The sequence below is a fragment of the Kitasatospora sp. NPDC023118 genome, from assembly GCF_055560875.1.
Genome location: NZ_JBVHHW010000014.1, coordinates 1 through 220,505 on the forward strand (window position 1 = coordinate 1; position 220,505 = coordinate 220,505).

General features: G+C 72.6%; 182 protein-coding genes, 15 pseudogenes and 5 riboswitches. Of the genes and pseudogenes, 105 read left to right on the forward strand and 92 right to left on the reverse strand.

Annotated elements, in window-relative coordinates; translation table 11 throughout:
• Positions 1-439 precede the first annotated feature (439 nt).
• Positions 440-2,080 carry a CocE/NonD family hydrolase gene (locus tag ACZ3UD_RS19455; RefSeq protein WP_465588741.1) on the forward strand — a complete coding sequence of 547 codons (1,641 nt, stop codon included), beginning with the start codon at positions 440-442 and terminating at the stop codon, positions 2,078-2,080.
• 323 nt (positions 2,081-2,403) lie between these two features.
• Here ACZ3UD_RS19455 and ACZ3UD_RS19460 read toward each other — a convergent pair whose 3' ends face one another.
• Complete coding sequence (locus tag ACZ3UD_RS19460; RefSeq protein ID WP_465588744.1) at positions 2,404-2,889, reverse strand: FBP domain-containing protein; 486 nt, start codon at positions 2,887-2,889, stop codon at positions 2,404-2,406.
• A 71-nt stretch (positions 2,890-2,960) separates the two neighbouring features.
• On the opposite strand from ACZ3UD_RS19460, the gene ACZ3UD_RS19465 reads away from it, so the two are divergent.
• Entirely contained in the window at positions 2,961-3,530 is a 570-nt protein-coding gene (locus tag ACZ3UD_RS19465; protein WP_380615077.1) for a TetR/AcrR family transcriptional regulator, read from the forward strand.
• Positions 3,531-3,753: 223 nt separating this feature from the next.
• On the opposite strand, the gene ACZ3UD_RS19470 is transcribed toward ACZ3UD_RS19465, so the two are convergent.
• Positions 3,754-4,509 carry an AfsR/SARP family transcriptional regulator gene (locus ACZ3UD_RS19470; protein WP_465588748.1) on the reverse strand — a complete coding sequence of 252 codons (756 nt, stop codon included), beginning with the start codon at positions 4,507-4,509 and terminating at the stop codon, positions 3,754-3,756.
• Positions 4,510-4,833: 324 nt separating this feature from the next.
• Here ACZ3UD_RS19470 and ACZ3UD_RS19475 point away from each other — a divergent pair, with 324 nt between their 5' ends.
• The 5 genes from ACZ3UD_RS19475 (at position 4,834) to ACZ3UD_RS19495 (ending at position 10,169) form a co-directional block, all read left to right on the forward strand.
• Positions 4,834-5,100, forward strand: a complete 267-nt coding sequence (locus tag ACZ3UD_RS19475) for a StsA-related sactipeptide RiPP (RefSeq protein WP_380615075.1) — start codon at positions 4,834-4,836, stop codon at positions 5,098-5,100.
• A gap of 76 nt (positions 5,101-5,176) precedes the next feature.
• Positions 5,177-6,667 carry a StsB family radical SAM/SPASM domain sactipeptide maturase gene (gene stsB, locus ACZ3UD_RS19480; RefSeq protein WP_465588752.1) on the forward strand — a complete coding sequence of 497 codons (1,491 nt, stop codon included), beginning with the start codon at positions 5,177-5,179 and terminating at the stop codon, positions 6,665-6,667.
• The gene (locus tag ACZ3UD_RS19485) at positions 6,648-6,944 is read left to right on the forward strand and encodes a PqqD family protein (RefSeq protein ID WP_387623865.1); all 297 of its coding nucleotides are present in this window, start codon (positions 6,648-6,650) and stop codon (positions 6,942-6,944) included. The genes stsB and ACZ3UD_RS19485 overlap by 20 nt, the downstream gene beginning before the upstream one ends.
• The gene (locus ACZ3UD_RS19490) at positions 6,941-8,332 is read left to right on the forward strand and encodes an NAD(P)/FAD-dependent oxidoreductase (RefSeq protein ID WP_465588756.1); all 1,392 of its coding nucleotides are present in this window, start codon (positions 6,941-6,943) and stop codon (positions 8,330-8,332) included. Before ACZ3UD_RS19485 ends, ACZ3UD_RS19490 begins: the two co-directional genes overlap by 4 nt.
• Positions 8,322-10,169 carry a S9 family peptidase gene (locus tag ACZ3UD_RS19495; RefSeq protein WP_465588759.1) on the forward strand — a complete coding sequence of 616 codons (1,848 nt, stop codon included), beginning with the start codon at positions 8,322-8,324 and terminating at the stop codon, positions 10,167-10,169. The genes ACZ3UD_RS19490 and ACZ3UD_RS19495 overlap by 11 nt, the downstream gene beginning before the upstream one ends.
• A gap of 97 nt (positions 10,170-10,266) precedes the next feature.
• On the opposite strand, the gene ACZ3UD_RS19500 is transcribed toward ACZ3UD_RS19495, so the two are convergent.
• From ACZ3UD_RS19500 to ACZ3UD_RS19540, 9 genes are all read right to left on the reverse strand, one after another.
• Complete coding sequence (locus tag ACZ3UD_RS19500; RefSeq protein WP_465588762.1) at positions 10,267-11,292, reverse strand: methyltransferase; 1,026 nt, start codon at positions 11,290-11,292, stop codon at positions 10,267-10,269.
• Between the two features lie 4 nt (positions 11,293-11,296).
• Positions 11,297-12,535, reverse strand: coding sequence for a cytochrome P450 family protein (locus ACZ3UD_RS19505; protein ID WP_465588765.1), 1,239 nt, complete (start codon positions 12,533-12,535; stop codon positions 11,297-11,299).
• Positions 12,532-13,839 (reverse strand): helix-turn-helix domain-containing protein, encoded by a 1,308-nt coding sequence (locus tag ACZ3UD_RS19510; RefSeq protein WP_465588768.1) that lies wholly within the window; start codon positions 13,837-13,839, stop codon positions 12,532-12,534. Before ACZ3UD_RS19510 ends, ACZ3UD_RS19505 begins: the two co-directional genes overlap by 4 nt.
• 82 nt (positions 13,840-13,921) lie before the next feature.
• The gene (locus ACZ3UD_RS19515) at positions 13,922-14,566 is read right to left on the reverse strand and encodes a GAF domain-containing protein (RefSeq protein ID WP_465588771.1); all 645 of its coding nucleotides are present in this window, start codon (positions 14,564-14,566) and stop codon (positions 13,922-13,924) included.
• Positions 14,563-15,432: a S8 family serine peptidase gene (locus ACZ3UD_RS19520; protein ID WP_465588774.1), complete on the reverse strand. Its 870-nt coding sequence runs from the start codon at positions 15,430-15,432 to the stop codon at positions 14,563-14,565. The genes ACZ3UD_RS19515 and ACZ3UD_RS19520 overlap by 4 nt, the downstream gene beginning before the upstream one ends.
• Positions 15,423-18,446 (reverse strand): AAA family ATPase, encoded by a 3,024-nt coding sequence (locus ACZ3UD_RS19525; protein WP_465588776.1) that lies wholly within the window; start codon positions 18,444-18,446, stop codon positions 15,423-15,425. The genes ACZ3UD_RS19520 and ACZ3UD_RS19525 overlap by 10 nt, the downstream gene beginning before the upstream one ends.
• A gap of 54 nt (positions 18,447-18,500) precedes the next feature.
• Positions 18,501-18,692 carry an aroma-sacti cluster domain-containing protein gene (locus ACZ3UD_RS19530; protein WP_465588779.1) on the reverse strand — a complete coding sequence of 64 codons (192 nt, stop codon included), beginning with the start codon at positions 18,690-18,692 and terminating at the stop codon, positions 18,501-18,503.
• A 14-nt stretch (positions 18,693-18,706) separates the two neighbouring features.
• Positions 18,707-18,964 carry a LuxR C-terminal-related transcriptional regulator gene (locus ACZ3UD_RS19535; protein WP_465588782.1) on the reverse strand — a complete coding sequence of 86 codons (258 nt, stop codon included), beginning with the start codon at positions 18,962-18,964 and terminating at the stop codon, positions 18,707-18,709.
• A 13-nt stretch (positions 18,965-18,977) separates the two neighbouring features.
• On the reverse strand, positions 18,978-19,961 hold the full coding sequence (locus ACZ3UD_RS19540) for an MvdC/MvdD family ATP grasp protein (protein WP_465588785.1): 984 nt from the start codon (positions 19,959-19,961) through the stop codon (positions 18,978-18,980).
• Between the two features lie 200 nt (positions 19,962-20,161).
• On the opposite strand from ACZ3UD_RS19540, the gene ACZ3UD_RS19545 reads away from it, so the two are divergent.
• The 4 genes from ACZ3UD_RS19545 to ACZ3UD_RS19560 are packed head-to-tail and all read left to right on the forward strand — an operon-like array spanning position 20,162 to position 24,478.
• Positions 20,162-21,103, forward strand: coding sequence for an ABC transporter ATP-binding protein (locus ACZ3UD_RS19545; protein WP_465588788.1), 942 nt, complete (start codon positions 20,162-20,164; stop codon positions 21,101-21,103).
• A gap of 4 nt (positions 21,104-21,107) precedes the next feature.
• Positions 21,108-21,917 carry an ABC transporter permease gene (locus ACZ3UD_RS19550; protein WP_465588791.1) on the forward strand — a complete coding sequence of 270 codons (810 nt, stop codon included), beginning with the start codon at positions 21,108-21,110 and terminating at the stop codon, positions 21,915-21,917.
• 21 nt (positions 21,918-21,938) lie between these two features.
• Positions 21,939-23,153 carry a YcaO-like family protein gene (locus ACZ3UD_RS19555; RefSeq protein WP_465588794.1) on the forward strand — a complete coding sequence of 405 codons (1,215 nt, stop codon included), beginning with the start codon at positions 21,939-21,941 and terminating at the stop codon, positions 23,151-23,153.
• The gene (locus ACZ3UD_RS19560) at positions 23,153-24,478 is read left to right on the forward strand and encodes a TfuA-like protein (protein ID WP_465588797.1); all 1,326 of its coding nucleotides are present in this window, start codon (positions 23,153-23,155) and stop codon (positions 24,476-24,478) included. Before ACZ3UD_RS19555 ends, ACZ3UD_RS19560 begins: the two co-directional genes overlap by 1 nt.
• A gap of 618 nt (positions 24,479-25,096) precedes the next feature.
• Here ACZ3UD_RS19560 and ACZ3UD_RS19565 read toward each other — a convergent pair.
• Positions 25,097-25,288: a hypothetical protein gene (locus ACZ3UD_RS19565; protein WP_465588800.1), complete on the reverse strand. Its 192-nt coding sequence runs from the start codon at positions 25,286-25,288 to the stop codon at positions 25,097-25,099.
• Between the two features lie 189 nt (positions 25,289-25,477).
• Between ACZ3UD_RS19565 and ACZ3UD_RS19570 the strand changes: the two genes are divergently transcribed.
• From ACZ3UD_RS19570 to ACZ3UD_RS19610, 9 genes are all read left to right on the forward strand, one after another.
• Positions 25,478-25,777, forward strand: a complete 300-nt coding sequence (locus ACZ3UD_RS19570; protein WP_465588803.1) for a DUF4193 domain-containing protein — start codon at positions 25,478-25,480, stop codon at positions 25,775-25,777.
• Positions 25,778-26,299: 522 nt separating this feature from the next.
• The gene (locus ACZ3UD_RS19575) at positions 26,300-26,497 is read left to right on the forward strand and encodes a hypothetical protein (protein ID WP_465588806.1); all 198 of its coding nucleotides are present in this window, start codon (positions 26,300-26,302) and stop codon (positions 26,495-26,497) included.
• 154 nt (positions 26,498-26,651) lie between these two features.
• Complete coding sequence (locus ACZ3UD_RS19580) at positions 26,652-27,716, forward strand: NAD(+)/NADH kinase (RefSeq protein ID WP_465588809.1); 1,065 nt, start codon at positions 26,652-26,654, stop codon at positions 27,714-27,716.
• Between the two features lie 446 nt (positions 27,717-28,162).
• A complete protein-coding gene (locus tag ACZ3UD_RS19585; protein ID WP_465589205.1) occupies positions 28,163-29,458 on the forward strand; it encodes a molybdopterin-dependent oxidoreductase in 1,296 nt (431 codons plus the stop codon).
• A 2-nt stretch (positions 29,459-29,460) separates the two neighbouring features.
• A complete protein-coding gene (locus ACZ3UD_RS19590) occupies positions 29,461-29,943 on the forward strand; it encodes a hypothetical protein (RefSeq protein WP_465589208.1) in 483 nt (160 codons plus the stop codon).
• 200 nt (positions 29,944-30,143) lie between these two features.
• Complete coding sequence (locus ACZ3UD_RS19595; RefSeq protein WP_465588811.1) at positions 30,144-30,998, forward strand: S-methyl-5'-thioadenosine phosphorylase; 855 nt, start codon at positions 30,144-30,146, stop codon at positions 30,996-30,998.
• A gap of 103 nt (positions 30,999-31,101) precedes the next feature.
• Positions 31,102-32,469 carry a hypothetical protein gene (locus ACZ3UD_RS19600; protein ID WP_465588814.1) on the forward strand — a complete coding sequence of 456 codons (1,368 nt, stop codon included), beginning with the start codon at positions 31,102-31,104 and terminating at the stop codon, positions 32,467-32,469.
• Between the two features lie 54 nt (positions 32,470-32,523).
• The gene (locus ACZ3UD_RS19605) at positions 32,524-33,237 is read left to right on the forward strand and encodes a molybdopterin-dependent oxidoreductase (RefSeq protein WP_465588817.1); all 714 of its coding nucleotides are present in this window, start codon (positions 32,524-32,526) and stop codon (positions 33,235-33,237) included.
• The gene (locus ACZ3UD_RS19610) at positions 33,221-33,832 is read left to right on the forward strand and encodes a cytochrome b/b6 domain-containing protein (protein WP_465588820.1); all 612 of its coding nucleotides are present in this window, start codon (positions 33,221-33,223) and stop codon (positions 33,830-33,832) included. The genes ACZ3UD_RS19605 and ACZ3UD_RS19610 overlap by 17 nt, the downstream gene beginning before the upstream one ends.
• Before the next feature lie 84 nt (positions 33,833-33,916).
• Here ACZ3UD_RS19610 and ACZ3UD_RS19615 read toward each other — a convergent pair whose 3' ends face one another.
• From ACZ3UD_RS19615 to ACZ3UD_RS19625, 3 genes and pseudogenes are all read right to left on the reverse strand, one after another.
• Positions 33,917-34,573 carry a class I SAM-dependent methyltransferase gene (locus ACZ3UD_RS19615; protein WP_465588823.1) on the reverse strand — a complete coding sequence of 219 codons (657 nt, stop codon included), beginning with the start codon at positions 34,571-34,573 and terminating at the stop codon, positions 33,917-33,919.
• Positions 34,570-35,202 (reverse strand): TIGR04282 family arsenosugar biosynthesis glycosyltransferase, encoded by a 633-nt coding sequence (locus ACZ3UD_RS19620; protein WP_465589211.1) that lies wholly within the window; start codon positions 35,200-35,202, stop codon positions 34,570-34,572. Before ACZ3UD_RS19620 ends, ACZ3UD_RS19615 begins: the two co-directional genes overlap by 4 nt.
• Positions 35,200-35,907 (reverse strand): annotated as a pseudogene (locus tag ACZ3UD_RS19625) (glycosyltransferase family 2 protein); the annotation flags it as partial. The gene ACZ3UD_RS19620 and the pseudogene ACZ3UD_RS19625, both read right to left, overlap by 3 nt.
• Positions 35,908-36,059: 152 nt before the next feature.
• Between ACZ3UD_RS19625 and ACZ3UD_RS19630 the strand changes: the two are divergent.
• Positions 36,060-36,839, forward strand: coding sequence for a response regulator transcription factor (locus ACZ3UD_RS19630; RefSeq protein ID WP_465588827.1), 780 nt, complete (start codon positions 36,060-36,062; stop codon positions 36,837-36,839).
• On the forward strand, positions 36,836-37,993 hold the full coding sequence (locus ACZ3UD_RS19635; protein WP_465588830.1) for a sensor histidine kinase: 1,158 nt from the start codon (positions 36,836-36,838) through the stop codon (positions 37,991-37,993). The genes ACZ3UD_RS19630 and ACZ3UD_RS19635 overlap by 4 nt, the downstream gene beginning before the upstream one ends.
• A 2-nt stretch (positions 37,994-37,995) precedes the next feature.
• On the opposite strand, the gene ACZ3UD_RS19640 is transcribed toward ACZ3UD_RS19635, so the two are convergent.
• Positions 37,996-39,051, reverse strand: coding sequence for an NAD-dependent epimerase/dehydratase family protein (locus ACZ3UD_RS19640; RefSeq protein ID WP_465588833.1), 1,056 nt, complete (start codon positions 39,049-39,051; stop codon positions 37,996-37,998).
• A 274-nt stretch (positions 39,052-39,325) separates the two neighbouring features.
• Between ACZ3UD_RS19640 and ACZ3UD_RS19645 the strand changes: the two are divergent.
• The 3 genes and pseudogenes from ACZ3UD_RS19645 to ACZ3UD_RS19655 form a co-directional block, all read left to right on the forward strand.
• Positions 39,326-39,895 (forward strand): annotated as a pseudogene (locus tag ACZ3UD_RS19645) (carbohydrate binding domain-containing protein); the annotation flags it as partial.
• Between the two features lie 90 nt (positions 39,896-39,985).
• The gene (locus ACZ3UD_RS19650) at positions 39,986-41,047 is read left to right on the forward strand and encodes a chitinase (protein ID WP_465589214.1); all 1,062 of its coding nucleotides are present in this window, start codon (positions 39,986-39,988) and stop codon (positions 41,045-41,047) included.
• Between the two features lie 312 nt (positions 41,048-41,359).
• The gene (locus tag ACZ3UD_RS19655; RefSeq protein WP_465588836.1) at positions 41,360-42,892 is read left to right on the forward strand and encodes an FMN-binding glutamate synthase family protein; all 1,533 of its coding nucleotides are present in this window, start codon (positions 41,360-41,362) and stop codon (positions 42,890-42,892) included.
• Between the two features lie 120 nt (positions 42,893-43,012).
• Here ACZ3UD_RS19655 and ACZ3UD_RS19660 read toward each other — a convergent pair whose 3' ends face one another.
• Positions 43,013-44,305, reverse strand: coding sequence for a citrate synthase (locus tag ACZ3UD_RS19660; protein WP_465588838.1), 1,293 nt, complete (start codon positions 44,303-44,305; stop codon positions 43,013-43,015).
• A gap of 156 nt (positions 44,306-44,461) precedes the next feature.
• Between ACZ3UD_RS19660 and ACZ3UD_RS19665 the strand changes: the two genes are divergently transcribed.
• Together ACZ3UD_RS19665 and ACZ3UD_RS19670 are read left to right on the forward strand one after the other, a co-directional pair.
• Positions 44,462-45,613, forward strand: coding sequence for a citrate/2-methylcitrate synthase (locus tag ACZ3UD_RS19665; RefSeq protein ID WP_465588841.1), 1,152 nt, complete (start codon positions 44,462-44,464; stop codon positions 45,611-45,613).
• 224 nt (positions 45,614-45,837) lie between these two features.
• Positions 45,838-46,947, forward strand: a complete 1,110-nt coding sequence (locus tag ACZ3UD_RS19670) for a hypothetical protein (RefSeq protein ID WP_465588844.1) — start codon at positions 45,838-45,840, stop codon at positions 46,945-46,947.
• Between the two features lie 317 nt (positions 46,948-47,264).
• On the opposite strand, the gene ACZ3UD_RS19675 is transcribed toward ACZ3UD_RS19670, so the two are convergent.
• Positions 47,265-48,278 (reverse strand): helix-turn-helix transcriptional regulator, encoded by a 1,014-nt coding sequence (locus ACZ3UD_RS19675; RefSeq protein ID WP_465588847.1) that lies wholly within the window; start codon positions 48,276-48,278, stop codon positions 47,265-47,267.
• Positions 48,279-48,575: 297 nt separating this feature from the next.
• Between ACZ3UD_RS19675 and ACZ3UD_RS19680 the strand changes: the two genes are divergently transcribed.
• The 15 genes from ACZ3UD_RS19680 to ACZ3UD_RS19750 all read left to right on the forward strand — a co-directional run bounded on the left by ACZ3UD_RS19680 (position 48,576) and on the right by ACZ3UD_RS19750 (position 67,957).
• Complete coding sequence (locus ACZ3UD_RS19680; RefSeq protein WP_465588850.1) at positions 48,576-48,809, forward strand: hypothetical protein; 234 nt, start codon at positions 48,576-48,578, stop codon at positions 48,807-48,809.
• Positions 48,810-49,198: 389 nt separating this feature from the next.
• The gene (locus ACZ3UD_RS19685; RefSeq protein ID WP_465588853.1) at positions 49,199-50,857 is read left to right on the forward strand and encodes a Rossmann-fold NAD(P)-binding domain-containing protein; all 1,659 of its coding nucleotides are present in this window, start codon (positions 49,199-49,201) and stop codon (positions 50,855-50,857) included.
• On the forward strand, positions 50,854-52,014 hold the full coding sequence (locus ACZ3UD_RS19690; RefSeq protein ID WP_465588856.1) for a Gfo/Idh/MocA family oxidoreductase: 1,161 nt from the start codon (positions 50,854-50,856) through the stop codon (positions 52,012-52,014). Before ACZ3UD_RS19685 ends, ACZ3UD_RS19690 begins: the two co-directional genes overlap by 4 nt.
• Positions 52,011-53,276 carry a B12-binding domain-containing radical SAM protein gene (locus tag ACZ3UD_RS19695; protein ID WP_465588859.1) on the forward strand — a complete coding sequence of 422 codons (1,266 nt, stop codon included), beginning with the start codon at positions 52,011-52,013 and terminating at the stop codon, positions 53,274-53,276. The genes ACZ3UD_RS19690 and ACZ3UD_RS19695 overlap by 4 nt, the downstream gene beginning before the upstream one ends.
• Positions 53,277-53,379: 103 nt before the next feature.
• The gene (locus ACZ3UD_RS19700) at positions 53,380-54,987 is read left to right on the forward strand and encodes a B12-binding domain-containing radical SAM protein (RefSeq protein ID WP_465588862.1); all 1,608 of its coding nucleotides are present in this window, start codon (positions 53,380-53,382) and stop codon (positions 54,985-54,987) included.
• Positions 54,988-55,030: 43 nt separating this feature from the next.
• Positions 55,031-55,858 carry a phosphotransferase gene (locus tag ACZ3UD_RS19705; protein ID WP_465588865.1) on the forward strand — a complete coding sequence of 276 codons (828 nt, stop codon included), beginning with the start codon at positions 55,031-55,033 and terminating at the stop codon, positions 55,856-55,858.
• A 36-nt stretch (positions 55,859-55,894) separates the two neighbouring features.
• On the forward strand, positions 55,895-56,968 hold the full coding sequence (locus ACZ3UD_RS19710; RefSeq protein WP_465588868.1) for a Gfo/Idh/MocA family protein: 1,074 nt from the start codon (positions 55,895-55,897) through the stop codon (positions 56,966-56,968).
• Between the two features lie 11 nt (positions 56,969-56,979).
• On the forward strand, positions 56,980-58,200 hold the full coding sequence (locus tag ACZ3UD_RS19715) for a cytochrome P450 (protein ID WP_465588871.1): 1,221 nt from the start codon (positions 56,980-56,982) through the stop codon (positions 58,198-58,200).
• Positions 58,201-58,339: 139 nt separating this feature from the next.
• Positions 58,340-59,236: a class I SAM-dependent methyltransferase gene (locus ACZ3UD_RS19720; protein WP_465588872.1), complete on the forward strand. Its 897-nt coding sequence runs from the start codon at positions 58,340-58,342 to the stop codon at positions 59,234-59,236.
• A 653-nt stretch (positions 59,237-59,889) separates the two neighbouring features.
• On the forward strand, positions 59,890-62,169 hold the full coding sequence (locus ACZ3UD_RS19725) for a peptidase domain-containing ABC transporter (RefSeq protein WP_465588874.1): 2,280 nt from the start codon (positions 59,890-59,892) through the stop codon (positions 62,167-62,169).
• Positions 62,157-63,497 carry a condensation domain-containing protein gene (locus tag ACZ3UD_RS19730; RefSeq protein ID WP_465588876.1) on the forward strand — a complete coding sequence of 447 codons (1,341 nt, stop codon included), beginning with the start codon at positions 62,157-62,159 and terminating at the stop codon, positions 63,495-63,497. The genes ACZ3UD_RS19725 and ACZ3UD_RS19730 overlap by 13 nt, the downstream gene beginning before the upstream one ends.
• An 89-nt stretch (positions 63,498-63,586) precedes the next feature.
• Positions 63,587-63,883, forward strand: a complete 297-nt coding sequence (locus ACZ3UD_RS19735; protein ID WP_465588877.1) for an acyl carrier protein — start codon at positions 63,587-63,589, stop codon at positions 63,881-63,883.
• Between the two features lie 13 nt (positions 63,884-63,896).
• Positions 63,897-65,312 carry a class I adenylate-forming enzyme family protein gene (locus ACZ3UD_RS19740; protein ID WP_465588879.1) on the forward strand — a complete coding sequence of 472 codons (1,416 nt, stop codon included), beginning with the start codon at positions 63,897-63,899 and terminating at the stop codon, positions 65,310-65,312.
• A complete protein-coding gene (locus ACZ3UD_RS19745) occupies positions 65,309-66,985 on the forward strand; it encodes a fatty acyl-AMP ligase (RefSeq protein ID WP_465588881.1) in 1,677 nt (558 codons plus the stop codon). Before ACZ3UD_RS19740 ends, ACZ3UD_RS19745 begins: the two co-directional genes overlap by 4 nt.
• A 45-nt stretch (positions 66,986-67,030) precedes the next feature.
• Complete coding sequence (locus tag ACZ3UD_RS19750; RefSeq protein WP_465588883.1) at positions 67,031-67,957, forward strand: JmjC domain-containing protein; 927 nt, start codon at positions 67,031-67,033, stop codon at positions 67,955-67,957.
• Between the two features lie 141 nt (positions 67,958-68,098).
• Here ACZ3UD_RS19750 and ACZ3UD_RS19755 read toward each other — a convergent pair whose 3' ends face one another.
• On the reverse strand, positions 68,099-71,281 hold the full coding sequence (locus ACZ3UD_RS19755) for an amidohydrolase family protein (RefSeq protein WP_465588885.1): 3,183 nt from the start codon (positions 71,279-71,281) through the stop codon (positions 68,099-68,101).
• A gap of 682 nt (positions 71,282-71,963) precedes the next feature.
• Between ACZ3UD_RS19755 and ACZ3UD_RS19760 the strand changes: the two genes are divergently transcribed.
• From ACZ3UD_RS19760 to ACZ3UD_RS19770, 3 genes are all read left to right on the forward strand, one after another.
• Complete coding sequence (locus ACZ3UD_RS19760; protein ID WP_465588888.1) at positions 71,964-72,638, forward strand: cutinase family protein; 675 nt, start codon at positions 71,964-71,966, stop codon at positions 72,636-72,638.
• A 206-nt stretch (positions 72,639-72,844) separates the two neighbouring features.
• Positions 72,845-75,322 (forward strand): penicillin acylase family protein, encoded by a 2,478-nt coding sequence (locus ACZ3UD_RS19765; protein WP_465588890.1) that lies wholly within the window; start codon positions 72,845-72,847, stop codon positions 75,320-75,322.
• Between the two features lie 40 nt (positions 75,323-75,362).
• On the forward strand, positions 75,363-76,448 hold the full coding sequence (locus ACZ3UD_RS19770) for an alpha/beta hydrolase (RefSeq protein WP_465588893.1): 1,086 nt from the start codon (positions 75,363-75,365) through the stop codon (positions 76,446-76,448).
• Between the two features lie 65 nt (positions 76,449-76,513).
• Here ACZ3UD_RS19770 and ACZ3UD_RS19775 read toward each other — a convergent pair whose 3' ends face one another.
• The 7 genes from ACZ3UD_RS19775 to cynR all read right to left on the reverse strand — a co-directional run bounded on the left by ACZ3UD_RS19775 (position 76,514) and on the right by cynR (position 85,275).
• A complete protein-coding gene (locus ACZ3UD_RS19775) occupies positions 76,514-77,584 on the reverse strand; it encodes an AfsR/SARP family transcriptional regulator (RefSeq protein ID WP_465588896.1) in 1,071 nt (356 codons plus the stop codon).
• Between the two features lie 175 nt (positions 77,585-77,759).
• Positions 77,760-79,130, reverse strand: coding sequence for a serine/threonine-protein kinase (locus ACZ3UD_RS19780; protein ID WP_465588899.1), 1,371 nt, complete (start codon positions 79,128-79,130; stop codon positions 77,760-77,762).
• Positions 79,131-79,139: 9 nt separating this feature from the next.
• Entirely contained in the window at positions 79,140-79,904 is a 765-nt protein-coding gene (locus ACZ3UD_RS19785) for a serine/threonine protein kinase (protein WP_465588902.1), read from the reverse strand.
• Between the two features lie 198 nt (positions 79,905-80,102).
• The gene (locus ACZ3UD_RS19790; RefSeq protein WP_465589216.1) at positions 80,103-81,488 is read right to left on the reverse strand and encodes a DUF8189 domain-containing protein; all 1,386 of its coding nucleotides are present in this window, start codon (positions 81,486-81,488) and stop codon (positions 80,103-80,105) included.
• Positions 81,489-81,583: 95 nt separating this feature from the next.
• On the reverse strand, positions 81,584-83,113 hold the full coding sequence (locus tag ACZ3UD_RS19795) for a DUF8189 domain-containing protein (RefSeq protein WP_465588905.1): 1,530 nt from the start codon (positions 83,111-83,113) through the stop codon (positions 81,584-81,586).
• An 11-nt stretch (positions 83,114-83,124) separates the two neighbouring features.
• Positions 83,125-84,114: an alpha/beta hydrolase gene (locus ACZ3UD_RS19800; RefSeq protein WP_465588908.1), complete on the reverse strand. Its 990-nt coding sequence runs from the start codon at positions 84,112-84,114 to the stop codon at positions 83,125-83,127.
• A 252-nt stretch (positions 84,115-84,366) separates the two neighbouring features.
• Entirely contained in the window at positions 84,367-85,275 is a 909-nt protein-coding gene (cynR, locus tag ACZ3UD_RS19805) for a transcriptional regulator CynR (protein WP_465588911.1), read from the reverse strand.
• Positions 85,276-85,402: 127 nt separating this feature from the next.
• Here cynR and ACZ3UD_RS19810 point away from each other — a divergent pair, with 127 nt between their 5' ends.
• The 5 genes and pseudogenes from ACZ3UD_RS19810 to ACZ3UD_RS19830 all read left to right on the forward strand — a co-directional run bounded on the left by ACZ3UD_RS19810 (position 85,403) and on the right by ACZ3UD_RS19830 (position 89,531).
• Positions 85,403-86,026, forward strand: coding sequence for a carbonic anhydrase (locus tag ACZ3UD_RS19810; protein ID WP_465588914.1), 624 nt, complete (start codon positions 85,403-85,405; stop codon positions 86,024-86,026).
• Between the two features lie 105 nt (positions 86,027-86,131).
• Positions 86,132-86,602 (forward strand): cyanase, encoded by a 471-nt coding sequence (gene cynS / locus ACZ3UD_RS19815; RefSeq protein ID WP_465588916.1) that lies wholly within the window; start codon positions 86,132-86,134, stop codon positions 86,600-86,602.
• Between the two features lie 96 nt (positions 86,603-86,698).
• Positions 86,699-87,191: pseudogene (locus ACZ3UD_RS19820) on the forward strand (nucleoside deaminase).
• 8 nt (positions 87,192-87,199) lie between these two features.
• Positions 87,200-87,607: an NUDIX hydrolase gene (locus tag ACZ3UD_RS19825; RefSeq protein ID WP_465588919.1), complete on the forward strand. Its 408-nt coding sequence runs from the start codon at positions 87,200-87,202 to the stop codon at positions 87,605-87,607.
• 697 nt (positions 87,608-88,304) lie between these two features.
• On the forward strand, positions 88,305-89,531 hold the full coding sequence (locus tag ACZ3UD_RS19830; protein WP_465588921.1) for an MFS transporter: 1,227 nt from the start codon (positions 88,305-88,307) through the stop codon (positions 89,529-89,531).
• Between the two features lie 85 nt (positions 89,532-89,616).
• Here the strand turns inward: ACZ3UD_RS19830 and ACZ3UD_RS19835 are convergent, their stop codons facing one another.
• Positions 89,617-90,252: a phosphoribosyltransferase gene (locus ACZ3UD_RS19835; protein WP_465588924.1), complete on the reverse strand. Its 636-nt coding sequence runs from the start codon at positions 90,250-90,252 to the stop codon at positions 89,617-89,619.
• A gap of 215 nt (positions 90,253-90,467) precedes the next feature.
• Positions 90,468-91,724, reverse strand: coding sequence for an AI-2E family transporter (locus tag ACZ3UD_RS19840; protein ID WP_465588927.1), 1,257 nt, complete (start codon positions 91,722-91,724; stop codon positions 90,468-90,470).
• Positions 91,725-91,849: 125 nt separating this feature from the next.
• Here ACZ3UD_RS19840 and ACZ3UD_RS19845 point away from each other — a divergent pair, with 125 nt between their 5' ends.
• The 3 genes from ACZ3UD_RS19845 (at position 91,850) to ACZ3UD_RS19855 (ending at position 93,205) form a co-directional block, all read left to right on the forward strand.
• Complete coding sequence (locus ACZ3UD_RS19845) at positions 91,850-91,972, forward strand: hypothetical protein (RefSeq protein ID WP_465588929.1); 123 nt, start codon at positions 91,850-91,852, stop codon at positions 91,970-91,972.
• Between the two features lie 457 nt (positions 91,973-92,429).
• The gene (locus tag ACZ3UD_RS19850; RefSeq protein WP_465588932.1) at positions 92,430-92,693 is read left to right on the forward strand and encodes an STAS domain-containing protein; all 264 of its coding nucleotides are present in this window, start codon (positions 92,430-92,432) and stop codon (positions 92,691-92,693) included.
• Positions 92,694-92,704: 11 nt separating this feature from the next.
• Positions 92,705-93,205, forward strand: a complete 501-nt coding sequence (locus tag ACZ3UD_RS19855) for an ATP-binding protein (RefSeq protein ID WP_465588935.1) — start codon at positions 92,705-92,707, stop codon at positions 93,203-93,205.
• A 110-nt stretch (positions 93,206-93,315) separates the two neighbouring features.
• Here ACZ3UD_RS19855 and ACZ3UD_RS19860 read toward each other — a convergent pair whose 3' ends face one another.
• The gene (locus tag ACZ3UD_RS19860) at positions 93,316-93,639 is read right to left on the reverse strand and encodes a plasmid stabilization protein (RefSeq protein WP_465588938.1); all 324 of its coding nucleotides are present in this window, start codon (positions 93,637-93,639) and stop codon (positions 93,316-93,318) included.
• 272 nt (positions 93,640-93,911) lie between these two features.
• On the opposite strand from ACZ3UD_RS19860, the gene ACZ3UD_RS19865 reads away from it, so the two are divergent.
• Entirely contained in the window at positions 93,912-94,829 is a 918-nt protein-coding gene (locus tag ACZ3UD_RS19865) for a SigB/SigF/SigG family RNA polymerase sigma factor (protein WP_465588941.1), read from the forward strand.
• A gap of 204 nt (positions 94,830-95,033) precedes the next feature.
• Here the strand turns inward: ACZ3UD_RS19865 and ACZ3UD_RS19870 are convergent, their stop codons facing one another.
• Together ACZ3UD_RS19870 and ACZ3UD_RS19875 are read right to left on the reverse strand one after the other, a co-directional pair.
• Positions 95,034-95,672 (reverse strand): endonuclease, encoded by a 639-nt coding sequence (locus ACZ3UD_RS19870; RefSeq protein WP_465588944.1) that lies wholly within the window; start codon positions 95,670-95,672, stop codon positions 95,034-95,036.
• 212 nt (positions 95,673-95,884) lie between these two features.
• Positions 95,885-96,139: a hypothetical protein gene (locus tag ACZ3UD_RS19875; RefSeq protein ID WP_465588947.1), complete on the reverse strand. Its 255-nt coding sequence runs from the start codon at positions 96,137-96,139 to the stop codon at positions 95,885-95,887.
• Between the two features lie 380 nt (positions 96,140-96,519).
• Here ACZ3UD_RS19875 and ACZ3UD_RS19880 point away from each other — a divergent pair, with 380 nt between their 5' ends.
• Together ACZ3UD_RS19880 and ACZ3UD_RS19885 are read left to right on the forward strand one after the other, a co-directional pair.
• Positions 96,520-96,957 carry a hypothetical protein gene (locus ACZ3UD_RS19880; protein ID WP_465588950.1) on the forward strand — a complete coding sequence of 146 codons (438 nt, stop codon included), beginning with the start codon at positions 96,520-96,522 and terminating at the stop codon, positions 96,955-96,957.
• A gap of 265 nt (positions 96,958-97,222) precedes the next feature.
• Positions 97,223-97,513, forward strand: a complete 291-nt coding sequence (locus tag ACZ3UD_RS19885) for a helix-turn-helix transcriptional regulator (protein WP_465588953.1) — start codon at positions 97,223-97,225, stop codon at positions 97,511-97,513.
• A gap of 75 nt (positions 97,514-97,588) precedes the next feature.
• On the opposite strand, the gene ACZ3UD_RS19890 is transcribed toward ACZ3UD_RS19885, so the two are convergent.
• The 3 genes from ACZ3UD_RS19890 to ACZ3UD_RS19900 all read right to left on the reverse strand — a co-directional run bounded on the left by ACZ3UD_RS19890 (position 97,589) and on the right by ACZ3UD_RS19900 (position 99,569).
• Positions 97,589-97,753: a hydrophobic protein gene (locus ACZ3UD_RS19890; protein WP_465588956.1), complete on the reverse strand. Its 165-nt coding sequence runs from the start codon at positions 97,751-97,753 to the stop codon at positions 97,589-97,591.
• Positions 97,754-98,128: 375 nt separating this feature from the next.
• A complete protein-coding gene (locus tag ACZ3UD_RS19895) occupies positions 98,129-99,121 on the reverse strand; it encodes an NAD-dependent epimerase/dehydratase family protein (RefSeq protein WP_465588959.1) in 993 nt (330 codons plus the stop codon).
• Positions 99,122-99,203: 82 nt separating this feature from the next.
• Positions 99,204-99,569, reverse strand: coding sequence for a DUF488 domain-containing protein (locus ACZ3UD_RS19900; protein ID WP_465588962.1), 366 nt, complete (start codon positions 99,567-99,569; stop codon positions 99,204-99,206).
• 250 nt (positions 99,570-99,819) lie between these two features.
• Between ACZ3UD_RS19900 and ctaD the strand changes: the two genes are divergently transcribed.
• Together ctaD and ctaF are read left to right on the forward strand one after the other, a co-directional pair.
• Positions 99,820-101,523, forward strand: a complete 1,704-nt coding sequence (ctaD, locus tag ACZ3UD_RS19905) for an aa3-type cytochrome oxidase subunit I (protein ID WP_465588965.1) — start codon at positions 99,820-99,822, stop codon at positions 101,521-101,523.
• Complete coding sequence (gene ctaF, locus ACZ3UD_RS19910) at positions 101,520-101,921, forward strand: aa3-type cytochrome oxidase subunit IV (RefSeq protein WP_465588968.1); 402 nt, start codon at positions 101,520-101,522, stop codon at positions 101,919-101,921. Before ctaD ends, ctaF begins: the two co-directional genes overlap by 4 nt.
• Here ctaF and qcrB read toward each other — a convergent pair.
• The gene (gene qcrB, locus ACZ3UD_RS19915; RefSeq protein WP_465588971.1) at positions 101,881-103,638 is read right to left on the reverse strand and encodes a cytochrome bc1 complex cytochrome b subunit; all 1,758 of its coding nucleotides are present in this window, start codon (positions 103,636-103,638) and stop codon (positions 101,881-101,883) included. The two genes, ctaF and qcrB, sit on opposite strands and share 41 nt — an antisense overlap.
• A gap of 293 nt (positions 103,639-103,931) precedes the next feature.
• Entirely contained in the window at positions 103,932-104,369 is a 438-nt protein-coding gene (locus ACZ3UD_RS19920) for a universal stress protein (protein WP_465588974.1), read from the reverse strand.
• A 453-nt stretch (positions 104,370-104,822) separates the two neighbouring features.
• On the opposite strand from ACZ3UD_RS19920, the gene ACZ3UD_RS19925 reads away from it, so the two are divergent.
• The gene (locus ACZ3UD_RS19925; RefSeq protein ID WP_465588977.1) at positions 104,823-105,089 is read left to right on the forward strand and encodes a hypothetical protein; all 267 of its coding nucleotides are present in this window, start codon (positions 104,823-104,825) and stop codon (positions 105,087-105,089) included.
• Positions 105,090-105,190: 101 nt separating this feature from the next.
• Here the strand turns inward: ACZ3UD_RS19925 and ACZ3UD_RS19930 are convergent.
• Positions 105,191-105,520: pseudogene (locus ACZ3UD_RS19930) on the reverse strand (hypothetical protein); the annotation flags it as partial.
• Positions 105,521-106,127: 607 nt separating this feature from the next.
• Between ACZ3UD_RS19930 and ACZ3UD_RS19935 the strand changes: the two are divergent.
• The 4 genes from ACZ3UD_RS19935 (at position 106,128) to ACZ3UD_RS19950 (ending at position 110,721) form a co-directional block, all read left to right on the forward strand.
• A complete protein-coding gene (locus ACZ3UD_RS19935; protein WP_465589219.1) occupies positions 106,128-108,059 on the forward strand; it encodes a putative Ig domain-containing protein in 1,932 nt (643 codons plus the stop codon).
• Positions 108,060-108,384: 325 nt separating this feature from the next.
• Positions 108,385-109,254 (forward strand): hypothetical protein, encoded by an 870-nt coding sequence (locus ACZ3UD_RS19940; RefSeq protein WP_465588980.1) that lies wholly within the window; start codon positions 108,385-108,387, stop codon positions 109,252-109,254.
• Positions 109,255-109,331: 77 nt separating this feature from the next.
• Positions 109,332-109,535: a hypothetical protein gene (locus tag ACZ3UD_RS19945; protein ID WP_465588983.1), complete on the forward strand. Its 204-nt coding sequence runs from the start codon at positions 109,332-109,334 to the stop codon at positions 109,533-109,535.
• 349 nt (positions 109,536-109,884) lie between these two features.
• Complete coding sequence (locus tag ACZ3UD_RS19950; RefSeq protein WP_465588986.1) at positions 109,885-110,721, forward strand: DUF4389 domain-containing protein; 837 nt, start codon at positions 109,885-109,887, stop codon at positions 110,719-110,721.
• An 83-nt stretch (positions 110,722-110,804) separates the two neighbouring features.
• Here the strand turns inward: ACZ3UD_RS19950 and ACZ3UD_RS19955 are convergent, their stop codons facing one another.
• Positions 110,805-111,251 carry an anthrone oxygenase family protein gene (locus ACZ3UD_RS19955; RefSeq protein WP_465588989.1) on the reverse strand — a complete coding sequence of 149 codons (447 nt, stop codon included), beginning with the start codon at positions 111,249-111,251 and terminating at the stop codon, positions 110,805-110,807.
• A gap of 91 nt (positions 111,252-111,342) precedes the next feature.
• Here ACZ3UD_RS19955 and ACZ3UD_RS19960 point away from each other — a divergent pair, with 91 nt between their 5' ends.
• The 5 genes from ACZ3UD_RS19960 (at position 111,343) to ACZ3UD_RS19980 (ending at position 115,204) form a co-directional block, all read left to right on the forward strand.
• Positions 111,343-111,921, forward strand: a complete 579-nt coding sequence (locus tag ACZ3UD_RS19960) for a TetR/AcrR family transcriptional regulator (RefSeq protein WP_465588992.1) — start codon at positions 111,343-111,345, stop codon at positions 111,919-111,921.
• Positions 111,922-112,434: 513 nt separating this feature from the next.
• The gene (locus tag ACZ3UD_RS19965) at positions 112,435-113,058 is read left to right on the forward strand and encodes a dihydrofolate reductase family protein (RefSeq protein WP_465588995.1); all 624 of its coding nucleotides are present in this window, start codon (positions 112,435-112,437) and stop codon (positions 113,056-113,058) included.
• 295 nt (positions 113,059-113,353) lie between these two features.
• Positions 113,354-113,782 (forward strand): SRPBCC family protein, encoded by a 429-nt coding sequence (locus ACZ3UD_RS19970; RefSeq protein WP_465588998.1) that lies wholly within the window; start codon positions 113,354-113,356, stop codon positions 113,780-113,782.
• Between the two features lie 135 nt (positions 113,783-113,917).
• Positions 113,918-114,358 (forward strand): VOC family protein, encoded by a 441-nt coding sequence (locus tag ACZ3UD_RS19975; protein ID WP_465589001.1) that lies wholly within the window; start codon positions 113,918-113,920, stop codon positions 114,356-114,358.
• Positions 114,359-114,505: 147 nt separating this feature from the next.
• The gene (locus ACZ3UD_RS19980) at positions 114,506-115,204 is read left to right on the forward strand and encodes a hypothetical protein (RefSeq protein ID WP_465589004.1); all 699 of its coding nucleotides are present in this window, start codon (positions 114,506-114,508) and stop codon (positions 115,202-115,204) included.
• 475 nt (positions 115,205-115,679) lie between these two features.
• On the opposite strand, the gene ACZ3UD_RS19985 is transcribed toward ACZ3UD_RS19980, so the two are convergent.
• The 5 genes from ACZ3UD_RS19985 to ACZ3UD_RS20005 all read right to left on the reverse strand — a co-directional run bounded on the left by ACZ3UD_RS19985 (position 115,680) and on the right by ACZ3UD_RS20005 (position 119,594).
• Positions 115,680-116,297, reverse strand: a complete 618-nt coding sequence (locus tag ACZ3UD_RS19985; RefSeq protein ID WP_465589222.1) for an alpha/beta fold hydrolase — start codon at positions 116,295-116,297, stop codon at positions 115,680-115,682.
• Entirely contained in the window at positions 116,270-116,506 is a 237-nt protein-coding gene (locus tag ACZ3UD_RS19990) for an alpha/beta fold hydrolase (RefSeq protein ID WP_465589252.1), read from the reverse strand. The genes ACZ3UD_RS19985 and ACZ3UD_RS19990 overlap by 28 nt, the downstream gene beginning before the upstream one ends.
• Positions 116,507-116,737: 231 nt before the next feature.
• Positions 116,738-117,535 (reverse strand): class I SAM-dependent methyltransferase, encoded by a 798-nt coding sequence (locus ACZ3UD_RS19995; RefSeq protein ID WP_465589007.1) that lies wholly within the window; start codon positions 117,533-117,535, stop codon positions 116,738-116,740.
• A gap of 186 nt (positions 117,536-117,721) precedes the next feature.
• A complete protein-coding gene (locus ACZ3UD_RS20000) occupies positions 117,722-118,624 on the reverse strand; it encodes an NADP-dependent oxidoreductase (RefSeq protein WP_465589010.1) in 903 nt (300 codons plus the stop codon).
• Between the two features lie 139 nt (positions 118,625-118,763).
• Positions 118,764-119,594: an SDR family NAD(P)-dependent oxidoreductase gene (locus ACZ3UD_RS20005; RefSeq protein ID WP_465589012.1), complete on the reverse strand. Its 831-nt coding sequence runs from the start codon at positions 119,592-119,594 to the stop codon at positions 118,764-118,766.
• A gap of 168 nt (positions 119,595-119,762) precedes the next feature.
• Here ACZ3UD_RS20005 and ACZ3UD_RS20010 point away from each other — a divergent pair, with 168 nt between their 5' ends.
• The 4 genes and pseudogenes from ACZ3UD_RS20010 to ACZ3UD_RS20025 all read left to right on the forward strand — a co-directional run.
• Complete coding sequence (locus ACZ3UD_RS20010) at positions 119,763-120,188, forward strand: hypothetical protein (RefSeq protein ID WP_465589015.1); 426 nt, start codon at positions 119,763-119,765, stop codon at positions 120,186-120,188.
• 233 nt (positions 120,189-120,421) lie between these two features.
• Positions 120,422-120,547 (forward strand): annotated as a pseudogene (locus ACZ3UD_RS20015) (IS3 family transposase); the annotation flags it as partial.
• A 12-nt stretch (positions 120,548-120,559) separates the two neighbouring features.
• The gene (locus ACZ3UD_RS20020; protein ID WP_465589225.1) at positions 120,560-120,949 is read left to right on the forward strand and encodes a DDE-type integrase/transposase/recombinase; all 390 of its coding nucleotides are present in this window, start codon (positions 120,560-120,562) and stop codon (positions 120,947-120,949) included.
• Positions 120,916-121,197 (forward strand): annotated as a pseudogene (locus tag ACZ3UD_RS20025) (IS30 family transposase); the annotation flags it as partial. The gene ACZ3UD_RS20020 and the pseudogene ACZ3UD_RS20025, both read left to right, overlap by 34 nt.
• On the opposite strand, the gene ACZ3UD_RS20030 reads toward ACZ3UD_RS20025, so the two are convergent.
• From ACZ3UD_RS20030 to ACZ3UD_RS20065, 8 genes are all read right to left on the reverse strand, one after another.
• The gene (locus ACZ3UD_RS20030) at positions 121,141-121,713 is read right to left on the reverse strand and encodes an adenosylcobinamide amidohydrolase (protein ID WP_465589018.1); all 573 of its coding nucleotides are present in this window, start codon (positions 121,711-121,713) and stop codon (positions 121,141-121,143) included. The pseudogene ACZ3UD_RS20025 and the gene ACZ3UD_RS20030 sit on opposite strands and share 57 nt — an antisense overlap.
• 106 nt (positions 121,714-121,819) lie before the next feature.
• Positions 121,820-124,135 (reverse strand): 5-methyltetrahydropteroyltriglutamate--homocysteine S-methyltransferase, encoded by a 2,316-nt coding sequence (gene metE / locus ACZ3UD_RS20035; protein WP_465589021.1) that lies wholly within the window; start codon positions 124,133-124,135, stop codon positions 121,820-121,822.
• Positions 124,136-124,288: 153 nt separating this feature from the next.
• Positions 124,289-124,514: riboswitch (cobalamin riboswitch) on the reverse strand.
• A 66-nt stretch (positions 124,515-124,580) separates the two neighbouring features.
• On the reverse strand, positions 124,581-124,898 hold the full coding sequence (locus ACZ3UD_RS20040; RefSeq protein WP_465589023.1) for a hypothetical protein: 318 nt from the start codon (positions 124,896-124,898) through the stop codon (positions 124,581-124,583).
• Between the two features lie 19 nt (positions 124,899-124,917).
• Positions 124,918-125,766 carry an ECF transporter S component gene (locus ACZ3UD_RS20045; RefSeq protein WP_465589026.1) on the reverse strand — a complete coding sequence of 283 codons (849 nt, stop codon included), beginning with the start codon at positions 125,764-125,766 and terminating at the stop codon, positions 124,918-124,920.
• Positions 125,763-127,406 carry an ABC transporter ATP-binding protein gene (locus tag ACZ3UD_RS20050; protein WP_465589029.1) on the reverse strand — a complete coding sequence of 548 codons (1,644 nt, stop codon included), beginning with the start codon at positions 127,404-127,406 and terminating at the stop codon, positions 125,763-125,765. The genes ACZ3UD_RS20045 and ACZ3UD_RS20050 overlap by 4 nt, the downstream gene beginning before the upstream one ends.
• Entirely contained in the window at positions 127,403-128,626 is a 1,224-nt protein-coding gene (locus tag ACZ3UD_RS20055; protein ID WP_465589228.1) for a CbiQ family ECF transporter T component, read from the reverse strand. Before ACZ3UD_RS20055 ends, ACZ3UD_RS20050 begins: the two co-directional genes overlap by 4 nt.
• A 10-nt stretch (positions 128,627-128,636) precedes the next feature.
• Complete coding sequence (locus tag ACZ3UD_RS20060) at positions 128,637-129,803, reverse strand: hypothetical protein (protein ID WP_465589031.1); 1,167 nt, start codon at positions 129,801-129,803, stop codon at positions 128,637-128,639.
• Complete coding sequence (locus ACZ3UD_RS20065) at positions 129,800-132,658, reverse strand: prenyltransferase/squalene oxidase repeat-containing protein (protein WP_465589034.1); 2,859 nt, start codon at positions 132,656-132,658, stop codon at positions 129,800-129,802. Before ACZ3UD_RS20065 ends, ACZ3UD_RS20060 begins: the two co-directional genes overlap by 4 nt.
• Positions 132,659-132,846: 188 nt before the next feature.
• Positions 132,847-132,964: riboswitch (cobalamin riboswitch) on the reverse strand.
• A gap of 75 nt (positions 132,965-133,039) precedes the next feature.
• A riboswitch (cobalamin riboswitch) is annotated at positions 133,040-133,116 on the forward strand.
• Positions 133,117-133,247: 131 nt separating this feature from the next.
• On the opposite strand from ACZ3UD_RS20065, the gene ACZ3UD_RS20070 reads away from it, so the two are divergent.
• Complete coding sequence (locus tag ACZ3UD_RS20070) at positions 133,248-134,675, forward strand: prenyltransferase/squalene oxidase repeat-containing protein (RefSeq protein WP_465589037.1); 1,428 nt, start codon at positions 133,248-133,250, stop codon at positions 134,673-134,675.
• Positions 134,676-135,182: 507 nt separating this feature from the next.
• Here ACZ3UD_RS20070 and ACZ3UD_RS20075 read toward each other — a convergent pair.
• Positions 135,183-135,662: a flagellar hook-length control protein FliK gene (locus ACZ3UD_RS20075; RefSeq protein ID WP_465589039.1), complete on the reverse strand. Its 480-nt coding sequence runs from the start codon at positions 135,660-135,662 to the stop codon at positions 135,183-135,185.
• 35 nt (positions 135,663-135,697) lie between these two features.
• The gene (locus ACZ3UD_RS20080) at positions 135,698-136,765 is read right to left on the reverse strand and encodes a peptidase (RefSeq protein ID WP_465589042.1); all 1,068 of its coding nucleotides are present in this window, start codon (positions 136,763-136,765) and stop codon (positions 135,698-135,700) included.
• Between the two features lie 99 nt (positions 136,766-136,864).
• Positions 136,865-136,985: riboswitch (cobalamin riboswitch) on the reverse strand.
• Between the two features lie 134 nt (positions 136,986-137,119).
• On the opposite strand from ACZ3UD_RS20080, the gene cobF reads away from it, so the two are divergent.
• Positions 137,120-137,878, forward strand: a complete 759-nt coding sequence (cobF, locus tag ACZ3UD_RS20085; protein ID WP_465589045.1) for a precorrin-6A synthase (deacetylating) — start codon at positions 137,120-137,122, stop codon at positions 137,876-137,878.
• A gap of 47 nt (positions 137,879-137,925) precedes the next feature.
• On the opposite strand, the gene ACZ3UD_RS20090 is transcribed toward cobF, so the two are convergent.
• The 9 genes and pseudogenes from ACZ3UD_RS20090 to ACZ3UD_RS20130 all read right to left on the reverse strand — a co-directional run bounded on the left by ACZ3UD_RS20090 (position 137,926) and on the right by ACZ3UD_RS20130 (position 149,627).
• Positions 137,926-138,702, reverse strand: a complete 777-nt coding sequence (locus ACZ3UD_RS20090) for an enoyl-CoA hydratase (protein WP_465589048.1) — start codon at positions 138,700-138,702, stop codon at positions 137,926-137,928.
• Positions 138,699-139,586, reverse strand: a complete 888-nt coding sequence (mmsB, locus tag ACZ3UD_RS20095; RefSeq protein ID WP_465589051.1) for a 3-hydroxyisobutyrate dehydrogenase — start codon at positions 139,584-139,586, stop codon at positions 138,699-138,701. Before mmsB (ACZ3UD_RS20095) ends, ACZ3UD_RS20090 begins: the two co-directional genes overlap by 4 nt.
• Entirely contained in the window at positions 139,583-140,656 is a 1,074-nt protein-coding gene (locus ACZ3UD_RS20100) for an enoyl-CoA hydratase/isomerase family protein (protein WP_465589054.1), read from the reverse strand. Before ACZ3UD_RS20100 ends, mmsB (ACZ3UD_RS20095) begins: the two co-directional genes overlap by 4 nt.
• Positions 140,656-141,810 carry an acyl-CoA dehydrogenase family protein gene (locus ACZ3UD_RS20105; RefSeq protein ID WP_465589057.1) on the reverse strand — a complete coding sequence of 385 codons (1,155 nt, stop codon included), beginning with the start codon at positions 141,808-141,810 and terminating at the stop codon, positions 140,656-140,658. The genes ACZ3UD_RS20100 and ACZ3UD_RS20105 overlap by 1 nt, the downstream gene beginning before the upstream one ends.
• Positions 141,807-143,306 (reverse strand): CoA-acylating methylmalonate-semialdehyde dehydrogenase, encoded by a 1,500-nt coding sequence (locus ACZ3UD_RS20110; protein WP_465589060.1) that lies wholly within the window; start codon positions 143,304-143,306, stop codon positions 141,807-141,809. The genes ACZ3UD_RS20105 and ACZ3UD_RS20110 overlap by 4 nt, the downstream gene beginning before the upstream one ends.
• A 211-nt stretch (positions 143,307-143,517) precedes the next feature.
• A riboswitch (cobalamin riboswitch) is annotated at positions 143,518-143,710 on the reverse strand.
• Positions 143,711-143,989: 279 nt separating this feature from the next.
• Positions 143,990-145,414: a non-reducing end alpha-L-arabinofuranosidase family hydrolase gene (locus tag ACZ3UD_RS20115; protein WP_465589063.1), complete on the reverse strand. Its 1,425-nt coding sequence runs from the start codon at positions 145,412-145,414 to the stop codon at positions 143,990-143,992.
• Between the two features lie 107 nt (positions 145,415-145,521).
• Positions 145,522-146,991: pseudogene (locus ACZ3UD_RS20120) on the reverse strand (glycoside hydrolase family 10 protein); the annotation flags it as partial.
• A gap of 265 nt (positions 146,992-147,256) precedes the next feature.
• Positions 147,257-148,198, reverse strand: a complete 942-nt coding sequence (locus ACZ3UD_RS20125; RefSeq protein WP_465589231.1) for a glycoside hydrolase family 11 protein — start codon at positions 148,196-148,198, stop codon at positions 147,257-147,259.
• A gap of 403 nt (positions 148,199-148,601) precedes the next feature.
• Positions 148,602-149,627: a LacI family DNA-binding transcriptional regulator gene (locus tag ACZ3UD_RS20130; RefSeq protein ID WP_465589066.1), complete on the reverse strand. Its 1,026-nt coding sequence runs from the start codon at positions 149,625-149,627 to the stop codon at positions 148,602-148,604.
• Positions 149,628-149,784: 157 nt separating this feature from the next.
• On the opposite strand from ACZ3UD_RS20130, the gene ACZ3UD_RS20135 reads away from it, so the two are divergent.
• The 6 genes and pseudogenes from ACZ3UD_RS20135 to ACZ3UD_RS20160 form a co-directional block, all read left to right on the forward strand.
• Complete coding sequence (locus ACZ3UD_RS20135; RefSeq protein ID WP_465589069.1) at positions 149,785-151,080, forward strand: ABC transporter substrate-binding protein; 1,296 nt, start codon at positions 149,785-149,787, stop codon at positions 151,078-151,080.
• Positions 151,081-151,091: 11 nt separating this feature from the next.
• Positions 151,092-152,030: a carbohydrate ABC transporter permease gene (locus ACZ3UD_RS20140; RefSeq protein WP_465589072.1), complete on the forward strand. Its 939-nt coding sequence runs from the start codon at positions 151,092-151,094 to the stop codon at positions 152,028-152,030.
• Positions 152,030-152,848 carry a carbohydrate ABC transporter permease gene (locus ACZ3UD_RS20145; protein WP_465589075.1) on the forward strand — a complete coding sequence of 273 codons (819 nt, stop codon included), beginning with the start codon at positions 152,030-152,032 and terminating at the stop codon, positions 152,846-152,848. Before ACZ3UD_RS20140 ends, ACZ3UD_RS20145 begins: the two co-directional genes overlap by 1 nt.
• 8 nt (positions 152,849-152,856) lie before the next feature.
• On the forward strand, positions 152,857-155,217 hold the full coding sequence (locus ACZ3UD_RS20150) for a beta-xylosidase/alpha-l-arabinosidase (protein ID WP_465589234.1): 2,361 nt from the start codon (positions 152,857-152,859) through the stop codon (positions 155,215-155,217).
• Between the two features lie 70 nt (positions 155,218-155,287).
• Entirely contained in the window at positions 155,288-156,664 is a 1,377-nt protein-coding gene (locus tag ACZ3UD_RS20155; RefSeq protein WP_465589078.1) for an extracellular catalytic domain type 1 short-chain-length polyhydroxyalkanoate depolymerase, read from the forward strand.
• A gap of 115 nt (positions 156,665-156,779) precedes the next feature.
• Positions 156,780-156,866 (forward strand): annotated as a pseudogene (locus tag ACZ3UD_RS20160) (glycoside hydrolase family 48 protein); the annotation flags it as partial.
• A gap of 125 nt (positions 156,867-156,991) precedes the next feature.
• Here ACZ3UD_RS20160 and ACZ3UD_RS20165 read toward each other — a convergent pair.
• The 4 genes from ACZ3UD_RS20165 to ACZ3UD_RS20180 form a co-directional block, all read right to left on the reverse strand.
• On the reverse strand, positions 156,992-157,906 hold the full coding sequence (locus tag ACZ3UD_RS20165; RefSeq protein WP_465589081.1) for a carbohydrate ABC transporter permease: 915 nt from the start codon (positions 157,904-157,906) through the stop codon (positions 156,992-156,994).
• Between the two features lie 17 nt (positions 157,907-157,923).
• On the reverse strand, positions 157,924-158,880 hold the full coding sequence (locus tag ACZ3UD_RS20170) for a carbohydrate ABC transporter permease (protein ID WP_465589084.1): 957 nt from the start codon (positions 158,878-158,880) through the stop codon (positions 157,924-157,926).
• Complete coding sequence (locus ACZ3UD_RS20175; protein ID WP_465589087.1) at positions 158,877-160,178, reverse strand: ABC transporter substrate-binding protein; 1,302 nt, start codon at positions 160,176-160,178, stop codon at positions 158,877-158,879. Before ACZ3UD_RS20175 ends, ACZ3UD_RS20170 begins: the two co-directional genes overlap by 4 nt.
• 268 nt (positions 160,179-160,446) lie before the next feature.
• Positions 160,447-161,472, reverse strand: a complete 1,026-nt coding sequence (locus tag ACZ3UD_RS20180) for a LacI family DNA-binding transcriptional regulator (protein WP_465589091.1) — start codon at positions 161,470-161,472, stop codon at positions 160,447-160,449.
• Positions 161,473-161,780: 308 nt separating this feature from the next.
• Between ACZ3UD_RS20180 and ACZ3UD_RS20185 the strand changes: the two genes are divergently transcribed.
• On the forward strand, positions 161,781-162,755 hold the full coding sequence (locus ACZ3UD_RS20185) for a glycoside hydrolase family 6 protein (RefSeq protein ID WP_465589094.1): 975 nt from the start codon (positions 161,781-161,783) through the stop codon (positions 162,753-162,755).
• A gap of 46 nt (positions 162,756-162,801) precedes the next feature.
• Here ACZ3UD_RS20185 and ACZ3UD_RS20190 read toward each other — a convergent pair whose 3' ends face one another.
• Entirely contained in the window at positions 162,802-163,566 is a 765-nt protein-coding gene (locus ACZ3UD_RS20190; protein ID WP_465589237.1) for a beta-propeller fold lactonase family protein, read from the reverse strand.
• Complete coding sequence (locus tag ACZ3UD_RS20195) at positions 163,512-164,963, reverse strand: GH1 family beta-glucosidase (RefSeq protein WP_465589097.1); 1,452 nt, start codon at positions 164,961-164,963, stop codon at positions 163,512-163,514. The genes ACZ3UD_RS20190 and ACZ3UD_RS20195 overlap by 55 nt, the downstream gene beginning before the upstream one ends.
• A 242-nt stretch (positions 164,964-165,205) precedes the next feature.
• Between ACZ3UD_RS20195 and ACZ3UD_RS20200 the strand changes: the two genes are divergently transcribed.
• Positions 165,206-166,252 carry a LacI family DNA-binding transcriptional regulator gene (locus ACZ3UD_RS20200; RefSeq protein WP_465589100.1) on the forward strand — a complete coding sequence of 349 codons (1,047 nt, stop codon included), beginning with the start codon at positions 165,206-165,208 and terminating at the stop codon, positions 166,250-166,252.
• A gap of 99 nt (positions 166,253-166,351) precedes the next feature.
• Here ACZ3UD_RS20200 and ACZ3UD_RS20205 read toward each other — a convergent pair whose 3' ends face one another.
• The 4 genes from ACZ3UD_RS20205 to ACZ3UD_RS20220 all read right to left on the reverse strand — a co-directional run bounded on the left by ACZ3UD_RS20205 (position 166,352) and on the right by ACZ3UD_RS20220 (position 171,940).
• Positions 166,352-168,127 carry a glycoside hydrolase family 6 protein gene (locus ACZ3UD_RS20205; protein WP_465589103.1) on the reverse strand — a complete coding sequence of 592 codons (1,776 nt, stop codon included), beginning with the start codon at positions 168,125-168,127 and terminating at the stop codon, positions 166,352-166,354.
• 14 nt (positions 168,128-168,141) lie between these two features.
• Positions 168,142-169,650, reverse strand: a complete 1,509-nt coding sequence (locus tag ACZ3UD_RS20210) for a cellulose binding domain-containing protein (RefSeq protein ID WP_465589106.1) — start codon at positions 169,648-169,650, stop codon at positions 168,142-168,144.
• Between the two features lie 232 nt (positions 169,651-169,882).
• Positions 169,883-171,568 (reverse strand): phosphoenolpyruvate--protein phosphotransferase, encoded by a 1,686-nt coding sequence (gene ptsP, locus ACZ3UD_RS20215; protein WP_465589109.1) that lies wholly within the window; start codon positions 171,566-171,568, stop codon positions 169,883-169,885.
• Between the two features lie 99 nt (positions 171,569-171,667).
• Positions 171,668-171,940: an HPr family phosphocarrier protein gene (locus tag ACZ3UD_RS20220; RefSeq protein WP_391551472.1), complete on the reverse strand. Its 273-nt coding sequence runs from the start codon at positions 171,938-171,940 to the stop codon at positions 171,668-171,670.
• A 338-nt stretch (positions 171,941-172,278) separates the two neighbouring features.
• Here ACZ3UD_RS20220 and ACZ3UD_RS20225 point away from each other — a divergent pair, with 338 nt between their 5' ends.
• From ACZ3UD_RS20225 to ACZ3UD_RS20235, 3 genes are all read left to right on the forward strand, one after another.
• Positions 172,279-173,040 carry a DeoR/GlpR family DNA-binding transcription regulator gene (locus tag ACZ3UD_RS20225; protein ID WP_465589239.1) on the forward strand — a complete coding sequence of 254 codons (762 nt, stop codon included), beginning with the start codon at positions 172,279-172,281 and terminating at the stop codon, positions 173,038-173,040.
• Positions 173,037-173,996 carry a 1-phosphofructokinase gene (pfkB, locus tag ACZ3UD_RS20230; RefSeq protein ID WP_465589113.1) on the forward strand — a complete coding sequence of 320 codons (960 nt, stop codon included), beginning with the start codon at positions 173,037-173,039 and terminating at the stop codon, positions 173,994-173,996. The genes ACZ3UD_RS20225 and pfkB overlap by 4 nt, the downstream gene beginning before the upstream one ends.
• A 116-nt stretch (positions 173,997-174,112) precedes the next feature.
• Positions 174,113-176,149, forward strand: coding sequence for a PTS fructose transporter subunit IIABC (locus ACZ3UD_RS20235; protein ID WP_465589116.1), 2,037 nt, complete (start codon positions 174,113-174,115; stop codon positions 176,147-176,149).
• Between the two features lie 192 nt (positions 176,150-176,341).
• Here ACZ3UD_RS20235 and ACZ3UD_RS20240 read toward each other — a convergent pair whose 3' ends face one another.
• From ACZ3UD_RS20240 to ACZ3UD_RS20250, 3 genes are all read right to left on the reverse strand, one after another.
• Positions 176,342-177,136, reverse strand: coding sequence for a hypothetical protein (locus ACZ3UD_RS20240; protein WP_465589119.1), 795 nt, complete (start codon positions 177,134-177,136; stop codon positions 176,342-176,344).
• Positions 177,133-177,663 (reverse strand): SigE family RNA polymerase sigma factor, encoded by a 531-nt coding sequence (locus ACZ3UD_RS20245; protein WP_465589121.1) that lies wholly within the window; start codon positions 177,661-177,663, stop codon positions 177,133-177,135. The genes ACZ3UD_RS20240 and ACZ3UD_RS20245 overlap by 4 nt, the downstream gene beginning before the upstream one ends.
• Before the next feature lie 131 nt (positions 177,664-177,794).
• A complete protein-coding gene (locus tag ACZ3UD_RS20250) occupies positions 177,795-178,433 on the reverse strand; it encodes an expansin EXLX1 family cellulose-binding protein (RefSeq protein WP_465589124.1) in 639 nt (212 codons plus the stop codon).
• Here ACZ3UD_RS20250 and ACZ3UD_RS20255 point away from each other — a divergent pair.
• The 3 genes from ACZ3UD_RS20255 to ACZ3UD_RS20265 all read left to right on the forward strand — a co-directional run bounded on the left by ACZ3UD_RS20255 (position 178,423) and on the right by ACZ3UD_RS20265 (position 181,674).
• A complete protein-coding gene (locus ACZ3UD_RS20255; protein ID WP_465589127.1) occupies positions 178,423-179,106 on the forward strand; it encodes a hypothetical protein in 684 nt (227 codons plus the stop codon). The two genes, ACZ3UD_RS20250 and ACZ3UD_RS20255, sit on opposite strands and share 11 nt — an antisense overlap.
• Before the next feature lie 341 nt (positions 179,107-179,447).
• On the forward strand, positions 179,448-180,050 hold the full coding sequence (locus ACZ3UD_RS20260) for a carbonic anhydrase (protein ID WP_465589130.1): 603 nt from the start codon (positions 179,448-179,450) through the stop codon (positions 180,048-180,050).
• 136 nt (positions 180,051-180,186) lie between these two features.
• Positions 180,187-181,674 carry a SulP family inorganic anion transporter gene (locus tag ACZ3UD_RS20265; protein WP_465589133.1) on the forward strand — a complete coding sequence of 496 codons (1,488 nt, stop codon included), beginning with the start codon at positions 180,187-180,189 and terminating at the stop codon, positions 181,672-181,674.
• Between the two features lie 454 nt (positions 181,675-182,128).
• On the opposite strand, the gene mmsB (ACZ3UD_RS20270) is transcribed toward ACZ3UD_RS20265, so the two are convergent.
• The 3 genes from mmsB (ACZ3UD_RS20270) to chvE all read right to left on the reverse strand — a co-directional run bounded on the left by mmsB (ACZ3UD_RS20270) (position 182,129) and on the right by chvE (position 186,105).
• Positions 182,129-183,364 (reverse strand): multiple monosaccharide ABC transporter permease, encoded by a 1,236-nt coding sequence (gene mmsB, locus ACZ3UD_RS20270; RefSeq protein WP_465589136.1) that lies wholly within the window; start codon positions 183,362-183,364, stop codon positions 182,129-182,131.
• A gap of 3 nt (positions 183,365-183,367) precedes the next feature.
• Positions 183,368-184,915, reverse strand: coding sequence for a multiple monosaccharide ABC transporter ATP-binding protein (gene mmsA / locus ACZ3UD_RS20275; protein ID WP_465589139.1), 1,548 nt, complete (start codon positions 184,913-184,915; stop codon positions 183,368-183,370).
• A 95-nt stretch (positions 184,916-185,010) separates the two neighbouring features.
• The gene (gene chvE / locus ACZ3UD_RS20280; protein ID WP_465589142.1) at positions 185,011-186,105 is read right to left on the reverse strand and encodes a multiple monosaccharide ABC transporter substrate-binding protein; all 1,095 of its coding nucleotides are present in this window, start codon (positions 186,103-186,105) and stop codon (positions 185,011-185,013) included.
• A gap of 1,428 nt (positions 186,106-187,533) precedes the next feature.
• Here chvE and ACZ3UD_RS20285 point away from each other — a divergent pair.
• From ACZ3UD_RS20285 to ACZ3UD_RS20305, 5 genes are all read left to right on the forward strand, one after another.
• The gene (locus ACZ3UD_RS20285; RefSeq protein WP_465589243.1) at positions 187,534-188,523 is read left to right on the forward strand and encodes a LacI family DNA-binding transcriptional regulator; all 990 of its coding nucleotides are present in this window, start codon (positions 187,534-187,536) and stop codon (positions 188,521-188,523) included.
• Between the two features lie 359 nt (positions 188,524-188,882).
• Positions 188,883-190,580, forward strand: coding sequence for a ribulokinase (locus tag ACZ3UD_RS20290; RefSeq protein ID WP_465589145.1), 1,698 nt, complete (start codon positions 188,883-188,885; stop codon positions 190,578-190,580).
• On the forward strand, positions 190,577-191,254 hold the full coding sequence (locus ACZ3UD_RS20295; RefSeq protein ID WP_465589148.1) for an L-ribulose-5-phosphate 4-epimerase: 678 nt from the start codon (positions 190,577-190,579) through the stop codon (positions 191,252-191,254). Before ACZ3UD_RS20290 ends, ACZ3UD_RS20295 begins: the two co-directional genes overlap by 4 nt.
• An 11-nt stretch (positions 191,255-191,265) precedes the next feature.
• Positions 191,266-192,774 carry an L-arabinose isomerase gene (gene araA, locus ACZ3UD_RS20300; protein ID WP_465589151.1) on the forward strand — a complete coding sequence of 503 codons (1,509 nt, stop codon included), beginning with the start codon at positions 191,266-191,268 and terminating at the stop codon, positions 192,772-192,774.
• 81 nt (positions 192,775-192,855) lie between these two features.
• Complete coding sequence (locus ACZ3UD_RS20305; RefSeq protein ID WP_465589154.1) at positions 192,856-193,950, forward strand: aldose epimerase family protein; 1,095 nt, start codon at positions 192,856-192,858, stop codon at positions 193,948-193,950.
• A gap of 62 nt (positions 193,951-194,012) precedes the next feature.
• On the opposite strand, the gene ACZ3UD_RS20310 is transcribed toward ACZ3UD_RS20305, so the two are convergent.
• Positions 194,013-194,405: a hypothetical protein gene (locus ACZ3UD_RS20310; RefSeq protein ID WP_465589156.1), complete on the reverse strand. Its 393-nt coding sequence runs from the start codon at positions 194,403-194,405 to the stop codon at positions 194,013-194,015.
• A 352-nt stretch (positions 194,406-194,757) separates the two neighbouring features.
• Between ACZ3UD_RS20310 and ACZ3UD_RS20315 the strand changes: the two genes are divergently transcribed.
• From ACZ3UD_RS20315 to yjfF, 4 genes are all read left to right on the forward strand, one after another.
• On the forward strand, positions 194,758-195,741 hold the full coding sequence (locus tag ACZ3UD_RS20315) for an ABC transporter substrate-binding protein (RefSeq protein ID WP_465589159.1): 984 nt from the start codon (positions 194,758-194,760) through the stop codon (positions 195,739-195,741).
• A 79-nt stretch (positions 195,742-195,820) separates the two neighbouring features.
• Entirely contained in the window at positions 195,821-197,344 is a 1,524-nt protein-coding gene (locus ACZ3UD_RS20320) for a sugar ABC transporter ATP-binding protein (RefSeq protein ID WP_465589161.1), read from the forward strand.
• The gene (locus ACZ3UD_RS20325) at positions 197,341-198,423 is read left to right on the forward strand and encodes an ABC transporter permease (protein ID WP_465589165.1); all 1,083 of its coding nucleotides are present in this window, start codon (positions 197,341-197,343) and stop codon (positions 198,421-198,423) included. Before ACZ3UD_RS20320 ends, ACZ3UD_RS20325 begins: the two co-directional genes overlap by 4 nt.
• Positions 198,420-199,391 (forward strand): galactofuranose ABC transporter, permease protein YjfF, encoded by a 972-nt coding sequence (gene yjfF, locus ACZ3UD_RS20330; RefSeq protein ID WP_465589168.1) that lies wholly within the window; start codon positions 198,420-198,422, stop codon positions 199,389-199,391. The genes ACZ3UD_RS20325 and yjfF overlap by 4 nt, the downstream gene beginning before the upstream one ends.
• 172 nt (positions 199,392-199,563) lie before the next feature.
• Here the strand turns inward: yjfF and ACZ3UD_RS20335 are convergent, their stop codons facing one another.
• Positions 199,564-199,962, reverse strand: a complete 399-nt coding sequence (locus ACZ3UD_RS20335; protein ID WP_465589246.1) for a helix-turn-helix domain-containing protein — start codon at positions 199,960-199,962, stop codon at positions 199,564-199,566.
• Positions 199,963-199,965: 3 nt separating this feature from the next.
• Here ACZ3UD_RS20335 and ACZ3UD_RS20340 point away from each other — a divergent pair.
• Positions 199,966-200,657 (forward strand): annotated as a pseudogene (locus ACZ3UD_RS20340) (gfo/Idh/MocA family oxidoreductase); the annotation flags it as partial.
• Between the two features lie 131 nt (positions 200,658-200,788).
• On the opposite strand, the pseudogene ACZ3UD_RS20345 reads toward ACZ3UD_RS20340, so the two are convergent.
• Both ACZ3UD_RS20345 and xylA read right to left on the reverse strand, forming a co-directional pair.
• Positions 200,789-201,160: pseudogene (locus tag ACZ3UD_RS20345) on the reverse strand (hypothetical protein).
• Between the two features lie 214 nt (positions 201,161-201,374).
• Complete coding sequence (gene xylA / locus ACZ3UD_RS20350; protein WP_465589171.1) at positions 201,375-202,547, reverse strand: xylose isomerase; 1,173 nt, start codon at positions 202,545-202,547, stop codon at positions 201,375-201,377.
• A 95-nt stretch (positions 202,548-202,642) separates the two neighbouring features.
• Here xylA and xylB point away from each other — a divergent pair, with 95 nt between their 5' ends.
• A complete protein-coding gene (gene xylB, locus ACZ3UD_RS20355; protein ID WP_465589174.1) occupies positions 202,643-204,073 on the forward strand; it encodes a xylulokinase in 1,431 nt (476 codons plus the stop codon).
• Positions 204,074-204,145: 72 nt separating this feature from the next.
• Positions 204,146-205,303 (forward strand): ROK family transcriptional regulator, encoded by a 1,158-nt coding sequence (locus ACZ3UD_RS20360; protein ID WP_465589177.1) that lies wholly within the window; start codon positions 204,146-204,148, stop codon positions 205,301-205,303.
• 244 nt (positions 205,304-205,547) lie between these two features.
• Here the strand turns inward: ACZ3UD_RS20360 and ACZ3UD_RS20365 are convergent.
• Positions 205,548-206,257 (reverse strand): annotated as a pseudogene (locus tag ACZ3UD_RS20365) (FadR/GntR family transcriptional regulator).
• Positions 206,258-206,487: 230 nt separating this feature from the next.
• Positions 206,488-207,138, reverse strand: a pseudogene (locus tag ACZ3UD_RS20370) (aldo/keto reductase); the annotation flags it as partial.
• 366 nt (positions 207,139-207,504) lie between these two features.
• Between ACZ3UD_RS20370 and ACZ3UD_RS20375 the strand changes: the two are divergent.
• Complete coding sequence (locus ACZ3UD_RS20375; protein ID WP_465589180.1) at positions 207,505-208,764, forward strand: hypothetical protein; 1,260 nt, start codon at positions 207,505-207,507, stop codon at positions 208,762-208,764.
• Positions 208,765-208,817: 53 nt separating this feature from the next.
• Here the strand turns inward: ACZ3UD_RS20375 and ACZ3UD_RS20380 are convergent, their stop codons facing one another.
• Positions 208,818-209,726, reverse strand: coding sequence for a LysR family transcriptional regulator (locus ACZ3UD_RS20380; RefSeq protein WP_465589184.1), 909 nt, complete (start codon positions 209,724-209,726; stop codon positions 208,818-208,820).
• A gap of 241 nt (positions 209,727-209,967) precedes the next feature.
• Between ACZ3UD_RS20380 and ACZ3UD_RS20385 the strand changes: the two genes are divergently transcribed.
• The gene (locus ACZ3UD_RS20385) at positions 209,968-211,407 is read left to right on the forward strand and encodes an amino acid permease (RefSeq protein WP_465589187.1); all 1,440 of its coding nucleotides are present in this window, start codon (positions 209,968-209,970) and stop codon (positions 211,405-211,407) included.
• Between the two features lie 99 nt (positions 211,408-211,506).
• Positions 211,507-211,817, forward strand: a pseudogene (locus tag ACZ3UD_RS20390) (asparaginase); the annotation flags it as partial.
• A 45-nt stretch (positions 211,818-211,862) separates the two neighbouring features.
• Here the strand turns inward: ACZ3UD_RS20390 and ACZ3UD_RS20395 are convergent.
• A complete protein-coding gene (locus ACZ3UD_RS20395; RefSeq protein ID WP_465589189.1) occupies positions 211,863-212,354 on the reverse strand; it encodes a universal stress protein in 492 nt (163 codons plus the stop codon).
• A 4-nt stretch (positions 212,355-212,358) separates the two neighbouring features.
• On the reverse strand, positions 212,359-213,615 hold the full coding sequence (locus ACZ3UD_RS20400; RefSeq protein ID WP_465589249.1) for an SLC13 family permease: 1,257 nt from the start codon (positions 213,613-213,615) through the stop codon (positions 212,359-212,361).
• Between the two features lie 53 nt (positions 213,616-213,668).
• Here ACZ3UD_RS20400 and ACZ3UD_RS20405 point away from each other — a divergent pair, with 53 nt between their 5' ends.
• Positions 213,669-213,833 (forward strand): hypothetical protein, encoded by a 165-nt coding sequence (locus ACZ3UD_RS20405; RefSeq protein WP_465589191.1) that lies wholly within the window; start codon positions 213,669-213,671, stop codon positions 213,831-213,833.
• Positions 213,834-214,073: 240 nt separating this feature from the next.
• On the opposite strand, the pseudogene ACZ3UD_RS20410 reads toward ACZ3UD_RS20405, so the two are convergent.
• From ACZ3UD_RS20410 to ACZ3UD_RS20430, 5 genes and pseudogenes are all read right to left on the reverse strand, one after another.
• Positions 214,074-215,206: pseudogene (locus ACZ3UD_RS20410) on the reverse strand (serine hydrolase domain-containing protein).
• A 46-nt stretch (positions 215,207-215,252) separates the two neighbouring features.
• Complete coding sequence (locus tag ACZ3UD_RS20415) at positions 215,253-215,735, reverse strand: hypothetical protein (protein ID WP_465589194.1); 483 nt, start codon at positions 215,733-215,735, stop codon at positions 215,253-215,255.
• A gap of 195 nt (positions 215,736-215,930) precedes the next feature.
• Positions 215,931-217,613: a tetratricopeptide repeat protein gene (locus tag ACZ3UD_RS20420; protein ID WP_465589196.1), complete on the reverse strand. Its 1,683-nt coding sequence runs from the start codon at positions 217,611-217,613 to the stop codon at positions 215,931-215,933.
• Positions 217,614-217,735: 122 nt separating this feature from the next.
• A complete protein-coding gene (locus tag ACZ3UD_RS20425) occupies positions 217,736-219,304 on the reverse strand; it encodes an alpha-L-arabinofuranosidase B (protein WP_465589199.1) in 1,569 nt (522 codons plus the stop codon).
• A 127-nt stretch (positions 219,305-219,431) separates the two neighbouring features.
• Complete coding sequence (locus ACZ3UD_RS20430) at positions 219,432-219,566, reverse strand: hypothetical protein (protein WP_465589202.1); 135 nt, start codon at positions 219,564-219,566, stop codon at positions 219,432-219,434.
• A 422-nt stretch (positions 219,567-219,988) separates the two neighbouring features.
• On the opposite strand from ACZ3UD_RS20430, the pseudogene ACZ3UD_RS20435 reads away from it, so the two are divergent.
• A pseudogene (locus ACZ3UD_RS20435) lies at positions 219,989-220,375 on the forward strand (alpha-galactosidase); the annotation flags it as partial.
• Positions 220,376-220,505: the final 130 nt, after the last annotated feature.

Consider the following 220,505-nt stretch of genomic DNA (forward strand, 5'->3'; position numbering starts at 1 on the left):
TGACCACCCTCCCCCTCACCCTGGGGACCGGACAGGGACCACCAGGATGACCCCGACAGGGCCCGTGCCCGCGCGATCCGCGTGGCACGGGCCCTGTCGCGGTTACTCCGAGATCCCCGGCTCCACCGGGCCACCGGTGTCAGGCCCGACACCATCACCATCCGCGCCGAGCGCGTGACCGCCAACGCCGCCACCGCCACCGACCACAGGGCGTGTGGAGGTGGCCCTGCTCAAGGGCCGGGCCGTCCTGCTCCCCGCGCGAGCGCCGACTCCTGCGGCCTGCTCCGACAAGTGGTCCGGCGCGCCGGCCGTGGTGCTCCAGCCGCTCGGGAGCGCTGGCGTTACTGGCTGGTAATTTGGCTGATCACCACCTCCCATGAGACTCGTCAGATCGCTACGCTCCGGCAGTCGATCGGTTCGAGCGCAGATGGAGCACGTGATGGAACGACCCACCCCCAGCCGTGGACGTCGGACGGCGAGTGCCGTCCTCGCGGCGACGCTCGCCCTTGGCGGGGCTGTCGTCGCACAGCCCGCCGTCGCGGACTCGCCGCCCGCGGCCGCGGTGGGTGTCGGGTCGTTCCGCCTGGCCGACGTCCCGATGAAGGACGGCGTCGTCCTCAAGGCCGACGTGTTCACGCCGGCCCCCGGGACGCCGGGGGCTGATCCGCAGGGGCGCTACCCATTGCTGGTGCAGCCGGCCAGCTGGGGGCAGAACGACCTGGAGTACGTCGCCCAGGGCCGTGCGCTCGCCGCCGACGGGTACGTCGTCGTCACCTACACGGTGCGGGGTTTCTGGGGCTCCGGCGGGGAGGTCGACGTCGCCGGGCCCAAGGACGTCGCGGACATCTCCACGATGATCGACTGGGCGCTCGCGCACACCCCGGCTGACCCGGACCGGGTCGGCATGGTGGGGCTCTCGCTGGGCGGTGGTCTGACCCTGCTCGGCGCCGCCTTCGATCCGCGGATCAAGGCCGTCGCCTCTCTCAGCGGCTGGGCCGACCTCACCGACTCGCTCTACAGCGGGCAGACCCGGCACCTCCAGGCTGCGGCCGTGCTCGCCGGCATCCAGGCCCCGACCGGCCGCAAGAGCCCCGAGTTCGCGCGGGTGCTGGACGACCTCTTCGCCGACCGCGACCTGCCCGAGGTCATCGGCTGGGCGGACACCCGCTCCCCGGCCCGCTACCTGGACCGGATCAACGCGAACGGCACCGCCGTCCTGATGGCCAACGCCTGGGGCGACAGCTTCTTCAACCCCAGCCAGGTCACCGACTTCTACCGGCGGCTGACCGTGCCCAAGCGCCTCGAACTGCGCCCGGGCGACCACGCGAGCCAGGAGTTCACCGGACTGCTCGGACTGGACAACGCCACCTGGAACAGCGCGCGCTCGTGGCTCGACCAGTACGTCAAGGGAGCCCCGGCCCCGGACACCCGAACGCAGCCGGTCCACCTTGAGGTCCGCCCCTCCGGCGCGCACGAGAGCCACGCCGACTGGCAGTCCGTCAGCTCCCGCACCGAACACCTCGCGCTCGGCGCCGACACCCTAGGCGCCGACGCCCTCGGAGAGCCGGCCTCCGCGAACTGGCGGACCACCGTGCTCGGGGACACCCCCTCCGGCGCGAGCGGCGGCGTAGCCCTGCTGTCCGGGCTCGTCGACCAGGCGGTGCACCAGCCGCCGACCGTGGTCGTCCCACTGCTGGCCCGCTCGGCCGCTGTCGTCCGACAGTCTCAGCCCTACCCGCAGGGCCTGTCGCTGCGCGGCGTCGCCCGGGTTCACACTACGGTCACCGCGACGGCCCCGCAGGGCACGGTCGTCGCCTACCTCTACGACGTGGACGCGCTCGGCGTCGGTCGGCTGATCTCACACGCGCCGCAGAGCTGGTCCGGGCGGACGTCGGGGCAGCCGTTCCCGCTGGACGTCTCGCTCTTCGCCACCGCGTACGACCTGCCAGCGGGCCACCGGCTGGCACTGGTGCTCGGCACCCGGGACGCCCTGTACGGCGGGGAGACTCCGCTCGGCACCCGGGTGACCTTCGGCTCGACCACGGCCGACCCGGCCGAGCTGACGCTGCCGGTGCGCTGATCGTCCGACCGCCGTTGGGACCCCCGAGAGTGGGCGGGCCCAGGGAGTTCCCGGGCCCGTGGGGTCCCGGCGGCGAACGGCCGTCCGGGGCCTCGCGGTCACGTCGACCGGCGCCCGGTCGCTCACCTTCCGCGAACAACTCGCCACCCTGCGCCCAACCGCCCGAGCAGCCGGTACGGCCCGACCGCCGACGGATTCCCAGCTGCCAACGGCTCCATGTGCTTCTCTCCGCCGTGCGCGGCCCGGATGCCGGGCACGATCACGGCGAGGACCCCCTGCGGCACCGGTCCACTGGCCAGGCATGGGCGAGACCCCGGGACGGGTCACGCGGTGACCTTGGCGACGAAGGCGGCGAGGTTGGCCACCGTGCGGCGGATCTTCTCCTCGGCGGTCAGCGACTCGTGGAGCCGGGTGCCCACCTCGCGCTTGCCGCGCACGTAGAGCGAGCAGGCGAGGTCGCTGCACATGTACGCGCCGACGGAGTTTCCCTGCTTGCCGGCCTTCCCGGCGAGGGGTGCGACCAGCAGTGAGACGCCCCCGGCATGGGTGGTCACACAGAGTGAACAGATGCTGCGGCGGGCCTGCCAGGCGGCGGCGCCGGAGGAGCGCAGCGCGACCGCCACCGTATGGCCGTCCAGTTCGGCCGCGAGATAGGCGCGGTCGGGGGCCTGCGGGTCGCGCCAGCCGAGGAAGTCCAGGTCGTCCCAGGGCTGTTCGGCCAGGTCGCGGGGGATGTGCAGGCGCTTCGCCTCGCCCTTGGTGCAGTTCACGAAGGCGGAGCGGATCTCTTGCTCGGTCAACGGCTTCATAGGAGGCACAGTAAATAACCTAGGGGTATTAGGCAAATGTATAGTGGCCTCCTGCGATGGAGAGGAAGCGCATGGCACGCGTAGGGCTGAACGCGGAACGACTCACCCGGGCGGGTGCGGAGCTGGCCGACGAGGTCGGCTTCGACAAGGTCACGGTCTCCGCGCTGGCGCGCCACTTCGGCGTCAAGGACGCGAGCCTGTACTCGCACGTCAGGAACTCCCAGGACCTCAAGACCAGGATCGCCCTGCTCGCGCTCGAGGAGCTCGCCGACCGGGTCGCCGCCGCCCTGGCCGGACGGGCCGGCAAGGACGCGCTGGCCGCCTTCGCCAACGCCTACCGCGACTACGCCCGCGAACACCCCGGTCGCTACGCCGCGGCGCAGCTCGAACTCGACTACGAGACCGCGCGCAACAGCGCGGCCGTCCGGCATTCCCAGATGACCCGCGCGATCCTGCGCGGCTACGACCTGGCGGAGCCCGACGAGACCGACGCCGTCCGCCTCCTCGGCAGCACCTTCCACGGCTACGTCGCCCTGGAGCGGGCGGGGAGCTTCCAGCACACCCCGCGCACCACCGAGGACACCTGGTCACGCATCCTGGACGCCCTGGACGCCCTGCTGCGCAACTGGCCGGCGGTCTGAGACTCGGCGCCTGACGCGGCGCCGGACGCGCCCTGGCGGCGGCCTTCCCCTGGGAGGCCTCCCGCACCGGGACGGGCGGGAGGGCTCCCAGGGGAAGGGAGGTCGTCGATCAGTCGGAGCCGGGCGTAACAGCCCCGCCCCGGGCGTCGGCGGCACCAGAACAAGCCGTTGTGGAGAGCGGGTTGGGATGAGGCCGTGCGGTCGACGCGGGGGAGGGGCGCGGTCAGTAGTCGCCGGCCAGGGCGAGTTGGCGTTCGCGGTCCTGCTTCAGCAGCCGGGGGATGGCGCTGCTCGGCGCGACGCCCAGTTCCGAGGACAGCAGCTCCCGGTAGCGGCGGTACCGGCGGTGCGCGTCGGCGACCTCGCCGACGTGCAGGCAGGATTGGACGGCTATCCGCCGCGGCCGCTCGCGCAGCGGGTCGGCCTGGGCGGCGGCGTCGGCGAGTTCGAGCACCGCGGAGTGCTGGCGCCGCTGCAGGAACGTCTCGGCGAGGTTCTCCAGCGCCTGGACGCGTTGCAGTTCCCACTTCCCCTGGAACGGTACGAGCCATTCGTCGTCCCAGCCGTACAGCAGCGGGTGCCGGAGCATGCTCCACGTCTGCGGCAGCCGGTCGCCGCCCACGAGCGCCTCCCCGTCCGCCCGGGACACCGCCGAGACCAGTCCGGCCGCCGTCCGGTAGTCCACCTCGACGCGCTCGGCCAGAGCGACGGTGGTATGCGAGGTCCGTAACAGCTCCCGGACCGTCACCTGGTTCAGCCGCCAGAGGGTCTGGCGCAGCCGTGCGGTGGCCCGGACGGGCGGGACGTCGGGCCACAGCCGCGCGGCGAGGTCGTTGCGTCCCACCGGCCGGTCGTCGAGCACCACGGCCGCGACGAGTCGCTGCTGGATGTCGCTGAGGTCGACGACTCGCCCGTCCATGCGGCAGACGAAGTCCGGCAGGAGTGATACGTGCACGGTGTCGCGGTCGGTGGGTCTCATCGCACCTCTCGGGTTGTCCGACGGGACCGTCAGGTTGACATGTTCATCGATTTCCGCTGCGAACAGCGGATTTGGAGTCATGTCAGCTCAACTCTGACTAGAGATGAGACCGCAGCCCGACCGTGATCGTCAACACCCGCGACGAGGCCCGCCGTCGGGGCGACGCCACCTCCGAACCGTTGACGGGGCTTCACACTACGTGCGTACTATCTGCCCGCAGGCGACACGGCAACCCACGATCGTGGGGTTGTTTCACAAGTCCGCCACGCAGCAGTCTCGGTAGTAGCCCAGCCCAGATAGCCCGAGACAGCGAAAGGTGGAGCAATGACCTTCAACTCCCTGGAGGCCCTTCGTGAAGCCGGGATCCTCGGCGGAACGATGGCGCCCGAGCTCGAAGAGTTCTACGCCAGCCTGACCCCCGAGGAGACCCGGGTCCTCATCTCGACCAAGACCCGCCTCATGGCCGTTCTGCCCGACGTGGTGGCGCACTCCCAGGAGTGGGCCGCGCCGGAGTCCTCCCAGGAGGGCTTCGACGCCGCGATGCTGTGTGCGTGCGGCGCCTGGTCCGGCGCCGGCCAGGCGCAGAAGTAGCCCTGACAGTCCACAGGCGCGGCCCGACGGCCAGGCTCGTCGGGTCGCGCGTGTGCCAGCCCGGATGGGAGGCGGGATGCGAGGGCATCTGGTCCGGAACCTGTCGTTGTTCGACGTGCCGGCGGACCTGACGTACTTCGTGCATGACGAGGAATACCTCGTGGTCAACCCGGAAGTGGGTGCCCGATGTGTCCTCGACCGACGCGAGTTCAGCGTCCTCGAAGCCCTGGCCGGTGAACGGGCCGGCGGGGAACGGGCACTGGAGCCGAGCGACGAGACGGAACGCGTCCTGGCCAGGCTCATCCTGAACTGGATCGTCTACTACAACGGCAACCGGCCCGCGGTCAAGGTCGCCGAGGCCCCGCTGAACGTCGTGTACTACGCCATCACCGACGGCTGCAACCTCCGCTGCCCCTACTGCTACGCGTCGTCCGAGAAGTGCCTCCCGGGCGAGCTCGACACCGCCGAGTCGCTCGACCTGGTCTCGCAGATCGCCGACCTCGGCGCCCGGACCCTCGTCTTCACCGGCGGCGAACCGATGCTCCGCAAGGACCTGTTCCAGGTCGTCGAGCACGCCAACCGCAGTGGCCTGAAGTCGAACATCATCACCAACGCGACGATGATCCGTACGGCGGCGACGGCGCAGCGCTTCGCCGAGCTCTTCGACGCGGTCACGGTCAGCCTCGACGGAGGCACCGCCGAGACCCACGACCGCACCCGCGGCAAGGGCGCGTTCGCCCGGACCCACAAGGCGATCCGGCTGCTCAACGACGCCGGCGTGGCGCCGGCCATCAACCACATCGTCACCTCGGACAACATCGACGAGCTGGAGGACTTCGCGTCCTTCCTCGACGGGATCGAGATCCACAGCATCCGCCTGATGAACCACAACGACCTGGGCCGGGGCGTCGGTGACGCCTACGACTTCGGTTGGCAGGACCACCTGCGGGTGCAGCAGCTCGTCTGGACCTCGCCGGTGGCCGGAAAGCTCCTGCCGGACGGGCCGCGGCCGGTGACGCCGTGCTCGGTCAAGGGCAACTGCGGCATGGGCGGCAACGAGATCTACATCAACTCCCTGGGCGACGTGTACCCGTGCAAGCTCGTCACGGGCAAGGAACAGCACGCGGGCAACGTCCGGCGGCAGCGGCTGTCGGAGGTCTTCGCCAGTCCGGTGCTGTCGGCGATGCGCCGCAGCACGGTGTTCGGCGGGGAGTTCCACGCCGACTGCGAGAAGTGCTACATCAAGGCGAACTGCGGCGGCGGGTGCCGGGCTTCGCACATGGCGGAGTCCGGGGACGTCCGGCGCAACAGCCGGCACCTGTGCCGGATCCTGCGGCACGGCGTCACGACGCAGCTGTGGCAGGAGGCCGGGGTCAGCCGGGCGGAACTCGCCGAGAAGAGCCTCGACATGACGGTTCCCCGGCTGGTCGCCACCGGCGAGGTGCACCCCGTGCACGAGCAGTGGAAGACCTACGTCCCCACGCCGAAGCCCGCGATCACAGTCGGTGAGCTCATTCCCATCATGCCGGTCGACAGGAGGTCGGGCGTTGTCCCTGCACATCAGTGATGCGGTCATCTGGCAGGAGAGCGCGGGCGGGATCTCGCTCTACCACACCGAGTCCGGTGACTTCCGGACCCTGAACGCGACCGCCGCCCAGATCTGGGCCCTGGTGGAGAGCGCCGGCGAACGGGAGGAGGTCGTCGAGCGGCTGTCCCTGCTGTTCGCCGGTCACAACGCCGCGCTGGGGCAGCGCATCCGTACCGAGGTGGACTCGTTCATCAGCTCGATGGTCGAGGCCGGTCTGCTCCAGGAGACCGGAGCCGCGCCGGCCGCGCGGCCGTGACGCGGGCGGTCGTCCTCGGCGGGGGCTTCGCGGGCATCCTGGTGGCCAAGGTGCTCTCCGAGCACGTCGACGAGGTCACCGTGGTCGAGGGCGGCCGCTATCCGGCGGGCCCGGGCGTCCGCTCGGGGCTGCCGCAGGCCTTCCACAGCCATGTGCTGGTGACCGCGGGCGCCCAGGCCCTGGACGCGCTGCTGCCGGGCACCCTGGACGCGCTCCTTGCCGAGGGCGCGCACCGGCGCGGGCTCCCGGGCGACGCGCTGATCCTGACCTCGGGAGGCTGGTTCCGCCGCCACGACACCGGCGCCTTCCTGGTCTCGTGCAGCCGGTGGCTCCTGGACCACGTCATCCGCAGCCGTGCCCTGGCCGACGGCGCGGTGTCGGTGCGCGAGCGCACCCGTGCGCTGCGCCTCGTCGGGGACGCCTCGCGGGTGACCGGAGTCGTGGTCGGCCGGGAGGACGGCTCCGGCGAGACCCTGCGGGCCGACCTCGTGGTGGACACGACGGGCCGGCGCTCGCGGGCGGGCGAGTGGCTGGCCGCGCTCGGCGGGTCCGGCGTCGAGGAGGAGACGGTCGACCCGGGGCTCGCGTACTCCACACGGATCTACCGGGCGCCCGCGGACCTGACCGCCGACCTCCCGGCGATCATGGTGCACCCGCGCCCGGCGGACGGCGGGCCCGGGTACGGCGCGACGCTGTTCCCCATCGAGGGCGGCCGGTGGACCGTCACCCTGACCGGCACCCGCGCCGCGCCGCCGCCCACCGACGAACGCGGATTCGCCGACGGCGCCCGAGCGCTCGGCTCGCCGATCGTGGCGGAGCTGACGGCCGCCGCCGAACCCCTCGGCGGAGTCCGGCCGTTCCGGGCCACCGCGAACCGCAGGAGGTTCTTCGAACGGGGGCCCCGGCCCGACGGCTTCCTGGTCCTCGGCGACGCCCTGGCGGCGATGAACCCGGTCTACTCGCACGGGATGTCGATCGCCCTGCTCAGCGCCGTGCGCCTGGGCCGCGAGCTGGCGCGGCGCGGCGCCGACCCGTCCGTCCTGCCCGAACTCCAGGTCGCCATGGCCGAGGTGGCCGAGCGGGCGTGGCGGATGGCGACCGACCAGGACCGGCCGCGGGCCGACTCCGCCCCCGGGTCCCGGGCGAGGGCCGGGATGTCCCGGGCCGTGCTCGGCAACCCGGCGCTGATGACGGCGCTCTTCCGGGCCCAGACGCTGGTCCCCTCCCCCCGGGGCGTCAACCCGCCCCTCCTGCACGGGCCGTCCGCCGACCCGAACCCTCCGCGCGACACCGACGAGGCGGTCGCGCAGTACCCGGGGCTCTCCCAGTGGTGGCTCTCCGGGCGCCCACGCCAGCCAGCTACCCCGGGAGTGAGCCGTGACGGCTGAATCCGTACCGCTGATCCCGCACTCCGTCCTGTTCGGCAACCCCTCGTACCTGCTGCCGCGGATCTCACCGGACGGGACCAGGCTGCTGTTCCTCGCCCCGGACGACGGTGTGATGAACGTCTGGACGGCCCCGGTGGACCGTCCGGACGAGGCGACCGTACTGACCCGGGACCGCGGGCGCGGCATCCGGACCTACGGCCTCTGCCACGACGACCGCACGCTGTTCCACCTGCGGGACGAGAACGGCGACGAGAGCTGGCGGGTGCACCTCCTCGACCTCGTCACCGGCGAGGAACGCTGCGCCACCCCCTTCGAGGGCGTCCAGGCGCGGGTGCTGGCCCACAACCGGTGGCATCCGACCACGATGCTGATCGGACTGAACAAGGACCGGCGCGACCTGCACGACGTCTACCGGCTGGACCTGGTGACGGCGCGGCTCACCAAGGTCGCGGAGAACCCCGGGTACCTGAGCTGGATCGTGGACACCGACCTGCGGGTGCGCGGCGGCTCGGCGATGAAGCCCGACGGCGGCGCGGCCCTGTACCTGGACCAGCCGGACGGTCCGGACGGTGCCGAGCCCTGGCTCGACGTGCCCTACGAGGACGTCATGGGCACGCGGATCGTCGGCTTCGCGCGGGACGGCGCCACCTGCTACCTGCTGTCCTCCATCGGGGCCAACAGCAGCCGCCTGTTCGCCGTCGACCTCGCGACCGGGCGGCACACCGTGCTCGCCGAGGATCCCGTCTACGACGTCAAGCAGGTCGAGCCGGACCCGCTCGGTCGCACCCCGCAGGCGGTGCTGTTCGCCAAGGACCGCGACGCATGGGTGTACCTCGACGAGGAGTTCGGCAAGGAGCTCGGCCGGATCCGCGGCGAACTCGCGCTCCAGGGGATCGACGGCGAGGTCTACGTCGACCGCAGCGACCGCTCCGACCGGCTGTGGACGGTCTCGGTGGTGACCGGAGCCGGCCCGGTCCTCTACTACCTCCACGACCGCGCGGACGGCCGACTGCGCTACCTCTTCAGCCACCAGCCGGAGCTCGAACGGTACCGGCTCGCCCGGATGGAGCCCTTCGAGTTCACCGCGCGCGACGGGGTCACCGTGCACGGCTACGTGACCTGGCCGCCGGGCGCCGAACGCCGGAACCTGCCGGCCGTGGTGAACGTGCACGGCGGGCCCTGGGCCCGGCACACCTTCGCCTTCGACGAGGAGGCGCAGCTGCTGGCCAACCGCGGCTACGCGTGCGTCCAGGTCAACTACCGGGGCTCGACGGGCTACGGCAAGCGGTTCCGCAACCTCGGCGCCAAGCAGTGGGGCGCCGCGATGCACACCGACCTGCTCGACGCGGTCGACCACCTGGTCGCGGGTGGCGGCATCGACGCCTCCCGGGTCGCGATCATGGGCTGCTCGTACGGCGGGTACGCGGCGCTCGTCGGCGCGGCCTTCACCCCCTCCGTCTTCACCTGCGCGATAGCGCTGTGCGCCCCGTCGAACCTGCTGACGATGCTGGCGGCCGGGGCGCCGTACCGGACCCCGCTGCGGGCGTTCATGACCGCCAACGTCGGGGACCCGGAGACCGAGCGCGACATGCTGTGGGAGCGGTCGCCGCTGTCGCGGGTCGACGACATCGCCGTCCCCGTCCTGGTGGCGCAGGGGGCCAACGACGTCCGGGTGCCCCGGGAGGAGGCGGAGCAGATCGTCGCGGCGCTGGCCGCCAAGGGGCTGCCGCACGAGTACCTGCTGTTCCCCGACGAGGGGCACGGGCTGGCCAGGCCCGGCAACCGCGAGACCTACTACGCGGCGGTGGAACGCTTCCTCGCCGAGCACCTGGCGTGACGGGCCGGCTGGTTCGTCCAGCCGGACAACTCCGCCGCACGGCTCCGCCGCACCGCTCCGCCCGGCCGCTCCCGGCCGGCCGGACCGCCGGCCCCGGTCAGTCCGGGGCCGCGACCAGGATCCGGACCGGCGTGGCCGCCAACCGCCGGGTGACGTCGAGGAGTCGGAAACCGCCGTCGGCGAGCAGCACCCGGAACTCGGCCCGGCTGCGCTCCCGGCCCCCGGTGTAGACCAGCATCGCGATGTCGCTCATGACGACGCCGGCGGCCTCCTGGGCGTCCAGCCGATCGGGCAGGACGGGCTCCACCACCAGCAGGCGTCCGCCCGGGGCGATCGCCTTCCGGCAGTTGCGCAGCAGCGCGACGCAGCGCTCGTCGTCCCAGTCGTGCAGGATTCCCTTCACCAGCAGCACGTCGCCCCGCGGCACCGCCTGGAAGAAGTCGCCCGCTTCGATCGACCAGCGGTCCGGGGCGAGCCCGGCCCCCCGGAAGGTCTCGGCGGCGGCCGCCGACCCCTGGGCGCTGTCGAACAGGACCCCCCGGGCGTCGGGGGCGGCCCCGAGCACGGCCGCCAGCAGGGTGCCGTTCCCGCCGCCGATGTCGACCACGGTGCGGGCGCCCGTGAAGTCGTACGCCCGGGGCACCTCCCGGGCGGTCCACCCGGTGCCCTCACCCATGGCGGCGTTGAAGAGGCCCGACAGTTCGGGGTCGTCGGCCAGGTGGTCGAACAGCGGCCGGCCGTGGGCCTGGTCGAAGGCCGCGCCGCCGGTCCGTACGCCCTCGGTCAGCGCACCCCAGGCCCGCCACGTCACCGGGTCGCCCAGCAGCAGCACGCTGGCGCGGATCGACCGCGGGTGGTCGGCGCACAGCAGGCGGCCCGGCTCGGCCAGGGCGAAGCGGCCCGGTGCGGCCTCGTCGAGCAGTCCCAGCACCGTCAGGGCCCGGACCAGCCTGGTCAGCCCGTCCGGGTCGCAGTCGACCGCCCGGGCCAGCTCGCCGGCCGCCAGCGGCCCGTCCGCGAGCGACTCCGGCACTCCGAGCCGGACGGCCGCGTAGATGATCTGCGAGGTGGCATGGCCGAACGCCATCCGGGAGAGGTTTCCGGACACCTTCGGATCGATCACGTCGTCATTTCCTTCCCAGTGATACCGGTAGGTGGCGCACCCCGTGCAGGAACAGCTCCGGCGTCCATTCCAGCTCGGCCGGGTCGACGGCCAGGGAGAGCCGGGGGAAGCGCTGTACCAGGGCCCCGACGGCGGCTCGGGCCTGCAGCCGGGCCAAGGCCGCGCCGAGGCAGAAGTGGATGCCGTGGCCGAACCCGAGGTGGCGGTTCGGGCTGCGGGTGAGGTCGAAGGCGTCCGGCTCGGCGAAGACGGCCGGGTCCCGGTTGGCCGCGAGCAGTACGGGCACCACGGTGTCGCCGCGCGGGACGACCACCCCGCCGATCTCCACGTCGGTGAGCGCGTACACCGGCCGGGTGTGTCCCACCGGGCCGTTGAAGCGGATCACCTCCTCGATCGCCGAGTCCAGCAGCGCGGGCCGCTCGCGCAGCCGGGCCAACTGGTCGGGGTGGCGCAGCAGTTCCAGTACGGCGTTGCCGATCAGGTTGACCGTCGTCTCGTCACCGGCGAGCAGCAGTTGGAACACGGTGGAGACCAGCTCGGCCCGGCTGATCCCGCCGCCGTCCTGCTCCGCGACGAGCCGGGAGAGCAGGTCCCCGCCCGGGCGGCGCCGCCGTTCGTCGATCCGCTCCTCGACGTACGCGATGAACTCGAATCCCGCACGGCGCACCCGGACCGGGTCCCTGGTCCGGAGCATCTCGTCGCTCCACCGGCGCAGCGCGGACAGGTCGTCGATCGGGAAGCCGACCAGTTCGGCGACGACCACGACCGGCAGCGGCAGGGCCAGTTCCGCGATCACGTCGACCACGTCCCCGGTGTCCCGGGCGGTGTCCCGGGTCGCGTCCTGGGGCGCCGGCACGAGCCCGTCCACGACCTGTTCGACGCGTCGCCGGACCGCCGCCACCGTGCGGGCGCCGAACGCGGGGGCGATCAGGCGGCGCAGCCGGGTGTGGTCCGGGGGGTCGAGGTTGAAGACGTTGCGCCGCACCATCGCCAGCGGGTCGAGGTCCCACCGCCGGTGGACGGCGGCCAATTCGGCGGGGAGTCGGTCGAGTTGACGGCCGAGGTCCGGGTCGAGCAGGGCGCGCTGCACGTCCGCGTAGCGGGTCAGGTACCAGGACGCCCGGCCGCTCACCCGGTCCACCCGGCGGTGGACCGGCGCCAGTTCGCGCATCCGGTGCAGGAGCGGGTACGGGTCGGCGCGGTGTTCCGGGGCGTTCGGATCCAGATCGAGGGTGCCGGTCACAGCGCTCCGCGAGGGTTCCGGGGGGCCCGCAGCAGCGCCCGCAGCAGGTTCGGCAGGTGCAGGCGTGTCCCCGACTCCTCGTGCGAGGCGCGGACGAGCCCACGGCCCAGCAACTGGCCGACGCCGTCGACAAGGTCGTTCCGCGGGCGGTCCAGGGCCACGGCGGCCTCGGGTACGGTCGGTGCCCGGTCGCAGCGCGCCAGCTCCAGCAGGATCGCGAGGTGGGCGGCGTCCAGACGGTCGACCTCGGCCCCGAGCAGGCCGCCGATCGTCCCGGGACCACCGGCGGACCGGGCCGGGACCGGCAGGTCCAGCAGGCTCGGCAAGGGCTCCTCCGCCAGTTGGCGCAGGCCCAGCACCCCGAACCGGCCGGCCGCGGCCTCCAGGGCGACCGGCAGGCCGTCCAGCCGTCGGCAGATCCGGGCCAGCGCGTCCGCGTCGGCGCGGCCGGGCGCGAACCCCGGCCGGACCTCCGAGAGCCGGTCCAGCAGCAGCCGCACCGACGGTACGCCGGTCAGCGTGTCCGGTGACCCCGTCGCGTCCCTCTCCGCCCCCGGCACGGCCAGCGGTGGGAGCACCGTCGCCTGGACGCCGGTGACCTGCCAGGGCGTCCGGGAGGTGCTGACCACCCGGATGCCGGGGCAGTACGCCAGCAGCTCCTCCACCCCGGCCGGGGGCCCGGTGTCGGCGACCCCGTCGAGCACCAGCAGCACCTCGTGGCGGCTGATCAGCCGACAGACCGCGGAGACGTCCGCCGCCCCCGATTCGACCAGCAGGCGCAGCGACTTCGTCAACGGGCCGAACGCCGTACCGCTAGCGCCGTGAGGCCGTGGGCCCGTCCCGATCCACAGCACCGGCCAGCCACGGCGCGAGCCGAGCCGGGCGGCCAGCTCGGCGGCCACCCTCGACTTGCCCACGCCGGGGAGCCCGGAGACGGAGACCATGCGGCGATGGCCCGACTCCAGGGCCTGCGCCATCGCCCGCACCTCGGTGTCGCGCCCCAGCAGGGCGTTGACGGCCCGAGGTGCGGCGAGGCCGGGGTCGGTTCCGTCCGGTTCTCCCCGGCGGCCGCCCGCACCCGAGCTGATGAAGAGCTCGCGCGCCAGGCCGTGCAGCCGCAAGGCGTCCGCGAGCAGGCGGACGGTCTGCATCCGCGCGTGGGCCCGGCCCGATTCGAGGTCCCGGATCGTCCGCGGGCTGATGGTCGACAGGTCGGCGAGCGTCCGCTGGGTGAGTCCGGCTTGGACCCGCTTGTGGCGGAGCAGTTCGGGGAACGGCGCTTCGGTCTCGGTACTGTGCACCATGGGGCAGGACGGTAGGCGAGGCCCGTTCCGTGCGCGTCTCCGGTGCGTCGCCGACCCGTCCGCGCTGCGTCTCCGCGGGCCGTCACCCCGAGTTCGGGGTCAGCTGGGCCCGCCGGTCCAGCAGCTCCAGCGAGATGCCCAGCAGCGCGGCGGCCAGCGGGTCGGAGGAGTCCATGACGGCGTGGTCCGACAGCCGGGCCACCAGCTCGCCCAGCCGCGGCGCGGTGTCCACCGTCCGCTCGCCGCGCCGGAGCAGGGCGAGGCTCAGGGCGGCCTGGGTGGCGAGCAGGCCCAGCAGCTCGATGTCGTCGAGCTCGCGGCTGGGGTCGTTCGCCGGCCGGACATGGCGGTCCAGCACTTCGATCACGCCGATGCACTCCCCGTCCGCGATCAGCGGGGCGGCGAGAATGCTGGTGGGGACGTACCCGGTGGACGCCGCGGCGTCGTGGGCGAACCGGTCGCTGTCGGCCACGTTGTCGGTGATCAGCGGCTGGCCGCTGGCCGCCACCCAGCCGGCGATGCCGGTGCCGGGCTCGAAGCGCTTGCCGACCAGGCCCTGTTCGCCCTCGCCGGCGACCGCCGCGAAGACCAGCTCACCGGTGTCGGGGCTCACCATGAAGACCGAGGACGCGGCGGCGCCGTAGACGTAACGGGCCACCGACACGACGGACTGCAGCAGTTGACGTTCGGTCGCCCCGCTGACGGGAGCGGGTGGCAAGGGTTTCATTCTCCGCCTCCTGGAGCCGATAGGTTTGCGGCGCAGTGGTACAGCACGGTCTTGAGCTGGAACGGCGTGAGCCAGGGGTGCTTGCTCAGCACGAGGGCCGCGATCCCGGCGATGTGCGGCGCCGCGAAGCTGTTGCCCGTGCTGCGGACGGTGCCGCCGCCCGGCCGCGCCACCGGGACGCGCACCCCTCGGGCGCGGAACTCCACCGGCGGCGCGGCGTTGTAGTAGAACCGCATGCTGTCCGGCTCGGCGTGGCTGGCGACCGAGATCACCGAGGCGAAGTTCCACGGGAAGCTCTCGATCGGCAGGTTGTGCGCCGCCGCCACGATCGTCGTGCGGCGGAAGTAGGCTCGGTCGCACAGTTCGCTGAGCCGGCCGCGGAACTCCAGCCTGCTCGTCGACAGGCTCATGCTGATCACGTCGAACCCCTCCTCGATCGCGAAGGCGAGCCCGGCGACCAGCGCGGCGGCGCTGCCGGACCTCCCGTCGCCGAGGACCTTCAGCGAACTGAGCGAGACCCGCGGCGCGATCGCGCGGATGATCCCCGCGCACGCGGTGCCGTGCCCGGCGCCGTCGTTCGGCTCGCACTCGGCCACCCGCGGTGCCCGGCCCTCGGCGGTCACCACCTCCCACGCCCGCTCGACCGACCCGACCAGCGGATGGGTCGCGTCCACGCCGCTGTCCAGCACGCAGACCCGGACGTCCTCACCGCTGGCACCCGCCCAGGCCCACCGGGAGTCGATCCCGTCGAACAGGCTGGTCGGCAGGGGCTCGCCGAGGTCACCGTCGGTCGGCATGCTCCAGGCGGGCATGCCGGAGAAGTGCTGCGGCCGCTCACGCCGCCAGGGCGCGCCGTTCACGTCCATTCCCGCACCGCTTCCAGAGGTTGGGTCGCACCGACGGCGGTGTAGCCGTCGACGGCCGCCAGGGCCATGGCATGGGCCCCGGCCTCGTCGCCGAGCAGCCGGGCCGCGCGGGCCAGGTCGAAGCAGACCTCGCCGCGCAGGCACGGGTCGTCGACGCCGTCGAGCAGGGCCGGGACCTCGGCGAGCAGCGGATCGGCGCGGCCGCGCCCGGCGGCGATCAGCACCGCCGCCGAGAGGCACAGGATCCGCCCCCGGACGTCCATCTCCTCGCGCCGGTCGAGGAGTTCGGCGATCCGCTCGGCGGCCTCGTCCAGGCGGCCACGCCGGGCGCACTCACGGGCGGCCTGCACCCGCATGCCCAGCGACACCGACACGTAGCCGGCCGCTTCCAGGGCCTCGGCCGCGTGGCGGAAGTGCCGTTCGGCCCGGGCGTGGTCACGGCGCAGCGAACAGGCGAGTGCGGCCACCTGGTCGACCAGGACGCCTCCCATGGTCAGCCGGAGCTGTTCGACGACGGATCCGGCCTCGGCCAGCGCCGCGCGGGCGCCGGCGTCGTCCCCGGTCAGCGCCAGGCAACGGGCCCGCGCGGCCAATGCGGGCAGGAGCAGGAACCGGTCGGCGGCGAACCGCTCCACGAGCTCGGCGCAGCCCGCCAGTTTGCTGGGCACCGGGGTCGGCGACCACTGCCGGACCTCGCACAGGGCGACCAGGAGCCGGTCCTCCTCGTACGCGTCACCGGCGGCCCGGGCGTGCTCCAGCGCGGCGCTCGCCGCCTCCTCGGCGGCCCCGAACCGGCCGTGCGCCAGGTGGAGCAGCATCCGCAGCTGCTCGAACCGGCACCAGGCGAACCGGTCGGCCGTGTCGCCGGGGCCGCCGGGGTCGCCTGTGCCGCGTGTGTCGTCCGTGTCGCCTGTGCCGCCGTCGAGTTCGGCCCGCAGCTCCTCGACGCCCACCACGGTGACCGTGCCCAGGCGCGCCGCCAACAGGGAGCGCTGCACCAGGTAGAGCCGTCGCCCGGGGGCGTCGGGACCGTGCCGCAGGCCGTCCGCGACCACCTCCACCGCGCGCCCGGTGTCCCCGGAGAGCATCAGGGCGTCGCTGAGACGGATCGCCGCGACCTGCCGCCACCGGCCGGGCCCCCGCCCCGCCAGCACGAGCGCGCGTTCCAGCAGTTCGATCGCGCTCGGCAGGTCGCGTTGCCGCAGCGCCGCCGTCCCCTCGGCGAGCAGCGCTTCGGCCGCCCGCCGGGCCAGTTGCGGCAGCTCCGAGTCGTCCGGGCGCAGCCCGCCGAGCAGGTGCGCGGCGGCCTCGAAGTGGAAACCGGGGCTGAAGCCGCGCTCGGCCAGGCGCCGGTGCCACGCGATGCGCTGCTGTTTCTCCAGCCGCCCGTACGCCACCTCGTGGACCGGCTGCTGGATGAAGCGGTAGCCGCCCTCGTCCGCGGTGGCGCGGAACAGCTGCTGCCGCGCCAGCGCGTCGGCGGTCGCGGCCGGCCCCGTCTCCTCCAGCGCCGTCTCGTCCAGCGCCGTCTCGTCCAGCAGGGCGAGTTGCTCCAGGGTGAACGTGGGACCGATCACCGCGGCCGCGCCCAGCAGCCGCCGGGCGGGCGGTGGGAGCCGGTCGATCATCGCGCCCACCATGGCGGTGATGGTCGGCGGCACCTCGTCCACCGTCCGGCCGGTGCCCAGCCACTCCACCATCAGCCGGATGAACCGCGGATTGCCCGCGCTGTACAGGGCGACCCGGTCGGCCAGGCCGAGGTCGTGCAGCTGCACCTCACCGGGGCCGCGGCCCGAGGCCAGCGAGGCCGCCAGCCGGGCACCGTCGACCGGGTCCAGCGCGCCGAGGTCGATCACCTCGTCGCCGTCGAGCCGGGGCCCGTCCGGCCCGCCGAACTCCGGCCGGGCCACGCAGAGCGTCAGCAGCGGGAGGTCCCGCAGGGCGCCGGTCAGGTCGGCGATGAGCTGCAGGAACGAGGGCCCCGCCCACTCCAGGTCGTCCCACACCACGACGAGCGGGCGGGTGGCCGCGGCGGCGGCGAGCAGCTCGCGCGCGGCCCAGGACACCTCCTCCACCCCCGGGCCCGGTCCGGCGGTGGCGGGGCGGGCGGGCGAGGTCTCGCGAAGGCCGGCGAGCACCCCGGCGATGCGCTGGTCGGTCCGCAGCAACTCCGCGCAGGCGGGCACCTGTCGCTCCAGCCCGTCCAGGACGTCGACGAGGGCCGAGTACGTGCCCTTCGCCCCGTAGGACGGACAGGTGCCGAACACGGCGACCGGCCCGGCCCCGGCCGCGACGAGCCCCTCGACGGTCTCCCTGACCAGCCGCGTCTTACCGATGCCGGCCGGTCCCAGCACCGACACCACCGCCGGTCTCCGGTCCCCGGCCACCCGGTGGTAGATCCGGCGCAGCCGACGGCGTTCGGTGCGGCGGTCCACCATGCGCGGCTCGTCACCGATCCCGTCGACGGCGGCCTCGCCGGTCACGCACAGCGCGGCGACGGGTTCGGCCTTGCCTTTCAGCGTCAGCGGCGGCACCGGGTCCATCGCGTAGCGCGGGCCCGCCAGTTGGGCCACGGTCTCGTTGACGATGATCTCGCCGGCGACCGCCGAGGACTGCAGGCGCGCGGCGAGGTTGACCACGTCGCCGACGATCCGCAGGCCGGCCCGGGCCGAGCGCGTCACCAAGGCCTCACCGGCGGCGATGCCGCAGTGGATCTCCACCGGTACGGCGTCGGCGGCCGGTGCGCGCAGCCGGCCGACCCCGGTGCGGATCAGCACGGCCGTGCGCAGCGCCCGCAGCGCGTCGTCCTCCCGCGAGGTGTCCGCCCCGAAGACCGCCATGACGGCGTCGCCGATGAACTTCTCCACCGTTCCGCCGTGTTCCTCCACGGTGGTGCAGCAGATCTCGTAGTACTGCTCAAGGAGCTGCTGCAACGGCTCCGGGTCGACGTGCTCGGCGAGCCGGGTCCAGCCGACGAGGTCGAGGAAGAGCACGACCACCAACCTGCGACTCATGCGTGGTCCTCCGCCAGGGCTCGGTCGTGGTGCGGGGTCGGCGATGCGGGTGGATCAGAGCAGCTTCAGATCGTGGGCCCACACCTCGGCGTCCGGCTCGGCCTCCGCCTGGGCGAGCCGGCGTTGGACCGACGCGAGGACGGCCGTCTCCTCCTCGGTCAGACCGGCCAGCACCTCGCGCTGCGCGGCGCTCAACTGGTCGACCGGGAGCCCCGCTTCACGCAGGCTGGTCAGCGGATCGAACATGGCACCCATCCCCTTCAGACATCCCTTTCACGAGGGCCGCACGGCGGCGGCCAGATGCCGATCGGCAGCAGCCGGTGGACGTAGCAGTAGGCCACCAGCTCCGCCCGGTTGCGGCAGTTGAACCGCCCGAGCAGGACGCTGATCTCCTCGCCCACGGTGTGCCTGCTCAGCCGCAGCTCGCGGGCCACGCGCTCGGTCGTGTGCCCCCGCGCCAGCATGGCCACCAGCAGCAGGTCCCGGGCGGAGACCTCGGCACCCCGTATCGCTGTCATCGGTGCGGTCTCCTCACGACGTACTCCGTACGAACAACTCGCGGACCATCACGGCGGCCATGAACGAGACGCCGTGCCAACGCGCCCTGCGTTCGAACCAGAGCCAGTCGCCGTCCGGATTGGCCTCCAGGAACACCGGGTCCCCGGTGTCGGGGACGAGCAGGTCGAACGCCCCGTAGCGCAGGTTCCACGCGGCGCACAGGGCGCGCACCGCGTCGGCGGCGGCCGGCGGGCACGGGACCCGCCGCACCGTGACGCTGCCGGGGTCCGCCATCAGGCTCGACGGGTCCGGCTTGTCGACCTCGAAGGCGCAGATCCCGCCGCCGAGGTGGTACACCCGCAGTTCCCGGGCGCCGCCCAGGTACTCCTGGACGACGACGGGATGACCGACGACCGGATCGTCGGCGACCGGATGACCCCCCGCCACCGCGTCCGGACCGATGACCGACGGCAGCCACCTCGACCAGTTCCGCCGATCCGGCTCGAACAACCGGAAGTCCTGGGTCTTGACGATCACACTCGGCGTGCCCAGCCCGCGCGTGCCCGTCGGGACGTGGTTGGTGACGACCGTGCGGGGAGTCCGCACGCCCAGCCGCCGGGCCTGCGCCAGCTGGCCCGGCCCGACGAGGGTGCTGCCGGGCAGGGCGGCGGTCGCCGTCGACGCCACCTGCTGGAGGAACCCGGACCAGGCCGCCGCCTGCAGCGGCGTCACCGAGCCCGCCGGCTCGGCCCGCGCCACCAGTGCGCAGGCCGCCGCGTGACGGACCCAGACGACCGCCGGCCTGACCCGCTGACCGGCGACGTCCAGCAGGCCGGTGTCCACGTCGAGCGCCATGGGCGTCGAGCGGAGGTCGGCCTGCCGGATCAGTATCGTCGGCGTTTCCAGCGGCCCCGTCAATATCTCGCGCACGATCTCCAATTCACGGCCGCCCGCGCAATTCACCAGCACCACGGCGGCCTTTCCGTCGTGGTTCCCCGCATGTCCTGAACGGCTCACGCCAGGAATGCTAGCCACCCGGGCCGGGTGCGCCGCGGCAGATCGGCGGCAGCTCCAAGGCAGCTTCCACACCGGCCGGTTGCGCGCGCTCCGATCGGCGTAGGGTCCACCGGGAACACCTCGGCCGACCATCCCGAAAGAGATCGATAAGAGATCCGGAAGAGATCGAGCGCGATGTGAGGAATGCGAAGGGAGGGATCGTGGCGAATGCTGTGGTGCACGCCGAAGAACTGACCAAGCGTTACCGGGGGAAAACGACACCGGCCGTCGACGGTATATCGTTCGACATCGCCGAGGGCGAGACCATCGGGCTGCTGGGCCCCAACGGTGCCGGAAAGACGACCCTGATGAAGATGATCTGCGGCGTCACCCCTCCCACCACCGGGAAGATCCGGGTCTTCGGCGCGGACCCGACCCGCGACCCGGTCGCCGCCAAGAGCGGTATCGGCGCGATGCACCAGTCCGCCCCGTACGACGAGATGCTCTCGGCGCTGGACAACCTGCAGATCGCCGCCCGCTTCCGGGGCCTGTCCTGGCGCGCCGCCCGGCCCTGGGCGCTGGAGGTGGCCGAGTTCCTCGGTCTGGAGGACGCACTCTCGCAGCTCGTCTTCCAGCTGTCCGGCGGCCAGCGCCAACGCCTGCAACTCGTACGGGCGTTGCTGACCATCCCGGCGCTCCTGATCCTCGACGAGCCCTCCGCCGGGCTGGACGTGGCCGGCCGGCACCAGATCGAGCGCTTCGTGCGGTGGCTGCGCGAGGAGAACGGCATGACCGTGATCTGGACCAGCCACATCATCGAGGAGCTGGAGCGCAACGCCCGGCGCGTCCTGGTCGTCAACCGGGGCAAGGTCGTCCGTTTCGCCCAACCGAGCGAACTCGTCCGGGAGTTCGGCGCCGCGCACGTGCTGGTGAAGGTGGACGACGCGGTCGGCGCGAAGGTCGTCAAGGAGTGGGCCGACGCCGCCGGGCTCACCGCCGCCGTCGACGACACCGAGGTGCGCATCGAGAACGCGCAGGTCCGGGACGTGCTGCCGCCACTGTCCAGACACTGCCAGGACTCCGCAGTGGCCGTCTCGGGCGTCTCCACCGTCACAGACTCACTGGAGCAGGTGTTCCTGCGCATGACCGGGAGCGAGGGCTGACACCGTGACCGTGCCCGTATTCGAGAACACCGCACCGGTCGCGACGAGGAGGACGGCCGACCTCACCGCGGTGTTCTACCGCGAGTACGCGCTCCTCGCCCGCAACCGGGTGAACCTCGTCCTCGGCCTGACCCCGATGCTCGTCTACCTGCTGCTGGTCAACACCTCGCTCGGCAACGTCGTCGGGGACATCACCTACCGCGGCGACCGGCTCGCGTTCTCCGTCTTCCTCCTGCCCATGGTGCTGGCGATGTCGGTGGTCAGCGCCTCCGGGACGACCGGCATGGCGATGTTCCAGGAAGAGATGAGCGGCGTGTCGACCCAGCTGTGGAGCTGGCCGCTGCGCCGGTCGCGCTTCCTGGCCGGCAAACTGCTCGCCGGGGTCACGCTGGTGCTGGCACAGAGCCTGCTGGCCCTGGTCGTCGCCGCGATCCTCTTCGACTACCCGTTCGGCGTCGCCCAGTGGACCTGGCTGCTGGTGGCGCTGGTGCTGTCCTCGGTGGCCTTCAACGGGCTCTACCTGGCGGCGGCGATCCTGATCAGCGACTACCGCACCTTCATGGTGCTCACCAGCGTGTCCGTCCCGGTCCTGGTGTTCTCCGCCCCGTCGCTGTCCACCACGCAGCAGCTCCCCGAGGTGCTCCGCTGGATCTCCACGGTGAACCCGGTGACGTACGCGGTCAACGGGATGCGCGACGCCGCGATCTTCGGCCTCGGGAAGGCCTGGCCCGCGCTGGTGGTGCTGGCCGCCGTCGCCCTCGTCGCCAACGCCGTCGCCGGCCGGGCGCTGCTGCGCCGTACCCAGAACCTCTGACCCGCAGGGAGTCCCGTCACCGTGCAGAACGACGACGCAGCCGCCGCCATCGCGCGGACCGACGACCCGTCCCCGTACTGGGCGGCCTCGCAGCAGGACCGGACGGTACTCAGGCTGCCGGGGACGAACCGGGCCCGGTCCCCGGAGGCCACTTGGGCGATGGCACGCCGGGCGGCGGAGCAGGTGGGCGTCACCCGGATCGCCGACATCACCCGGCTCGACACCATCGGCATCCCGACCTTCCAGGCCATCCGGCCGCTGTCCCGCACCCTCGCCGTGTCCCAGGGCAAAGGGGTGACGGCCGAGCTGGCGCGGCTGTCGGCGGTGATGGAGTCCGTCGAGACCTGGCACGTCGAGCAGCCCGTGGAATCCGTCCTGACGGCCGCTCCCCGTGACGTCGGCAGGGAACTGGGCAGGGAACTGGGCTACGACGTCAGCGCGCTGGCGCCCTCGGAGCCGAGCGTGCTGCACGACGGCCTGCCCCTGGAGTGGACGGCGGCCAGATCGCTGGTCGACGGCGCGCCCACCCTCGTCCCCGTGGACGTCGTGCGGCTCAGCCTGGTGGAGCACGCGGGCTGGAACCCGCCCGCCTTCTTCGAGTCGACCAACGGCCTGGCCAGCGGCAACACCCTGGTGGAGGCCGCGCTCCACGCGCTCTGCGAGGTGATCGAGCGGGACGCGATGACGGCGGCCGTGAAGGCGGGCGGCGAGCTGGGCGTGCGCGTCGACCCGAGGACGTCCGGGTCGGCGGTGGCCGAGGAACTGTGCTCGCTGATCGAACGCGCCGGCGTCACCCTGGAAGTCCGCCTGGTGCCGTCGCCCACCGGCCTGCCCTGCTTCCTCTCCTGGGTGGCCTGCCACGACTACCCGGCCGCGATGTTCGGCTTCGGCTGCCACGTCAACCCCTCGATCGCGCTGACCCGCGCCGTCACCGAAGCGGCGCAGGCCCGGCTCGCGTACATCTCCGGAGCCAGGGACGACCTCCAGGACGACTTCGACCAGGTGGACGTCGGTCGGCTGAGCCGCGACCGGGGCCCGGCCGCCGACCTCGGCGACCTGATCGACCGGCGCGTGGAACGCGACGGCCTGGTCGACGACCTCCGGTACGTCGTCCAGCGGGCGGCCGAAGCCTTCTCCAACCCGCCCCTCCTGGTCGACCTGACCCGGGAGGAGATCGGGGTCCCCGTCGTCAAGGTCGTGGCGCCCGGAAGCCGCGTCTGTCCGGAGGTGTTGTAGTGAGCGCATCCAGGGTGGTGGTCTACACCGGGCCGACACTGTCCGCGGCCGAGGTCCACGCGGTGCTCCCGGACGCCGAGGTGCGTCCGCCCGCCGGGCGGGGCGACCTCCTCGCGGACCACTGGAACCCGGGCGACGTCGCCGTCATCATCGACGGCTACTTCCGCGAACGCCGGTCCGTCGGCCACAAGGAGATCCTCCAGGTGATCACCGAGGGCGCCCACGTCCTCGGCGCCGCGAGCATGGGCGCGCTGCGGGCCGCCGAACTGGCCCCCTGTGGCATGCGGGGCATCGGCACCGTCTACGAGATGTACGCCTCCGGCGAGATCGACGGGGACGACGAGGTGGGCGTCCTGCACGGGCCCGCCGCGGTCGGGTACCCGGCGCAGACCGTGGCGCTGGTGAACCTCCGCCACGGCTGCCGGGAGGGCGCCGAGACGGATCTCGTTGCCGAGGCGGCCGGGCGGCGGATCGTGGCGGCCGCCAAGGCGCTGCCGTTCACCCACCGGGGCTGGAAGGACCTCGAACGGGCCGTGGGGGAGGAGGACCACGACGCGCTGCGGACGCTGGAGGAGATGATCGGCTCGGGCGTCTGGGACCTCAAACGCCATGACGCGGTGTCGGCACTGCGCGCGATCCGCAGCGGCGGCACCACGGCACCCGGCCCGGCCGCCACGGAGGTGCCCGTCACCGGGATCAGCCGTACCCAGGCCCTCGCCCGCCGGACCCGGCGCGAGCACGCCCCCGGCCGGTGGATGTCCGACCTCGACGTCCTGGACGCGGTCCGGCTGTTCGAGGACGACTACCCGGGGCTGCACGAGGAGGTCCTCAGCGGTCTGCTCGACGGCCTCGCCCGCGCCGAGGGCACGACCACCGAGGCCTACGCGCGGGCCCGGCTGGGACTCGACGACCACTCGCCGCTGCCACCGGCACTCACCCGCTGGTTCACGGCATCGGAAGCGGACGGGCTCACCGCCGCGGACCGGAACCGGCTCCTCATGGTGCGGGTCTGGCCGGTATGGCAGTCGGTTGACTGGCGGCCGACGGCCCTGGCACGGCTGCGCGCGGACGAACGCTGGGACGAATGGTGCGACCTGGTCGCCCGCGCGGACGCGGCCGCCGAGGAGGCCCGCCACCGCCTCGTCGTCCCGCCGCCGGCGATGTGCGCCACGCTCTTCCTCCGCCACTGGCGCCGGCCCGGCACCTCACCGGAGGCCGAAACGGCCCGCCGCGGCTTCTCCGGCCCGGACGAGCTCGGCCACGCGGTCCGGCGGTTCTTCGCGTACGACGTCCGCCGCGCCCGGGAGAAGGCCGCCACGCGCTGAGCGGCCGCTCGTCCGGGCCCATCGGACAACCGGCCCAGCTCCACGAGCGCTCCGGAAGCCGGACTGGTGAACGATCCGCAGTCGTATATCCAGGGCGGACCGCCGTTGCTCCGAAGCGCGGGCCGCGTGGCCGTGCCAACGCCGCTGAGCTGCGCAAACGTCGCAGTCGGGGTCGCGGGCGGCGCCGGGCGCGGCCACTGTCGCCCGTCGTGGACCCCGTTCGGGTGTGAGCGGGCTCACTGTTCGCGGCGGTTTGGGGGCGATCTGTCCAGGCTGGCGGCGGACAACTCGCCAGGCGGGCACCTTTCGGCCGCAGGACGGCGGTGCACCGGCTTCCCCCGATCTGGCCGGCCCGATGAACGAGCGGTGCCCGATCCGGCGGGAACGGCCATGCCAGGGCCCGGCCGGGCATGCTGGTGGCCCGTGACCGAGATCGGTGCCCGGCCCGGCGCCGGGCAGTTCGCGGCCGAGCAGGAGCCGCCAGGCCCACCGGTTTGGTCACCGCCCACCCGGGCAGCAGCGGCGCCGACTCTCCCGGCCGCCGCGCCGCCCACGCCCGCCACGCTCCCAGCAGCAGCCGGCTCGGCGCCGACCGGTCTTCGGCGGATCGCCGACTCCTCACCCGATCGGACGATCCCTCGCCCCGCGCGCCTGAAAGCGGTGTGTGCGCCGATCGAGCCGGGTGCCGCGAGGACCTGCCCCCCGCTCCACTGCCCCCGCCACGACACCGGGCAGCAGCAGCCCGATGTTCATGCCCGCACCCGCCTCGTCGACGCGCAGCCCGCCCACGTCGATGTCCGTGGCACTCACCGATACTCCCCGAGGGCATCGTGCGGTAGCCGCGAACGGGTGTCCGGGACTGGCAATGATCACCGTCGGCCATCCCGTGCTGTATAGATGTCCCGCCGCGGGCGTGATCGGCCACGAACACACTCCCCGCGGGCCGGCGGACGGCACGACCCGCCCGCCGGAAGCGACCCTTGAGGAGAAGACACCACCTTGGCAACCGACTACGACGCCCCACGCGACACCGGCGACGAGAGCGACGACGACAGCATCGAGGCACTGAAGAGCAGGCGCGACGACAAGCAGAGCTCCAACGTCGACGTGGAGCCCGAGGCCGCCGAAGGGCTCGAGCTTCCGGGGGCCGACCTGTCCGGTGAGGAACTCACCGTCCGGGTCGTGCCCCTCCAGGAGGACGAGTTCACGTGCATGACCTGCTTCCTGGTCCACCACCGCGCCCAACTCGCCGGTGAGGACAAGAACGGTCAGCCCATCTGCCGCGACTGCGCGTCCTGACCGTCGCAGGAGGGGCAGACCGAAATCCATCCCTCTCGCCGGAATTCCCGGACAAGGAGTCGCGCTGTGCGCCAGCCCCACCGACCAATGGGTCCGGCTCAAGAAGGTCGACACCGGCAACCCGGGCCGCTCCTGCCTGTGGAAGCAACTCGGCCGCTCCGCCCAGTACACCCTGTACAACCCGAGAAGGAGCTGTGGTCATAGGGAGGACGGGAGGACTGGGGGGCTTACGCACCGCAGTCCTTCTGGGACAGCGGACGGAACGTCGACGCGAAGGACGGCTTCGACAAGCCCGCACCGACTCGGTCCACACCCGCGGCTGGCGCCACGGTCACCGGCGTGAACCGACCTGGAACGCGGTCACCCCCGGCTGATGACCCGTCGGGTCCAGGATCGGTTCGAGCCGGGTGCCACGCCCGGCTCGAACCGGTCCCGAGGCCTGGATGGAGCGGATCCACGGCTGACGAGTGGACTCCTACAGTCTGGTCTCGATCTTCTACCTGCTTCTACCTGGTCGCGCAGATGGTCGGCACGGCGACGATCAAGGAGAAGGATCCGTCCGGCCACACCGCCGCCACCCTGCTGGCCGAGCACCTCGGCGGTGGCGCGGGCACCACGCTGGGGATCGGCCGGCCGTCCGAGGGCGTGGAAGACCGCGACGGGGTCGAGGTGGTCGCGCCGGTGCGTCACCTGGCGGTCGTTTGTCGGTGGGGACCGTGATCGCCCCGTTGATGGCGGGCAGGTGGGTGTCGGTGGGCCCGTCCCGGCGAGCCGATCGCCCGCCGAGGCCCCACCATGGGTCGGGTAGGAGCGCGCGGCCACTGCACCCCGGCGGGCAGAGCCGCGGCAACGTGGCGACAAGACGAGGTCCTCCATGCCCGTGCACCGCGTCGGACTGGTCGTCCACCAGGGCCGCGGCGCCGCCCGCGACGCCGCCCGTGCCGTGCACGCCTGGTGTGAGGCGCACGACGTCGCCTGCACGGAGATCGACGTCTGGTCGCAGGACCGACGGCGCGGCTCCGGCCGCGAGGAGGCCCACGCCGCCGGGGACCCGGACCTGGTCGTCACCCTCGGCGGGGACGGGACCTTCCTGCGCGGCGCCCGGATCGCCGTGAAGACCGGAGCCAGCGTGCTCGGTGTCGACCTGGGAAAGGTCGGCTTCCTCACCGAGGTGCCGGCCTGCGACATCACCGCCGCCCTCGACGCCGTCCACGCCGGCCGCGCCCCGGTCGAGGAGCGGATGACGCTGACCATGCGCGCCTCCAGGCCGCCGGAGGTGCCCGCGGAGATGGAGGCCTTCCTCTGCTACGGACGAGCCCCCGCCCTGCCATCACCGCAGGTGCGGCCGGAGCACACCGCGGGCGACGGCTGGGGTCTGCCCTTGGACGTCAACGCCCTCAACGACGTGGTGGTGGAGAAGCTCGCCCGGGACCACCAGGTCAGCGCGGGCGTCTACATCTCCGGCAGGCTGCTGGCCGCCTACTCGGCCGACGCCCTCGTGGTCGCAACGCCCACCGGCTCGACCGCGTACAGCTTCTCCGCCGGCGGCCCCGTGCTCTCCCCGCACATGGACGCGGTCGTCTTCACCCCGATCGCCGCGCACATGACCTTCAACCGCACCGTCGTCGCCGCTCCCGACGAACCGATCGCGCTGCGCATCCTGCCGCACTCCGGCCGCGCCGCGGTCAGCATCGACGGCCAGCTGAGGGGAATCATCGACCCGGGCGACTGGATCGGCGTCTACCGTGCCCCGCAACGCGTACGGCTCATCCGCCTCCAGCCCACCGACTTCTACGGTCGGCTGCGGGACCGCTTCCGACTCACCGACGCACCCGCCACCGCGACCGACGGGGAGTTCGCCCCGTTCTTCCGCCCCGACACCGCCGTACCCCCGGACCTCGCGGGCCTGCGGCTGCCGCCGCCCACCGCGGCCCGCTGAACGCCTCCCGGCCGCGCGGGCCGAAACTCCCCTCCGCGCCGCCTAGGCCCTGCGGGCGGGTGCGCGGCTTCCAGGTGTCCGTGACCCGAGGCGCGTCCGTCCGGGTGAACTTCCCGTCAGTCGGGTTCGGCTTCGCCTGGACGGGTTGGCCGCTGGTGGTTGGCTGTCCGGCGGGTGCTGGTCGACCGGTTCTGACCGCGGCTGTGCGGAGTGCCGGCGATCGCCGGCTCTTCCGTGCGGCAGGGAACCGGTGAACCGCGCTTCCTCGATGGGGTCCGGGTCGGAGGTGGCGGGTGGTTGGGTCTTGGCGTGGTGGTGGATCGCGTGGGAGAAGCCGGTGGCGGCGAGCCGCCGATCCGCTGCGGCGCCTCACTCGGGCCGGTGGCAGCATCTGGCGCGGCGCGGTCCAGGCCGTTGAACGGTCCCGTGCCGCGGTGCGTGTCCGACTGTCGGCGTTCGCCCGCGGGCCCGGGCAGGCGCCCGCACCGCCAGGACCGTTCCGCCCGGGGTTCTGGCGCAGTCCGATCCGGGGGCCCTGGCTGACTTCGGTGTTCGGGCTGGTGCTGCTCGTCGGGCTCCCGGTCCTCTTCGTGACCGGGGCCCTGTCCTACGCCGCCTACAACCCGGACCTCGGCCCGCTCAACGACCAGACCCCGGACAAGGGCGTGCTGGGCTTCTACCTCTTCGACTGGCCCACCCACCCGTCCTGGCTGTACCGGCTCACCCAGGGCGTGCACGTGACGCTCGGCGTGACCCTGGTGCCGGTGGTGCTGGCCAAGCTGTGGTCGGTGATCCCGAAACTCTTCGAGTGGCCGCCCGTGCGCAGCGCCGCCCACGCGCTGGAGCGGCTGTCGCTGCTGATGCTGGTCGGCGGGGTCGTCTTCGAATTCGTGACCGGGATCCTCAACATCCAGCTCCACTACGTCTTCCCAGGGTCCTTCTACACCCTCCACTTCTACGGCGCGTGGGTGTTCATCGCGGCGTTCGCCGTCCACGTGACCCTCAAGCTGGGAACGATGGTCCGCGCCCTGAAGTCGCGTTCGCTACTGGGGGAGTTGCGGACCGGCCTCGCCGACACCAGACCCGAGCCGCCCGACGCCGACGGCCTGGTGGCGGTCGCCCCCGCCGCCCCGACGATCGCCCGGCGCGGCGCACTCGCGCTGGTGGGCGCAGGGTCCCTGGTCCTGTTCGCGGTCACCGTGGGGCAGAGCATCGGCGGCCGGCTCCGGACCACCGCACTGCTGGCACCCCACAACCGCGCCCCGGGGGACGGTCCGAACGGCTTCCAGGTCAACAAGACGGCTGCCGCCGTCGGCGTCTCGTCGGCGATGGTCGGCCCGGACTGGCGGCTGGAGCTGTACGGCGCCGGGGCGGCGCGGTCGCTCTCCCGCGAGCAACTGCTCTCGATGTCGCAGCAGTCGGCCTGGCTGCCGATCGCCTGCGTGGAGGGCTGGTCCACCGCGGACCAGCACTGGAGCGGACTCCGGCTCGCCGACCTTGCCGCCATGGCCGGCCTGCCCGAGGCGTCGAGCGTGCTGGTGGAGTCGGTCCAACCGCCCGGTCCCTACAGCTCCGTGGTGCTGCGCGGCAACCAGATCCGCGACCTCCGCTCCCTCCTCGCCCTCAGGGTCAACGGAGCCGACCTCTCCCTCGACCACGGCTATCCCGCCCGGATCATCGTTCCCGCCAACCCCGGTGTGAACAACACCAAATGGGTCCGCCGACTCACCTTCAGGACGTGACCATGGCCCGACTCGCCCGCCTCACCCGCTGGTACGGCGCCGGCCCGATGCACCTGCTCGTCCTCCTCGCGTCCTTCGCGCTCACCGGCTACGCCGTCGAGCGACTCGTGGCCGACCGGGCTCTCGCGGTGGCGATCTGGTTCGTCGGCGCGGCCGTCGCCCACGACCTGATCCTGCTGCCGCTGTACTCGCTCGCCGACCTCTCGGCCCGGGCCGTGCTCCGCCACCGCCGGGAACGGGCCGCCGCAGTGGAGTGGATCAACTACCTCCGCGTACCGGCCTTCCTCTCCGGTCTCCTGCTGCTCGTCTGGTTCCCGCTCGTCCTCGATCTGTCCGAGCCCTACCCGGGAGCCACCGGGCTGTCGGAGGAGGTCTACCTCGGCCGATGGCTCGCGATCACCGGGATCCTGTTCGGCGCGGCAGCCGTCGGCCTGGCGCTCACGCTGCGCGCCGCCCATCGAACCGGGCGACGCGAGCCGCGATGAGCGGCAACCGCCGTGTCACCCCACTGAAGGAACGGAAGCACTCCGGCGACCCGGAACACCGCTGACCGGACGCCGGCCGCCGCGGCGGGCTGCCTTCGCTCGCGTGCGGTGTCCGCGAATCGTAAGGCCGTGGTTCACGGAGCCCGCCGCAGCCGGCTCCTACAGTGGCCGGGACGTTCTTCCTCTGAGAGGCGGTAGGGATGACGGTGCATCGGGAAGAGCCGTGGGCCGAGGTGGGTGTGATCGGCGGTTCGGGGCTGTACGCGCTGCTGGACGAGGTGACCGAGGTGCGGGTCGTCACGCCGTACGGTCCCCCCAGCGACGCGCTGTTCGTGGGGGAGGTGGCGGGGCGACGGGTGGCGTTCCTGCCCCGGCACGGGCGTGGCCACGGTCTGCCGCCGCACCGGATCAACTACCGGGCCAACCTGTGGGCGCTGCGCTCGCTGGGGGTCCGGCAGGTGCTCGCGCCGTGCGCGGTGGGCGGGCTGCGGGCGCAGTACGGGCCGGGCACGCTGCTGGTGCCGGACCAGTTCGTGGACCGGACCTCGGGGCGGGTGCAGACCTTCTACGACGGGCTGCCGCTGCCGGACGGCTCGGTGCCCGAGGTGGTGCACGTGTCGATGGCCGACCCGTACTGCCCGGCCGGGCGGCGGGCCGCGCTGGAGGCGGCGCGCGGGGCGGCCTGGGAGCCGGTGGACGGCGGGACGCTGGTGGTGATCGAGGGCCCGCGCTTCTCGACCAGGGCCGAGTCCCGCTGGTTCGCCGCGAACGGCTGGTCGGTGGTCGGCATGACCGGCCATCCCGAGGCCGTCCTCGCCCGTGAACTCGGGCTCTGCTACACCTCGGTGGCACTCGTGACCGACCACGACGCCGGCGTGGAGGCCGGCGAGGGCGTCACCCAGGCCGAGGTGCTCAAGGTCTTCGCGGGGAGCGTCGACCGGCTGCGCACGGTGCTGTTCAAGGCGATCGGGATGCTGCCGGCCGACCGCGCGTGTGTCTGCTCGCACGTCCTGGACAGCCTCACGACCGGCCTTCCCGGCGTTCCCGGCGACTGACCGCCCAGGAGCGGTGACCACACCGCCGCGCGGTGCTTACGGATTCCGAACGGCGGCCCCGCCGGTGCCGGCGGCGGGCAGGTGCCGGTGGCAGGGTGGGCGCGTGCTCACCCGTACTTCCCTGACCTGCGCCCTTGCCGTCGCCGCCCTCGCGGTGGCCCTCGCTCTGACCGTGACCGGCGGCGGGACACTCGCCGACCGGTCGCCGCTCTACGACTGGTACGCACTCGACGCCGCGCTCTTCGTCCTCGCGCTGCTCCTGCTGCGGAAGGTGAGCCGCCGTCACGTGGTGCCGCTGGTGCTGACCGGGAGCGTCCTGGTCGCCGCGGCCGGGCTGCTGGCGCCGCCGCGGACCAGCGACGACGCCTACCGGTACGTGTGGGACGGGCGGGTCCAGGCGGCCGGCCTCTCCCCGTACGCGTACACCCCGGACGACCCGGCGCTGGTCCGGCTGCGCGATGCGGGCCTGTTCCCGGTGGGGGACGGCTGTGCGACCTGGGACGAGCGGCGGACGGCGGCCGGGGACTGCACCCGCATCAACCGGCCGGCCGTGCACACCGTCTACCCGCCGGTCGCGGAGGCCTGGTTCCTCGCCGGGCACCCCTTCGGCGGCGGGGTGCGCGGTGTGCAGGTCGCCGGTGCGCTGCTGGCGGTCGCCACCACCGGTGTGCTGCTGGCGGTCGGGCGGGGGAGCCGGCGGGCGGCGCTGTGGGGGTGGTGTCCGGGCGTGACGGTGTGGGCGGTCAACGACGCGCACGTGGACACCCTCGGCGCGCTCCTCATGGTGGCCGGGTTGGGCTGTGCGGCCCACCGTCGGGCCGGTGCCGGGGGCGCTCTGCTCGGGGCGGCGGCCGCGACCAAGCTGCTGCCGGCGCTCGCCCTGCCCGGTGCGTTGTCCGGGCTGCTGGCCCGGCGCCCGACGAAGGGCGACCTGATGGTGCTCGCGGCGGCCCTCGGGACGTTCGTGCTGGCCTACCTGCCGTACGTCGCCGTCTCCGGAGTCGGCGTCCTGGGCTACCTGCCCGGGTACCTGCGGGAGGAGGGGTACGAGCAGGGGCACCTCGACCGGTTCGGGTTGCTGCGGCTGGTGGTGCCTGACCGGTGGGCCGCGTGGGCGGCCGCCCTGGCGCTGGGCGCCGTGGTGCTGTGGGTTCTGCGGCGCGGTGATCCCCACCGCCCATGGCGGGGCGCGCTCCTGGTGACGGGGACCGCCCTGCTGCTGGTCGCGCCGAGCTACCCCTGGTACGGACTGCTCGTGGTGGCCCTGGTGGCGCTCGACGGGCGGTGGGAGTGGCTGGCGGTCCCGGCGGCCGGACAGGCGCTCTACCTGGTGGGCGGGCCGGAGGCGCAGCGCACCGCCTACGCGGTCGCCCTGGCCTGCGTCCTGGTGGTGCCGGCGCTGCGCAGGCTCGTGAGCGCCGCGCCGGTCCGCACGGCGCGCGGTGCGGCGCCGGAGATGACGAAACCCTGACGGAACACCGCCGTCACTGGCCGAGGCCCGGGCCGACCTGGTCGAATCGGGGCCGTGGACAGAAAAGCGGAACACCCCAAGGGCACGCCCGTGGGCCGGCGGGTCGTGCTCGGGCTGCTCGGGCTGGGCGCCGTGGGCGTCGCGGCCGGCCCGTACCTGCAGCGGGCCGAGTCGTCGTTGGCGGAACGGGACCCGAGCGGCCTGAGCGGACTGCTGCCGGGCAACAACGGCTTCCGGTACTACTCGGTGGTGACCTCCGTCCCCGAGCGGAATGCGGTCGACTACACCCTCACCGTGGACGGACTGGTGGAGCGCCCCGCCACCCACCGGCTGGCCGACCTGCAGGCGATGCCGCAGCGGCGGCTGGTCAAGGACGTCCAGTGCGTCACCGGGTGGCGGGTGCCGGACACCCCGTTCGAGGGGGTGCCGCTGGCCCACCTCCTCGACGCCGCCGGGGTCAAGCCGGGAGCCAAGGCCGTGCGCTTCAGCTGTTTCGACGGCGAGTACACCGAGAGCCTCACCCTGGAGCAGGCCCGGCGGGACGACGTGCTGGTCGCACTGCGCATGCAGGACAACCCGATCGCACACAACCACGGCGGGCCGGTGCGGCTGTACGTGGCGCCGATGTACTTCTACAAGTCCGCGAAGTGGCTCTCGGGCATCACCGTCACCGACGCGGTCCAGCCCGGGTACTGGGAGCGGAACGGATACGACGTCGACGCCTGGGTCGGCCGGTCGAACGGGCGGGACGATGCGCCGACGAGCTGAACTGATCCTCCGCTTCACCCACGCCGAGCGCTGGGTGCACCGTACGACCGCCGCGCTGACGGGCGTCTGCCTGGCCACGGCCGCCTGCCTCTACCTCGCGCCGCTCGCCGAACTGGTCGGCAACCGGCCGCTGGTCGTCACCGTGCACGTGTGGTGCGGCCTGGCGCTGCCGGTACCGCTGCTGCTCGGACTCGCCTCCCGGGCGGTGCGGGCGGACGTCACCCGGCTGAGCCGGTTCACCCCGGCGGACTGGCAGTGGCTGCGGGCCGTCCGCGCCCGAGCGGCGCACCGGCCGGCCGGGAAGTTCAACGCCGGACAGAAGCTCTACGCGCAGTGGACCCTCGGCTCGATGCTGGTGATCGTCGGCACCGGGCTGCTGATGTGGCTCACCCACCTCGCCCCGCCGTCCTGGCGGACCGGCGCGACCTTCGTGCACGACTGGCTGGCCGCCGCCATCGCCGTCGTGGTCGCCGGGCACATCCGGATGGCCTGGCGGGACCGGGAGGCTCGGCTCGGGATGCGGACCGGCCTGGTGGAGCGGCAGTGGGCCGAGCGCGAGCACCCGCAGTGGCAGGCCACGGACGCCGAGCGGTAGGCGAGCGGCATCGTGCCGGAACTCCTGGACGCGGCGCCCGTCATCCGCCGCGTCCGGGGGCGCTCACCCCTTGCGCAGCGCGAGTCACCCCTTGCGCAGCGCGAGGAAGTGGCGGCTGTGCGAGGTCCAGCGCTCCGCCTCGACGAGGCCCGCGGTGTGGGCCCGTCGCAGGGTGGCGGCCGTGCCGAGACGGGCCCAGGGGAACGGCGGACCGAGTCGGCCGTCCGGGCCTTCCACCCGGACGACGGCGCGTTCGTCCACCTCCTCCGGCTCCACCTCCACCAGCAACAGCCCGTTCGGTGCGATGAGTTCGGCGCCCCGGCGGAGCAAGGCGTCTGGGTCGCCACCGATGCCGAGGTTGCCGTCGGCGAGCAGCGCGGCGCCCCAGCGGCCCTCGGCGGGCAGGCGGTCGAACACCGATCGGCAGAGCGCCGGACCGCCGAGGTGCCGGGTCCGCGCCACGGCGGCACCGGTGATGTCGATACCGAGCGCCGGGACGCCGAGGGCCAGCAGGGCGGCGACCAGGCGGCCGGGCCCGCAGCCCAGGTCCACCACCGGCGCGTTCAGCCGCAGGCAGCGCCGCAGCAGGCTGTGGTCGCTCGCGGCGGCGGGCGCGCACCAGCGTTCGACATCGAGGGGGATGCGCGCTCCGTCCTCCTGGCGCAGCCACAGCGGGCCGCGCCCGGCGCGGACGGCCTCGGCGAACGGATCGTCCACCCACGCGGTAGCCGGGGCGGTCATCCGGCCGTCCCCGGTGTGGCGTCGATCGAGCGCAGGCGCGCGGCGAACGTGGTCCGCGGCGCCTCCGCGGCGACCCGGCGCGCGTCGAGGATGGTGTCCACGTCGGTGACCAGGTCGAGGTGATGGACCGTCAGCCCGGCGGCGGCGAGGCGGTCGAGCAGCGCACGGCCGGTGTCGGGCGTGGACATCGGTACGCCCAGCAGTAGCCGCCGGGCGAGTCGCCCGGTGGGACGCGCCAGCCCGAGGGCCCAGAACCCGCCGTCCGCCGCGGGCCCGTACCAGGCGTCCACGCCGGGGCGGCGGGCGGCCGACAGCGGCTCGGCCAGCGCGGCCGCATCCAACTGCGGGGTGTCCATGCCGACCAGCAGAGCGGGTGCCCGCGGGGCCACCCGGGCGGCCCGCGCGAAGGCGGCGGCCAGGCGTTCGTCGAGCCCGCCCGCGCACTGCGGCACGACCTCCCATCCCGATGGCAGCCACCCACCCGGTTCGCCGTCCAGCACCAGCAGCCGCCGCCCGGCGGGCACCCGGCTCAGGGTGGCGAGGGTGTCCTCGAGTGCGGCTCCCGCCAGTGTCGCCGCCTGCTCGGGGGTGCAGGGCGGGGTGAGGCGGGTCTTCACCCGCCCGGGCACCGGAGACTTCGCGATGACCAGCAGGGTGGGCGGCGGCGCGGCCAGCACGGCCCGCATGTCCCGTACGGCCTGCCGGGTGCCGCGCAGCGTCCCGGTCACCTTGGAGCGGCCGGTTCGGGGCAGGTAGTCGACGGTGGTCTCGGCGATCCGCATCCCGGCCGCCGAGGCGGCGAGCACCATCTCCAGCGGATAGCCGGAGCGGCGGTCACCCAGTCCGAGCGCGAGCAGCCGCTCCCGGTGTGCGGCGCGCATCGGCCCCAGGTCGTGCAGCGGCGCGCCGGTGCGGGCGCGCAGGCGGCGGGCCAGCAGGGCGTTGGCGAGCCGGGCGTGCGCCGGCCACGCGCCGGCCCTCGTGGGGTGGCGCCGGCCGAGCACGAGGTCCGCCGCGCCCGCCGCGACCGGCGCGGCGACCCGCGGCAGTTGGGCCGGGTCGAGCGAGCCGTCGCAGTCCATGAAGCAGACCAGCTCGGCGGTCGCGGCGAGGAGTCCGGCATGGCAGGCGGCACCGAAACCGCGCCGGGTCTCCTTGACGACGGTTGCGCCCAGGGAGCGGGCCAGTTCCGCGGAGCCGTCCCGCGAACCGTTGTCCACGACGATCGCCCGCCAACCGGCGGGGATGCGTCCGAGCACCCAGGGCAGGGCCTCGGCCTCGTCGAGGCAGGGCAAAACGACATCAGAGACAAGGGGAGGGGTCACGTCGGCCACGCTAACCGCGGTCGGGCCCGTCGAAGCCGAACCGCGCCCTTACGGAAGTGCGACGTCCGGGTACCGGTGGCCCGTTCGGGGGATCTTACGGAACCCGGACGTCAGACCCGGCGTGGCGCTCGGCGTTCGCCGGGGCTCGTATCCTCGGCGGGGTGAACGAGAGCCCCGCCACCCCAGGACCGCCGTGCCCCGGCCGCATTCTGGTGATCGACGACGACCCGACCGTTGCCGAGGTCGTCGCCGGCTACCTCACCCGGGCGGGCCACCGGGTCGACCGCGCCGCCGACGGCGACGGGGGCCTTGCCCTGGCCCGAGCCCACCGCCCGGACCTGCTGGTCCTGGACCTCATGCTCCCCGGCATCGACGGCCTGGAGATCCTGCGCAGGTTGCGTGCCTCCGAGGACGGCGCCGGGCTGCCGGTCGTCATGCTCACGGCCAAGGGTGACGAGGCCGACCGCATCCTCGGCCTGGAACTGGGCGCGGACGACTACGTCACCAAGCCCTTCAGCCCGCGGGAACTCGTCCTGCGGGTCCAGTCCGTGCTGCGCCGCTCCCGGGCCGCCGCTCCCGCGTCCCCCGCCGGCGGCCCGGTGGTCTCCGGAGACATCGCGCTCGACCCGCAGGCCCGCCGTGTCCACCGCGACGGGCGTGAACTGCTCCTCACCCTGCGGGAGTTCGACCTCCTGGCGTTCCTCCTCCGGCACCCGCGGACGGTGTTCTCCCGACAGGAGCTGATGGAACGCGTGTGGGGCTGGGACTTCGGCGACCTGTCCACCGTCACCGTCCACATCCGCCGACTGCGCGAGAAGATCGAGGACGACCCGGCCGCGCCGGTACTGATCACCACCGTCTGGGGTGTCGGCTACCGCTACGACCCGGCGGCCGGGCAGGAGAGCGGCCCGGCAGCGGACCGGGAGGGCGGCCCGGCGTGAAGGACCTGCTGCTGATCGCCCTGTTCGCCGCGCTCGGCGCCGGCGGGGCAGGTCTGCTCGGCTGGGCGGCCGTCCGGCTGCTGCGCCGGCGCTCGCTCGCGCTGGCGCTGTTCTGCGTCGCCGCCGTCACCGTGCTGGCGGTCACCTCCGGCACCTTCGCCGTCGCCCAGGCGATGTTCCTGTCCCGGCACGACCTCGGGGTGGTGATCACGGTGCTGGCGATGGCCTCGGTGGTGTCGCTGGCGACCGCCGCGCTGCTCGGCCGCCAGGTCGTGGCCGGGGGCAGGGCGCTGACCGCGGCCGCCCGGACCGTGGGCAGCGACACCGGGTTCGCCGCGCCGGAGCCCCCGCTCGGCCTGGAACTGGCCCAGCTCAGCGAGGAACTCGCCGCCACCAGCGCCCGACTGGCCGAGTCGAGGGCCCGGGCGCAGGCCCTGGACACCTCCCGCCGGGAGCTGATCGCCTGGATCTCGCACGACCTGCGCACTCCGCTGGCAGGGCTGCGCGCCATGGCCGAGGCGCTGGAGGACGGCGTCGCGGAGCACCCGCAGCGGTACCTGCAGCGGATGCGGACCGAGGTCGAGCGGCTCACCGGGATGGTGGACGACCTCTTCGAGCTCTCGCGCATCCAGGCGGGGGCGTTGGCCCTGTCGCTGTCCCGGGTGTCCGTCTACGACCTTGTCGACGACGCGCTCGCCGGGGCCCACCCCCTGGCCCGGAAGCGCGGTGTCCGCTTGGAGGGCCGGCAGGTCGCCGCCGAGCCCGTCGAGGTGGACAGTGGCGAGATCACCCGAGTGCTCGGAAACCTCCTGGTCAACGCGATCCGTTCGACCCCCGAGGACGGCGTCGTCGCGGTCTCCGCTCGCCGGGAGGCCGACGAGGTGGTGCTCTCGGTCACCGACGGCTGCGGCGGCATCCCGGAGCAGGACCTGCCCCGGGTGTTCGAAACGGGGTGGCGCGGCAGTGCCGCCCGCACGCCCCGGCCGGCCGATCAGGGGAATCCGCGTCGGCCGAGCGAGGGCGGGGGCAGCGGTGCCGGGCTCGGGCTCGCCATCGTCCGCGGCATCGTCGAGGCGCACGCCGGGCGCGCCCGGGTCCGCAACGTCGCCGGGGGCTGCTGCTTCGAGATCGTCCTCCCCGCCGCGCGAACCTGAGGTCACGCGCGCAGGGGCGCCGCCGCGAACTCCGCCATTCCCTCGGCGAAGGGGACCCGGGCGCGCCAGTCGAGCTCCTCGCGGAGACGGGAGGACTCCGCGGTGATGTGCCGGACGTCGCCGAGCCGGTACTCGCCGGTCACCACCGGGGCCGGACCGCCGTGAGCGGCGGCCAGCGCCCGGGCCATCTCCCCGATCGTGTGCACCTCGCCGCTGCCCACGTTGTAGGCGCGGGCGCCGCCCGGTGGCCGATCGCCGACTGCCGTGAGCGCGGCCAGGTTGGCGGCGGCGACGTCCTCGACGTGGACGAAGTCCCGGCGCTGGCCGCCGTCCTCGAACACCCGGGGCGCCTCGCCCCGGGCCAAGGCGGAGCGGAACAGCGAGGCCACCCCGGCGTACGGTGTGTCGCGCGGCATCCCCGGCCCGTAGACGTTGTGGTAGCGCAGCGTCAGAACGCGGCCTCCGCAGGCACGGGCCCAGGCACCCGCCAGGTGCTCCTGGGCCAGCTTGGTGGCCGCGTACACGTTGCGCGGATCAGTCGGCGCGTCCTCCGTCACCAGCCCGGGGTGCAGTTGTGCGCCGCACCGCGGGCACGGCGGCTCGAACCGGCCGGCGTCCAACTCGTCCGGGCGGCGCGGACCGGGCGAGACGTCTCCGTGCACAGGGCACCGGTACCGGCCCTCGCCGTAGACCACCATCGACCCGGCGAGCACGAGGTTCCGTACCCCGGATCGCGCCATTGCGGCGAGCAGGACCGCGGTGCCCAGGTCGTTGCAGCCCGCGTAGGCGGGCGCGTCGTCGAGATCCAGCCCCAGGCCCACCATCGCGGCCTGGTGGCAGACCGCGTCCACCCCGGCCAGCGCCTGCCCGACCGCCGCCGCGTCCCGCACGTCCCCGTGCCGGAAGTCCACCCCGGCCGGCAGCACCGGCGCCGCCCCCGAAGGGTGCACGGCGATCAGCAGCGCGTCCAGGACACACACCTCGTGGCCGGCCGCCACCAGCGCCCGCACGACTGTCGAACCGATGAACCCGGCACCGCCGGTGACCAGAATCCTCATGCCTGCCGACGCTACCGGCCGCGGACCGCGCAGCCACCGAAGGCGGCCGTCGCGTCATCCATCGGTAAGAAGCCGCAGCCTGCTACCGGCTCGGCCCTCGCGCTCAACCGAGCCGCATTTTTCAATATTGGTCCAGACCTATTGACCGGCCTTGCCGCAGCTCCCTACGATCCGGTCCGGCACAGCCCCACATGTCCCCACCTCACCCAGAGCCGGGCGTCACGCCCCCACGCGTCGGTCATGTCCATGGCGCTCGGCGGGAAGGGAGCACAGCATGGTCCGTCGGAGGTCGCGCACTCCACGTCAGTCGGGTGATTTCCGCCCCTGTCAGGATCCCGGCCGCCGCGAAGGCGACCAGGCCGGGAGCGAGCCACTCGGGGCTCGTAGCCCGTACCGGGCGACCGTGGAACGCGCATCGCAGGTGAACCGGACCAGCCGCGCCGAGTACGGACCGGCCGTCCTGCGGCGCGCTCTCGCCGGGGTGAGCGCCGTCGCCGTCATCGGTGCCGGCATCGCGGTGGCCGGCTCCGTCACGGCCGGGGCTGCCACCGCCAACCTGGTGGCCAACCCCGGCTTCGAGGACGGACTCTCCGGCTGGACCTGCTCCAGCGGCTCCGGCGCGGCCGTCAGCAGTCCGGTGCACTCCGGCGCCTCCGCGCTCCAGGCCACGCCGACCGGCCAGGACAACGCCCAGTGCACCCAGACCGTCAGCGTGCAGCCCAACTCCCAGTACACGCTGAGCGCCTACGTCCAGGGCAGCTACGTCTACCTGGGCGCCACCGGCACCGGCATCACCAGTGCGCCGTCCACCTGGACGCCGAACAGCCCGTCGTACAGCCAGCTCAGCGTCGGCTTCACCACCGGGCCGAACACCACCTCGGTGACCGTCTACCTGCACGGCTGGTACGGGCAGCCCGCCTACGACGCTGACGACGTGTCGCTCACCGGCCCCGGCGGCAGCAGCCCCACGCCGACCGCCACGGCGACGCCCACCACGGCCCCGCCGACCACCTCCCCGCCGACCACCACTCCGCCGGGCGACACCTGCCCCACGAAGCCCAAGCCGTCCGGCAAGGTCCTGCAGGGATACTGGGAGAACTGGGACGGCGCCGCGAACGGCGTCCACCCGGGCATGGGCTGGGTCCCCATCACGGACAGCCGGATCGCCGCGCACGGCTACAACGTCATCAACGCCGCCTTCCCGGTGATCCTTTCGGACGGCACCGTCCTGTGGCAGGACGGCATGGACACCAACGTCAAGGTCTCGACCCCCGCCGAGATGTGCCAGGCCAAGTCGGCCGGTTCGACGATCCTGATGTCGATCGGCGGTGCCACCGCGGGCATCGACCTGAGCTCCAGTACCGTCGCCGACCGGTTCGTGGCGACCGTCGTCCCGATCCTCAAGAAGTACAACTTCGACGGAATCGACATCGACATCGAGACCGGCCTGTCCGGAAGCGGAGACATCAACACGCTCTCCGCCTCCCAGGCCAACCTGGAGCGCATCATCGACGGCGTGCTGGCCCGGATGCCCGCGGGCTTCGGTCTGACGATGGCCCCCGAAACCGCGTACGTCACCGGCGCAAGCGTCACCTACGGGTCGATCTGGGGCGCCTACCTGCCGATCATCAAGAAGTACGCCGACAACGGGCAACTGTGGTGGCTGAACATGCAGTACTACAACGGCAGCATGTACGGCTGCTCCGGCGACTCCTACCAGGCCGGTACCGTGCAGGGCTTCACCGCGCAGACCACCTGCCTGAACAACGGCCTGACCATCCAGGGCACCACCGTCAAGGTGCCCTACGGCAAGCAGGTGCCCGGTCTGCCGGCCCAGCCCGGCGCGGGTGGTGGCTACATGGATCCGAGCCTGGTCGGCCAGTCGTGGAACGCCTTCGGTGGCTCGCTGAAGGGGCTCATGACGTGGTCGGTCAACTGGGACGGCTCGAAGGGCTGGACCTTCGGCGACAACGTCAAGGCCCTCCAAGGCCGTTGACATCCACTGGTCAGGACGGTCGAGGAAGCGTCAGGAGGTCGTGGTGGCTCGGTCGGACTCGCTGCCGTCGCCGTAGCGCCTACCGGCGTACGGCCGCAAGGCCCCCTTCGGGTCCGTCGACCCCGCCAGCGCGCAGCCGCACCCCGGACCGGACCCCTGGCCGAAGGCCCGTTTGCCCGGCCTCCTAACATCATTTCGCATTCTTCGACGGACGCTGATGCCCGATCGGCCGTGCGCCCGCCGTCCAACGCCCAACACGGCACAACGACTCCACCGTACGGCGACGGAGTCGTGCATCGAGGAGGAACGTCCATGCAAGCCCGGAAGATCGGCGCGGCCGCCGCAACTGCGGTGGCGCTTCTGGCAGCCCGCGACCTCATCCAGAAGAGGCACGCGCTGCTCCGGAACTTCCCGGTGCTCGGGCACGCCCGGTACCTGCTGGAGACGATCGGGCCGGAGCTGCGGCAGTACATCGTGACCTCCAACGAGGAGGAGCGCCCCTTCAGCCGCGACCAGCGCACCTGGATCTACGCGTCGGCGAAGGAGGAGAACAACTACTTCGGGTTCGGCACCGAAGTCGACGTCGAGCACGTCCAGGGGCACGCCTACCTGAAGCAGCGCACCTTCGCCGGCGCACTGCCCGACGCGCACGACCCGCAGGCTCCGCTGCCCTCGGCCAAGGTGCTGGGCGGGCCGCGCGGGCGCGCCAAGGCGTTCCGGCCGGCGAGCGTGGTGAACATCTCGGCGATGAGCTTCGGATCGCTCTCCGGCGCGGCCGTCACGGCGCTCAACAAGGGGGCGGCGCTGGCGGGCGCGATGCACAACACGGGCGAGGGCGGCCTCTCGCCCTACCACCGCAACGGCGGTGACCTCGTCCTCCAGCTCGGGACGGCGTACTTCGGCTGCCGCAACGAGGACGGCAGCTTCAACCTCGACAAGCTCAAGGACGTCGTCGCCAGTGCCCCGGTCAAGGCGATAGAGATCAAGCTCTCCCAGGGCGCCAAGCCCGGGTTGGGCGGGATGCTGCCGGGCCCGAAGGTGACCCCGGAGATCGCCGGGATCCGCGGCATCCCGGTCGGCAAGGACTGCGCCTCCCCGTCGCGGCACACCGCGTTCAGCGACGTCGACTCGATGCTCGACTTCGTCGAGTTGCTCGCCACCGAGACCGGTGTGCCGGTCGGGGTCAAGAGCGCGGTGGGGGAGATGGGCTTCTGGCAGGAGCTGGCCACCCTGATGGCGCGTGGTGACCGCGGGGTCGACTTCGTGACCATCGACGGCGGCGAGGGCGGCACCGGGGCGGCGCCGCGGATGTTCGCCGACTCGGTGTCGCTGCCGTTCCGGATGGGCTTCTCCCGGGTCTACGGCACCTTCGCCGAGCTGGGGCTGACCGACGACCTGACCTTCATCGGCTCCGGCAAGCTCGGCCTGCCCGAGAACGCCGCGGTCGCCTTCGCCCTCGGTGCCGACATGATCAACGTGGCTCGTGAGGCGATGCTGTCGATCGGCTGCATCCAGGCGCAGAAGTGCCACACCGACAAGTGCCCCACCGGCATCGCGACCCAGAACGCGTGGCTGGCCCGCGGCCTGGACCCGGCCTCGAAGGCCACCCGGGCCGCCGTCTACCTGCGCACCCTGCGCAAGGAGCTGATGAAGGTCTCGGCGGCCGTCGGCGTCGCCCACCCGGCACTCATCACGGCCAACGACATCGAGATCATGAACGGCGACTACGAGGCCCGCACCCTGGCCGGCGTCTACGGCTACAAGGACGGCTGGGGCGAGCTCGGCCCGCACCTCGCCGACGAGATCACGGCCCTTCTCACCTCCAAGTCGGGTTCCGTCCGGTAGCCGACCGTCTGACACGCCGACCGAGGCGATGGACGCGCCGACCGAGGCGATGACGGAGGACGTTCCGGCCGCCGCGCGGGTCAGCAAGCAGCTGGCACGCGCGGCGGCCGGAACGCCGTGCTACGACAAGCCCGGGACGGGACGTTCCGGATGTTCCGGATGTTCCGGACCTTCCGACGGGCGCGGCCCGGTGTAGCTGCCCCGGGCCCGCATCCGCAGCGGTTCCTCGCGGTACTCCTCCACCGCGTGGGCCAGCCAGCCGGGGGTGCGGGCCACCGCGAAGACCACCTCGCCGGCCTCCGCCGGCAGTCCGGCGGCCAGCGCCATGGCGGCCAGCGCCAGGTCGATGTTGGCCCGCAGCGCCGGCCGCCCGGCCGGGCCCGCCGCCGCCTCCACCTCGGCGACCGCCGCCACCACGGCCGCACCGCCGTCGAGCCGGCCCACCGCGTCGAGCAGCGCCACCGCCCGGGGGTCGCCCTCCGGATAGAGCCGGTGGCCGAGGCCCGGGATCGGCCGGCCGGTGCGCAGGTAGTCGGAGACCACCGGCACGGCGCCGCCGGCCAGCACCTCGCCGAGCAGCCGGTGCGCCAGCGGGCTGGCCGCCCCGTGCAGCGGGCCGTCGGTGGCGCCGAGCCCGGCGGAGACCACCGCGTACGGATGGGCCCGCGCCGAGGCCGCCACCCGGGCCGCCACCGTGGACACCGCCAGCTCGTGGTCCATCAGCAGCACCAGGGCGCGGTCCAGACAGGCCAGCGCCTCGGGCGCCGGCGCGGCGGAGGCGAGTCGGCTCCACAGCCGCGCCGCCAGTGAGGCGTCGGGCCCGGGGTCGGGCGCGGTGCGCGGCAGCGCCTCCACCATCCCGGCGATCAGTGCCGCCCCGGCCGCCAGCACGGTCTGCTCGCGCAGGTCGAAGCGGAGCGGGTCGAGCGCGGCGGCGACGGTGGCCGAGATCCGCAGCCGGTCGGGCAGCCGGATCCCGTCGGGCAGCGCGGCGGCGGCCCGGGCCAGCGCCTCGGCGGTGGCGGGCGGCACCCGCAGCGCCACCGGGGCGTCGGTGCCCAGCCCCCAGAGCCAGCCGATCGCGGCCTCGAAGCCGTGCCGGGCGGCGAGCTCGACGGCGTCCCGGCCGCGGTAGTAGAGCCTGCCGTTCTCGATCAGGGTCAGGTCGGTCCGCACCGTGACCGGTCGGCCGGCCCACGGTTCGCCGGCCGACGGTTCGCCGGTGGGCGGACGCACCGGGGTGCGGCGGCCGCGGGCGGCCAGCTCGGCCACCTCGCGGGCGTCGAAGGTGCTGCCCTTGCCGCCGGGGGCCCGCTCGCTGCTCAGCTGGCCCCGGCTGGCGTAGGCGTACACCGTCTCCACCTTGACGCCGAGCTGCTCGGCGACCTGCTGGGTGGTCAAGCGTTCGGCCATGGTCTGCCCTCGTCCCGTCTTCGTCCTGCTTCTCGTGCCGCGCCTCAATGGTGATCCACAGTATTCCACATTGATTTCAATCAACATTGACAATGTGGATCAATGCTCGGAGAGTACAGAGCATCATCCGGAACATCCAGGAGGAGGGCTACCGCCATGCCGAGCACCACCGAGATCGAGGTCCCGCGCGGCCTCAAGGGCGTCGTGGTCACCGAGACCGAACTCAGCGACGTCCGCGGGCTGGAGGGCTTCTACCGCTACCGCCAGTACTCGGCGATCGACCTCGCCGAGCAGCGCACCCTGGAAGACGTCTGGCACCTGATGCTGCTCGGCGAGCTGCCCGACCCGGCCCGCCGCGCCGCCTTCCTGGCCCGCACCGCACCGCTGCGCCGACTGCCCGACGCGCTGCGCCCGCTGCTGCCCGCGCTGGCGGCGAGCACCGCGCACGGCGGTCCGCTCACCGCCCTGGGTGCCGCGCTCTCGATCGCCGCCGCCGACCGCGGCATCCGGCCGCTCTACGACACCGCGCCCGACCAGCGGGTCGAGGACGCGCTGTTCGCCACCGCGCTGGTGCCCACCATCCTGACCGCGCTGCACCGGCTGCAGCACGGCGAGCAGCCGATCGAACCGCGCGACGACCTGGGCTACGCGGCCAACTACCTCTACATGCTGACCGGCGAGGAGCCCGAGCCGGCCAAGGCCCGCGCGGTCGAGCAGTACCTGATCTCCACGGTGGACCACGGCTTCAACGCCTCCACCTTCACCGCCCGGGTGATCGCCTCCACCGGAGCCGACCTGGTGGCCTGCCTGGTCGGCGGGCTGGGCGCGCTCTCCGGGCCGCTGCACGGCGGCGCGCCGAGCCGGGCGCTGGACACCCTGGACGCGATCGGCACCCCGGAGCGGATCGACGGCTGGATCCGCGAGCACGTGCTGGCCGGCGACCGCATTATGGGCTTCGGCCACGCCGTCTACCGCACCGAGGATCCGCGCTCCCGGATGCTGCGCGGGGTCGCCGAGTCCTTCGGCGGTGAGCTGGTCGAGCTCGCCGTCCAGGTGGAGGCCCGGGTCGAGGCGATCCTGGCCGAACTGAAGCCGGGCCGCGAACTCCACACCAACGTGGAGTTCTACGCCGGCGTGGTGATGCACCTGTGCGGTCTGCCCAGGGAGATGTTCACCCCCACCTTCGCCGCGGCCCGCGCGATCGGCTGGAGCGCCAACATCCTGGAACAGGCCGCCGACTCCAAGATCATCCGCCCGTCCGCCCGCTACACCGGCCCGTCCGCCCCGCAGCCGCTGCCGACGGCCTGAACCCGCGGGGCGGGGCTCAACGGCCGAACGGTGGGACCGGGGTCGGCCGTCGGGGTGATCTGGCGGTGTGTCGGGTCGGCGTGTCGGGTGCGTGGACGGTGCGGCGGGCGGGGCGGTCCCCCGGGGGCCGGTACCGCCGACGTCCGGCCGCGGGGGCCCACCCGTGAACGGCGGGGTGTGCAACGGCACCCGCGATCCCGACGCCGCCCGAGGGGGTACCGCCCGTGACCGACTCCGTGGTCGAGCTGGCCACCGGGCTGAGGCAGGTCCTGACGGGCGTCTTCGGCACCCTCGCCGGCCTCGGCTCCGACGAGCAGCGGCGGGAGGCCCTGAAGGCCGCGCTCGGCGACCTGACCCCCGAGGCACTGCTCGGGCGGCTGACCGCGCTCGGCGCCGACCAGGCCGGCCAGCTCCTGCCGGCGCTGGCCACGGTCCTCGCCCAGGCGATCGCGCAGGCCGCCCCAAACTGGCATCTGGAGGTGCCCGGCGCCCTCCGGGTGGATGCCACCCACGTCCAGCTGCTGTCCTCGGCGCTGCCCGCAGACCTCCAGCTCGGGCTCACCGTGGGCGCGGTCCCGGTCGCCACCGGCGTCGAGGTGCACGACGGGATCACCGTCACCCTGACCGCCCCCGCCGACGTCACCAAGGCCGTCCTGACGGTCCCGGCCAAGGGCGCCGGCTACCTCAAGCACGACGGCGACCGGTACGCGGGGGCGCTGGCCCTGGGCCTGGGCGTTGTGGACGTCAAGGTTCTCGGCGTGCTGCACACCTCGCCGTTCGCCCTGCTGGCGGTGCTGAGCTCTCGGTGCGATCCATTCCGTAGGGGCATTTCGCGCTGGCAGTCCTGCTCCGCGCGGCAGATAATGCTTCGAGGGTTGACCGTTGAGCGAGCGGGGGCACCCGAAGGGAGAAACCCCATGACCTCCCAACCCGGTCAAGACACAACGGGACTCGTTCCCATCCACCTGGAGGCCAACGGGGACGATGGCCTTGGAAATCCTCAGGCGAGCTTCACATTCCGTCTCTTCGATTCCTCAGCCTTTGTCGCGGACTTCGACTTTCTGACGCTTGATGTCGACCATGTTCTGACCTCGAATCCCATTCAGCACCTCGATTCCGTGATCATCACAAGCCCGGTGTCGCTGAGTGGAATTCCTACGCGGGAAACAGATGCGAACCTCAGAACGTTCTCGGCCGCCGAACCGACAATCGGGCTTTCCACGCAGGACGTCAGACTCTTTCTGCGCGGCGTCCTCTTCGGCGAATGGTCCGTCAACTTCGAAACAGCCATTGACTCTTTCAATCTCGACGGAAGGTGGCTGAGGAGACCATGACGGCTCGGCTGGCACGCAGGGTGTGCTCCTGGGCCGGGGTCCGGGACCGGCCCCACGCCGGATGACCTTGCCCTCGAAGACGGGGTGCCTCATGACCGGCCCCGCTGCTGATCCGTCCGCGCCCGGCGTCGCTATCGGGACCATGGAGATGGCAGGCCCGGTCGGCAGTTCACTCGCCGCGGCTCGGCGGGGCGACGTGCGGACGGCGGCCAGGGCGCCGGCCGGTGCTCGTGCGCACCCACCCGGCGGGCCAGGTGTCCTGGCCCGCCGGGTCGGCCCACGCGCCGTCAGGCGGCCCCGGTGTGCCGGGCGGGGCGTCAGTCGGGGGAGGGTTCGTCCTCGGGGGTGTCGAGCAGGCCGGCGCGGGTGGCGATCACGGCGGCCTGGAAGCGGCTCTCGGCGCCGAAGCGTTCGAGGATGTCGGCGACGCGGCGTCGGACGGTGCGCAGGGACATGCCCAGGCGGCGGGCGATCGTCTCGTCCTTGAGGCCGGAGGCGAGCAGTCTCAGCAGGGTGGCGTCGATGTCGCGGGCGGCCTGTTCCAGGCCTTCGGCGCCGGGGGCCGTGGGGTCGCTGAAGACCGTGGCGTGGGTCCAGGTCTGTTCGAAGATGCCGCGCAGGTAGGCGATGAGGTGGGGCTCCCGGACGACGACGGCGCCCCAACTGGTGCTGTCGGTGGGCAGGAACGCCACGGTGTCGTCGAAGACGATGAGACGGCCGAAGAGCTCGTGCGCGGTCCGGTACTCGCCGCCCAGGGCGGTGGCGGCGGCGACGTAGACCTGGGTGGGGCCGTGGAAGCGGACCGAGTGCTGCTGCAGGGTGCGCATCCGGATACCGCGTTCGAGGAGGGCGCGGTCGCGGGCGAGGGCCGGCTCCAGGTTCGCCGGGTTGCGGGAGACGTCGCCGGGCTGGCAGGCGATGACCTCGTGTCGGCAGCGGGCGGCCTCCTCCTCCAGCAGCGCGTGGACCGCCGCCTTGTCGGGCAGCACCGTGACCGCCTCCGGGTCGCCGTCGGGGACGTCGGTCTGGGCCTGGGTAAAACGGGTGAAGCGCTGGATGTCGGCGCGCAGGGCGGCCAGGCGCTGCTGGTGGGCCGTGGTCTCGGCGTCGATGCGGGCCTCGACCTCGGCGGCGAGGTCCGCCAGGGCGGTCTGTGGGGACAGCGCGCGGCTCTGCTGCGGGTCGGCCGGGTCGAAGAGGACCAGGTGTCGTTCGGCCAGCCGGGCCAGTGCCGCGCTGGCCTCGTGCACGCCGATGCCGAGTGCCCGGGCGATCCCGCCGGGATCCAGGCGGCCGTGGGCACGGACGTGGTCGTAGACCTGCCAGTCCACCGCGCCGTTTTGCTCGGAAACTCCCAAGCTGCGGCGAAGCGGAGGGCATTCACTGTCTTGTGTGCTTTGTCCGGATGGCAGCAGTTTCTCCATCCGTGTCGCACCAGATATGTCCATCATCTCCGGTTTGAGCACTTCCTCCCCCTGTCTCCAAATGTCCTGTCACTTTAATGACGGGCATCGTGCCTGGTCGGGACGAGGTGTGCGGGAAACAATCCAGACGACGGCAGCGACAGCACCACCTGGTGGAGGCCTGCCGTTCGTTCCTGTTCCACCTGTGACATGAAGGACCTCGCTTTGAAGCCTCTTCTCCGTACGGCCGCCGGCGCCGTCATGGCCCTGACCGCCCTGGGTGTCCTGGCGGCGCCCGCCGTCGCCACTGAAACGGCACCGCTTGCCGTCGCCGCCGAGTCGGCACCGCCCGCCCCGGCCCAGCCGCAGGGCGCCGTCTACAACCTCCTCAACACCTCCTGGGGCGACTGCTACAAGATCCCGGGCTCCGACGGGTGCGACGGCCGCGTCCGCATGTAGTGACCCCCTCTCGCCGAGGGTCCGGGCCCGGCGGGCCGGCGAGAGCGTGATCGCGCGAGCGGCAGCCGGCGATCCTTACTCCGCCCGTTGACGAGGCGTTGAGCCCCCGGCCGGCCGCTGTCCGCTCGTCGGCGCGGTATCCCCTCCCGAGACCCGCCCGCGCGAACCCGTCCGTTTGCCCGGCCGCCGGCCGACCGGTCGCCCGATGTCACCCCCGGGGCATCGGGCCGCACCGCCCACTCACGATCACATCGCCTCCCCGTGCGGAATCCGAGCGCCAGGGTGCGCGATCTGTCATGCCCATTCAAGGAGACGGCTTTGCCTGTTCTGCCACCGAGTGCTTCGTGGGACCGTCCGCGAACGTCCGCCGCCCGCCGGGGGGTGACGCGGTGACCACCGAGCTCGAAGCCGAAAGCCCCGACGTCGCCGCCGCGTTCACCGGCCTGCGGCTGATCGAGACCGTCACTGGCCCGGTCCCGCCCGCCGACGTGCGCGATGCCGTCTCCGAGGCTCTCGGCCCGCAGTTCCCGGCGGCGGCATGGCACACGGTCGACGGCCCGGACGGCCTGCCCCGCGCGATCGGCATCCGGGTCGCGGGCCGGCGCGTCCACCTGGACCTGGCACCGGCCGCGCCGGCCCGGCACCGCACCCTGGATCCCGTCGTACCGGAGCCCGCGCTCTGGCGGACCGCCGTGCTGACCGACGCGCCCGCGGGCGCTCCGCTGCCCGAACCGGTGCGGGAGATCGTCGCGGCGGTACGGGAGCGCGCCGACCGGCTCACCCACGAGGAGACCGCCGCCCTGTGGGCCTCGATGCCGCTGCTGCGTCACTACGCGGACCGCGGACCGCGGATCGACGACTGGGCGCTGGTCTTCCGCGACCACTACGTGGAGAACAGCGTCGGCTTCCTCCTCGCGGCGGAGCGGGCGGGCATCCCGCGCGAATGGATCTACGCCCTGGCCAAGGGCGACCGCACGGCGGGCCGGCACCGGGTGCACGCCTGGTTCCGCGCCCGCGGCTACCGCAGCGCCCTGCTGGACAACTCCGTCATCGACGGCACCGCCCCCGGCCAGGAGGTCGCCGCCGCGCGTCTGGTCGCCGCCGACGTCGACCGTTTCATCGCCGCCGCCCACCGCGCCGGCCGTCGCGTGCTGGTCATCGACGACGGCGGGCTGCTCGCCCGCGGCACGGGACCGTCCCGGCTGGTGACCGAGCCGGTGGACGCCGTGGTCGAGCTCACGGTCAGCGGGCTCAAGCGGATCGGGGCCGGACCGCTCCCCGCCATCCCGGTCTTCAACGTCGCCCGCTCCCAGCTCAAGAGCCTGCTGTCGTACGAGGAGATCGCCGACTCCTGCCTGCGGCGGCTGCGCGAGCTGGTGCCGGGGCAGAAGTTCATCGGCCGCCGCGTCGTCGCCGTGGGCTTCGGCACCCTGGGCTCCCGGCTCGCGCGCCGACTGCGCTCCCTGGGCTGCCGGGTCACCGTCGTGGACCAGGACACCCTGGCCCTGATCCAGGCCGCCGAGCAGGGCTTCGAGACCGAGCCGACCCTCGCCGCCGCGCTGCGGCGCTGCACGCCCTTCCTGGTGACGGGCAGTACGGGCGAGGCGCTGCTCGGCCCGGAGGAACTGCCGCTGCTGCCCGACGGGGTGCTGCTGGCCGGCTTCGCCACCAAGGACTTCAGTCTCCTGAGCACCGGGGGTGCGGGCGCCCCCGAGTCCACCCTGACCGGGATCGGCGTCCGCTACCGCCTCCCCGGCGGCGGCCGGGCCACGCTCCTGGGCGACGGCCGCTCGCTCAACCTCTTCGACTACGAGGGCATCCCGAACTCCGGCTACGACGCGTACCGGGCCGGCACGCTGATCGCCGTGCGGGAGCTGTGCCGCCGGGCCGACGAGCTCGCACCGGGCGTGCACGTGAGCGAGGTCGACGAGGCCGTCCGGGCGGCCGGCCTGTTCGAGACGTACTACGACACGTACCTCTCGGAGGAGGCCTCCGTCCGCACCTGGACCGCCCCGCACCCGGCGGTGGCGGGGGAGGACCGCCCGTGACCGGCCGGGGACACGCCTGCGTCGTCGGGTACGGCAGCGTGGGGCGGCTGCACGTCGAGGTCCTCACCCGGATGGGGCTGAAGGTCAGCGTGCTGGACCCGGATCCGTCCCGGCTCCCCGCCCCGCCGGTGTCCTGGTGGCGGAGCATCGGACAGGTCCCCGACGTCCGTGACGTCGACGTCTGGGTGGTGTGCACCCCGACGCACACCCACCTGCCGGTGGTGGCCTCGGTGCTGGCCCGGGACGCCGCGGCCCGCGTCGTGGTGGAGAAGCCCGCCTGCCGCGCCGCGGAGCTCGCCGAGTTCACCGACCTGCTCGCCGCGCTGCCGGCGGCCCGGGTCGTGGTGATGGACCAGTACCGGTACGCCGCCGCGCTGTCCGCGATGGCCCGGCTGGTCGCCCGCGAGGCACCGGGCGAACCCGTCCGGGCGCTGCGCGTCGTGTTCGCCAAGGACCGCCGACCCGACGTCGCCCGGGGCCGCTTCGTGGACCGCGACCACGGCGTCTTCGGTTACGAGTGGCTCCACATGCTCGCGGCGCTCGGGCACTTCCTGCCCGCGCCCGGCTACGACGCCTACCTGCGCGGTCCCGTGGCGCCGGGCTCGCTGCGGGTGGCGCACGACCCCGGTCTCCTGCTGGCCGCCGCGCACGAGCGGACCTCGGTGCGCGGCGTGGAGGTGGAGCTGTTCTCCACCGTGGCGGGCGAGGGCGCCGAGGCGGTGCTTCCCCGTCCGGCCTGGACGCGTGACTTCCCCACCGCGATCGGGGAGCGGCAGCGACTGGTCCGGGTGGAGACCGCGTCGGCCCACTTCACCGCTGAGCTGGAACCGCTCGGCGGCCCCGCGCGCGAGCAGGTCCGCCGGGACGTGCACCGGATCACCGTGCGGACCTCGGCCGGGGAGCGCCGGCTGGAGGTCGTCGACCCGCTCCTCAGGAACGCCTGGAGCGGCATGCTCGCGTCCCTGTCGGCCGCCACCTGCCCGCCGCCCGACCTGCGCACGCTGCACCGGATCGCCGCCCTGATCGGCGTGGTGTGGCCGCGTGGCGCCGAGGCGGCCCTGGTCGGTGCCGACCGGGCCGGGCGCCCGTCCCGCGCGGGCCGTCCGCCCGGCCGCACGGCCGAGTCCGTCTTCTCGCCCCGACAGGAGTCCGCATGACCCAGGTCTGTTTCGTCGTCCCCGAGGACGAGTTCGAACGCCACTTCCTCCAGCAGCCGTTGGACGTGCTCAACGCCGCGGCCGTCCTGAAGCAGGACGGGGTGGCGGTGAGCCTGTGGGACCGCAGGCTCCAGCAGCTGCCCCCCGGCGGGGACACCCCCGATCTGGTGGTCGTGGTGACCGCCGTCGCCGACCGGGCCCAGTGCTACCCCCTGGACCTCGGCCCGGTGAAGGACGCGGTGGCCGCGGTGCGCGAGCGGTGGCCCGGGGTGCCCGTGCTCGCCTGCGGGCCGCACGCCACCCACCTGCCGCAGGCCTGCCGGCGCGAACTGGGCGTGGACTTCGTCGCCCGCGGCGAGGCCGACTCGGCCGCCGTCCAGGCGGTGCGCGACGTGCTGCACCGCCGCGCGCTCACCCCCGTGCTGCCCGCGGCCGGCAGCTACCCGGACCTGCCGGTCGACCAATGGCCGCTACCGGCCTACGAGTTGACGGACCCGCTGGCCTACACGGCCGAGGTCGTGGTCGACGGGCGGACCCGCCGGGCGGCGTGCGGGCTGGTGATGGGCGTGCGCGGCTGCAGCTACGGATGCTCCTTCTGCCACCTGCCGTTCGGCGCCCGGATGCGGGACCGGCCGGTCGCGCAGACGCTGGCCGAGACCGCCGCCCTCCAGGCGCGCGGCACCGAGTCGGTCTTCTTCCTGGACTACGTCTTCGGGCTGCACCGGACGTTCTACGACGAGCTGTGCGACGGCCTGACCGGCTCCGGCCTCGAGTGGACCGGGCAGACCCGCGCGGAGGTGGTGCTGCGCACCGACGTCCGGCGCTGGGCGGAGGCCGGCTGCCGGGGCATGTGGCTGGGCGCGGAGTCCCCCGGGGTCGCCGACACCGGCGTCGGCAAGAAGGTGCCGCCGCAGAAGGTGGCCGAAGCCGTCCACCGGCTGGCGGACGCCGGGATCAAGCCCTTCGCCTTCATCCTGCTCGGACTGCCCGACGATCCGGCCTGCGCCAGTGGCGAGTTGGTGGACTGGGCGGCCTCGCTGCCCGTGGACTTCGGGCTCAACCAGCTCGTCCTGCGCCCGGGGACGACGCTGTACGACAAGCTCGCCCCCCGCTACAACGACGGGCGCACGCCCGCCTCGTGGGCCGAGGTCGCCGAGGTCACCCGGCGCTACCGGGAGGCGTACCCGACGGACCTGGACGCCCAGTGGGACCGACTGACCGCCCTGCCCAACTACCTGGGCAACGCCATGGCGGCCGGGTGAGGCCCGCCGGGCCGCGGCCGGCCGCCGCGATGCCCACCGGCGCCGGACGGGTCGTCCCCGTGCCCGCCGTTCCCGTTCTTGATGCCGAGGAGAAGGACAGCCTGTGCGCGCGCTGCTGATGTGCGGTCTGGGACCGAGCTACGTCAACCTCAACTACCTGCGGGGATCGCTGTTCGACGCGAGCGGCACGGGGCGGGACGACCGCACCCGCGCCATGCTCGAACGCGGGGGCCACGCGGACCTGGACTTCACCGACTTCACCTACACCGCCGACGGCGAGCGGCGGACCCTGTGCCGCCCGCGGACCACCTCCGTCCCCCACCTGACCACCTTCGCGCTGGAGGCGATCCTCCAGGAGGCGGACCAGGACTACGCGCGGGTGGACCTGGCCGGGGTGTGGTCGGGCCAGGCGGTCCTGCCGCCCGGCGACTTCGACGTCGTCCTGCTGTCGACCACCTACATGTGGAGCAAGGCGATCTTCGCCAAGGTGATCGACTGGATCGCCGAGCGGCTGCCCTCGGTCCCCGTGGTCTGCGGCGGCCAGTACACCAACCTGAAGTTCCAGCAGGTGATGGCGGAGTTCCCCGGCGTGACCGCGGTGGTGCGTGGCGACGGCGAGCAGGCCCTGCCCGCCGTGCTGAAGGCCGTGGGTGCGAACCGCACCCTGGCGGGGGTCCCCGGCGCCGTGTGGCGCGACGGCGGGCGGATCCGGGTGAACCCGCTGGAGTACCTGGACTTCGAGGCTCTGCCCTCACCGCGGCTCAAGGGCCGGTTCCCGATCGTCCCGTACGAGTCGATGCGCGGCTGCCCCTTCGACTGCAAGTTCTGCTCGTTCCCGGCGGCCTCGCCCAAGTGGCGCTACAAGTCCGCGGAGAAGATCCGGGACGACTGGATGTCCTACGCCGCCGACAACGGCGCGCAGATGATCTCCGCGATGGACTCCACCTTCACCGTCCCGCCCACCCGCCTGCGCCGGCTGATGGAGATCCTGCCGGCGGCGGGGGTGCGCTGGGAGGGCTTCAGCCGCGCCAACACCGTCGATTCCCCGGCGCTGGTGGACGCGCTGCTGGAGGCGCACTGCTACAAGCTCCACATCGGCTTCGAGGCGATGAGCGACGAGGTCCTCAAGCTGATGAGCAAGCGGGTCTCGGCGAAGCAGAACCGGCGGGCCTTCCACGCGCTGCGCGACAGCGAACTGGGCTACGTGGTCTTCTTCATGATCGGCTACCCGGGCGAGACGCCCGAACTCTTCGGCGAGACCCGCGACTTCCTCGTCCAGGAGTACGCCGGCCACTTCATGCTCAACTTCTTCTCGATCTCCGACGAGACCATGCCGCTGTGGCAGGACCGGGAACGCCTGCGCATCGAGGTCGAGGACCCGGACGACACCCACACCTGGTGGTCGCACATCGGGATGAACAGCGACGACGCCCGGGAACTGCAGCTGGCCGCGCTCGACGACATCCGCGAGCGCAACGACGACGCGGTGCTGCTGCTGTGGCAGCACCAGTTCGACCACTGGCTGATGCCCGAGCGCAGCCGCCGGGACAACCTGCGGGTGGAGAAGTGCATGGAACGCCTCGCCCTGGCACCCCGGGTGCACACCGACATCGACACCGGGGCGCGCCAGATCCACCACCAGATGCGCGTGCTGGCCGAGTTGGGCGTGGAGCCCACGGGCGCGCGGGCTCTGGCGGGTGCCTCCGCGTGAGCGGCACGGGTGAGGGCGGGACGGCACGAGGGGAACGGGAGTCGTGAAGGACGGGGAGGAGCACGTCGGCATATCGACGGTGGTACGCGTCGGCGACACGGTGCGCCGCCCGCCGGGCCCGTGGACCCCGGCGGTCCACGGGCTGCTGAACCACTTCGAGCGCGTCGGCTTCGGCGGTGCCCCGCGGGCGTTCGGCTTCGACGCGCAGGGGCGGGAAGTCCTCGAGTATGTCGAGGGCCACGTTCCGCAGGGCCCGGAGGTGGCGGAACTGCCGGACGCCGCGGTGTTCGCGGTGGGATGCCTGATGCGACGGATGCACGAGGCGGCCGAGGGGTTCTCACCGGAGCCCGCCCACTGGGCGCACCCGCCCGCCACCTCGGGCCCGGAGACGGTCGTGTGCCACAACGACATCGCGCCGCGCAACACCGTCTTCGCGGACGGTCGCCCGGTCGCCTTCATCGACTGGGAGGCCGCGGGCCGCGAGAGCCCGGAGTGGGATCTGGCCCAGGCCGCCTGGCAGTTCGCGCCCCTGACCGACGACCGCGGCTGCGCGGCGCTCGGCTGGCCGACCCCGCCGGATCGCGGGCACCGCTTCCGGCTGCTGGTCGACGGGTACGGGCTGGCGCCGGCGCGGCGCGCGGCCCTGGCCGGGCTCGCCGCGGCCCGGATCCGCTTCACGCTGGAGCTGATCCGGCGGCGGGCGGCGGAGGGCGAGCCCGGCTTCGTCCGGCTGGTGGAGTCGGGCGCCGCCGACGGCGTCGAACGCGACGCGCGGTGGACCGAGGCGCACCGGGACGAGCTCACCGCGGCACTGCTCGGTGAGGACCCGTTCGCCGGGGCCCGGGCCGAGCCGGCCGGCCTGCCCGCCTGAGCGCCTCTCATCAGCACGATCGGTAGGAAGGACACGATGCTCAGATTCGGCATCATCGGAGCCGGAGTGATCGGCGGGGTCCACGCCCGGACCCTCGCCCGGCTGTCGGGCCGGGCCGCCCTGGTGGCCGTCGCGGGCCGGAGCCCGGAGCGGGCCCGCGCCCTGGCGGCCGAGCACGGCTGCGCCTGGCACGCGACGGCGCGGGACCTGCTCGCCCGGCCGGACCTGGACGCGGTGTGCGTCTGCGTGCCCAGCGGCCTGCACGCCGAGATCGGGGAGGCCGCCCTGCGGGCGGGCAAGCACGTCCTGGTGGAGAAGCCCCTCGAAGTGAGCCTGGCCGCGGCCGACCGGCTGCTCGGGGCGGCCAGGTCCACCGGGCGCACCCTCGGGGTCGTCCTCCAGCACCGGTTCGACCCCGCTGCCAGGTACCTGTACGACTCCGTCCGCCAGGGGGCCCTCGGCACCCTCACCTCCGCGCACGCCGAGGTCCCGTGGTGGCGCTCGCAGGGCTACTACGACTCCGGGCAGTGGCGCGGAACGGTCCGCCTCGACGGCGGCGGGGCGCTCATGAACCAGGGCATCCACACCCTTGACCTGCTCCAGTGGGTGATGGGCGAGGCGGTCGAGGTGACGGCCCGTACGGCGCTGGTGGCCCACCGGGGCATCGACGTGGAGGACACCGCGGCGGCGGTGATCCGCTTCGCGAACGGCGCGCTCGCCACCGTCCTGGCGACGACGGCCGCCTACCCCGGGCGCACCGCGCGGCTGACGGTCCACGGCGACCGCGGCTCCGCCGTCCTCGACGACGACCGGATGGCCTGGTTCCACACCCGCCCGGACGGCGAGACCGGGGACGCGTACGGCGCGTACGGAGCCGGCGACCAGAGCGCCGGCCTCCCGCTGCGCGATGACGGGGAGCGCGACCCCACGGGCATGCCCGGCACCCCGCACCGCGACCAACTGGCCGACTTCTGCGACGCCGTGGAGAACGGACGCCCCCCGCTGGTGAGCGGGGAGGAGGCGCGCCGCTCACTCGCCCTGACGCTCGCCCTGTACGAATCCTCGCGCACCGGACGGGCCGTACGCCCGGACGGACCGGGCGCGCCGTGAAGGAGACCACGATGACCAGCCCAGAACTCGCCGAGCTGCTCTACGGCGACTACTCCGCGACGGACCCCCGCGAGGCCCTGCGGGCCATGGCGACCGTCCCGGCCATGAAGGACCCGCGCACCGGAGCGCTGTTCGTGACCGGCTACGAGCTGGTCCGGGAACTCCTGACGCACCCGGGGCTGACCAGCGCCACCCTGCGCGACCCGCTGGCCGGCACCGGTCTGTCCGAGGAGCAGATCGCCCTGCACCGGCCGGTGCGGGACTTCGTCACCCTGTGGCCGGTGTTCAGCGACGGCGCCTACCACCAGGACCTCCGCTCCCGCATCCGCCCGGCCCTCGACCGGCGCAACGTCAGCTCGCTGGTCGCCCGGCTGGAGGACGACTGCCGGGAGCTGCTGACCGGCCTGAGGGACAAGGGCGGGGAGTGTGACTGGATCGGCGGGTTCTGCCGTCCGTACCTCCTGGCCGTGCTGGCCCGGCTGTTCGGCACGACCACCGACCGCATGACGGACCTGGCGGAGGCGACGGACGGGCTGATGGCCTATCTGGCCAAGCCCAGGTCCTACACGGACGACGACCTGGCGCGCGCGGCGAACGCCTCGCTGGACCGGCTTCGCGCCGAGGTGCGCGAGCACCTCCTGGACCGGGCCGAGGGCGAACTCGCCGTGGTCCTGCGGGACATCGCCGCCGACCCCGGGCTGGGGCACGACGTCGCGGTGGCCGTGACCGCCCAGATCGTGACCGGAACCCTCGAACCGCTCACCGCCGTCCTGACCGAAGTGGTCATGCGGGGCGGCGAGCGGATGGCGGCCATCGCCGGCCCGGAGGCCGAATCCGCCTCCGCGCAAGGGGAGTTCACCGAGGAGGCGCTCCGGATCAGCTGCCCGTTCCGGTTCGCTCCCCGGTACGCCGTCCAGGACATGGAGATCGCCGGCCACCAGGTCGCCGCCGGGCAGCGGGTCATGCTGATCCTCGCGGCCGCGAACCTCGACGCCACGGTCTTCCCCGAGCCCCTCGCCTGGCGGCCGGGTGCCCACGAGGCCCGCTCGCTGGCCTTCAGCGCCGGCTCCCACTACTGCGTCGGCGCCCCCCTGGCGCGCGGCGCCACCGACGCCCTGACCCGGGTGATCGCGGCGGAACGGCTCCGGGTGAGCCACGACCCCGCCACCTTCGAGCGGGCCGCGCCCCTGGGCGCCGACCGCATCCTCGGGCTTCGCGTCCGCATCCACTAGCCGGCACCGCATCTGTCCGCCGGCACCGCCACCCGCCGGCACCGCATCCGTCGCCGGTACTGCCACCGGTCGGCACCGGCACCGACCGCACGGAACGTCGACCCCGGGCCCCTCGGGCCCGCGGGAAGGAGTCACCCCCATGCCCAGCACCACTCCAGCCCCGCCCGAGGCCTCCCGGGGCGCGCCCGCCGAGGCGACGCACCACGAGGGCGACGGCATCGCGGGGCTCTTCGACCGCGCCGCGGCCACCTATGACCGCGTGGGCATCGACCTCCTCCCCGCCGCGGGCCGGCTCCTGGTGGCGCACGCCCGGATCGCCGAGGGCGAGCACGTCCTGGATGCCGGGTGCGGCACCGGCGCGATCCTCTTCCCCGCCGCTCGTGCCGTCGGCCCCCGGGGCAGCGCGACCGGCATCGACGTCTCGCCGGCGATGATCGAGCGCGTGCGACAGCGGTCCGCCGAGCACCGACTGCACTGGCTGCGCACGTACGTCGCCGACGCCGAGGAGCCGCCCCGCGCGGCCCTGCGCCCGCCGGCCGACGGCTTCGACGCCGTCACCGCGGGCATGCTGCTCTCCTTCCTCCGCCGGCCCGACCGGGCCTTCCGCGGCTTCCGGTCGGTGCTGCGGCCCGGCGGGCGGTTGGCGGTCTCCTGGTGGGGCCCGGAGGCGTCCGGCTGGTACCGGGTGGTCGAGGCGACCCGGCCCTTCGGCCCGGGCACGCCGGAGGAGATCGAGACGGTCGTCGCGGGACAGAGCCCCCCGCAGACCCCGGAACTCGTCCGCAAACTCGCCCTTGAAGCGGGTTTCGCCTCCGTCGAGCTGTACGAGGAACGCCTGGAGGCGACGTTCCGGGACCCGGAGCACTGGTGGGAGTGGACCTGGTCCACCGCCGCGCGGGCCTTCTGGGAGAGCGTCCCGCCCGATCGCCTGCCGGCCGCGCGCGCCGCCGCCGAGAACGCCCTGGCGCCGCTGCGCGCCCCCGACGGCACCCTGCCGTACGTGCTCACGGCGCATTTCGCCGTCTGCCACCGCTGAGCCGGAAAAACACCTCCGCAGACGAATAGCCTTTTGCGTGGTCGGCGCTGCCGGCCGGGAATTCCGAAATTCCCGGCCGGCACCTCCGGCCGATTTCGCATGTCCGAATCCAGGAGAATCCAGGGCGCCGTTCAATTTCCGAGAAATCGCCGCCCGGGCCTTGCCCGTCCGGCTCCGGCGGTTCTATGGTTTTGACATCCGGTCAGCCCGACCGGGAATGTGAAGCACCATCCATTCCGTGCTTCCTCTCGCCACCTGACCTGGTGCTGTTGCGGCCCTCGGCCGGCCACCGGTCCCCGGCGGCCCTTTTCCGAGGACCTCGAGGAAATCGCCGTAACCGCGGCGGAACCCGGTCTGCGGTCGCGAGGAAGCCCTTGCCGAAAGGAAACGTCATGAACAACTTCGACGACGTCGACATCACCGAGCTGTCCGACGAGGAGCTGGACGACATCGTGGGCGGCCAGTTCTCCATCGCCGCGCACTGCGTCATCTGACGACGGTGTCCCCCGGCCGGGCGGTGACCCCGTCCGGCCCACCGCGGCGGACCTGAGTCCACCGCACCCGTGTCCCGCCCCGGGACGCACCAGTGCCGGCGTGTGCCGGGAGTTCCTCTCGGCGCACGCCGGTGACGGCAAGGAAAGGGATCGGGATCGATGACCGGTGAATCGCGCTTCCGGCCCGAGGCGCTCGAACACCACCGCAGGCGCGACGGCCTCGGGCCGGTGCTCGGGCACACCCCCGCCCCGCCTCGGACCAGGGGATTCACCGAGCGGACGGCGGCCGTCCGCGAGCGGCTCGCCGGCCGCGGCGCCAAGCGGCTGCCCGTCTGCTTCCAGACGCAGGTCAGCGACTGCGGCCCGGCCGCCCTGGTGACCGTGCTCCGGCACCACGGCGTCGACGTGTCCCTCGACGCGATCCGCGCCCGGGCCGACTCCGGCCGCAACGGCGCGTCGGCCCGAACCCTGCTGGAGATCGCCCGCGAGTACGGCGTCAAGGGCCGGGGGGTGCGCGCCGACCTGGACGCCCTGCGGCGACTGCGGCCCGGCGCGATCCTGTTCTGGAACTTCAGCCACTTCGTCGTCCTGGAGGGCGCCGGCAAGGAGTACGTGGACGTCGTCGACCCCGCGTACGGACGGCGCCGGCTCAGCCGGGCGGCCGTCGCGGAGTCCTTCACCGGTGTGGCGCTGGAGTTCGACCCGCCGCTGGAGGGCGCGTCCACGGCCACCCGCGGCACCGGGACCGGCAGCCCGTGGAGCCGGCTGCGCCAGTTCCTGCCGGGCCGGCGCGAACTGGGCCTCCTGCTGGCGGTGTCCGCCGCCCTGATGGCCTTCGAGCTCGCACTGCCGCTCACCGCGGGGATCCTGGTCGAGCGGGTGGTGCCGGACGGCTCCACCGCCACGCTGTGGGGCGCCGGGGCGCTGCTCGCCGGGCTCGCCGTCCTCTTCTTCGTCCTCCAGCTGGTCAGGTCGGTCCTGGTGGCCAAGCGCCAGGCCGTGATCGAGAAGCGGCTCACCCTGGGGATCGTCGGTCACCTGGCGGACCTGCCCTACGACTTCTTCACCGTGCGCAACCCCGGTGACCTGGCCATGCGGGCCCGGGCGAGCAACGTCCTCATCCAAGTGCTGAGCGTCACCGCGGTCTCCGCCGCGCTCGACAGCGTGCTGGTCGTCGCGTACCTGGTCGCGATCGCCCTGACCACCCCCCCGATGGCCGCGCTCGTCGCCGCCCTCGTCGCCGTCCAGGGCGGCATCCTCGCGGTCACCTGGCGCCGGCAGACGGAGCTGAGCCAGGAGGTCCTGGAGCGTCAGACCAAGGCGCAGGAGGAACTCGTCGAGATGCTGGAGAGCATCTCCTCGCTGAAGTCCAGCGGCCTGGAGGGCCGGGCGGCGGAACGCTGGTCGCACACCCTGGTCCACGAGGTCAACAAGCGCCTGGGCGCCCGCCGCAACCTCGCCCTCTTCTCCTCCCTCAGCCGCACGGTGCAGTTCGGCGCGCCCCTGACCGTCCTGCTCGCGGGGATCTGGCTGGTGCTGACCGGCCGCGACTCGCTGGGCGAGGCCATGGGCTTCATGACGCTGACGATCGCCCTGTTCATCCCGATGCAGGGGATGTTCGACGCCGGGTCCCAGCTTGCCGCCGTCCGGCCCACCCTCGCCCGGCTCGACGACGTCCTGCGCGCGGCCCCCGAACCGCGCGGCGCCCTCGCCGGAACGGGCGTCGCCGAACCGGGCCGGATCACCGCGGAAGGCGTCTCCTTCCGCTACCCCGGCGCCCCCAGGCCCACCCTCAGCGAGGTCGAACTCGACGTCCGGCCGGGGCAGTTCGTGGCCGTCGTCGGCCGCTCGGGATCCGGCAAGTCCACCCTGGGCATGCTGCTGGCCGGGCTCTACCTCCCCACCGGCGGCACGATCACGGTCGACGGCATGCGCCTCGACGAGCTCGACCGCCCGACCTACCGGCGCCGCATCGGCTACGTCAACCAGAACGCCCACCTCTTCGGCGGCTCGATCCGCGACAACATCCTCCTCGGCAGCGAGGACATCAGTGAGGCCGACCTCAAGAACGCCGTCCAACTCGCCCACATCCACGAGGAGATCAGGGCCATGCCGATGGGCTACGACACCCTCGTCGCCCCCGGCGGGCACGGGATGTCGGGCGGCCAGCGGCAGCGGATCGTCCTCGCCCGGGCGCTGGCCAAGCAGCCCAAGCTCGTCATCCTCGACGAGGCGACCAGCGCCCTGGACCCGGCGCTGGAGGAGGCCATCATGCGCGACCTGCTGGCCGCCGGGATCACCGTCGTCGTCATCGCCCACCGCCTCACCGTGCTGGACGACGCCGACCAGGTCATCGTGATGCGCGACGGCCGGATCGTCGAGGCCGGCCCGCCCGCCGCCCTCAAGGAGACCGGCGAGGAGTACCTGTGCCTGACCTGAGCCCCACCCGGCCGGCTCCCGGCACCCCCGTGCCGCTCACCTACGAGCAGGACTGGTTCCACACCAAGACCCGCACCGACTCCTGGGCGCACAAGAACGTCCGGCTCTCCTTCGAGATCCTCGGCGACCTCGACACCGACGCGCTGCAGGCGGCCGTCCGTGCCTTCGTGACCCGGCACGACGCCCTGCAGATGCAGCTGGCCCCGGAGCCGGGGCCGCACCCCGAGCAGTGGATCCGGCCCATCGGCGCGGCGGAACAGGTCGTCGAGTGCCAGAAGGTCGGCGCCGCCTCGCCCGAACAGTTCGCCCGCTACGCCTCGGCCCTGCTCTCGCGCGACTGCGTCACCCCCTGGCGGTACGGCGAACAGCGGCCCTTCACCATCCGGCTGCTGCGGTACGACACCGGTCGCCACGCGCTGCTCGCGACCTTCCAGAACCTCGTCTTCGACGGACGCGCGCACCACCTGTTCGCCCACGAGGTCTGGCGCGACTACGAGGCCCTGCGGCGCGGCGACGCCGTACCGGACAGCGCTCCGTCGTTCGCGGAGGCCGCCGCCCGGCAGCGGGCCGGAACCGCCCCGGCCCAGCGCGAGCGGGCCCTGGCCGACTGGCGCGAGCGCCTCGGGTTCCTGGCCCGCACCCTGTGGGCCCGCCCGGAGGGCGCCACGCCCGCCGAGGGCGGGAGGCTCCAGGCCGAGCTGGACGCCCGGACCACCGTGGCGTTGCGTCGCGCCTGCGAGGAGCGCCGCCTCAGCCTGCTCCAGTGGACGGTCGGCACCTTCGTCCACGCGCTGGCGCGCCGCACCGGCCGGGCCGAGGTGGGGCTGTGGACCTCCATGGACTCCCGGCCGTCCCGCGACCGGGACGTCGTCGGGATGTTCGCCGCCTCCTGCCCGCTCACCGTCGTCGACGCGGCCGGCGACCCCGACGCGGTGCGCGGCCGGGTCCGCGCCCAGCTGCTCAACGCGCTGAAGCACCAGCGGCTGACCGCCGAGGAGATCACGGCGGTGACGCGGGAGGCCGAGGCGCGGCACGGCGCCCCGGTCGGCCGCGACGTCTACGTGAACCTGCGCCGGTTCGAGGGCGACTACGCGGGCTCCCGGGACACCGGCCCGCTGCGGGTCACCGCCGATGCCCACGAACTGCGCCGGATCGCCGTCACGGACATCCACGCCCTGCACCTGCGGTGCGCCGAATTCCGCGACCGCCTGCTCATCGGCCTGCGCTTCGACGGGCAGCGGGTGGACCGGCCGGTGGCCCGGGCGGTCCTCGACGACGTGCTCGGCGCGGTCACCGCCACGGCGCGGGAGGTCGGGCCGGGGGCTTGAACCCGCCTGCTGAGCACGCCCGTTCCGTCCTCCCACTCCGCTGTCGGGTCCGTTACGGACGCCGCCCCTCACGCACCACAGGAGGTGCCATGCCCCCCGCACCGATCGACGCGGTCCTGGCCGCCGCGAGCGAGGTGTTCGGCCGACGGGCCGAACCGACCGACGACTTCTTCTCGCTCGGTGGTGACTCCGTCACCGCGGTCGAGCTCGCCGTCCGGCTGGAGGAACGCCTGGGCGTCGAGGTCGACACCGAACTGGTCGCCGACCTCCCCGACTTCGCCGCCCTCGCCGAAGCCCTGGCCGGAGCCCTGGCCGAAGCCCCGGCCGCCGCGCCCGCTCCGACGCCCGGTGAGGCGGCTTCTGCCCTGTCGACCCCCGAACACTGAACGCCGAGGAAGCATGCGCCCCTACCTCTGGGACCCGTGGGCCACCGCGAGGACGGCTCCCGACCGCACGGCCGTCGTCGCCGACGAGGAGACGTACACCTTCGCCGAGCTGACCGGCCGCGCGGACGCCCTGGCGGGCGCCCTGCGGGCCCGGGGCCTTCCCGACGGCACGATCCTGTCCACCGACATCCCCACCGGGCCCCGCTTCTTCGCGCTGGTCCTCGCCGCGCTGCGGCACGGGTACGGTCTCTTCCCGATCGCCCCGCAGCTGCTGGCGCTGCCCGTGGGCCCGGCCCTGCTGACGGACGTGAACGCCGCGCTGCACCTCACCGACGGAGCGCCGACGACGGGCGGACCTGCCCTGCCCTGCCCCGTCCTCGGCGACGAGGAACTGCTGGCCGGGGCGGGCCACCCGCCCGTCGTCCCCGCTCCGGTCGCCCCACCCGCCGCCGGGCACCTCGTCCTCGCGACCTCCGGCACCACCGGCCTCCCGCAGGCCGTCGTCCGGACCCGCCCGACCCGGCCCTACAAGGGGGTGGCCGTCGCCGAGCGGTACGGCGCCGGCCTGAGCCGCGGCCCGCACCTGATGGCCAATCCCACCTACCACCTCGGCACCCTGGGGCCCGCCCTGTACGCGCTCCAGGCGGGCAGCGCGGTCGTTGTCCAGCGCACCTGGTCCACCGGCGGGTTCGTCGAGCTGGCGGACCGGTACGCGGCGGACAGCGTCTTCCTCAGCCCGGACCGGCTCACCGCCCTGGCCGCGGCGGGGCAGGCACCGCGCCGGCCCTTCCAGGTGGTCTTCCACGGCGGTGCCGCCTGCCCGCCCGCGGTGAAGCGCACGGCGATCGAGCTGTTCGGACCGGTGCTGCACGAGTACTACGGCACCTCGAAGAGCGTCCTGACCGAGATCACGACGCCGGAGTGGCTGGGCCGGCCCGGTTCGGTCGGCCGTCCGCTGCCCGGCATCCGGATCGACGTCACCCGCGACGGCCGGGTGCTGCCGGCGGGGGAGGTCGGGGAGATCGGCATCCGGTTGCGCGCCGCCGACCGGGACCCGTCCGAGGCGCCGGTGCACGCCACGGGAGACGTCGGCTTCCTCGACGCCGACGGCTACCTGTTCGTCATCGGCCGGGCGGGGACCGAGCAGGAACTCCACGCCGCCCGGCTCGAACACGACATCCGGCTGCTGCCCGGCGTCACCGACGCGGTCGTCCTCGGCGACGGCGCGCGGCCGGTGTGCTTCGTGGAGCACGGCGGCCGCCCCGATCCGGTTCCCGCCGTCGAGGCCGCGGCGCATCGGCTCGGCCTGCCCGCACCCCGGGTCGTCCTGGCGGCCTCCGGCTCGCTGCCCCGCACCCCCAGCGGCAAGATCCGACGCGCCGAACTCAGCGACGTCGGGGCGGTGGCCGCGGCCGAGGGCCGCGGATGACCGTGGACCGGCAGTCCGGGACGGCCCGTGAACGGCTTGAGCACCACGCACACCACCGGCCCGAGACGGTCGCGCTGACCTGCCTCGACGGGGACTCGTCCCGTTCCCTGACGTATCGTCAACTCAACGCTCTCGTAGACGCGGTGGGATCGGGGCTGCTCGCGCTCGGTGCCCGCCCGGCAGACCGGGCCGTCCTGGTGCTGCCGAACGACGAGTCCTTCGTCGCCGTCCTGCTGGCAGCCATGGGGCGCGGGATCGTGCCCGTCCCCGCGGCCACCCCGGCGACCACCCGGACCGAGGCGTTCGGCCGGCGGCTGCGGGGCATCGTCGCCGACTGCCGTCCCGCTCTGGTCGTCACCACCGCGCCCTGGCGTGACGCCGTCGGTACGGCGCTGGGGGGCCTCGAAGTCCCCGGCGGGGTGCACACCTGGCCGGAGCCGGCCGAGGCGCACGCCGACGGTCAGCCGGCCGACGCACCCGCACTCGACGCGCCTGCAACCGCATCCGACGCGCCCGCCTTCCTGCAGTACACCTCGGGATCGACCGGGTCCCCCAAGGGCGTCGTCATCAGCCACCGGGCGCTGCACGCCAGCTGTGCCCAGGCCGCGCGCGTCTACGACGAGCGCCCGGAGGACGTGGCCGTGACCTGGGTGCCGCTCCACCACGACATGGGGCTCGTCACCGGAGTCCTCCGGCCGCTGTTCAGCGGCTACACCTCCGTGTTGATGCCGCCCGAGGCGTTCGCCCGCCGCCCGGGAGCCTGGCTGGAGGCGATCACCGCCTACGGCGGGACGCTGTCCAGCGCGCCCGACTTCGCCTACGCGCTGTGCGCCCGCAAGGTCACCGACCGCGAGCTGGCCGCCCTCGACCTGCGGACCTGGCGGGTCGCCCGCAACGCGGGTGAGGTGGTGCGGGCCGCCACGGCCGAGCGGTTCACCGCGCGGTTCTCCGCCGCCGGATTCTCCCCCCGGAGCCTCTGCCCCTCCTACGGCATGGCGGAGGCCACCCTCACCGTCACCACCTGCACCCCGGGCAGCCCGCCGCTCCGGCTGGCCGTCCGCACCGACGCGCTGCGTGCGGGGGAGGTGGTCCCCGCGGCGCCGGGGGAGCCTGCCACCATCCTGCTCTCCTCGGGAACGCCGTTGCCCGGCACCGACGTCCGGGTGCGCGAGGCCTCCGCCGGGCCGGACGACGCCCCGCGCGTGGGGGACCTCGACATCCGGGGGCCGCAGCTGTTCAGCGGCTACTGGCCGGCGGCGCACCGCCCCGCCGGGTGGCACGCGACCGGGGACCGGGGCTTCACCCACGGCGGCCACCTGTTCGTCGTCGGCCGCGGCGATGACGTACTCGTCCACCACGGCAGGAACTTCTACCCCGCGGACCTCCTCGCGGCCTGCGAGGACGTGCCCGGCCTCCGACCCGGGCGCTGCGCCGCCTTCAGCGTCGCGGACGGCAGGGTGTGCCTGGTGGCGGAGCTCGCGGACGGCCCCGGCACACCCCCCGCCGCTCACGTGGCCGCCCAGGCCCGGCGGCGGCTGGCGAGCGCCTTCGACCTGTACGTCTCCGAGGTCGTCCTGCTGCCCGAGGGCGGGCTGCCCGTGACGACCAGCGGGAAGGTGCGGGTCGGCGAGACGAGGCGGCGCCTCGCGCGGGGGACGCTACCCCGCCTGTGAGGCCCCGGAAGAGGGAACCAACGGACAGCAGAGGAAAGAGGAACCGTGCACGCTCCGACTTTGGCCCAGTGGGTCGGCGACCCCGACGCCTTCACCGCCGAGTACTGGCGCCGCCGGCCGGGTGTCTTCAGGCCGGACGGGGGAGTGCGCAGCCCCTTCACCCTGGGCGACGTCGACGCCGCGCTCGCCACCGGCTTCCTGCACGAGCCCTACGTGGAGATGACCCGCGCCGAGGATCCGCTCGGCCGTGACGACTACCTGACACCGCGCGCGGTCCACGAGTCCACGCACGGGGGATTCGCCGACGAGCGGAAGATCCGGGCCCTGCTCGACGACGGCGCGACCCTGCTGATGCGCCGGGTCGACCAGTGGCACGGCCCGACCAGGGACCTGCTCGCCCGGCTCTCCGCCGAACTCCAGCGGGCGGTGGAGGCGTTCTGCTTCGTGACGCCTCCCGGCACCCAGGGCGTTCCCCTGCACCGCGACGACGCCGACGTCCTGGTCCTCCAGCTGAACGGCAGCAAGTCCTGGTCCGTCCACGAGGGGCCGAAGGACGGCAACTGGCAGCTCGGCCGGGTCGAGGGCGAGCCGCCGGCGGAGGTGCTGCGCACCACCCTCCGGGCCGGCGAGGTCCTCTACATCCCCCGGGCCTTCGCCCACCAGGCCGTCGGCGACGAGGGCCTCTCGGTGCACCTGTCGCTGACCATCCGTGAAGTCCACATGGGCGACCTGTTCCGCAGCCTCCAGAAGCTCTCGGCCACGGCCATGGACATCGAGGCCCGCCCGCTGGACGACGCCGCCGTCCTGGCCGCGGCCACCGCGATGCTGGAGCACGTCCGCGCCGCCGTCGCCGCCCTGACACCCGAGCGCCTGGTGCACCACGCCCGCCGCCGGAAGCTGGCCGCCCTGCCCACCCCGCGCTCGCCGATCTCCCTCGGCGCCCTGGCCGTCGGGCACGACGGCCCGGCGTGACCGAGGGCGGCGGGCCGAAACCCGGGTTCGCGGCCGAGGAGCCGGCCGCGCACCCGGGTCTCAGCCGCCCGCCGGAACCTTGCGTGCCGTAGCGCTGCATCCGCTGCCACTTCCCCCGTCACCGGCTGCGGACACGGCTCATCAAGGCGCGCAGCAGCCGTCGCGCCGCAGGGCCTCGCCGACCGCGAGCCAGTCCTCGTCCCGGCCCGCCGACCGCGCTGCCACCTGGGCCCGCCCGGCGCCGCCCACCAGGTCCGCACGCCGGTACACGACACCGTCCCGCATCACCCACGACGTCCGTACCAGGTCCGTGAAGTCGCGGAACGGGTCCCCGTCGACCACCGTCAGGTCCGCGAGCTTCCCCGGCTCCACCGTCCCGAGGTCGTCCCCCGCCCCGAACAGCCGCGCCGGTGCCACCGTGGCCGTGCGCAGCGCCTGCGCCGGCGACAGGCCCGCGTACTGGTGCAGGGCACGCAGGCCGAGGTGCAGTTGGAGGCCGACGGGTGTGATCGGGCAGTCCGTGCCCAGGGCCAGCGATCCGCCGTCCGCGAGGATCCTCCGATAGACGTCCGTCTCCATCCGCACGGCCCGGCGCTGCGCCTCCGTGGGCGCCGTCGCCGCCTGGCGCTGCACGCCGGCGGCGTCCCACGGCGGCATCAGCGTGGTCACCCGCGGGTCCTGCGCCAGGGTCGGATCGTCACCGAGCAGGTAGGCCGCCGAGAACGGGGTGATGATGATCGCGAAGTCCCCGCCGCGGTAGATCTCGTGGACGTCCTGGTAGGCGCGCCCGGTGGGCGAGACCGCCCGGCCGTACTCCTGCCGTTGGGTGGCCGACAGGTGGGTCGTCAGGTCCTGCCCCACCTGCGCGCCGGGGGTCAGCAGGTGGCTGCCGGCCGGCACCCCGAGGCGCTCGTGCGCCGTTCGCGCCGCCTCGGCCATGATCCAACCAGGGGCCCGGACATAGGTCTTGACGAAGTCGTAGTCCAGCGCCTCCGCGCGTTCCAGGCTGCGCCGCACCCCGTCGGCGGTGCGGTGGGCCCGGCCCATGCTGTAGGCGACCCGGCTGCCGTCGAGCAGCTCGCCGGTGGTCAGGAACCGGGGTCCGTCCATGACTCCGGCGTCGACGGACTCGCGGATGCGCGCCTGCTCGTAGGCGAAGCCGCCCATGGAGGCGGTGCCGGTGATCCCGTAGGCGAGCATCAGGCGGGACTGCCGGCCGCCGTAGGTGTTCTGGTACGGGTGGGTGTGGGAGTCCCACAGGCCCGGCAGGACCGTGCAGCCGGTGGCGTCGACCAGCCGCTCTCCCGCGCGCCGCGCGCCCGGGCGGTGCGGTTCGACGGCGGTGATGCGGTTGCCGGAGACGACGATGTCGACGTCCTCGCGGACGGTCTCGCCCGTGCCGTCCCACAGCCGGGCGGCGTGGATGCGGGTGACGTCGGAGCGCGGCGGCAGGGCGCGGCCCGTGCGCAGCGGGAGGGGGACGGTGCGCCGGTCGGCGCCGTCGCGGTCGGTCAACCGCAGCCGCCCGTTCGAGAGGTGGAGCAGCCGGGCGGAGTCGCCCGACCAGGACGGGTGGTCGGCCGCCTCGTCGGTGATCCGTCGGGCCTCGCCCGCGGGCGTGCCGTCCGGCTCGACCGGCAGCACCCACAGTGCGGACTCCACCACGAGGGCCAGCCACTTGCCGTCGGGCGACCAGACCGGACCGCTGTCGCAGCGGTCGGCGACGGAGGTGTCCGGCAGGGGGAGGAAGGACCTTGAGGAACCGTCCCGGGTGTCGATCACGCGGATGACGTTGTAGCCCTCGCGGAAACGGTGGTTGAGCCGGTTGCGGTCGCACAGGGCGAGGTAGCGGCCGTCGGGGGACCAACTGGGCCTTCCTGGAAGGCCGTTGCCACCCATGGGCACGGCGAGTCGGCTCTCCGTTCCGGTGGCGAGGTCGACGACCAGCAGGTTGCCGAGCACGTCCTGGCAGGCCAGTCGCGTGCCGTCGGGCGAGAGCGCCGGGTTGAACCGGCCGCCCCCGGCGAGGACTGTGTCGGCCCCGTCCTCCAGCATCAGGCAGTGCACGGCGCCAAGGCCGTCGCCGTTCCCGTCCCCGTCGTACACGTACAGGATGCTGCGCCCGTCCCGGCTCCACGACGGCATCTGCACGTAGTGGGCGGGGGCCGCCTGGAAGAGCTTGCGCGGCTGTCCTCCGATCGGCATCAGCCACAGCGCGTTGAGGGCGCAGAAGACGACGGACCGCCCGTCCGGCGAGAGCGCGGGCAGGTGGACACCGCGCACGTCCCGCTCGGCAGTGGAGCCGAAGTCGCGCACCTTGCGCCGGTACTCGGGCCGCGGCACCTCCAGCCGCGCGGTGAACGGGATCTCCTGCGCGGTGCTCAGCGTGGGGGAGCGGTCGGTGATCCGGCCGTCGGCGAAGTAGACGATCCCGCCGTCGGGGGTCCAGGCGGGCGGCAGCGGTGAGACGTCCTCGTCGCCGGAGACCACCTCGCCGTCGACGACCAGCGAGGAACTCGCCGCCTGGTAGGAGGTGGCGGCGGAGGTGTCGCCGATCCACACGTAGGCCAGCCGGCCGTCCCGGGAGGCCACGGGGCAGCTCACCGTACCGCTGGCCACCGTACGTTCGACGTTCACCGGTCCGCCCGAGGCCGGTACGGACGCGATGGTCCGCCCGCCGGATCCGTCCGCCCGGACGAAGAGGACCCGGGCGCCGTCCGGGTGCCACGATGGGTCGTAGTCCTCGACCCCGTCCTGATGGGTCAGGCGCGTCAACCGGCCGGTGGCGACCTCTACCGTCCACACGTCGTACGAACCACCGGACACCGCGTCACCCGCCCGCTCGGAGGAGAACGCGAGGTACTGCCCGTCCGGCGACCAGGACACCCCCCGGTCGTCCCACGGCCCCGACGTCAGCTGCCGCAGGTTCGATCCGTCCGGCGCCATGGCCCACAGATGGAACCCCCCGCCCTGGTACGCGCAGAAGGCGACGGCCGACCCGTCCGGCGACCACACCGGCCGCGTCGGCTCCAGCCCGGGAGCGGTCAACGCGGTCGCCGAGCCACCGTGGCGCGGCAGCCCCCACAGCACGCCCTGGATCTCGACGACCATCCGCTCACCGTCGGGTGACAGGGCGACTCCGGCGTTGGTGCCCGCCGTGAACTCCAGTGCCCTCGACCGCCGGGCGCCCGGCGCGTCCGCCCCCTCGGCACCCGCGGCCGCCGCGACCGGCCCGAACGCCGCACCAGCGCCGACCAGGGCCGCCGCCCCGATGAACCCGCGCCGACTGACCTCCCGCCCGTGCCCGTCCCTGAGAAACGACACACCCGTTCCTTTCCTGCTACCCGTGAACCCGGCCCCGACGCATTCGAACCCGGTCCGGAGGCTGGGTGTACTCGACATGTGCATTATCGTTCGGGCTCGACCGTGAGAACGCCTCTTTCGAGGTTTCGGGGTATCAACCCCACGCCACCAGCGGGGATTTCACCGCACCGGCCACCCGCGGCCCGGTGTACCGACCCGCCGGCTCACCGCCGACCCTGCGTGGACGGGGCGAGCCGCAGTGCCGGAGCCTGCGCTGCGGAGAGCAGCCGAGCTGAGCGGATCGAGGAAGAACGGCCCCGCGCCGCTCGCCGGGACCAGCTCGCTCAGCGGCGCGACGGACCGCGCGGCCGTGGCACCGAGCAAGCGGTGCCGGCGGGCGAATGCCGGGCCCGCGTCACGCCGTTGCAGCATGGCGACGGCCAGCTCTAGTGCATCGCGCCGGTGCCGCCGCGGTCCGACGATACCCAGTGCTCGGCCGCGGCGGCGGTGGGCTGCCGAGCGGCTGCGCCTGACCGGCCACCGGACCCGCCCGCGACGGGGGTGCGGGCGGGTCCCGGCGGTCGGACGGTGGACTTCATCGGGATGTCATCGGCCGCTGCCACTGTCGTCCGGTGACCTCGGCCGAGCGCGGACCGCATCGGAGAGCGGGCGCGTAGGCCGACTGCGTGGGGAGAGGATCGCAATGCGAGCACGAAGGATCGCGGCCGCGTCGGCCGGACTCCTGCTGACGGTCGGGCTGACCGTGGCACAGGGAGCCACGGCACAGGGGGCCACCGCACGAGTGGCCGCTCCGTGCGAGGGCACCTACACGATCGTCGTCGGGGGCACCGGGAGCTCCTGGAACAACGACGGTTTCTACGGCAACATCCAGCAGCACGTCGGGTACCCGACCCAGATCCCCAACGGCGCGAGCACGCGGGCGGGTGTCAACGAGCTGAACCGGCTGGTCCGCGACCAGCGCGCCGCGTGTCCGGGCCAACACGTCAAGATGGCCGGGTACTCCCTGGGCGCCGGGGTGGTGCACGTCTGGGTCACCGAGAACTGGCAGACCTTCGACAACGTCAACGCCATCCTCATCGCCGACCCGAAGCGCCAGGGCCCTCCCGGGGCCAACGGCGGAGCCGTGCCGTTCGGCGGCATCATCGGCGCCCCGCTCGCCGGCGCCGACAAGTTCTTCGGCAACGTGCCCGTCAAGACGATCTGCCACTGGGACTACGTCTGTGACGAGTCCGCCGGCATCTGGACCTACCCGAACAACCACGTCAAGAACTACCCCGAGGACTTCAACATGGACCACCACAACGACGGCGCCAACGAGCAGTGGTACAACGGCGCCTGGTACCCGGCGAGCTGGTAGTCGCGTCGCACTCGTCGGCCGGGTCCGGAGCCGACTCCCTCACCACCTGTCAGTGCCCGGGGCACGTCCGGTCACCGACAGGTGGTGATCTGCTTGTGCGGCTCGGGGCGGTCGCGGGGGTGCCGCCCCGTCATCGGGATGTCATCGGCCCTCCCTAGCGTGGCCGCGTACGGACAAAACCTCGGACTGCTGGAAAGGACGGCCCGATGGCGCGGAGGGGACTCAAAGCGAGGCTGCCGGTGGCGGTGCTGGCCGCGGCGGCGTTGATCGGCACGACGGCGGCCACCGGAGCACCGGCCGGCGGACCGGCGGCCGCCGTGGCGGCACCGGACAAGCCGACGATCCGGTACACCGAATACGGGATCCCGCACATCACCGCCCCCACCCTGGAGGGGCTGGGGGAGGGCTACGGATACGCCGCGGCCAAGGACAACATCTGCACCCTGGCCGACACCTATCTGATGGTCGACGCCCAGCGGTCCCGCTATCTGGGGGCCGACGGCAAGGCGAGCCCCGGCCAGAACCAGAACAGCACCACCAACCTCAACAGCGACCTGTACTTCCAGCGGATCAACGACAACCGGGTGGTGGAGCGGCTGATCGACCAGCCCGCCCCCAACGGGCCGGAGCCGGAGGTCAAGGAGGCCATCCGCGGCTACGTCCAGGGGTACAACAGGTACCTGGCCGAGACCGGCGTCAACAACATCTCCGACCCGGCCTGCCGCGGCGCGGCCTGGGTGCGGCCGATCACCGACCTGGACGTCTACCGGCACGCGCACGCCGAGATCATCATGGGCAGCGCCGATCCGCTGCTGGACGGCGAGGTGAACGCCGCACCCCCGGGGGCCTCGGCCACCGCCGCGCCGCCCGGCGCCCCGCAGTCGGCGGTCTCACCCGAGGAGACCGCGACGAAGATCCGCGAGGCGATGGCCGCCGCCCGGCAACAGGGCAGCATGGGCAGCAACGCCCTGGCGGTCGGCTCCCAGGGGGTGTCCGGGGGCACCGGCATGCTGCTGGCCAACCCGCACTTCCCCTGGCAGGGGAAGAACCGGATGTGGCAGAGTCAGCTGACCATCCCGGGGCGCTTCAACGTCTCCGGGGCCAGCCTGCTCGGCCTGCCCGCCGTGAACATCGGGCACAACGACGACGTCGCCTGGAGCCACACCGTCGCCACGGTGGCCCCGTTCGGGCTGTTCGACGTGCAGGTGGACCCGCTGCACCCGACCAACTACCTGGTGGACGGCGCCTGGCAACCGATGACCTCGCAGCAGGTCGGTGTGGACGTGCTGAACCCGGACGGCTCCGTCGGCAGGGTCACCAGGACGCTGTGGTCCACCCGCTACGGTCCGATCACCACGTCGATGCAGGGCGTCCCGCTGCCCTGGGTGGTGAGCGCGCACGCGGTACGCGACGCGAACATGGACAACCTGCGGGCGTTGAACACCTGGTTCCACCTCGACCAGGCCAAGGACGTCAACGATGTGGTGAACACCCTGGAGAGCACCGAGGGCGTCCCCTTCTTCAACACCGTCGCCTCCGACCGCAAGGGCAACGCGCTGTACGCGGACATCCAGGCCACCCCGAACATCACCGACGCCCACGCGCAGTCGTGCCTCACCATGACGGGCCAACTGCTGTTCAACCAGCAGCTGCGGCTGCCCAACGTGCCGCCGATCTCCATCTTCGACGGCAAGCGCAGCGAGTGCGACTGGCCGAACGACCCGAACGCGGTCGCGCCGGGACTGCTGGACCCGCACAAGCAGCCACGCCTGATCCGCTCCGACTTCGTGGGCAACGCCAACGACAGCGCCTGGCTGGCCAACCCCGAGCAGCCGCTGTCCTTCCCCAGGGTGATGGGCGACACGGCGGCGCCGCGGTCGCTGCGCACCCAGGAGCTGATCTTGACCGCGCAGAACCGGATCAACGGCACCGACGGCCTGCCGGGCCGGGGCTTCACGCCGGAGAACATGCGGCAACTGCTGTTCGCCGACAACAGCAGGGCGGCCGACCTCGCCCTCAACGCCACGGTGAGCGCCTGCCAGGGCGCGCCGTTCGGGCTCGTCCTGGTGGACGGCAACCTGGTCAACATCAGTGAGGCGTGTCCGATCCTGGCCGCCTGGAACCACAAGTACACCCCGGACAGCCGGGGTTCCTGGTTGTTCGAGAACTTCTGGTTCAACCTGACCGGCGGGCAGGCGATCGAGAAGCTGCCGTGGCGGGTCCCCTTCGACCCCAAGGACCCGGTGCACACGCCCAATTCGCTGGACGCCGGGAACGACAACGTCCGCAACTCGCTCGCCCGGGCCGTCCTCGCGCTGCGCAACGCGGGCATCGCGCTGAACGCGTCGCTGTCGGACGTCCAGAAGGTCACCCGCAACGGCGAGCAGATCCCGATCCACGGCTCGATCCACGAGCTGGGCGTGCTGAACGTGGTCACGCCCGGCCTGGTCGACGGCAAGTTCGACATCACCTTCGGCTCCAGCTTCATCCAGGAGACGCGGTTCACCGCCGACGGCCCGCCGCAGTCCGCCTCGGTGCTGGCCTACTCCCAGTCCGCCAACCCGAACTCGCCGCACTACGCCGACCAGACCCGGCTGTTCTCGGCGGGCCAGTGGGTGACGGAACGTTACACCGAGGACCAGATCGCGGCCTCACCGGTCCTGGAGGTCAAAGTCCTTGACTGAGGCCGCGCCGCACACGACAACGCTCACGAGGGGGAACACCGTGACGAGGACATGGAAACGCCGGCGAACGGTGGTGGCACTGCTGGCCGCCATCGTGGGAATCGTGGCAACGGCCACGACGGCCGGTCCGGCCCGGGCCGCCGGCACCGGGGCGCCACCGCGGATGGCGGACGGCTTCGGCCTGACCCAGGTCGACCCGGCCGTGGGCGGTGCCACCAACTTCTACCTCACCGTGACCACACCCGAGGTCACGGGCAAGCACCACATCAAGATCATCCTGCCGAGCGGCTACTACGACGACCCGGCCAGGCGCTACCCGGTGCTGTACTTCCTGCACGGCTCGCCCGACGACCCCGTCCAGCAGAACTATCCGGCACTGACCACCTCGAACTCGATGATCACCGTCATCCCGGACGGCGGCGCCCGGGGCTGGTACGCCAACTGGCTCAACCAGAACACCCAGCTCGGAGCCCAGAACTGGGAGAACTTCCACCTCAAGCAGGTGATCCCGTTCATCGACGCGAACCTGCGGACCATCGCCACCAAGAAGGCCAGGGCCGTCGCCGGTGTCTCCATGGGCGGGTTCGGGGCCCTCCACTATGCCCAGGACCACCCCGAGCTGTTCAGCCAGACCGCGTCCCTGTCGGGGGACATCGACCTGTCGGTCGACTCCATGGACCTGCGGCTGGCCGTCGTCGCCTCCCTCATCGACGGGCAGGGCGTGATCTGCGGCTCGTCGTCCGGTGTCTGCGACCCCGCGAACGACCCCTACAAGCCCGGCGTGGACAGCGACGCCCTGTTCGGCACGCCCTACCCGGTGTTCAACGCGGACTGGCGGTGGAACGAGGCCGACCCGTCACAGCACATGGACAAACTCGCCGGAGTCGGGGTCTCCATCTACGTGGGCAACGGACGCGGCGTGGCCACCGACCTGGAGTTCTGGCTCGAAGGCGCGTCCAAACACGTCAAGGACCACATGGACGCGCTGGGCATGCCCTACTACTACGTGGACTACGGCGACGGCTCCGCCTGGGGCACCCAGTGCAACGGCGGCCACAACGGCGGCTGTTGGGAACAGGACCTCCGGGACCTGATCCCTCGGCTGGAAAGGGCCTTCGCCTCCTGACCGCGCGCAACCGCCAGCGCTCCACCGGGCACCGTCCCGGTGGAGCCCGGCGTTCGTCGGGCCGGTCAGCGGGTGGCTCCGGTGAGGCCGAGGCCGGCCTCATCCCCGCGCAGGATCATCTGGCACGTCCGCCGCAGCATCCGGCTCGGCGGAACCCCCAGGTCGTCGGCCAGCCGACGGCGGGCGCGGTCGAACACGGCCAGTGCGTCGGCCTGTCGGCCGCTGCGGTACAGCGCACGCATCAGCAGCGCGGCCAGCGGCTCGTTCAGGGGGTGTTCCGCGGACAAGGCGATCAGCTCGGCGATCGCCTCGGAGCACTGGCCCAGCCCCAGCTGCCACTCCACCTTCCGCTGTGCGACGGTGATCCTGCGCTCGGCGAGCCGCAGCCGCTCCAGCTCGGCGAGCGGGCCGGGCAGGCCGGCCAGGAGCTCCCCGCGAAACAGGTCCAGCGCCTGGGAACAGAGGCGGACCGCCTCGGCCGGTTCGCCCGCCCGATGGGCCGTCCCGGCGTCGGTGACCAGGCTCTCCATGCGCGCCAGGTCCACTTCGGCCGCGCCGGAGACCAGACGGTAGCCACACCGGTCGTGCTCGATCACCGAGTCCGGGCTGTCCCCGATGCGCAGGGTCTTGCGCAGCCGGTAGATGTGGACGGGCACCACGTTCGTGACCGGCGGCTCCAACCCCCACACCCCGTCGAGCAGTTCCTGCTGGCTGACGGTCCGCCCCGCGCGCAGCGCCAGCGCCGCCAGCACGGCTTGCTGGCGCAGGTGCCCCAGGTCCAGTGGCCGCCCGTCCTGCCATGCCCGCAGCGGTCCGAGCACGGAGATCCGCACCTTCGGTGTGGCTGCTCGGCCGGCGGCGCTCCGCGGCACCGGGCTCACCACCTGCGTGCGGGGGCCGTAGCCGGGGGCGACCAGTCCGCAGTCGAAGGCGTGGACGATGGCGGCGGCCCGGTCGCGCAGCCCGAGCTTCACGAGGATCCGCGCGAGGTGCCCGGCCACGGTGTCCTCGGGGACGGCGAGGGCGGCGGCGATCTCGTCGTCCCTCAGGCCGCAGCCGACCGCGTGGAGCACCTCGCGCTCGTGCTGCCCGAGCACGGCGGCGCTCGGCCGGCTGGTGGTGGCGGTCGTCGGCATCGCTGCTCCCTGAACTCTGGGCTGGCTGGTCTGGCGGAGGCCGTCGACACGGTAGTAAGGGGAGCGCCGGGCGGGGAATCCGGAACGATCCGGAGGAGCGCGCACGACGGTCCGCGCCGGACGGGCGCACGCCCGTGATCACCACCCGGTTGAGCTGCGCAGTTCCCCGTGCTGGTCAGGGGCAGCGGGCGAGGTTGGGGCGGTCCTTGGTGCGGACGGCGGGGAGCCAGGCGGTGGTGGGGCCGGGGAGGCGGACGCGGTACCAGAGGGTGGAGGTGCGGTCCTCTTCGTCGATGATGGGGAGACCGGTGGGGAGTTGGCAGTCGGCGTCGAGGGTGTCGTCGTTCCAGACGCGCGTGGGGACGACGTTCCCGGCGGTGTAGGGGCGCTGGGGGTCGACGGCGAGACCGAGGCTGCACTCGGGGTCGCGGTCGGTGCGGTCCTGGCAGCTGCGTTCGGCGTTGAAGACCTTGATGCGGGCGGAGTGCCCGGGAGGTTCGGGGTGTGGCCAGAGGGCGGCGGCGGTGACGGCGGCCGTGGCGCAGGTAGCGAGGGTGAGCAGGGCGGTGCGCGGTCGTGGGCGGCGGGGGCGGTGGCCGCACTGGTGGGCGCGGATGCGGGCGAGCAGGCTCTCGGCGGTGTGCGGGGCGCGGGCGGCGTGGGTGGGGGCGAGGCAGTCGGCGGCCAGGTCACGCCAGAACGGTGGGACGGCGGGGGCCAGGCGCAGGGCGGCGCGGCCTTCCGCGTACTGCTGGGCGGCGGCGCTTCGGGCGGTGGGGGTGGCGCCCGGGAAGGGCGGGACGCCGGCGGCGAACACCTCGTGGATCAGCACGCCGAGCGCCCAGATGTCGGCGGTGGTGCGGATCTTGACGCCCTGCTCGCCGAGCGGTTCCTTCCAGCGTTCCGGCGGGAGGTAGTCGGGGGTGCCCATGGGGGCGGAGTGGCCGTGGGTGCCGGTGAGTTCGATGGCGAGGCCGAAGTCGGAGAGGCGGACCTCGCCGTCCCGGCCGATGAGGACGTTCTCGGGTTTCAGGTCGGAGTGGACCCAGCCGGAGCGGTGCAGGTGGGCCAGGCCCTCGCAGATGCCGGCGACGATCCGGCCGCCCCGGGCCTCGTCGACGCCGGTGGCGAGCAGGTCGCGAAGAGTGCACCGGGCGCGTTCCATCACCAGGACGATCGCGCCGTCGAGCGCGGGGTGGTCGGGGGCGGCCAGGACGAGGGTGTCGAGCAGGCGGACCAGCCGGGGGTGCGGGGCGGTGCGGGCCAACTCGGCTTCGCGGTGGGCGGCTTCGGCGACCTGGCGGGCCTGGCGGGGGGCGAGTCCGGCGGTCGGCAGTACCTTGAGGGCGACCGTGTCGTCCCCACTGGCTGTGTCGTCCGAACCATCCGAGCCGCCGGAGCCGGCCGTGTCCTCGGCCCGGCTGGCGGCATAGACGGTCGCCCAGCCGCCTTCGCCGATGAGCCCGGTGACGCTCCACTCGCCGACCCGGTGGCCGGGTGGCAGCAGGTCGTCGCCGTCCCCGCCGAAGGCCAGGTCGTGCACCATCGGAGCCCCCTACCGTCCGGGCTCGTCGGCTTCGGGGCGCGGCAGGAGCGCGAGGTGCTCCTCGCGGACGATGCCGAACTTCAGGGCGAGTCCGACGACGGCCTCGCGCTTGCCGTTGCGGCGGTCCGCGCGGCCCGCGCCGTCGGGCAGGTCGATGCGGAGTTTCTCGTCGGCGAGGTAGTCGAGGTGCGAGCTGACGGCGCGGGCGGTGAGCCGGGCGCAGGCGGGGTGGCCGCGCAGCCGGGCGACCACCTGGGGGGTGGTGGGCACGGCGGCGGGGGAGCGGTCACGCAGCCACGGTTCGCAGAGCGCGACCAGGACCAGGAAGTAGGTGGCGGTCTCGTCCAGCGAGTACGCCGTCATGGTGCGGCTCTCCCAGGAGCCGCCGTGGGCGTGTGGGTCCAGGTAGACGTGGTCGGGCGCGAACACCTGGAAGGACAGCGGGGTTTCACGGCGCGAGGGCAGCACCACCCGGGAGAACTCGAACGGGATCGGCGCGCCGATCCGCCGTGGCGGCACCCGCAGGTACTCGCCGGCGCCCTCCGGGTTCTCCACCAGGTAGGTGTGGGTGTTGCTGAGGTTGCTCAACTGCCAGTGGTCGTCGGTCGCGTGGATCTCTCCGGCGAGCCGGGAGACCGTCTCGTCGCCGAGTCGCAGCTCCACCGGAGTGCGGGCGGAGCCGCGGCCGAAGCGCGCCCTCTCTCCCGGACCGAGCCGCAGGGTCACCGCGTCGTCGCCGTTCCCCTCCGGCAGGTGGACGAGAATCCCGCTCACCGTTCCCCCGTCCCGCGCACCGCTGCCCCGTCTCGCATGCCGACCGTTCCCCCTGACGGACGAACGTTACCTCTTTGAGCATGACAATAAACCGTATGTTGACTCCCACGACGCACGCCCTGGTCTTCGTGACGACGGACCCGATCAGCAGGCTGCTGATCGGGTCCATGGCTGTGCTCCAGGGGACTGCCGGTGTGGTCAGCCGACGGCGGGTCCGGCGGTGGTGTTGAGCCAGGCCCAGTCGGACCAGGTGGAGAAGCCGGTCTGCCACTTGTGGTAGACGCCGGCGCTGCTGGTGCCGAACACCTCGATCCGGCCGTCGGCGTTGGCCGTGGCGACGATCTCGGTGCCGGCGCCGCCGAAGGTGTCCCACTGGCCGTACGGCGCGTTGACGCCGGTCTGCCAGATGTGCTGCGCGGTGCTGCCGTTGATGGCGAACACCTCCACCCGGCCGTCCGGCGAACGCTCACTGGTGAGCTGGGAGTCGGCGGGTCCACCGGCGGATTCCCAGTCGGACCAGGTGGTGGGGTTGGTCTGGTACTTGTGGTAGACGCCGGCCGGGCCGGAGGCGAAGACTTCGAGGCGGCCGTCCTGGTTGTGGTCGACGGTGAGGTCGTGGCCGCCGCCGCCGAAGGTTTCCCAGGTGGACCAGGCGCCGTTGACGGCGGTCTGCCACTGGTGCTGGAAGGTGGTGCCGTTGAGGGCGAAGACTTCGAGTCGGCCGTCGGGGGCCTTGCCGAGTCCGATCTCGCTGTTGGCGGGGCCGCCGCCGGCGGGTTCCCAGTCGGACCAGCCGCTGTTGGGTGCGGTCTGGTACTTGTGGAAGATGCCGGCCGGGCCGGAGGCGAAGAGTTCGAGTCGGCCGTCCTGGTTGGCGCCGACGGCGATGTTGTGGCCGCCGCCGCCGAAGGTCTCCCAGGTGGACCAGGTGCCGGAGGGCTGGAGCTGGTAGCGGTGTTGGAGGGTGGTGCCGTTGATGGCGAACATCTCCAGGCGGCCGTCGGAGTCGGGGCCGATGGCGAGTTGCGCGCCGCCCGGGCCACCGAGCGACTCCCAGTCGGACCAGGCGCCGCTCACGGCCGTCTGCCAGGCGTGCGAGACGCCGTTCGCGCCGGCCGCGAACACCTCCAGACGGCCGTCCGCCGAACGCGCGGACACCACCCGGCCGGACTGCGCCGGATAGACCAGCGGGGCGGGGCCGGGGTCGTGGTGGCCGAGCCGGTCCGCGGCGGCCCGCGCCGCGTCCAGGTACCGCAGGTGTGCGCCCTCGTTGTAGGTCGACCAGGGCTGCCAGTTGGTGCCGCCGTTGGAGATGCGGTAGGCCGCGTTGGCGTTGCACTGGGCGTCGTAGGCGCAGGCGTCGGTGACCTCGGAGTGCCAGTAGTCGTTGATCTCCCACAGGCCGCGGTCGGTGGACGGCGGTGTGTTGTGCTGGACGTTGGACGCCAGCGGGTTGCAGCTGGACTCGGCCATGCCGACGGCGATCGCGGTCACCAGGGCATCACCCCGGAAGCCCGCGTTGTAGCCGACCTCGGCGCACAGGTCGATGCCGGTGGCGGCCGGCGCGGGCGCCGCACCGACCATCAGGCCTGCCGCCACGCCCAGCGAGACGAGCGCGGACAGCAGGACGCGGTGGGGCGCCCGGCGGGCGCGTGGTGTGCTGGTCACGTGATGGCTCCTCAGCTGATGGCGGGTCCGGCGGTGGTGTTGAGCCAGGCCCAGTCGGACCAGGTGGAGAAGCCGGTCTGCCACTTGTGGTAGACGCCGGCGCTGCTGGTGCCGAACACTTCGATCCGGCCGTCGGTGTTGGCCGTGGCGACGATCTCGGTGCCGGCGCCGCCGAAGGTGTCCCACTGGCCGTACGGCGCGTTCAGGTTGCTCTGCCAGGTGTGCTGCGCGGTGCTGCCGTTGATGGCGAACACCTCGACGCGGCCGTCCGCGGTCGGCTGGCTGGTGAGCTGGGAGTCGGCGGGTCCGCCGGCGGATTCCCAGTCGGACCAGGTGGTGGGGTTGGTCTGGTACTTGTGGTAGACGCCGGCCGGGCCGGAGGCGAAGACTTCGAGGCGGCCGTCCTGGTTGTGGTCGACGGTGAGGTCGTGGCCGCCGCCGCCGAAGGTTTCCCAGGTGGACCAGGCGCCGTTGACGGTGGTCTGCCACTGGTGCTGGAAGGTGGTGCCGTTGAGGGCGAAGACTTCGAGTCGGCCGTCGGGGGCCTTGCCGAGTCCGATCTCGCTGTTGGCGGGGCCGCCGCCGGCGGGTTCCCAGTCGGACCAGCCGCTGTTGGGTGCGGTCTGGTACTTGTGGAAGATGCCGGCCGGGCCGGAGGCGAAGACTTCGAGGCGGCCGTCCTGGTTGGCGCCGACGGCGATGTTGTGGCCGCCGCCGCCGAAGGTCTCCCAGTTCGACCAGGTGCCGGAGGGCTGGAGCTGGTAGCGGTGTTGGAGGGTGGTGCCGTTGATGGCGAACATCTCCAGGCGGCCGTCGGAGTCGGGGCCGATGGCGAGTTGCGCGCCGCCCGGGCCACCGAGGGACTCCCAGTCGGACCAGGCGCCGCTCACGGCCGTCTGCCAGGCGTGCGAGACGCCGTTCGCGCCGGCCGCGAACACCTCCAGACGGCCGTCCGCCGAACGCGCGGACACCACCCGGCCGGACTGCGCCGGATAGACCAGCGGGGCGGGACGGGGGCCGGCTCCCGGCGTGCAGGGCATGGTGATGCCGCGGTCCGCGAGGTAGGGGATCGGGTCGGTGCGTACGGTCGCGTTCGAGTCCGCCCAGACCCGCAGGTGCAGGTGCGGGCCGCTGGAGGTGCCCTCGCTGCCCATCAGCGCGATCTGTTGACCGGCCGTCACGTGGTCGCCGGTGGCCACGTCCCGCTCGCGCATGTGCCCGTACTCGGTGATGGTCCCGTCCGGGTGCAGGATGCGGATCCACTGGCCGTAGCCCTGCGCCGGGCCGGAGACCAGCACCTGGCCGTCGCCGACCGCGTAGATCGGGGTGCCGTAGTCGTTGGCGATGTCGATGCCGTTGTGCTCCGGGGTGTAGCCCTGGGAGATGTAGCCGGCGGCCGGGCAGGACGCCGTGAACCCGGTGGCCGCGGCGGGGGTGGTGATGGCGGCCGCGGCCGGGGCGGTCGGCACGGTGACCGGCAGCAGCAGGGCGACCGCGGCCAGGGCCAGGCGGGGGGCGCGGCGGGAGAAGGAGGGGAACACCGGAGCGCTCCTCAGGCCTTGCGCAGGCGGTCGATGATGCCGTCGAGGTCGAGCCGCATCATGTCGGGCCGGATGATGTGGCCGCCGTCCACCTCGTGCGAGTCGTGCGGGATGCCGGCCCGGTCGAGCAGGGCGCGGAACTCGCGTTGCCCGGCCAGGACTTGGGGCTCGTTGACGCTGCTGAACCAGTCGACCGGGCTGGGGCTGGTGCCGGCCACCAGGAAGACCCGCTTGTTGCGGTAGCTCTCGATCCGCTCCACCGGGTTGTCGGCGCTCACCCGAGCCTGGTCCCAGAACGGCGCGCCGTAGATCGTGCCGCCCGCCAGGTCCAGCGCGGCGGAGGAGGCGTTGGCCCAGTGCGTCACCAGGCCGCCGTCCCGGCGCAGGCTGGCCGGGCCGGAGTGGGCGCTGACCGAGGCGAAGTGCCCGTAGTACTTGGCGGCGTACTTCAGCGCGCCGAAACCGCCCATCGAGAAGCCGGACACCGCGCGGCCGTCGTACTCGGCGAACGTACGGAAGTTGGCCTCGACCCACGGCAGCAGCTGGTTGATGTGGAACTCCTCCCAGTTGCGCGGGCCCACGTTGGAGCTGACCGGGTTGGAGTACCAGCCGGCGTGGCCGCCGTCCGGCATCACTACGATGATCGGCTTGCCGGTGGTCCAGTCGCGGACGCCCATCCGATCGAAGGTGATGAAGTCCTGGTCGGTGCCGCCGCCGTGGAACAGGTACAGCACCGGGTAGGTGCGGCCGCTCGTCTGGTAGTCGTCCGGCAGCAGCACGTTCACGGCGGGGTTCCAGCCGATCGCGGAGGTCTGGAAGCGGTAGTACCACATCCTCGGGTCGCTCTCGTTGCGGTCCACGATGGTCAGGCCGAAGCCGTTGTCGGCGGCCGCCGCGGGCTTCGCCGACGCCAACGAGCCCGCGGTGCCCAGCGCCAGCGCGGCGCCGAGCCCGCCGGCGGACCTGAGGATGCTCCTGCGGGTGGGGTGGTGCGCGGTCAACGTGACCTCCTGTGGGCGCGTGGCGGCGGCCGTCCGGACCGCCGGGTGTCGAGCGGTTGGGACGGTAGCCACGCACCGCGCGGCGCGGAACCCGGAACCATACGGACTGACAGGAGCGGACCGGCCGCCGAGACTGATCTCTTTCGGGGCGCGGCTGCCCGTGGTGCCTGCGCGGGCTGCCTGCGGCGAGAGCCGACGCGCCGTCAGAATGGCCTCAGGTGGGGGGACGGGCACCGGCGTGGTCGCCGGTGTTCAGGCGGCCGGCGGGTACCCGCGGGTGCGGATGAGGTCGTGGATGAGGTCGGTGAAGGCGCGGGTGGCGGCGCTCCGGTAGGCGTCGGTGCGTCGCAGGAGGGTGACGGTGCGGGTGGGGAGGGCCGGGTCGAGCGGGACGCGGGCGAGCCGGGGGTGGTCGTGGGTGACGGCGTCGGGCAGGACGGTGGCGAGCGGGGTGCGCTGGACGACCTCGGTGAGGGCCTGGACGGAGTTGGCCTCGACGGCGATGCGTGGGCTGACGCGGTGGAGTGCGAAATAGTCGTCGATGTGGCCGCGGGTGGCGAAGTCGCCGCTGAGCAAGGCGAGTTGGCGGTCAGCGAGGTCCCGCACCGATAGCGGGCCGGCCTGGCCGGCGGCGGTGTGGTGGGTGCCGGTGACCAGGGTGAGGGTCTCGGTGAACAGCGCGGTGGCGGTGACGCCGGGCAGGTGGGGGCCCTGGAAGGCGATGCCGAGGTCGAACTCGTCGGTCAGCAGGCCGGCTTCGATGCGGTCCTGGCTGGCCTCCCGCACGGTCAGGGTGATGCCGGGGTGGCGGGTGTGGAGTTCGGCGGTGAGCGGGCCGACGAGGTAGGCCGTGAAGGTGGGGGTGACCGCGAGGCGCAACTGCCCGCGCGAGAGGTCCTGCACGTCGTGGACCGCGCGTTCGGCGGCGGCCAGGTCCCGCAGCGCGCCGCGGACGTGGTGGGCGTAGGCCTGGCCGGCGTCGGTGAGGCGCACGGTGCGTCCGGTGCGGTCCAGCAGCTGCGTGCCCAGGATCCGTTCGAGCTGCTTGATCTGCTGGGACAGCGTGGGCTGGGAGATGTGCAGCTCCTCGGCGGCGCGGGTGAAGTTGCCGTGGTCGGCCACGGCGAGCAGGTAGCGCAGATGGCGCAGTTCCGGACCCATGGAGGTAACTATAGACGGCATCAATGGATGCCATGGCTGCTATGTCTTGGACACTATAGAAGCAGGTCATGCACAGTGGATCTCGCCAGGCCCCACCGGCCCGGCCGCCACGAAAGGGAGTGACCCCATGCGTGACTTCGCCAACGGCATCGAGCGTTTCCAGCGGGACGTCTTCCCGGCCAAGGAGGAGCTCTTCGCCCACCTGGCCGCCCACCACACCCCGCACACACTGTTCATCGGCTGCTCCGACGCCCGCGTCGTCCCCGAGCTGATCACCGGTTGCGAGCCCGGCGAGCTGTTCGTCATCCGCACCGCCGGCAACCTGGTCCCCGCCTACAGCCCCGGTGCCGACGGGGTTGCGGCGAGCATCGAGTACGCCGTCGCCGCACTGGGCGTGACGGGCATCGTCGTCTGCGGGCACTCCGCGTGCGGCGCGATGACCGCCCTCGCCGACGGCCACGACCTGAGCCGTGCCCCGGCGGTCGCCGACTGGCTGCGGCTCGCCGACGCCTCGGTGGCCCGTACCGCCACCAGCGGGGACGTGCCGGCCCTGGTCCGGCAGAACGTGCTCGCCCAACTGGCGAACCTGGCCACCCACCCGTCCGTCGCCCGCGCCCTGGCCGAGCGGAAGGTCACGTTGCGCGGCTGGGTCTTCGACATCGCCACCGGCCGCGTCGAGGACCTGACCGTCGCAGACCACGCCGTCGCAGACCACGCCGCCGCCGGCCACACCGCCGCGTTCGCGGCCTGACCCCGGCTCCCCGGACCGCCGCTGTCGGCGCGGCCCGGGACCCCCTGAACCCGTACGCTTCGCACACGATCAGCGAAGCGTCACCCCACGGAAGGAACCCGTCCCATGGTGCACGCCCAGTTCGACCCCACCGCCCGCCAGGCGCTCGCCGTCGCCGCCGTCGAGGCCAAGACCCGCAAGGACCTCACCTGGCAGCAGATCGCCGACGTCTCCGGTCTGTCGGTCGCCTTCACCACCGCGGCCGTCCTCGGCCAGCACGCCCTGCCGCAGGAGTCCGCGAAGGCGGTCGCCGAGCTGCTGGGCCTGGACGACGACGCGGCGCTGCTGCTGCAGACCATCCCCACCCGCGGCTCGATCCCCGGCGGCATCCCCACCGACCCGACCATCTACCGCTTCTACGAGATGCTGCAGGTCTACGGCACCACCCTCAAGGCCCTGGTCCACGAGCAGTTCGGCGACGGCATCATCTCCGCGATCAACTTCAAGCTCGACGTGAAGAAGGTCGCCGACCCCGAGGGCGGCGAGCGCGCCGTCATCACCCTGGACGGCAAGTACCTGCCGACCAAGCCCTTCTGACCCACCCCACCGGCGGGGCGGGTCGCCAACCGGCCCGCCCCGCCACCGCCCCGCCCTTCGACCCCCTCCCGACCACCCGACCCCGAAGAGGCCACCGTGGACTTCATCCAGCGCACCATCGACCTCGCCCGCCGCCGAGGGCGGACGCCCGTTCGCGACCGTCATCGTCAAGGACGGCCGGATCCTGGCCGAGAGCGCCAACAAGGTCGCCCAGACCAACGACCCCACCGCGCACGCCGAGATCCTCGCCATCCGCGAGGCCTGCACCAAGCTCGGCACCGAGCACCTGACCGGCGCCACCATCTACGTCCTGGCCCACCCCTGCCCGATGTGCCTGGGCTCGCTGTACTACTGCTCGCCGGACGAGGTGGTCTTCCTCACCACCCGCGACGCCTACGAGCCCCACTACGTCGACGACCGCAAGTACTTCGAACTCGCGACCTTCTACGACGAGTTCGCCAAGAACTGGGACGAGCGCCGACTGCCGATGCGCTACCGGCCGAGCGAGGACGCGGTGGAGGTCTACCGCCTCTGGCAGCAGCGCAACGGCGGCGAGCGCCGGCTCGCGGGCGCCCCGACCGCCGACTGAGCCCCCCGATGCCCGACGTGATCGAGAAGGTGGCCTGGATCCGGCTCGAAGGCGGCCGGCTCCTCGCCACCCGCACCCATGGCCGCGACCTGTTCTACCTGCCCGGCGGCAAGCCCGAGCCCGGCGAGACGCACCCCCAGGCCCTCGTCCGCGAGATCCGGGAGGAACTCGGCGTCATCCTGGACCCGGCCACCGTCCGACCGCTGCTGGCCATCGAAGCTCCGGCGCACGACAAGCCCGCCGGCACCCTGGTCCGCACCACCTGCTTCATCGCCGACCACACCGGCACACCCGCCCCGTGCGGGGAGATCGCCGAGATCGCCCACCTCACCCACGGCGACCACCCCCGCGCCAGCGCCACCACCCGGACGGTTCTCGACCGCCTCGCCGCCACCGGCCGGCTGCTGCGCTGGTAGCCCCTCCGGGCCGCCGCCCGGAACCCGGCGCGGGAACGCGGCGTCCTGCGGCTCCGTCTTCAGGAGCCGCAGGACGCGGGTGCCTTCCGGCCGAACCGGCTCAGCGCCGCAGGTGCTGGACGGTGCGCGGGCGTTGGACCAGCGGTCCTGCTGGTAGATGGCGATGCTGTTGGCCGGGTCGCGCGGGTTGGCGGCGGCGTACGGTTCGTCCTCGGCGGACGGGTGGTTGGTGCCGGGGCCGTCCGCGGTGAGGTTGCACGCGGCGTACGGATCGCCGGGCGAGATCAGGGCGAGCGGCGCGCCGCCCGTATTCGCGCCGGCCGGGGTGCCGCCCGCGACGGCGGCGAGGACGAGCGCTGCGGTTGCGGTGGCGAGCGACGCTCTGGCGCGGAACTGCATGAAGACCCCCATGGTCGTCGGCGGGTTGTGCCTGGTGTCCTGGGTGGTACTGCGCTGTTCCTGCCCGAACCGAAGTTGATGTCCGGTCAGCCGGGCGAGTGTATCCAGCCGTGGGGGTGACGCCGATGATCCGGACGAGCCGGAAGCGCGGGGTCTCGCGCGACCTCGCCCTCCGCTACGACCTTCGTGGGACATGGTACTGTCGGCCGATTTCGGCGGCGGCCGACGGTCTACCGTGACCACCATCAGTCCGATACGGATCTCCCGGCGCTCGGACGCTTCCCGGAGGTCCCGCAGCATGACCGAACCCACGCCGCCCACCGGCTGGTTGACCCGCAACGTCAAGGTGCTGTGCGGGGTCTCCTTCCTCCAGGACGCCGCCAGCGAACTGCTCTACCCGATCCTGCCGATCTTCCTCACCACCATCCTCGGCGCCCCGCCCGCCGTGGTCGGTGCGATCGAGGGCCTCGCCGAGGGCGCCGCCTCGCTCACCAAGCTCGCCGCCGGACGCCTCGCCGACCGGTTCCCCCGTAAGCCCCTCATCGCCGCCGGCTACGGCCTCGCCGCGCTCGGCAAACTCCTCATCGCCCTCGCCACCGCCTGGCCCGTCGTCCTGCTCGCCCGGGTCACCGACCGCCTCGGCAAGGGCCTGCGCTCCGCACCGCGCGACGCCCTCCTCGTCGACGGTGTCCCGAAGTCGCAGCGCGGCCGGGTCTTCGGCCTCCACCGCGCCGCCGACACGGCCGGCGCCGTCGTCGGCCCGCTCATCGGGCTGAGCCTCTACGTGGCGCTCGACCACCACCTACGTCCGCTGCTGTGGATCGCCGTGATCCCCGCCGTCCTCAGCGTGCTGCTGACCCACGCGGTCGCCGACCCCGCCCACCCCCGCTCGAAGCCCGAAGCCGCACTCGCGCCCGGCGCCCGCCACGCGGCGCCGTGCCGATCACTGCCGGCCCGCTACTGGCGCGTCACCGGTCTCCTCGCCCTGTTCGCGCTGGCCGACTTCCCCGACTCGCTCCTGCTCCTGCGGGCCCACCAGGTAGGGCTGTCCACCGTCGAGGTGTTCGCCGCGTACGCGCTCTACAACCTCGCCTACGCCGTTGCCTCGTACCCCGCCGGCGCCCTGTCCGACCTCCTGCCTCGGCGGGCCGTCTACGCCGTCGGCCTGGTCTTCTTCGCCATCGGCTATCTCGGTCTGGCCTACGCCCACCAGGCCTGGCAGATCTTCACCGTCCTCGCCCTCTACGGCGGCTTCAACGCCTGCACCGACGGCGTCGGCAAGGCCTGGATCTCCGGCATCGTCCCCGACCAGGCCCAGGGCACCGCCCAGGGCGTCTACCAGTGTCTGACCGGGGCCGGCGTCCTGGCCGCCGGCCTCTGGGCCGGCCTCGCCTGGGGCGACGACGGCCACATGCCCCTGCTCGTCTCCGGCACCGTCGGCGCCGCCCTCGCGCTCGCCCTCCTCGCCTACCGCCCTGGCGGCAGCGATCGTTCACCGGCGCCGACTGGTGAGGCGAGGCCTTGAGGATCCAGGCCCAGGTGAACCCGGGCCAAGCCCCGGCGCAGATCCTGGCGATCGCGGTGTGCCGGGGGTGAGGGGCCGGGCGGTGTCACAGGAGCCCTGCCGCCTCGCGGTCGGTGACCTCGCGGAAGTCCTCGTACCACGGGCCGGCGGCGTGGGCGTAGCGGGGCAGATGGAGGCAGACGAGGGCGTCGACGTCGCGGCGGAGGTCGGCGGCGATGCGTGCGTCGCAGAGCGGTGCCGCGAGGAGTATTCGCTTGGGGTGGCAGCCCGCGACGGCCAGAACGGCGGCGCGGGCCGGTAGGGGGTCGATCAGGCCGTCGGAGACCAGAACCGCCGTGCGCCCGCGCAGGGGGACCTGGTCGTGGCCCCGGCGGTACATCGACTCGCGGCGGTGGACCTCGGCCCGCTCCCGCTGCACGCTCTCGGCCACCTCCGCCGGTGTGACCCCGAGGCTCTTCAGCGCGTCCCGGTCGAACAGCGGAGGGTCGCCGTCCGCGATGGCGCCGACGGGCCGGTCGTGGCCGGGCACCTTGAGGTGGCTCACGACGGTGACGTCGAGCGGGGCGTCGACGGCCCCGGCGATCTCCGCGGCGACCGGTAGTCCACCGGGCGCCAGGCCGAGGATGACGACCCCGCCGTCGGTATGGCCGTCGAGGAGGGGGGCGACGGCCCGGGCGAGTCGGTGCCCGGCGATGCTTCGGTCCGGGAATCTCGCAGTCATCCCTTCCTCCTGGCGGGTTCGGCCCGTTGCGGCCGGATGGTCCTGACATTCATCGGCTACCCAGCTGGCCGGTTCCCATCCGTCCGAGGCGTCACGCGGCCCGCGGAGCGGGCAGCCGCGCGGTGGGAGGTGGCGCGGATGGACGGGCCGGGGGCATGTTCCCGGTGCTGGCGGCCCCGTCGACGACCCTGCTGCCGGTCAGCGCCACCGTGCACTCACCCGCCGTGATCGCGGGTTTCAGCGTCGTGTGGGCGCCGTCGATCGCGTGGGGAGCGGCGCGGCTGGTCGCCCACCGCAGGGGCATCGCGCCCTGGCCCGGGTGGGTCGGCCGGCTCGCCGCCCTCCCGTAGTTCGGTGAGCGCCGCCCAGGCGACCGACACCACCGGGACGGCGACGACCGCGCCCAGCACCCCGGCCAGGACGGCGCCACCGATCACCGACAGCGCGATGGCCACTGGGTGGATGCGCACCGACCAGCCGAGCACCAGCGGGTGCAGCAGGTGGCCCTCGATCTGGCCGATGACGACGATCAGGGCGAGGACGAGCAGCGCGACCACCGGCCCGCGTGCCGCCAGGGCGACCAGGGCGGCGACGGCCAGCGCGATGGGGGAGCCGACCAGCGGGATGAGGGCGGCGACGAACTCCAGCACCATCAGCGGCAGGACCAGCGGCACCCGGAGCAGGGCCAGGGCGATGCCGACCAGTACGGCGTTGACCGCCGCCACGATCAGCACGCCGCGGGTGTACCCGGCGAAGGTGCGCCAGGCGGCGCTTCCGGCCCGGCCCAGGACGGGGCGGACGCGGGCGGGGAGTTGGCGCTGGACCCAGGACCACATCCGGTCGCCGGAGTGCAGGAAGAACACTGAGCAGAACACCGCGAGGGCCAGTCCGGTGACCAGCTCGACGGCCCGGCTCGCCCCGCTGAGCGCGGTGCTCAGCAGCGCCGAGCGGTGGGCCGAGACGAAGGCCTCGATCTTGGCCCGCAGGCCGGTAACGGTGCCGGGTCGCAGGTGGAAGGGGGCGCGGGTGAGCCATTGGTCGATCCGGCCGAGGCCGCCGCGCAGCTCGTTGCCCAGCCGGTTCCACTCGTCGGCGACGTTCGTGCCGACCAGTGCCAGGACCCCGCCGACGACCACGACGGCGAGGACGAAGGCGATCAGGACGGCGAGCGAGCGGGGCAGCGCCCGGGCGAGGAGGTCGACCAGCGGGCGCAGGACGGAGGTGATGACCATGGCCAGGAACAGTGCGATCACCGGGAGTTGGAGCTCGCCGAGGACGGCGACGGCCAGGTACGCGGCCACGCCGAGCAGCCCCAGCCGCCAGGTGTACCCGGCGGCGGTCCGCAGCCCGGACGGGACGCGCTCCCCGGGCACCGCGCGACGGGCGCGGCGGAGCGCCACCCGGGGCGGGCGGCTGCCGAGTGGCCGAGGGTGCTGGGGGCGCCGGTCTGGTCCGGCGCCGTTCAGGTCCACAGGGTGCCTCCCTGACGAGGGCCGGGCTTGATCCGCAGATCGCTTTCGCGAGTCGGGCCGCTCCGCCGGTGGCGGCCCCCGAAGCGCGCCACACCGCGACGGCGCCGACCGTGCCGAGGAGCGCGATGCCGCCGCCGACCGCCACCTCCAGCGGTGTCACCGAGCTGATCAGTACGGTGTTCAGCAACAGCAACACCCCCCACCGGAGCAGGGGCTCGACCGCCGTCCGCATCGCACCACCCTCGTGACAGGCCCTTGCGGCGCCCGCCGCCGAGGCGGGCGCCCCAGGTCTACCGTCCGGTCGACGGGCACGTGCCGCGCGCAACGCCGCCGGACGCGCGATCGCGGTACCGGACCACCCGTTCGCCGGACGGCGGAGCCGAAACCTCCGATGATCGGCCCGGCGGGCTCAGTCGGGGGCTCGTGCGGCTCCGGTTCCTCGGCCCGGGCCGCCGCCTCGTGCTTCGAACGCAGGTTGATCGTCATGGCGGGCGTCTTGCCGGGCGGGCGCCGCCGAAACGTCTCCGCCTCCTGTACGTAGGCGCGTGTAGCCGCGCGGGGATCGGGCAAACGCGGGGCATGGACGAGGAGCATGTGGCGTGTCCGGCCGCACCCGGGACGGCCCTTGGGTGCCCGACCGTCCGCGCCGCGCCGCATGATGGTCGGGACGGCACCTCGCCGTCCCCACCGGTCAGGGAGCGCGCCATGCCACGGCCGGCCGATGAGTCCAGCGGGGCCGCGGGGGAGCAGGACAGCGGCGGTCTGCGCGTCGCGGTGGACCGCGACGGACCGGTGCGAATCGTCACTGTCGCCGGGGAGCTGGAGCACGACTCGGCGGACGGGCCGCGTACCGCGCTCGCCGCCCCCGGGGATGACGGCACCGAGCGGATCGTGGTCGATCTCAAGTCGGCGCTGAACCCGCCCGTCCGGCCGTCCGAGGACCCGGACGAGACCCCGGGATCGGGGTGAAGGGGCCGGCCATGGACCGCGTCGGGCGAGGACCACGGGCGATCGCCGGGGAGACCAGACGGCTCGCGTTCGCCGGTATCGACGGCGCGGTGCAGCGCAGCCGTGAGTTCAGCCGGGAGGCGCTGCGGTCCTGGCAGTGGCTGCCCGCCGTCGACGACGAGCAGCTGGCCGCCGCCGAGGACGTCCTGCTGATGGTCTCGGAGCTGGTCACCAACGCCTGCCTGCACGCCCCCGGGGGGCCGCGCGAGCTGCGGCTGTTCTGGGACGGCGCCCGGCTGCGGGTGGAGGTCACGGACGCCAGCCCGGTGCCGCCGCGGCTGCGCCCGGCCGCCGAGCCGGGGCGGCCGGGCGGGCACGGCCTGCGGGTGGTCGACCGACTCGCCCGCGCCTGGGGCTGCGCGCCCGAGGGCGGTGGGAAGTCGGTCTGGCTGGAGGTGTCGTCCCCGCTCGACCTGGAGGTGTCGTCCCCGCTCGACCACCGCGCTCCCGGCTGCGGCGACCCGCTGGGTTGACGGACCGTCAGCGTTGCCCGGGATGTGGTTCCGGCCGTGGTGCCGGATCGGGGTCCGGGAAGGGCTCGGGCGTGGGGAACGGAACCTCGTCGGTGGCGTGCAGGGCTCGCTCAGCGGCCCAGCGCGTTGGCCAGCTCGCGCTTGTTCATCTTCGAGCGGCCCTTGATGTCGCGGTGCCTGGCCTCGTTGTACAGCTGGTCGTAGGTCGGGCCCTGTGAGCCCTTGTGGGAGCGCTGGCCGCCGCGCCGGCCCGATGACATGTCGTGGGTCGAACTGCGGCTGGCGCTCTTCGACTCCCCGTGCCGGGCGCGTTCCTTGTTGACCGTCCGGGCCGCGATCTCCTTGGCCCGCTTCTCGCTCTCGCCCCGGTCGAGCGCGCTCTCCTTGATGTGCTCGTACTGGCGCTCCCGCTTGGGGCTGGATCCTCGGGGCATGACCGCCCCTCCTCCCGTGGTCACGGTGGTTCCCTGAAACGCGTGTACCCGGACAAATCATAGAAAACCGTCTAAAACATGAATTCGATGTCGTGTGTTCGGGTAGGACATCCATGCGGCAGTCGGGCAGTGACCGGCCGCCCGGCACCCCGATCGGGTGCCACCGAGGCCTCTGAAGAACCCGGCGGAGGCCCTGCGGAAGAATCCCCTCCCACGCGTGAGCGCGAGCCTGTGGGTGCTGCCGGGCGTTCCCCCGATGCCAGGAGAAGCCAGTGTCCATTCCGCTGGAAACAGCTGACCGCGGTGACCAGGACGTCGTCGTCCCCTCGGGCACCCCGCCCGACCTGCCGCCGAGACCCACCGAAGCCGAACTGCGCTCGATGGGCAAGACCGAGGCGCGTGAACTCAGCGACGCGCTGTTCGAGCGCCTGGCCGGGCTCGCCCGGGAGACGCACGCCTACAGCTACGTGCGCGCCACGATCATCGAACTCAACATGCCCCTGGTCCGGTTCATCGCGGCCCGCTTCCGGCACCGCGCGGAGGACATGGAGGACATCCTGCAGGTCGGCACGATCGGACTGATCAAGGCCGTCGACGGCTACGATCCAGGCCGCGGCGTCGAGTTCATCACCTACGCCATCCCCACCATCGCCGGGGAGATCAAGCGCTTCTTCCGCGACACCTCCTGGCCGGTGCGGGTCCCGCGCAGCATGCAGGAGCTGTACCTGACGGTGGCTCGCGGCTCGGACCGGCTGGAGCAGGAGCTCGGCCGCCTCCCGCAGCCCGAGGAGATCGCCGAGGACCTGCACCTGACCGTCGAGCAGGCCACCGAAGGGCTGGTCGCGAGCCGGGTCTACCGCCCCAGCTCCCTGGACGCGCTGCGCGAGCAGACCACCGACGAGACGGGCAGCGCGATGCTCGACCGGCTCGGCAGCTGCGACCCCGGCATCGAACTCGCCGACTTCCGCACCGCCGTCCGCCCGCTCCTCGCCCGACTGCCCGAGCGCGAACAGCGGGTCCTCAGGCTCCGCTTCTGGGAGGGCCGCACCCAGTCCGACATCGCCGACCAGATCGGCGTCTCCCAGATGCACGTCTCCCGGCTGCTGAGCGCCACGCTGACCTGGCTTCGTGAGCAGCTGGAGGACCGCGACGCCCCCGGCTGGGCCGACGAACCGGAGGGAGTCGGCTGACCTTTCCCCTGGTAGGCGTTTCCGGCCCCCCGCAGCGGATCGCCGCGTTGCGGGGGGCCGTCCGTCGGGCTGGGGTGAGTTCCTCGCTGGACAGGTAGTAGCGGAACTCGGTCATGGCGGCGTCGGTTCCTCGGCGGATTCCTCCGCTTTTCGTGGGAGCGGCTTACCGGGCCGGGCCCGGTGCAACCTCGGAAGGCGTGCTGGTCACGCGGCCCGGAGCTCCTCCAGCGCGCCCTTCGACAGGCTGACCCGGACCAGCGCGGCGGCCAGCCGGGCGTGATCCGCCGACGGGACGAGCCGGCCGAGGCCGTCCGGCGTGTGCGGCAGTCCGAGGTCCTTCGCCGTCGCGCACGCCCGGTCGTCGAAGTACGGGCGCAGCCGGGGCCACACCGCCTGGACCTCCCGGCAGAAGATGTCCGCGCCGACCGGTCCGATCCGCGGGACCTCCCGCAGCAGCTCGCGCAGGGCGCCCGGGTCGCCGCCGGCCTCGTCCCGCATCCGGCGCAGGTCGCCGTGCCAGCGGTCGAGCACCAGCCGCGCCCCCTCGCCGAGCGCGGTCGCGGTGCTCTCGTCGTACCGGACGTAGTGGGCCCGGCCCAGCGCGTCCACCCGGTCCTGCCAGCCGGAGTCGGCCATCGCGCGCGGCGTCCGGAACCCGGCGGCAGACAGCTCCCGGGCCGCCCTGGTGGCGGTCCCGGCGCTGATGCGGATCGAGCAGAGCACGGTGAGGACCAGCAGCCGGTACAGCGGTGAGGGCTTGTCGCGCAGCGTGATGCCGGCCTCCTCGGCGTACGTCCGGCCGTGCTCGGAGAGCAACCTGGACGTGATCGTGTCGACCGTCATGGTTCACATCCTGCTACGTCCGGGCGAGCAGTGCCCGGTAGACGCCGCGGTGCCACAAAGCCGGCCACTGGCGCTCGGCGGCGCGCCGCCTCAGGTCGGCCCCGTCCGGGTCCGGCATGGGCGGCGGCCACCGGCCCCACCGGTCGCGGGGTGTGCCGCGCGGGGGAAACGCCAGACGGTGCCACCTCCAGGTGCTCACCGCAGCCGGCTCGTCACCGGCCGGCTGCGGTGAGCGCCTCCCTGACGTTGACCAGGCACGGGTCGCAGTACCGGTCCGGCAGCGCCGGGCCGGTACCGCCGTCCGATGGAACGACCCGCTGCGAGGGTTCGAGGACCCGCCCGCACAGCGACGCCGTCGCGTCGTCCTTGGCCACCACGTGCCACACCAGTCCGGGCGGCGACACTGCCGGGTCCTGCTCGGCCCACATCTCGTACACGATGACCTCCGGGTCTCGGGGCTCGGTCATCCCATGCAACCCCGGGAGACCACCGCGGGCCACCGGGGCGGACCCGGTGGGATGGTTGTGCCGACGCCGATCGGGAACACACGAGGCTCGGCCGGAACGGCCTGGCCGCAGCACCTGAGCAGGCCCGGATGAGCATGGTCAAGGAGTCCGTCGACGTCGTCGTCCCCCTGCACGCCGCCTACAACCGGTGGACCCGGTTCGAGGAGTTCCCGGGCTTCATGGAGGCGTCCAATCCGTGACCCGGCTGGACGACCGCCACAACCACCGGCGGACCGGCATCGGCGGCGTCAGCCGCCTGCCCAGGGTGCTGACGCACCTGCCCGGCCGGTGCGGCTCGCACCGGCCGGATTGGTCCGGCCCGGGCGGGGTAGGCGCGCGGTATGGAGGACTTCGGACCCCCGGCGGACGGCCCGTCCGCCGACGACGCGGAAGCGTTCGACCTGTGCGACCACTGCGGCCGGATCGTCGCCGGTCCCGACGTGCTCAGCGCGCTGGTGCCGGACTCCTCGGCGCTCCACCCCACCGAATCGGACCTGGACGGGAAACGGGTGCTTCTGGCTTGTTCAGTGGACCACCTGGCCCTCCTGGTCGAGCACTACCGCCACCGCCCGTTCGTCCCCGAGGAGCAGTGGGCCGGGAAGGTCTGCCGGGCGCTCGCCGCGTACGACGGACCCGTCCCGCTCAGCGTGGTGGCCCGGCTGAGCGGACTGTCCGAGCGTCAGGCGGAGCAAGGCGTGGAGTGGCACAACGCCCGCGCCCGAGAGTGGCAGGCGCGCTACGGCGACCGGTCGGCCGCCGACCGCGACAACGACGAGTGACGACGAGTGACGACGATGAGTGACGACGTCCAGTCCGGCTCGCGTGCGCACCCGCCCCAGCAGCCCCCAGCAGCGTGCCGTCGCCCTCAGAAGAGGCGATGGCTGCTCCCCCGAAGAGGCGATGGCTGCTCCACTGCCGGGCCGATATCAGGCACACCGTGGGCGTACGGAGTCGGCGATCCACCTGCCTCAATGGGTGATGCCCGATGCGCGTCTCCGCTTTCGTGCTTCCGTGAGCACGAAAACTTGGTCGTAGGCTGAGACCATGACCGACCGGCCGGAGGGTCTGGGATGGACCTTCCTCACCAACCACGCCCGTGTACTGGTGCAGATCGCGCGGGACCCCGGCATCAGAGTGCGCGACATCGCCGCCCGCTGCCTGCTCACCGAACGGGCCGTGCAGCGAATCATCGCCGACCTCGAACAGGCCGGCTACCTCACCCATGAGCGCCAGGGGCGCGTCAACCACTACCACGTGATCGGCGGCAAGCAACTGCGCCACCCGGCCGACGCCGGCCCGACCCTCGCGGAGCTGCTGGCCGTGCTGCTGCGGTGACGGCAGGTGGTAGGCCGGTAGCAGACCGGTTATGGCTGCCTCGCCGAGGCCGGGGGAGCGTGCCACCATCGGTGGTCACCATCGGTACCATCGGCCACCGCCCCGACCGCCCCCGGCGAACACGAAGCCCAGGATCCACAGCACCAGCACGACGAGCGCGACCCACCACAGTGCGTGGACGGCGAAGCCCACCCCGCCCAGGATGATCGCGAGCAACAGGACGAGGACGAGAAGAAGCATCGGAATCGGCCTCCCGTGGAGAGCGGATGGTTCGATTCCGGCGTGTGCCCGCTTCGGCCCGGTTCACACGTGGTCTGCGGCGTCGCCGTGCCCTGCGGCGGCCCGCGCGACCGCCCGGCGGGTGGCCGGGTCCGCCGGGTGGCGTGCGACGAGGTGCAGGTATGGATCCTCGGCGCCGATCGGCTTGGCCGCGGCGACCGTCCCGCTGACGGCGGCGGTGGTGCTCGGACGCCGCGGTTCACCGCCTGCGGCTGACCCTCCGGGCCCCGTGGGGTGCCGCCTGCGGGCACCCCACGAGTCCCTGGTCGCCGGCCACTTTCCCCACGTCACCCATCCGGCCGAGTACGTGCGGAGCGTGACCGCCTTCATCGAGGCTCACACCTGACGGGGCACCGTCCCGAGCCGTTCGTTCCAGGCGGCGAGCAGGTCGGCCTCCTGATCCGGCGTCAGCGTCTGCGGCAGCGGGTCGAACGGCGCGATGTCCCGGGCGGTCTCGGCCACCGGGCGCAGCACGAGCCCGGTGGCGAGGGCGGCAGCGGGGTCGGCGGTGCTGGTGGCCCGCACCAGCGGGTTGGTGGTCCACAGCGGCAGCGCGCCGTCCGGGACGTCGGCCGCCCGCAGGAAGTCGTCGTCCACCCAGGTGAGGGTGGTCCCGGCCGGGGCGACCGCCGAGGCGACGGCGTCCAGCAGCCCGCCCATGGTGAAGGGCGGGGGAGTCGCGGCGTGGTAGGCGCCGGAGGCACCCCGTTCCAGCAGTGCGAGCATCCAGGCAGCGAGGTCGCGGGCGTCGACGACCTGGACGGGTGCGTCGGGCCGGCCCGGGGCCAGGACCTCGCCGCCCCGGGCGAGGCGCTGCACCCAGTAGTCGAAACGACGGGTGTAGTCCTGGGGGCCGATCACGTAGGTCGGGCGCACCAGTAGGACGTCCGGGCCGAAGGCCTCGCGCGCCGCCCGCTCGCACTGGACCTTGAGCGGGCCGTAGCTGGCGGGGGTGACCACCTCGGCCTCCGGGCCGTCGGCGGGCAGCAGCGGGGCGTCCTCGGTGAACGCCGGGGCGCCGGGGGTGTCGTACACGGCCATGGAGGAGACCAGCAGGTAGCGTCCGGCGGCGCCCGGGTCGAGCGCGGCGGCCAGCTGCCGGATCTGGCGGGGGAAGTACGCGCTGACGTCCACGGTGGCGTCCCAGCCGAGGCCGCGCAGGAGGGACAGGTCGTCGTCGCGGTCGGCGATCAGGTGCGTGGCGTCGGGCAGCAGGTGGGCGCCGGACCTGCCCCGGTGGAGCACGGTGACCTCGTGCCCGGCGGCGAGCGCCGTCCGGGCGAAGTGGAGTCCGACGAACCTGGTGCCGCCCATGATCAGTATGCGCATTTGGCCATCGTGTCAGTGCCGGTGTGCCCGGACAACGGGGTCGGCCGAAGCACCGGCACGTCGCTGAGGCGGCAGGCCCCGCTCAGCGCTTCCGCTTCGCCAGCCACTCGGCGAGCACGGCCGCCTGGCTGTGGTCCACGTCCTTGGTGGCGGTCAGGAGGGTGAGCGTGTCGTGGGCGGCGAGATCGCGCAGATGGCCGGCGGCCTCGTGGTGTTCGGCGTCGCGCAACTCCGCGAGGTAGCGGCGGCGGAACTCGGCGAAGCGGTCCGGGTCGTGGCCGTACCAACGGCGCAGCTCGGTCGACGGGGCGACGTCGCGCAGCCACTCGTCGAGGTGCGCGTCCTCCTTCTTCATCCCGCGCGGCCAGACGCGGTCGACGAGGACCCGCTGCCCGTCCTGGGGCGAGGACTCCTCGTAGATCCGCCGGTAGGCGATCTGTGCGGCCACGGCGGGTTCCTCCCGGCTCTGCCCGGTGGTGCGTCGGAGGTGACGGGCGGTCCACACCAGCGTGCGCCCGGACCGGAAGGATCCGCACTCGGACGGCGGACCGGCGACAACCGCGACCGCGATCACGCAGCGTGGCGCCCCGGCGCACCGGTCCGCCGACGCTAGGGTCGCTCCCGGCGCGCGAAGCCGCGTACTCCGTGGCGGACGACGGGCCCGGGGGGTGCGTCATCGGCTCCGCTGCGGAGGTTCCATGAGTGCGTCTGACACCGCGCCGTCGCGCGCAGAGGTCCGCGTCCGGCGTGGCAGCACGCTGCTGCGCTGGTTGTTCACCACCGACCACAAGGTGATCGGGAACCTCTACCTGGCGACCGCCTTCGGGTTCTTCCTGGTCGGCGGCCTGATGGCGCTGCTGATGCGGACTCAGCTGATGGGCCCGGACACCGGGTTCCTGTCGAATCAGCAGTACAACCAGATGTTCACCATGCACGGCACGATCATGCTGCTGCTGTTCGCCACCCCGACCTTCGCCGGGTTCGCCAACGCGATCATGCCGCTGCAGATCGGCGCGCCCGACGTGGCCTTCCCCCGGCTGAACGCCTTCACCTACTGGGCCTTCCTGCTGGGCGGGCTGATCGTGCTGAGCGGCTTCCTCACCGCGTACGGGGCGCCCGCCTTCGGCTGGTTCGCCTACGCGCCGCTGAACGGGGCGGAGCACTCGCCGGGGACGGGCCCGGACCTGTGGGCGCTCGGCCTGGTGGTGGCCGGCCTCGGCACGATCCTGGGCTCGGTCAACTTCATCACCACCATCACCTGCCTGCGGGCGCCGGGCATGACCCTGTTCCGGATGCCGATCTTCACCTGGAACGTGCTGTTCACGTCGATCATGGTGCTGCTGGCCTTCCCCGTGCTCACCGCCGCCCTCCTGCTGCTGGAGGCGGACCGCAAGTTCGGCGCGCACGTCTTCGACCCGGCGAACGGCGGGGCGCTGCTGTGGCAGCACCTGTTCTGGTTCTTCGGCCACCCGGAGGTGTACATCGTCGCGGTGCCGTTCTTCGGCATCGTCAGCGAGATCATCCCGGTCTTCAGCCGCAAGCCGCTGTTCGGCTACTACGGGATGATCGGTGCGACCATCGCCATCACCTCCCTGTCGATGTCGGTGTGGGCCCACCACATGTTCGCCACCGGGCAGGTGCTGCTGCCGTTCTTCTCGATGATGTCCTTCCTCATCGCGGTGCCCACCGGGGTGAAGTTCTTCAACTGGATCGGGACGATGTGGCAGGGCTCGCTGTCCTTCGAGACCCCGATGCTGTGGTCGATCGGGTTCCTGGTGACCTTCCTGTTCGGCGGCCTGAGCGGGGTGCTGCTCGCCGCGCCGCCGATCGACTTCCACGTCACCGACAGCTACTTCGTGGTGGCCCACCTCCACTACGTCCTGTTCGGGACGGTCGTGTTCGCGACCTTCGCGGGCTTCTACTTCTGGTGGCCGAAGCTGACCGGGAAGATGCTGCACGAGCGGCTGGGGAAGGTGCACTTCTGGATCCTGTTCACGGGGTTCCAGACCACCTTCCTGGTGATGCACTGGCTCGGCGCCCAGGGGATGCCGCGCCGCTACGCGACGTACCTGGACGCGGACGGCTTCACCACCCTCAACGTGGTCGCCTCGATCGGCGCGTTCCTGCTCGGGGTCTCCAACCTGCCGTTCTTCTACAACGTCTGGACGACCACCCGGCACGGCACCCGGATCACCCAGGACGACCCGTGGGGCTGGGGCCGGTCACTCGAATGGGCCACCTCCAGTCCGCCGCCGGACCACAACTTCCACGCGCTGCCCCGGATCCGCTCCGAGTCCCCGGCGTTCGACCTGCACCACCCGGAGGTGCCGACGGAAGCGGAGTCGAGCGGCGGAGCGGACCTGCCGTACGGCCGCCGGGACGGACGGGGGAACGGGCGGTGAGGGCCGAGGGGTGGCTGTTCGCCGTCATGACGGCGTTCTTCGCGGTGACCGGAGTCGTCTACGGCTTCTGGGCCCGTGAGCCGGCCGGCAAGGCGATCCTGACGGTGGCGTTCCTGATGTCGGGACTGGTCGCGCTGTTCTGGTTCGTCCAGCACCAGCGGAGCGGCGGCGGCCGGGCCCAGGACCGCAAGGACGCCGAGATCGCGGAGACCGCCGGCCCGCTGGGCTTCTTCCCGGCCCGCAGCGGCTACCCCGTGCTCGCGGCGGCGGGCCTGGCCGTCTTCGCACTCGGCCTGGTGTTCGCCCGGTGGCTGATCGTCTGCGGCGCGGTGGTGCTCGCACTCGCCGTCTTCGGCTTCATCTTCCAGTACCGCGACCACGGCGACGGCGGGGCCTGACCCTCCGCAGCAGCCGGCCCAGCGGGCCGGTTCGAGGGGCGGCGGGCGGTTCCGGGGGCCGGGGGTGGGCCGGCGGGGTGAGGACGGCCTCGACCCGGACCTCCTCCTGCTCCAGGACGGGAAGGGCGACCCGGTCGCCGTAGTACCAGGCACCGAGCGCGGCCCGCACCCGCTCCGTTCGCGGCGCTCCCACCGGGGCGCTCGGCGGTTGGGGCGCGTCGCGCACCACCATCGTGTAGCGCTCGGCCGCCGGCACCGGGCGGCTGCTCCCGTGGAATCCGCCGTAGAGCGACTGGTCGATCCGGCCGGTCGCGTCGCCCTCCAGCAGCCGGGTGCGGTCCCGGGCCTGCAGAGCGAGGCAGAGCCGCCGGGTGAGCACGAAGGCGAGCGGCGGCAGCAGGACCAGCGCCGCCCGCAGCACCCAGGTGAGGGCGTTGACCGACAGGCCGAAGGCGTACGCGATCACGTCGTTGCCGCCGGCGATCAGCAGCACCGTGTAGAAGACGACCCCGGCGACCCCCAGCGCGGTGCGGGTCTGCTTGTCGCGCGGCCGGTCGCACAGGTGGTGCTCCCCGTCGCCCGGGGTCAGCCACCGCTCGACGAACGGGTAGGCGTACAGCGCCCCGAACAGCAGGCCGGGCACCACCAGCGCGGGAAGGAACGCGCTCCACGACACCGTGTGCCCCAGCACCCCGGTCTCCGCGGCCGGCATCAGCCGCAGGGCCCCCTCGATGAACCCGATGTACCAGTCGGGCTGCGCGCCCGCTCCGGCGATGTCGGGCCGGTAGGCGCTGTACCGCCAGATCGGGTTGATCTCCGCGAGCAGGGCGGACAGCGCCAGGACACCGGCGACGGTGAACGCCAGGCCGGTCGTGCGGGCCAGGAACTGCGGGAAGAACGGCAGCCCCACCACGTTCCGGTTGGTCCGGCCCGGCGCCGCCCACTGGGTGTGCTTCAGCACGACCACCAGGGTCAGGTGCGCCCCGATCAGCGCCAGCAGCAGGCCGGGCACGAGGAGGATGTGCACGGTGAACAGCCGCGGGACGATCGCGTGCCCGGGGAACTCGCCGCCGAAGGCGAAGAAGCTGAGGTAAGTGCCGACGATCGGCACGGACAGCAGGACGCCCTCGGCGATCCGCAGGCCGGTCCCCGACAGGGTGTCGTCCGGCAGTGAGTAGCCGGAGAACCCCTCCAGCAGCGCGAGGTTGAACAGCGTCACCCCGATCACCCAGTTCAGCTCGCGGGGGCGGCGGAACGCGCCGGTGAAGAACACCCGCAGCAGGTGCGCGCAGATCGAGGCGACGAACAGCAGCGCGGCCCAGTGGTGGATCTGGCGGACCAGCAGGCCGCCGCGCACCTCGAAGCTGATCCGCAGCGTCGAGGCGTAGGCCTCGGACATCCGCACCCCGCGCAGCGGCAGGTAGGAGCCCTGGTAGTCGATCTCGCCCATGCTCGGGTTGAAGAAGAAGGTGAGGAAGACCCCGGTCAGCAACAGGACGACGAAGCTGTACAGCGCCAGCTCGCTCAGCAGGAACGACCAGTGGTCCGGAAACACCTTGCGCAGCAGCTCCTTGCCCGCCTCCATCAGCGGGAGCCGCCGGTCGACGGCCCGCGCGGCGCGCTCACCGGCCGGTGGCTCCGGCGTGCTCGTCCGCAGCCACGCACTGCGGTCCGGCACGCGGTCCACAGGCCTGTCGTCACCCTGGTTGCCGTCCATATCGGGCAACCTAGTGCGAAACGCCCGCTGTGCACGGGCAGGCCGACACGATCCTCCCTCCGTGTGAGGGGCGGAGCACCCCATCGGAGCAACGCCCGCGGGCGTGCCGCCCGGCCCACCGGGTCTCCCGCGGTCAGCCGCCCTGCCGGGATCGGACGGCGGCCGTCCAGCGCGCGGCGGTGCGGATCAACAGCCATTCCACGGAGGGGACATGGCGCGGCGCCAGGGCGGCCACCGCCGTTACGCGGCGATCCTGCCCGGGCCGGTCGGAGCAGTCCGGTCCGTCCGGCGTGTCACCGCGCGCGGACGATGACCACCGGGCAGCCGGCGTGCTGCGCGCAGCGCGTGCTCACCGAGCCGAGCAGGGCCCGGGTGAACCCGCCGTGGCCGTGGCTGCCCACCACCAGCACGTCGGCGCCCTGCGACGCGTCCAGCAGGACGTCGGAGGGGTCGCCCATCACCATCGACCGTCGAACCCGAACCGGTTGGTCGTCGCCGAGCACGGTGTGGAGCTGGTCGGCGAACCGTCGTTCGGCCAGCTCCCGGTCGAAGGTGGCATCGACCACGGGCGCCGACCAGCCGAAGTGGCTCGGCGGCTCCCACGCGCCCACGGCGTCCACGACCCCGCCGATCTGCGTGGCGTACCGGACCGCCCAGCGCAGCGCGGCGTGCGACGACGGCGAGCCGTCCACACCGACCACGACGCGGGGAGCGGAGTCGTTCGCGTCCATCCGTCTGCACCGTCCTGTCGGTCGTCACCCCTCCCATCACGGTGCGGGCCGCTCGGCGCCACCGCGAGTACGGCCCGGCACCCGGGTGACACCGCCGGGCGGTCCCGACTCCCGCCCGGCTGGCCTGACAGGGCGACAGCGGAGGGGGACCAACGCGGCCACGGCGACGAGACGGCGTGGCCGTGGACCGCATGTGGACCCTGCTGCGGCCCGTGGAGCTGGGCTCCGTCAACGCCACCTGCAGCCCACGTCGTCGAGCTGAACCCGAAGCAGCGCCACCACCGGCCGGTCACCCTGCACTACCGGCACCACCCCGAGCTGAACGCGATCCCGGTGCTCACCGTGGAGATCAGCGCCTGAGCCCCGGCGGCCGATGTGGGGGGATGCCGTGCCTCGGCCCACGGAAGGCCCACCCGGCGTGTGGACCGGGCCGGACCATCCGATCCTCGACTCATGGCATCGATCATCGTTCTGTTCGAGCTGCAGCAGGACGAGGCCCTCGGCCCCGACGGCGTGGAGCCGGTGGTGCTCGCGGTGCACGCCGCGGGCGCCGATCCGGACGCCCCCGAGGACCCGTTGCCGCGCACGCTGTGCGGGCTTGACACCGACGTGATGGAGCACTCCCACTACCGGCCCATGCGTCCCGGCGACCCCTGGTACCCGCTCCCGCTCGCGGACCGGCGGTGCCGCGCCTGCGAGGCGGCGCTCCGGGCGGTATGAGCCGGACACCCTCCGACTCCGGAGAGATCGACGGGCCCGACGCGGGCGAAGGCTTCGACGCGCTCGCGGACGGCAGGTGCGGGCGCTCGGTCCCGGGTGGTTCACTCGTGTGCGCTGATCTCGCCGCCGGCGGTGAGCCCGATGTAGACGCCGTCGGCGCCGGCGCCGGCGTCGTGCTGGTTCGCCTCCAGCGTGCCGTCCACCCCGTTCTCGTTGCCGAGGATCTGCGCGCGGTAGTGGAGCTCGCCGGTCTTGGTGACCTTGGCCGTCCAGCCGCCGGGGAGTTTGAAACTGCCCGGTCCCTGGTGCCCGCCGCCCATCCAGGAGCGGACCGTTCCGTCCATCGAGAGCACGACGAACATGTCGTTGGCGTCGAGTCCGGTGTCGGTTCCGTTCGTCTCCAGCGTGGCGAGGACCTGCCCGCGGTTCATGCCTCCGGCCAGGCGCGTTGACGGCACGTTCTACGGGGTGTCGGCACCGGACGGACGATCGCATGCCCGCCCGCCGAGGTGCGTTCGTCCACGACCGCGTCTCCTGGTCGTCGGTGCCGCGCCGGACCCGGTCGGCGGAGCAAACCCGCCTCGGACCTCGGCCGTTCCGTGTGCGAGGTGAACCGCCGCTCAGTCGGGGAGGCGGCGCGAGCGCGCCAGTGGCGACATTCCGCCTGGTCAAGCCTCGGTCATGGCATGGACACCGCCCTTGTTCGCCGGTGCGCGCTTGGCTACCTTTCTGGCGCTGACGCCGTGAAGGCTCAGCGTCACCCCATTGGCATGCCCAGAACATCCCCGGATCGGCAGGCCCTCCGTCACCCTACGGGCTGACCTTCCACGACTTGCGCCGAACGTCAGGGCAGCCGTCTGCACGTGCGCGATCTCCCCCTCAACCCCGGGCCTGCCCCGACGAGCCGCCCCCAGCGGCGTTGCGCGCATGCCCAGGGCCCGACCCCCACATGGGAGGGCTCCGTTGCACACCTTTCTTTGCTCCACCCGGCGGCACGGCGGACTCCGTGCCACCGCCTCGACGCTCGCGGTCGGTGCCGTGGTGGCCGCCGGCCTCGCCGTCGCGGCGCCGGCCGACGCCGTGACCAGCACGTCCGGCTCCGGCGTCAAGCACGTGTGCGCCAAGCCGACCGAGCGTCACCAGATGGCCTGCGACGCCCTGGTGCGCACCGACGTCGTCCAGCCGCACGCGTTCTCGCTCAGCGCGGTCTCGCCGAACGCGACGCCGTCCGGCTTCGGCCCGAGCGACCTGCAGAGCGCCTACGGCCTGTCGGCCAACGGCGGCGCCGGTCAGACCGTCGCCATCGTCGACGCCCAGGACGACCCCAGCGCCGAGTCCGACCTGGCGACCTACCGCACGCAGTACGGGCTGCCCGCGTGCACCACCGCCAACGGCTGCTTCAAGAAGATCGACCAGAACGGCGGCACCAGCTACCCGACCGCCGACAGCGGCTGGGCGGGCGAGATCTCCCTCGACCTCGACATGGTCTCCGCCGTCGCCCCGAACGCCCACATCCTGCTGGTCGAGGCCAACTCGGCGACCATGGCCGACCTCGGCGCCTCGGTGAACCAGGCCGTCGCCCAGGGCGCCAAGTTCGTCTCCAACAGCTACGGCGGCGCCGAGGACTCGACCGACACCGCCTCGGACAGCCAGTACTTCAACCACCCCGGTGTGGCGATCACCGTCTCCTCGGGCGACTCCGGGTACGGCGCCCAGTACCCGGCCGCCTCCCAGTACGTCACCGCCGTGGGCGGTACCTCGCTCACCCGCGACTCCAGCGCCCGCGGCTGGAGTGAGTCCGTCTGGGGCTCCAGCTCGGGCGGCAACGGCGCCGGCTCCGGCTGCTCCGCCTACGACTCCAAGCCGAGCTGGCAGACTGACAGCGGTTGCGCCAACCGCACCATCGCGGACGTGTCGGCGGTCGCCGACCCGGCGACCGGCGTCGCGGTCTACCAGACCTACGGCGGCAGCGGCTGGGCCGTCTACGGCGGCACCAGCGCGTCCTCCCCGATCATCGCCGCCGTCTACGCCGACGCCGGCACCCCGGGCGCCGGCGACGTCCCGGCCAAGTACCCGTACCAGAACGCCGGTTCGCTGAACGACGTGACCAGCGGCGCCAACGGCACCTGCTCGCCGAGCTACCTGTGCACGGCCGGCTCCGGCTACGACGGCCCGACCGGCCTCGGCACCCCCAACGGCCTGACGGCGTTCAAGAGCGGCGGCGGCAGCACCGGCAACACCGTCACCGTCACCAACCCGGGCAGCCAGAGCGGCACCGTCGGCACCGCCGTCTCGCTGCAGATCGGCGCCACCGACTCCGCCACCGGCCAGACCCTGACCTACAGCGCCAGCGGCCTGCCCGCCGGACTGTCCATCAACTCCGGCACCGGCCTGATCACCGGCACGCCGTCCACGGCCGGGACCTACAACGTGACGGTCACCGCGAAGGACACCACCAAAGCCTCCGGCTCCACCTCCTTCACCTGGACGGTCTCCACCTCGGGCGGCGGCAGCTGCGTCGGCGGTGGCCAGCTGCTCGGAAACCCCGGCTTCGAGACCGGTAGCGCCTCGCCCTGGACCGCGACGGCGGGCGTGATCGACAACTCCGCCAGCGAGCCGGCCCACTCCGGCTCCTGGAAGGCCTGGCTGGACGGCTACGGCAGCGCCCACACCGACACCCTGAGCCAGACCGTCAGGATCCCGGCCGGCTGCAAGGCCAGCTTCTCCTTCTGGCTGCACATCGACACTGCCGAGACCGGCACGACGGCCTACGACAAGCTCACCGTCCAGGCCAACTCCACCACCCTGGCCACGTTCTCCAACGTCAACGCGGCCAACGGCTACACCCTGCGCACCTACGACCTCTCCTCCCTCGCCGGCCAGAGCGTCACCCTCAAGTTCACCGGCACCGAGGACGCCTCCCTCCAGACCAGCTTCGTGATCGACGACACCGCCCTCAACGCCTCCTGACCCTCGTCTCACACCCCCGTGGGGCCGCAGCCGCGCTGCGGCCCCACGGGCACGCCGTGTTCGTCCGCGGTTCCGCTGCCCCCTCGCTATGCCCCCTCGCGGGTCGGACGGGAATCCCTAACGGCGAATGAATGCTACTGACGCGCAATCATTTTTCTCATGAAAATCACTGTGCCGGCTCGCCCGCCGTTGAATAACAATTCGCTCTCGGGGCTTTCCGATTTTCCCCCCGGGTCCTACGCTGCGGCGCGTGTCGATATTCCGAAGGCTCCGTGCTTCCGGTCCGCGAGTGCGGACGGAACTCGATGACGTCCAACTCGGCCGCGTGCGGCGACAATTGAATTCCATCGGGCGGCTGGGGCCGGACGACATCCAGGTCGACCAGGTCGAGCGGCTGCTTCAGGAGGCCGGCACCGACTGGGACCGCCGCGGGCACCGCTTCGCTGTGCTCGCCGAAGCCGCCGCGCCGTCGACGTTCGCCCGCTCCTGGCGTCTGCGCCGCCCGCGCAGCGCGGACCCGCTGGTCTTCGACGCGTGGGTCGAGCTGGTCCGCGGCCGCCAGGCCGGGGGCATGGCGGACGCCCGGGCGTCCGCCGAGTGCTGCTACCGCGCCGCCGACGCCCTTCCCGCCGATCCGGCGCCCTGGGTGGTACTGCTCGGGATCCTGCGCCTGATGCGGGCCGAGTCGCGCGAGCTGTTCGCCGTCTGGGCCGAGGTGACCGCGCGCGATCCCTGGAACCGCGAGGCCTACCTGCAGATGCTGCGCTACCTGTCGCCGGAGGAGTGCGGCTCGCGCAGCAGCCAGCTGGACTTCGTGGACACGCTCCGCGCCTCGGTGCCGCCGGCCGCGCCGGTCGTGGGCGTCGAGCTGACGGCTCTGGTCGACGAGCACGCCCGCACGACGGCGAAGGGCGGCGTCGAGGCGCTGATGGCCCGCCGCCAGTGGACGCAGATCCGGGCCGCCGGCGCACTGGACACCGCACTGGCCACCTGGCCCCGCCAGGGCCGCCTGCGCCACGCGGCGGCCCTGGCCGACCTCAACCTGCTCGCCTACGCTGCGGTCCAGGCCGGCCGCGTGCGCGAGGCCGATGACACCTTCCGCATGATCGGTGACACCGTCACCGCGTGGCCGTGGTCGCTCGACGGCGACCCGCTCCAGCAGTTCGTGTACTGGCAGGCCAAGGCTCTGATCTGAGGCGCACCTGAAGGCCGTCGAACCCACCGTCGTTCGGCGGCCTCGCCCGATCGCGATCCTTCCGGGAGGATTCGGCGATGCACGCACCCCAACGCCGCGCGCTGATCCGCCGCGAATTGCGGGCACGCCCTGGCGAGGTCGCGACGCTCGCTATCGCGTCCCCGCTTCGTGAGGTGCCGTTCGGCGACGACGACTCTCCCCGCGACGCGGTGGGTCCGGGCCACCTGCCGCTCGGCTCCGACCGGACGGGACCGTCGCCGCACTGCGTCGTCGGCCGCTGACGGTGGACGCCGAGTTCGCGGTTCGGGCCTCTGCTCCCGGTCTGGACCGCCCGGGTCGTCCGCGCCGATCTCCTGCGCGGCGCCGGCCAGGCGAGGCCTCCCAGGCCCCCCGGTGGCCTGACGGATCGTCAGGCCGGCATTCGCGGAGCCCGCGCGCCGAGCGGGCGGCGCCTTCCGAGGTCTGCCTCGGGACGCCCGCAGGTCGGGGTGGCCGGGCCGTCCCGCATCTGCCGGCTGACCCGTCCGGCGCAGCGTGGCGCGCGGGGCGGGCGGGGTGCTGCGATCTTCGGAGGGCGCCCGGCCGCGCCCGACCGCCGGGTCCCGTCGTCCCGAGACCGTGGAGGCCCGGATGTGGCAGGCACCCCCCGCCCCCGTCAGTCGTGAGTGGCTCCCGGTGCTGGACATGCCGGCTCCCGGACCACAGAACCGCTGGACGGTGCTGCTGCGCGCCCTGCTGCTGATCCCCCAGTTCGTGGTGGTGTGGGTGCTGTCGGTGGTGGCGTTCTTCGTCGCCGTCATCGGCTGGTTCGGAGCACTGGTGCTCGGCAGGCTGCCCGGCTTCGTGGCGGACTACCTGACCGCGTTCCTCCCGTACGACACCCGCGTCGCCGCGTACCTGATGCTCACCGTGGACCGCTACCCGCCGTTCCGGTTCGCGGCTCCCGAGTACCCGGTGCAGGTCGGGCTGCGCCCGGGCGAGCTGAACCGGCTCGCCGTCCTGTTCCGCATCGTCCTCGTCATCCCGGCCTCGATCGTGCAGGGCTTGGTGAACGCCGGGTGGTGGATGGTGTCGTTCATCAGCTGGCTCGTGGTGCTGGTCCTCGGCCGGATGCCGCAGCCGCTGTACGAGGCGACGACCGCGATCCTGCGCTACCGGATGCGCTACACCGCCTACCTGGTGATGCTCTCCTCCGCCTACCCCAAGCGCCTGTTCGGAGAGGAGCCGGGAAGCGAGCCGGACGGTCCGGTGTCGGCCACCCGCCCGCTCGTCCTGAGCGGCGCCGGGCGCGGCCTGCTCGTCGTCTTCATCCTCCTCGGCCTGGTCTCCTGGGCGACGAGTTCGATCCGCGCGTCGGTGAACTCGGGTGACGACGACGGCGGCACCAACCCGACCCGGCACGTCATCGCACCCCTCGTGCCGGGCCCCGCCGACCGCGCGCCGCAGAGCCCGCTCGGCCGGTCGTAGGTGCTCGGTGCGGTGACCGCGGCGGTCTGCGTCGGCGTGCTGTGCCATGCGAAGGGGAGGGCGATCGTCGTGCTCGTGCGGGCTCAGGCGAGGGCGGCGACCAGCACGGCGAAGGCGGCGATGAGGACGGCGACGCGGGCGTAGTGGAAGCGGTCCCAGCGCTTCGACTGCTGCTTCCAGTCGGCGGGCCGGTTCTCAGCGGTCCACGTCTTGCTCCGGTTGTTGATCGGGACGAGCAGCAGGACCGACATGATCACGCTGACGGCCAGCAGTGCGCCGGCGGTGACGGCGAGGCCGGTGCCGTGGTGGTGCCGTCCTGCGATGGCCCAGACCGCGACGAGGACGAGCGAGGTGATGTACCAGACCGGCATCACGGCGCCGAGCATCCGTCCCCCGTGGGCGCGGGCGCTCAGGCAGCTGTCGTCCGGGAGGCCGTAGAGGATCGGATTGATGACGAAGGCGACGGAGAACTCCACCCCCACCATCACGCCGACGGACACGGTGGTGAAGACCTCGAGTGCGTTGAGCATGATGATCCCTCCTGGGATCTAGCGCTGCTAGATGATGAGCTAACGCTAGTACTGCTGCCGCTTGATTGTCTAGCGATGCTAGGATCGAATCATGTCGGTACAAGAACGCAAGCAACGCGAACGGGCGGAGCGCGAACGCCTCATCGTGGCGACGGCCCGCGAACTCGCCGAGCGGCAGGGCTGGGACGCGGTCACCACCCGCCGCCTCGCCGAGCGCATCGAATACAGCCAGCCCGTCCTCTACAGCCACTTCCGCGGCAAGCGCGAGATCATCGGCGCCGTCGCCCTCCAAGGCGCCACCGAAATGGCCGCGGCGCTGCGGGCCGCGGCCTGCGCTGCGGACGGCCCTCGCGCCCGGGTCGCCGCCCTCGCCCGCACCTACCTCGAATTCGCCGCACGCAACCCAGCGGTCTACGACGCCCTGTTCCAGCTCGACGGCGGCCTGGCGTTCGCACACGAGGACACCCCAGAACCCCTGAAGGACGCCTTCGCCGCCCTGCTGGAGAACCTCAGCGAGGTCGCCGGCGACGGCGTCCACCCGGGATTGTTCACCGAGACGTTCTGGGCGGCCCTGCACGGACTGGCCACCCTGACCCGGGCGCGACGGCTCCCGCCGGAGGACGCCGAACGCAGGGTGGAGCTGCTGGTGGACCGGCTCGCCATCGTCTGACACACCGCCCCGGCGGGCACGCAGCCGGGGCCCCGGATCCCAGACGGGCACCCGCCCCGCAGGCTGCGGTGATCATTGATCACGACCCGATACGCGCCCTGGTCGAGCCCCCGCGATCGCCGATAGACCTCAGGGCGGCTCCGGCCGGCGATGCGTCACTGAAGTCGGTATCGATCCGGCCGGACGCCGTAGCAGGTGGCCACAGGCCGTGAAGAGCCGACCCCGTGATGCGTGTGCACCGCCGGCTGGGTCGAGGTTCGGACGGGAATGTCGGACCGCACGCGGCCACCGGTGCGGCGACGTCCACGTCGCCGCGGTCGGTGCCGAACGCGTGGCGCGACCGGATCGCGGCGCGGACGAACCGGGCGGGCCGGACGGGGTCCGGTGCTCTATCGTGAGCCGCAGTGCCGGTGCGGCGTCCCGGCCGGGTGGCGTCTCCGGGCACGGGCCGCGCGCTCCACGACCGGCCGGCGGGTGCTCCGTGAGGAATCTGCGAGGAATCGGGAGTAAGTGATGGGCCTCATCGACATCGAGCTGTTCACGACCCTCGACCTCGTCGGGCAGGCGCCCGGCGGCCCCGACGAGGACCCGGCCGGGTTCCCGTACGGCGGCTGGCAGGCGCCGCTGATCGACGAGGCCACCGGGGCGCAGATCCTCGCCGCGTACGAGGGCACCGACGCCCTCCTGCTGGGCCGGCGCACGTACGACATCTTCGCCGCCTACTGGCCGCACCAGAAGGAGGGCGAGATCGCCGAGCTCTTCAACCGCGTCCCGAAGTACGTGGCCTCCCGGGGCACGCCCGACCTCCCCTGGGCAAACTCCACCCGGCTCGGCCCGGACCTCGCCGCCGCGGTGCGCGAGGTCCGCGACCGGCACGAGCACGTGAAGGTTGTCGGAAGCCTGGACCTCGTCCAGACCCTCCTGCGGGAGAAGCTCTTCGACCGGCTCGACCTCTGGGTGCACCCGATCACGCTCGGCGTCGGCAAGAAGGTCTTCGACGGCGGCGCGGTGCCCACCAACCTCACCCTCCTCCAGCCCCCGACGGCCGGCCCCCAGGGCACCGTCTACCTGCGCTACGGACTCGCCGACGGCACCCCCCGGACGGGCGACATGAGCGCGCCCGACCGCGGCCTCTGACACACCGGCCGACGGCTGGCGGCTGACGGCTGATCGCGGGCGGATGCCCGCCGCTGACCTGCTGGTATTCTTCTCGTCGCGAGGGAGATGATTCCTCCTCAGGCGTCAGCGGTGCTACCAGAGCACGTCCTACTTTCAGTAGGAAGAGTCCGTGCGACCCGGGCCTGGCGCTCCACTGTCGGACGAGGTCCGGTACTCACTCGGGTGCCGGGCCTCGTTCGCGTTCACCGGTTGCCGCCGCACGGCGCACGGCGCAGATTGGCGGGGACGCCGTCTACGCGGAGAGGTGCGGGCGATGAGCACGGTGGTGGAGTCGATCGACGTGGACGTGCCCGTCCGCGCCGTCTACGACCGGTGGGCGACCTTCGAGGAATTCCCGAAGTTCATGGACGGCGTGGAGGAGGTCCGGCAGCTGGACGACCGCCACGCCCGCTGGAGGACCAGGATCGCCGGACTGTCCCGGGAGTTCGAGACCGAGGTCGTCGAGCGGGTGCCCGACGAGCGGGTCGCCTGGCGCACCACCGGGAAGAGCGTGAAGCACACCGGCACGGTCGACTTCGAGCCGCTCGGCCCGGACCGGACCCGGGTGAGGATGACCATGGACTTCCAGCCCACCGGTCTGGCCGAGAAGGCCGCCGACAAGCTGGGCGTGCTTGGCGTCCAGGTGCGCGGGGACCTGCGCCGCTTCAAGCGGTTCGTCGAGGACGCCGCCGGGTCCGCGTAGCCGCGCGGTCGCGCCCGGCCGGTGCGCCCGGCCGGGCCGTGCCGGGAAGCCTGCGGATGTCGAGGGCGGCCGGTCGGCTCCGTTCCGGGGGTGGATGCGGCTACCGTGGCCGTGCCGCGAAGGAGGTTCTCCGGTATGGCGATCCAGCGTATGGACAACGTCCTCATCGTCGTCGACGACCTTGAGGCCGTCGTCGCGTTCTTCGTCGAGCTCGGCATGGAGCTGGAGGGCAAGGGGCCGCTCGAATGGCGGGGGGCGGAGCGTGTGATCGGGCTCGACGACGTCCGGCAGGACGTCGCGATGCTGCGGGTCCCGAACGGCCCCGGGCGGGTGGAGCTGGCGAGGTTCCACCGGCCGAAGGCCATCGCCCCCGAGCCGAGGGACGCGCCGGCGAACACGCTCGGCCTTCGTCGCGTCATGTTCGCCGTCGACGACATCGAGGACGTCGTCGCCCGGCTGCGGGCCCTGGGTGCCGAACTCGTCGGCGAGATCGTGCGGTACGAGGACGTCTACCGGCTCTGTTACGTCCGCGGCCCCGAGGGCATCGTCGTCGGACTGGCCGAGCAGCTGGGCTGACGGCCGTCGCCCGGGGCTGCCGTGCGGCCGGCCGACTCGGCGTCCGGACGCAGTGTGAGAATCCGACGATCCATGGGACGTCGGCGAACTCCGGTGGCATGCTGTGACCTTGGTCCGACCACCGTACCGACCCCAGGGGAACCACCCATGCCGCTGTTCGGCAATCGCAAGAACCTTCCGAAGCCGCTGTGCGACGAGCACGGCCCGTGCAAGGCGCTGGCCGGGATCTCCGTCTTCGAGGTCCGGGGCCGGCTGCGGCTCCTGTTCGCCCCGACCCGTTCCCTGGGGCCCGACCCCCTGGCCCGGCAGATCGACGACGAGCTGTCGGTCGTCCTGTGCGTGGACGGCGGCAAGCGGGGCGGGAAGACCGAGGCCCTGTCGATAGCCGAGCACGCCGCCGACCAGTGGAGCATCAGCCGGGCCGAGCTCTGGGAGAAGGCCTTCGCCAACCTGGCCACCGAGCGGCTCAACCGACAGTCCTTCAACGCGACGAACGGCGACGTCCTCTACGCCGTCAACGGGACCGGGGTGTGGCCGGGCGCCGCCCAGGCCCTGCGCCTGGAGAACGCCCTGGGCGGGGCTGAGCTGCCGTACGGCGCCCTGGTCACCCTGCCGACGAACAACGCGTTCTGCGCGGCGCCGATCCGCACCGGTTCTTCGCTGAACGCGATCCGCTTCATGATCGACCTGTCGAAGCAGCTCCAGGTCAACGATCCGGCCCCGCTGACCTCGTCGATCTTCTGGTACCGGGACGGCTGGCTGGAGAACCTGAACGTCGGCGACAACGGCATGATGCGGCCGTCCGCCCGCTTCCGGGAGATGGCGAACGCCCTGCCCTCCGCGTGACCCGGGCCGGGCGGTCGGCCCCGCGCGGGGCTCCGCCGTGATCGACGTCCGTGGGCGGCCCGCTGACCTGCTAGTATTCTTCTCGTCGCGAGGGAGATGATTCCTCGTCAGGCGTCAGCGGTGCTACCAGAGCACGTCCTACTTTCAGTAGGAAGAGTCCGTGCGACCCGGGCCTGGCGCTCCACTGTCGGACGAGGTCCGGTACCCACTCGGGTGCCGGGCCTCGTTCGCGTTCTCGGATCGTCCGGGCCACCGAGGCCGCGCTCGCCACCACCTGATGCCGGGTCGCCGGCCGACCACGTTCGGGTCGCTCGCCCCCGCCGGACGCCCCTGACGGCCGGCCCGGCGGGCCGGTGTCAGTGGCCCGCGCTACGCTCCCCGGACCCTGAGGAAACACCGGAGGGCCGCCCCTGGAATTCGCCTACGGGAGGTGGCCCTCCGGCTCCGGCGGCCGGCAGTCGGACCGGAAATGCCCTCAGCCGAGGAAGGCGAGGACGCGCTCGGTCACTTCTTCCGGCGCCTCGGCGAAAGGGAAGTGGCCCACGCCCGGGAGCAGGGCGCCGTCCGAACCGGCCGGCAGCAGCCGGAGCAGGTCCGCCAGGGCTTCCTCGTCCATCACCGGGTCCTCGCTCCCGTGGAGGTAGAGGGTCGGCCGGGCCGGGAACTCGGCGAGCAGCACGCCCATCTCCCACCGGTCGGTGCCGAAGGTCGCGGCCGGGAAGTTCTGGCGGTAGAGCCCGAGGCCCGAGCGCAGGTTCTCGGGTGCGCGCAGGGCGTTCTTGCCGGCCTCGCGGTACTCGGTAGTGTCGGGCCCGGAGTCGGCGGAGCCGCTCCAGTGCTGCCAGAGCCAGTCCAGGCAGGCGAAGTCGTCGACCGGTACGAGCTGGTCGGCCACGCCCATCTGGAAGAAGTAGAAGTGGCTGTTCTTGTGGATCTGCACGGGGTCGGCGGCCTTGCGCTCGTAGAACCGCGGCGGCGGGACGTCGGCGACCACGATCTTCGACCACCGCTCCGGCGCGTGCACCGAGGCTCCCCAGGTGGTGAACCCGCCCCAGTCGTGCCCGGTCAGGACGGCGCTCCCGTCGCCGTCCAGGGCCTCGTGCGGGCGTTGGCGTCGGCGATCGGGTCGGCCATCCGCATGCTGCCGTCCGCCGGGACCGCGCTCGGCGCGAAGCCGCGCATGTACGGGGCGACGGCCCGGTAGCAGGCGGCGGCGAGGGCCGGCATCAGGTGGCGGAACATGTCCGGGGTCTGCGGAAAGCCGTGCAGCAGCAGGGCCAGCGGGCCCTCGCCCTGTTCCACGTAGGCGAAGTCGATGCCGTTCGCGGGTGATGCGCTGGATGTCCACGGGTCCCTTCCCCTGTTTCGGCCCCGACCCGCGCCGGAGGCGGGCAGGCCGGGGCGTCGCCCGCCCCAGGACTCGACTGGAACGAACGCTCTAGTGGGGTAAACGTAGCACGCACTGGAACGAACGCTCTATCTAGTTCGGGGCGATGGGGGCGGGCGCGACTGCGCTCCCGCGTTGACGGCGCGTCAGCGGGTTACGGTCACCACGAGCGCGCTGAGCGGGCCCTCGACCGGGCCGGGGCCGAAGCGGTCGGCGATCGCCGCCGTGACCGTCCGGGTCACCTCGTCCAGGGTGTGCGCGCCCCGGGCCTCGATCTCGGTGCGCAGCGGGGTGCCCTGGCACAGGGCCGTCGCCACGTCCTGCGCCGAGTCGGCGCGGCCGCGCTCGGCGACGGTCTCGATCCGCGGGGTGGTCGTGAAGCCGGCGTCCGCCAGGTCGCGGGCGATCGTGGCGGGGTCGTGGTAGCCGTAGGGGACACGGCTCAGGAAGTCGGGCGGGTCCGCGGGGAAGAGCCCGGCGGCCGTCGCCTCGATCACCGCGATGAAGCCGTTCGCCGCAGCGGGCTCCCACACGTTGAACAGCAGGACGCCGCCGGGGCGCAGCACCCGCCGGGCCTCGCCGAAGGCGCGCGGGCGGTCGGGGAAGAACATGGCCCCGAACTGGCAGACCACGGCGTCGCAGCTGCCGTCCGGGAACGGCAGCGCCATGGCGTCCGCCTCGGTCCAGCGCACGGGGCGGTCAAGCGGCAGGGCCTGCGCGCGGTCGAGCATCGGCCGGCTGAGGTCGGTCGCGGTGATCCGGGTGTCCGGCGGCAGGACGGCGGCCAGCTCGCGGGTGAGCGCGCCGGTGCCGGCGGCGGTCTCGATCACGTCCCGGGGGTGGAGCCCGGCCAGGCGCCGCGCCAGGTCCCGGGCGTAGGGGCGGAAGAGCAGCGGGACGAGGTACCGCTCGTAGACGTCGGGGATCGCGCCTTCGAAGGACATGCCGTCGTGCCTCTCGTCGCATCGCGGCGGGGCCGGGCCACCCGCCGCGGGGCCCGTCCGCCGTGCCCGGTGGTGTGAGTGTGGCACGCCCGCGCGCTCCCGGCCCGGCCGCGGCGCTGCGGGGGCGATCGGGCCGGGGGTCGTGGTCCGGGGTGCCGGGGGCCGGGGTGCCGGGGCCGGGTGGTGTCAGTCGACCAGGAGGACGAGCTTGCCGCGGACGTGGCCCTGTTCGCTGACCCGGTGTGCCTCGGCGGCCTCGGCGAGAGGGAAGGTGCGGGCGACGGGCAGGGAGAAGCGCCCGGTGGTGATCAGTTCGGCGACGGCGTCGAGCGCGTGGAGCGCGCGGTCGTCCCCGCCGCTGCTGAAGGTGACCCCGTGTTCCCGGGCCCCGGCGTAGTCGGCGATGGTGACGACGTGTCCGGCGCCGCCGGCCAGGTCGATGAGCTCGGGGAGGACGCCGCTGCCGGCGGCGTCCAGCGCGGCGTGGACGCCGTCGGGCGCGAGCGAGCGGACCCGGTCGACGAGGCCCTCGCCGTAGGTGACGGGTTCGGCGCCCAGGGAGCGCAGGTACTCGTGGTTGGCCGCGCTCGCCGTGCCGATCACGCGTGCGCCGCGGGCCGCGGCGAGCTGGACCGCGGCGCTGCCGACGCCTCCGGAGGCGCCGTTGACGAGCAGGGTGGTGCCGCCGGCCACGCCGAGCAGGTCGAGCGTGCGGGTAGCCGTCTCGACGGCGGTGGGCAGCCCGGCGGCTTCGGCGAACCCGAGCGAGGGCGGGATCGGCGCGTAGGAGGCCAGCACCGCCAGCTCGGCCTGGCCCGCGCCGGCGGCGGAGTGGCCGTAGACGCGGTCGCCGACGGCCACGTCCGTGACGCCCTCGCCGAGCTCGTCGACGGTGCCGGCCGCCTCCAGGCCCAGGGTCTGCGGGAGGTCCCCGCCCATCAGGCCCCGGCGCTTCTTCCAGTCGAGCGGGTTGACGCCGGCCGCGTGCACCGCGATCCGGACCTGGCCGGGGCCCGGATGCGGATCGGGGAGGTCGGCGACCTCCAGGACCTCCGGGCCCCCGAACCGGCGGAAGAGGACTGCCTTCATCGTGCGCTCCTGTCCCGGCCGGGTCGCTCCTGAGCGGTGTGGTGGCCCTGAGCGATGTGGTCGGCCGGTCGACGGTGGGTCCGTTCCAGGCTGCGGGAAGCGGGGGCTTCCGGCACGTCGACCCGGGCGTCCCGGGCGCTCAGGCGGAGGGGCCGCGGGGTGCTATCCGGTGGCCGAAGGGCACGGTGCCCGGGTCCAGGGCGGTGGCGCCGCCGTCGACCGTGAGGGTCGCGCCGTTGACGAAGGAGGCGGCCGGCGACAGCAGCCAGGCGATGGCCTCGGCGACCTCGCGCGGATCGGCGGGACGACCCGCGGGCAGCAGCCGGGTGGCCTCGGCGTAAGCCGCGTCCCGGCCGGCCTCGCCCTCGCCCAGCCGGGCCTCCTCGGCGAACCTGGTCATCCTGCGGTCGGCCATCTCGGTGCGCACCCAGCTGGGGCACACCGTGTTGGCCCGCAGCCCCTGAGCGCCGTAGTCGACCGCCAGTGAGCTGCACAGCTGCAGCAGGGCCGCCTTGGACGCGGCGTAGGCGGCGTAGGCGGCGTTGCCCGTGCCGTTGCGCAGCGCCGAGACGGAGGCGACGGCGACGACGGCGCCGCGGGCCCGCAGCAGGTGCGGCAGGGCGGCCCGCATCGTCAGGAACGGGCCGGTGAGGTTGGTGCGCAGCACCAGGTCCCAGTCCTCGTCGGTGATGTCGCCGACGCCGCCGCGACCGACCCCGGCGTTGACGACCAGTCCGTCGAGGCGCCCGTAGCGGGCGACGACGCTCTCCACGAGGCCGCGCACGGCGTCGGGGTCGGTCGTGTCGGCGGGGTGCGCCAGCGCTCCCGTCTCCCGGGCGACGCGGTCGAGCGGCTCGCCGCGGCGCCCGGAGACGACGACCTCGTCACCGCGCTCCCGCAACAGCCGCGCCGTCGCCGCTCCGATGCCCGTCCCGCCCCCGGTCACGATCACAACGCGCTGCTCCGCCATGGGCTTCCCCTCCGATCGACCACCAGCCACCCCTGACGCTCCAGCAGTATCACAGGCGTACGACAGGTCATGGCCCGCGAGTGCGCCGTCGACCCTAGGCTGGCGTCGGCACCGGGCGCACGGCCCGGCGCACACACCATCCGGGTGGACCGCGTGAGCGTGGTACGCGTGCGGCGACGTGAGTACACCTTGAGCCCGTGGCCGTGGCGGGTGATGTCCTGGGTCCGGGTGCCCGAGGGGCCGGAGTTCACCCTGTACGACGTGGTCCAGCTGCACGGCGTCGAGGTGCACGGCACGCCGGAGGACGCCGCCCGCTGGAAGGTGGCCCACGACGCCTACCAGGACCTGCCGCGCCACGCCGAGGACGTCGTGCGGCACGCCCACGGCGTGCGCTGCAAGGCCGGCTTCATGGTGGACCACCGTTCGGTGCGGCTGCGCCGCTACGACCTGATGCCCGGGCGCGGGGCCCGCTCCCGGCGGCTGTTCGCCGAGTGCGAGGCCTTCATGCGCAGGGCCGAGGAGGCCTACCGGCCGCTGCTGGAGGAGATCGAGGAGCGCCTCGCGCAGGGGTGGTCCGCCGCGGGCCCGGCCTGACGCCGTCCGGGCCGGGGCTCGGCCGCGGGCCCGAATGGTTGGCACGCCGTGCGAATCACCCGTCCCGCGATCCCCTCCCCGGGACGGTCCATCAGCCGGGACGGGCGACCGGTGACGCTCCTCGCACCTGTACGTCATGCGACTGATCCGCGCGGGCCGGTGTTCCCCGGGACACCGGGCCCGGGCGGCCGCGTCGCGGAGGCCGGGAAAACCACGCGTCCGCCCGGCAGGTCTACAACGCCAACTACCGTGTCTACGGGGCCCGGAAGAACTGGCGGGAGCTTGGCCGGAAAGGCCGAGCGGTGGCCCGCTGCACCGTCGAACGCCTCATGCGCGAACTCGGCATCACCGGTGCTGTCCGCGGCAAGAAGGTGATCACTACCATCGCGGACCCGGGCGCCGAACGCGCCCCGGATCTCGTCGACCGGCAGTTCGTCGCCACCGCGCCGAACCGCTGCCGGGTCGCCGACTTCACACACATCGCCACCTGGGCCGGAGTCGTCTACGTCGCCTTCGTCGTGGACACCTTCTCCCGTCGCATCGTCGGCTGGTCGGCCGCGATCTCCAAGGAGACCCGGCTTGTCCTGGATGCGCTGGACATGGCGCTGTGGCAGCGTGACCGCGGCGGATTCCCCTACCAGCGAGGCGAGTTGATACATCACTCGGATGCCGGGTGGGTGGGTGGATTCAACTGGTCGTCGCAACACCTCGATTGTGGAGGTGTCGGATGGGGCGGCCCGCGGGGTGGACGACGAAGGTGACGGGACGTCCGGCGATGCGGTCGCCGGGCCGGCCGCCGGTGCGTCGGGACGTGGAGCGCGCGTTCTGGTTGAGGATCGCCGAAGGACTCACGAGCGAGGATGCCGCGCTGGCGTGCGGCGTGTCCGGGCCGGTCGGTTCGCGATGGTTCCGCGATCGTGGCGGGATGCCTTCGATCCAGCTCAGTCCGCTGTCAGGTCGGTGTCTGTCGTTCGCCGAGCGCGAGGAGATCGCCCTCGACCGCGGTCGCCAGCAGGTTGACCAGCCCGGCGTCCGAGACCCGGGCGGGAACGGCGGCCAGGATGTTGATCGTGTCGGGCCGGTAGCCGCCGGACGGCTCCGCCGTGTCGGACCGGTCGGGTTCGGCCGCCCAGACCGGCACGCCGATCCCGGTCGTGACCACCGCGCTCACACCGCTGTCCGCGGCCCAGGCGAAGTCGTCGACCTCGGCCGCGGTCATCAAGCCGACGCCCGTGCCGGTGAGGTCCTGCGCGGCGGCGAGGGCCGCGAGGTGGTCCGCCGGGTCCATCCGCGCGTACCCGGGGCGCACCTGGGCGTTGAGCACCCACCCCCGGTCCCCGAGCCCGCCGCCGAGCACCGCACTGCTGACCATCCGCCAGCCCGGACCGGCTCGCCACACCAGCAGATGCAGGCACGCCCCGTCCTCGACCCGGGCCTCGTACTCCCGCTCCGGGAGAACCACCAGGACCTCTCCGTTGATACGGACACGGCGCGGTGCCGGCCTCCTACTCACCAATGACCCCATCCGTCGAGATGGTGACTCGCGCCGCCGACGGACTCGGCGTCGGCGGCGCGGGTCACCGTGGCGGACGCGGCACGTGCGCACGCTCTGTCCGCCTCGCACGGGCGTCTCAGCCGGCGAGTTCCTCGCGCAGGCGGCGGGCGGCGGCGACCAGGCTGTCCAGGGAGGCGCGGGTCTCGGGCCAGCCGCGGGTCTTCAGGCCGCAGTCGGGGTTGACCCAGAGGCGTTCGGCCGGGATCGCGGCGAGGCCGGCGCGCAGCAGCGAGACGACCTCGTCGGTGCCCGGGACGCGCGGGGAGTGGATGTCCCAGACGCCGGGGCCGACCTCGCGCGGGTAGCCGGCCTCGGCGAGCTCCCCGGCGACCTCCATGTGCGAGCGGGTGGCCTCCAGCGAGATGACGTCCGCGTCGAGCTCGTCGATGGCCTTCATGATCGCGCCGAACTCGGCGTAGCACATGTGGGTGTGGATCTGGGTGTCGGCGCGGACGCCGGAGGTGGCCAGGCGGAAGGCCTCGGTGGCCCAGTCCAGGTAGGCCGGGCGGTCGGCGGCGCGCAGCGGCAGGGTCTCGCGCAGCGCCGGCTCGTCGACCTGGACGACGGCCGCGCCGGCCGCCTCCAGGTCGGTGACCTCGTCGCGCAGGGCGAGGGCGACCTGCCGGGCGGTGTCGGCGAGCGGCTGGTCGTCGCGGACGAACGACCAGGCCAGCATGGTGACCGGGCCGGTGAGCATGCCCTTGACCGGCCGACCGGTCAGCCCCTGCGCGTAGCGGAACCAGTCCACGGTCATCGGGTGCGGGCGGGAGATGTCCCCGGCGAGGACCGGCGGGCGGACGTAGCGGGTGCCGTAGGACTGGACCCAGCCGTGCCGGGTGGCCAGGTAGCCGGTGAGCTGCTCGGCGAAGTACTGGACCATGTCGTTGCGCTCGGGCTCACCGTGCACCAGGACGTCCAGCCCGGCCTTCTCCTGGTAGGCGACGACCTCGCGGACCTCGGCCTCCATCCGCTCCCGGTAGCCGGCCGCGTCGATCCGGCCGGCCGTCAGGTCGGCGCGGGCCACCCGCAGTTCGGTGGTCTGCGGGAAGGAGCCGATGGTGGTGGTCGGCAGCAGCGGCAGGCCGAGCCGGGCGCGCTGGGCCTCGGCCCGTACGGGGTAGGGCTGGGCGCGGCGGGCGTCGTCCGCGGTGACGGCGGCGGCGCGGGCCCGCACGGCCGGGTCGCGGGTGATCGGGGAGCCGGCCCGGGAGGCCAGGTCGGCCCGGTTGGCGGCGAGTTCGGCGGTGATCGCACCGGTGCCCTCGCGCAGGCCGCGGGCGAGTAGTGCCGCCTCGGTGGCCTTCTGCCGGGCGAAGGCCAGCCAGCGGGCGATCTGCGGGTCGATGTCGCGCTCGGCGGCGGCGTCGACCGGCACGTGCAGCAGGGAGCAGGACGGCGCGACGTCGACCCGGTCGGCGAGGCCGAGCAGGGTCGCCAGGGTCGACAGTGACTTCTCCAGGTCGTTGATCCAGATGTTGCGGCCGTCGATCACGCCGGCCACCAGGCGCTTGCCGGTCAGGCCGCCGACGGCGGCGAGGTCGGAGAGGTTGGCCGCGGCCGGTCCGGTGAAGTCCAGCGCCAGGCCCTCCACCGGGGCCTTGGCGAGCACCGGCAGGGCGGCGCCGAGCCGGTCGAAGTAGCTCGCGACCAGCAGCTGCGGCCGGTCGGTGAGGGCGCCCAGGTCGCGGTAGGCGCGGGCGGCGGCGTTCAGCTCGGCCGGGGTGCGGTCCTGGACCAGGGCGGGCTCATCCAGCTGGACCCACTCGGCGCCGGCCGCCTTCAGGGCCGCGAGCAGCTCCGCGTAGACCGGCAGCAGCCGGTCCAGCAGGGTGAGCGGCTGGAAGTCCTCGGCGACGCCGGGCGCGGGCTTGGCGAGCAGCAGGTAGGTGACCGGTCCGACCAGCACCGGCCGGGCGGTGTGGCCGAGCGCGAGGGCCTCCGCGAGCTCGCCGACCGCCTTGGCGGGGTTCGCCGCGAAGGCCGTGTCGGGGCCCAACTCCGGCACCAGGTAGTGGTAGTTGGTGTCGAACCACTTGGTCATCTCCAGCGGCGCCAACTCCTGGGTGCCGCGAGCCATGGCGAAGTAGCCGTCCAGCGGGTCGGCCTCGACCGCGGCCCGGTGGCGGGCGGGGATCGCGCCGACGGCCACCGAGGCGTCCAGCACGTGGTCGTAGAAGGAGAAGTCGCCGGTCGGCACCTCCCGGACCCCGGCCTCGGCGAGCTGCGCCCAGTTCTCCCGGCGCAGGTCGGCCGCGGTGGCCAGCAGCGCCTCGGCGGTGACCGCGCCCTTCCAGTAGCCCTCGATCGCCTTCTTGAGCTCCCGGCCCTGGCCCTGGCGGGGGTAGCCGTACACGGTGGCCACGGTTGTTGTGGCTGCGGACTTCGTCGTCAAGGGACTCTCCTTCGCGAGCCTGATTCCTGATCCTCGGGACGGGACGAAGGCGCGAAGGGGTGACGAACCGGGCGGCCGCCCGCACGCATATGCGGCTCCGCCTGGTGTGGTCGCCGACCCGCCCTCGAGGTCACCGGATTGCCGCGCGCGAACGGTCGCGCACGGGCAGTGGCAGGTCTTCGGACTCGCGGGCACACCCACCCTGGTTCCAGGGCGGACACCTACTGGCCGTCGCTTCCCAGACCCGACCCGGGTCCAGTGCGTATGACGGCGGTCGTTCCCGCTCACCGCTGCGGGGCAGTCCCGGATTCCCACCGGGTTCCCTCTTACGACGCGCCTGCCTGGCGGACAGGGCGAACCAGCTGCACGGCCAGCTTAGGGGCAGGACGGTGGGAGCTGAACAGCGAATCACTCAAGTTGTCCGGATACTGAGACGGCGTCGACGTCAGGACCGGGCGGAGGGCTCCGTGGCACGCGGTAGCGCCTCGCGGATGTCAGCGAGCAGTTCGGGCAGGCCTCGCCCGGGGCCAAGCTGTTTCTCCACCCGCTCGACCTGGTCGGCGGGGATGCTCGACAGCACACGTTCGGCTTCGCTCAGCAACTCTCGGCTCCGGTGGAGGTCCAGCTTCATCCGGGAAACCTGGGCCTGTTGTCCGCCCAGCTGGCGGCGGGCGGACTCCAGGCCCGCGTGCTGTTGCGGTGTCAGGACGACGATCTCCGCGCCGTCCATCGTCATCGTCCTGGGTTTGTCGGCCTTGGGCACGGTGGTGGACCTTTCGGAATCAGGAGGGCGCCGCTCCGGCCGGCCATGCGGCGTGTTCCTGAGCGGGTGGGGCGTCGGAGCCGTCCGCAGCCTCGAAACGGACCGAGGGCTCGAAGTTGGCGCGCCGGGCCGCGCGGCGGAAGACGGTCAGCACAGCTGGCCCGACGACGAGCACGGCGGTGAAGGTGGTGACGGCGCGGCCGGTGTCCCAGCCGAGCGAGGTGGCGAGGTCGAAGAGCAGGTAGCGGTGCCACTGCTCGGTGAAGGGCAGGCCGGGGAGGTAGGCGATCGAGCTGTTCGGGTCGGTCGAGAACGGCCAGAAGGAGAGGTTGAGCAGGAAGCCGAACAGGTAGCCGGAGAATGCCCCGTAGGCGGCCAGCATCGGCACCTCCCAGCGGCGCCGGGCCGGCGGGAGCAGCCCGGCGAGCATGCCGACGAAGGCGCAGCCGAACATCTGGTAGGGCATCCAGGGGCCGACTCCGCCGGTGAGCAGAGCGGAGGCGAAGAGCGAGGTGCACCCGAGGGTGAAGCCGAAGCCTGGGCCGAAGACGCGGCCGGCGAGGACGAGGATGAAGAAGACGGTCTCCACCCCGGCGGTGCCGGCGCCGAGGGGTCGGAGTCCGGCGTTGACGGCCGAGAGGACACCGAGCATGGCGAGGGCCTTGGCGTCGATGCCGCCGGCCGAGATCTCGGCGATGACGACGGCGAGGACCAGGACGAGCAGCGCGCCGAAGATCAGGGGCGGGGCGTAGGAAGAGCCGAACGTCCCTGGGGCGACGACGAACGGCCAGGTGAAGGCGACCAGGCCGATGAAGGCGGCCAGGGCGACGACGACGCGGGCCCGGCCGGGGATGCGGACGGCGGTCACCGGGCGGCCTCCGCCACCGCGAGGACCTCGGCCACCTGCCGGGTTGTCAGGTAGTCCAATGGGGCGAGGATTTTGGCGGTCTGCGGGGCGAAGGTGGGCGAGGCGACGATGACCTCGGCGGTGGGGCCGTCGGCGACGATCTCGCCCTCGGCCATCACGACCACGCGGTCGGCGGCGGAGGCGACGAACTCGACGTCGTGGGTGGAGACGACGACCGTACGGCCTTCGGCGGCGAGGGCGTCCACGATGCCGGTGAGTGCTTCCTTTGCGTGGTAGTCGAGCCCCCGGGTGGGTTCGTCCAGCAGCACGACCCTTGGTGCGGCGGCCAGTTGGATCGCCAGGACGAGCGCCAGCTTCTGCCCCTCGGAGAGGTCCCGGGGGTGGGTGTCGTCGGGGATCCCGGGGGCGAGGCGGTCGAGGATCTGCCGTGCGGTCGGCCCGGCGGCGTGGCGGGCCTCCAGGTCGCTCTGGGCGAGCTCCTGGGCGACCGTCTCCAGGTACAGGAGGTCGGTGGGGGTCTGCGGGACGAGCCCGACCAGTTGCCGGGCCTGAGCCGCGGGGAGGCGCTTGGGGTCCTTGGCCGGGCCGCCCTCGACGCCGGTGACCTTCACGCTGCCGCCCTGGCGGGGTCCGGAGCCCTGGAGGGCCCACAGCAGCGAGGACTTGCCGGAGCCGTTGCGGCCCATCAGCGCGGTGACCTCGCCCGCCCGCAGTTCCAGCCCGACCTCACGGACGGCGGCCACCGGCCCGTAGCGCACCACGACCCGCTCGGCGGACAGTACGGTCTCCCCGGCCGCCGGTGCGCGACGCGGCGCCGGTGCCGGGCGTGCGGCCAGCCGTTCCCGCAGCGGTGCGGCGGCTCGGCGGGCGTCGCGGACGGACAGCGGCAGGGGCTCCCATCCGGCCAGGCGGCCGAGGTCGACGACGGGCGGTGCGATCGCGGTGGTCCGGAAGACCTCGGCGGGCGGCCCGTGCACGACGGTGCCGTCGCCGGGCAGGTAGGCGACCCGGTCGGCGTACTGGACGACGCGTTCCAGGCGGTGTTCGGCCAGCAGGACGGTGACGCCGAGGTCGTGGACGAGCCGGGTGATCGCGGCGAGCACCTCCTCGGCGGCGGTCGGGTCGAGTGCGGAGGTCGGCTCGTCCAGGACCAGGACGCGGGGGTGCGCGGTGAGCACCGAGCCGATGGCGACGCGCTGCTGCTGGCCGCCGGAGAGCTCGTACAGGGCGCGGTGGCGCAGGTCGGCCAAGCCGAGCAGGTCGAGGGTCTCCTCGACGCGCTTGCGCATGACCTCCGGCGGGATCGCCAACTGCTCCATGACGTAGGCCAGTTCCTCCTCCGCCGTGTCGGTGGTGAAGCCGGCCAGCGGGTCCTGGCCCACCACGCCGACCACGTCGGCGAGTTCGCGCGGCGGGTGGTGGGCGGTGTCGCGGCCGTCCACGGTGACCCGGCCGCGCAGGGTGCCGCCGGTGAAGTGCGGCACCAGGCCGTTGACGGCGCCGAGCAGGGTGGACTTGCCGACGCCGGTGCGGCCGACCACAAGGCAGAGCTCGCCCTCCGGGATGTGCAGGTCGATGTCGCGCAGGACGGGCGTGGTCTCGCCGTCGTACACCACGCTGACCCGGTCGAATCGGATCACGTGCTCACCTCGGAGGTCGTGCGGTCGGTGCTGACGCTGATGCTGGTCCGGCGGGCGTCGGTGGCGGTGTCGGTGGCCCGTTCGGGCGTACGGCCGGGCGGCGGGGAGACGATCCCGGCGGCGCCCGCCAGCAGCAGGGCGAGCACCGGGACGAGCGGCAGCGCCGGCCAGGTCAACGGGTACAGGGAGGGGTTGAGGTCGGTGGCGTCGTAGCCGACGGTGGCGAACAGTAGGACGGCGGCGGTCACCCCGCAGCCGGCGACCGCCCATTCGGCCGCCCGCCAGCGGTCCGGCCGGTACGTGGTGCGCCGCACCCGCCGCCCGCCGAGGACGAGGCCCGCCACGCAGAGAACGGCACCCGCGAGGAAGGCGGGCAGGCCGAGCGCGGCGGGGGCCGTTCCGTCCAGCAACCCGTACACCCCGGCGCACAGGCCGCACATGCCGAGCAGCATGAGCGCGCCGGTGAGCCGGCGAGAACGCCGGGAGGCGGTGCCGGAGCGCCCGTAGCCGCGCGAGTCCATCGCGGCGGCCAGGCTGAGCGAGCGTTCCAGCGCGTCCTCCAGGACCGGCACGACGATGCCGCGCAACGCGCGTATGCCCTTGCGCTGCCCGGCGCGCAACCGCCGTGCCCGGGCGACGCGTTGGACGCTCTGCACCAGCTGCGGCGCGACGCTCAGCGACACCGTGACGGCGACGCCGAGCTCGTACAGCGCGCCGGGCAGCACGCGCAAGGCACGCTTGGGGTTGGCAAGGGTGTTCGCCGCGCCGATGCAGCAGATCAGGCACGCCAGCCGCAGCCCGTCAAAGGCCGCGGAGAGCGTGGCCTCCAGCGAGACCGGGCCGCCTATCTGAATGCCTGCGTACCAGGCCGGGGTGGGGATGTGCGGCAGGGAGAAGAGCAGGTGGTCGTGCGGGGTGATGCCGGTGGCGAAGACGCAGCGGAACAGCACCCGGATCGCCACCACGGTGAGGGCGACCCACAGGTAGTAGGTGAACCCGCGCGCCCACGGGGCTTCGCTGCGGCGGGCGGTGACCACGTAGCCGAGCACGGCGAGGACGAGCAGGAGCAGCAGCGGGTTGGTGGTGCGGCTGGCCGCCGTCGCCAGGGCCAGCGCCCAAGTCCACCAGGCCAGCGGGTGCAGGTTCCGCGGACTGCGCCGGCCCCCCGCGCCCAGGCCGGGGACGCGCTGCGGGGAGGCCGTGCCGCGCTTGTCGAGCATGGTCACCGGATCACTCCGCCCGTCGCCGGCGGCGGCGCGCGGCGACCAGGGTGGCCACACCGAGCACCACGACGAGGATGGTTCCGAGTACGGCGGGGATCATCGAGCCGGAGTCGTGCGGTGCGTCCGCCACCGGGTCGGCGTTCACCACTCCTCCCGGTACGGCGGGGGTGGCCGTCGGCGCGGCCGCGGCCTCCGCCGTCTGTGGGGTCGGCTGATCGGTCGGGGTATCCGTCGGCGGCGTGGTGGGCGGGTCGACCGGCACCGGTGTGGCGGGCACCGGTGTGGGCTCGGGCGCGCCCGGCGGGGTGATGCCGTCCTCGGGGGTGCCGGCGGTGCCGGCCCCCGGCGGTGTGCCGGGCGCGGGCGGACGGGCTCCGCCCGCCGGGGGTTTGGCGGGGGCCGGGGCCCGGCCGGTCCCGGCGCCACCGCTCGTGCCGGTACCGCCGGTCGTGCCCGCCCCGCCCGTACTGCCGGTGCTGCCGTTCGAGCCGCTGCCGCCGGCCGTACCGGTGGCACCCGTCGAACCGCCGCTGGAGCCGCCAGAGCCTCCCGAGGCACCGCCGGAGCCGCCCGTGGTGCCCTGGCCGCCGGGGTCGGCCGGCTGCCCACCGGGGCTGGAGTTGTGCGCCCGGACGCTGTCCGGCGAGAAGGCCGGGCGCCCCGCGGTGCCCTCGATGTTCGTACCGCCGAAGATCCACAGGTCCACGCTGCCGGGCTTCGGCTGGTACAGCATCGCGCCGAGCTGGCTGTAAGACCACGTGTTCTGGCCCGGATCGGCGTGCCAGTACGACCAGTAGGCTGTGGCCGGGGGTGTCAGGACGCACTTCTCCTGGTCCGGCGTCGGGTACTGCTTGCCGCCCTGGAAGCCGCTGTAGCCGATCCGGCAGATGAACGCCGGACCGTCGTGCCCGGTTCCAGTGGTCTTCCAGCCGCCCTGGTTGAGCAGGGCGTAGCCGGTGGTCGGGGTGGTCCCGCAGGAGCGCAGCAGCGGGCCGCCCCACTTCCCGAAGTCCACCGCGAGTACGACCCCGGAGGTCGTGGTGCACTGATCCATCGGTAACGGCGCCGCAGCAGCCGGGGCCGCGCCCACGGCGACGCCGCCGAAGGCGAGCGCGAAGGTCAGCGCCGCCGCCCCGGACAGCCGGGCGAGCCGCTCACCGAGTCCGCGGCTCACCGGTGACGCCCCGGAGCGGCCGTGTTGCGGCGACGGGCGAGGATGACGGCCGCGGCGCCGAGGGCGGTCAGCAGACCGGCGCCCGTGGTCAGGGCCAGCGCCGGGGTACCGGTGCTGGCCAGGTTGCCGGAACCGGTCCGCGCCGCCACGCCCTCGGCGGGGGCACCGCCGCCTCCGGCCGGGGCATCGATGCCGTCGGCCGGCCAGGTGATCGGGCCGCCGCTGGTCGCGGGAGCGGCGGTGGACGAGGTGGACCCGGTGGGGGTGGGCGAGCCCGTCGGGCTCGGCGTGCCGGTCGGCGTGCCAGTGGGGGTCCCGGTCGGCGTGCCGGTGGGGGTCCCGGTCGGCGTGCCGGTCGGCGAGCCGGTCGGAGTGGGCGTCGGAGTCGGCGTGCCTCCGAGGTTCCTGGACAGCGTGCCGAAGGAGATCCCGGTGGCACCGCCGATCACCTGGGTGGACGCGCGGACGTCCGAGCCCTGCTGCCCGGCGGACGCGACGTTGAACCCGCCGTCGCCGTTCTGCTGGCCAGCGAGGAAGTCGAGCGCCTTGGCGATCTGCCCGCCGTAGGTGGCCTTGCGCAGCGTCATGCCCTGGACGGCGAGGGCAGCCGAGTTGGTCGAGTCGCCGGCCGCGCCGGGGAAGCCGCCGTCGGGCAGCTGCTGGGCGGCGAGCCAGGTGAGCCCCTTGTCGACGGCTCGGGCGGCCTCGTCGCCGGGGACGAGGGCGAGGGCCATGACGGCCATCGCGGTGCTGTCCACGTCGGAGTCGCCGGTGGCGGGGATCAGGCTCGGCCACGAACCGTCCGGGTGCTGGAGGCTCTTGAGGTAGGCGATCGCGGGAGCGGCGTTGGTGGAGTCCCCGGCCCGGAGCTGGGCGATGATGCCCAGCGACTGGGAGAACACCGAGGTCGCGTAAGTGTAGTTGCCGGGTGCCGCGCAGCCGGTGTTCTGGTCGGCCTTGACGCAGAGAGCTTGGGTGAGGGCGGCGATCAGGTCGTGGCCGCCGAAGGCTCGCGGGTTGCGGCCGACGATCTCGGCGAGCAGCGCCTCCTTGCCGATCGAGCCGCCGCCCGCGTACTCGGTGCCGACGGCGGTCCAGTCGTTGACGGTCCGCTCGTTTGGGTCCTTGCCCTGCTGGTCCAGGAAGTCGACGATCTTGCGCAGCGCGGCGTCATCGGTACCGGTCGCCGCGAGGGCGTAGGCCCCGTCGATGGTGAGGCCGAAGTCGGCGAAGGTCGGGAAGGCCTCGTAGTAGTGACCGCCGATCAGCCGGGCCGGATCGGTCAGGTAGGTGCTGCCCTTGCCCAGGTCGGGGGTGCGCCCGGTGGGCGGGGTCGGTGTCGTGGTGGCGCCGTCGGGGTTGTGCCGGACGGTGGTGAGGTCGGTCCCCGTCAGGGCCAGGATCGCCTGCTCGGTGGCGGCGGCGTCCGGGTCGGGGGTGGACGCGTCGGGCCCGAAGCCGCCGTCCTTGCCCTGTCGGGTGGCGAGCCAGGCCTTGGCGGTGGCCTGCCGGGCGCCCTGGCCGGTGGCCCGGAACGCCTGGGCGGCGCTCGCGGTGCTGACCGTGTCGCCGGGGGCACCGAGGTACGGGACGAAGGAGCCGTCGGCCTGCTGGCTCGCCGCGAGCTGGTCCGCGGCCTTCTTCGCCGTCGTCTCGTACCCGGGGGCCGTGCGCAGCGCGAGGACGGTGACGGCGGTGTTGAGCGGATCGGATTCGCAGTTGCCGCCGGCCACGATCATCGACCCGGCGATTCCACCGTCTGCGCACTGGAGGGCCGTGAAGCGGGCGAGGGCCGACGCGGGGGGCGCGACACCGGCACGCTGCAGGGCGATGACACCCAGCGCCTGGACCCAGGGCGAGGCCGCGCCGAGGAAGTCCCCGGTGGCGGTGCAGTTCCCGTTCTCCCCGGCCGCCGTGCAGACGTGGTCGGTCAGCGCGGCGATCAGGTCACGGCCGCCGAAGGAGCGGGGATCGCCACCGGTGCTCTCGGCGACGAGCGCCAGCAGTGCGGCGGCCCGCGAATCGGGCTTGCCGGTCGGGCCGTCGGGCAGGAGGAACGCGTCGGTATGGGCGGCGAGGAAGCCGACCAGCTGGCGGAGCGCCGGATCCTGGGTGCCGGCGGCGGCGAGCGCGATGGCGGTGAGGGCGGTCCGTGGGTAGTCCGGCCCCGGGGCGGCCCAGTTCTCCATGTGGTCGCCGCCGACGAGCTGCCCGACGAGCCAGGCGGCGGCAGTCGCCGCGTCGCCGGCGGCGGTCGGCGGGCCGGTCGGCGATGGGGTCGGGGTGACTGTGGGCGAGGGCGAGGGCGAGGGCGAGTTCGAAGGCGAGGGCGAGGAACTGCCGTACTTGGCCCGGACCGAGTCCGGGGTGAAGGTCGGTGCTCCACTGGTGCCGCCGATGTCGGTGCCGCCGTACACCCAGGCCTCGACCTCGCCGGGCTTGGGCTTCTGCGTGCCGGCGCCGAACTGGCTGTACGACCAGCTCTCTTGGCCGGGTGCGGCGATCCAGTACGACCAGTACGCGGTGGCCTGCGGGGTGTTGACGCACGGCTCCTCGGCCGGCGTCGGGTACTGGACGCCGCCGTTGAAGGTTCCGGTGCCCAGCCGACAGATGAAGGCCGGACCGTCGTGCTCGGTTCCGGTGGTGGTGAACCCCGCGGTGTGCAGCAGGTTCATCCCCGTCGTGGGGTGGGCGTCGCAGCCCCGGACGACACCGCCGCCCCAGTGGCTGAAATCGACCGCGACGATCGCGCCCGTCGTCGCGGTGCACTGCTCGATCGGGTCGGCGGCGGCGGTACCGGGGTGTCCGAGCAGGACCGTTCCGCAGGCGGCGGCCGCGACGGTTCCGGCGACCATCAGGGACGCGAGGTCCCGGTTTCTGTGACGTGTGCGACTGCTGCTGACCCTCACGACGACCCCCTCGTCGGTCGACGCGGGAGACCATGGCGCAGCCGACGGCCCCCCGGAGACACGGGGCCGTCAAGAGCTGCGTCGTAGTCCGCGACGACGCAAGTGCTGTGTGAACAGACCCCCGGTCCAGGCATTCCGGCTCACCCACCGAGGTGGGTCTACGGTTGCGGGTCAGCGCCGGAGTTGGACCGGCTTCCCCTGGATGCCGAGGGTAAAAAACCAGTTCATCAGACCACGCCGGTCAATGGGGAGTCAACGGGTCGTCAGGTAGGTCACACCACCTCGTCGACCGGTCCGCCGTGCGGTAGCGTCCGCGGTGGCCGAGTGGGGGAACCCGGTGCGAACCCGGGGCTGACGCGCAGCGGTGTGGGGTGGCGGTCGAGCCGTCCCGAGCCCGAATGCCCGCCCGACCGTGCACCACGGCGAAAGCCGGCCCACGCGATCCGGGCGGCGGCCGCTCCGGCAGGCGCGCTTCCGAACGGACGCCCGGACTCCGGGGCAGGGTCGACGCCCGCCAGCCCAAGGAGCCCGTCCCGTGTCCTTCCCGGCCCCCTCGCGGACCACCTCGACCCGTACCGCCTCCGCCGTCACCGTCGCGCTGACGGCCGGAGCCCTGCTGCTCTCAGCCGTTCCCGCCCACGCGACGGCCAGTCCCACCCAGATAGCCACCTCCAAGAGCACCGGCGTCACCTACCTGAGGTCCCTCCAGGCCGCCGACGGCAGCTTCGTCACCGGCGGCGGACTCTCCAACGAGTGGGCCTTCAGTGCGCTGGCGGCCGCCGGCACGGCCGCCGTCGACGTCGCCCCCGGTGGTGACACGAGCAAGAACGCCCGCCTCGTCTACCGCAATCAGCTCGCCGCACCCACATGGCCCAGCGGCTCGCCGGTCGTCACGGACTACGAGCGCGGCATCCTCAACGCCTACGCCGCCGGCATCGACCCCGCTCGCGTCGGCCCGGGCCGCAACCTCCTCGCCGACCTCGCCGCCTACTGGCAGGCCGCCGAACCTGGCTACTACGGCCCGTCCGCCAACTTCAACGGCACCGTCTTCGGTCTGCTCGCCCTGGCGGGCGCCAAGACCCAGGCGGGCACCCAGCGCGCCCCGCAGGCACTGCTGAACGCCTCCGGCGCCGTGGTGCGCGCCAACCAGCACAACGACGGCGGCTGGAACTACAGCAAGGCCGCCGGCGACCCGACCGCGCTCGCGCAGGGCAGCGACATCGACATGACCGGCGCCGCCATGGCCTCGCTGTGCGCCGCCGGCGTGCCCAACACCGATCCCGCGATCGTCGCCGCCAAGAACTTCCTCAAGGGCAAGCTCGCCTCCTCCGGCGCCTTCAACGCCATGTTCGGTGTGAACACCGACTCCAACGGCTGGGCCGTGTCCGGCCTCAACGCCTGCGGCATCAACCCCCAGGGAGCCGACTTCACCAGCGGCACCGGCAAGACCCCGATCGACTTCCTCATCGCCCAGCAGTTCAAGCCCGGCGGCGGCTTCAAGTACCTGCCCACCGACACCACTCCGTCCCCCTACGCCTCCGTCGACGGCCTGCGCGCCGTCGCCGGCGCCGGGTTCACCGCCACCCCGCCCACCCCGACCGCCGCCGGCGAACCGACGTGGGCCGCCACCACCGGCTTCACCGCCGGCACCGCGGCGAAGCTCGCCCTGGTCGTCGACGACGGCACCGGCGCCCTCAAGGTCTGCGCCGTCACCCTCGCTCCGACCGGCACCACCGCGACCCTCGGTGACGTCCTCGACGCGGCGGCTACTGCCGTTCCCGGCGGCTGCGTCACTTCCGTCACCCCGTCCACCGGCGGCGGAACCGTCACCGCGCTCAACGGCACCGCCAACAGCGGCTCCTCCACCTGGAAGGTCAGCCTGGACGGCGCCACCGCCACGGCCGCCACCCGGGCCAGCACCGTCCACCTCGGCGACACCGTGTCGCTGCGCTACGGCAGCTGACCGCACGGGCGCGGCCGATCGCCGGTCGATCCGCGTCGGCACCGGACGAATCACGACGGCCCGGGGGCTCCGCGCCCGGGCCGCACAACAGGGGGATGGGTACCGATGAGTGCTTCCAGGTGGGCGGCGGGCTGCTTCGTCGCCCTGATCGCCGCCCTGGCCACTCAGGGCGGGCTGACGGAGAACGGACGCTTCTACCTCGCGTCGATCGTCCTCACCCTGCCCGTCGGGCTCGCCGTAACTGGCTGCCGTCTACCTCGTACGAGAGCTGCTGACCGAAGTCGGTGGGCTGTTCGCCGGGACGAGCCTGCCGGACGGCAATGAACCAGCGTGGCTGACCACTTCGGGAATCGTGGCCGACACCCTGCTGTTCACCGTGGCTGCGGTCGTCACTGTGCTGCTCGTCGGTCACCTCGTCCGACGACGGCAAGCGTCCCACGACGGATGAGCCCGGGACGCCGGCGCCCCGTCCTCCCTCATGGAGCCCGGGCGCCGGCTTGCCACGTGTCAGGGGGCCGTGATGCCCGGCTGGGCGCCGGCGCCGAACGACCAGCCCTCGACGTCGCCGGGCGCCGGGTTGTAGCTGCCCGCGCCCAGGCTGCTGTACGACCACGGTCCGCCGTGCTGGGCGTGCCAGTACGACCAGTAGGCGCTGCCGGTCGGGTTGGTGCAGGTGGCGGGCAGTGCGTTGATCTTGCAGACGAAGCCCGGGAAGCGGGGGTGGAAGGCGTACGAGAACCCGGCGCCGGTGAGCGCGGCGAGCCCGTTGGCGGGGTCGCCGGGGGCGCAGCCGGTCTCGATGCCGCCGCCGACGGCAGTGAAGTCGACCACGACGGTGACGCCGGTGGTGCCGTCGCAGGCGGCGGCCCGGGCCTGCGGGGCCTGGACGGCGGAGACGCCGAGCAGGCCGGCGGTGAGGGCCGCGGCCGCGGCGATCGACCCGAGCGTGCGGCGGGCCGGTCGGGCCGGGCTGGGGGTGTCGGTCATCGGAACTCTCCTCGTGGGATCAGGGGTTCGACGTGTCAGCGGGTGGCCGGGGCCGGGCAGGCCAGGGTGGGTGCGTCCGGGCGCGCCCCGGCGGCAGAGAGGGTGGCCAGCGGGGTGCCGGCCAGGCCGAGGACGGCCTGCGCGGTGGCCCGGGCGCCGTTGCCCGCGTTGAAGCCGGATGCGTCGTAGGCGACCGCGCCGCGCACCGCCGGGTCGGCGGAGCAGCCCTGCTGGAACTTCACCAGCCGGCTCCAGCCCTTGAGGCCGGCACCGAGGCGCCCACCGGCGAGCAGTGCCTGGGTGGCCAGGCCGGTGGTGTTGGCGTTGGAGGCGGTCGCCCCGGCGGCCGCGAAGCCGCCGTCGGCGTTCTGGTGGGAGGTCAGCCAGGTGAGGCCGGTGTCCGCCTTGGCGGTGCGGCCGGTGGCGGCGAGGGCTTGGGCGGCGAGCGCGGTGGCGTCGGGGTCACTGGTGCAGGTGGGCTGGCCGAAGGAGACCGGGTAACCGCCGTCCACGCACTGGCTGTTCGCCAGGAAGTCGACGGCCTCGGCGGGGGCGCCGCCGGGGGTGCGGTGCAGGGCGATCAGGGCGAGGGACTGGCCGAAGGCGTTGCTGTAGTCGCCCCACTGCGAGCGGTCGGAGAACCGTCCTTCGGCGGTCTGGAGCGAGCGCAGCCGGGCCGGCAGGTCGACGCCCCCGAAGGACGCCGGGTTCCCTCCGCGTACCTCGACGGCGAGCAGCAGCTTCGCGGTGGCGCTCGCGTAGGCCTCGGTGGTGCCGTCGCCCAGGTAACCGGAGATGATCTCGGGCTTCGCCAGCCAGGCGGTGGCCTTCGCGGCAGCCTCGTCGGAGCTGTGCGAGGCGGCGAACGCCAGCACGGCGTCGATGGTCAGGCCCTGGTCGGGGTAGGTGGTGCCGTTGAAGACGGACTCGAAGTGGTCGCCGTCCACGAGCTGGCGGGCCAGCCAGCCGCCCGCGGCGGCGTCGGGACGAACGGTCCGGGAGGACGTCGTGTCGGCGTGGGCGGCGGTCGCCACCGGGAGCGCGGTGGCGAGCGCCAGGGCGGGTATCGCGAGCAGACCGAGGGTGCGGCGGAGCGCGGGCATGGGTGCCTTTCCGGGCCTGGACGCAGGGGCCCGGAGGACGTCGGCAACACGCCGGGCAGCCCTCGGAGCTCCGGCCCGCAGACCACGACGGGAGGAGGGGACGACACATCCCCGCCGACGGGTACTCGGGCTCGCCACCGACATGACGTCGGCGGCCTACCGTTGCGGGTCAGCGCCGGACTCGGACCGGACTTCCCCCATCGACGGAGTCACAACGTGACGGCTCATCATGGCGAAACGGAAAAGATCGGGTCAAGGGATCGTGCGTCACATCACGGCGGACCCAACGAGGTTCGCCGGCACACCCCGCCTGTCGGACGGGACCGCAGCGGAGCGGGCGGCAGAATGCCTCCCATGCGGCACATCCTCGTCATCGGCATCGGCGCGGGCGACCCCGACCACCTCACCCTGCAGGCGGTCAAGGCGCTCGCCCGCACGGACGTCTTCTTCATCCTCGACAAGAGCGAGGAACGGCAGGACCTGATCCGACTGCGTCGCCGGATCCTGACCGAACACGGGCAGCCCGGACATCGCGTGGTCGAGGTGCCGGACACGGAGCGGGACCGCACCACCCCCGCGTACGCGGCAGCCGTGGACGACTGGCGCGGCCGCCGTGCCGACCTGGTCGAGCGGCTGGTCGCCGAACACCTCGGCGAGGGCGAGACGGGGGCGTTCCTGGTCTGGGGCGACCCGAGCCTCTACGACAGCGTCATCGCCGTGGTGGCCGACGTCCGGGCCCGGGGGACCGTCGCGTTCGACTACGAGGTGATCCCGGGCATCAGCAGCGTCTCCGCGCTCGCCGCCCGTCACCGCACCACGCTGACCCGGGTCGGCCGCCCGGTCCAGATCACCACCGGCCGCCGCCTGGCCGAAGGCTTCCCCGACGGCGTGGACGACGTGGTGGTGATGCTCGACGGCCGGGCGGCCTTCACCGAGATCGACCCGGAGGGGCTGGAGATCCACTACGGCGCCTACCTCGGCACCCCTGACGAGATCCTCGTCGCCGGCCCGCTCGCCGAGGCCGCCCCGCGGATCCGCGAGCTGCGCGAGCGGGCCCGCAAGCGCAAGGGCTGGATCATGGACACCTACCTGCTCCGGCGGTCGGAGAGCTGACGGGCGGTGCGCCGCCCCGGACGAAGGGCGGCGCACCGCGGGTGCCGTCAGCGGTTGTGGAACTCCGGCGGGCGCTTCTCCGCGAAGGCCGCCATGCCCTCCTTCTGATCAGCCGTCGCGAAGGTGGCGTGGAAGAGGCGGCGTTCGAAGCGGACGCCCTCGGCGAGGGTCGTCTCGTACGACCGGTTGACGGCCTCCTTGAGCATGATCGCCGCCGGGGTGGACATCGCCGCGACGGTCTCGGCGGTGGCCAGGGCCTCGGCCAGCAGCTGGTCGGCGGGGACGATGCGGGAGACCAGGCCGGCCCGCTCGGCCTCCTCGGCGCCCATCATCCGGCCGGTCAGGCACAGCTCCATCGCCTTCGCCTTGCCGACCGCCCGGGTCAGCCGCTGCGAGCCGCCGATGCCCGGGATGACGCCGAGCTTGATCTCCGGCTGTCCGAACTTCGCGGTGTCCGCCGCCAGCAGGATGTCGCACATCATCGCCAGCTCGCAGCCGCCGCCCAGCGCGTAGCCGGCGACGGCCGCGACGACCGGCTTGCGCAGGGTGGCGAAGCGGTCCCAGGCGGCGAACCAGTCGCCGAGGTAGGCGTCGACGAACTCGAGGGGCTGCATCTCCTTGATGTCGGCGCCGGCCGCGAAGGCCTTGTCCGAGCCGGTAACCACCAGACAGCCGATGTCCGGGTCCCGGTCGAAGTCCGTTGCCGCCGCGACGACTTCGTTCATCAGGAGCGTGTTGAGCGCGTTGAGCGCCTTCGGCCGGTCGAGCGTGATCAGCCCCACCCGTCCCTTGCGCTCGACCAGGATCGTCTCGTAACCGGTCACTTGCCGCCCTCCCTCAAAGTGGTGATGATCGCCGAGAAGTCCAGGCCCGCACCCTCGGCCGCCGCGAAGTCCGCGTACAACTGCGCTGCCCTGCGTCCGAGCTCGGTGGGCAGGCCCGCCGCCTCGGCGGCCCCGGCGGCCAGTCCGAGGTCCTTGGACATCAGCGCGGCGGAGAACCCGGCCGCGTACCCGCGGTTCGCCGGACTGGCCGGCACCGGTCCGGGGACCGGACAGTTAGTGGTGAGTGCCCAGCACTGGCCGGAGGCCGTCGAGGCGACGTCGAACAGCGCCTGGTGGCTGAGCCCCAGGCTCTCCCCGAGGACGAACGCCTCGCTGACCGCGATCATCGAGATGCCGAGGATCATGTTGTTGCAGATCTTCGCCGCCTGCCCCGCGCCGGCCGCGCCGCAGTGCACCACCTTGCGGCCCATCGCCTCCAGCACCGGGCGGGCGCTCTCGAACTGCTCCTTCTCCGCGCCGACCATGAAGGTGAGGCTCGCGGCCGTCGCGCCGACCACCCCGCCGGAGACCGGCGCGTCCACCGCGCGGTGCCCGGCGTTCACCGCGAGCTCGTGCGCCGCCCTGGCATCCGCGACGTCGATCGTGGAGCAGTCGACGAAGAGCGTTCCCGGGCTGGCGGCGGGCAGCAGCTCCGCGTAGGCGGCCAGGACGTGGCGGCCGGCCGGCAGCATGCTGATGACGACGTCGGCCTCGCTCGCCGCCTCGGCCGCGGACTGCGCCGGGCGGATGCCGACCTCCTCCGCCTGCCGCAACGCCTCCGGCACCAGATCGTAGCCGGTCACCCGGTGCCCGGCCTTGACCAGGTTGGCGGCCATCGGGCCGCCCATGTTGCCCAGTCCGATGAATCCGATGCTGTGGGTCACCAGCGCTCCAGGGGTGTGGTGGCGGCGAGGCCGAGCTCGCGCTCGCCGAGCGGGGCGAAGTAGCGGGCCACGGCGGCGGGTTCGACGGCACTCAGCGTGTCCGGGCTCCACTGCGGCGAACGGTCCTTGTCGATCACCTGGGCCCGGATGCCCTCCGCGAGGTCCCGCGTGGCGAGCGCCGCGCAGGAGGTGCGGTACTCCTGGTCCAGCACCGCCTCCAGCGGCCCCAGTTCACGGGCCCGGCGCAACGCCGCCAGCGTCGCCTTCACGGCTGTGGGCGAGTTGGCGATGATCCGGTCCACGGCCTTCTTCGCCTCGGGTTCACCGCTGTCCCGCAGCCGGTCGAGGATCTCCTCGACGGTGCCGGCCGCGTAGCAGCTGTCGATCCACGCGCGCTGCCCGTCCAGCCGGCCGGGCGGTGCGGGTTCGACGTGCCGTTCGAGGGCGTCGTGCACGGGCAGCTCGGCCAGGTCGTCGAGCAAAGCCGGGAGGCGCTCGGCCGTCACGAAGTGGTCGGCGAGCCCGCAGAGCAGCGCGTCCGCGGCGCCGACGGAACCCGCGGTCAGGGCGAGGTGGGTACCCAGCTCGCCCGGGGCGAGGGCGAGCAGGTACGTGCCGCCCACGTCGGGCACGAAGCCGATCCCCGCCTCCGGCATGGCCACCCGGGTGGTCTCGGTGACGATCCGGACACTGCCGTGAGCGGAAACCCCGACCCCGCCGCCCATCACGATGCCGCTCATGACGGCGACGTAGGGCTTGGAGTACCGGGCGATCCGGGCGTTGAGGCGGTACTCGTCGCGCCAGAACTCCTCGACGGCGCCCGGGTCGCCGCCGGTGGCGGCGCGGTGGATGGCGACGATGTCGCCGCCGGCGCAGAAGGCCCGGTCGCCGGCGCCGGTGACGACGACGGTGTCGACCCGCTCGTCCTGCTCCCACGCGTCCAGGGCCTCCGAGATCGTCCGCACCATGCCGTGGGTGAGGGCGTTCAGGGCGGCGGGCCGGTTGAGGACGATCAGCCCGGCCCGGCCCTCCCGCTGGACGAGGACCTCCTCGGTGTCGTTCCCGGTCATCAGGCGGCTCCGGTCAGGCCGCGGGCGACGATGACGCGCATGATCTCGTTGGTTCCTTCCAGGATCTGGTGCACCCGCAGGTCGCGGACGATCTTCTCGATGCCGTACTCGGCGAGGTAGCCGTAGCCACCGTGCAGTTGGAGCGCCTGGTTGGCGACCTCGAAGCCGGTGTCGGTGGCGTGCCGTTTGGCCATCGCGCACAGCTGCGGTGCCCGTCGGTCGCCCCGGTCCAGGGCGGTCGCCGCGCGCCACACGAGCGCCCTCGCCGCCTCCAACTCCGTCGCCATGTCGGCAAGTCGGAACTGCAGCGCCTGGGCGTGCAGCAGTCGGGCCCCGAACGCCTCACGGTCGGCCAGATAGGCCACCGCGCGTTCCAACGCACTCTGGGCGCCGCCCAGCGAGCAGGCCGCGATGCCGAGCCGGCCGCCGTTGAGGCCACCCATGGCGATGCGGAAGCCCTCGCCCTCCGCTCCGAGCAGGCGGTCAGCGGGCAGCCGGACGCCGTCCAGCAGCACCTGCCGGGTCGGCTGGGCGTTCCAGCCCATCTTGTGCTCGTTCGGGCCGAAGGACAGCCCCCGGTCGTCGCGGTCCACGAGGAACGCGGAGACGCCGTCCGGCCCCGGGCCGCCGGTCCGCGCCATCACCACGTACACCTGGGACGTGCCCGCCCCGGAGATGAACTGCTTGACGCCGTCCAGCACCCACTGGTCGCCGTCGCGCACGGCCCGGGTGGTGAGCGCGGCGGCGTCGGAGCCGGCGCCGGGCTCGGTGAGGCAGTAACTGCCCAACTGTTCGGCGGTGCAGAGCGCCGGCAGCCAGCGGGCACGCTGCGTCTCGGTCCCGTAGCGGTCCACCATCCAGCCGACCATGTTGTGAATGGACAGGTAGGCGGCGATCGACGGGCAGCCGGTCGCGAGCGCCTCGAAGGCGACGACCCCGTCCAGTCGGGAGAGCCCCGATCCGCCGACGTCCTCGCGCACGTACACACCGGCCAGGCCCACGTCCGCTGCCTTGCGCAGCACGTCGACCGGGAAGTGCTTGTCCTGGTCCCATGCCACCGCGTGCGGGGCGAGGTACTCGTCGGCGAAGGCCCGGGTCGCCTCCGCGATGGCGCGCTGGTCCTCCGTCAGATCGCTTGCGTGCACCGTACTCATCCCATCGTCGGCATGGTGAAGCTCGCGCCCTCCTTGACCCCGGAGGGCCAGCGCGAGGTGACGGTGCGGGTGCGGGTGTAGAAGCGGATCGAGTCCGGGCCGTGCTGGTTGAGGTCGCCGAAGCCGGAGCGCTTCCAGCCGCCGAAGGTGTGGTACGCGATCGGCACTGGGATCGGCACGTTGACCCCGACCATGCCGGTGTTCACCCGGCGGGCGAAGTCCCGGGCGGTGTCGCCGTCCCGGGTGTAGATGGCCACGCCGTTGCCGAACTCGTGCTCACTCGGCAGCCGCAGCGCCTCCTCGTAGTCAGTGGCGCGGACCACGGTCAGGACCGGGCCGAAGATCTCCTCCCGGTAGATCCGCATGTCGGGTGTGACCCGGTCGAACAGCGAGGCGCCGAGGAAATAGCCCTCCTCGTGGCCGGGAAGGCGGAAGTCCCTTCCGTCCACGACGAGTTCGGCTCCCTCCTGGACCCCGAGGTCCAGGTAGCCGCGGACGCGCTCCAGGGCGTCGCGGCCGACCAGCGGACCGAAGTCGGCCGCCGGGTCGTCCGAGCGGCCGACCTTCAACGCGGCGATCCGCTCGACCAGCTTCGCCACCAGCGCGTCCGCGGTCTCGTCCCCCACCGGGACGGCGACCGAGATCGCCATGCAGCGTTCGCCGGCCGAGCCGTAGCCGGCGCCGATGAGGGCGTCGGCGGCCTGGTCGAGATCGGCATCCGGCATCACGATCATGTGGTTCTTCGCTCCGCCGAAGCACTGTGCGCGCTTGCCGCGCGCTGCCGCGGTCGCGTAGACGTACTGGGCGATCGGGGTCGAGCCGACGAATCCGAGCGCCTCGACCCGTGGGTCCTCCAGCAGCGTGTCCACGGCCTCCTTGTCGCCGTTGACGACGTTGAGCACGCCCGGGGGAAGCCCCGCTTCGAGGAAGAGCTCGGCCAGGCGCAGCGGCACCGAGGGGTCGCGCTCGGAGGGCTTGAGGACGAAGGCGTTGCCGCAGGCCAGCGCGGGCGCGGCCTTCCAGAGCGGGATCATCGCCGGGAAGTTGAACGGTGTGATGCCCGCGACCACGCCGAGTGGCTGGCGCATCGAGTACACGTCGATGCCGGTGCCGGCGTTGTCGCTGAACTCGCCCTTCAGCAGGTGCGGGATCCCGGCGGCGAACTCCACGACCTCCAGGCCGCGCTGGATGTCGCCGTGGGCGTCGGCCACGGTCTTGCCGTGCTCGGCGGACAGCAGCCGGGCCAGGTCCTCCTTCTCCTGCTCGACCAGCTGCAGGAAGCGCAGCAGCACCCGCGCCCGCCGCTGCGGGTTCCAGGCGGCCCACTCGGGCTGGGCCTGCGCGGCGTCGGCGATCACCGCCTCGACCTCGGCCCGGTCGGCCAGCGGCACCCGGGCCTGCACCCGGCCGGTGTTGGGGTCGTACACGTCGCCGAAACGGCCGGACGTCCCGGCGATGCGCTTGCCGCCGACGAAATGGGTCAGTTCACGGACCATCGGTTCCTTCTCTCATCGTGGATGGGGAGAGGAGGAATGGAGAGACCACCGCCACCGTCCGGGCACACGGTCGTGGGCGCCTACGGCAGTTCGGCGGTTGACGTCAGCGTCAGGGGCGGAGTTGTGCCCCGACGGTCAGCACGGCAGAGCAAGGGGCAGCGAAACGGGAAAGGCAGCCCGGAGTCATGCGTGTCGTCTCCATCCTCGTGGAAAACACGGACCACCCGCGGCCGGTATCCTGACTCCCGGATCCACGCCCGCCCCCAGGCCTTCCCGGCTGGCTGCCAGTGGCCGTCATCCACGAGGACGAACTCCCCGGTCACAGTGGCGGGACCGTGCCGGACTCACACCGGCTTCCCTGACACCGCGGACCTGGCATCGACCATATAGTTGGACGTCCTAGTAAGTCCAGAGGCCCGTGCACCGCGGCGCGCCCTGGGAATCCCCGCCACTGGCCCCCGTGGGCTTGCCCATCGGCCAGGGAGGCCCCGCCCCACCGGCGGCGCGGTGCCAACCAGCGACCCCGGATGCATCCCGCGTGCAGAGGAACCCCAGCCGACGCACGGCTGGGGTTCCTCTGCACGCGATGATCGATGGTCGGCGGGCGGGGCGTTCGTGCCGTGCCTCGCACGCCCGCGTGTCGGCCGGGCGCGCCCGATCGCCGTCGCCCCGGATCAGGTGGGTCAGCGTTGCAGGGTGAGGAGGCCCGGCCGCCAGGGGAGTTGGTCGTAGGGGCCGGTCGCGGTGGGGGACTTGCCCTGGTAGAGGAGCTGGAGGTTGCAGGGGTCGATGGTCATGGTCTGGTCGGGGTTGTTGCGGACCAGGTCGCCGTGGCTGATGTCGTTGGTCCAGGTGGCGCCGCTGTTGGCCTTGCCCGCGAACGGGTTGCTCTCGCTGGCGGCCTGCGGGGTCCAGGAACCGCTCAGGCTGGTGGCGGTGAACGAGCGGAAGTAGCGCTGCTCGTTCGCGCCGCGGGCTTCGACGATCATGAGGTACTGGTTCTGGCCCTGGACTTTGTAGACCTGGGGCGCCTCGAACAGGTTCTTCACGGTGTCGGTCATGACCGTGGTGTAGGAGGAGCCGAAGTTGCCGGGGAAGTTCCCGATCGGCATGCTCGCGCGGTAGATGCTGCCGTTGTCACCGGCGAAGAACAGGTACATGTTCTGGTCGTCGGCGATCAGGGTCTGGTCGATCGGGGCGGCGCCGGGGATGCCGCCGGTGAACAGCGGCTGCGGCGCGGACCAGCCGTTGGGGTTGGTCGGGTCGCTGGAGGTGCGGTAGATGAACGGCCACTGACCCCACTGGTACGCCAGCACCCAGATGTTCTTCGGCGCGAAGTAGAACAGGGTGGGCGCCACCGCGTTCTGGTTCATGCCGGTCTGGCCGGCCGAGGCCATGTCCGACCAGTTGGTGAAGGGAGCGAACGCCATCGAGCCGTACGACGACCCCGTGACGTTCGACGCGTAGACCAGGTGCTTGCCGTTGTAGACCACGTCGGTGAAGTCCTTCAGCGCACCCCACCCGTTCGCGGGCTGCGCCAGCGCACCCGTCGAGGACCAGCGGTACGTCGACGGCAGGGGACAGCTGCCGCCCGGCGGGGTCGACGTCCCGGACAGGCCCGTCCACTTCTGGTTGCTGCCGCCGTTGCACGTCCAGATCTGCACGGCCGTGCCGTTGGCGGTGCCGGCACCAGTGACGTCCAGGCACAGCCCGGACTCGACGCCGACGATCGTGCCGTCGGAGTTCACCCGCCACTGCTGGTTCGTGCCACCGCTGCAGGTCCAGATCTGCACCCGGGTACCGGCCGTGGTGGCGTGGCCCGGCACGTCCAGGCACTTGTTGCCGTACACGGTCAGCTGGTTGCCGGTCGTCGATGTCCAGAGCTGGTTGGTGCCGCCCGAGCAGTCGAAGATCTGCAGGGATGCGCCGTCGCTCCGGTCGGCGTTCGACACGTCGAGGCACCGACCGGAACCCGTACCGCGCAAGGCGCCGCTGGTGTCCGCCTGAGCGGGGGTCGCGACGAGCATCGCCGCCAGTGCCGCCACGGCCGCGACCACGGCGGTGAGCACCGCGGGCAGCGGCCTGCGGCTGGAATTTCGTTCGTGCATGGGATCTCCTTCGTGAATGGATGGAGCTGTCATCCGGCCGGTCTTGTCATCGCTCACATGTCGGACGCCGCGCCTGCCGTGAGCGTGCGCGCCCGGGGCTCAGCTCACTTGAAGTTCCAGTGCTGGTTGGCACCGCCGTTGGAGTCCCAGACCTGCACAGGAGTGCCGTTGGCGGTCTGACCGCCGGGGATCTCCAGGGCGCGGCCGCTGGCGAGGTTGGTCAGCGTGTAGGAGCCGTCGTCGTTCCGGTCGGCGCGCCAGTGCTGGTTGGCGCCGCCGTTGGCGTCCCAGACCTGCATCCTGGTCCCGTTGCCCGTCTGGTTGCCCGGCTCGTCCAGGGCGCGGCCGCTGGCGAGGTTGGTCAGCGTGTAGGAGCCGTCGCTGTGCTTGGTGGCGCGCCACTGCTGGTTGGCGGCAGTGCCGGCGTCCCACACCTGGAGCGGGGTGCCGTTGCCGTTCTGTCCGGCGGGCTCGTCGAGGACGCGTCCGGCGGCCGCGTCGGAGAGCGTGTAGACCGTGCCGGAGACGATGCCCCCGCTCGGCGTGCCGCCGCTGCCGCTGCCCAGGGCCGAGAGAACCGCGCTGTACGCGGGCTTCTTGTTGCCGTTGTTGTCGAACAGCAGCGGGTTCTCGCCGCCGCGCCAGGAGTCGCTGTCGCGGATTCCCCACACGGTGATGCCGGTGCAGCGGGCGACGTCGAGGCAGGCCTGGACGGCGTCGCGGTACGCGGTGGCGGACGCCTGGGCGATGTCGAGTTCGGTGATCTGGACGTCCACGCCCAGGGCGGCGAAGTTGGTCAGCGTGGTCTGGAAGCTCGCCGGCGGGCCGCCGTTGCCGAAGTGGCTCTGGAATCCGACGCAGTCGATGGGCACGCCGCGGGACTTGAAGTCCTTGACCATACGGTAGACGCCCTGGGTCTTGGCGTCGGACCAGTTCTCGATGCTGTAGTCGTTGTAGCAGAGCTTGGCCGAGGGGTCGGTGTTCCGGGCGGTGCGGAAGGCCTCCTCGATGAAGCCGTCGCCCAGCACGTTCTGGAACACGGAGTCGCGGTGCCGGCCGCTGCCCCCGTCGGCGAAGGCCTCGTTGACCACGTCCCAGGCGTAGATCCTGCCCTTGTAGTGGGTCATCTCCTGGGTGATGTGGTTGTTCATCACGCTGCGCAGGGTGTTGGGGTCGGTGGTGGCCTTGACCCAGTCGGGCAGTTGGGAGTGCCAGACCAGGGTGTGGCCGCGCATCCGCTGGCCGTGCGCGTTGGCGTGGCCGACGATCGAGTCGGCGGGGCCGAAGTTGAAGTTGCCGCGGGAGGGTTCGACGGTGTCCCACTTCATCTCGTTCTCCGGGGTGATCATGTTGAACTCCCGGTCGAGAATGCTGGCGTACGTCGGGTCGCCGAGCCGGCCGGCGGCCACCGCCGTGCCGAAGTAGCGGCCGCTGCCGGCGGCCGCCGCGCTCAGTGTGGTCGCCCCGGCGGCGTGCGCCGCCGGGATCGCGGTGACGGCGGTGACCGAGCCGACGAGCAGGCACGCGGCCGTCGTCAGGGCCTTGCGGAGGCGGGGTTTCGTGGTGAGCCGTGGCATGACGGATCGCTCTCCTTCGGGTGGGGATGCCTGCGCACCGGTGGGGGCCGGAGCGTCGTCCTGGCGGTTGTGCGGGTGCCACTGGGCCGAGCCGTTCCTGCCGGGCGGAGCGGGGGCGTGTCCGCGACGTGGTACCTCGTCCTGCCGTTCGATAGCGAAGTTAGCGTTAACAATCCGCGGCGGGCAGGCGCCACTGCCCAGTACGTGCAGGTGTGATCTCCAGCAGGCGATGGGCGGTGTCACTGCATGGTGCGGTGGCGGGTTGTCAGCCGGCGCTGCAGGAGACCGTCGGCCAGGTGGTGCTGCCGTTCTTCATGACGGTCATGCCCCAGTTGTTGCCCGCGCCGTTGGGAGTGGCGATGAGGGTCTGGGCATCGGGGTAGGACGCGTTGATGTTCCAGGTCGAGCTGATCTTCTCCGGGGAGGGCACCTTCACGGTGACCTTCCAGGTGGTCGATCCGGTGACCGAGACGTTCAGGTTGTACCGGTCGCTCCACGAGGCGCCGGCTGAGAGCGTCGCGGTGCAGTTGCCGCCGCCGGTGCCGCCGCCGGTGCCGCCGCCGCTGGAGGAGCCGAGTGTGAGGTCGGAGCTGCCGCTGCTCTGGTAGCCCTCCGTGGCCAGGATCTCGTAGTTCATGGTGCCGAGGTTCATGCCGTGCCTGGCCCACGCGTCGAAGTGGTTTCCGGCGGTGATGGTTCCGCCGGTCCGCTTGGTCCGGCGGACGCTCCAGTACTGGTTGAAGGTCCTGATGCCCTCGATGGAGGGGGCGTTGTAGCGCGTCGTCTCGTAGATGTCGTAGGTGTCGCCGTCCGTGGTGACGGTGCCCTTGTATGCGCCGGTGGGCTTGTAGGAGCCGTAGTTCTCGACGACGTAGTACTCGACGAGCGGGTTGGTGCTCCAGCCGTAGAGCGACAGGTAGGCGTTGCCGTTGGTGCTCCACGTGCCCGAGTAGGTCACCGGGTTGCGTGACCCGGTGCTCCAGCCCTTGCCCGCGACGAAGTTTCCGGCGTTGGTCCAGGAGGTGCTGTAGTGACCGCCGCCGTTCAGGGACATCGAGGCGGCACCGGTGCCCTCGGTCCAGAACGAGTAGAAGTATCCGCCGTCGGTGCCGGTCTGGTTCGTGGTGACGGTCGCGGCCTCGGCGGTGCCGGGCGCGACCAGGACGGCTGCGAGGGCCAGCGGGAGGACGCGCGCCTTGCCGGCCAGCCGCCGGGGGCGGTCGGCGCTGCGGCTCTTGGGTTGGGGGATGTTCACGGAGGTGATCCGTTCTGCCGATGGGTGGGGGCGCAGCGCTGCGCCGCCGACGCCGCCAGGGTGGGGGCGGCCGGACGGCGTCGCACGGTGGTGCGCGGAACCGGCTTGTCGTCAACAACACTGCCCGCGCGGGTGGTTGGCGCGCGGCCGGGACCGAGGTCGCTCGGACTTGTCGACGGCGACAGTGTTGGCCTGAGCCCGACAAGTTGTCAACGCTTTCGACCGGAACAGCGATACTTCGCCGCCAGTGGGTCGCAATCAGCGTAGAAGACGTGCGAAAGTTTCGCGATCGGTATCGATGCTCCGTCAGAGTCCGTCGGGGGTGCTCGCGGCCCGGAGGTCCGTGCCGCTCCGTTCAGGGCCGGCCGGGCGCCACGGCGCTGGAGCGCACCACCAGAGTGGTCGAGAGTTCGAGGCGGGTGGGGGCCGCCGGGACCTCCCCGGCGCGGAGGGAGAAGATCAGGCGGGTCGCCTGTTCGGCCATCTCGCGCAGGGGCTGGCGGACGGTGGTCAGCGCGGGGCTGGTCCACTGCGCGATGTCCAGGTCGTCGTAGCCGACCACGGACAGGTCCTCGGGGACGCGCAGGCCACGGACCCGGGCGGCCTCCATGACCCCGAGCGCCTGCAGGTCGCTGCCGGCGAAGATCGCGGTGGGCCGGTCGGGGAGCTCCAACAGGCCTCCGGCCCGGGCGAATCCGCCCTCGGCGTGGAAGTCGCCGAAGGCGGTCAGCGCGGGGTCGACCGCCAGGCCGGCCATGGTCATCGCGGAGCGGTAGCCGTCCAGTCGGGCCAGGGAGCAGAGGGTGTCCTCGGGGCCGGTGACGATGGCGATGCGCCGGTGGCCGAGCTCGATCAGGTGCCGGGTGGCGGCGAGGCCACCGGCCCAGTTGGCCGAGCCCACCGAGGGCACGTCCGGATCGGGGTTTCCGGCCGGGTCGACGATCACGAACGGGACGGACCTCGCGCGCAGTTGGCGCTTGAACTCGGGCGGCAGACTGGAGAAGACCAGCACGACACCGAGGGGGCGCCGACGCAGCACCGCCTCGATCCACTCCGGTCCCGGGGCGTGGCGCGAACCGCTGTGGGTGACCACGACCGCCGCCCCGTGCTCGTTCGCCACGGACTCGACGCCGCGGAGGAGCTCCATCGCCCAGAGGCTGTCGAGCTCGTGGAAGACGATCTCGACGAGGGGTGCCTCACCGCCGCCGCGCGCGGTGCGCCGGTAGTCGTGGTCGCTCAGGACCTGCTCGACGCGGACACGGGTGGCCGCCGCCACGTCGGTACGGCCGTTGAGTACCTTCGAAACCGTCGAAACGGAGACCTCGGCCTCGCGCGCGATGTCCGCGAGGGTCACCCGTCCCAGTTCATCGCCCTTTTCCATGGAGGCAGCATAAGGCACGGGCGGCGCACGGCAGTTGGTGCATCACGATCCTTCAGAAACCCCCGATCCGAGGGGTTGACCCGGGACATGTCCGCAACCTAGCGTCCCCGCCATGCAGTTATTTCGAGAAACACGTCGAAACTTTAGGGATGCCCCGATGAAGAGACGCGCTTTCGCTGCTGCCCTCGGCCTGACCGCGGTCCTGGTAGGGACGACCGCCTGCGGCAGCGGCGGCTCCTCCTCCGCCGGCGGGGGCTCCGGCACGATCCACGTACTGGTCTACGGGGATGCCAGCAACAAGGTCGAGAAGCAGCTGGTCGACACCTTCAACAAGACGTCGAAGGTCAAGGCCGTCCTGGACACCATCCCCGGCGCGGACTACCAGGCCAAGCTCAACACCGTCATCAACACCCCCCAGGCGCCGGATGTCTTCTTCAACTGGGGCGGCGGCAGCATCCAGTCCTACGTGAAGTCCGACCTGCTGCTCCCGCTGGATGACATGATCGCCGCGGACCCGGCGCTGAAGAGCAGCTTCCTGCCCTCGGTGTTCAACACCGCGGTGATCGACGGCAAGTCCTACGGCATTCCGATGCGCGGCACCCAGCCCGTGCTGCTGTTCAGCAACAGGAAGGTGCTGGCCGACGCCGGCCTGAGCGCCCCGAAGACCTGGGACGACCTGTTGGCCGCCGTTCGGGTGCTCAAGGCCAGGGGCATCGCTCCGATCGCCCTCGGCGGCGGCGACCAGTGGCCGACCCTGATGTGGTACGAGTACGTCTTCGACCGCGTCGCGGGCCCCGAACTGTTCCGGAAGGCGCTGTCCGGCGACAAGAGCGCCTGGGAGGGCGAGGACGCCAGGAAGGCCCTGGGCATGCTCAAGCAGCTGGTCGACGCGGGGGCGTTCGGCTCGAACTTCGACTCGGTCAAGTTCACCGACGGCGGCTCCCCGGCCCTGCTGGCCAAGGGCAAGGCGGGCTTCGAACTGATGGGCTCCTGGGAGTACGCCACCCAGCGGGACGCCAACCCCGACTTCGCCAAGAGCAACCTCGGGTACGGCAGCTTCCCCGGCGTCGCCGGCGGCAAGGGCGACCCGGCCGATGTGGTCGGCAACACCAACAACTTCTACTCTGTACTGAAGAAGAGCAAGCACCCCGAGGCGGCGGCCGCCTTCCTGAAGCTCATGTACTCCGACGAGTTCGTGAAGGCGCAGCTGGCGATCGGCAACCTGCCGACCACCACCAACACCGAGCAGTTCCTCGCCACCGCGGACAACCCCGACTACTCGAAGTACCAGTACGACCTGGTCAAGGCCGCCCCGTCGTTCCAGCTGTCCTGGGACCAGGCGTACCCGCCGGCCGCCAACGCGCCGATCCGCACCGCCGTCCAGCAGTTCTTCAACGGCAAGCTCGACGCGGACGGCTTCATCAAGGCCATGCAGGCCCTGCCCGCCTCCTGAGACGGATCGCCATGAGTGCTACCTCCTCGGTGTCCGGGTACGGTCGCCGCCTGCGGGCGCGGCCTCGCCGGACCGGCGTCGGGGTGACCCGCCCGGGCCTCGCCTGGGCGCTGCCCGCGACCGTGTTCTTCCTGGTGTTCGCGGTCCTGCCGCTGGTCCTGGTGGCGGTGCTCTCCTTCACCAGCTGGAACGGCGTCGACGCGCCCCGGTTCAACGGCTTCGCCAACTGGACCAAACTGCTGCACGACCCGGTGATGACGCAGAGCGTCGGCCTGACCCTGGTGCTGACCGTGGCCGGCGTGGTCGTGCAGACCCCGGTGAGCATCCTGCTGGGCGTGTGGGCGGCCGGTCGTCAACGCAACCGAGCCGTGCTGTCCGCGATCTTCTTCGTCCCGTTGCTGCTGTCCTCGACCGCGGTCTCGGTGGTCTGGCGCGCCATCCTCGATCCCAACTTCGGCGTGCCCTCGCAGCTGGAATGGCTGTTCGGCGACGGCAATCTGATGGGAAGTCAGGGAAGTGCCGTCGCGGTGCTCACCTTCGTGGGCGTGTGGCAGTGGACGCCCATGCACGCCCTGCTCTACCAGGGCGGTGCGCGGGCGATTCCGCAGGTGCTCTACCAGGCCGCGGCGATCGACGGCGCGGGAAAGGTGCGGCAGTTCGTCCACATCACCCTGCCGCAGCTGCGCAACACCGTGATCACGTCGGTGGTCCTGATGCTGGTCGGCGGCCTCACCACCTTCGACACCGTCCTCATCCTCACCCAGGGCGGCCCCGGCACCGACACCACCAACAGCGCCTACTACATGTACCAACAGGCCTTCAAGAGCTTCGACTTCGGCGCCGGCTCGGCCGTCGCCCTGGTCCTCGTGGTGGTCGCCACCCTGATCTCGCTCGCCGTCGTGCGCCTGTCCGGCTACGACAGGATGCGCAGCACCACGGAGGGACTGTGATGCGACGGCGTCCCAACCACCTCGCCGGGCTCGGCTCGCTGGTCTGGCTGGCGCTCGTCGGCTTCCCGCTGTACGTCCTGCTGATCGCGACCTTTCGGACCCGTTCCGACTACTCCTCGCAAGGGCCGCTCACCTTCCCCGCGCAGCTGACCCTGCAGAACTACGTCGACGACTTCTCCAACGGCTTCGGCCGGGACTTCCTCAACACCCTCCTCGTCACCGTGAGCGTGGTCGCGATCGTGCTGATCGTGGTGCCCCCGCTCGCCTACGCGATCGTGCGGGCCCGGGGCAGGACCATCGGCACGGTCTTCCGGATCTTCCTGCTGGGGCTGGCGATCCCGGCGCAGGCCGTGATCGTGCCGATGTTCTACGTCATCAGCAGGGCCGGCCTCTACGACAACCTGCTCGGCGTCATCCTGCCCACCGCGGCGTTCTGCCTGCCGGTGTGCACGCTGGTCCTCACCGGTGCGATGCGGGACATCACCGGCGAGCTCTACGAGGCCATGGCCATGGACGGTGCCACCCCCTGGCGGGTGTTCTGGCAGCTGGTGTTGCCGCTGTCCAAGGGCGGCCTCTCCTCCGTCGTGGTCTTCTCCGCGCTGCAGGCGTGGAACGGCTTCCTGTTCCCCCTGATCCTCACCCAGTCGGAGGGCACCAAGGTCATCACCCTCGGCCTGTACGAATTCCAGACCGAGCACGGCGTGAACGTGCCCGGTCTGCTCAGCGCCGTCGTGCTGTCGACGCTCCCCGTCTTCATCGTCTACCTGTTCGCCCGACGCGCCTTGGTCCAAGGCCTCATGGGCGTCGGAGGAAAGTGACCGGCAACATGAACCCGGCCGTACCGTCCGCTGCCCCGACCGCCCGCTGGCGCGACCGCGCGCTCAGACCCGAGGAGCGCGCGGACGCCCTGCTCGCCGAGATGACGCTGCCGGAGAAGCTGGCCCAGCTCGTCGGCGTCTGGGTCGGCGCCTCCGACGAGGGCGGCGACGTCGCCCCGCACCAGCACGACATGGAGGAACCGCCCGCCCTCGACGACCTGCTCCCCACCGGGCTGGGCCAGCTGACCCGACCCTTCGGCACGGTGCCCGTCGACCCGGCGCTGGGCGCGCTCTCACTGGCCCGCAGCCAGCAGCGCATCGCCGCCGCGAACCGGTTCGGCATCCCGGCCCTCGCGCACGAGGAATGCCTGGCCGGCTTCGCCGCCTGGGGCGCCACCGCCTATCCGGTGCCACTCTCCTGGGGTGCCACCTTCGACCCGGACCTGATCCGGCGGATGGCCGCGGCCATCGGCCGCGACATGCGCGCCGTCGGCGTCCACCAGGGCCTCGCCCCGGTCCTCGACGTCGTCCGCGACGCCCGCTGGGGCCGGGTCGAAGAGACCATCGGCGAAGACCCCTACCTGGTCGGCACGGTGGCCACCGCCTACGTGCAGGGCCTGGAGTCGGCGGGGATCGTCGCCACGCTCAAGCACTTCGCCGGGTACTCGGCGTCGCGCGCCGGACGCAACCTCGCCCCCGTGGGCATGGGCGCGCGGGAGCGTGCCGACGTGATCCTGCCGCCCTTCGAGATGGCGGTGCGCGAGGGCCGCCCCCGTTCGGTCATGCACGCCTACACCGACACCGACGGCGTCCCCTCGGCCGCCGACGAGGCGCTGCTGACCGGGCTGCTGCGGGACACCTGGCGCTTCGAGGGGACGGTGGTCGCCGACTACTTCGGCATCGCCTTCCTCAAGCTGCTGCACGGCGTCGCCGGAGACTGGGCCGAGGCCGCCGCCCTCGCCCTGGCCAGCGGCGTGGACGTGGAACTGCCCACCGTCAAGACCTTCGGGGAGCCGCTGCTGCGCGCCGTCGAGGACGGGACCGTGCCCGAGGCATTGGTGGACCGGGCGCTGCGCCGGGTGCTGGTGCAGAAGGCCCAACTCGGCCTGCTGGACCAGGACTGGGACGCCGTCCCGGCGGCGCTCGCCGGCCGGCCGCTCGACGACCCGGCCGAGCTGCGCGGCTCGGTCGACCTGGACCGCCCGGAGAACCGCGCCCTGGCCCGGGAGATCGCCGAGCAGGCGGTGGTGCTGCTGCGCAACGACGGCACCCTGCCGTTGCGCGGCCCCCGCCGGATCGCGCTGATCGGCCCCAACGCCGACACCCCGACCTCGGTGCTGGGCTGCTACGCCTTCCCGGTGCACGTCGGCAGCCGGCACCCCGAGGTCCCGGTCGGCGTCGAACTGCCCACCCTGCGCGAGGCGTTGGCGGCCGAGTTCCCCGACAGCGAGATCAGGACCGCGGCCGGGGCGAGCGTCGACGGACTCGACACGTCCGGCTTCGCCGAGGCCGTCGAGGCGGCCCGGCAGGCCGACGTCGTGATCGTCGCCCTCGGGGACCGGGCAGGCCTGTTCGGGCGCGGCACCAGCGGTGAGGGCTGCGACGTCGAGTCCCTGGAACTGCCCGGGGCGCAGCAGCAGTTGCTCGACGCGCTGCTGGACACCGGCAGGCCGGTCGTACCGGTGCTGCTCGCCGGCCGACCCTACGCGCTGGGACGCGCGACGAGCGAGTCGGCGGCCCTCGTGCAGACCTTCTTCCCCGGCGAGGCCGGAACCGAGGCGATCGCCGCCGTGCTCAGCGGCCGGACCAACCCCTCCGGCCGGCTGCCGGTCAGCATCCCCGCCCGGCCCGCCGTGCAGCCCTCCACCTACCTCGCCGCCCGCCTGGCCGGACCCAGCGAGGTGTCCAGCACCGACCCGACCCCCGCGTTCGGGTTCGGGCACGGCATCGGCTACACCACGTTCGCCTGGACCGACCTGGAGGTGAAGCAGGCCACCGCCACGACCGACGGCGAGCTCGACCTCTCCTTCACCCTGCGCAACACCGGTGAGCGGAGCGGGAGCGAGACCGTCCAGCTCTACCTGCACGACCCCGTAGCCTCCGTCGTCCAGCCGGTCCTGCGGCTGGTCGGCTACCGGCGCATCACGCTTGACGCGGGCGAGCGGACCCGGATCCGGATCCGCGTCCCCGCCGACCTCGCGTCCTTCACCGGACGCGACGGCCGACGCATCGTCGAGCCCGGCGAGCTGGAGCTGCGGATCGCCGCCTCCAGCACCGACGTCCGGCTCACCGCCACCGTCCGGCTGGACGGCCCGGTCCGAGTCCTGGACCACACCCGGCGCCTGCACCCGGACTTCGACCGCACCTGATCCGACACCGCGCCGGCCGCCGCCGGAACCATCCGCACACTCCTCGCACACCCGACCGAGAGGTACCCCCATGTTCCGATTCCGCTCGTTACCGTCCCGCCTCCTGGGCACCGTCGCTGCGCTCGGCCTCGCGGTCGGCCTGAGCCTGCAGGCCGCGCCGCGGGCCGCCGCCACCCAGGCCGCCACCCCGCAGGCCGCCGCCTCGCTGACGCAGATCACGAACTTCGGCGCCAACCCGACCGGTCTGCTGATGCACCTGTACGTGCCGAACAACGTCCGGGCCAACCCGCCGATCCTGCTGGCCCTGCACGGGTGCCAGGGCACCGGGCCCTACCTGTACTCGAGCACCGACTTCGGGTCGCTGGCCGACCGGTACGGGTTCCTCGTCATCTACCCCTCGACGAACCCGAGCGGAAGCTGCTGGGACGTCTCCTCGGACCAGGCGCTGACCCGCAACGGCGGCAGTGACCCGATCGGTCTCATGTCGATGATCACCTACACGGAGCAGCACTACGGCGGCAACGCCGTGTACGTGACCGGGCAGTCGTCGGGCGGGATGATGACGAACGTCATGCTCGCCGACTACCCCGACGTGTTCAAGGCGGGCGCGGCGTTCATGGGCGTGCCCTACCACTGCTTCCGCACCGGGACCGTACGCGGCTGGAACCCGGACTGCGCCCAGGGCAGGATCTCCATGAGCCCGCAGCAGTGGGGCGGTCTGGTCCGCGACACCGGGGATCCCGGCTACACCGGTCCGCGTCCGCGCGTGCAGCTGTGGCACGGAACCGCCGACACGATCCTGAGCCACAACAACCTCGGTGAAGAGATCAAGCAGTGGACCGACGTCCTCGGCGTGAGCCTGACCCCCTCGGCCACGGACACCCCCGCGGCGAACTGGAACCGTACACGGTACAACGACAGCGCCGGCACCACCCAGGTCGAGGCGTACAGCATCGTCGGGGCCGGGCACCAACTGCCGGTCCAGGGAACCGCGATGGCCGCCGACGCCATCCACTTCATGGGCCTGGACGCGGGCTCCTCCTCCGGCGGTGGCACGACCGGCGCGCTGCACGCGGTGGCCGCGGGCAAGTGCCTGACCGCCGCGAACAACGCGACGCTGGGCACCCAACAGCAGATCTACACCTGCAACGGCGGCGCCAACCAGACCTGGACCCGTACGGCGTCGAACCAGCTGACGGTGACCGTCGGCGGCAGCACGCTGTGCCTGGACGCCAACGCCAAGGGCACCACCAACGGCACCAAGGTGGTCGTCTGGTCCTGCAACGGCCAGCCCAACCAGCAGTGGCAGCTGAATTCGAACGGCACCATCACCGGGGTGCAGTCGGGGCTCTGCCTGGACGTGGCCGGCCTGGCGACCGCCGACGGCACCCCCGTCCAGCTGTGGAGCTGCAGCGGTGGCAGGAACCAGCAGTGGACGCTCGGATGACCGGATGACGCCGCGTGCGCGCCGGTCGCGGTGACCCGTTCCGGCCGTGACCGCGCGCTCCGCCCGCCGCACCGTTTCGGTGCGGCGGGCAGACGGTTCTGGGCGGTGCTCAGGCGCAGTCGGCGCCGCGCCGACCTTCACCTACCACCGGTTCTGGGCCGAGGCGGACGTCGCCACCGCCTTCGACACCTTCGCCCGGCTGTTCCCCACGGTCAACCCGGGCAGCGGAGCGGTCCACCCGCCCCGGCCCCGCGCCCGCACGCGGGGTCGGGGCCGGACGTGCTCCGACGAGGTGTGGTGATCACCGGCGGCCTGTCCGGTGGGCGGTCATCCCTTCAGTGCGCCCTGGGTGATGCCCCCGACGATCTGTCGGCCGAAGACGGTGAAGACCAGGAGCAGCGGCGCGGTGCCGATGAGCGCGCCGGCGGTGATGACGGACCAGTCGGTGGACCAGCCGGTGCCGAGTCCGGCGAGGGCGACCTGGACTGTGGGATTGGTGGCGCCGTTCATCGCGATGACGGGCCACAGGAAGTCGTTCCAGGACTGGACGAAGACGAGCATTCCCAGCACGGCCATGGCAGGCCGGGCGATCGGCAGGACGACGTGCCAGACGGCGCGCAGCGAGTGCGCGCCGTCGACCCGGGCCGCCTCCAGCAGTTCCGTGGGCAGGGCCTGGGTGAGGTACTGGCGCATGAAGAAGACGCCGAAGGCGGTCACCAGGGAGGGCAGGATCAGGGCGCCGAGATGGTTGCCGAGCCCCAGGTGGCGCATCAGGATGAACAGCGGCACGACGCTGACCTGGGCGGGCACGGCCATGGTGGCGACGACGAGGGCCAGCAGCGCGCCGCGGCCGCGGAAGCGCAGCTTGGCGAACGCGAAGCCGGCCAGGACGGAGAACGCCACCGTGCTGAGCGCGACGGTGCCGGCGACCAGGGTCGAGTTGAGCAGCGCGACGCCCATGCCGCGCGCCCCGGCGTTGTCCCACACGTAGCCGATGTTGTGGAACAGGTTCGATCCGGGCAGCAAGGGCGGGGGCGTGGAGACCACCCGGTGACCGTCGGTCGACGCCGCCACGAGTGTCCAGTACAGCGGGAACAACGAGACGAGGGCGGCCAGGACCAGCGTCGCGAGGGCGAACGGCCCGGCCCGGTGCTGGTCGCCCGCGCCCGGGGAGCGCAGCCGGCTCCGGCGCCCGGTGCCCCGCCGCGCGGTGGTGGGGTCGGGTGCGAAGAGGGTGGTCATGGAGTCGTCCTTCCCGGTCACGTGGCGGCGCGCAGGCGGCGGGCGATCAGCGTGTTGGCCAGGCCGACCAGGAGGAGCAGGCCGAACATCAGCCAGGCGATGGCGGAGGCGCGGCCGAGCAGGCTGTAGTGGAAGCCCTGGTCGTACATGAGGATGCCGAGGGTTTCGTACTGGTGGTCGGTGCCGCCCTGGTGGCCGCTCTGCCCGCCGAACAGGTAGGGCTCGCCGAAGAGCTGGGTCGATCCGATGAACGAGACGACGACGGTGAACAGGATGGTCGGGCGCAGTTCGGGGATCGTGACGTGGCGGAACTGCTGCCAGCGGTTGGCCCCGTCGATTGCGGCGGCCTCGTACAGCTCACGGGGGACGGCCTGCATCGCGGCGAGGTAGATCAGCGCGTTGTAGCCGGTCCAACGCCAGATGACGATCACGGAGACGGCGAGCTGGGAGCTCCAGGTGCCGGCTTCCCAGCGGACCGGTCCGGCACCCACCAGGCCGAGCAGCCAGTTGGCCATGCCGCCCTCGGGGCTGAAGATCAGCGCGAAGACGAGCGTGGCCGCCGCCACCGACGTCGCGTACGGCGCGAGCAGCGCCGTACGGAAGAAACCACGGGCCGGGAGCCGGTAGTTGAGCAGGTGGGCGAGGCCGAGCGCGATCAGCAACTGCGGGACGGCAGACAGCACACCGAGGCTGACCGTATTGCGCAGGGCGTGCCAGAACAGCTCGCTCGCCGGCCCGAACAGCAGGTCTCGGTAGTTCTGGAGACCGACCCAGTCGCTCTGGTCCACGGTGTAGAGGCTGACGTGGTGCAGGGACAGCCAGCCGGTGTAGAGGAGCGGGAAGAGTCCGAAGACCGCGAACACCAGGAAGAAGGGCGCGACGAACGCGTAGGGCGAGCCGGTGTGGTCCCAGCGGTGCAGCCGGGCGCGCAGGCTGGTCGGCGTCCCGCGGCGCTCCGGCGGGCCCGCAGTCACTGGACGGTGCTCGCGAGCTGCTTGACGGTGGAGGCCCAGGCCTCGTCGGGGCTCAGGTGGTTCTGCTCCATCAGCTGCACGCCGTTGCCGAACGCCCCGTGGAAGTCACCGTGGTGCGGGCCCGTCTCGGCCGGCTGGATGGCCTTGGCGGCGGTGGAGAAGATCTTCCCGGTGGGGGCGTTCGGGCCGATGTACGGGTTGGTGAAGTCCGTGACACCCGGGAGCGCGTACGCCTTCTGGTTGGCGGGGATGTTCCCGATCTTCTGGAAGACCTTGACCTGCTGCTCGGGCGCGGTGAGCCAGACGGCCAGCGCCTGGGCCTGGGCCACGTGCTTCCCGGAGGCCGGCACCGTCAGGAACGAGCCGCCCCAGTTCCCGGCGGCGGGAGCCTGCGCGATGGCCCACTTCCCGCTGTTGCCCGCGCCGGAGTACTTCTCGATGTTGGCCTGCTGCCAGGACGGGCAGACGGTGGTGGCGAACGTGGAGTTGGAGAAGGCGGTCTGCCAGGGGGTGTCGAATTCCTTGAGCCCCTGGGTGATGCCCGCCTGGACCGCGTCGGAGGCCAGCTTCCAGCCGTTCTTCACCCCGGCGGAGTCCTGGTAGACGGCCTTGCCATTCTTGTAGTACTGCTCGGCGTTGGAGGAGACCACGCCGTTGTACAGGCCGGTGGCGGTGTCCATGAAGAAGGTGCCCTTGGGGGCCTTGGCCTGGTACTGGCGGCCGACCTCGACGTACTTCGCCCAGTCGCCCGCCCACAGGGCGCTGACGGCGGCGGGGTCGCCGGGCAGGCCCGCTGCCTGGAAGAGGTCCTGGCGGTAGCAGATCGCCATCGGGCCGACGTCCGTGCCGAGGCCGACGGTCTTGCCCTGGGCGGTGGTCGCCTGCTTCCACTTCCACGGCAGGTAGGCGTCCTTGTCGACGCCCTGAGCTTTCGACAGATCGGTGAAGGCGGCGCTGAGTTGGTCGGAGGCGGCCAGCGCGATCCGGCTCACCTCAAGAGCCTGGATGTCGTCGAGCCCGCCGCCCGACAGCCGGGTCTGCAACGCCGTCCAGTAGTCGCCCTCCACCGTGGTGGCGTTCTCCTTGATGGTGATGTTCGGATGCGCCTTCATGTACTCGTCGAAGAGCCCGGCCTCCTTGTAGCCGAAGGTGCCGAAGTCGCCCACGGTGAGTGTGATCTTCGCGTTCGGGTCGTCCGAACCGGACCCTCCGGAGGAGCATCCGGTGGCCAGGGCCGCGGTGACGACGGCGACAGACAGGAGGGCGGGGGCTCTGTGGGAACGGCTGCGCAGGAACATGGGTTCTCCAGGGGCGGTAGCGGGACACGCGGGGGTGGGCGGCGCTCGTGACGCCGGGAGCGGGGCCGCGAGCGGTCGTGAGGGGGTGCGTGAGGAGGCGCAAGGGGCCGGGGTGGACTCGCTCTGACGGCCGCGGGAGCGCCGGCTGAGGCATGGGAGCGCTCCCAATCGGGAACCCTGCTCCTTCGGAGACAGACTGTCAAGAGGTGTGGCAGCGTGGGCATTTGGGCCGTTCCGCCGGTCGCGCGCAGGGCGGATCGTCGTGATGTCAGCCGGCGGTCGAGGGCGCGGACTCGCGGATGGTCAGACGGGTGGGGAGGACGAGCGGGCTCGGGTCGTGGCCGTCGATGACGGCCACGAGCATCCGCGCCATCTCCGTCCCGAGGGCGCGCACCGGCTGGTGCACGGTCGTCAGCGGCGGGTCGGCGTACAGGGCGCCGGCGAGGTCGTCGAAGCCGACGACGGCGACATCCTCTGGCACGCGCCGGCCGTGTCGGCGCAGGGCGCGCAGAGCTCCCAGTGCCATGCCGTCGTTGGCCGTGAACACCGCGTCGATGTCCGGACGGTCCGCGAGCAGCCGCTCCATCGCGGCCTCGCCGCCGGCCTGGGTGAAGTCGCCGGGTGACACGCCGGCGTCGGACCGGCCGGCCAGGACCAGTGCCTCGCGGAAACCCTGCTCGCGGGCGACGGCGGCCTGCAGGTCCACCTGCCCGGTGATCATCGCGATGTTCCGGCGTCCGCCGCGCACCAGGTGCTCGACGGCCAGACGCGCGCCGCCCCTGTTGTCCGGATCCACGTACCACCGGGGCGTGCCCGCCAGTGGCAGGCCGCCGAAGACGACGGGCAGGTTCGTCTCATCGGCCAGCCGGCCCAGGGGGTCGTCGCCGCGAACCGCCATCAGCATCACGCCGTCCGCCCGGTGGGAGCTCAGGATGCGCCGCAGGCGTTCCTTGCCGCGGGGTGTGTTGGCCAGCAGCAGGACCAGTTCCAGGTCCGTCCGGTCGAGGTAGGAGCTGACGCCCACCGTCACCTCGGCGAAGAACGGGTCGGCGAACAGGCTGGGCTCGTCGCTGGACACCGCCAGCACGACCGCACCTGCGCGCCGGGTCGCCAGCGCCCGCGCGGTCGGATTCGGCGTGTAGCCGAGCTCGCGGACCGCCCGCTCCACCGCGGCCCGCTTGGCAGCGCTCACATGCGGCTCGTTGTTGATCACCCGGGACGCCGCCGTGCGGGAGACACCGGCCCGGGCGGCGACCTCGTCCAGCGTCGGCCGGCGTCGTGGGGACGTCTCCATCGCGATCGCCGATCCTCCCGTTGCCGTCGGGTCCCGCTCCGGACCATGGTTCCACGGACGTCCCGTGCCGTCGGGCGAATCGACCCGAATCCGCTCGCCTCTGCCGACCGGAAGCGCTTCCAAACCTTGCGGCGGTCGGTCCCGGCTCCGCCCGGACGCGGCGGGCCGCCCGCCGATTCCTGGCACCGACTGGGACAAGCTGCTTGGGTGGCAAGCATCTTGACACCGTGTTCGGGCAGCCCCAATCATCTGGAAACCGGAAGCGCTTCCATCCTCCCCTCCAAACCCCCACCCGTGGAGGAAGCACCATGCTCCGCTCACTCCGTACGCGCTCCCTGCTCCTGGTCCCGGTTCTGAGCACCGTCCTGCTCGCGCTCCAGCCCGGGACCGCCCACGCCGCCGACCCCACCACCATGACCAGCGGCTTTTATGTCGACCCCGACTCCTCCGCGCGGCAATGGGTCAACGCCAACCCGGGCGACGGCCGCGCCCCCGCCATCCGGTCGTCCATCGCCGACGTGCCGACGGCACGCTGGTTCGGCAACTGGAGCGGCACGATCGGGACGGCGACCGGGACCTTCGTCGGCGCGGCCGCCGCCAACCGCAAGTTGCCCGTCCTGGTGGCGTACAACATTCCCAACCGCGACATCTGCGCCGGCCAGTCCGGCGGCGGGGCGGGGAGCGCCGCCGACTACCGGACCTGGATCGCCGCCTTCGCGAGCGGCATCGGCAACCGGCCGGCGGTCGTCGTCCTCGAACCCGACTCGCTCGGCGACGAGAGCTGCATGACCCCGGCCCAGATCGCCGAGCGCAACGCCCTGCTGAGCAACGCCATCACGCAGTTCAACGCCAAGGCCCCGAACACCTGGGTCTACCTCGACGCCGGCAACCCCGCCTGGCTGAGCGCCGACACCATGGCCCGGCATCTGGCCGCGGCCGGGGTGAGCGGAGCTCACGGGTTCTCACTGAACGTGTCGAACTACCTCACCACCGCGCAGAACGCGGCCTACGGCAATGCCGTCAACGCGGCCCTGAGGTCCGCGAAGGGCTTCACCAAGCCCTTCGTCATCGACACCAGTCGCAACGGCAACGGCTCCAACGGCGCGTGGTGCAACCCGGCAGGGCGGAGGATCGGTCGGCCCTCGCAGGTCGGCGGTGGCGCCGAGATGCTGCTGTGGATCAAGGCGCCCGGCGAGTCCGACGGCAACTGCGGCGTCGGAGCCGGATCCACCGCCGGACAGTTCCTGCCCGAGGTCGCCTACAAGATGATCTACGGATACTGAAGGCTGCCGCACCCGCCGCACTCCGGCAGTACGGGGCGCAGACCCGTCAGGGGTACGGGCCGGCGCCTGACGCCGGCGTCGTGCCTGAGCCCGGTCCGCAAGGACCGGGCTCAGGCACGTGGGCGCGGACCGCACCGCAACCGCCACGCCGAGGACGCCTCGGCCGGCTGCGTGCGTCTACTTGAGCGAGGTACCGCCCGCGTTGTGGTAGGTCGGTCGGCAGCTCGCCGGAGGCCTCCCGGCCGGGATGGCGAATGGTCTGCACCGGTTCGGGGGCGGCGAGCGCGTCGTCGGCGCCGGCGGGGACCACCGAGAGGACGCCGTCGCCGTAGTGGGCCGCGAAGAGGTGTGAACCGCCGGGGTGGACCGCGAGGTGGCAGGGGCCGGCCCCGCCGCTCGCGGTGGTGGCGGCCAGGCCGAGGTCCCCGGTGCGCGGATCGATCCGCAGGACACGACCTGCCCGGCTTCCTGTTCCAGGACGGCGTGCAGAACCGTGCCGGTCGGGTCGACGGCCGCGTAGGAGGGGCGGTCGACCGGCAGGGTGCGGAGGAGGCTCATGGTGCCGGTGGCGTCGTGGCTGACGGTGGACAGCCCGGCTCCGGGGGTGTCGGCCGGGGCGGCACTGCCGATGACCAGCAGGCCGCCGGACGTGGCGGTCGGGGGGTGGTTCAAGGATCTCTGCTCTCTCTCCGCCGTTCGACGAACGCTCTGTCAGGGGGCGCGACCGGCCGCTTCCGCCCGGCTCCCGCGGAGGTGCTACCTGCCGGCCGGTGGGTGCAGCTCGCCGGTGCGGGCCACCCGGGCGTACCAGTGGGCGCTGGTCTTGGGGGTGCGGGTCTGGGTGGGGTAGTCGACGTGGACGAGCCCGAAGCGCTTGGCGTAGCCGTACGCCCACTCGAAGTTGTCCAGCAGGGACCACGCGAAGTAGCCGCGCACGTCGGCGCCGTCGGCTGCCGCGCGGTGGAGGGCCGCCAGGTGGGCGTGGAGGTAGGCGGTGCGGTCCGGATCGTGGACCGTGCCGTCCGCGCCGACCTCGTCCTGGTAGGCGGCTCCGTTCTCGGTGATCATCAGGGGCAGGTCGGGGTGGCGGCGGGCGAGGTCGGTCAGCAGCTGGTGCAGGCCGGTGGGGTCGACGGCCCAGTCCATCGCGGTCCGCTCGCCCGGTGCCGGGTGGAAGCCGACCCGGTCCGCACCCGGCCAGGGCGAGGCCGCACCACCGCCGTGGCCGTCCTCGCGGGCCGGGGCGGTGCCCTCGGCGGTCGCGGAGACGACGGTCGGCGTGTAGTAGTTGACGCCCAGCCAGTCCAGCGGCTGGTGGATCTCCTTCTCGTCGCCGGCCCGGACGAAGGACCAGTCGGTGAGGTGGGCGGTGTCGGCGAGCAGGTCCTCGGGATAGGCGCCCTCCAGCATCGCGCCGAGGAAGACCCGGTTGCCGACGGCGTCGATCCGGCGCACGGCGTCCCGGTCGGCGGCGGACGGGGTGAGCGGGCGCAGCGCGTGCAGGTTGAGCGAGACGGACAACTGCGCGTCGGCGGGCAGCACGCCGCGCAGCGCGGTGACGGCGAGGCCGTGGCCGAGGTTGAGGTGGTGGGCGGCGCGCAGGGCGGCCACCGGGTCGGTGCGGCCGGGGGCGTGGACGCCGGAGCCGTAGCCGAGGAAGGCGCTGCACCAGGGCTCGTTGAGGGTGGTCCAGTGGCCGACCCGATCGCCGAGGGCCCCGCCGACCAGCGTGGCGTACTCGGCGAACCGCTCGGCGGTGGTGCGCTCGGGCCAGCCGCCGGCGGTCTCCAGTTCCTGCGGCAGGTCCCAGTGGTAGAGCGTGGCGACGGGGGTGATCCCGTGGGAGAGCAGTTCGTCGGTGAGGCGGCGGTAGAAGTCCAGGCCGCGCTGGACGGCCGGGCCGTGGCCGGTGGGCTGGACGCGCGGCCAGGAGACGGAGAAGCGGTAGGCGGTCAGCCCGAGCTCGGCCATCAGCCGGACGTCCTCGCGGAAGCGGTGGTAGTGGTCGACGGCGACCTCGCCGGTGTGGCCCTGGAAGACCTTGCCCGGGGTGCGGCAGAAGGTGTCCCAGATCGAGGCGGTGCGGCCGTCCTCGGTGGCGGCGCCCTCCACCTGGTAGGCGGAGGTGGCCGCGCCCCACAGGAAGCCGGCCGGGAACCGGGGTGGTGCGGTGGAGGCTGCGAGGGGACGGGAGGGGGGAACGGGCACGGGTTTGCTCCAACGGTGAGGGGGTTCGGCTTTCGGAGGCGGTGGGGATCGCGGAGGCGGGTGTGGGAGCGCTCCCACGTCATAGCCGGAAGGGTCCTGCCTCAGCTGATCCGGTGTCAAGAGAAGAAGCCGAACTGCCCGGCAGTGCCTGCCGGTCGGTCGGCGCCGTCCCGGACCCGAATGATCCGTGGCGTGCCGCGCCCCGGTGACCTACGATCGCCTGCCAGGCGGGCGCGAAAGCGATGGTGGCGACGGAAGGCACGTGGGTGGGCGGACGGCAGACCGGAAGGCCGACTCTGGAGGAGGTCGCGGCCCGGGCCGGAGTCGGGCGCGGCACGGTGTCCCGGGTGATCAACGGCTCGTCGCGGGTGAGCGAACAGGCGAAGGAGGCGGTGGGCCGGGCCATAGCGGAGCTGGGCTACGTGCCCAACCGGGCGGCTCGGGCGCTGGCCGGCAGCCGGACGGACGCGGTCGCGCTGGTCGTCCCGGAGACCGAGGCCCGGCTCTTCGCGGAACCGTACTTCCTGGACATCATTCGCGGCGTGAGCGTCGAACTCGGCTCGGCGGACAAGCAGTTGCTGCTCACGCTGATCCGCACCGAGCAGGAGCGGCAGCGCTTCGAGCAGTACCTCGCCGCGCAGCGGGTGGACGGCGTGCTGCTGGTCTCGGTCCACCGGGACGACCCGCTGCCGGACCAGGTGCGCGCGTTGGGCCTGCCGGCCGTGCTGAACGGGCGCCGTTCGCCGCAGGAACCGGTGGCGTACGTGGACTCCGACAACGTGGGGGCCGGCCGCTCGGCGGTGGGGCACCTGGCCGGGCGCGGGCGGCGCCGCATCGCCACCATCACCGGTCCGCTCGACATGGACGCCGCCGAGGGCCGGTTGGCCGGCTACCGCCAGGGGCTGGCGGCGGCCGGCCTGCCGGCGGACGAGGGCCTCGTCGTCGCCGGGGACTTCACGGAGGAGGGCGGCCGGCGGGCGATGCGGGAACTGCTGGAGCGCCGCCCCGATCTGGACGCGGTGTTCGCCGCCTCCGACCTGATGGCGGTGGGCGCTCTCGCCGTCCTGCGCGCCAGGGGCCTGGACGTGCCGGGCGACGTCGCGCTGGTGGGCGTCGACGACTCGCCGGTGGCCCGCCACCTCGACCCGCCGCTGACCACCGTCCGCCAGCCGATCGAGGAGATGGGCCGCACGATGGCCCGGCTCCTGCTGCGGCAGATCGCCGGCGAGGACGAGGAGCCGTCCCGCCTGGTGCTGCCGACGGAGCTGGTGGTGCGGCAGTCCTCCTGACTCACCGGCCGTCCTCCCGACCCGCCGGCCGTCCTCCCGACCCGCCGGCCGTCCGGTGCCATGCTGGGCTCCGGACGGCCGGGGCGGCTCAACGCCGCGTCACAGCGCCGGGTAGGCGTTCTTCAGCAGCTCCTGGAACTGGGCGGAGAACCACTCACCGGACAATGGCGCGTCCGGCAGCGCACCGGACATGTGGTTGTTGTTCCTCGGGTTGCCGGTGTACGTCGGGTCGCACATCCCGTCGAAGCCCTTGCCGTCGTTGTTCGGGATCTGCTTGCTGGACCCGTCCGACTCGCCCGGAGGCTTCATCCAGACGTACGCGTCGATTCCCGGCGCCGGGGCGGCCTGCGGCCGTTCGCCGAGGCCCGCACCCGCCTGGTTGCACCAGTTGCCGGTGTTCAGCCGCCGGTCGTAGCGCCCGCCGTCGACATAGGCGTCGACGCTCGTCCGAGGCCCGGGCCCGGTCGGACGGGCGGCGCCGCCCCAACCGTTGCGCGAGGTGTCGATCAGCATGCCGAGCTGGGGATCGAAGCCCAGCGAGACCAGCTTGGTGCGCATCGCCTGCGCGTAGGAGAGCTCGTCGACGTACCGGTTCCAGTCGACCCACTTGGACTGGCGGACGGAGGTGCCGTTGACGCTGTCGTCGATGGTGAAGTTGTTCTCCTTGAGCGCGCTGTAGTTCGCGGTGTTGACGATGAAGCCCTGGACGTTGGCGACGGTGGATCCCTCGGCGGTCGCCGCCTGCTTGAACAGCTCGGCGGACGCGCCGAGGTTGTCGTCCCAGCCGAGCCAGCCGTGGTGGCCGGCGTCGGCGTAGTTGTACACGTTGGGGATGGCGCCGAGCTTCTTGAGCGCGTAGCCGATGCCCTTGATGTAGTTGCCGTTGGCCTTCATCACGTCGCAGGCGGGAGTGGCGGTGGCACGCGGCGTGGTGTTGGTGACGAGGTTCGGCAGCGAGTCGAGCTCGACGGTGGTGACGATCCGCAGGCCCGCGTACTTGGGGTCGGCGAGGATGGCCGCGATCGGGTCGATGAACTCCGTCTTGTACCGGTCGATCTCGGTCGGGCCGAGCTCGCCGTTGGAGGAGAGGGCGGCGCAGTCCCGGCCGGGCAGGTCGTAGACCACCAGCTGGACGACGAGCTCGCCGCTGCCCTTCTGGCGCAGCGCCTCGTCGAGGTGGGCGCGCAGACCCATCCTGCCGTTGGTGCCGGCGATCGTGGCGATCCGGTCCAGCCAGATGCCGGTGGGCTGGTTGGCGACCTTGGCGCCGCCGGGCTCGGCGGCGGCGTGGGCGGACCACTCGGGGTTCACGTAGACCTTCGCGCCGGCGTACGGGTTGTCGACGCGGCTGCCGGGCGGGGTGCCGGTCGGGGTGCCCGTGGGCGTACTCGTGGGCGTGCCGGTCGGGGTGGGGGTGGGCGTCGTGGTGGCGCCGTTGCAGGCCACGCCGTTGAGCTTGAAGGCGGTGGGGGCGGTGTTGGCGCCGCTGTAGGAGCCGTTGAAGCCGAAGGAGGTGGAACCGCCGGTCGCCAGGCTGCCGTTGTACGAGACGTTCCGGGCCGTGACGGCGGCCCCGGACTGGCCGATGGTCGCGTTCCAGCCCTGGGTGACCTGCTGGGTGCCCGCGAAGGTCCACTCCAGGGTCCAGGAGCTCAGCGGGTCACCGGTGTTGGTGACGACGACGTTGGCGCCGAAGCCGGTGTCCCACTGGTTGGAGACCTGGTAGTCGACCAGGCAGCCGGCCGAGGCGGCGCCCGCCGAGGTGGACAGCACGGTGGCGGTGGCGCCGGTCGCGGTCAGCAGGCCGAGGGCGGTGAGCAGGGCGGTCCGGCTGCTGCGCAACCGGTTGACGGTGGGGCGGGTGGTGCGGCTCATGGTGGGGGTCCCTTTCAGTGTCCGTCGAGGGCGCGAAGGTGGTCGCGCAGTCCGAGGCCGAAGGCGGTGGGGGTGCCGTCGTAGCCGCTGATCAGGGCGGGACCGGAGGAGCAGTCCCAGGTGTTCCAGGTCCAGCCCAGGTAGGAGAGCCCGCGGTCGTCCGACCACTTCATGACGCGGTCGACGAACGCGTGCCCGCAGGTGTTCTCGCCGATCTCGCCCGCCACGAGCGGGACACGGGCGCCGACCGGCGCCAGGGCGGAGGTCCAACAGGCCTCGTCGGCGCAGGAGTTGAAGTTGTAGACGTGCCAGGCGGCGGCCAGTTCGCCGGTCGGGTCCGAGGGCGCGTGGGCGAGCCAGCCGCTCAGGTCGTTCGCGTAGGCGATCCCGGGGACGAGCGCGACGTTGCGCGAGCCGGTGGCGCGGACGGCGTCCACGAGGCGCTGCATGCCGGCCACCTCGTAGCCGATGCCCGGGCAGGTGCCGCCGTCGCGCCAGCAGGCCCAGGCCTGCTCGCCGGTGGCGGTGGCCCGGTCCGGGTAGGGCTCGTTGAACAGGTCGAAGACCACCCGGCGGTCGTCCTTGAAGGTGTTGGCCACCGAGGTCCAGAAGGCCGGGGCGTAGCGGGCGTCCGGCATCGGCTTCTGGCAGGAGGCGTGCACGTCCGAGCAGCCCGCCGAGTTGCCGGTGTACTGGCCGTAGGTCCAGTGGAGTTCGACCACCGGGGTCATTCCGTGGGCGAGGACGCGGGTCACCAGCGCCTTGACGGCGTCGATGTACGGCGTGCCGCGGTACTCGGGCCGGATGTTGTCCAGGCCGAGCCAGCACTCCTCGTTGAGCGTGATCCGGACGGTGTTGGCCCGCCAGTCCGCGATGGCCTGTACGGCCGCGTCGTCCACCGGTCCGTCGAAGATGCCGTGGCCCTGGACGCACATGAACTCGCCGCCGGAGCGGTTGACGCCGAGCAGGCGGCGGGTGGTGCCGCTCGGGTCGGTCAGCCGGTTGCCGCTGACGCCGAGCTCGGGCGCGCCGGCGGTCGGGGTGGGGGTGGTAGGGGATCCGGTCGGGGTCGGGGTGCCGGTCGGGCTGGGGGAGGAACCCGAACCGGCGGAGCAGGAAGAGCCGTTGAGGGTGAACCCGGTCGGTGTGGGGTTGCCGCCGGACCAGGAGGCGGTGAAGCCGAGGGCGACGCTCGCGCCGGTCCCGAGCGAGCCGTTCCAACTCTCGTTGGTGGCAGTGACCTTGCTACCGGACTGGGACCAGGTGGCGCTCCAGCCCTGGGTGAGGTGCTGGCCGCCGGTGAAGTCGAAGCCGAGGCTCCAGCCACTGGTCGGTGCACCGTCGTTGGTGATGACGACGGACGCCTGGAAGCCGCCGTCCCACTGGTTGACCGTGGAGTAGGCCACGGAGCAGCCGGGCGGAACGGCGGTGCCCGGGCCCGCACCCGCCGTGGCGGACACGGCACTCACCAGGGTGAGGACCGCGCCGCCCAGCAGCGCTGTGAGGGGTGGGGGGTGTCGCATGAGCGACTCCTTGCAGCGAGGACGCGCCGCTACCGGCGCGCCGACTGATGGAACCGCTCCCACTGGTGGGCACCGACCGTAGCGCCAACTGCCGCTAAGGAAAAGGGGAGTTGCCGGGATTCGTGAGCAGATGTGTTCGACTTGTCACGCCTCTTGACCGGCTCGCGGCGATCCCTCACAGTGGGAGCGCTCCCACTGGTTTAGCACTGTCGTGGACCGTCCTGGCCGCCCGTCACACAGCCGCGGGCGGCAGCTCCTCGCTGCGTCCTGCCATGCGTGACCGGACCGTGTTGCGCGCGGTGGCGGCGTCATCGGCGAGCAGGGCCAGTTCGGCGAGTTCGCGGCACTCCGCGAGGGTGTGGGCGGCCAGCACCGCCCGCACATCGGGGAGTGAGGCGGGTGCAGCGGACAGGCTGGTGATGCCGAGGCCGACCAGGACCAGAGCGAGCGCCGGGTCGGCCGCGGCCTCGCCGCAAACGCCGATCGGGCGGCCGTGCTCGGCCGCCGATCCGGCGGCGGTGGCGACCAGCCCGAGCAGAGCGGGCTGCCACGGGTCGAGCAGCTCGGCGAGGGAGCCGAGGGTGCGGTCGGCCGCGAAGGCGTACTGGGCCAGGTCGTTGGTGCCGACGCTGAAGAAGTCGCAGACCGGGGCCAGCCGGTCGGTCCGCAGGGCGGCCGCCGGGACCTCGATCATCGCGCCCGCCAGCGGCAGGCCGTGCGCGCGGACCCGGGCGGCGAACTCGGCGGCCTCGCGCGGGACCGAGACCATCGGGGCCATCACCCAGACCTGCGCGGTGCTGTCCGCGGCGGCTGCGGCGATCGCGGCGAGCTGGGTCTCCAGGAGCTGGGGGTCGCGGGCGGCCGTCCGCAGACCGCGGATGCCCAGGGCCGGGTTCTCCTCGTCGGTGGAGGTGGCGAAGGGCAGCGGTTTGTCCGCGCCCGCGTCGAGCGTGCGCACGACGACCCGGCGGCCGGCGAAGGCAGCGAAGACCTGCCGGTAGGCCGCGGCCTGTTCGGCGAGGCCGGGTGCCTCGGCGCGGTCCAGGAAGAGGAACTCGGTGCGGAACAGGCCCACGCCCTCGGCGTCGGCGGCGGCCGCGCCGGGCAGCTCGTGCGGTGCGCCGAGGTTGACCAGTAGCGCGACCGGGTGGCCGTCCGCGGTGCGGCCCGGCCCCTCGAACCCGGCCGACCGCTCGCGGCGGCGGCGCTCGTGTGCGGCGGCCCGGTCCACCGCCTCCGGGCTCGGGTCGGGTTCGACCACGCCGTCCGCGCCGTGCACCAGGACCTGCCGGCCGTCCGCCAGTTCCGCGGCGTCGGCGCAGCCGACCACGGCGGGTACACCGAGCGCCTTGGCGAGGATGGCGGTGTGGCTGGTCGGCCCGCCGCGGACGGTGACCAGGGCCAGCACCCGTTCGGGGTCGAGCAAGGCGGTGTCGGCGGGTGCCAGGTCGTCGGCGACGAGGACGTACGGGTGCCCGGGGTCGGGCAGGCCGGGTAGGGGCAGGCCGAGCAGGTGCGCCACGGCGCGGTCGCGCAGGTCGTCCAGGTCGGCGGTGCGTTCCGCGAAGTACCCGCCGGCGGCGGCCAGTGCGGTGCGGAAGCCGTCGAAGACGGCGGTGAGCGCGTAGGCGCCGTCGGTGCCCTGCTCGGCGAGGGCGGCCGCCTTGTCGGCGAGGAGGGGGTCGGCGGCCATGATGGCCTGCGCGGCGAGCACCTCGGAGCCGGGGCCGCTCGTGCGGGCGGCGCGCTCGTTCAGGTCGGTGACGACCGCGGCGAGGGCGGCGCGGACGGCCGCGGCCTCGTCCGCGGGGTCGGTGACGGGCCTGGGGGCGGGCAGCGCCGGTGCGGGCGCCATCCGGGCGACGGGGCCTGCCGCACTGCCGCTGCCGACGCCGATCCCGCGGAGCGGACGGCTCATGCCCCCGCCTCGCTTCGCTCGGCAGGGGCATTCGCCCACGCGCACCTCTTGATGATTCTTCCCCAGCCTCCGGCCGGGGGACCCCGATGCTCCGCTCGCTCATGCCGCTGCGTCGAGGTCGGCGGCGAGCAGGTCGGCGAGCGCCTTGAGCGCGTCCTGGGCCCCGTCGCCGGAGGCGGTGAGCTCCAGGGTCTCGCCGCGGCCGGCGGCCAGGGCGAGGACGGAGAGCAGGCTGCGGGCGTCGACCGGGGGCTGGCCCGGGCGGCCGACGGTGACCTTGACCGGCTGCAGGGCGGCGGCACGGACGAACTGGGACGCCGGGCGGGCGTGCAGGCCGCTCTCGGTGCCGACGATGACCTGGATCGAGTGCATGGGGATTCCTCGGGAAGACGATCGCCGATCCGGGTGGGAGCCGGGTCGGCGAGGGGAGGGGCACGGTGGCCCGCGCGAAGGGTGAGGCGCGGGCCACCGTGTTCGCGCCGGGTCTCCGCGGTACGGGGGCAGTGGCGGAGACTGGGCGGGGTCGTGGTTTCACGCCCGTTAGCGTGTTGTTTCGATTGGTTCTACGCCCGTTTGCCGGGAGATGTCAACACATTCGGGCAGTCCCGGTGGTCGAAACGGAGGCAGAACAAGCTCTTGCTTTTTCGGTCCGAGCGCGTATGGTCGGGCCTCACCAGGCGTAAACGGACATGAAACGGACCCGAAACCACATGTATGCACCCGAGCGGCAGCAAGAGATCCTCCGCCTCGCCCAGGAGCAGGGCCGGGTGGACGTGCCGACGCTGGCCGAGGACTTCGGCGTCACGCAGGAGACCATCCGGCGTGACCTGAGCGCCCTCGACCGGGCCGGCCTGCTGCACCGGGTGCACGGCGGCGCGCTGCCCGCGGGCGCACTCCGCCTGGAGCCGGGCCTCGCCGAACGGGACTCCACCGCCGCGGCCGAGAAGGAACGCATCGCCAGGGCGGCGCTGGCCCTGCTGCCCAGCGAGGGCAGTGTCATCCTGGACGCCGGGACGACCGTCTCCCGGCTGGCCGGCCTGCTGCCCGCCGACTGCGCCCTCACCGTCGTCACCAATGCCCTCCCCGTCGCCGCCCGGCTGGCCGACCACCCGGAGCTCGCCCTCCACCTGGTCGGCGGGCGGCTGCGCCACCGCACCCAGGCCGCCGTCGACGCCTGGGCGCTTCGCGATCTGGCGGACATCCACGCGGACGTCGCGGTGGTCGCCACCAACGGCTTCTCCCCGGAGGGCGGCCTGTCGACGCCGGACCTCGCCGAGGCGGCCGTCAAGCGGGCCATGCTCGCCGCTGCCCGGCGGGTGGTGCTGGTGGCCGACTCCTCCAAGTACGGCGCCCGCCACTTCGCCCGCTTCGGCTCGCTGGACCAGGTGGACGTGCTGGTCACGGACACTGGACTGACCGACGAGCAGGCCGCCGAGATCGAGAACCACGGACCGGAAGTCATTCGCGCATGATCGTCACCATCACCCCGAACCCCAGCCTCGACCGCACCTACGAACTGGGAACCCTCACCCTGGGCGAGGTCAACCGGGCCTGGCAGGACCGGCTCGACCCGGGCGGCAAGGGCGTCAACGTCTCCCGCGCGCTCACGGCCGCCGGCCACCGCACCACCGCCGTCCTGCCACTTGGCGGCCTCTCCGGGCAGTTGCTGTCCGACCTGTTGCGCGGCCAGGGCATCGACGTCGCCGCGGTCGCGATCGCGGGTGACACCCGGATCAACGTCTCGATCGCCGAGGACGGCGGCGGCCTCACGAAGATCAACGCGGTGGGCCCCGAGCTCAGCGCCGCCGAGTCGGCCGCGCTGCTGGCGCTCGTCCGCGACTCCCGGACGATCGGACGGGACAACGGGAGCGGCGTCGACTGGCTCGCCTGCTGCGGCAGCCTGCCGCGCGGCCTGACACCCGAGTGGTACGCCGAACTGGTCGCCCAGGTGCACTCGGGCGGCGCCCGGATCGCCCTGGACACCTCCGGCCCCGCGCTGTTGGCCGCGCTCTCGGCCCGCCCCGACGTGGTCAAGCCCAACCGGGAGGAACTCGCGGAGGCCGTGGGCCGCCCGGTCGCCACCATCGGCGACGCGGTGGACGCGGCCGGGGAGCTGCGCGAGCGCGGCGCCCAGCAGGTCCTTGCCAGCCTCGGCGCGGACGGGATGCTGCTGGTCGCCGAGGAGGGCAGCTGGTACGGCAGCGCGCCGGTCGCCGCCGTCCGCAGTGACGTGGGAGCGGGCGACGCCTCACTCGCGGGCTTCCTCGGAGCCGGCGGCACCGGCCCCGAGGCACTTGCGGCGGCCCTGGCGCACGGCGCCGCCGCCGTACAACTGCCGGGGAGCGTCATGCCGACTCCGGCCGATCTGGACCCGGCCGCGGTGGTCGTGACGGCGGACCTCCCGCTCGACCGACCGCTCCGCGGCTGAGAACGGCCTCCGGCGTCCACCGCCGGAGGCAGCACGCCCGACCGTGTGGGACGGGAAGGGCGGCAATTTCCCGGGGGCAAGGGACACCGTCAGGCACCAGTCGAAGGACCGACACGATGACCGACACGATGAGCGACACCAGCGGACTGATCACACCCGCACTCGTTGACCTCCACCTGGCCCCCCAGGACAAGAGCGAGGCCCTTCGCGCTCTCGCCCAGCGGCTGGTCGCCGAGGGCCGGGTCACCGACCTCGACGGCTTCCTCGCCGACATCGCCGCCCGCGAGGCCCAGGCCCCGACCGGGATGGGCGACGGCATCGGCATCCCGCACTGCAGATCACCCCACGTCACCCAGCCGAGCCTGGCCTTCGGCCGCAGCGCCAGGGGCGTGGACTTCGACGCCCCCGACGGACGGCCCGTCGATCTGGTCTTCATGATCGCGGCACCGGCCGGCGCGGACGACGCCCACCTGCAGATCCTCGCCGCGCTGGCCCGCCGGCTGATGGACCCGGTTTTCACCGGCGCCCTGCGCGATGGCGAGAGCCCGCGCGCGGTCGCGGACCTGATCAACGGCAAGGAGGCGCCGACCGCCGCTCCGGCGGTGACCGCCCCCGCGGGGACGGCCACGGTTCCGGAGACGGCCGCCGTTCCGGAGCCGACCGCCACCGCTGGCGGGCTGCGGCTGGTCGCGGTGACCTCCTGCCCGACCGGGATCGCCCACACCTACATGGCCGCGAAGGCCCTGGAGTTGGCTGCCGCCCGGGCGGGCGCGCGGATATCGGTCGAGACCCAGGGTTCGGCCGGGACGACGCCCCTCGACCCCGAGGTGATCGCGGCAGCCGATGCGGTGATCTTCGCCCATGACGTCGAGATCAGGGACCGCGCCCGCTTCGCCGGCAAGCCGACCGTGGACGTGGGCGTCAAGGCCGGCGTCAACCGCGCGGACGACCTGATCGCGCAGGCCGTCGGGCTGGTCACCGACGCCGGCACCCGCCCCGCTACCGCCCCCGCCCCGGTCGCCGCACCGAGCGCGCCGGGCGAACACTGGGCCCAGCGGCTGCGCACGTTCCTGATGACGGGCGTCAGCTACATGATCCCGTTCGTCGCGGCCGGCGGACTGCTGATCGCCCTTGCCTTCGCGATCGGCGGCTACCAGATCGCCTCCGCGCCGTCGGTGCTGGGCCACTTCGACTGGACCTCCTCGCACAGCTGGGCGGCGATGCTGTTCCAGACCGGCAAGACCGCGTTCGGCTTCCTGGTCCCGGTCCTCTCCGGGTACATCGCCTGGGCGGTCGCGGACCGGGCGGCACTGGCCGCCGGCATCGCCGGCGGTGCCGTGTCGGTGGCGGTCGGAGCGGGTTTCCTCGGCGGCATCGTCTCGGGCCTGGCCGCGGGCTTCCTGGTGCTGTGGATGATCCGCTGGAACGTGCCCCGGGCGATCAGGGGCGTCATGCCCGTGGTGGTGGTCCCGCTGCTGTCGGTGGCCGCGGTCGGCTTCCTGATGTTCGTGGTGGTCGGCTCGCCGATCGCCTCGGCGATGAACGGCCTGACCGACTGGCTGAACGGCCTCTCCGGCTCCAACGCGATCCTGCTCGGCCTGCTGCTCGGCACGATGATGGCCTTCGACATGGGCGGTCCGCTCAACAAGGTGGCGTACACCTTCGCGGCCGGTGCGCTCACCACCGCGGGGACCACCCCGGACGCCGGAAGTCTCAAGGTGATGGCCGCCGTGATGGCCGCCGGCATGACTCCGCCGCTGGGCCTGGCCCTGGCCACCGTCGTGCGGCGCAGGCTGTTCACCCCCGAGGAGCGGGAGAACGGCAAGGCGGCCTGGGTGCTGGGGGCGTCGTTCATCACCGAAGGCGCGATCCCCTTCGCCGCCGCCGACCCGCTGCGGGTCATCCCGGCGAACATCGTCGGCAGCATGACCGCCGGCGGCCTGGCGATGGCCTTCGGCTCCACCCTGCGTGCCCCGCACGGCGGGATCTGGGTGCTCCCGCTGATCGGCAGTCCGGTCCTGTACCTGGTCGCGGTCGCGGCGGGCACGGTCGTCACCACGGCGGTGGTGGTCCTCCTCAAGGGGATGCGCAAGCCCGCCACCTCGGTGGCTCCGGACTCCCTCGCCACCGAGAGGGAGCTGGTCGGCGCCTGACCCGACGGCCCGTGAGGCGCGTCCGGGGTGACCCGGCAGGCCGGAGTCCGAACCGGACCGGGGCGCCCGCTCAGTCGAGCGGGCGCCCTGTCGTGTCCGTGGAGGAAGACGGTGTGAACGTGCACACACAAACGGGGAAGCGGCCCGTGCGAGCGTGCGCACGGGCCACTTCCGGAGAAGCCGATCGACCCTTCAACGGCCCGGGGCGAAGCCTCCCCAGACGGACGCGGAGCCGCCCGCGGACTGGGCGTCGACGCGGTAGCCGTCGCCGGCAGCGCTGCGCACGCCGGTGGCGTGGTTGAACTGGCCGGCGAACTCGTGCTGCCCGGCCGGGACGGTACGGCCCGGCTTGAGCACCCAGCGGTAGACCAGCGCCCCACCGGTCTCCTGGACGGTGACCGTGAAGTCGTCGACCGGCAGGGTCCGCCAGTTGCCGGTGTTGCGCACGTCGCCGGTCTGCGCGATGCGCAGTTCGACGGTGAGCGCGGTGAGCGGCTGGGTAGTCCTGAGGGTGAGGTTGTTCTGGCCCCAGTAGACGGTGCTGTGCGCGTCGATCGATCCCTCGGACCACAGCGGGCCGTTCTGGGCCCGGATGCTCGCCGACGGGGTCGGGCGGGGGGGCGCCGGTGTGCTGGTGGGCGGCGTGGTGGTCGCCGGTGCCGGTGCCGGGGCGGCGGGAGGGGGAACGGACCGGGTCGGCGTCGGCGTGACCGTCGGCGAGGGGTCGGCCGGTGCGGTGGTGGCGGTGTCCGACGGCTGCGGGGTCCAGGAGCCGATGCCGGCCATGGCGAGTCCGCCGGTGGCCAGGATGCCGACGGCGGCGAGGCCGCCGAGCGCGACCCTGGGCCATGACCGCAGGCCGGACCGTGCGCGGTGACGGCCGGCGGGACCGGCCGCGCCGCGCTGCACGCGGGCCAGCATCCGTGCCCTGTCGGGCTGGTGGGCCTCGGCGGCCTCGCGCAGTTGCTGGGTGATGTGCTCGTTCACCGGTTCCTCCTTCCTGTCGCCAGTTCGCCGACCGCTCGTGCGCCGAGCGCTCTCTCCAACTCGGCCATCCCCTTCGAGGTCTGGCTCTTCACCGTACCGACCGATATGCCCAGCGCCACGGCGGTGTCCTTCTCCGAGAGGTCGAACGCGTGCCGCAGCACCACGCACGCCCGCTTGCGGAACGGCAGCCGGGCGAGCGCTGCACGGACGTCCAGCACGGCCGCCACGTCCGGTCCGTCGGTCTTGTCGGGGCTGCGGGTCCAGAACAGCAGGACCCGGCGCCGTTCGCGGACGGCGCTGCGGATCCGGGCCCGGGCCATGTTGGCGACCACTCCGCGGGCGTAGGCGATCGGGTGGTCGGCCGCACGGAGCCGGTCCCAGCGTTGCCACAGGGCGAGCAGTGCGTCCGCGGCAAGGTCGTCGGCCGCGTCCGTCTCGCCGGTCAGGAGGTGGGCGAGACGGGCGAGTTCGGCGTAGTGGCGGTCGAAGAAGTCGTGGAACTCCGCGGACGTGTCATCGAGGAGCATTTCCCCCGGTCGTCCTCTCCCTGCAATGTGAACGTTAACAACCGGCGTGAGCCTAGCAGTGCCCGTTTCCGGGGCGGGGCGGTGCCCGACCCGGAGGGGCACGACCGGCGGCCGACGGGCGGGCGGCGCGGTCAATGCCGGGCGAACTGGACGGGGGTCGGCTGGACGACGTCCGGCTTCACTGCGATCCCGTCGACGGTCAGCTGCTCCCCGTAGATGTCGGTGACCCTGACCGTTGCGCCGCACCCGCTGCCGTCGGGGGAGAGGAAGTAGTTGTAGTCGGTACGCGACAACCGCCGCCAGCCGCCGCTGGTCCGGACCTCCAGCGCGGCCACCGGGTTCCGGTGGCCGATGACCTGGATCCCGCACCACCACTGGCTGGATCCGGCCTTGTACCGGATCGACATGGTGTCCGGCGCCGTGCCGGGGCTCAGCAGCGTCCAGGTGATCGGGAGCCGGCCCACCGAGAGCTCGGCGAGCTTGGTGAAGGCCTCGTGGCTGAGGTCGAGCTGTCCCGGTGCGCAGGGCAGCGGGCACTCGTTGACGATCCGCACCGTGATGCTCGCCCCGCCGGCGGCGCGGACGAGCACGTACGCCCCGCAGGCGCTGGACGTCTCGTAGTCGGTGTGGTTCATCGCCGCGACCATGAGGTCGCCGGACGGGCCGAACGAGCACGCGCCGTTGCCGTCGGCCGCGTCGTAGGAGGTGGCGACGCCGGAGTAGCTCGTCCCCGGCTTGATCCGCCCGGCCAGGGAAGCGGTGGACGTCACCGCGCGGGCGCTGCCGGTGGCGGCCGAGGGGGACGGGGTGTCGCGGAAAGCCGACGGCCGCGCCGTGGGGGTGGGCGTGGGCGACGGTGTGGCCGACGGCGACGGCGACGGCGACGGGGAGCCGGTTGCCGAGGGCGAGGGGCCGGCGGCCGCCGACGGCGACGCCGAGGGCTCGGCTTCGACCGGCACACCGGAACCGGGCGGCGCACTCGGCTCGGTGGCCGCGACGGAGGCGGCGGCCGGTCGCGCGGCGTCGGCGCCGGAACCGCCCCCGTTCCCGGTGAGAAGCGCGAGGGCCAGGCACACCAGCACCCCGACTGCCAGCAGTGCCAATGGAACGCCCTTGACCGGCCCTCGCCCGCGCCGTGCCCGGGGAACGGCGTGCTTCGTTGCCCTCATGCCCATCCAATTCGGTAGATCGAGTCGACGTTGCACCACCCGGTTGCCGCTGAAGACGGAAAGGTTGCCGATCCGGCGCGGGTTCTTCGGGGCCGGCCCTCGGGCGGGACCGGGGCGGCTCCGCCGCCCGCCCGAGGGCCGGCCACGCGAGTCAGGACTGGTCGCCGTACACCACGCCGCGGCCGTAGCCGCCGAGGTAGATCCGGCCGTAGACGTCGGGGTCGCCGGTGATGACGTTGATGACGCTGCCGCCGAACTGGTGGCAGCGCTGTGAGTCGCGGGCGCGGGGAGGACCTCCCGGGCGGCTCGCGTGTCCGGGTCGCGGCTCTTCGGAGCGGAAGGCTCACCGCCGTTCGAGGCAACAGGATGTTGACGAGATCGGCACAACTTGCGCCCGGAACGCGTCTTTACTCTTCTCATGACCGTGCTTTACTCACTCTTGACGTGTCATCAGGTCGCCGTAACGATGCCGACGACGACGCGGCCCGGCGTCGTGCCGCGCCTGTCGTACTGACGCACGCACCCTTCCGCTCGGAGCGCACGGTTCCGAGGCAGCGCCCGTCCATCGCCCCTCGCACCGAAGCCGCAGGGGCCACGAAGGAGGCACCAACCCCCATGGATCCGCTCATCGACCGGGCCCGGGCCTTCCCACAACGCGCCGGCGACACCGGCCGGGAACTCACCGGCCTCGCCGCCGGCCAGGCACCCCAGGCCCTCTTCATCACCTGCTCGGACTCGCGCGTGGTGCCCGCGCTGATCACCAACGCCGACCCCGGCGACCTCTTCGAACTCCGCACCGCGGGCAACATCGTCCCGGCCTACCGGGCCGACCGCGCCTCGGGTGAAACCGCCACCATCGAGTACGCCGTCGAGGTGCTCGGCGTCCGCGACATCGTGGTCTGCGGCCACTCCCACTGCGGTGCGGTCGGTGCCGTGGTCCGCGGCGAGGACCTGAGCGTCGCTCCCGCCGTCCGTGCCTGGTTGCGCCAGGCCGACCCGGCCGAACTCGGCGCGGACGGGGCCGACGTGTCCGACCCCACGGTCGCCGGGCCGGTCCAGCGCCACGTCCTCTCCCAGCTGGACCGGCTGCGCGGCTACCCGGCCGTCGCCCGGCGGCTGCGCGAGGGCGGCATCCGGCTGCACGGCTGGTTCTACGAGATCCACACCGGGCTGGTACTCGCCCACCGGCCCGACACCGGCCTCTTCCTGCCGCTGTGAAGCGGCTCCGAAGCCGTTGCGAACCGGGGTACCCCGCCGATGAACGCGGCCACCCCTTCCCGCGCACCGCGGCGCCGCCTCCACCACCCTCCGGACCGACACCGTCCGTCCGCACCGCTACTCTCCCGAGGACCCGATGACCCGCCGTCCCGCCCTTCGGCTGAGCACTCTGCGCTCTGACCTCCCCGCTTCCGTCGTCGTCTTCCTGGTCGCGCTCCCGCTCTGCGTGGGCGTCGCCGTCGCCTCCGGCGTGCCGGCCGAACTCGGCCTGATCACCGGCATCGTGGGCGGCCTGGTGACCGGGCTGATGCCCGGCAGCAGCCTCCAGGTGTCCGGCCCCGCCGCCGGCCTGACCGTGCTGGTCTTCGCCGCCGTCCAGGAACACGGCCTCGCCACCCTCGGCGTCATCACCGCCGTGGCAGGCCTGCTCCAACTTGCCATGGGCGCGGCCCGACTCGGCCGACTGTTCCGGGCGATATCCGTCTCCGTCGTCCAGGGCATGCTCGCCGGGATCGGCCTCGTCCTGATCGCCGGTCAGCTCTATGCCCTGGCCGACGCCAAGGGACCGGCCGACGGCCTGGCCAAACTGGCCGGCCTCCCGGGCCTGGCCGCCGAGGTCGCCAGGAGCCCGCACGCCCTCGCCGCCGCCGCGATCGGCGCCGGGACGGTGGCGGTCCTGCTGCTCTGGCCGCGCCTGCCCGCCCGGGTCCGGACGGTGCCCGCACCGCTCGCCGCCGTCGCCGCGGCGACGGCCGTCACCGCCCTGTTCGACCTGCCCGTCGCCCGGGTCCGGGTGGCCGGTCTCGCGGGTGTGGTCAGCCTGCCCGGCGGCTCCGACCTCGCGGCGCTCGGCAGCCTCGGCGTCCTCGGCACGGCGCTCGCGTTCGCGCTGATCGCCTCGGCCGAGAGCCTGTTCAGCGCCGCGGCCGTCGACCGCCTGCACGCCGGTCCGCGCACGGACTACGACCGCGAGCTGCTCGCCCAGGGTGTCGGCAACACCGTCTGCGGACTCCTCGGTGCGCTCCCGATGACCGCCGTGATCGTGCGCAGCGCCGCCAACGTGCAGGCCGGCGCCCGCACCAAGGCCTCCCGGGTCCTGCACGGACTGTGGCTGCTGCTCTTCGCCGCACTGTTCCCGGCCGCGCTCTCCGCCATCCCGCTCGCCGCCCTGGCCGGCGTGCTGGTGCACGCCGGCGCCAAGCTGGTCCCGGTCCGCACGCTGCGCCCGCTCTGGCGGGCCGATCGCGGCGAGGCGGCGATCCTGACGGTCACCGCCCTGGCCATCGTGGTGACCAACCTGCTCGAAGGCGTGCTGCTCGGCCTGCTCCTCGCGGTGCTCAAGAGCGCCTGGGACACCTCGCACCTGCATATCGCCGTCGCCGATCCTGCCGACGGTGCCGTCCGGGTGACCCTGCACGGGAACGCCACCTTTCTCCGGCTGCCCCGGCTGCTGGAGACCCTGGAGTCCCTGGAGGAACTGCCCGCGGACCGCCCGGTCAGGCTCGACCTCTCCGGCGTGCGCCACCTCGACCACGCCTGCCGCAGCGCTCTGGAGCAGTGGCAGGAACGCCACAACCGCAGCGGCTCCGCCGAGTTGGTCGGGCTCCCGGCAGCGGCGGCCTGACCGGAGACGCGGCTCCGGTGCGCGGGGTGGGCCGAACGGCCGGTCCGGACTTGACGATTCGGCAAGCGGCTGAGCGGAATGCCGGTCCGCCTATTGTGATCGCTCACATCACGACCTGTCGGGGGCCCAGGCCACTGCGTAGGATGCCCGGCATGTCCACAGTTGCCGTGATTGCGGTTGTCGCGACCGGATCTCGGCGATCTCGTGGCGCCGGCCCACGAAGCCGGTCACGGCGGCGGGCAGGTTCCGCGCTCGGGGACCACCCTGGACACGTCTGCTCCCGCCTGTCGGGGCGGGCTCCGGGACTGCTCCTGCACGGCGAACGCCGTACGGAGAAGCCTGTACGGAGAAGTTTGCACGGAGGGACGGGCGGAGAACGTCGAACGGGCGGGGAACGGCGCGGTGCCCACATTTCACCGTGTCGTTCCCCGCCCGCGTTCTGAAGCAGGTCGGGTCAGGATCCGGCTTTGCGCTTGTTGTAGACGTCGAAGCCGACGGCCGCGAGGAGCACCAGGCCCTTGATGACCTGCTGGTAGTCGGTGCCGACGCCGACCAGCGACATGCCGTTGTTCAGCACGCCGAGCACCAGGCCGCCGATGATGGCTCCGAGGACGGTGCCCACGCCGCCGCTGGCGGAGGCGCCGCCGATGAACGCGGCGGCGATGGCCTCCAGTTCGAAGTTGATGCCGGCCTGCGGGGTGCCGGCGTTGAGGCGCGCAGCGAAGACCAGGCCGGCCAGCGCCGCGAGGACGCCCATGGTGGTGAAGGCGAGGAAGACGACCCGCTTGCTCTTCACCCCGGACAGCTTCGCCGCCGCCTCGTTGCCGCCGATGGCGTAGGTGTGCCGTCCGATGATCGAGTTGCGCATCAGGTAGCCGAAGCCGACCAGCAGCGCGCCGAGGATCAGCAGCACGATCGGCACGCCGTGGTAGCTGGCCAGCAGCATGGTGAAGGTGACCACGGCCGCGGTGATCACGGCGAGCTTGGTCAGGAACAGCGCGAGCGGGAGCGTCTCCAGCCCGTACGAGGCGGTCTGCCGTCGTCCGCGCACCTCCTGCAGGATCGCGACGGTCAGCACCGCGAGGCCCAGCAGCAGGGTGAGGTTGTGATAGTTGGTGTGCGGGCCGACCTCGGGGAGGAAGCCGCTGCTGATGCTCTGGAAGCCCTTGGGGAACGGTGCCACCGACTGGCCCTGGAGCAGGATCTGGGTGCCGCCGCGGAACAGCAGCATGCCCGCCAGGGTGACGATGAACGAAGGGATCCCCAGGTAGGCGATCCAGAAGCCCTGCCAGGCACCGGCGAGGGCGCCGATCAGCAGCGCGGCCAGCACCGCCACGGGCCACGGCACGTGGTGCTTCACCATCATCACCGCGGCGGCGGCGCCGACGAAGGCGGCGAGGGAGCCGACCGAGAGGTCGATGTGTCCGGCGATGATGACGATCATCATGCCGATCGCCAGGATGAGGATGTAGCCGTTCTGCTGGATCAGGTTGGTGATGTTGAGCGGCTGGAGCAGGATGCCGTCCGTCCAGATCTGGAACAGCAGCACGATCAGTGCGAGCGCGACCAGCATGCCGTACTGGCGCACGTTGCCGCGCAGCGCCCCGGCCAGGACGGAGCCGATGGAGGGGCTCGGCCCGGCCTGCGGTGCCTTCGGGGACGAATCCGGGATGATCTCGGTCTGGGCCATGCCTCACACCTGCTCGTTGCTGGATGCGGCGCTCATGGTCATGAGCCGCATGAGGGATTCCTGGGTGGCGTCGGCGCGGGCGACCTCGCCGGTGATCCGGCCTTCGGCCATGGTGTAGATCCGGTCGCACAGGCCCAGGAGTTCGGGTAGTTCGGACGAGATGACGAGCACGGCCTTGCCCTGGGCGGCCAGCTCGGCGATGACGGTGTAGATCTCCGCCTTCGCGCCGATGTCGATGCCGCGGGTGGGCTCGTCGAGGATCAGCACCTCAGGCTCGGCGAAGATCCACTTGCTGAGCACGACCTTCTGCTGGTTGCCGCCGCTGAGGGTGCCGGTCCGGGTGAACACCGTCGGGGCCTTGATGTTCATCGCCCGCCGGAACGATTCGGCGACCTTGGTCTCCGCGTGCCGGTCGACCCGGCCGTACCGGGCGACCTTGCCGAGCGCGCTCAGCGAGATGTTCCGGCTGATGTCGTCGATGAGGTTGAGGCCGAGCTGCTTGCGGTCCTCGGTGACGTAGGCGAGGCCGTGCCCGATCGCCTCGGGCACCGTCCGGGTGCGGATCTCCCGGCCGTGCAGCCGCACCCGGCCGGCGGCCCACCGCCCGTACGAGCGGCCGAAGACGCTCATGGCCAGCTCGGTGCGGCCGGCCCCCATCAGGCCGGCGATGCCGACGATCTCGCCGCGCCGCACGTTCAGCGAGGCGCCGTCCACCACCGTGCGCTGCTGGTCGATCGGGTGCCGGACGGTCCAGTCCTCGACCTCGAAGGCGATCTCGCCGACCTCGTGAGTGCGTTCGGGGTAGCGGTGCTCCAGGTCGCGACCGACCATGCCGCGGATGATCCGGTCCTCGGAGATGCCCTCGGGGCCGATCGCGATGGTTTCGATGGTCTGCCCGTCGCGCAGGATGGTCACGGAGTCGGCGACCCGGGCGATCTCGTTCAGCTTGTGGGAGATGATGATGCACGAGATGCCCTGCGCCTTGAGTTCCAGGATCAGGTCGAGCAGCTTGCGGCTGTCCTCGTCGTTCAGCGCGGCCGTCGGTTCGTCCAGGATGAGCAGCTTGACCTTCTTGGCCAGCGCCTTGGCGATCTCGACCAGCTGCTGCTTGCCCACGCCGAGGTCGGCGATCCGGGTGTGCGGATTCTCGTCGAGGCCGACCTGGCGGAGCAGTTCGGCGGCGTGGGTGAGCGTGCGGCGCCAGCTGATGATGCCGCGGGAGGCGTGCTCGTTGCCGAGGAAGACGTTCTCGGCGACGGACAGGTACGGCACCAGCGCCAGTTCCTGGTGGATGATGACGATGCCGCGCTGCTCGCTGGCCCGGATGTCCTTGAACCGGCAGGGCTCGCCCTCGAAGAGGATCTCGCCCTCGTAACTGCCGTGAGGGTAGACGCCGCTGAGCACCTTCATCAGGGTGGACTTGCCGGCGCCGTTCTCGCCGCAGACGGCGTGCACCTCGCCGGCGGCGACGCTCAGGTTGACCTCGGAGAGCGCCTTCACGCCGGGGAACGACTTGCTGATCGACCGCATTTCGAGAACGGGTCCAGCCATGGTTGTGCGTCCGTATCGTTCGGGGCGGTGCGGGCCGGTCTCACGGGCGCCGCACCGCCGGTTCGGCAGGGGCCCGGCGGACCGGGCCCCGCGGGCTACTTGAGCTGGTCCGCGGTGTACTGGCCGCTGTCGACCAGGACCTTCAGGTAGTTGTCCTTGTCGACGCTGACCGGCTGCAGCAGCTGCGCCGGAACGGTCTTCACGCCGTTGTTGTACTGGCTGGTGTCGTTGACCTCGGGCTTCCCACCGGTCAGCAGCGCGTCGCCCATCTGGACGGCGGCCTTGGCGAGTTGGCGCGTGTCCTTGTAGACGGTCTGGGTCTGCTCGCCCGCGGTGATCGACTTCACCGAGGCCAGCTCGCCGTCCTGGCCCGTGACGACGGGCAGCGACTTGGCGGTGCCGTAGCCGACGGCCTTGAGCGAGGAGAGGATGCCGATCGAGATGCCGTCGTACGGCGACAGCACGGCGTCGACGTGGGCGCTGGTGTAGGCCTTGCTCAGCAGGTTGTCCATCCGGGACTGGGCGAGAGCGCCGTCCCAGCGCAGCGTGGCGACCTGGTTGAACTCGGTCTGGCCGCTCTGGACGATGAGCTTCTTCTGGTCGATGTACGGCTTGAGGACGCTCATCGCGCCGTTGAAGAAGAAGGTGGCGTTGTTGTCGTCGGGCGAGCCGGCGAACAGCTCGATGTTGAACGGCCCCTTGCCGTCCTTGAGAGCGAGCCTGTCGGCGATGTAGGTGCCCTGGAGGACGCCGACCTTGTAGTTGTCGAAGGTCGCGTAGTAGTCGACGTTCGGGGTGCCCTTGATCAGCCGGTCGTAGGAGATGACCGGAATGTGGGCGTCGGCGGCCTTCTGTAGCACGTTGGTGAGGGAGGAGCCGTCGATGGCGGCGATCACCAGCAGCTTGGCACCCTTGGTGATCATGTTCTCGACCTGGGAGACCTGGTTCTCCACGACGTTGTCGCCGTACTGCAGGTCGGTCTTGTAGCCCTTGGCCTGGAACTCCTTGACCATGTTGTTGCCGTCGTTGATCCAGCGTTCCGACGACTTGGTGGGCATCGCGATGCCCACGAGCCCGCCCTTGGCGTCGCCCTTGGCCGCACCGTCGCCGGCGCCGTTGGCGCTCTGGCCGCAGGCCGCCAGCGAGAGCGTCAGACCTACCGCGACGAGGCCCGCTGAAAGCTTCCGCACAAGTTCCTCCAGTGATGATGTTTCGCGACCGGCACAGAGCGACCCCGGTCGGGCGACCGGGAGCGGTCGGGCGGGGCCGGCCGGAGCGGTCCCTCGTGCTTGGAACGACGGTGCTGCGGTAGCTCTGGCCTGGCGTGACATGAAGTGTTAACGCTCACAAGAGTCGCGTCAAGAGGTGAAGGACCACCGTTGGGTCCCAGTGTTCCGTCGGCCCGGTCCGCCCGGGCGCGCACCCATCGGGAGGTGGCCGTCCTGGCGTGCTTCGGGTGAATGTCCGGCGAATTGCGGCGAAGCGTCGAGTTCGACGAGCGGGGCGATCGTCCCAGCGGCGCGCGGCGGCGGGGGAGTCAATGACTCCGGAGCTGCCGACCGTCTCTGGTGCGACGTCGTGGGCTCGCCCGGTGCTCGGGAGGGCTCGGGAGGGGAGGGGTGTCCGCAACGGGTGATCGGCGTTCCGCGTCCATGGTTCGGAGCGGATGGATCCGCTCGGATCCGGGAGGAGCCCGTGGCCGGCCGAGAGCGGAGTGCCCACCCCCCGGCACCTCGCGTCCAGTTCCATGGCGCGAACCGGTGCGGCGGGAATGTCGGCGAACGGTCGCCGAGGCGGAAATTCGACGGAGGTTCACGGCGGCGTCGATTTCCGGGGAAATGGGGAACCCTTCCGGTCGCCGCCGGGGGAAGGGGGAGGGCGACTGCCGGCCTTTCCGCGCGACGGGGGACGGCGGGAAAAGGTCGGCGAGAGACCGGAAGGGTCCCGGATTCTGGCCCGGCGGCCCTGTCATGGCGGGCCGCCCGGGATCATTTCGAAGCGGGCCGGAGTTCACCTCGCCGGCGGCTTTCGGCAGTGACGAGACCATGCCGGCGCGATCGAATGTTACCGCTAACATCGCCGAGGTCGTTTCCGGGTTTCGGATTTCCTCGGGGCGGGTTGCGGGCAGGGAGAACGCCGATCCCGTACGCTGCGGAGCCTCGTCGGAGGCGCGGTCCAGGCCAGCTGTGCGAAAGGGGTCGCTGCCCGCGTCCCGCTGATGGCGAACCGGCGCAGCGCTCCGGTGTGGTCGAGCTTTCTCGAGTCCCGAAGTGGAGCCGGCCTTCGTCCATGCCGAGGTCCGTGACGGCGAAGGCGGCGTGGCTGCGCTCACCGGTCCCGCCCGAACGTGCAGAGTGCCGAACAGCCCACGGAGTGCTGTCGTCATGCGGGGGCGTGGGGCGGTGATCTCGGCAATCTCCTCCGTGGCGCGGCCATGAGCGTTAACTTGGCAAGGTAGGCACATGAGAGCACTCAGCGTTGCTGGTATGAAGAGAATCCGCTGGTTGAACCGAGGGTGACGGATTGGCCCGGACCAGGTCACGTACTGTGGTCCGCAGCCGAGGAGGGAACTGCGAGTGGGAACCGATAGCGCCGGGGCGGAATCGCGCCAGCCCGTGATGGCGGACGTGGCGAAACTGGCGGGGGTGTCCCACCAGACGGTGTCCCGGGTGCTCAACGGTGCCCCGCACGTGCGGCCCGACACCCGGGACCGGGTGCTGGCAGCCATCCGGGAGCTCGACTACCGGCCCAACTCCGCGGCCCGCGCGCTGGTCACCCGACGCTCGCAGACCCTCGGGGTGGTCAGCTTCGACTCGACCCTGTACGGCCCCGCGTCGATGCTGGACGGCATCGAGCAAGCCGCGCGCAGCGCCGGGTACTTCGTCAGCGTGACGAGCCTGCGCTCCCTTGACGGCCGTTCGGTCCAGGAGGCCGTCGACCGGCTGCGCGACCAGGGAGTGGAGGGCGTCGTCGTGATCGCGCCGCAGACCTCCGCCCTCAGCGCGGTGGCCCGGCTCTCCAGCTCCGTGCCGCTCGTCGCCGTCGGTTCGGGCAACCAGACCCAGGTGCCGATGGTGTCGGTGGGCAACCGCTACGGCGCCGGAGAGGCCACCGGGCACCTGCTCGACCTGGGCCACCGCACGGTGCACCACCTCGCCGGGCCGGCCAACTGGCTGGAGAGCCAGGACCGGGAGGAGGGATGGCGCTTGACGCTGCAGGCGGCCGGGGCTCCCGTACCCGAGGTGGAGCGTGGCGACTGGAGCGCTCGCTCGGGCTACCGGGCGGGCCTGCGGATCGCCGGCCTGCCCGATGTCACCGCTGTGTTCTGCGCGAACGATCACATGGCCCTCGGCCTGCTGCGCGCCCTGCACGAGGCCGGGCGGTCGGTCCCGTACGACATCAGCGTGGTCGGCTTCGACGACATTCCGGAGGCCGCCTACTTCATCCCGCCGCTGACCACCGTGCGGCAGGACTTCGGCGAACTCGGCCGACAGGCCCTGGAGCTGCTCGTCGGGGAACTGGAAGGTGCCAAGCCCTCGCCGACCCATCTGCAGATCTCCCCGGAGCTGGTGCTGCGGCACAGCGCGGGCCCGGCCGTCCGGCGCTGAAGCGGTAACACCGTCGTTGCCGGCGGCCACCGGTAGCGACGGTGATACCGGTGGCCGATCCGTGGTGCCTTGGCCCCGATCAGCCGCTTTCGCGGGTTCCTGCCGTGAACCTGCCTTGACAGCATGTTTGTTAGCGCTAACAATTCCTGTGGGCGTTAACAACAACGCCCCTCCCCGCTCCGTCGGCCGGGTCAGCGCCATCCCGCTTCTGTGCGCCCGGCCGACGGCTACACGTTCCGCCCTTCAGAGGGAGAGGTAGCGGAACGGAGCCTGTCGCCGGAGCGCTCCTCCCTGCCCCGGCCGTGGATCGCTCCGGCGACAGGCCGCCAACGCACACCTCCCGTACGAAGGATGAGGAAGTGACCGTGATTCCTGCCGCTCCCGACCCGGACCGCTACGTCGTCGGCGTCGACTTCGGCACCCTCTCCGGCCGGGCCGTGGTGGTGCGCGTCCGGGACGGCGAGGAACTGGGTACCGCCGTCCACGACTACCCGCACGCCGTCATCGAACGCGAACTGCCCGGCACCGGCCTGGTGTTGCCGCCCGACTGGGTGCTGCAGCACCCGGCGGACTGGCGCGAGGTGCTGCGCACCGCCGTCCCGGCCGCACTCGCCGCCTCCGGCGTCGACCCCGGCCACGTCATCGGGATCGCCACCGACTTCACCGCCTGCACCGTCCTGCCGGTGCTCGCCGACGGCACCCCGCTCGCCGAGACGGAGGCCTGGGCGCCCCGCCCGCACGCCTGGCCCAAGCTCTGGAAGCACCACGCCGCCCAGGCCCAGGCGGACCGGATCAACGCCCTCGCCCACGCCCGCGCCGAGAAGTGGATCTCCCGCTACGGCGGGCGGATCTCCGCCGAGTGGCAGTACGCCAAGGCCCTCCAGGTCCTGGAGGAGGACCCGGCCGTCTACACCGCGACCGCCCGCTGGATCGAGGCCGCCGACTGGATCGTCTGGCAGCTCACCGGAGCCGAGAGCCGCAACACCTGCACCGCCGGGTACAAGGGCATCCACCAGGACGGGAGTTATCCGAGCGAGGACTACCTCGCCGCGCTCCACCGCGACTTCGCCGACTTCGCCCGCACCCGCCTGGAGCACCCGCTCTCCCCGCTCGGCTCCCGGGTCGGCTCGCTCACCGCCCAGGCGGCCGAGTGGACCGGCCTGCCCGAGGGCATCGCGGTCGCCGCGGGCAACGTCGACGCCCACGTCGCCGCGCCGGCCGCCCGCGCCGTCGACAACGGCCGACTCCTCGCCATCATGGGCACCTCGACCTGTCACGTCGTCAACGGTGCGGCGCTCGCGGACGTCCCCGGCATCTGCGGCGTGGTCGAGGACGGCATCGTCGCCGGCTCCTACGGCTACGAGGCCGGCCAGAGCGCCGTCGGCGACATCTTCGCCTGGTGGCTGCGTCAGGGGGTGCCCGCCGACTACCTGGTCGAGGCCGAGGCGAACGGCGAGGACCTGCACCGGCTGCTCACCCGCAAGGCCGCCGACCAACCCGTCGGCGCGCACGGCCTGGTGGCGCTCGACTGGATGAACGGCAACCGCTCCACTCTGGTCGACCACCACCTGTCCGGGGTGATCGCCGGACTCACCCTGGCCACCCGCCCCGAGGAGATCTACCGGGCCCTGCTGGAGGCCACCGCCTTCGGTACCCGCGTGATCGTCGATGCCCTGGAGCAGGGCGGCGTCCCCGTCACCGAGTTCATCGTCACCGGCGGCCTCAAGAAGAACGCCCTGCTGATGCAGATCTACGCCGACGTGCTGCGCCGCCCGGTCTCGGTCGCGGAGTCCGAGCAGGGGCCTGCCCTCGGCTCCGCGATCCACGCCGCCGTCGCCGCCGGAGCGTACCCGGACGTCCGGACCGCGGCCGACGCCATGGGCCGGGTGCATCAGGGCGCCTACCAGCCGGACCAGGCCGCCGCCGACACGTACGACCTGCTCTTCGCCGAATACCGCGCCCTGCACGACCATTTCGGCCGGGGCGCCGACAAGCTCCTGCACCGCCTGCGCGACATCCGGAACGCCGCCCTCACCACCCCGAGCGAGGCCATGTGAACGCGACTAACGCGACCATCGACGCCATCCGCCGCCAGGTCAGCGACCTCCACCAGGAGCTGGTCCGCTACAACCTGGTGGTCTGGACCGCCGGCAACGTCTCCGCCCGCGTCCCCGGCGAGGACCTGCTGGTCATCAAGCCGAGTGGCGTCTCCTACGACGACCTGTCGCCCCAGAACATGATCGTCTGCGACCTGGACGGCAATGTCGTCGAGGGCGACCACGCGCCCTCCTCCGACACCGCCGCGCACGCCTACGTCTACCGCCACCTGCCCGAGATCGGCGGAGTGGTCCACACCCACTCCACCTACGCCTGCGCCTGGGCGGCCCGCGGCGAGGCCGTGCCCTGCGTCCTCACCGCGATGGCCGACGAGTTCGGCGCCGAGATCCCGGTCGGCCCGTTCGCGCTGATCGGCGACGACTCGATCGGCCGGGGCATCGTGGAAACCCTCAAGGGCCACCGCTCGCCCGCCGTCCTGATGCAGAACCACGGCGTGTTCACCATCGGCAAGGACGCCAAGGCCGCGGTCAAGGCCGCCGTGATGTGCGAGGACGTCGCCCGCACCGTCCACCTCTCCCGCCAGCTCGGCGAGCCCCTGCCGATCGCCCAGGCGGACATCGACAGCCTCAACTTCCGCTACCAGAACGTCTACGGCCAGCCCCAGGCCCGGTGAGGAGCCACCCCATGACCAAGCCACTCGAAGGCCGCGAGGTCTGGTTCCTGACCGGCAGCCAGGGACTCTACGGCGAGGACACGCTGCGCCAGGTCGCCGAGCAGTCCCGGCGGATCGCCGCAGCCCTGAACCACGACTCCGCCGTACCGGTCGAGATCGTCTGGAAGCCCGTCCTCACCGACGCCGCCGCGATCCGCCGGGTCTGCCTGGAGGCCAACTCCGCGGACGACTGCATCGGCCTGATCGCCTGGATGCACACCTTCTCCCCGGCGAAGATGTGGATCGCCGGCCTCGACGCCCTGCAGAAGCCGCTGCTCCACCTGCACACCCAGGCCAACGTCGAACTGCCCTGGCAGACCATCGACATGGACTTCATGAACCTGAACCAGGCCGCCCACGGCGACCGCGAGTTCGGCTACATCCAGTCCCGCCTCGGCGTCCCGCGCAAGACCGTCGCCGGACACGTCACCGATCCTGCCGTCTCGGCCCGGATCGCCACCTGGGCCCGCGCCGCCGTCGGCCGCGCCGAACTGCGCGGCCTCAAGCTCGCCCGCTTCGGCGACAACATGCGCGACGTCGCCGTCACCGAGGGCGACAAGGTCGAGGCCCAGCTGCGCTTCGGCGTCTCCGTCAACACCTACGGCGTCAACGACCTCGTCGCCGCCGTCGACGCGGCGGACGAGAGCGACGTCACGGAGCTGGTCAAGGAGTACGACGACAGCTACCGCCTCGCGCCGGAGCTGCGGGCCGGCGGGGCGCGCCACGAGTCACTGCGCTACGCCGCGCGGATCGAGCTCGGCCTGCGCGGCTTCCTGGACCAGGGCGGCTTCCGGGCGTTCACCACCAACTTCGAGGACCTCGGCGGACTGCGCCAGCTCCCCGGCCTCGCCGTGCAGCGGCTGATGGCCGACGGCTACGGCTTCGGCGGCGAGGGCGACTGGAAGACCGCCACCCTGCTGCGCACCCTCAAGGCGGCCGCCGCCGGACTGCCCGGCGGCACCTCCTTCATGGAGGACTACACCTACCACCTGGAGTTCGGCCGCGAGCTGATCCTCGGTGCCCACATGCTGGAAGTCTGCCCGAGCATCGCGGCGACCACCCCCTCCTGCGAGATCCACCCGCTCGCCATCGGCGGGCGCGAGGACCCGGTCCGGCTGGTCTTCGACGCCGAGCCCGGCCCCGCGGTGGTGGTCGGCCTCGCCGACCTCGGCGACCGCTTCCGGCTGGTCGCCAACGAGGTCGACGTGGTGGAGCCGCCGGCGCCGCTGCCCAACCTGCCCGTCGCCCGCGCGGTCTGGAAGCCGCGCCCGGACCTGCACACCTCCACCGAGGCCTGGCTGACCGCCGGCGCACCGCACCACACCGTGCTCTCCGGCGCGCTCGGGGTGGAGGAACTGGAGGACCTCGCCGAGATGATCGGCGTGGAGCTGCTGGTGATCGACGACGACACGAACATTCGCCGGTTCACCAAGGAACTGCGCTGGAACCAGGCCTACCATCGCCTGGCCCAGGGCTTCTGATCCCGGCGACCCCTCACGGCGACGCCCGCCCGTCCGGCGGGCGTCGGCATTTCCCGTACCCCGTCGAACGGAGAGCAGCCCGTGCCCGTGCCCAGAGACGCACTCGTCTCCCCCGGTGACCTGATGGTGACCCAGGAGGTGGCCGCGGTCATGCCGGACGGTCGGCGCATCACCCGCTGGACGTTCGGCTCCCGGGCCGGTGTGACGGCGGAGGTGCTCAGCCTGGGCGCCCGCCTCCAGGCCCTGAACGCGCCGGACCGTGCCGGGCGGCGGGCCAATGTGCTCCTCGGCGGCGCCGGCGTGGAGGACCTGCTCGGCCAGGCGTCGTACTTCGGCGCGACCGTCGGCCGCTACGCCAACCGGATCGCCCGCGGTGTGCTGCCGCTCGACGGCGTGACGTACCGGCTGGCCACCCAGCTCACCGGGCACACCCTGCACGGTGGCCCGGACGGCTTCGCCACTCGCCTCTGGGACGGCGTTCCGGTCCGGGCGGACCGGCAGGTGGGCGTCCGTTTCCGCCTGCGCAGCCCCGCCTGGGACCAGGGGTTCCCGGGGGCCGTCACCGCCGAGGTGACGTACCTGCTCGATCCTGACGGGGAGCTCTCGATCACCTACCAGGCGGCCACCGACGCCCCGACGGTCGTCAACCTGACCAACCACGCGTACTTCAACCTGGCCGGCGAGGGCCACGGAACCGTGCTCGACCACCTGCTGCGCGTCGAGGCTGCCGGGTACCTCCCGGTAGACAGGGGCTTGATCCCGCTCGGCCCGGTCGAGCCGGTCGCCGGCACTCCGTTCGACCTCCGCCGCGCCCGGAGGATCGGTACCTGCATCACCGCGGAGCACCCCCAGCTCCAGGCGGCCGGAGGCGGGTTCGACCACAACTGGGTGCTCGAGGGTGCCGGGCTCCGACGGGCCGCCCTGCTGAGCCACCCGGCGAGCGGCCGCCGAGTCGAGTGCCTGACCACGGAACCGGGGCTCCAGGTCTACACCGGCAACCACTTCGACGGCTCGCTGACCGGCCGATCCGGCCGCCGGTACACCGCGTACGCGGGCGTCGCGCTGGAGACCCAGCACTTCCCGGACTCGCCCAACCGTCCCGACTACCCCTCCACCGTCCTGCGCCCGGGGGAGAAGTACCGGTCGAGGACGGTGTTCCGCTTCTCGGCCGAGTAGCGGAACAGCCGCCGGGCGGCGAACGGGGCGGTGGGCCCGGCGGGGCCCGCCGCCCTCCTGCGTCAGGAGCTGGCGAAGACCCGGACGTCCCAGGCACCGAGCCTCACCGCGCCGTCGGCCGGGACGGAGTTGCCGTCCAGTACGTCCGACAGGCCCACCGGAGCCGCGAGTTCGACGGGCTGCCAGCTCCAGTTGTGCACCACGTGCACGAGGCGCCCGTCCGGGGCCGTCCCGGTGGCCGCGGTGACGGACGCGGGCAGGTCGCGCCAGCCACTGGCGGGGGCGGGGGCCAGCCAGGCGGCCAGAGCCCGGGCCAGGTCGCGGCCGGGCACCGTGCCGACGCAGGTGACCCAGCCCGCGCCGTGGGCGCGGGTGGTGACGGCGGGCCAGCGGCCGGAGTGCGGGTGGTCGTACCCGACCAGCGCGGTGGCGTCGGTGGCGGTGAGGCCCTCCACCCAGCGGGTTGCGGTCGCGCCGGCCGGAAGCTCCAGCGGACTGCCGGGTACGGCGCGCAGCGGGAGGTCCGCGGGCAGGTTGCTAAGGCGCCGACGTCGCAGCCCTGGTTCCGGTCCTGCGCGGCGAGGATCGTCTTCCGAGGCGCGACAACTTCCCCATGAAACACCGGAGCTGACGGTACCTCCGGCGGCACCCGGTGGGCTGGTCAAGATTGGGTAACGCGGAGCGGGGGTCTTGCCGGGGTGATTTGTTAGCGTTAACAATCGGTCTCGAGCGAAACGGCGCCGACACCTCACGTTCACGCGACCGGTGCCGTTCGCGCGATCGACGACCCCGAGAGGAAGACCCACCATGTCCAAGAGAGCTGCGGCGGCCCTGGTCGCCGGTGCGATGGTCACCGTCCTCACCGCATGCGGTTCCGGCGGAGGTGGAGGCTCGGCCGACAAGGGGGCCGGCCACAAGCTCGTGGTGGGCTTCTCGCAGGTCGGCGCGGAGAGCGGCTGGCGCACCGCGAACACCAAGTCGATCCAGGAGTCCGCGAAGAAGGCGGGCATCGAGCTGAAGTTCTCCGACGCGCAGCAGAAGCAGGAGAACCAGATCAAGGCGATCCGCTCGTTCATCCAGCAGAAGGTGGACGTGATCGCCTTCTCACCGGTGGTGGAGTCGGGTTGGGACACCGTGCTGAAGGAGGCGAAGGACGCCAAGATCCCGGTGATCCTCACCGACCGCGCGGTGGACTCCAAGGACGATTCGCTCTACGTCTCCTTCCTCGGCTCGGACTTCGTCGAGGAGGGCAAGAAGGCCGGCGACTGGCTGGTGAAGGAGTACCAGGGCAAGTCCGACGAGGTGAACATCGTCGAACTGCAGGGCACCACCGGCTCGGCGCCGGCCAACGACCGCAAGGCCGGCTTCGGCGACGTGATCAAGGCGGACCCGAAGTTCAAGGTGGTGGCCTCGCAGACCGGTGACTTCACCCGGGCGAAGGGCAAGGAGGTCATGCAGGCCTTCCTGAAGGCCCAGTCGAAGATCGACGTGCTCTACGCGCACAACGACGACATGGCCCTGGGCGCGATCCAGGCCATCGAGGAGGCCGGCAAGAAGCCGGGCACCGACATCAAGGTCATCTCGGTGGACGGGGTCAAGGACGCCTTCACCGCGATGAGCCAGGGCAAGATCAACGTCGATGTGGAGTGCAACCCGCTCCTCGGTGACCAGCTGATGGACCTGGCGAAGAAGGTCAAGGCAGGCGAGCAGGTGCAGAAGCGGATCAAGACGCAGGAGGGCGTCTTCACCCAGGACCAGGCCGCCGCCGCGCTGCCGACCCGCCAGTACTGAACGGGCCCCGCCTGCCCGGGGAGCGATCGGCGGACCGCTCCCCGGGCAGGCCGGGTCGCACGAGGAGAGGAGAACCGGGGTGCGTCAGCAACCGGTCCTGGAAGTGCGGGGGATCCGCAAGGAGTTCCCCGGGGTGGTGGCGTTGGACGGGGTCGACTTCCGGCTCTTCCCCGGCGAGGTGCACGCCCTGATGGGAGAGAACGGCGCCGGCAAGTCCACGCTGATCAAGGTGCTGACCGGAGTGCACCCGGCGGACGGCGGCGAGGTGGTGCTGGCCGGGCGGCCGGTGCGGATCGCCGGTCCGCTGCAGGCCCAGCAGGCGGGCATCAGCACCGTCTACCAGGAGGTGAACCTCTGCCCGAACCTGTCGGTCGCGGAGAACATCTTCATCGGCCGCGAACCGCGGCGCCTGGGCCTGATCGACTGGGCCGAAATGCGGCGCCGCGCCGCCGAGTTGGTTCGCACGCTGGAGCTGGACATCGACGTCAGCGCGCCGCTGGGCAGCCACTCCATCGCCGTCCAGCAGCTGGTCGCCATCGTCCGCGCCGTGGACGTCTCGGCCAAGGTGCTGATCCTCGACGAGCCGACCTCCAGCCTGGACCGTGACGAGGTGCGCCAGCTCTTCACCGTGATGCGACGGTTGCGCGACCAGGGGGTCGCCATCCTGTTCGTCTCGCACTTCCTCGACCAGATCTACGAGATCTGCGACCGGATGACCGTACTGCGCAACGGCCGGTTGGAGGGCGAGTACCTGACCAGTGAGCTCGGCCAGGTCGAGCTGGTCTCCCGGATGATCGGCTCCGAACTCGCCGGACTCGACCGACTCGCGGGCGGCACGAGGCGCGAGCGCTCCGCACCGGCCACCGGCCGGCCCTTCCTTCAGGCCGAGGGCCTGGCCCGGCAGGGCGGTGTCGAACCGTACGACCTCGCCATCGGTCCCGGCGAAGTGATCGGTCTGGCAGGCCTGTTGGGATCCGGTCGCACCGAGGCCGCCCGGCTGCTGTTCGGCGCCGACCACAAGGACCGCGGCACCGTGCGGATCAACGGCACCGAGACCGATCTGCGCAGCCCGCGCGACGCGATCACCCACGGCATCGCGTTCTGCTCGGAGAACCGCAAGACCGAGGGCCTGGTCGGCGAGCTGACCGTCCGGGAGAACATCGTGCTGGCGCTGCAGACGGCCCGCGGCTGGGCCCGTCCGCTGTCGCGCACCGTCCAGGACGCGCTGGCGCTGCGCTGGATCCGCGCCCTGGACATCCGCCCGGGTGACCCGGAGGCGCTGGTCCGCAACCTCAGCGGCGGGAACCAGCAGAAGGTGCTGCTGGCCCGCTGGCTGATCACCGACCCCAAGCTGCTGATCCTGGACGAGCCCACCCGGGGCATCGACATCGGCGCCAAGGCCGAGATCCAGAAGCTGGTCGCGGACCTCGCCGAGAAGGGCATGGCCGTGCTGTTCATCTCCGCCGAACTGGAGGAGGTGCTGCGGCTCAGCCACCGGGTCGGCGTGCTGCGCGACCGCCGGATGGTCGCCCACCTGCGCAACGACGGCGAGCTCACCCCGGAGCGCGTCCTGGCCACCATCGCGAGCGGAGCGGAACGATGACCACGGCGCCGAAGACTCCGCGGGCCAGGGCGGTGACCGGGCACCGGCTGTTCTGGCCGGCCGCGGTGCTGGCCGTGCTGCTGCTCGCCAACCTCGCCTTCACCCCGGACTTCTTCGCCGTCCACCTCAAGGACGGCCACCTGTACGGCAGTACGATCGACATCCTGCACTTCGGCGCTCCGCTGATCCTGGTGTCGCTCGGCATGACCCTGGTGATCGCCACCGGCGGCATCGACCTCTCGGTCGGATCCACCGTCGCCATCGCGGGCGCGCTGGCCTGTCGGCACATCAGCGAGGCTGCGGACCCGGCGAGTGCCGGCACGGTGCTCGGCGCGGTCGGCATCGCGCTCGGCACGGCGGTGCTGCTGGGTCTCGCGAACGGGGTGCTGGTGGCCCGGGTCGGGGTGCAACCGATCATCGCCACCCTGATCCTGATGGTCGCCGGACGCGGCGTCGCCCAGCTGATCACCGACGGTCAGATCATCACGATCACCAGCGAGCCGTACAAGCTGATCGGCGGCGGCTACTGGCTGGCGATGCCGTTCGCGATCCTGCTCAGCGGGCTCGTCGCCCTGATCACCGCGCTGCTCACCCGCTCCACCGCGCTCGGCCTGCTGCTCGAGTCGGTCGGCGGCAATCCGATAGCCAGCCGGCTGGTCGGTATCCGGGCGGTGCGCCTGGTCGGCCTGGTGTACGTGTTCAGCGCCCTGTGCGCGGCGGTCGCCGGGCTGATGGTCTCCTCCAACGTCTCGGCGGCGGACGGCAACAACGCCGGCCTGTGGATCGAACTCGACGCCATCCTCGCGGTGGTGATCGGCGGGACCTCGCTCAACGGCGGCCGGTTCTCGATCGGCGGCACGGTCCTCGGCGCGCTGATCATCCAGACCCTCTCCACCACCGTCTACACCATCGGCATTCCGCCGGAGACCACGCTGGTCTTCAAGGCCTTCGTGGTGATCACGGTCTGCCTGATCCAGTCGCCGAACTTCCGTGCCAAGCTCGCCCGGCGCGACGCCGGGCGCCGGAACGGCCTGCGGCCGAGTCCTGCCACCACGACCAACCGGGAGGTCGGCGCGTGAACGCCAACGCCCTGCTGACCAGGGTGCGCGGACAGATCCCGCTGCTGGTCACCTCCGTCCTGCTGGTGTCGATGTTCACCGTCGGGTCGGTGCAGTACGACGGATTCCTCTCCGGGCAGGTGCTGCTCAACCTGCTGATCGACAACGCCTTCCTGCTGGTGGTCGCGGTCGGCATGACCTTCGTCGTGCTGACCGGCGGCATCGACCTGTCGGTCGGCGCGGTGGTGGCGCTGTCCACCATGGTGTCCGCCTGGCTGGTGGAGCGGCACGGCTGGCCGCCGCTGGTGGTCATCCCGCTCGTGCTGCTGATGGGCACGGTAGGCGGCTGGGTGATGGGCTGGGTGATCCACACCTTCGAGATCCAGCCGTTCATCGTGACGCTGGCGGGCATGTTCCTGGCCCGGGGCCTGTGCTACACGATCAGCGTCGAGTCGATCTCCATCACGGACCCGTCGTACACCGCGATGGCACAGACCCGGATCCCGCTCGGCGACCTCTTCATCTCGCCGAGCGTGCTGATCGCGCTGCTGGTGCTGGCGGCCGGGTTCGTCGTGCTGCACCACACCCGGTTCGGGCGGAACGTGTACGCGCTCGGCGGCAGCGAGCAGTCCGCGCTGCTGATGGGCCTGCCGGTCGGGCGGACCAAGACCACCGTGTACGCGATCAGCGGCTTCTGCTCGGCGCTCGGCGGTGTGCTGCTCACCTTCTACATGCTCTCCGGCTACGGCCTGCACGCGGTAGGCCTGGAACTGGACGCGATCGCCGCCGTGGTGATCGGCGGCACCCTGCTCACCGGCGGCTCCGGCTACCTGCTGGGCACCCTGTTGGGTGTGCTGGTGCTGGGCCTGATCCAGACCGTCATCAGTTTCCAGGGCACCCTCAGCTCGTGGTGGACCAGGATCGTCATCGGCGGGCTGCTGTTCGTCTTCATCGTCCTGCAGCGCCTGATCACCGCGCGCCGTCGATAGCACCCCGCGCCGCCCGGCACCGTCCCCGGGGTTCGCATCGTGCCGGACTGCCGGCGGCCGAGTACTCGGCCGCCAGCAGTCCGGCATCACTTGTTCGCCCCCCGGTACCGCGACGGACGGGTTCGTGTCGTTCGCGCGCGGTTGCCCGGTGGGTCAGCGGTTGCCCGGTACGTCAGAGGCCGTGTCCGTGCCGGAACCGTGCCAGGGTGGTCCCGCAGGCGTCGGTGAAGACCCGGTAGAAACGGCTGACCGAGCCGAAGCCGGCGGCAGCCGCCACCTGACTCACGGGAAGGTCGGTGGTCACCAGCAGACGGCGTGCCTCGGCGAGCCGGTACAGCTTGAGGTACTCGCCGATCGTGGTGCGCACGACCGTGCGGAACCGGGTCATGGCGTAGGTCGGGTGGACGTTCGCCGCCGCGGCGACCTCCGCCACGGTGATCGGCTCGCGGAAGTGGTCGGCGATATACCGGGCCATGGACACCGCCTGGCGCAGGGCCGGATCGTCACCGGCGTAGCGCTGGACCGGGTCGCCGACCGTGGCGAGTGCCAGGCGCCGGACGCGCGCCTGGATCTCCAGCACCGCGGCGGCGAGAACTGGAAAGCCACCGCCAGCTACCCGCCGTTGCGATCGGCGGAGTCCTCGGCGCTTGGCGGACCCACGCCGTGAGCGTCTCGGCGATCGGCGTTCCGGACGAGCGCGGTGACGGTGTGTTCGACCGGGAGATCAGCCAGTTCGACAACGACATCTCCAATGCGACCGCACTGTTCGAAGTCGCGGGTGGCGGCAGCTTCCGTACGAACGAGTTCCGCAGGGTCGGGTACATCGGCAAGGAGTCCCGCTTCCGCTACTTCGGCACGGAGGGAGTCTTCGAACAACTCGACTCCGTCAGCCTGTGGCAGGACAAGAAGGGCACGCACGACGTCACCGCGCACCTGCACCCCGCACCCACCCTCAGCCCGGACGATCCGGCGCTCGCCGACGTCGCCCCGGAGCTGCGCGCCGCCTTCGCCTCCGGCACCGCGCCCGTCCACGACCGCTCCCGGCTCCCGCGCGAGTTCGCGCACGCTCCCAACGGCCACGAGGGCAGCCATCACTTCCTCGCCGACGACTTCGCCGTCGCGGTCACGACGCGCACGCCTCCGCCGGTGAACGCCTGGACCGCGGCGCGCTACACGCTGCCCGGCATCATCGCCCACCAGTCCGCCCGCCGAGGCGGAGTGCGCCTGCCCGTCCCGGACCACGGAGACGGACCCGGAACCGCGTAGCCTGCGGCAGCGCCGGGTCGTGTCGTCACGACCCGGCCCCGGGGCTCACGTGGGCCGGGGGCTGCCTCTCCGGATCCGTCGCGGGAACAGGAGCAGGAGCACGAGCAGGCGCCGGTGCTCCGGCCGGGGTGTCACTGGTCGGAGTAGCTGAGGTCTCCCACCGTCCAGCTGGTGACGTCCGCATGGCCATGCGGTACATGCCCCCGGTGTGGGGCAGGCCGTAGCTGCGCTGCAGGATGCGGGCGACGTGCAGGTGGAGGTGGGTGAGCCGGGCAGCGGGCGGGTCCGTGTCGCCGGTGGCGGGGGCCGCGAAAGCCTCGCGAAGGGCTTCAAGTGGTCCGAGCCTACGAGGACTTCGGCCACCCGTTCGAGCCACAGGCGTTCCGGCGCCAACCGGCCGGTGACGACTGCCCCGGGGACGACCACGGTCAGGGCATCTGGTTGCTGCGCCCGGACTCCACCACGGCGGCGATGTCGACGGGCAGCGCATCGGGGATCGACATCGACCCGAGAACAGTGCCCGTGCAGCCTACCCGGTCCGGGCTGCGACGGCGGTGACTCGAACCCGGCACCGCGCACCGGCCCGGTGCCGGCCCTTGGGCATCGCGCCGTCCTCCCGGCCGACGGCCCGGCTTCGGTCCGCCGGGAACGGCGGCCGGGTGGGCGTCGAGAGCCGGGTCGCGCGAACCGCACGACCCGGCTTCGCCGTGGTCGGTGTCAGCGGGCACCGAGGAGGTGTTCGAGGGCCAGCTGGTCCAGCTGTTCGAAGGCCATGCCGCGGCGGGCGGCGGCGTCGACGTCGAAGTCCTCGAAGGCGGAGCGGTCCGCGAGCAGCCCGGTCAGGCCGTCCTCGGCCGTGGGGAGGGCGAGTTCGGGCAGGCGGGAGGCGGCGAGCGCGGCCTGCACCTCGGGGTCGGCCCGGAAGGCGCGGGAGCGCTCGGCCAGCAGCAGGTAGTTGCGTATGCAGGCGGCCGCCGAGGCCCAGACGCCGTCGAAGTCCTCGGTGCGCGGGGGCTTGAAGTCGAAGTGCCGGGGGCCGTCGTAGCCGGCCGATTCCAGCAGGTCGACCAGCCAGAAGGCCTGGCGCAGGTCGCCCGCGCCGAAGCGCAGGTCCTGGTCGTACTTGATGCCGGACTGGCCGTTGAGGTCGATGTGGAACAGCTTGCCGTGCCACAGGGCCTGGGCGATGCCGTGCGGGAAGTTGAGCCCGGCCATCTGCTCGTGGCCGACCTCCGGGTTGAGGCCGACGCGCTCGGGCCGCTCCAGCGCGTTGATGAACGCCAGGGCGTGGCCGACGGTGGGCAGCAGGATGTCGCCGCGCGGCTCGTTGGGCTTGGGCTCGATCGCGAACCGGAGGTCGTAGCCCTGCTGTTCGACGTACTCGCCGAGCAGGTCGAAGGCCTCTTTGAGCCGGTCGAGCGCGGTGCGCACGTCCTTGGCCGCCCCCGACTCGGCGCCCTCGCGCCCGCACCAGGCGACGTAGACCGAGGCGCCGAGTTCGACGGCCAGGTCGATGTTGCGAATGGTCTTGCGCAGCGCGTAGCGCCGCACGTCGCGGTCGTTGGCAGTGAACGCGCCGTCCTTGAAGAGCGGGTGGGTGAACAGGTTGGTGGTGGCCATCGGCACCTTCAGCCCGGAGGCGTCCAGCGCGGCGCGGAAGCGCTTGACCGCCCGCTCTCGGCCGGCGTCGTCCGTGCCGAAGGGGATCAGGTCGTCGTCGTGGAAGGTGACGCCGTAGGCGCCGAGTCCGGCCAGGCGCTGCACGGTCTCGACCGGGTCGAGGGCAGGGCGGGTCGCGTCGCCGAAGGGGTCGCGTCCCTGCCAGCCGACGGTCCACAGACCGAAGGTGAACTTGTGCGCGGGAGTGGGGACGAGCGGATCGCTGGACATGGCGCGGCTCCGGATGAGTGCGGAGAGGTGTTTGTCAGGGCTCTCAACAAATTAGTATGCCGCAACGCTGGAAGGAACCCCCATCGGAGGAACACATGGCTGAGCAGCGTGTCGTGATCGGCTTCGACAGCTCGACGCAGTCCACCAAGGCCCTCGCCGTCGACATCGACACCGGCGCCGTCCTGGGCCAGGGCCGCGCCCCGCACACCGTCAGCACGGGCGCCGGTCGCGAGAGCGACCCCGAGCAGTGGTGGGAGGCGCTCGGCGAGGCAGCGGCGGCGACGGGCTGGGCGGACCGCGCGGTCGCCGTGTCGGTCGGCGGCCAGCAGCACGGCCTCGTCACCCTCGGCGCGACCGGAGCGCCGGTGCGCCCGGCGCTGCTCTGGAACGACGTCCGGTCCGCGCCCCAGGCCGCCGAACTCCGTGACGCGCTCGGTGCGGCGGAGCTCGCCCACCGCACCGGCAGTGTCCCGACCGCCGCCTTCACCGCCCCCAAATGGGCCTGGCTGCGGGCCACCGAGCCCGCCGCAGCCTGCCGGGTGACCGCCGTCCGGCTCCCCCATGACTTCCTGACCGAGCGGCTCACCGGGGAGGCGGTCACCGACCGCGGCGACGCGTCGGGCACCGGGTGGTGGGGGCCGGACGGGTACGACCTCGACCTCCTCACGCGCATCGGACTCGACCCGGCTCTGCTGCCGCGCGTCCTCCCGCCCGGCGCCCGGGCCGGTGCCGTCCGCTCCGGGACGCCGCTGCGCGAGGGCGCGCTCGTGGCCACCGGCACCGGCGACAACATGGCCGCGGCCCTCGGGCTCGGCCTGCGCCCCGGGCAGCCGGTGCTCAGCCTCGGTACCTCCGGCACCGTCTACGCCGTCGGCCGGACACGGCCCGCCGATCCGAGCGGCACCGTCGCAGGCTTCGCCGACGCGCTCGGCGGCTGGCTGCCGCTCGCCTGCACGCTCAACTGCACCCTCGCCGTCGACCGCTTCGCCGCCCTGCTCGGGCGCGGCCGCGACGAGGTCGAGGACGGCGGCACCGCGGTCGTCCTGCCCTACCTGGACGGCGAGCGCACGCCGGACCTGCCGGGTGCCTCAGGCCTGGTGCACGGGCTGCGCCACGACACCACCCCCGGTCAGCTGCTCCAGGCGGCCTACGACGGCGCCGCCCACGCCCTGCTCGCCGCCCTGGACGGCGTGCTGCGCGCGGGCGGCGCGGACCCGGCGGGCGACGAGCCGCTGCTGCTGATCGGCGGCGGCGCCCGCGGCCGGGCCTGGCAGCGGACCGTGCTGCGGCTCTCCGGCCGGGCGGTCCAGGTGCCCGAAGCACAGGAACTGGTCGCGCTCGGCGCCGCCGCCCAGGCCGCCGCACTGCTCACCGGCGAGCCCGCCGACGCGGTGGCACGCCGCTGGCGGACGGCCCGCGGACCGGTGCTGGAGCCGGTGGAGAAGGACGAGGACGCGCTGATGCGGATCGGCGATACCCTGCGTCGGGCCGGGGCCTTGCAGGGCGCCCCGGCCGGGGACCGGTAGGAGGGGCGGCGCGTGGCAGTGATCGGCAAGGTGGGCAGGGGTGCTTCGATCGGGCCCGCGTCGCAACAGGACATGCGACGGCAGAACCTGGCCGTCGTCCTCCGCGCGGTCGCCGCGCACGGCCCGCTCTCCCGCGCGGACGTCGCCGGGCGCGTCGGGCTGACCAGGGCGGCCGTCTCCTCGCTGGTCGACGAGCTGATCGGCCGGGGCGCGGTGACCGAGGCGGCAGCCACCGCCAGCGGCCGGGTCGGCCGCCCCGGACGGGCACTGACCGTGTGCGACGAGGGCCCGGCGGGTCTCGGGCTGGAGATCGGCGTCACCCACCTCGGCGCGTGCGTGGTGGACCTGCGCGGCGAGCCGCGGGTGTGGCGCCGGGTGGAACGGGCCAACGCGGGCCGGCCGTCCGGGGAGGTCCTGGCGGAAGTCGCCGAGTTGGCCGCCGAGGCGCAGGCGGAGGCAGCCGCCCTCGGGCTGCGCGTCGAGGGCCGGATCCTGGCCGTGCCCGGCGTGGTGCCGAACGGACCGGACGGACTGGTTGAGCGCGCGCCGAACCTGGGCTGGCGCGGTGTCCGGCTCGCCGATCACTGGCCCGACCCGGACATCGTGCCCGAGCCGGAGAACGAGGCCAACCTCGGGGCGCTCGCGGAGTACTGGAACGCCGAGCAGCCCGTGGAGACCTTCGTGCACGTCTCCGCCGCGACCGGGATCGGCGCCGCCCTGGTCATCGACGGTCGGCTGTTCCGGGGCGCCCGCGGCTTCGCCGGCGAGCTCGGCCACCTGCCCGTCCAGTCGGACGGCCCCGGCTGCGCCTGCGGCGCCCGCGGCTGCCTGGAGCAGTACGCGGGCGAGGCGGCCGTGCTGCGCGAGGCCGGTCTCGCACAGCACGGCCCGGGCGATCCGATCGCCCTGCTGGCCGAGCGGGCGGGCGCCGGACACGCGCCGACCCTGGCGGCACTCGACCGTGCGGGGCGGGCTCTCGGCCTGGCCCTCACGTCAGCCGTCGACCTCGTCGACCCGGACGGCCTCGTCCTCGGCGGCGCCTACGCCGAACTCGCCGACTGGCTGCTGCCGTCCGTGCGCGCGGAGTTGGCCGCACGGGTCACCGTGCGGCCCTGGGCCCCGGAGGCGCTGCGCCCGTCCGCCCTGGGCCGGCGCGGACCACTGCTCGGCGCGGCGCTGACGACGGTCCGCCGCATCATGGCGGACCCCACCCTGCTGCCGGTCGGCTGACCCGGTCCAGGCCCGTACCGCGCGGTCAGTCGTGCTCGACCACGACCATGGCGTGCCCGTCCACGGTGGTGACCCGTACGTGGACGTACTCGCCGTCGTGCTGCCAGGCGAGATCCCGCCCGGCGGGCTGCAACCGCACCGAGCGCGGCGCGGTGGCGAGCCGGAGGCGCTCTCGTAGAGCAGCGCCGCCCGGGGCTTGAGGGCGGCGTTGTCGCCCCAGCTCTCGTGGAACCGCCCGGGCCGGTCACACACCGCGGTGGGCCCTGAGGTGTGACTCCGCCTCGCCGAGGGTGTCGCGGAGCCACGTCTCCACCCCGGCGACGTGCACGGTCGCCCAGGCGTGGGCGAGTTCCGGGCGGCGGCCCGCGATGGCGTCGAAGATCTCGCGGTGCTGCCGGCGGGTGTCGGCCGCCGCGCCTTCTTCGGTCAGCCCCCGCCAGGTCCGCGCGCGCATGCTGGGCCCGGACAGGCCGTCGATCAGTGAGCAGAGCACGGTGTTGCCCGACCCGGCCGCGATCCTGAGGTGGAACTCCAGGTCGTTGGCGATGAGTTCCTCCATCGACGCGTCCTCGCTCAGGCTCTCCAGCACCTCGCCCAGGCCAGCGATGTCCTCCTCGGACATGACCCGGGCGGCCATCGCGGCGGCGGCGGGCTCCAGGATGCGGCGGACCTCCAGGAACTCCAGCACCGTGTCGTCCTGGTGGAAGTCGACGACGAACCCAGCGCGTCCGGGAGGACTTCGGGCTCCAGGCCGGTCACGTACGTGCCGTCGCCCTGGCGCACGTCGAGCACCCGGATGAGCTACAGGGCCTTGACCGCCTCCCGCAGGGAGCTGCGGGACAGGCCGAGTCGGTCGGCGAGGTCGGCCTCCTTCGGGAGCTTCGCCCCGGGGCGGAGCTCGCCGCTCACGATCACGGCCTTGATCTTCTCGATCGCCTCGTCGGTGACTGGCACGACTAGCCCCTCCTGGTCGGCTGATCCCCGCAGCATAGGGGGCCGCCCCGCGGCGCCGGTTCGGCGGCCTGTCGGCGCAGCTCCGGGGCTGAACTCCGCGGCGAGGACGGGATGGTGCTCGTGCGGGAGTACGACGGTGTGGCCCAACCGTTCCAGGACGGTGACCACGGCGCGGCCGGCGTCGGGGAACACGGTGTCGTTGAAGCAGGTGATGAACAGCGCGACGCGCATCAGTACGCCTCCTGCGGGGTCGGGACGCCCGCCGGGAGCAGCTCGCGGTCCTTCAGCTCCACCCACAGGGCGTCGGGGACACGATGCCGGAGCATGGCGGCGGCGTCCCGGACCTCGGCGGCGTTGCGGGTGCCGACCAGGACGCTCGCCACGGCCGGGTGCCCGAACGGGAAGCGCAGCGCCGCGGCGCGCAGTGGCACGCCGTGCTTCGCGCACACGGCCTTGAGGTCCAGGGCGCGGGTGAGCAGCTCCTCGGGTGCGGTGGCGTAGTCGAAGGCGGCGCCGGGGCGCGGGTCGGCGAGCAGGCCGGAGTTGAAGACACCGCCGATCACGACGCCGACACCGCGTTCGGCGGCCAGCGGCAGCAGCTCGGACAGCCCGCGCTGGTCGAGCAGGCTGTAGCGGCCGGCCAGCAGGACGGCGTCGAGGTCGGTCTCGCGGACGAACCGGGCGAGGAGACCGGCCCGGTTCATCCCGACGCCGATCGCGCCGACCATCCCCTCGGCGCGCAGCCGGGCCAGTTCCGGGTAGGCCTCGGCGAGTGCCTGCTCCGCATGGTCGTCGGGATCGTGGAGGTGGACGACGTCGATCCGGTCCAGGCCGAGCCGCTCCAGGCTCTCCTCGATCGAGCGGCGGACGCCCACGGCACTGCTGCGGGTCCACCTACCGGCCGCCGCCCGCCGCCGGCTCTCCTACCCGGCGTCGGACGTCGGGCACTGACTCGACCGACGCCGTCACGAGGACCCCCGCCTGTCCTGCTGCCTGACAGGTCCACGAGCCGATCCTGCGATTCCGGTGAAGTGATGTCAAATCGCTGTTCACCGTTCGTTCATCAAGGTCGGACATCCGCGCTCTGCGATCGTTGCCGTCGTCGTCCACGCCACGTCCGCTCGTGTACGGACGCACATCGTGCTCGAAGACTGCAAGTGACCGGATTTGATCGGATGCGCTCTCGCAAGGCAGGCTCAGTGCCGCACAGTGGCGGATCAGCCACGGTCCGGCACGGAGGGAGCCGCATGTCCGGGACCGAGCACACCGAACCGACCGCGCACGTTGTCGTCGGGTACACCCCACAGGAAGGTTTCGTCGCCGTCCAACTCAGCCCGCCTCCGGCGGAATACGTGTGGCATGACCGGCAGGCCGAGCACCACGAGCAGCGCTTCGGTCCGGGCAACGGCTACCGGCAGTGGCTGGCCGTCGACGTCGACACGGGCGCCGTGTGGTTCGGGGACACTGACTGGCGCACGCACGGCGGGGATGCCGGCCCCTGGCTGCCGGGCCGCCGCCGGTCCGAAGTCGGCGAAGGCGCCCTGCCGTCCCCGGCCGTGTTGGTGCACGTGCTCGACCACCGCGTCATCGACGGCCAGGGTGCCGACACCTGGCGCTTCCTCAGCGCCGAGGAACTCCACGAACTGGCCCGGCGGGTGCTGCCGCTGGTCCAGCGGGTGATCGGATCCCTGCATCGTGTGGGTCCGGCCGAGGACCTGGAATGGTCCGCCGTGGCCGCCACGGCCTGGACCGATCTCGAACAGGCCTGCCGCTTCACGCTCGACGCGGCGGGAACGGTGACCTGGGCCGGGCCAAGTGCGAGCCGGGTTCCCGCGTGGCGCATCGAAGTGGCGGACTTCCTCGCGCGGAACCCGGAGCTGTGCGACCCGGCCTGGTCGACGGCTACCGACGCCGAACTGGACGCCTACGCCGCCTACGAACCCGATTCCGGCTACGGAGGCGTGCCGGGACGGATGTGCGGTCCGGCGGACGTCCGCATCGAGGAGGGTTTCACCTTCTACGGCCACCGCGCGGCCCTGTACGCCTACCGAGCGGCCGCGTGCGGCGACCGCACACCGATCGAAGCCCGGCTCTGGCTCCGGGGCAGCGAGGCCGGACGGAGCAGTTGGGAGGCCGCGAAGGTCGTGGGTGCGAGTCTCGCCGACGCCACCGACTGCGTGTTGAGCCACCTCGCCGACAGGTTCCGCAGCGCTGCGCTCGACGAAGGCGTGGTCCTCACCGGCCTGATGGCCTACCTGCGGGAACAGCGGGCCGAGGAACGAGCGGCGGTCGACGAGACGCTCGTTGCCACCGGCGAGGAGCTGAAACGCCTCGATGAGGTGCTCAAGGAGATCCGACTCGTCCGGAACACGATCCTGACCCGGGTCCTCAGCTGGGGCGACGGACGGGACGACGGGGCGATCGCCCGGCTGGCCGCGATGTCTCCCGCCGCCGTGGCCGAGTGGCGTGATCGGCTCACCGCCGACCAGGGCCTCGCGCCGGAGTAGTGGGGGCCGGCACGGGACTCGGCGCGCGGTAGCGGGGACCGGCGGCGTCCACCTCAGGCGACGGCGGCCAGCGCCTGCGCTGTGAGCATCTCCTCCAGAGCCAATAGGGCCCGCGGCGCGTGCCGGGTGTCGATGCGGACGGCGTAGATGAAGCGGGTCAACTCCGGTTCGGCCAACGGGCGCGCCACGACCCGGGCGCTGCTGCGGGGGAGGGCCAGCTGCGGCATGACGGCGACGCACAGGCCCGCGGCCACGAAGCCGAGCACGGTGTTGAAGTCGTCGCCCTCGTACTCCAGGCGGGCCTGGAAGCCGGGCGTCTTGGCGATCTGGGCGAGCAGTTCCAGGCGCAGCGCGGCCTCCGGAGCGGCGATCCAGGTCTCGGACGCGAGGCTGGCCAGGTCGATGACGTCCCGGTCGGCGAGGTGGTGGTCGGCCGGGACCACCGCCACGACCGGGTCCCGTGCGATCAAGGTCCGGCGTAGCGTCCGGGGCGGGGGCATGGGGATGAAGTCGTAGTCGTAGCTCAGGGCCAGGTCCATGTCGCCCCGCTTGAGCCGGCCGTAGCCGGCTTCGGGCTCCACCTGGGAGAGGCTGACCTGGACGTGCGGGTACGTCGTGTGAAGCTCCGCCAGCGCCTGCGGGACGATGCTGGTCGCGGCGGAGGCGAAGGCGCCGAGCCGGATCCGTCCCGCGGTACCCGCGCGCATGGCGTCGAGTTCCATGGCTGCCGCTGCCAGTGCGCTCCGGACGCCCTGTTCGGCATCGAGGAGGACCTCGCCGGCCGGGGTGGCGCGCACGGGGCGGCGTTCGAGCACTCTGAGCCCCGTGCGGCGTTCGAGTTCGGCGATCTGTTGCGAGACCGCGGGTGCGCTGTAGCCCAACTCGCGTGCGGCGGCGTTGAAGGAGCCGTGGCGCACGACGGCTTCGAGGGTGGCGAGCAACCGGGGGTCGAGTCTCTGCACGGAGTTAAGGCTCACTTATCTGTCGCGAAGACGTCTTTTCTTGTGCTTAAGGGTGAACGGCAGCAGGATTCTTGCTCGCGGCCCGAATGCGCAACCCCCTGCCCCGGACGGGCGGTCAACCCTCGTCCCGCCGTCGGGCGCTCCGTGCGCTGTCCCACCACCTCCACCGGGCCGAGACGACCCTCACCGACACCGTGCGCCCCAAGCGGGCGGACACACCCACGGAAGGCAGACCCGAGGCGTGAGCGAGCAGTTCCTCAAACACGAGAAGCGCCCCACGACCCGTCACGTCGACGCCGGAGACACCGGCTACAGCAAGTCCCTGAAACCCCGCCACGTCAGCATGATCGCCATCGGCGGCGCGATTGGCACCGGCCTCTTCCTCGGCGCCGGCGGGCGTCTCGCCGAAGCCGGCCCCTCGCTGTTCGCCGCCTACGCCGTCTGCGGCCTCTTCGCGTTCCTCGTCGTGCGTGCGCTCGGCGAGCTCGTCCTGTACCGACCGTCCTCCGGGGCCTTCGTGTCGTACGCCCGGGAGTTCCTCGGGGAGCAGGGTGCGTACACCGCGGGCTGGATGTACTTCCTCAACTGGGCGACCACCGGCATCGCCGACATCACGGCGGTGGCGACGTACGCCCACTACTGGCACCTGTTCTCCAGCGTCCCGCAGTGGGTCATCGCGCTCATAGCCCTGGCCGTGGTGCTCACCGTGAACCTGATCTCGGTGCGGATCTTCGGCGAACTCGAGTTCTGGTTCGCCATCGTCAAGGTCGGCGCGTTGGTGGTCTTCATGGGTATCGCGATCTTCCTGCTGGTCACCCGCCAGCCGGTCGACGGCACCGTACCCGGTCCCTCGCTGATCATCGACAACGGCGGCATCTTCCCCAACGGCCTGATGCCGATGCTGCTGATCATCCAGGGCGTGGTGTTCGCCTACGCCTCCGTCGAACTGGTCGGCGTGACGGCCGGGGAGACCGAGGACCCCGAGAAGATCATGCCGAAGGCGATCAACTCGATCATGTGGCGCGTGGGCCTCTTCTACGTCGGCTCGGTCGTCCTGCTCTCGATGCTGATGCCCTGGAACAGGTACACCGCCGGCCAGAGCCCCTTCGTGACCGTGCTGTCCCACGTCGGCGTCCCGGCGGCCGGCAGCGTGATGAACCTGGTCGTCCTCACCGCGGCCATGTCCTCGCTCAACTCCGGCCTCTACTCCACCGGCCGCATCCTGCGCTCGATGGCCGTCAACGGTTCCGCCCCCCGCTTCACCGCCCGGATGAGCCGCACCCAGGTGCCGTACGGCGGCATCCTGCTCACCAGCGGCATGTGCGTCCTGGGCGTCGGTCTCAACTTCGTGGTGCCCGCCGACGCGTTCGAGATCGTGCTCAACCTCGCGGCGATCGGCATCATCGCCACCTGGGGCATGATCATGCTCTGCCACCTCTTCTTCTGGCGGAAGACCCGGGCCGGCGAACTGACCCGTCCCGCGTACCGCCTGCCCGGCTCTCCCTGGACCGAGATCGTGACGCTGGCCTTCCTCGCCTCCGTCCTGGTCCTCATGTATGCCGACGGCGGCGCCGGACGCACCACCGTGCTGTGCGTGCCGCTGATCGCCGCCGCGCTCGTCGCCGGCTGGTACGCCATTCGCGGGCGCCTCGCGCGCGAAGCCGCCCGGGCCGACGGCTGAACCGAGCGGCGACCCACGACGACGCGCGGACCAGGCACCGCCGTCGCCGGGGCCGCCGACCGACGGACCGGAAGCGACCCACCACCGATCGAGGCAGTGATGCACAGAAGTACCCGGGCGAACGCTCCCGCGATCCGCGAACCCCACCACGTTCCCGTCGCCCGCGTCACGCGCGGCGGCATGATCGAGGGGGTCCACCACGGCTCCGTCGTCGTCGTCGTAGACGACGACGGCGAAGTCCGGCGCCGGCTCGGCGACATCGAGGCCACCTGCTACCCGCGGTCCGCCCTCAAGCCGGTCCAGGCCGTCGCCATGGTGCGGGCCGGGCTGCCGCTGGACGGCGAACTGCTCTCCCCGCGACGGGCAGCCACTCCGGCGAGGAACCGCACCTCGCGGGCACCCGGCGGATCCGCCCACCCCGGCCGGACCCGGGCACCGAACGCCGGCCGGTCGCGTCACCGCTGGTCGTGCGGCGGCGGGGGGAGCGTGCCGGCGCCGGGTGCGGGCTCCGGCCAGACCAGCAGCACGGCGCAGGGTGCGTGGTCGACCACGAAACGGGTCGCGGGGCCGAGGCTGTGCGGGCCGAGCCGAGTGCGGTCGCCGTCGCGCGCGAGGACGAGCAACTCGGCGCCCTCGACGGCGGCGACGACCTCGCGTTCGACGCGCCCGGTGCGCTCCACAAGGGCGCAGGGCCGCCCGAGACGGTCGGCCGCGGCGTCGAGCAGGTGCTGGGCGGAGGCCGCCGCCAGGGTCTCCACCCGGGTGCCGGGGTCGCGCTCGCGATGGCCGCGGCCGAGCAGCCCGGCGAACGCGCCGTGCGCGACGCCGGGCACCTCCTGGCCACTGACGTGCAACAGGACGACCTCCGCGCCCTGCGGCGCGTGCGCGCGGGCGGCGTCCACGCAGGCGGGCCAGGTGCCTTCGGTGATCCAGACGACGACGGTCACGGTGTCAGCCTCCGAGGACTTGTAGGGACGCCCACAGTGCCACCACGGCCACTGCCAGGGCGGCGGGCACGACGAGCAGTCCGAGCCGGGTGAACTCGCCCAGACCGATGTCGGTGTCGTGCTCGCGGACGATGCGCCGCCACAACAACGTGGCCAGGGAGCCGGCGTAGGTGAGGTTGGGGCCGATGTTCACCCCGAGCAGCACCGCCAGGACCGCGCCGGCGCCGGACGGGACGGCCAATGGGAGCAGCACGAGGGTGGCGGGCAGATTGTTGATGACGTTCGCCAACACCGCTGCCAGTGCCGCGACGCCGAGCAGCGCGGGCAGGGACGTGCCGTGCGGGACGAGGTGCCCGAGCGCGGAGGCCAGACCGTTGTCGACGACGGCCCGGACCACGATGCCCAGCGCCAGCACGAAGGCCAGGAACGGCACGGCGGCCGAGCGCACGATCGCCGCCGGGGTGGTGCGGCGCCGGACCAGCGCTCGGGCGGCGAGCGCGAGCGCCCCGGTCAGCGCCGCCCAGGCCGGATCGACACCGATGATCGAGGTCAGCACGAATCCGGCCAGCGTGCAGGCGACGGTGACGAGCGCGAACAGCGGCATCTCCGGCGCCGCCGTCTCAGCCACGGGCGGGGCGCCCGCGTCCAGGTCGGCGGCGAAGAACCGGCGCAGCACCACGTACTCCACGGCGATGGCCGCCAGCCACGGCAGCGCCATCAGCGCGGCGAACCGGGTGAAACTCAACCCGCTGGCGGCGAAGGCCAGCAGATTGGTGAGGTTGGAGACCGGCAGCAGCAGCGAAGCCGTGTTCGACAGGTGCGTGCAGGCGTACACGTGCGGCTTGGGCCGGGCACCGAGCCGGGCCGCGGTCACGAATACCACCGGCGTCAGCAGCACCACGGTCGCGTCCAGGCTGAGCACCGCCGTGACCACCGAGGCGACCACGAACACCTGCGCCAGCAGCCGCTGCGGACTCCCGGCAGCCGTCCGAGCCATCCACGCCCCGCAGGCGCGGAACAGGCCCTCGTCGTCGCACAGCTGCGCCAGCACCAGCACGGCCGCCAGGAACCCGATCACCGGCCCGAGCCGCTGCGCCTCGGCCACCGCGTGATCCCAGGAGATCGCGCCCGTGGCGATCACCAGCCCGGCCGCCGGCACCGCGACCACGGCCTCCGGCCAGCCCCACGGCCGTACCACGGCGCAGACCAGCACCAGCACCAGCAGCCCGATGGACAGCGCTTCCGCGAACGACGTACTCAGGGTCTGCTCCTCGCAGGTGACGGTGACCACCCACCCGGTCCGGAAACACGCAGGTGAGCCGAGAGGAATGTACCGGTCGCGACAGCACCGTCACGTCGCCGGAGATCCGCGCGGCCTCGGACGTGGAGATGCCCCCGGACCACCCGGCGGCCACCATCGGCTTCCTGACCGGCGACGGCGACGAGTACGTCGTCGCCGACGGCGGACTGAAGGGGTAGCGCGGCTTCTTCAGCCGCGACGCCGACGACGCGGTCATCGGCATCGACCTCGCCGGGCGCCTCTTCGGCCGCGCTCCGGCCGGGGCCTGACCGGGTCGCCCGGGCCCCGGCCGGAGCGCATCGGAGCAAACGCTTGACGGGCTGACCGACACACGACTGTGCGTTCCTCGGAACGGGGGCATGCGGATCGATCCGGTCGGGGAGCCCGCCGAGAGGCTCTCGCCCTCGGCGGGCCCGGTGTCAGTCGCCGAGGGCCTGGTACAGCGTGGTCCAGAAGTCGTGCATGAGCCGCACCGGATCCGGGACGGACGCTCCGACCTGGGTGAGCAGGATGCCGGTGAGCCGGTTGTGGGGGTCGGCGTAGGTCGAGGCGCCGCTTCCGCCGTCCCAGCCGAACTGGCCGACGGGCGCGTAGTCGCCGCGGTAGGTGCGCACCGCCATCCCGAAGCCCCAACCGCCGTGCTGGCCCTGGCCGAAGGAGATGTGGACGTTGTCGCGCGCCAGGGCGGTGCGGGCGGTGTTCTGCTCGGGCGTGAGGCGGTTGGTGGTCATCAGCTCGACGGCGGCCCGGGACAGGATCCGTTCCTTCCCGTGCATCCCGCCGTTCAGCAGCATCCGGAAGTAGGCGTGGTAATCGTCGGCGGTGGAGACCAGCCCACCGCCGCCACCCGGGAACGCCGGCGGCTTGCTCCACCGTCCGTCCGCCGCCTCGTCCCACACGGTGAACTCGCCGCTCTGCGGGTCGGGGGCGTAGAGGGTCGGCAGCCGGTCGATCTTCTCTCGCTGGCGATGTGGTACTGCCAGCGCTCCCCGGGCTGGTGCGTCAGCGGGAGCTCGCCCAGGCGGCGCATCCACTCGTCCGGCTCGGGCATCGGCGTGGGCAGGTTAGGCGTGAGACCGCGCTCGAAGACCGCGTTCATGATCGGGGTGCCCAGTACCGTCATGTCCATCCCGAGCCCGAACGTGGAGGTCAGGACGTCCCGTACGGTGATCGGCCGCCGGGCCGGCTCGGTCTCGTCCAGCGGGCCGTCGATCCGCTTCAGCACCTGGCGGTCGGCGAGTTCGGGCAGCCATTCCTGCACGGAGTCGTCCAGCCGCAGCCGGCACTCGTCGAGCAGGACCATCGCCGCCGCCACCGTGACCGGCTTGGACGTGGAGGCCATCCGGAAGACGGTGTCCCGGCGCATCGGCGCGCCGCCGTCATGGCGCATCGTCCCGATCGCTTCGACGTGCGTCTGGTCGCCCCGGCTGACCAGGGCGACCAACCCGGGTATCTTCCCGGACTCGACGTGCCGTGCCAGCACCTCGTCGAGTCGGCGCAGCCCTGCTTCAGAGAAGCCGCTGTGCTGGTCGGCGGCGGCGGTGGTGGACATGGTTGGTGTACTCCTCTGATGGAAACGGACGGACGGGAGCGGATTGTCAGCAGCCGAGCCGGTCGGCGATCACACCCAGCACCTGCCGCAGATCGCATGCCATCCGGGCACGCAGGCCGAGTTCGGCGATGCCGGCCGTGAACCCTGGATGGTCGGGCAGGACCCGGTGGACGCGATGGATCACCCGGGTGCCCGCGGAGTAGGCGGTGACGGCGTGCACCCCGCCGCACCAGCTCTGCACCGCCACCCTGGACCGGTCCGGGTCGACCTGGATCTCCACCGGCTCCACCGGCCCGGCGAGTTCGGCGCGGTAGGCGCCGGCGCCGGACCCGGCCACGACGGTCATCGACCCCTGTCGTGCCGCCGAAGCCCTGGCCAGCACCATCAGGTTGTCATCGCCGACCCGCCCCTCGGCGACGGCGAGCAGGAGCGCGGCGGCCGCTGCGACGGGCGCGTCCAGCGTCCCTTGTACTTCCCACCGGGCGGGCAGCGCGTCCAGTTCGGCGAGTAGGGAAGGCGTTGTCTGCATGGCGGAGAGCCTCCCCGCAGCGGGCAGTCCGGGACAACCACAGCCGCGCCCTGCGGGACACGGCACACCTGGCCGGTACCCGGCTGACCTGCGCTGTCACGACGGCGGACGGCTGTCGCGCGAGTGTCCCGGGACGGGACGGGACACCACGCCCACCCCGGGGACGGGACACCCACGCCCGTCCCTGGGACAGGCTCAGGACACCAGGGCCAGACCCGAATGCGCCTCGGGCAGCAGATAGGTGACGCCGTGCCCGGTCGCGGTCTCCAGCGCCTCCCGGAAGTGCCGCGCCGCGGCGTCCCGATCACCCGTGGCCAAGCAGGACCGCGCGTACGAAAGGTGGCTGCGCGCCATCCAGTGCGGCTCGCCGACGCGTTCGAGGATCTGCACGGCCTCGGCCTGCCTGGCGGTCGCCTCCCCGACGCGGCCGAGGTGGCGGAGGGCGACGGCGACGTCCGTCAGGCTGATCGCCTCGAACACCGCATGGCGGGACGTCCGGTTGATCTCGGCGGACTGCTCGGCGAAGCCGAGGGCGGCCCCCGCGTCGCCCCGGCCGAGTGCCGCCCAGCCGAGCACGTCCAGACACATGCGCTCCGTCTGCCCGTCCAGCGCACGAGCGGCCTCGATCCTCTCCGCGGCGATCTCATGGGCCTCGTGGAACCTCCCCAGCTGCACCAAAGCAGTACCGATGGCGGTGAACACCCGAAGACGGACAGCCGACCCGCGGGCCAGCGGCAGCGCGACCGCCTCGCGCATGAGGGCGATGCCGCCCTCGGCATCGCCCGTGTACATACGGACCTCTCCCAGCTTCATGAGGGAGAGCGCCTCGCCGTCGAGATCGCCCTCCACGGCCATCAGCGCGCGGGCCGCCTCGAGCGGGGGCGCCGCCTCCGTCATCCGACCGACGCGCATCAGCGCGGCCCCCAGCAGGTACCGGTGCGAGGCGAGCATGCGACGGTCGCCGAGCCTCTCCGCGGCGGGCACGCTGGCCTCAAGCCCCCGGATCAGCTGCGCCACTCCGCCGCGCCGGTCTTCGGAGATCAGGGCGAGCTGCCCGAGCCCGACCGCGGGCGCGTCGATGCGCAGCTCCACCGCGAGTGAGAAGGCCGCGGTGAGGTTGGCCCATTCGGTGTTCATCCAGTCGACGGCCGTGTCGTAGCCGGAGAGGTCGGGAAGCGCGGGTGGCGGCTGCTCGACGACGACCGGCAGCGGGATGAGGACCTCCACCAGCTCTTTCACGGTCAGCATGCCACTCAGGTAGAAGTCGGCGAGCCGGGCGATCGCCGGTACGGGGTCGGCTGCGCCGTCGTCGGCGCGGGCCGCCTGCCGCAGCAGGTCGTGCATGCGGTAGCGACCCGCGGCCGGCTCCTGGACCAGGTGGACGTCGACCAGGTCTTCCAGGAGGGAACGGGCGTTGGCCACGGGGATGCCGGCCAGGGCGGCCGCACCGTGGGCGTCGATGTCGTCGCCCGGCACCAGCCCGAGCAGCCGGAACATGCGCCGCTGCGCGGCGTCGAGCTGCCGCAGCGACATCTCGAACACGTCCGAGACCGCAAGCTCGCCCTCGCGCATCCGTTCCACCAGGGTGTCGAGCGTCCACGCGGGCCGGTGCCGCAGCCGCGCGGCGGCCACCCGGATGGCCAGCGGCGGGTTCCCGCACCGGCGCAGCACCTCGCCGATGTCACCGGGCCGGGCCCCGCCCGCGGACTCGACGAACAGCTCCGCCGCCTCCTGGGCCGGCAGGACGTCCAGCGAGATCGGCTGGACACCGTCCAGCTCCACCATCCGCCGACGACTGGTGATCACGACGAAGCTCCCGCCGGCGCCGGGCAGTAGATCGCGCACGTGGCCGGCGTCGGCGGCGTTGTCCAGCAGCACGATCGCGCGCCGCGTCGCCAGCCCCGGTGGGTGGGCGAGGGTAGTCCTGGCACGGCTGCGGCCGCGCCACCGCCGGCGAAGCGGTGGCGCGGGCCGTTGTGCGGTTGTGGCAACCCGGTGACTCAGCCCCAGGGCTGGTCGACCAGCCAGCTGGTGTCGGCGGCCCAACTGGTGGCGTTGTCCCAGGCGTTGGAGCCGCCGTTACTCGCGACGTAGCCGGTGTAGCCGTAGTGGCGGATGTACTTCGTCGGGTAGTTGACGGACCGGAAGGACTTCCCGACCCCGCTGTTGCCAGAGGTGGGGCAGAAGGTGGCGTCCTGGGCGAAGTTGCTGCCGCCGTCGTCAGTGTTCAGGTAGAGCTCGAACGCGTAGTGGCGCAGGAACTGGCCGGGGCTGTCGGCGGATTCGAAGGACAGGCAGGAGGTGTCGGCCAGGCCGGCTCGGACGATCCAGCTGGCGTCGGCCTTGTCGGTGGCCGAGCTGGAGGAGTCGATGGCGGAGATGACGACCCTGGCGTCGGCGTCGTCGTGGCGGAGGTAGTGGGAGGTGCAGCAGGGCGCCGTGGTGGCCTGCAGGGAGATGCGGGAGCCGGGCCTCAGCGAGCCGCTGCTGGTCGCGGCGCTGTTGTAGCCGGCGGCGGTGATGTTGGCCTGGACGGCGTTCTCGGTGGCGTCCGAGGGGTAGCCGGAGGTCATGACGCCTTCGTAGAAGGTGCCCGCGGAGCCGTTGCTGTTGTCGCCGCCGATGCCGAGGATGATCGAGCCCTCCTTGTGCATCGGGTTGTAGCCGGAGTCGCTGGGGCGCGGGCCGCTGTAGCCGGTGGACAGGCCACCGGACTGGGCGTTGCCGGCGCGGATGGCCCAGTGGTTGGGCTCGCCCTTGACGATGGCGGTCACGAAGCGGTCGCTGATGCTGGGGTCGCCGGCGTTGAGGCCGCGGTTGACGCCGGAGAACAGGCCGTTCTCCAGGTCGGCCATGACCCAGGGGCCGTTGCCGCTGCCACGGCCCCAGCCCGTGTTGTTGCCGAAGTAGATGGCCTCCATGTGGCCGTTGCCGGTGTCGGTGCCGCTGGTCTCGGCGTTGCCGTAGTCGAAGCAACAGCCGCCGTTGAAGTGGGTGCCGTCGAAGATCGCGTACATGCCCTCCGGCTGGTCGCGGGTGGCGATGCCGTTGGTGTGGTTGTTCCGGTAACCGGTGCCGGGGGCGATGTAGACGCCGTAAGCCTCGTGGCCGGCGACGGTGACCGGGGCCTCGAAGGCGTTGGCCAGGTTGTCGTTCCCGCCCGCGGCCGGGCCGGGCCACGAGCCCTTGAGCGCCTGCGTGAGGCTGTTGCCCTTGCCGGACTGGTCGTAGATGACGGTGATGACGCAGCTGGTGGCGGCGCAGAAAGAGTCCTGTGCTGGGGCGTTGGCGTATCCGCCGGTACTCAGCAGGCCGATGTCCTTGGTCGTCCCGTCGGAGGCGCGCCGCACCTGGTAGAGCGGGCCGTTGTACGCCCCGTACAACGCCCGTGTGGTGCTGTGCGCGGTGACGCAGGGCGTGCCACCCGCGGCGTAGATGTCGCACGGGCCCTGGGTGGCGGCCTGCGAGGTGGTGGCCGTGGCGGTGAGCAGGCCGGCGGCGAGCACGGCGGTGGTACCGGTCGCGAGAATCGCGCGCCTGACGCGGCGGATCCACGATCGCTTGATCACGAAGAACTCCTTCACAGGGTGGGGTGTGAGGTGAGCGCCGGCGAACTTCCGGTGCCTGGCGCCGCGGACGGAGAAGGTTGCCTCGGCGGCCCGGGGCCGGTGAGGCCGGCTTTGGGCCCGGGACTCGTCAGCTCCAGGGGGCGGAGGCGAGCCAGCTGGTGTCCTCGGCCCATAGCGGTGTCGCGTCCCAGGGGTTGGTGCCGCCATCGCTGGCGATGGTGGCGGTACCGGCCGCGAGGAGCGCCCGTCGGGCGCGGCGCATCCACGGGTCGTATGGTCATGAACGAACTCCTTGGCGGGGCGGGGGAGTCTTGGCGTTCAGCCGGCCGTGCGCAGTCCGGCGTTGCGCATGCGACGCATACGGCGACGTTCCGCGCGGGCTCGCGCCTTGCCGTCCTCGGCGGGGGCGCCGCCCGGCGTGGTGCCATGAAGGCGCGTCGCGCTGTACGTCCTGAATTGTTATCGCTAACATCCGGGGGGCGTCAATGCTCGTGCAACCACCGGTTGTTGGTGCGGGGGGATGGCGATCGTGAACTCTTGACGCCCATTGTGTGAGCGTTAACACTCGGTAGCACAAGCAAGCCAAGGGGCTCTGGCCCGGCGGCGGGGTCGGCACCGAGCTCCCCCATCCTGGAGGCACCTATGACGCACTGGCTCAGGCAGGCCGCCGCGAAGGCTGATGCTGTGCGTCGTCGCCGCAGGCCTCACCGCGCTCGGCCAGCCGACGGCCGTCTCCACCGTCGAGTCCACGGCCTTCAGCGCCAAGCAGAGGTCGCCGTTCCTATCGTCCCCATGGGATGGGCGAGTTGGAATCAGCTTGGCGATCCGAATCGACTACAACTCCATCAGGTCCCAGGTCGACGCCTTCGTCGCCGCCGGACTCCCCGCCGCCGGCACCAGTACATCAAGATCGATGAAGGCTGGTGGCCGAGCACCCGGGACGCCGACGGCAACATCACCGTCGACAACGCCAAGTGGCCCGGCGGGATGAAGGCGATCGCCGACTACATCCACAGCAAGGGCCTCAAGGCCGGGAGCTACTCCGACGCGGGCAAGAACGGCTGCGGCTACTAGCTTGCTCTTTAACCTTTTCGGCGGGGTCGAGCGGTGCTGGCCTGGGGTTTCTTCTTCGTTGATGGCTTCGCGGTGTCTGGTTTGCCGACCGTGTGGACGTCATGGCGAGGGGTCGGTTGGGAGTTCT

Excerpts from the sequence above, each read along its gene's own strand:
- araA (WP_465589151.1), top strand. The coding sequence starts at position 191,266 with ATGACCAAGCCACTCGAAGGCCGCGAGGTCTGGTTCCTGACCGGCAGC.
- ACZ3UD_RS19980 (WP_465589004.1), top strand. The coding sequence starts at position 114,506 with ATGCCGCTGTTCGGCAATCGCAAGAACCTTCCGAAGCCGCTGTGCGAC.
- ACZ3UD_RS19855 (WP_465588935.1), top strand. The coding sequence starts at position 92,705 with ATGGACCGCGTCGGGCGAGGACCACGGGCGATCGCCGGGGAGACCAGA.
- ACZ3UD_RS19920 (WP_465588974.1), bottom strand. The coding sequence starts at position 104,369 with ATGGACGCGAACGACTCCGCTCCCCGCGTCGTGGTCGGTGTGGACGGC.
- ACZ3UD_RS19475 (WP_380615075.1), top strand. The coding sequence starts at position 4,834 with ATGACCTTCAACTCCCTGGAGGCCCTTCGTGAAGCCGGGATCCTCGGC.
- cobF (WP_465589045.1), top strand. The coding sequence starts at position 137,120 with ATGCGGCACATCCTCGTCATCGGCATCGGCGCGGGCGACCCCGACCAC.
- mmsA (WP_465589139.1), bottom strand. The coding sequence starts at position 184,915 with ATGGCTGGACCCGTTCTCGAAATGCGGTCGATCAGCAAGTCGTTCCCC.
- ACZ3UD_RS20235 (WP_465589116.1), top strand. The coding sequence starts at position 174,113 with ATGACCGACACGATGAGCGACACCAGCGGACTGATCACACCCGCACTC.
- ACZ3UD_RS19640 (WP_465588833.1), bottom strand. The coding sequence starts at position 39,051 with ATGAGGATTCTGGTCACCGGCGGTGCCGGGTTCATCGGTTCGACAGTC.
- cynR (WP_465588911.1), bottom strand. The coding sequence starts at position 85,275 with ATGGGTCCGGAACTGCGCCATCTGCGCTACCTGCTCGCCGTGGCCGAC.
- ACZ3UD_RS20150 (WP_465589234.1), top strand. The coding sequence starts at position 152,857 with ATGAACCCGGCCGTACCGTCCGCTGCCCCGACCGCCCGCTGGCGCGAC.
- ACZ3UD_RS19665 (WP_465588841.1), top strand. The coding sequence starts at position 44,462 with ATGCCGAGCACCACCGAGATCGAGGTCCCGCGCGGCCTCAAGGGCGTC.
- ACZ3UD_RS19925 (WP_465588977.1), top strand. The coding sequence starts at position 104,823 with ATGGCATCGATCATCGTTCTGTTCGAGCTGCAGCAGGACGAGGCCCTC.
- ACZ3UD_RS19960 (WP_465588992.1), top strand. The coding sequence starts at position 111,343 with ATGTCGGTACAAGAACGCAAGCAACGCGAACGGGCGGAGCGCGAACGC.
- ACZ3UD_RS20140 (WP_465589072.1), top strand. The coding sequence starts at position 151,092 with ATGAGTGCTACCTCCTCGGTGTCCGGGTACGGTCGCCGCCTGCGGGCG.
- ACZ3UD_RS19790 (WP_465589216.1), bottom strand. The coding sequence starts at position 81,488 with ATGGTCGGTGCGGCGCCCGCGCCGGCCGCCACCGGCATCGACCTGTGC.
- ACZ3UD_RS19830 (WP_465588921.1), top strand. The coding sequence starts at position 88,305 with ATGACCGAACCCACGCCGCCCACCGGCTGGTTGACCCGCAACGTCAAG.
- ACZ3UD_RS20180 (WP_465589091.1), bottom strand. The coding sequence starts at position 161,472 with ATGGAGACGTCCCCACGACGCCGGCCGACGCTGGACGAGGTCGCCGCC.
- ACZ3UD_RS19975 (WP_465589001.1), top strand. The coding sequence starts at position 113,918 with ATGGCGATCCAGCGTATGGACAACGTCCTCATCGTCGTCGACGACCTT.
- ACZ3UD_RS19780 (WP_465588899.1), bottom strand. The coding sequence starts at position 79,130 with ATGGTGCACGACCTGGCCTTCGGCGGGGACGGCGACGACCTGCTGCCA.
- ACZ3UD_RS20375 (WP_465589180.1), top strand. The coding sequence starts at position 207,505 with ATGTCCGGGACCGAGCACACCGAACCGACCGCGCACGTTGTCGTCGGG.
- ACZ3UD_RS20200 (WP_465589100.1), top strand. The coding sequence starts at position 165,206 with ATGGTGGCGACGGAAGGCACGTGGGTGGGCGGACGGCAGACCGGAAGG.
- ptsP (WP_465589109.1), bottom strand. The coding sequence starts at position 171,568 with ATGAGCCGTCCGCTCCGCGGGATCGGCGTCGGCAGCGGCAGTGCGGCA.
- ACZ3UD_RS19965 (WP_465588995.1), top strand. The coding sequence starts at position 112,435 with ATGGGCCTCATCGACATCGAGCTGTTCACGACCCTCGACCTCGTCGGG.
- xylB (WP_465589174.1), top strand. The coding sequence starts at position 202,643 with ATGGCTGAGCAGCGTGTCGTGATCGGCTTCGACAGCTCGACGCAGTCC.
- ACZ3UD_RS20185 (WP_465589094.1), top strand. The coding sequence starts at position 161,781 with ATGCTCCGCTCACTCCGTACGCGCTCCCTGCTCCTGGTCCCGGTTCTG.
- ACZ3UD_RS20135 (WP_465589069.1), top strand. The coding sequence starts at position 149,785 with ATGAAGAGACGCGCTTTCGCTGCTGCCCTCGGCCTGACCGCGGTCCTG.
- ACZ3UD_RS20145 (WP_465589075.1), top strand. The coding sequence starts at position 152,030 with ATGCGACGGCGTCCCAACCACCTCGCCGGGCTCGGCTCGCTGGTCTGG.
- ACZ3UD_RS19760 (WP_465588888.1), top strand. The coding sequence starts at position 71,964 with ATGCGAGCACGAAGGATCGCGGCCGCGTCGGCCGGACTCCTGCTGACG.
- ACZ3UD_RS19695 (WP_465588859.1), top strand. The coding sequence starts at position 52,011 with ATGACCCAGGTCTGTTTCGTCGTCCCCGAGGACGAGTTCGAACGCCAC.
- ACZ3UD_RS20155 (WP_465589078.1), top strand. The coding sequence starts at position 155,288 with ATGTTCCGATTCCGCTCGTTACCGTCCCGCCTCCTGGGCACCGTCGCT.
- ACZ3UD_RS19895 (WP_465588959.1), bottom strand. The coding sequence starts at position 99,121 with ATGCGCATACTGATCATGGGCGGCACCAGGTTCGTCGGACTCCACTTC.
- ACZ3UD_RS20315 (WP_465589159.1), top strand. The coding sequence starts at position 194,758 with ATGTCCAAGAGAGCTGCGGCGGCCCTGGTCGCCGGTGCGATGGTCACC.
- ACZ3UD_RS20265 (WP_465589133.1), top strand. The coding sequence starts at position 180,187 with ATGACCCGCCGTCCCGCCCTTCGGCTGAGCACTCTGCGCTCTGACCTC.
- ACZ3UD_RS19590 (WP_465589208.1), top strand. The coding sequence starts at position 29,461 with ATGGCCCGACTCGCCCGCCTCACCCGCTGGTACGGCGCCGGCCCGATG.
- ACZ3UD_RS20055 (WP_465589228.1), bottom strand. The coding sequence starts at position 128,626 with ATGCTCGACAAGCGCGGCACGGCCTCCCCGCAGCGCGTCCCCGGCCTG.
- ACZ3UD_RS20030 (WP_465589018.1), bottom strand. The coding sequence starts at position 121,713 with ATGGGGTCATTGGTGAGTAGGAGGCCGGCACCGCGCCGTGTCCGTATC.
- ACZ3UD_RS19525 (WP_465588776.1), bottom strand. The coding sequence starts at position 18,446 with ATGAGTCGCAGGTTGGTGGTCGTGCTCTTCCTCGACCTCGTCGGCTGG.
- ACZ3UD_RS19715 (WP_465588871.1), top strand. The coding sequence starts at position 56,980 with ATGACCAGCCCAGAACTCGCCGAGCTGCTCTACGGCGACTACTCCGCG.
- ACZ3UD_RS20130 (WP_465589066.1), bottom strand. The coding sequence starts at position 149,627 with ATGGAAAAGGGCGATGAACTGGGACGGGTGACCCTCGCGGACATCGCG.
- ACZ3UD_RS19725 (WP_465588874.1), top strand. The coding sequence starts at position 59,890 with ATGACCGGTGAATCGCGCTTCCGGCCCGAGGCGCTCGAACACCACCGC.
- ACZ3UD_RS19860 (WP_465588938.1), bottom strand. The coding sequence starts at position 93,639 with ATGCCCCGAGGATCCAGCCCCAAGCGGGAGCGCCAGTACGAGCACATC.
- ACZ3UD_RS20075 (WP_465589039.1), bottom strand. The coding sequence starts at position 135,662 with ATGACCGACACCCCCAGCCCGGCCCGACCGGCCCGCCGCACGCTCGGG.
- ACZ3UD_RS19530 (WP_465588779.1), bottom strand. The coding sequence starts at position 18,692 with ATGTTCGATCCGCTGACCAGCCTGCGTGAAGCGGGGCTCCCGGTCGAC.
- ACZ3UD_RS20065 (WP_465589034.1), bottom strand. The coding sequence starts at position 132,658 with ATGGTCGCCGGAACCGTCGCGGCCGCCGCCTGCGGAACGGTCCTGCTC.
- ACZ3UD_RS20360 (WP_465589177.1), top strand. The coding sequence starts at position 204,146 with ATGCGACGGCAGAACCTGGCCGTCGTCCTCCGCGCGGTCGCCGCGCAC.
- ACZ3UD_RS19575 (WP_465588806.1), top strand. The coding sequence starts at position 26,300 with ATGGTCGGCACGGCGACGATCAAGGAGAAGGATCCGTCCGGCCACACC.
- ACZ3UD_RS20415 (WP_465589194.1), bottom strand. The coding sequence starts at position 215,735 with ATGCAGACAACGCCTTCCCTACTCGCCGAACTGGACGCGCTGCCCGCC.
- stsB (WP_465588752.1), top strand. The coding sequence starts at position 5,177 with ATGCGAGGGCATCTGGTCCGGAACCTGTCGTTGTTCGACGTGCCGGCG.
- ACZ3UD_RS19515 (WP_465588771.1), bottom strand. The coding sequence starts at position 14,566 with ATGAAACCCTTGCCACCCGCTCCCGTCAGCGGGGCGACCGAACGTCAA.
- ACZ3UD_RS19465 (WP_380615077.1), top strand. The coding sequence starts at position 2,961 with ATGGCACGCGTAGGGCTGAACGCGGAACGACTCACCCGGGCGGGTGCG.
- ACZ3UD_RS19520 (WP_465588774.1), bottom strand. The coding sequence starts at position 15,432 with ATGGACGTGAACGGCGCGCCCTGGCGGCGTGAGCGGCCGCAGCACTTC.
- ACZ3UD_RS19775 (WP_465588896.1), bottom strand. The coding sequence starts at position 77,584 with ATGCCGACGACCGCCACCACCAGCCGGCCGAGCGCCGCCGTGCTCGGG.
- ACZ3UD_RS20115 (WP_465589063.1), bottom strand. The coding sequence starts at position 145,414 with ATGCACGAACGAAATTCCAGCCGCAGGCCGCTGCCCGCGGTGCTCACC.
- ACZ3UD_RS19945 (WP_465588983.1), top strand. The coding sequence starts at position 109,332 with ATGCACGCACCCCAACGCCGCGCGCTGATCCGCCGCGAATTGCGGGCA.
- ACZ3UD_RS20260 (WP_465589130.1), top strand. The coding sequence starts at position 179,448 with ATGGATCCGCTCATCGACCGGGCCCGGGCCTTCCCACAACGCGCCGGC.
- ACZ3UD_RS19655 (WP_465588836.1), top strand. The coding sequence starts at position 41,360 with ATGCAAGCCCGGAAGATCGGCGCGGCCGCCGCAACTGCGGTGGCGCTT.
- ACZ3UD_RS19995 (WP_465589007.1), bottom strand. The coding sequence starts at position 117,535 with ATGTCCTTCGAAGGCGCGATCCCCGACGTCTACGAGCGGTACCTCGTC.
- ACZ3UD_RS19610 (WP_465588820.1), top strand. The coding sequence starts at position 33,221 with ATGCGCCGACGAGCTGAACTGATCCTCCGCTTCACCCACGCCGAGCGC.
- ACZ3UD_RS19510 (WP_465588768.1), bottom strand. The coding sequence starts at position 13,839 with ATGGTGCACAGTACCGAGACCGAAGCGCCGTTCCCCGAACTGCTCCGC.
- ACZ3UD_RS20220 (WP_391551472.1), bottom strand. The coding sequence starts at position 171,940 with ATGCACTCGATCCAGGTCATCGTCGGCACCGAGAGCGGCCTGCACGCC.
- ACZ3UD_RS20430 (WP_465589202.1), bottom strand. The coding sequence starts at position 219,566 with ATGCGCCGCGCCCGACGGGCGCTCCTCGCGGCCGGTACCGCCACCATC.
- ACZ3UD_RS19890 (WP_465588956.1), bottom strand. The coding sequence starts at position 97,753 with ATGCTTCTTCTCGTCCTCGTCCTGTTGCTCGCGATCATCCTGGGCGGG.
- ACZ3UD_RS20175 (WP_465589087.1), bottom strand. The coding sequence starts at position 160,178 with ATGTTCCTGCGCAGCCGTTCCCACAGAGCCCCCGCCCTCCTGTCTGTC.
- ACZ3UD_RS19950 (WP_465588986.1), top strand. The coding sequence starts at position 109,885 with ATGTGGCAGGCACCCCCCGCCCCCGTCAGTCGTGAGTGGCTCCCGGTG.
- ACZ3UD_RS20285 (WP_465589243.1), top strand. The coding sequence starts at position 187,534 with ATGGCGGACGTGGCGAAACTGGCGGGGGTGTCCCACCAGACGGTGTCC.
- ACZ3UD_RS20005 (WP_465589012.1), bottom strand. The coding sequence starts at position 119,594 with ATGGCGGAGCAGCGCGTTGTGATCGTGACCGGGGGCGGGACGGGCATC.
- ACZ3UD_RS19870 (WP_465588944.1), bottom strand. The coding sequence starts at position 95,672 with ATGACGGTCGACACGATCACGTCCAGGTTGCTCTCCGAGCACGGCCGG.
- ACZ3UD_RS19710 (WP_465588868.1), top strand. The coding sequence starts at position 55,895 with ATGCTCAGATTCGGCATCATCGGAGCCGGAGTGATCGGCGGGGTCCAC.
- ACZ3UD_RS19460 (WP_465588744.1), bottom strand. The coding sequence starts at position 2,889 with ATGAAGCCGTTGACCGAGCAAGAGATCCGCTCCGCCTTCGTGAACTGC.
- ACZ3UD_RS19745 (WP_465588881.1), top strand. The coding sequence starts at position 65,309 with ATGACCGTGGACCGGCAGTCCGGGACGGCCCGTGAACGGCTTGAGCAC.
- ACZ3UD_RS20165 (WP_465589081.1), bottom strand. The coding sequence starts at position 157,906 with ATGACCACCCTCTTCGCACCCGACCCCACCACCGCGCGGCGGGGCACC.
- ACZ3UD_RS19875 (WP_465588947.1), bottom strand. The coding sequence starts at position 96,139 with ATGACCGAGCCCCGAGACCCGGAGGTCATCGTGTACGAGATGTGGGCC.
- ACZ3UD_RS19720 (WP_465588872.1), top strand. The coding sequence starts at position 58,340 with ATGCCCAGCACCACTCCAGCCCCGCCCGAGGCCTCCCGGGGCGCGCCC.
- mmsB (WP_465589136.1), bottom strand. The coding sequence starts at position 183,364 with ATGGCCCAGACCGAGATCATCCCGGATTCGTCCCCGAAGGCACCGCAG.
- ACZ3UD_RS20000 (WP_465589010.1), bottom strand. The coding sequence starts at position 118,624 with ATGAAGGCAGTCCTCTTCCGCCGGTTCGGGGGCCCGGAGGTCCTGGAG.
- ACZ3UD_RS20245 (WP_465589121.1), bottom strand. The coding sequence starts at position 177,663 with ATGCTCCTCGATGACACGTCCGCGGAGTTCCACGACTTCTTCGACCGC.
- ACZ3UD_RS19535 (WP_465588782.1), bottom strand. The coding sequence starts at position 18,964 with ATGACAGCGATACGGGGTGCCGAGGTCTCCGCCCGGGACCTGCTGCTG.
- xylA (WP_465589171.1), bottom strand. The coding sequence starts at position 202,547 with ATGTCCAGCGATCCGCTCGTCCCCACTCCCGCGCACAAGTTCACCTTC.
- ACZ3UD_RS19810 (WP_465588914.1), top strand. The coding sequence starts at position 85,403 with ATGCGTGACTTCGCCAACGGCATCGAGCGTTTCCAGCGGGACGTCTTC.
- ACZ3UD_RS19470 (WP_465588748.1), bottom strand. The coding sequence starts at position 4,509 with ATGAGACCCACCGACCGCGACACCGTGCACGTATCACTCCTGCCGGAC.
- ACZ3UD_RS19885 (WP_465588953.1), top strand. The coding sequence starts at position 97,223 with ATGACCGACCGGCCGGAGGGTCTGGGATGGACCTTCCTCACCAACCAC.
- ACZ3UD_RS20080 (WP_465589042.1), bottom strand. The coding sequence starts at position 136,765 with ATGCCCGCGCTCCGCCGCACCCTCGGTCTGCTCGCGATACCCGCCCTG.
- ACZ3UD_RS19765 (WP_465588890.1), top strand. The coding sequence starts at position 72,845 with ATGGCGCGGAGGGGACTCAAAGCGAGGCTGCCGGTGGCGGTGCTGGCC.
- ACZ3UD_RS19880 (WP_465588950.1), top strand. The coding sequence starts at position 96,520 with ATGGAGGACTTCGGACCCCCGGCGGACGGCCCGTCCGCCGACGACGCG.
- ACZ3UD_RS19835 (WP_465588924.1), bottom strand. The coding sequence starts at position 90,252 with ATGACTGCGAGATTCCCGGACCGAAGCATCGCCGGGCACCGACTCGCC.
- ACZ3UD_RS20110 (WP_465589060.1), bottom strand. The coding sequence starts at position 143,306 with ATGGTCCGTGAACTGACCCATTTCGTCGGCGGCAAGCGCATCGCCGGG.
- ACZ3UD_RS20100 (WP_465589054.1), bottom strand. The coding sequence starts at position 140,656 with ATGACCGGGAACGACACCGAGGAGGTCCTCGTCCAGCGGGAGGGCCGG.
- ACZ3UD_RS20325 (WP_465589165.1), top strand. The coding sequence starts at position 197,341 with ATGACCACGGCGCCGAAGACTCCGCGGGCCAGGGCGGTGACCGGGCAC.
- ACZ3UD_RS19850 (WP_465588932.1), top strand. The coding sequence starts at position 92,430 with ATGCCACGGCCGGCCGATGAGTCCAGCGGGGCCGCGGGGGAGCAGGAC.
- ACZ3UD_RS20105 (WP_465589057.1), bottom strand. The coding sequence starts at position 141,810 with ATGAGTACGGTGCACGCAAGCGATCTGACGGAGGACCAGCGCGCCATC.
- ACZ3UD_RS19595 (WP_465588811.1), top strand. The coding sequence starts at position 30,144 with ATGACGGTGCATCGGGAAGAGCCGTGGGCCGAGGTGGGTGTGATCGGC.
- ACZ3UD_RS19740 (WP_465588879.1), top strand. The coding sequence starts at position 63,897 with ATGCGCCCCTACCTCTGGGACCCGTGGGCCACCGCGAGGACGGCTCCC.
- pfkB (WP_465589113.1), top strand. The coding sequence starts at position 173,037 with ATGATCGTCACCATCACCCCGAACCCCAGCCTCGACCGCACCTACGAA.
- ACZ3UD_RS19955 (WP_465588989.1), bottom strand. The coding sequence starts at position 111,251 with ATGCTCAACGCACTCGAGGTCTTCACCACCGTGTCCGTCGGCGTGATG.
- ACZ3UD_RS19735 (WP_465588877.1), top strand. The coding sequence starts at position 63,587 with ATGCCCCCCGCACCGATCGACGCGGTCCTGGCCGCCGCGAGCGAGGTG.
- ACZ3UD_RS19615 (WP_465588823.1), bottom strand. The coding sequence starts at position 34,573 with ATGACCGCCCCGGCTACCGCGTGGGTGGACGATCCGTTCGCCGAGGCC.
- ACZ3UD_RS19825 (WP_465588919.1), top strand. The coding sequence starts at position 87,200 with ATGCCCGACGTGATCGAGAAGGTGGCCTGGATCCGGCTCGAAGGCGGC.
- ACZ3UD_RS20210 (WP_465589106.1), bottom strand. The coding sequence starts at position 169,650 with ATGCGACACCCCCCACCCCTCACAGCGCTGCTGGGCGGCGCGGTCCTC.
- ACZ3UD_RS19455 (WP_465588741.1), top strand. The coding sequence starts at position 440 with ATGGAACGACCCACCCCCAGCCGTGGACGTCGGACGGCGAGTGCCGTC.
- ctaD (WP_465588965.1), top strand. The coding sequence starts at position 99,820 with ATGAGTGCGTCTGACACCGCGCCGTCGCGCGCAGAGGTCCGCGTCCGG.
- ACZ3UD_RS19845 (WP_465588929.1), top strand. The coding sequence starts at position 91,850 with ATGCCGCCGCCGACCGCCACCTCCAGCGGTGTCACCGAGCTGATCAGT.
- ACZ3UD_RS20225 (WP_465589239.1), top strand. The coding sequence starts at position 172,279 with ATGTATGCACCCGAGCGGCAGCAAGAGATCCTCCGCCTCGCCCAGGAG.
- ACZ3UD_RS20205 (WP_465589103.1), bottom strand. The coding sequence starts at position 168,127 with ATGAGCCGCACCACCCGCCCCACCGTCAACCGGTTGCGCAGCAGCCGG.
- qcrB (WP_465588971.1), bottom strand. The coding sequence starts at position 103,638 with ATGGACGGCAACCAGGGTGACGACAGGCCTGTGGACCGCGTGCCGGAC.
- cynS (WP_465588916.1), top strand. The coding sequence starts at position 86,132 with ATGGTGCACGCCCAGTTCGACCCCACCGCCCGCCAGGCGCTCGCCGTC.
- ACZ3UD_RS19660 (WP_465588838.1), bottom strand. The coding sequence starts at position 44,305 with ATGGCCGAACGCTTGACCACCCAGCAGGTCGCCGAGCAGCTCGGCGTC.
- ACZ3UD_RS19580 (WP_465588809.1), top strand. The coding sequence starts at position 26,652 with ATGCCCGTGCACCGCGTCGGACTGGTCGTCCACCAGGGCCGCGGCGCC.
- ACZ3UD_RS19970 (WP_465588998.1), top strand. The coding sequence starts at position 113,354 with ATGAGCACGGTGGTGGAGTCGATCGACGTGGACGTGCCCGTCCGCGCC.